The organism is Bradyrhizobium sp. 76 (assembly GCF_023073025.1).
Classification (GTDB): domain Bacteria; phylum Pseudomonadota; class Alphaproteobacteria; order Rhizobiales; family Xanthobacteraceae; genus Bradyrhizobium.
In genome coordinates, this window is sequence record NZ_JADPIS010000035.1 from 226202 (window position 1) to 456887 (window position 230686).

Sequence of the window (230686 nt, forward strand, 5' to 3'; positions counted from 1 at the left end):
CGCTTTCAATTCACCGGCGAAGGCGGCCATCAACTTTCGGCCGCGCTGGAGCTACCCGACGGCGAGCCCACGGCCTTCGCGCTGTTCGCGCATTGCTTCACTTGCGGCAAGGACACGCTGGCCGCCAAGCGCATCTCGGTCGCGCTCGCCGCCAAGGGCATCGCGGTGCTGCGCTTCGACTTTACCGGGCTCGGCTCCAGTGAAGGGGATTTCGCCAATTCGACGTTTTCCTCCAATGTCGCCGATCTCGTGCGCGCTGCCGGTCATCTGCGTAGCGTCCGCAAGGCGCCGTCCATCCTGATCGGTCACAGCCTCGGCGGCGCCGCGATCCTCGCGGCGGCCGGACGCATCCCGGAGGCCAAGGCGGTTGCGACCATCGCGGCACCATCCGATCCCGCCCACGTCACCGGCCTGTTCAAAGAGCATCTCGACGACATTCGCACCCAAGGTGAGGTCGAAGTCTCGCTTGCGGGACGCCCGTTCCGGATCAAGCGCGAATTCCTCGACGACATCGCCGAGCACGAGCTGATGAAGGACGTCACCGGCCTGCACAAGGCGCTGTTGGTCATGCATTCTCCAGTCGACGATACCGTCGGCATCGACAATGCGACGAAGCTCTTCGTCTCCGCCCGGCATCCCAAGAGTTTCGTCTCGCTCGATCATGCGGATCATCTGCTGACCAAGCCGGCCGATGCGCTCTACGCGGCCGACATGATCGCGGCCTGGGCAAGCCGGTACATCGACACAGTCAAACCGGCGAAGGCAATGGATCTCCCGGAGGCGCCGCGCCGGGTCGTGGTGCAGGAGACCCGCAAGAGCAAGTTCAACCAGGTCATCTCTGTCGGTCCGCATCGCCTGATCGCGGATGAACCGGTCGCCGCCGGCGGCGAGGATGCCGGCCCTGGTCCTTATGATCTTCTGCTCGCTGGCCTCGGGGCCTGCACCTCCATGACCATGCGCCTCTATGCCGACCGCAAGTCGCTGCCGCTCGATCGTGTCACCGTCTCACTGAAGCATTCTAAGATCTATGCGAAAGACTGCGCGGAATGCGAGACGCGCGACGGCATGCTCGACCAGATCGAGCGCGACATCGCGATGGTCGGTGCGCTCGATGCCGAGCAGCGCAAGAAATTGATGGAGATCGCCGACAAATGCCCGGTGCACCGGACGCTGACCTCGGAAATCCGGATCGTGACCAGGGCCGTGGATTAGCGCGCTTGCGCTAGAAGCAGGACGCCATCGTCCGCAACGCCGCGGTGATCTCGCTCTCGCGCCAGGCCGCGAAGCCGAGCAATAGACCGTGATCGCGCGGCCTGCCCAGTGCCAAGCCAGACAGGGCACGCGTTTCAACGCCCGCTTCGACCAGCCGCTTGACCGCCTTCTGATCCGCGCGACCGCGCTTGAGGCGCGCGACGAGCTGAATGCCACCGGGGGGCACTTCGGCAGAGAGCACGTCGCCCAAATGGCGCTCGAGTCCCTCCACGAGGTGATCGCGGCGGGCATGATAGATCCGGCGCACCCGGCGCAGATGCGCCAGGAAATTCCCGTCGGCAATGAACTCGGCCAGCGCTTCCTGGACGTGGCTCGGGGCGATCAGCCCGATGTGCCGCTGTGCGATCTCCAAGGTGTTGACCAGGGCCGGAGGAACAACGAGATAGCCGAGCCGGATGTCCGAGGTCATGGCCTTGGAAAACGTACCGACATAGAACACGCGGCCATGGGCATCGAGTCCCTGCAAGGCCGGCACCGGCCGGCTGTCATAGTGGAATTCACCGTCGTAATCGTCCTCTACGATCCAGGTCTTGCCGGGCCTGCTCAGGCCAAGAAACTCCGTGCGGCGCGAGAGCGACATCAGGCGGCCGGTCGGGTGCTGGTGCGACGGCGTCATGAAGATCAATGTCGGGGTCGCTATCCCCGGAATCCGCTGCATGCCCTGCTCGTCCAACCTCATCCCGATCACGCGCGCACCGGACGCACGGAACGCGGCCGCGGCGCCGGGATAGCCGGGATCCTCGACCCAGACGTCGTCGCCGGGCGTGATGACGGCGGCCGCAATCAAGGTCAGCGCGGCCTGCGCGCTCGGCAGAATCAGGATCTGATCCGCCGTCGCACGCACACCCCTGCTGGTCGCGAGATAATGCGCCAGCGCCTCGCGCAGGCGCGCCCGGTTGACCGGTCCGAGCTCGCGCTTGGCCGCGCGCACGGCGCTGCGGCGCAGGCAGCGCGCCCAGACCTCGTTGGGAAACTCCCGGAAATCGCCGTGCCCGGGACGCAAGGGTCTCAGTCGCGCCTGATAAGACATCGGCCAGTCGGTCTGCGTGAGGCTCGAAGCCCAAGGCGAAAGCCGCGGCTTGCCAAGGCGCATGCGAGATGCGACGGCGCCCGCCTCGGCAATGCGCTCGCCGCCCTCGACCATGACCATCGGACGGCGGCCGTGCGAAGCCTCGAGATATCCCTCGGCGGCGAGCTGCTCGAACGCATAGCTGACGGTGTTGCGCGAGACGCCGAGATCGCTCGCGAGCCGGCGGCTCGACGGCAGCGTGCGGCCTTTGACGAGACGACCGGTCGCGATCAAGCTTCGGAGCTGGCTCGTCAGTTGAGCCACCAGCCCCTCGTCGTCGGCCCGGTTCAGGTCGATCAGGGCGGAGATCATGCTTTCCGGAACTGGCACCTTGATCCTTTCTGATCTGGCACTTTTTTAGGTGCCAAGCGGAATGCTATCCGCCTGATAGAACTGCTTCAAGGATTTTCCGATGAACTCCCTCTCGCCCCGCGCGGCCGTCGGCCTATTCCTCATCGTCGTGCTGGCCTGGGGCGTAAACTGGTCGGTGACGAAGCAACTCGTGCAATTCCTTCCGCCGCTCTGGACCTCGGCGATCCGCAGCTGGATCGCTTTGGCAGCATTGTTCGTGATCCTGGGGCTCAGCAACAATCTGGTGATCCCGAACCGGCGCGACATTCCGGTGGTCCTGAGTGTCGCGCTGCTGCACATGACGATATTCTCTGTCCTGGTGGCGGCCGGCGTGCGCTTCCTGCCCGCGAGCAAGGCCATTGTGCTCGGCTACACCACGCCGCTCTGGGTCGCGATCGCAGCGCCCCTGCTGGGGAAGGATACGCTGACTGCGCCAAAACTGGCCGGCGCCCTGCTCGGGCTGATTGGTCTTGCCGTGATCCTGAATCCCACCTCGATCGACTGGACGAATGCCAACGTCGTCCTTGGCGCCGGCATGGTGATCCTGGCCGCGATCTCATGGGCTGCGAACATCATCTATATTCGGGCCCATCGCTGGATCGCATCCCCACTTCAGCTCCTAATCTGGCAGGTGCTCGTTGCCACGATCGTGCTGTCAGCGGCTGCGATGATCGTGGAGGGGCTGCCGCACGCGGAATGGTCATGGAAACTCGTCCTGCTGTTCCTGTACTCCGGTCTGATCGGGACGGCGCTGGCTTATTGGGCCATGTCGATGGTCAACAAGAGCATCTCGGCTCTGACGACGGCGCTCGGAACCACCGGCACGCCGCTCGTCGGGATCGCCTGCGCTGCGATCCTGCTGGGCGAGCCTATTGATATTAGTCTTGCCGTTGCGGCCGGACTGATCATCGGTGGCATTGGCTTTGCCACGCTCGGCGATCGTATGCTGCGCCGTCAGGCTACCGCGAACGGCTGAACGCGCAGCATCCCGCGCAAGCCCGCCGTCGTGCCGAGCAGGATGCCGGCGATGGCGACGAAGGAGCCCAGCGCGAGCGTCGACGCCCCGGTGAGCCCTTGCCCGATCGAGCAGCCGAACGCCATCACGCCGCCGATACCCATCAGCGCAGCGCCGCTAGTCGAACGCAGCATATGGCGTGGCGAGGAATAGCCTTCGAGATGGAAACGGCCCGTAGCTAGCGCGGTGGCCAGACTGCCAGCGAAGACGCCGGCAACTGTTGCAATGCCGAAATTCGGCATCAGACCGGTCGAGAGCATGGCATATTGCAGACTGTCCGCAATCGGCGCGACGAAGGTGAGCGAGGTCACCGGCACCGGGTTGAAGTCATCCGCGCCGAGATAGCCGGTGACGAACCAGCCGCCGGCGACGAGGAGACCGACGATGACACCGGCCGCGATCTGGCCGGGGGACCGCCGGAACGCCGGGTGCGCGAAAGCAAACAGGATCAGCGCTACAACGACGACAGCAGCAGCCATCGCGCGCGAAACCGCTTCTGCCGGACCGAGCATCGCCAACAGCGACGGCAGCGAATTCACGTTGACCGTGGTTTGCGAGGCCTGGACCAGCGCGATGCGCGCCGGCGCGATCAGGCCCTTGAGCGTCATCTGCGCGGCGATGGCGAGCACGACCACCACGACGAAGGAGCGGAGATTGCCGCGACCGAGCAGCACCAGCGCGCGCGAACCGCAGCCGTTCGACAGCACCATGCCGTATCCAAACAGAAGTCCGCCGAGAAACAGCACTGGCACCGAAAAGGACTGTTGCAGGTAGATCGACTTGCCGAGATCGACCATGCCGTTGCCGGCGAGGAATTGGCTCGCGGCGGTCGCAACCGCGATCGCCGACGCGTAGGTGCGTACCAACCGCCCATCCCCCTTCGCCAGCCAGCCGCGCATGCTGCTCATCAGGCAGAAGCCGCTGAGCAGGCCGACGGCGCCGTAAACCAGGCCGATGCCGAGGCCGGCGAGGATGACGAGCTGGGTGGACGACTCCATGATCAAGGCTTCAGGATCACGCGGTCCCGCGACGAGCCGGCAACGGCGACATAGGCCTCCTTCGCGCGCTCGAGCGAATAGACGGCGTTCGCCTTGATCGGGAACGGTTTCAGGTGCCCGCTCGCAAAGCCGGAGCCGAGTTCGCGCAGCACCGCGCCTGTTGCCGCCGACGACAGGCCGAGCGTGTCGATGCCGACATAGGTGTGTTGCCCGCGGTAGAATTCGAGGATGTTGAACTGCACGATGCGGTCGATCGCGGCGATCAGGATCTGGCGGCCGCGAAGCGCGAGCGACTTGTGCGCCGCCTGGAAATAGGGATCGCCGACCGTGTTGAAGACGATGTCGGCGCCTTTACCTCCGGTCAACTCGCGCACGCGTGTGGCGACGTCGGTCGCGGAAGCGTCGATCACCTCGATGGCCGCGTTGGTATGGCACTCATAAGCTTCCGCCTTGCGCACCACGCCGATGACACGCGCGCCCTGCCAGGTCGCGATCTGCACCGCCGCTTGACCGACCTTGCCGTTGACGCCGAATACCAGCACCGCTTCCCCGGGCTTTGGAATGCTGGCGCGGCGAAAGCCCTCCATTGCGGTGACAAAGGGCACCCCGATGCCGGCGGCCTCCTCCCAGGACACGGTCTTGGGCTTCTCCACCACCGCGTCGGATTCAACGACGAGATGGCTGGCGTGGGTGCCGTCGCGACGGATGCCGAGATCGCCGGAGGAGCCGAACACCTCGCGGCCGATCATACCGGCCGGCCCGTCGATCACCACGCCGGCGTAATCGCGACCCGGCGTGCGCGGGAAGATGGCATAGGGCATCAGCCCGGTCGCGGCCTTGACGTCGGACGGATTGACGGCGGCGGCCCTCACCTCGATCAGGAGATCGCTAGGGCCGCGAGCGAACGTCCGACGCTCAACCACCGGCGCAACCGCAGCCGCGTTCTCGGCCTTCGCGTTGAGGCGCACACAGCGCGCGTCGACGGCTTTGGGATCGGCTGTTGACATGGAAAGACCCGCGATTTCTCGCGGGCCTTGTCGCCCTTGGGGACGGTCAAGTCAATCCGTCAAGTCAATCCTTGGGCCGCTTGTCATAGAGGCGCTTGGCCTTGCCGAGCGAGCGTTCCAGCGTGGCCGGCGCAACCACGCTCACCCTGGAGCTGATGCCGATGGTGTTCTTGATGTGCGTCGAGATCCGGCTCGCATGGTCGAGGAGGCCCCGGCCGTCCCAGCTCTCCGGCCGCGCCTCGGCAATGATGGTCAACTCGTCCATGCGGCCTTCGCGGGTCAGTTCCAGAATGAAATGCCCTCCGCACCAGTCGGTGGCGAGCAGAACCTCCTCGATCTGGGTCGGGAACAGATTGACGCCGCGCAGGATGATCATGTCGTCGGAACGGCCCGTGACCTTCTCCATCCGCCGCATGCCCGGCCGCGCCGTCCCCGGCAACAGCCGCGTCAGGTCACGGGTGCGATAGCGGACCACCGGAAATGCTTCCTTGGTGAGCGAGGTAAAGACAAGTTCGCCCTTCTCACCGTCAGGCAGCACTGCACCGGTGTCGGGGTCGATGACTTCGGGATAGAAATGATCCTCCCAGATGTGCAGACCGTCCTTGGTCTCGATACATTCCTGCGCAACGCCGGGCCCGATCACCTCGGAAAGACCGTAGATGTCGGTCGCGTCCATGTCGAAGGCGTCTTCGATCTCGCCGCGCATGGCATTGGTCCAGGGCTCGGCACCGAAGATGCCGACCTTGAGCGAGCACTGGCGTGGATCGAGCTTCTGGCGCTTGAACTCGTCGAGGATCGCCAGCATGTAGCTCGGCGTCACCGTGATGATGTCGGGCCGGAAGTCGTTGATGAGCTGCACCTGCCGCTCGGTCATGCCCCCGGAGATCGGCACCACGGTGCAGCCGAGTTTTTCGGCGCCATAGTGCACCCCTAACCCGCCGGTGAAGAGACCGTAGCCATAGGCATTGTGGATGATCATGCCGGTGCGGCCGCCGGCGGCGCGGATCGAGCGCGCCATCACGTCCGACCATGTGTCGATGTCGCGTTGCGTATAGCCCACCACGATCGGCTTGCCCGTCGTGCCGGAGGACGCATGCACGCGCACCAGCTTTTCACGGGGCACGGCAAACATGTTGAAGGGATAATTGTCGCGCAGGTCCGTCTTCACCGTGAACGGAAATTTCGCAACATCCGAGAGCTCTCGAAAGTCGGACGGATGCACGCCGGCCGCGTCGAAGGCCTTGCGATAATGCGGGACGTTGTCGTAGGCGTGCTTCAGCGACCAGGCCAGTCGCTCCGTCTGGAGTGCCATGATCTCGTCGCGCGATGCGCGCTCATGCGCATCCATTTCGGCGCGATAGGTGTTACCAACTTCCTTGAGCCTCGTCAGAGCCATCCTCGTTTCCCCGTATCATTGCTTTTTTTATTGATCCCGCGCCGGCAGCCAATTACCGGGAATGACCCGCGAATGCCCGCGAAATTCGGCGATGACTGTATCGCCGGCGGTGACGCGCACGTCATAGATGCCCGAGCGGCCGCCGCGCGTGACCTCGCGCGCTCTTGCGACCAGCCGATCGCCGAGCCTGCCCGGCTTGATGAAGGTGATCTGGCCCTGCGCCGCCACGACGCGGTCGTTGTGCGAGTTGCACGCGAAAGCGAAGGCGGAATCGGCCAGCGTGAAAATGAAACCGCCATGGGCGATGCGCTGGCCGTTGACCATGTCCGGCCGCACAGTCATCGCGAGCGTCGCATAGCCCGGCCCGATCTCGACGATCTCCATGCCGAGTCCTTTGGAGGCATCGTCCTCCGCCCACATCGCATCGGCGCAGGCGCGGGCTACATCCTCGGGCGACAAGGCGGCCTTGACGTTCACGCGCTTCTCCCCTCCGAGTGTTTGGACACGACGTTCTGCTGCCTGGCTAAAACTGTCAAACGTGGTCGTAATCGACCACGACCCGCTCCGACGATGGCTTGGCCTGACAGGTCAGGACAAAGCCGGCTTTCAGCTCCCAGGGTTCCAGCGAGTAGTTGATATCCATCGGCGCCTCACCCTCCAACAGTTTTGCACGGCAGGTCGAGCACATGCCGCCCTTGCAGGCGAAGGGCAGATCGACACCGGCGCGTAGTGCGGCATCGAGGATCGCCTCGTCCTCGGCGACCGGCACGTCGCGGCGCTTGCCGTCGATGATCAGCGACGCGATCGCTTTCGGCGGCGCGTCCGGCGCAACGATCTTCTTCGGTCGCGGCTTGCCGCCGAATTCGGAGACGAAGCGCTCGACATGGATACGCTCGTCCGCGATGCCGAGCCCTCGGCAGGTCGCCTCGATGTCCTCGCTCATGCCGGACGGACCGCAGATGAAGACGTGATCGACGCTTTCCGCCGGCACCAGCGAACGCAGCAGCACTCGCACCTTGTCGCCGTCGAGCCGGCCATGCAGGATCGGGATGTCCTGCTCCTCGCCGGAGATGACGTGGAAGATCGAGAGCCGGTCGATGAAGCGATCCTTGAGCTCTTCGAGCGCCTCGAGGAACATGATGTTGTCGGTCGTGCGATTGCCGTAGAACAGGAAGAACTGACTGTCCGGCTCGCGCGCAAGCGTGCCCTTGACGATCGACAGGATCGGCGTGATGCCGGAGCCGGCGGCAAAGCCGACATGGATGCGGCCAGTGCCGGCCGGCGGGATCACGCCGAAACGTCCCGTGGGCGTCATCACATCCAGCGCGTCGCCACACTTCAAATCGTCCGCTGCCCAGCTCGAAAACGCGCCACCATCGATCTTCTTTACGGCGATGCGTATCTCGCCGTCGTCGGGCCCGGAGCAGATCGAATAGGAGCGGCGCACTTCCTCGCCATCCAGCGTGGTGCGGAGTGTGAGGTATTGGCCGGGCGTGAAGGCGTAGTCGGCCGCAAGCTCCGCCGGGATGGCGAATGTCAGCGATACGGCGTCCGACGCCTCGCGGCGGAGGTCGTTGACGGCCAGGCGATGAAAGCGTGGTGCGGCTGCTGACATGGTCAATGACACTTGAAATAATCGAAGGGTTCGCGGCAGGCCCTGCAGCGCCAGAGCGCCTTGCAGGAGGTGGAGCCGAATTCGGATAGCAGCTCGGTATTCGCCGAGCCGCATTGCGGGCACGTAACAGCTTGCTCACCGAACAGCGCGCGGCGTGAATTCGAATCCTGCGGCGGAGCGATGCCGTAGGCGTGAAGCTTCCGGCGGCCCTCTTCGCTCATCCAGTCGGTGGTCCAGGCCGGCGAGAGCACAGTGCGGACTTTTGGACTGCAAAAACCGGCGCGCTCCAGCGCGACTTCGATTTCCAGCGCGATCATGTTCATGGCTGGGCAGCCCGAATAGGTCGGGGTGATCGCGACCTCGACGTGATCGCCGTCGAGGACGACATCACGGAGCACGCCGAGATCGGCGATGGTCAAGACCGGAATTTCGGGATCGACCACGCTCGCCGCGGCATCCCAGGCCCGTTGGCGCAGTTCGCTATCGGGCTCCAGCACCGTCACCATGTCTGCCCCGGGAAAGTGCGCTGCATCGACTGCAGCTCGGACAGAAGATGGCCAAGATGCTCGCTATGCCGCCCGGAACGACCGCCTTGCTGCATCCAGTCGGTCTGCGGCAGCTCTAGCGTGGCTTCACTAAAGACACCCGAGAGTGTCGTCATCCAGCGACCCCGCAAGCTTCCGGGATCGACGGCGATATCGGCATGGATCAGGGCGCGCTCGCCTTCATCGACGGCAAACATCTCACCGGTGAAAGCCCAGAGATGATTGATCGCGGCCTGCGCGCGGGCATGGCTTTCAGCCGTGCCGTCACCGAGCCGGATGATCCACTCCGAGGCATGACGAAGGTGATAGGCGCTCTCCTTCTCCGACTTGGCGGCAATGGCCGCTAGCGCCGCATCGCGCGAAGTCATCATCGCACGCCAGTAGAGATCAGCGAAGGCGGAATAGAAGAACTGCCGCACCAGCGTCTGGGCAAAATCGCCATTGGGCTGCTCGACCAGCAGCAAATTGCGATACTGCCTGACGTCGCGCAGGTATGCGAAGCTGTCCTCGTCGTTGTCCTTGCCTTCGACCTTGGCGGCGTAAGAGTAGAGTTCGCGGGCCTGGCCAAGGAGGTCGAGCGCGATGTTGGAGAGCGCCATGTCCTCTTCCAGCATCGGCGCATGTCCGCACCATTCCGACAGCCTGTGCCCAAGGATCAGCGCGTCGTCGGCCCGGCGCAGCGCGTAGAGCACCAGTGGTGTTTCTGAGACCTCGATGTTCGCGACGGGCATCACATGTGCCCCACTTCCTCAGGCACTTCATAGAACGTCGGGTGCCGGTAGATCTTCGATTCCACCGGCTCGAACATCATGCCCTTCTCGGCAGGATCGCTTGCGGTGATCGCCGTCGACGGCACGACCCAGATCGAAAGACCTTCGCCGCGACGGGTGTAGATATCGCGGGCGGCCTGCAAGGCCATCGTGGCGTCGCTCGCATGCAGCGATCCCACATGCTTGTGCGCGAGCCCGTTGCGGCTGCGAATGAAGACCTCCCACAGCGGCGTGTTCGGCGTGGCCATTGCGATCTCCCTACTCTGCCGCTTGTGCAGTTCGACGCTGCGCGCGCTTTGCGGCATAGCTAGCTGCCGCCTCGCGCACCCAGGCGCCTTCGTCGTGCGCCTTGCGGCGCGCGGCCATTCGGTCACGATTGCACGGGCCGTTGCCGGCGAGCACCTGCTTGAATTCTGTCCAGTCGATCTCGCTGTAACGCCAGTGCCCGTCCGCATCCTGAATCATGCCGGGATCGGGAATGGTGAGGCCGAGATATTGCGCCTGCGGCACGGTGGCGTCGACGAACTTCTGTCGCAGCTCGTCATTGGAGAAGCGCTTGATCTTCCACTTCGTCGAGATGTCGCTGTGCTGGCTGGTGGCATCGGGCGGGCCGAACATCATCAGCACCGGCCACCACCAGCGGTTCAAGGCATCCTGCGCCATCGCCTTCTGCTCGTCGGAGCCACGGCACAGCGTCAGCATGATTTCATAGCCCTGACGCTGGTGGAACGACTCCTCCTTGCAGACGCGGATCATCGCGCGCGCGTAAGGACCATAGGAGCAGCGACACAGCGGGATCTGGTTCATGATCGCGGCGCCGTCGACCAGCCAGCCGATGGTGCCGATGTCGGCCCAGGTCAGCGTCGGATAGTTGAAGATCGATGAATATTTAGCCTTGCCCGCGAGCATGGCGTCGACCAGCTCTTCGCGCGAAGTGCCGAGCGTCTCGGCCGCGGCATAGAGATAAAGCCCGTGGCCGCACTCGTCCTGCACCTTGGCGAGCAGCGCCGCCTTGCGGCGCAAGGACGGCGCACGCGTGATCCAGTTGCCTTCGGGCAGCATGCCGACGATTTCGGAATGAGCGTGCTGGGAGATCTGGCGCGTCAGCGTCCTGCGATAGGCCGCTGGCATCCAGTCGTTCGGCTCGATGCGCTCCTCGGCATCGATGCGGGCCTGGAACTGCGCAGCCTTGGCCGCGTCCTCAAGACCGCGATCATCGGTCTCGGTCGTGTTCAGCGCCTGGGTATACATGCGCACCCTCCCATTTTATTGAGAGACAATATATAACAAGAATTACCTCATGCAAGATATTTCTGTAACATAACGATCAAGCCTCGAATCTCCGTTCCAAGAGTTTTCGCGCCGGCGGCAAAGGGCCCTTTTCATTGGTTCCATTGCCATCAAGCCATTGTTCCGACGGTGCAAGCAGCGCGCGATAGATGTCGCCGCACAGGGCGCGGGCGGCCTTGCCCGGCCAGTTCGCCGGAAGCAGGCTTTCGGGCAGCAGCGGATCGCGCAGCGCGACGCGACGGTAATGGTGGATCAGGAGGATGCGCGCCGTGAAGGCGTCGGCTTCGGACAAGCCCGTGCCGCGCGCGATCGCGGCGCGCAGCGGCTCGAACGTCTTCATGAACTTGAGATAGGCGTCTGCGGTGCGATCCAACGGCCAGCTCGCGCTGAGCAGCCGTCGGCCGCTGTCATCCTCGGCCGAGACTTCCAGACGGATGGCGCCCGCGGCTTCGTCCGGCACTGGCACGCCCGACGGCGCGACCCACACGCCCGGCAGCGGACTGCCGAAGCCGGCATTGCGGAGCGCCTCGCGCGAGGCGTCGCGATCCTCGCCATTGCCGATCAGCAGCAGCTCGAAGCGCCCGGTCCAGCCCGATGGCGGCGGATCGTAGATATGGCGTGTCGCGGCCTCGAAGATCTGGCGGCCCTTGTCGGCCAGGCGGTAAAAACTGTTACGGCCGACCTTTTCGCGCGTCAGCCAGCCATCGGCGGCAAGCCGCGACATCGCGGTACGCACCACGCCGCTGTCGATGTCCAGACTTTCGAAGAATTCCAGCAGCGTGCCGAGCCATACCGAGCCACCACGCGGCACGATGGCATCGCCGAACACCGTGATGACGATGGAGCCGGTGCGCGACGGTTCGCGTTTGAGCTGCTCGATGATGCGGGACAAGGGATGCGCCATGCGCGAGGCATAGCGCGTTTGGTGCGGGCGCGACAATGGACGGGTGCGACGGTCTTGTTTCTCCATCTCCCCGTTCTTACGGGGAGAGGCAAAGAACTACCGATGCGGATCGGGATAGACCACGCTGCGCCAGCCGCTGCGGTCGAAGGGCCGCCAGCTGCCTTCCTTCTGCGCAAGGCGATCAGCCACCGCGAAGACAGCAGCCGGATGATGGCCCATGCCGCAATGGCTGCTCTCGATCTCGATGCTCTCGGTCTGCGCGCCCGACTTCTCCATGCAGCCCTGCCAGGCGCAGACACCGTCGGTACGGCTGAAGATCGCCGTGGTCGGCACCGGCGGCGGAACGGCGAGATCGCCGCCGAACTGCGGATCGACCTCGTCGGATTTCCGCCCGCTCGCCCATTCATAGACGCGCCAGGCATTGGTCGAATGCGGATCGCCGGCAAAGGGGCTGCCGAGCGTGATCACTTGGCGCACGCGGTCGGGCATCACTTTGGCGAGCTGGCGCGCATAGAGACCGCCGAGGCTCCAGCCGACCAGGCTGATCTTGCGGCCATGCCTGTCGCTGAGCTCCTGAACCAGATCCACCATCGCGTGCTGCACGCCCTCGCGCAGGCCGTAATTGCGGCCTTGGCGCCAGCCGCTCACCGCATAGCCCTTGCCGGACAGAAAGGTGCGCAGTGCACGCGTGGACCCGTCGGAGGCCACGAGGCCCGGCAGAACCAGCACCGGATGCCCATCGCCCCGCGGCGCAAGGCTGAGCAGCGGCAGCGCGCCGAGGAATGCGCCAAACTCGTGGATCGCTCGCCCTTCCAGGAACATCAGGGTGCGAGACGGCGGGCTCAGCGTCTGGGCAGTAGCGGTCATCAATGGATCCCTCGGATGAAATGCTGAAAAGACCACCGGCTGCGAGGCCGGCAAATGGGTATGAACTCCAACACGCCAGCTTTTCGAACGTTCCGCAGCGCACCATGAATCAGCTAGGACGCCGGTTCCCTACATTCAAGCGGGTGAAACCCGAGGCCACAATAGGCCGGCGCGTGAATGCCAGCGTCCGTGACGCAAAAGTCACAACAATCGAAGCAGGAATTCTACGGAGTAAAGCGCAAGACCCGCGAGCCCGCCGATCAGCGAGCCGTTAAAGCGGATGTATTGCAGGTCGCGGCCAATGTTGATTTCGATCAGCGAAATCAGCTGCGCCATGTCCCACGATTTCACCTGGTCGGAGATGAAGGTCGAAACGCCGCTCTTCTGGTCCGCGACGAAACTGCGCAGCACCGCGACCAGACCCTTGTTGATCTCGCCGCGCAGCTCGCCATCGCCGGCAAGCGCTTCGCCCGCCGCGACACACATACCGGCGAGATGATGCTGCAGGACCTGCGTCTCGCCGCTTGCACTACGCTCGATGAAGGACCGCGTGTTGGCCCACACGGTGCGGGCGAGATCGGCGAGCTCGGGACGCGCGAGCAGATCGCGCTTCAAACCGTCGATGCGGTCGATATAGGCATGGTCGGTGCCGAGCCGGTCGACGAAGCTCAGCACCATGCGATCGAACTCGCCGCGGAACGGATGTTTGGGATCGCTGCGCACTTCATTGAAGAAAGCGGTGGCGGAGGCCACGATCTTGTTCACCAGAAATTTGTCGGCCCGATAGAGCCTGAGCAGGGTCGGCAATTCCGCCCGCACCTTCTCACGGATCATCGCCATCGTCTCGGTCTGGTTCAGCGTCTCGTGCATCACGCGCAGGAGATCGTCGAACAGGATCTGGTGACGTCCCTCGGCAACGAAGCCCCGCAGCGTGCCGGCCGCGAGCGGCGCGAGGTCGATCGCCTGGAGCTGCGAGGACATGCGGCGGATGATGAAGGTCATCAGGCCCGAGGTTTCCGTCGCAGAGACAGCCTCCGGCAGCAGGCGCAGCGCAAAGCGCGCAAGGTCGTCACTACGCTTGCGATCACGCAGCCAGTCGGCGACGAACGAGCCGAAATCGATCTCGTTCAGCTTGGCCTCGACAGGAGCAGCCTCTAGGAAATGCACCTGAATGAACTCGCCGAGCTTATCGGCGATACGGGCCTGGTTGCTCTGGATGATCGCGGTGTGCGGAATCGGCAGGCCGAGTGGACGCTTGAACAGCGCGACCACCGCATACCAATCGGCGAGTCCGCCGATCGTCGCGGCTTCCGCGAAGGCCGCGATGAATCCGAACACGGGATGCACAGGCAGCAGCCATTTCGCAAAGACGAACAGGACAAGCGTCGAGGCCAGCACCAGCGTCGCCAGCGCTTTCACGCGGCGTAATTCGGCCGCGCGTTCTGCGTCGCCGGGGGAGTCGAAAGAGAAGGTGCCTGATGGATTCATCACAGCATCACACTATCCGTCATTGCGAACGAAGCGAAGCAATCCAGAGCAAGGAGGCAGACTGGATTGCTTCGCTTCGCTCGCAATGACACCTACGGCGGAATAACAAAAGGCCCGCCGAAGCGGGCCTTAAATTCAGTTTTTACTCAGGGGCCGTATCAGGCGGTCTTGTTGTAGACCTTGGCAAAATTGTCCTGAGCGGACTTCGCACCGTTGGCGGCGAGCTTGCCGAAATAGTCGGTGGTCGCCTTGGCGCGCGAGACGAACGCTTCGCCGCGGGCGCGGAGCAGGCCGGACTGGATCTCGACAGCTTCGCTGAACGACTTGGCGGACGCGAGCTTGTCGATGCCCGCGAAGAATGCCTCGGCGTCCTCGTAGATCGCCTGCTGGATGTTGCGGCTGATCTTGCCGGCTTCGGTGACGGACTCGGTCACCGCGTTCTCGACGGCGGCGGTCACGCGCTCGGAGCCAGCGAACACTTCGGCAGCACGGTCCTTGGCGGTATTGGCGGACTTCTTGACGAACTCCCGGGCGGCCTCGGGAACTTCCAGGTTCTGGATGTTCTTGAACGCGTCCTTGAAGCCTTCGAAAGCGGTGTTGGTTTCGGTGGTCATTGGGGTCTCTCCATCCTCATTGGTTGAGCTATGGGCTCACCCCGTCCGGTTTTGGCCCGGGGCACGGCTTATATGGCATAGTTAATTGTGCGATGCAATATCGATGTTGCAGTGCGATATCACGAAAACGTGAATAGCCTTAATAGGAGGCAATCTGGCGCCTCCCTGACCATCCGGGTTCCCGACCACCCGTCCACCGGTTCTCAATGCTGGACGGCGCCGGGCAGCCCATAGGCCTCCATCTGGGCCTGGACCTGCGCGATGTTGTGCCCGAGCACAACGATATCGTGGGTCTTGCCGTCAACGTCGCGGACATGATCGCGCAACAGTGCCTCGGCCTTGAAGCCGAGGCTCTCGAACAGCGTGATCGCGGCCTGCTGATCGACCGTCATCTGGACCGAGAGCTTTTCGAGGCCGGCGCCGAGCGCGAGTGCGAAGGTCTCCTGCGACAGCGTCCGACCCACCCCCTTTCCGCGCACATCGAGCGAAACCACCATCCGGATCTCGCCGACATGGGGCGACCAGGAGTGCGGATCGCGCACCAGCGTGCCGCAGCCGACGACCGTGCCGCCCCTGACCGCGAGCAGGCTCGTGATCGCGCCGCGCTCGATCTCCTTGACCCAGGCGGAGAGCACCTTCGGCTCACTGATGTTGCGCGGCAGGAACAACAGGTCGTGGGTCGGCAGGCCCTTGCCGAAGGCGAGCACCGCGGCCTCGTCCGCAGGCGACATCAGGCGGATCTCGATATCGCCCGCGTCCGTCTTCACATGACGCGGATAGGAACGCTGCTCACTCATGTCGATCTCTTCCCCAGCCAGGAATCCAATTTCGGCCATAGCCGCTTCACCGCATTGGCGCCGGCCACCAGCGAGACGTGACCGCCCTTCAGCATCACCTCCTCCTTGTCCTCCGATCCGATCTTGGCGATCAGGTGCTTTGCAGCCTCATACGGCACGATGTGGTCATGCTCCGCCACCGCATGCAGGAACGGCACCTTGATGTCCTCGAGCTTCGCAGCACGGCCGCCGACCGACATGGTATCGTTGAACAGCTTGTTGTCCCACATCAGGTCCTTGGTGATGGTGCGGAAATATTCGCCGGCCAGCGGCAGCGTGTCGGTCGCCCAGCGGTCGAACATCCGGTAGGATTTGACGAACTCGTCATTCCAGATGTTTTCCCAGAGCTGGATCTGGCTGACGGTGCGCGAGGCCGGGCGCAGCATCTCGAACGACGACAGGATCATCTCGGGCGGCACGTTGCCGACGCTGTCGACGAGGCGATCGACATCGAAATAGCGACGGTCGGAGAAGTTCGAAAACAATTTCATCTCGCGAAAGTCGATCGGCGTGGTGAAGCAGATCAAATTCTTCATCGGCCCGTCACTGTGGATCGAGCCATAGAGCAGCGACAGCACGCCGCCGAAACAATAGCCGATGACGGAGACGTCCTGTTCGCCGGAATCCTGCTGCACGCGGCGGATGCAATCCGGGATGAAGTCGAGGACATAGTCCTCCATGCGGAGGCTCTTCTCCTCCGGTCGTGGCGCGCTCCAGTCGAGCATGTAGACGTCGTAGCCGCGCTTCAACAGGAACTCGATGAAACTCTGGCCGGGCACGAGGTCGAGAATATAACCGCGGTTGGTGGTCGCCATCACGATCAAGATCGGAATTCGATAGATCTCGTCGGACATCGGACGATAGTGGTAGAGGCTCATCGTGCCGCGCGAATGCAGCACGTCCTTCGGGGTCGAGCCGAGCGTGGGACCGGACGTCGAGAAATATTCGACGCCCTTGATGCTGCGCTGGATGGCGCGCTGCACCTCGGACTGGACGCGCTCCGGGATCCCTGCGAAGTCTAATCCGGCGGGTGCATTCATGTCTGCTCTCCGCCTTCAGATGGCGGGCGCTTGGTGCGCGGCGGACGCATTGCGGTGTCGGAGCCCTGAGAAATGCCGGAACTTGCCGCCATCTGGCTCAGCATCGACTTGATCTCACCGATCTGTCCTTCGATGGACTGCAGCCGTTCCGCAAGGCCGGTGACCTGGTCCCGGCTCGGCAGATTCATGGAGACCAGATATTTCTCCATGAGGTCGCCGAGCTGCTTCTGAGCACCTGCAGCAACGCCGCCGGCCCGGTTCACGGCCTGCGAAAACTCGGGCGACGACATGGCCTGATTGGCGAAGGAGTTGAACCCCTTCTCCATCTCGCCAACCATCTTCTGCCACATGGAAATGGGGTCGTTGCTCTTGTCGGTCATCGGCGTCCTCCTGAATTCGAGAGCTTCGATGCCCTTCCTTTTTCGCCATACCACACCGTTGCGCGGTGCCGGTCAACCGGCAAGCAGCGGGACGGGTGTCGCGGACGCGGCTTCATTGCGAGATCAAACCGTGCGATACAGCATTGATCAAAAGCCGAGGGAACGCGCCCGTGAACGCCTATCAGCCGCCGCAAACCGTCCACGCCAACGGCATCGACATCTGTTACGAGACTTTCGGCGACGACAGTGCCGAGCCGCTGCTGCTGATCATGGGGTTAGGCGCTCAGATGATCCACTGGGACGATGCGTTCTGCGAGCAGCTCGCCGCGCAGGGCTTTCGCGTCGTTCGGTTCGACAATCGCGACATCGGAAAGTCGAGCCATCTCACCGGCGGCAAGCGTCTGACGCCGCTTGAGTTGTTGAAGCTTCGGTTTCTCAGGATTCCCGTGGCCGCAACCTACAAGCTGATCGACATGGCGAAAGACACGGTCGGGCTGATGGACGCACTCGGCATCAAGTCGGCGCATCTGGTCGGGGCGTCCATGGGCGGCATGATTGCGCAGGAAGTGACCTTGTCGTTTCCCGAGCGCGTGCGCTCACTCACCTCGATCATGTCGACGACCGGCAACCCGCGCGTGCCGCCGCCGACACGTGAGGCCGCCGCAATGCTGATGGCGCCGCCGCCGCGCAGCAAGGAGGAATTCATCGTCCGCTACGGCCAGACCTGGAACGTGTTGCGGGCCGGGTCCTTTCCGGAGGAAGAGGCGCTCGATCCCGGTCGTGCCGAGCGCGTGTTCGCGCGCGGGCTCAATCCGGCCGGCGTCGGCCGGCAGCTCCGGGCGGTGCTCGCCTCCGGCAGCCGCAAGGAGCGACTGTACGGCGTCAAGACGCCGGCGCTGGTCATCCATGGCACCGTCGATCCGCTGGTCCGCCCCGAGGGCGGCAAGGACACGGCAGAGTCAATTCCTGGCGCAAAGCTGCTGATGATCGAAGGCATGGGCCACGCGCTGCCAATGCGGTTTTGGCCGGAGATCATCGGCGCCATCGCCCAGCACGCACATGGCGCAGCGGCGCGCGCGGCGTAAACCGACGCAGAAGGTCTCCTCACTGTGACCATGTGAGCTGCCGGTTACTCTCTTAACGCAAGCCGGTTCCAAAGCTATACAGGCCTCCTTCAATCGCCGAGAACCTCAATCGCCAACAAAGAGGCCGCGGCCTCTCGGAGTTCACATGCATTTCATCGTCCGGTCGGCCGCAATCGTCGCTGCTTTAGTCCTTACGCTATCCCTCGCCAGCGGCGCCGCGGTGGCGGGTAGCGCGCAAGAAGAAGCCAATCGCAAAACTGTGCTTGCGTTCTATGAGAAGGGGCTCAACCAAAAGGACGCCGATGCAGCCCTCGCCCATGTCGGCGACCGCTACGTCCAGCACAATCCAAACGCGGCCGATGGTCCGGACGGCTTCCGAAAATTCATCGGCTTCCTGCGCGAGAAATTCCCGAACTCGCACAGCGAGATCAAGCGCAGCTTCGTGGGTGGCGACTACGTCATCCTGCACGTTCACGCGGTTCGCGAGCCCGGCAGCAGGGGCAACGCGATCGTCGACATCTTCAAGCTGGAGAACGGCAAGGTGGTCGAACACTGGGACGTCGTGCAACCGATCCCGGAAAATCCGGCGAACAACAACACGATGTTCTGACGGATTGAACCGGTTGCTGCGCAGACGGCCTAACTCTTCCTGGCCAACCAGATCACGTGACGCGCGCCACCGCCTCTTCCGGTGGCGCGAATGTTGACTTCGTTGACGTCGAAGCCGGCACTCCCGAGCCGCTTGGTGAAGGCCGGGTTGGGTCCCGAGGACCAGACCGCGAGCACGCCTCCCGGCCGCAGCGCCGTCTTCGCCGCCTTCAACCCGCTCGCATTGTAGAGCGCATCGTTGCCCTTCCGGGTCAGCCCTTCCGGCCCGTTGTCGACATCCAGGAGAATGGCGTCGAAGGCCGACCGCTGTGCCCGGATGGTTTCGCCGACGTCGGTTTCCCGGATTCTCACCCTGACGTCATCGAGACTGTCACCGAACACCTGCGCCATCGGGCCCCGCGCCCAGGCGACGACCGCCGGCACGAGCTCGCAAACCACGATCTTGGCCTTGCCTCCCAGCACGGTAAGCGCCGCACGCAGCGTGAAACCCATGCCAAGGCCGCCGATGAGGACGACAGGTTTTGCCACCGTCTCGATCTGCTTCGCCGCGAGTGTGGCGAGCGCGGCCTCCGAGCCTGACAGGCGGTTGTTCATCAGCTCGTTGGTGCCGAGCTTGATGGAAAACTCCTTGCCTCGCCGCATCAGGCGAAGCTCTTCATCGGAGCCGGGGATTTTGGCGGTATCGATCTTTTCCCAGGGAATCATGCGAGAGCTTTAGCACGATCGGCCGCCGGATTATCCACCTGCCCACACGTCCAGCACATACCGGTTCTTCGTGCCCATCTCCTCGATCCAGCGGGCAGCCGTGGCGGCATCGCTGCCGCTCTTCTCGCGATGGATCGCGACCAGCGCCGCCTTCACGTCGGGCTCCATCTTGCTGCCGTCGCCACAGACATAGACGATCGCGCCCTGCTCGATCAGCGGCCAGACCTTGTCTTTCTGCGCGGCGAGGACGTGCTGCACATAAGTCTTCGGGCCTTCCGCTCGTGAGAACGCCGTGAACAGCTCGGTGATGCCGCTTGCCGCCAGCGCCTTCAGCTCGTCCGCGTACAGAAAATCCTGATCGGGATGCCGGCAGCCGAAAAACAGCACGGCCGGACCGAGCGCGGCGCCCTTGACCTTGCGCTCGGCGCGTTCCTGGAGGAAGCCGCGGAACGGCGCCAATCCCGTGCCCGGGCCGATCATGACGATCGGCACGGATGGATCGTCCGGGAGCCGGAAGCCGGCCTTGGTCTCACGCACGGTGGCATGGATCACGTCGCCCGCGCGTCGATTGGCGAGATAGTTCGAGCAGATCCCCTTGTAGGTGCCGCGGCCCGAGGCGGCCGGCCCTTCAACCACTCCGACCGTGACGCTGCAACGAACCGGATCGACCGACGGCGAAGACGAGATCGAATAATAACGCGGCGCCAGCAGCGAGAGCATTTCCAGATAGACGTGGAACGGCAGTTCGCAGGCCGGATATTCGAGCAGCAGATCGAACACCGATTTCCGCCGGGCCAGAATCTCGCTGCGATAGCGCTCGAACGGCTCGGGCTCCTCGCCGACGAAGGCCAGCAGTTTTGGTTTCGTGACCGGACAACGCGTGTGCTCGGCCATGATCTGGATCTGCTTCCGTGTCGCCACTTGCTGGAGCTCGACGAACTCGCTGAGCAGGCGGCCGACCGACACGGCATCGCCGACCGGCAATTGCGCGCGGCGGCCTTCGGCAACCTGAAGCCTGATCTGGTCGGCCGGCAGGAAGCCAAAGCGACGGGCGACCGAATCCACCAGCGTCGGATCGTTGCGCGGGACCACGCTCAGATGATCGCCTACGCGGTAATTGATGTTGGACGGCAACTGCACCTCGATGTGGCGCGTCGAACGCTCTGACGGCTTGGAACCGGCCTTGTTCTGAAGCTCGTCATTGACCAGCACCTTCATTGCCACCGCGCCGCCCTGGGCGACGATGGTGTTGACGGCGGTCACCGCGACCGGCTCGATCGCGTAGAGCGGATCATCCTCCGCGGTACGGGTGAAATTCCAGTCGATGCCGAATTCCTTGGTCGCGACCTGGGCGGCCGACGGGAACCATTTCTGGAACTGGCCGTCGAGATCGCTGCGCGCATCGCCTTCGCCGCGCGGATAGACCGCGCGCGCGCCATGCTTCGACAACTGCTCATCGATGAAGCGCGGCACCGACTGGTAGGTCGCGGCCCAGTCGCTGTTGCCGCAGCCGAACACGGCGTAACGCACATTGGCAAACGCATCCCTCGGCAGCTCGTCACCGAGCCATTTGACGAATTGCGTCGCATTGTCCGGCGGCGCGCCGTTATAGGAAGCGCAGATGATCAGCACGCCACCCTCCCGTGGCAGCTTGCCGACGTAATCGTCGAGCGGCCCCAGATGCACGGCAAAGCCGTTGATCTCGGCAAGATCGGCCATCCGCGTCGCCAGCTCCTCGGCGGTGCCGAGATTGGAGCCGTAGAGCACCAGCATCGGCGTGTTGTGGCCGGGACGCGCGGTGGGCTGACGCGGGGCCTTCGGCGCCGACGACACCGCCACAGGTCCGCCATAGGCACCGCGCTCGCGATCGGCGCGCGGACGGACCTTGATCTTGAAGCCTTCCGGCTTCATCGTCAGCGTTTCCTTCAGATGGATCTGGTAGCGCTGGTGGTCGATCAGCTTGAATCGCTGGAGGATCATGCCGAGCGCGAGCGCGGCCTCGTGCATGGCGAAGCCGCGGCCGATGCAGGCGCGCTGGCCGTTGCCGAACGGCTTCCAGGCATTGATCGGCCGTTTTGCTTCCGCCTCCCGGCTGAAATTCTCCGGATCGAACGCGTCCGGATTCGGACCCCAGACCGAGGGATCGCGATGCAGCGCGGTCACCAGGATGGTGGTGAACGTACCCTTCTTGAGCTTGTACTTGCCGCCGCCGATGGTCTCGTCGTTCAGCGGCGAGATGCCATAGGCCGGCGCTGGCGGCCATAGCCGCAGCGCCTCCTTCAGGATCTGCGTGATGTAGGTGAGCTGCGTCACCTGCTGATAGGTCGGCCGTACATTGACGTCGGAACCGAAGACGCGGTCGACCTCGTCATAGGCCTTCTTGAGAATCTCGGGATGCTTGAGCAGCGCATAGAGCGTGCAGGACAACAGACCGCTGGTGGTCTCGTGGCCTGCGATCAGGAACGTGTTGATCTGATAGCGGATGTTGACGTCGTCGAGCTGTTCGCCGGTCGAGCGATCGACGCCCGTCATCATCGCCGCAAGCATATCCTTCTTGTCGTCGGTCGCATCGCCTCCCTTGCGGCGCTCCGCAACGATCTCATCGACCATCTTGTTCATGAAGTCGACGTCTTCGGCCATCGTCTTGCGCCGCTTCTGCATCCAGAGCTGCTCGAACGGCAGGCCGCGCGTCATCATGATGGTTTCGAGCGAGCGCACCAGCGACTCGACGAAAGGATGGTAGTCGCGCCGGTAGAACGAATTGAAGCGGTAGTCGAAGCCGCACAGGCCGATCGTATCCAGCGTCAACGCCGTCATATCGTGGACGACGTCGATCTCGTCGTCAGCGTTGAGCCGCTCCCATTTGCCGACGAGCTGCTCGGCGATGTCGACCATGCTCGGGTGATAGGACTGCATGGCGCGGTTGCCGAAGGGCTGGAGCAGGATGTTGTGCGCCTTGCTCCAGTTTGGCTCCCTGGTGTCGGCCGTGAACAGGCCGTCGCCGCCGACTGCGCGCACCCGCCGCAATGCACCGCGCACCGTCTTGTCGAAACGCTTCTCGTCCGAGAGCTCGTCGACGAGATCGTGGCCGGAGACGACCACGATCGGCGAGCCCATCATGTCGAGCCAGAAGATCGGCCCCAGTTCCTTGGCAAGCCGGGTCAGATGCTGCACCGGCGCGGCCGAATCCAGTGACAGCATGTTGCCGACCACCGGCTTGGTCGGCGGCTGCGGGATCGGGTCCAGACGATTCTTGGATGACATCGAAATGTAGTCCCCCTGCTTCAATGTCGTCATTGCGAGCGAAGCGAAGCAATCCAGAAATATGTCGGCGGAGGCAGCCTGGATTGCTTCGTCGCTTCGCTCCTCGCAATGACGAGTTCGCAATGATCAGCTAGCCGAACCGCCTTCTACGCCATTCGATCAGCTTGGCGCTGACCTCCTCCGGCTTCTCTTGTTGCGTCCAATGGCCGCTGTCCTTCACAAGATGTTTCTCCAGATCAGATATCAGCGTCTCCATGCCGTCGGCCGCCGACGGCGGCAGCACGGCATCGTTCTCGGCCATGATCATCAATGACGGCACGTGCACCTGATGGTCCAGGCCTTTCGCGCGCTCCCAATTGCGAGTGAAGTTGCGATACCAGTTGATGCCGCCGGTGAAGCCGGTTTTCGTGAACGTATCGACGAACACCTTCTTCTCGTCGGCCGACAGGATCGGAATCCGGGGATCGTGCTTTGCATCATAGGCCGCGATCATCTGCGGGAACGCCAGATTGGTCTTTGACGAGGCGCCGACACCCGCGATCGGCGGCTCCTCCGGTTTCGCCGCCGGCCGCGCCAGCGGCTTGCGCATGAACGCGTCGAACGTCTGCTCGACGCGGCTGCCGAATATCCTGTCCGGCTCACGCGCGGGATCCTGAAACTGGACGATGTACATCTGATCGCCGAAGCGCTGGCGGAACAGCGCGATCGGATCGATCGGCGCGCGGTCCCAATGCGGCGTGTTGACGCCGACCACACCGGCGACGCGCGCAGGATGCCGCAGCGGCATCTGCCAGACGACGAATCCGCCCCAGTCGTGGCCGACGAAGATTGCCTTGTCGATCCCGAGATGATCGAGCAGCCCGACCAGATCGCCGGTCAAATGCTCCATGTCGTAGTCCTCGACCGGCTCGGGCCGGTCGGTCGCGCCGTAGCCGCGCTGATCCGGCGCGATCACGCGGATACCGGCCTCGCTGAGCGCCTTGATTTGGTGGCGCCAGGAAAATGCGAGTTCGGGCCAGCCATGGCACAGCACCATCGGCGGTTTGTCTGTGACCGGGCCCGCCTCATAGTAGCCCATGCGGATGCCGTTCGTCTGCACGAACTTGAGCGGCGGCATTTCAATCATCGGAACATTCCTACTCAGCGGCGCCCTTGATGTCCGCAGCGGGCAAAGCATAGGACGCCTCCAGCGCGGCGAATTCTTCCGGCAGCATGTCGCACATCACCTGCACGTGCGGAATGATGTTGGCGCCGACGATGAAGCCGAAATCGAGCTGGTCGCGATAGCTCTGCACGGTGATGTTGAGCGCCTGTCCGTGTGTCGAGATCGACACCGGGAAGATGTGCAACAGCTCTGCGCCCGCGGCGTACAGCGTCTGCCGCGGCCCCGGCACGTTGGACACCGTGATGTTCGCAGCCGGCGGCAGCACATTCGACAAATCGGAGCGGCTGTAGAGCAGCGCCATGATCTGCACGACGATCGGCGCGCCCAGCATCGAGATATTGGAGATCTGCGGCATCAGTGCCCGCAGCGGATGCGACATCTCCTTGGACTTGGTCGATTGCGCGATAATGGCTTCCAGGCGCGCCTTGGGATCGTCGATGTTGGTCGCGATCGAGCAGATCATGCCGAACACCTGGTTGTTGGCTTCGGTGTTGCCTTCCTCACGCAGCGAGATCGGCACGGCAGCGGTCAGGGACTTCGCCGGCAGCATTCCGTGTTGCTGCAGGTACCGCCGGACCACGCCGGAGGCGAGCGCCAGCACGACGTCGTTGAGCTTGCCGCCGGCCTGCTTGGCCAGCACCTTGGATCGCGACAGCGAAATCGAGACGCCGGCGAAGCTGCGCTCGGACGAGATCGATTTGTTGAGCATGGTCGGCGGCGACACCATGCTGGCAAGGCTCTCGCGCGATTTTGGATCGGATATCTTGCCGAGCACGTCCGAGACGCTCTTGACCATGGTCGGGATGTTGCCGGCAAAGCGCACCGCGCTCTCGATCTGGTACATCGCATTGTCGAACAGTATCGAGCCGATGTCGCTCTTGCCGGTGCGCGGCAGCTGCAGGTTCTTCGCGGCGGCCGATGCATCGAGCGGCTGGGTGAAGAGCTGCTGGTAGGAATCGACCAGGTTCGCTGCGATGTCGCGCGGCTCCTGCCCGGGCTTCGCTCCCGCGGTCGGCGGATCGACCTTCCGCGGGATCGGCGAGATATCGTAGATCATGTTGGTCAGCGCCGCACCGGCGCCGCCGTCGATGGCGGCATGATGCATCTTCGAATAAAGCCCGACCTCATTGTCCTTCATGCCCTCGAACACGTAGAACTCCCAGAGCGGGCGGGCACGGTTCAAGAGCTTGGCGTGCATCCAGCCCACGATGCGTTCGAGCGTGGCGCGGTCGCGCGGCTGCGGCAGGCTGGCGCGGAAGATGTGACGGTCGATGTCGAATTGGTCGTCCTCCACCCAGGAGGGATGATCGATGTCGAGCGGCGCCTTCTCCAGCCGCGCTTTGAGGATCGGCGCGATGTGCAGGCGCGAGACGATCATCGCCTTGAAATCTTCGAAGAAGTCGCCCTTGTAGTCGTCCGGCAGGCGAAAGATCGCCATGCTCCCGACATGCATCGGCATCTCCGGCGTTTCCAGATAGAGAAACGACGCGTCCAGCGACGACAGCTTCTTACCGTCAGCCATAGTTCCCTCCCGAGTATTTGACGGGCACCTTAGGCGGCGCTTCTCGTCAGGCCGATACTGCCTGTTCCGGCGGGGCATATGCAATGGCAAACGGCCCTGCCCTGTCAAATGGCCAGAACTCCCCCTCCGGTTGCGCAAGGCGGTCCGCCACGGCCCATAGCGCTGCGGGATTCACCCCAAGCCCGATATGGCTCGCCAGGTGCACCTCGATGTTCTCGGCGCGGTCGGAGGGACGCAGCAGGCAGGTTCGCCAGTTCACGATGCCGTCGGCGCGCGAATAGATCGACGTCGTCGGCACCGGAAGATCGCCGGCGATCGCCTCACGCAGCTCGGCGAAATCCTCGACACGCTCGCCGGACATCATCTCGTAGAGCCGCGTCGCATTGGTCGCTCTTATGTCATTGGCAAAAGGGCTGCCGAGCGTGATGACATTGCGGACCAAGTCGGGCGCCTGCAGCGCGAGATCGCGTGCATAGACACCGCCGAGGCTCCAGCCGACCAGGCTGACCTTGCGTCCGCTCGCAGCATGGATTTCGGCGAGACGGGCGCGCAATGAATCCCGCATCCGTCCCAACCCGCCGAAGTTGCGGCCCATCCGCCAGGCATGTGCCTCGTAGCCGAGCTCGCTGAGATAGCGCCGCATCGGCGCCATCGAGAGGTCGCTGGCGAGGAAGCCAGGCAGCGCCAGCACCGGATGGCCATCGCCTTTGGGCGCCCGCATCAGGACCGGCGACAGCAGCAGGCTGGCGTTGAGTTCGAGCAACCCTCGGGCTTCGGCGAGCAGCAAAGCAAGGCCGGGCGGACGAAGCCGGCCTGGGGTCTGCGGCCCGTCCGGACCGGGCGGCATTATTTCTTCTTGTCGCCGCTGCGCGTGCCGCCGAGGCCGGCCATGGTGACGAACATGTCCTGAAACCGCTCGGCAAGCTTGGGATCGAAGGTGAACCAGCTCTGGATCAGCGACTCCGGCGAGACCTTGTCGATGTTGCTCAAGACTTGCTGCTGCAGCTTGTCCATCACCGCCGTCTGCATCGGTGCCAGATCGGGCAATCCGATGAACTGACGGGCTTCGAGGGGGGTGCAGTCGATTTCGATATTAACCTTCATGTCCCCTCCAGATGAGATTCGAGCGCCCGGCCGCAGTATCGCCGCGAGACGGTGTGCAACGCAAGCGACCTGAGGCCGGTCGCGGCGCTCCGGCTTCCGCGATCGGCGGATATGGTCAATCAAAAACGCTGGCGCCCTCGCCCATCGGCCCGTCAATGTCGGTCAGCATTGCTGCACAGCGGTGCAACTTGGCGCGTTCCTTGCTGGAATGGCGCTTGCACGGGTCGAGAACTCTGGGCAACATGGTTCGATCAGCCCCGCCGAACAATCAAAAATGACGGTGCGGGCGAGTGGAGAGGTCAAGAATGTCAGTCGGACGAAGTCTGTTTGCGGCGACGCTCGCCAGTATGCTTGCGTTGGCGGTCTCGCCGGCGTCGAGCCAGACGCTGCGCTATGCCAACCAAGGTGAGCTCAAGTCGCTCGACCCGTACACGCTGAACGAGTCGACCACCAGTGCGCATCTCGGTCATGTCTATGAGGGCCTGGTTGCCCGCGGCAAGGACCTGAAGATCGTCCCGGCACTCGCCGAAAGCTGGGAGACGCCGGAGCCGACACGCTGGCGCTTTCACCTGCGCAAGGACGTCAAATTCCACAACGGCGACCCGTTCACTGCGGACGACGTGGTGTTCTCGGCCGAACGCGTGCGGGCGAAAGGTTCGAATTTCCAGAGCCGCGTTCCCGCCGATGCCAAGGTGGTCAAGATCGACGATTACACCGTCGATTTCATCCTGACCTCGCCCAATCCCATTCTGACGGCGCTGTGGGCGACCTGGTACATCATGGACAAGAAATGGGCAGAGGCGAACGATGCGGTGGCACCGACGCCCGCCGCCGCGACGACCCCGAGCTACGCCTCGCTCCATGAGAACGGCACCGGCGCCTTCACGATCGACAGCCATCAGCCGGGCGTGAAGACCGTCTTCAAGGCCAATCCGAACTGGTGGCGCAAGCCGGAACATAATCTGAAGGAGATCATCTTCACGCCGATCGCCAACCCCGCCACGCGTGTTGCGGCGCTGTTGTCCGGCGAGGTCGACGTGATCGAGCCGGTTCCGGTCCAGGACATCGAGCGCGTGAAAGCGAGTCCGAACGCCACCGTGCTGACGGGACCTGAACTCCGCACCATCTTTGTCGGCATGGATCAGGCGCGTGACGAGCTCTTGTACTCCAACGTCAAGGGCAAGAACCCATTCAAGGACGTTCGCGTCCGCGAAGCCGTCTACCGGGCAATCGACATCGACCTGATCAAGAATCGCGTCATGCGCGGACTGTCTACGCCGTCCGCATTGATGGTCGCACCAGAGATCTTTGCCTCGAAGGATTTCACCCGGCCGAAGCTCGATCCCGACGCCGCCAAGAAGCTCCTGGCTGACGCCGGCTATCCCGAGGGTTTCGAAGTCACGATGGACTGCCCCAACGATCGCTACGTCAATGACGCCGCGATATGTCAGGCGGTCGTCGGCATGCTCGCCCGCATCGGCCTCAAAGTGGAGCTGCTGGCGCAACCCAAGGCCCTGTATTTCGCCAAGGTGCTGAAGCCCGGCGGCTACAAGACTTCGCTGTTCATGCTGGGCTGGACCCCGGATACCCTCGACTCCCACAACGTGCTGCACGACATCATGGGCTGCCGGGACGATCCCAAGGATCCGAACCGCGGCGAAGCCAATCTCGCCGGCTATTGCAACAAGCAGTTCGATGAACTCGCCGACAAGGTTCTCGTGGAACCCGATACGGGCAAGCGCGATCTCCTGATCAAGCAGGCCTTCGAGGTCTCGATGAAGGACTGGGCCTACGTCCCGCTGCACCAGCAGGCGCTCGCCTGGGGCGTCTCGAAGAAGGTGAAGTTGACCCAGCGTGCGGACAACATGGTCATGCTTTACTGGGCGACCAAGCAGGACGAGTAGGCGTCGACAAGTTGTGAAGTCCCGGAAGCCATCGCTTTCAAGATCTGGCTTCCGGGACTTGCTGTTTCGGGCTAACGCAATGATGCGTGCCACTGAAGATATGTGAAAGGAACAGATGCTCGCTTTCACACTGCGCCGGGCCATTCAGGCCATTGGTGTCATGATCGCCGTCGGGATCATCTCCTTCTCGATGTTTCGTTTCGCCGGCGATCCCGTGAACCAGATGGTTGGGATGGACACGTCCGGCGCCGAACGCGCCGCTATCCGCAAATCGCTCGGCCTCGATGATCCCGTGATCGTGCAGTTCGGCCGCTATATCGGCAACGCTGCGCAGTTCAAGTTCGGCGTCTCCTACCAGTTCCGCCTGCCTGTCTCCAATCTTCTGATGGAGCGGATGCCCGCGACCCTGGAGCTCGCGATCTGCGCCACCATCTTCGCGATGCTCTGTGGCATTCTGATGGGCGTCTATTCGGCGCTTCGCCGCGACAGCTGGCTCACACACGCGTTCCAGGCTATCTCGCTGATCGGCATCTCGCTGCCGACCTTCCTGATCGGCATTCTCATGATCTACCTGTTCTCGGTGACGCTGGGTTGGCTGCCCTCGTTCGGGCGCGGCGACGTCGTGCATATCGGCTGGTGGACGACGGGTCTGCTGACGCTGTCAGGACTGAAGGCGCTGATCATGCCCTCGATCACGCTGGGTTTGTTCCAGATGACGCTGATCATGCGGCTGGTCCGCACCGAGATGCTCGAAGTCATGCGCACCGACTACATCCGCTTCGCCCGTGCCCGCGGCCTCACCACCCGCGCCATCCATTACGGTCATGCGCTGCGCAACACGATGATCCCGGTCATCACGGTGGCCGGCCTGCAATTTGGCTCGGTAATTGCATTTGCGATCATCACCGAGACCGTGTTCCAGTGGCCCGGCATGGGGTTGCTGTTCGTGCAGGCCGTGCAGAATGTCGATATCCCGATCATGGCTGCCTATCTGATGATGGTGTCCCTGATCTTCGTCACCATCAATCTCGTGGTTGATATCCTCTACACCATCGTCGATCCGCGGCTGCGCTCGACGATCAGCCGGGCACATTGAATGAGCGAAGCCGTCGTCCCGCACAAGGTCGAAGAACGCGGCCCGCGCGCCGACGCGCCGGGTTGGTTTAAACGCGCGCTCGACAGCGACCTGTTCTATTCATTTCGCCGCTCCAAAATCACCATGGTCGCAGCGGCGGTGACGCTGCTGTTCTTCCTGCTCGCGATCCTCGCCTCGGTGCTATCGGTCCAGAATCCCTTCGACCCGGCGCAGCTCCAGCTGATGAACTCGCGCATCTCGCCATTATGGACCTCAGACGGCCAGAGCCCGTTCCTGCTCGGCACCGACGAACAAGGCCGGGACGTATTGTCCGCGATTCTTTACGGCATGCGCATCTCGCTTCTCGTCGGCGTGCTCGGCGTCGTCTTCTCCGGCGCGATCGGCATCCTGCTCGGACTGACGGCCGGTTATTTCGGCGGTGCCGTCGACGGGCTGATCATGCGCATCGCCGACGTGCAGCTTTCATTCCCGGCGATCCTGATCGCGCTGCTGATCAACGGCATCGCCAAATCTGTTTTCGGCAACAAGCTCGACGAGATGAGCATGCTGGCTGTCCTGGTCTTCGCGATCGGGTTGAGCTTCTGGGTGCAATATGCCCGCACCGTGCGCGGCTCCGTCATGGTCGAGAAGAACAAGGACTATGTCGCCGCCGCCCAGCTCATTGGCCTGCCCGCCCCGGTGATCATGTTGCGCCACGTGCTGCCGAACACGATGGGGCCGATTCTCGTCATCGCCACCATCAATCTCGCGCTCGCTATCATCACCGAAGCGACGCTGTCGTTCCTCGGCTCGGGGATGCCCGAGACCATGCCATCGCTGGGCACGCTGATCCGCATCGGCAACAACTATCTGTTCGCGGGCGAATGGTGGATCGTCGCCTTCCCTGGAATCGCACTCGCGGCGCTGATCCTGTCGATCAATCTGCTCGGCGACTGGCTGCGCGATGCGCTTAACCCGAAACTCCGATGAGTATGCAGCGTTCATGACCGAGCCCGTTCTCTCCGTTCGTAATCTTCAGGTCGAGTTCGCCTCCCGCCGGGGCACGCTGCGCGCGATCGATAATGTCTCCTTCGACATCGCCAAAGGCGAGGTGCTCGGCGTTGTCGGCGAATCCGGCGCCGGTAAATCGGTCACCGGACTCGCGGTCATTGGCCTGATCGATTCCCCGGGCCGCATCTCGGGCGGCGAGATCCGCCTCTCCGGCCTGCGCATCGACAATCTGCCGCCGGAAGAGATGCGCCGCGTGCGTGGAAAACGTATCGGCATGATCTTCCAGGACCCCCTCACCTCGCTCAATCCGCTGTACAAGATCGGCGACCAGCTCATCGAGACGATCAGAACGCATCTGAACCTGTCCGAGACCGCCGCCCGTCGCCGCGCCATCGACCTGCTCGCCGAAGTCGGGATCCCGGCTCCGGAAAAGCGCATCGACGGTTATCCGCATGAATTCTCCGGCGGCATGCGCCAGCGCGTGGTGATTGCGCTCGCGATCTGCGCCGAACCGGAGCTGATCATCGCCGACGAGCCGACCACCGCGCTCGACGTTTCCGTACAGGCGCAAATCATCTCGCTGATCAAGCGTCTCGGCCGCGACCACGGCACTGCGGTGATGCTGGTGACCCACGACATGGGTGTGATCGCCGAGACCTCCGACCGGGTCGCGGTGATGTATGCCGGCCGCGTTGCCGAGATCGGTCCGGTGCAGGATGTCGTGCAGAACGCGCTGCATCCTTACGCCAAGGGCTTGATGGGCGCGATCCCGACGCTCGCGGGCGACGACAAGCGCCTGGTGCAAATTCCCGGCTCGATGCCGCGATTGTCGGCGATTCCGCGCGGGTGCTCGTTCAATCCGCGCTGCGCGTTGGCGTTCGATCGCTGCCGTGTCGAGCGGCCGGAGCCGCTGCCACGGGGCGCGCAATCGGTCGCCTGCCATCTCTATGACAGCGTGCCGGCGGAGAGCGCGGCATGAGCACTCCCTTCGTCCAGGCCACGAATCTGCGCCGCGTCTTCGACGTCTCGAAACCCTGGCTCAACCGCATGCTTGAAGGCGGGCAGCTCGAATATCTCAAGGCCGTCGATGGCGTCACCTTCGATATCAGGAAGGGCGAGACCTTTGCACTGGTCGGCGAATCCGGCTCGGGCAAGACCACGGTGGCGCGGATGGTCGTCGGCTTGCTGCCGCCAAGCTCCGGCAACGTCTTGATCGACGGCATCTCGATGACCGATCCGCGGCAGGCCCAGGCGCGGCGGAAACTGCGCCGCCGCATCCAGATGATCTTTCAGGATCCCTATGCGAGCCTGAACCCACGCTTCCGGGTCGACGCCATCATCTCCGAGCCGATCCGCGCGTTCGACCTGATCGAGGGCGAGCGCGACATCCAGGCCCGGGTCGGCGAGTTGCTCAGCCTTGTCGGCCTGCATCCCGACGACAGGTTGAAATTTCCGCACGAATTCTCGGGCGGCCAGCGCCAGCGAATCGCGATCGCTCGCGCGCTCGCCTCCGACGCGGAGTTCATTGTCTGCGACGAGCCAACCTCCGCGCTTGACGTCTCCGTGCAAGCGCAGATCCTGAACCTGATGCGCGACCTCCAGGATAAGTTCGGCCTGACCTACATGTTCATCAGCCACAACCTCGCCGTCGTTCGCCACATGGCGAGCCGCGTCGGCGTGATGTATCTCGGCCGCATCGTCGAGATCGCGGAAGGGCGCGAGCTGTTTGCCCGTCCGCGCATGCCCTACACCAAGATGCTGCTCGGCGCCGTGCCTGATCTTGCCATGAGCGGCCGCCAGCGCATCCCCGTGAAGGGCGAGATCCCGAACCCGATCAACCCGCCGCCCGGGTGCGCCTTCAATCCGCGCTGCCCGCTGGCGTTCGATCTCTGCCGCAAGGAAGCACCAAGCCTGATCGACGGTGTCGCCTGCCACGCGGTCAACACCGCGCCGGTACCGGCGTGACGCGCGCGTGCCATGCAGCCTGCGCATTTGGCGGCGGCCTGGCCCTGTGATCAATTGCGCGCGCCGCAAATGAGGTAGTCCATGGCCAGCATCGTCAATCCCGATCCCTTCACGACACGCCCCGAGATCGAAGGCACCTTCGGGGTCGTCGCGACCACGCACTGGATCGCGACCGCCATCGGCATGGCCATCCTGGAAAAGGGCGGCAACGCCTTTGACGCCGGCGTCGCCACCGCTTTCACGCTCCAGGTGGTCGAGCCGCATCTGAACGGCCCCGGCGGCGACGTTCCGATCATCGTGCACGACGTAAAGCGCGGCCGCACCGAGGTGATCTGCGGTCAGGGTCCGGCACCGGCTCGCGCCACCATCGCGCATTACAAGAGCGAAGGCCTCGACATGGTGCCCGGCACCGGCCTGCTCGCAGCCTGCGTCCCCGGCACCTTCGAATCCTGGATGATGCTGCTGCGTGACTACGGCACGATGCGCGTGCGCGACGTGCTGGAGCCCGCGATCTCCTATGCGCGCGACGGTTATCCGCTGGTCGAGCGCGCCTGCGCCACGATCCAGACTGTCGAGCAATTATTCCGCAAGCATTGGCCGACGTCAGCCGCCGTCTATCTCCCGAACGGCGAAGTGCCAAAGCCCGGCACGCTCTTCACCAACAAGACACTTGCGGCGACCTATGCGCGAATCCTGAGCGAAGCCGAAAGTGGCGGCGGCGGCCGCGATGCCGAGATCGAGCGCGCACGCAAGGCGTGGTCGCAGGGTTTCGTCGCGGAAGCCATCGACAAATTCTGCCGGACGCAGGACGTGATGGACGTCAGCGGCTCGCCACATCGCGGTGTGCTGACCGCCGATGACATGGCGCGCTGGCAGCCGACGGTCGAGGCCCCGCTCACCTACGATTATGGCCGCTACACTGTCTGCAAGGCCGGGGTCTGGAGCCAGGGTCCCGTGACGCTGCAGCAGCTCGCGCTGCTGAAGGGTTTTTCGCTCGATGGGCTCGACCCGACGGGGCCGGAATTCATCCATCTCCAGGTCGAATGCGCCAAGCTCGCCTTCGCCGACCGCGAGAAATTCTACGGCGACCCTGAGTTCAGCGAGATCCCGATCGGAACGCTGCTGTCGGATGCCTACAACAACGAGCGCCGCAAGCTCGTCACCGACAAGGCCTCGCTCGATCTCCGGCCCGGTGCAATCGAGGGCTTTGGCGGCGTGGTCAAGCTGCGCCGCGCCGAGGGCCAGCGCGAGGCTGTCGGCGCGCTCGGCGCCGGTGAACCGACAGTGGGCCGCTTCGGCGAGGTGCGCGGCGACACCGTGCATTTCGATATCATCGACAAGGCCGGCAACATGGTGTCCTCGACGCCATCAGGCGGCTGGCTGCAATCATCGCCGATCATTCCCGAGCTCGGCTTCTGCCTCGGCAGCCGCGCGCAGATGTTCGATCTGGAGGAGAACCAACCGAGTTCGCTCGCGCCCGGCAAGCGGCCGCGCACCACGCTGTCCCCGACCATGGCATTCCGCGACGGCGAGCCTTATCTCGCCTGGGGCTCGCCCGGCGGCGACCAGCAGGATCAGTGGATCACGCAGTTCTTCCTGCGGCACGTCCATTGCAACCTCAATCTCCAGGAAGCGATCGACGCCCCGGCCTGGCACTCCGAGCATTTCCCGATCTCGTTCTGGCCCCGCACCGCGCGCCCCGGCGTGCTCGTGGTCGAGAACCGCGTGCCGAAGGCGACGATCGAAAATCTTCGCGAACGCGGACATATCGTCGAGGTCGGACCGGACTGGTCGGAAGGCCGTCTCACCGCGGCCTCGCGCGTCGGTCCGCGTCGCCGCGCCGCCGCCAATCCACGCGGCATGCAGGGCTACGCCGCAGGGCGCTAAAGGCAGCACATGACCTGGTCGATCATCGCGCGCGATTCTGCTACCGGCCAGTTTGGCATCGCCGTAGCCACGCGCTTCTTCGCCGTCGGCGCGCGAGTGCCCTACATCGCGGCGGGCCTTGGCGCCATCGCGACGCAGGCCTTCGTCAATCCTTATTACGGCATCGACGGGGTCAAGCTGCTGCGTCAGGGTCTCAACGCGCACGACGCGCTGGCCGCCTTGCTCGCGACCGACGATGGCCGCGAGAGCCGCCAGATCCACATCATGGACGCCAGCGGCGCGATTGCCGCGCATACCGGGCGCGACTGCGTCGATTGGTGCGGACACATCGCGGGCAGCGGCTTCTCGATCGCCGGCAACATGCTCGCGGGCGCCGATGTGCTCGACGAGACCGCAAAGACCTATATCGCCAATGACAGCCTGCCGTTCCCGCGCCGCCTGCTCGCCGCGATGCGCGCGGGCGAAGCCGCCGGCGGCGACAAGCGCGGCAAGCAGTCCGCCGCGCTCCTGATCCACGGCGAGGAGGAATGGCCGGCATTGGACCTGCGCGCCGACGATCATCCCGATCCGCTCGGTGAGCTCGAGCGGCTCGAACGGGTCAGCCACGAGCTCTGGGTCCACTTCCGCGCCTCCATGCCGACGCGGCAGAACCCGGCCGGCAACACCGATCGCAGCGTCATCGACGCCAGCATTGCCGCAGCGCGCGCAAAACGCTCATGAATCCGAGCCCCCTCATCGAGATCAGCGATCTGCGTATTCGTTTTCACGGCGACGACGGCCGCGTCACCCATGCGGTCGACGGCGTCGATCTCAGCGTCGCCAATGGCGCGACGCTCGGCCTCGTCGGCGAATCCGGCTGCGGCAAGAGCGTGACGTCACTGGCGATCATGGGCCTGCTGCCGAAGCAGAGCGCGGAAATCTCCGGCGCGATCCGCTTCGACGGTTTCGACCTCCTTAAGACGTCGGACCAGACGCTGCGCGACCTTCGCGGCAACCGGCTCGCGATGATCTTTCAGGAGCCGATGACCTCGCTCAATCCGAGCTTCACGATCGGCGACCAGATCGTCGAGACGATTTTGCGCCACCGCGGCGGTTCGCGGAAGAGTGCGCGCGAGCGGGCGATCGATCTGCTGCGTCGCGTCCACATCCCCTCGCCCGAGCGGCGGATCGACGAATATCCGCACAAGCTCTCGGGCGGGATGCGCCAGCGCGTCATGATCGCGATGGCGCTCGCCTGCGACCCGCGGCTGCTGATCGCGGACGAGCCGACCACCGCGCTCGATGTCACGCTGCAGGCGCAGATCCTGGAGCTGATGCGCGAGTTGAAGGCGGCGAGCGGCGCGGCCATCATCCTGATCACCCACGATCTCGGCGTCGTCGCGGAAGTCTGCGACGAGGTCGCGGTAATGTATGCCGGTGAGATCGTCGAGCGCGCGGCGGTGGACGAGCTGTTCTCGGCGCCGCAACATCCCTACACCGTCGGCCTGCTCGGCTCGATCCCGCGGCTCGACCACCGCGCCGAACAGCTTGCCACGATCGAAGGCATGGTTCCGAACATGGCGCAGCCGCCCGCCGGCTGTCGCTTCGCCGCGCGCTGCCCCTTCGTGCTGGATGCCTGCACCAAGGCGCCACCGCCGCTGGTCGAGGTCAGTCCCGGCCACCTCTCGCGCTGCATCCGCGCGCCGCTCGAACGTCTGGTGTCGTGATGGCGCTGCTCGAGGTCGATGGCCTGGTCAAGCATTTCGTCGCCGAGCGTTCGCTGTTCGGCCGGGCGCTGGCGCATGTCAAAGCCGTCGATGGCGTTTCCTTCTCGCTCGATGCCGGCAGGACGCTGGCGCTGGTCGGCGAATCCGGCTGCGGCAAATCCACCGTCAGCCGCCTGGTGCTGCGGCTGATCGAGCCGGATGCAGGCACGATCCGGTTCGAAGGCCGCGATCTGCTCTCGCTCGACGCCCGCGCGCTGCGCGCCTTTCGCCGCGAGGCGCAGATCATCTTCCAGGATCCCTACGCCTCGCTCAATCCGCGCATGACCGTCGGCCAGATCCTGACCGAGCCGCTGGCGCTGCACAACCTGGTGCCGCCCGCCCGACGGCGCGAACGCGTCGAGGAGATCTTGCGGCTGGTCGGACTGGAGCCGCGGCTGGCGCGGCGTTACCCGCACGAGTTTTCCGGCGGCCAGCGCCAGCGCATCGCCATCGCCCGCGCGCTCGCGGTCGAGCCGAAACTGATCATCTGCGATGAGCCGGTCTCGGCGCTCGACGTCTCGATCCGCTCGCAGATCCTCAATCTGCTGCGCGAGCTCCAGGACCGGCTCGGGCTGGCCTACATTTTCGTCTCGCACGACCTCGCGGTGGTCAAGCACATCGCCGACCACGTAGCGGTGATGAATCTCGGCCAGATCGTCGAGACGGCGGCGGCGGACGCGCTGTTCGCCGCACCCCGCCATCCCTATAGCCGGGCCCTGCTGTCCGCGATCCCGGTGCCTAAACCGCGGGCAAAGCGCAGCCGGATTGTGCTGCAGGGAGAGATCCCCAGCGCGCTCAATCCGCCGCCGGGATGCCGCTTCCACACCCGCTGCCCCTACGTGGTCGACCGTTGCCGCAGCGAAATGCCTCAGCTCGTGCCGGATGGCATCGGACATGCAACAGCATGCCACCGAACGTCGGAACTGCCGTCGTCCGAGGCGATCGTCCCAACGGACGGCGGCTTCTCCCCGGTTCTCGAAAAATTGGTCGCCGCCTTCAGCGGCGGCCCGGAAGCAGTCCGCGGCAGCGGGGTTAGTTCATTGGGGACGAACCCGGCATAGCCGCAAAACAGAGGTTGAGAGCGATGAGTCCTATGCGTTTGGCACTCCTGGCGTCGGCATTGCTGACGTCGCTCGTGAGCGCGGCCCAAACCCAGGCCCAAGCCCAGACCACGCTTCGCATCGGCATCGCCGAGGATCCTGACATCCTCGATCCCAGCATCGGCCGCACCTATGTCGGCCGCATCGTGTTCTCCGCCTTCTGCGACAAGCTGTTCGACATCGACGAGAAGCTCAACATCGTGCCGCAGCTCGCGCTGTCGCATGAGACCTCGGCCGACGGCAAGGAGATGACGATCAAGCTCCGGCCCAACGTGAAATTCCACGACGGCGAGCCGCTCGACGCGGAAGCAGCAAAGTTCTCGATCGAGCGTCACATGACGTTGCCGACCTCGTTCCGGAAGTCCGAGCTCGCCAGCGTCGACCATGTCGAGGTCGTCGATCCCCTGACCATCAAGCTGGTGCTCAAGACGCCTTACTCCCCGTTGATCGCCCAGCTGACCGACCGCTCCGGCATGATGGTGTCGCCGAAGGCCGCCAAGGAAGCCGGCGACAAGTTCGGCCTGCATCCGGTCTGCGCCGGTCCCTACAAGTTCGTCGAGCGCGTGCAGCAGGACCGCATGGTGTTCGAGAGATTCGCCGACTACTGGAACAAGGACAACATCCATATCGACCGGGTGGTATTCCTGCCAATCGTCGATGCCACGGTGCGCCTTGCCAACCTGAAGTCCGGCGGGCTCGATCTGATCGAGCGCGTGCTCGCCACCGACATCAAGGACGTCCGCGCCGATTCGCGGCTCGTGCTGTCGACGGCACCGGAGCTCGGCTATCTCGGCCTCACGGTCAATATCGGCAACGACAAGAGCAAGGGGCCGCTGAGCCAATCGGCGAAAGTCCGGCAGGCGTTCGATCTGTCGATCGATCGCGAGGCTCTCAACCAGGTCGTGTTCAACGGCGAATTCACCCCGGGCAATCAATGGGTCAGCCCTACCCATCCCTACTACCAGAAGGCATTTCCGGTTCGTGGCCGCGACATCGCGAAGGCCAAGGCGCTTCTGAAGGAAGCCGGAATCACTTCGCCGGTGACCGTCGATTACATGATTCCCAAAGGCGCGGAGAACGAAGCGGTTGCCCAGGTGATCCAGTCGATGGCCGCGGAAGCGGGCTTCGACATCAAGATCCGCGCGGTCGAATTCGCGACCACCTTCAAGCAGGCCCAGGCCGGCGAGTTCCAGATCTTTCAGATCAACTGGAGCGGCCGCATCGACCCAGACGGCAACTCCTACATCTTCATGCGCAGCAAGGCACCGCAGAACGATGGCGTCTATTCGAATCCGGAGGCCGATAAGCTGCTGGAAGAAGGAAGGGCGACGTCCAACGTCGAGGAGCGCAAGGCGATCTACGCCAAGCTGAACAAGATCCTGCTCGACGACCTGCCGATCATCTACATCTATCACCGCACGCTCCTGATCCCGCATACGACCAAGCTCCAGGGCTATAAGCAGATGCCAGATGGCCTCGTGCGCGTGGTCGGGCTTAAGTTTAAGTGACGGCGACATCGTCCGGAACAGGCGTGCGACTATGCTGAACTTCCTCGCCCGCCGCATTGTGCAGATCTTGCCGACACTGTTCTTCGTGTCGCTACTGATCTTCTCGCTCCAGCAATTGTTGCCGGGTGATCCGGCGCTGGTGATGGCAGGCGAGGAGCGCGATCCCGCCGTGATCGAGCAGATTCGCCAGCAATACCGGCTCGATCAGCCGATTCCCGTGCAGTACGTCTACTGGCTCAAGGGAGTCCTGATCGGCAATTTCGGAGAGTCGCTACGCAACAAGATGCCGGTGCGCGAGCTGATCGCGCAGAAGCTGCCGGTGACGCTCCAGCTCGGCTCGATGGCGATGTTGATCGCTCTCCTGATCGGAATTCCCGCCGGCATTGTCTCCGCCGTGAAGAAGGGCACCGTCTGGGACTATTGCGCCAATTTGTTCGCGCTGTGGGGCATCTCGACGCCGAATTTCTGGCTCGGCATCATGCTCATCTTCCTGTTCTCCATCGAACTCGGCTGGCTGCCGGCGTCTGGCTACGTGCCGCTGACCGAGAACTGGCGTGCGAGCCTCGCCGCCACCATCATGCCGGCCTTCGTGCTCGGCAACGCTATTTCCGCAGTCCTGATGCGGCACACCCGGAGCGCCATGCTCCAGGTGCTGGAAAGCGACTACGTCCGCACCGCGCGCGCCAAGGGATTGTCCGAGCGCTCGGTCATCCTCAAGCACGCCATGCGCAACGCACTCACGCCGATCATCACGCTCGGCGCGCTCGAGCTCGGCACGCTGTTGTCGGGGGCGGTTCTGACCGAGCAGATCTTCTCCATTCCCGGCTTCGGCAAACTGATCGTGGATGCCGTGTTCAACCGCGACTACGCCGTCGTACAGGGCGTCGTGCTGGTGACGGCGACGGTCTACATCGCGCTGAACCTGGTTGCCGATGTCGCCTACATCCTCGTCAATCCGCGGCTGCGGGGCTAGACTCATGACCGATGCCGCCCTGCCCGCCGCTCCCATCGCGCAGGCCAACGAGCTGGACAGCCCGGCGCGTCGCGCCCGGCGGCGCTTGTTTAAACGCAAGGCCGCAGTGTTCGGACTTGTGATGATCACGTTGTTCGTTGGGATCGCGCTGCTCGCGCCGTTCGTCGTGCCCTACGATCCCATCGCGACGAGCTGGAGCCTGGTCCGCAAGCCGCCCACTGCGGCGCACTGGTTCGGCACCGACGAGCTCGGTCGCGACATCCTGAGCCGCGTCGTCTACGGCGCCCGCGCGTCGCTGCTCGCGGGCCTCATCTCGGTCGCGATCGCGCTGGGCGTCGGCATCCCGCTCGGCCTGCTTGCCGGCTATCGCGGCGGCTTCGTCGATGCGCTGATCAGCCGGATGACCGACGCGATGCTGGCCTGCCCGTTCCTGATCCTGGCGATCGCGCTCGCCGCATTCCTCGGCCCGAGCCTCGGTAACGCCATGATCGCGATCGGCATCTCGGCAACCCCGATCTTCATCCGCCTGACCCGTGGCCAGGTGTTGAACGTCAAGGCCGAGGATTATGTCGAGGCGGCGCGCGCGCTCGGCAATCCGCCGTGGCGGATCGCGTTCTCGCACATCCTGCCGAACATCCTGCCGGCGCTGCTGGTGCAGGCGACGCTGTCGATTGCGGCCGCCATCATCGCCGAAGCTGCGCTGTCCTTCCTTGGCCTGGGCCAGCAGCCGCCGGCGCCATCCTGGGGCAGCATGCTCAACGCAGCGCAGCGCTTCCTGACCCAGGCGCCCTGGATGGCGCTCTGGCCGGGGCTTGCGATCTTCCTCGTGGTGCTGTCGCTGAACCTGCTCGGCGACGGCCTGCGCGACGCGCTCGATCCGCGCCAGCGCTAGATCACGGTCTCGCGCATCACGCGGCGGCAATCCATCTCGTATTCGAGATCGACCACCGGCGGCCGGGCATAGTGCCAAGTCAGGCCGGACCGCAACGCCCCGCGGCGGACGAGCTCGTCAACTAGCGCGTGGTGGAAATCGTGCACGGAATAGGCCTGCACGCCGGTCGTGTCCTTCCAGCCGAAGCCGAAGGCCGTCATCCTGTTCTCCATTTGGGACGTCGTCGTGAAGCGCACCTTCTCGCGAAGGCCCTCCGGGCTGAGGTCGCGGTAGCGCACGGTGCGCTCGACATAGGTTCCACCGCCCTCGCGCGCCTCCGCGCCGCCGGCAATCACAAAGCTCGGCGTCTTCGAGCTGGTCGGCCGCGTGAAGGAGAATGCGTAGAACGACGGCTCGGCCGGCGGGTCGATCTCGGGACAGACATTGCTGCGCGCCACCGGATTGGTGCTACCATCGAAGATGTTCCATTCGGACAGCGTCTTTACATAGTGCAGGTTGAACGCGCGAAAGCCTTCCTCGCTGAAGGCCGCCGGTGAGCGCAGCTCGCAGGCGCAGAACGCCGTCAGCGGCCGCCCCGCCTCCTGAATATACTTCGCGGCAAGCGCAAACCCTTCCGCAAGCGGCACCAGCCGGTCGAAGCGGACGCGCTCGATCTCATAGCCATCGTCCGCGGCCGCACCGGCCGAATATTGGAATACTGACGGAATGAAACGGTAATTGCCGGCGGAGAATTCACCAATCATGTCGGACTCCTATTCCAGTTGCATGCGAATGCCCTTGGCACCGTTGAGCAGGCGCTTCAGGTGAAAGCCGGCCAGGGAATCGCCGGCATGCATGCCGACCAGCGCGGCGAAGGCCGGCATCGCGGCGGCATCGCCGGCCTCCATCTTGGCAAACGCCTCGGAGTACAGCGCCGTTTCCGGCGCAGCGAATTGGGCCGGCGTCAGTGGCTCGAAAGCGCGCAACGGCTCGCTGCGTCCACGCAGCATCAGCTCCCCGACGGGACGACCCCGAAAATTCTCAGCCGCCTCGGCGATGCCGGCACTGACGCAAATCCGCGTGCCCAGATGCTTGTTCGCGGCTTCCAGTCGCGCCGCGATGTTGATGGAGTCGCCATACGCGGTGTAGTCGAAAAACCGGTTGCCGCCGAAATTTCCGACCAGAGCCGGCCCGGCGTGAATGCCGATGCGGGTGGTGCCGAAATTCACGCCTCTCACCTTCCAGCGCGCGGAAAAATCCTCCGCCCAGGCGTCGAGATCGTGGGCGCAGGCGACAGCGCGCGTCGCGTAATCGGGCTGATCGCCGGGTGCGTTGAAGAGCACCTGGATCGCATCGCCGATGATCTTGGCGACAGTCCCCTCGTGCGCGAAGACGATCTCGGTCATGCCGCCGACATACTCGTTGAGAAGCGCGCCCAGCGTCTCCGGCGGCGCACTCTCGACCAGCGAGGTGAAGCCGGTAATATCCGTGAAGATGGTCGCGACATCGCGCCACTGCACTTCGATTCCCTCGCTCTCACCGCTGGCCGCCAGACGCTTGGCGAGTTCGGGCGAGAAATGACGCGAGAGCGCGGCGTGGGCGCGCTCTGCTTCCGCCTGGCGGCCTCGCACCTCACGCAGCATTTCGATGTGGCGAATGGTCTTCTGGATGGTCATCTCCAGGTCGGCGAAGTCGATCGGTTTGGTCAGGAAGTCGAACGCACCGCGGTTCATCGCAGTGCGGATATTGCTCATGTCGCCATAGGCCGAAACGATGATGGTGGATTTCTTGTCTTCGGCTTCCTGAAGCTTCGCCAGCAGCGACAGCCCGTCCATCCTGGGCATGTTGATGTCGGAGACCACCATGTCGACATGGGGATTCTGCTCTAGCGACTGCAGCGCTTCGAGGCCGTCGCGCGCGAACATGATCGTAACCGACCCGTCGCGAATCTGCCTGCGGAATTTTTGCAGGACCAACGCCTCGAGATCCGGCTCGTCGTCGACGAAAAGGATGGTCGCGGTCATGCAGCTTGCCCGAGCCTCGTGTCGATTTCCTGCCGCAGCAGCGCGAAATCGATCGGCTTGGTGAGAAGTCCGACTGCGCCGCGCTCGATCGCCTTCCGGCGCGTCTCGGCGTCTCCGTAGGCGGTGATCATGATGACGGGAACGTCCGGATGCGCAAGACGCACCTTCGGCAGCATATCGAGCCCGCTCATGCCGGGCATGTTGATGTCGGACAAAATCAGGATCAACGAGGGATCGCGAACCTCGGCGGCCAGTTTCAGCGCATCGGGTGCCGACGACGCGAATTCCATCTGGAAGCGGCCGGCGCGCAAATCGCGCCGAAACTGCTGCCGGAACAGCGCCTCGACGTCGGGCTCGTCATCGACGACTAGGATGTAAACGTTCAAGACTTGCCTCCGGAAGTGCCGCCCGCCGCCATCATGCGCGGCAGGGTGATGATGAATTCGGTGAATACGCCGGGTGCGGTGTTCACGTCGATCGTGCCGCCGTGCTGTTTCACCACGATGTCATGGCTCATGGAAAGGCCGAGCCCGGTGCCCTCGCCGGCCGGCTTGGTGGTGAAGAAGGGATTGAACATCTTCTCCTTCACCTCGGACGGGATGCCGGTGCCGTTGTCGTGAATGCGGATTTCGACCCTGTCGCCGAGAGTTTTTGTGGCCGCGCGCAGGGTGGGCTCGAAGGCATCTGCCGCGCTCTCCTTGCGCTTGGCCGTGGCGTAGAAGCCGTTCGAGATCAGATTGAGGAAGACTCGCGTAATCTCCTGCGGATAGATATCGACCATGCCTGCGGCGGGGTCGAAGCCGCGCTCGATCGTGACGTTGAAGCCGGGCTTCTCGGCGCGCGCGCCATGATAGGCGAGGTTGAGGCTTTCCTCGACGATGGCATTGATGTCGGCCGGACGGTGCTCGCCCGAGCCTTCGCGCGAATGCAAGAGCATGTTCCTGACGATGGAGTCGGCGCGCTTGCCGTGCTGCACCACCTTTTCGAGGTTGCTCCTGAGCATCCCGGTCAGCTCTTCGACCTCCTCCTTTGTCTTGCCGTCGAGCGGGGCCGCTTGCAGGGCCTCGTTGAGCTCGTCGATCAGCTCGGTCGACACCGCCGAGAAATTGTTGACGAAATTGAGCGGGTTCTTGATCTCGTGCGCGATCCCCGCCGTGAGCTGGCCGAGCGACGCCAACTTCTCGGTCTGGACCAGGCGGTCCTGCGCGCTGCGAAGATCGTCGAGGGATTGCGACAGCTCCGTCGTACGCTTGCGCAACTCGTTCAGAAGTCGCGTGTTCTCGATCGCGATGACGGCTTGTTTCGTGAAGTTCTCAACCAACGCGATTTGCTTGTCGGTGAAAGGCCGGACCTCCTTGCGATAAACCGCAACGGTTCCGATCAGCTCGCTTTCCCTCATCATGGGCACGATGACGATCGTCCGGGCGCCGGCGACGTCGGAGATTCCACGAATGGTCGGACCTCCGGCGAGATAGGCCGGAGTTTGCTGCACATCGTGAACGTGGACAACTTGACGTGTCCTGACAACCGCAGCAAGCGCGCTGTCCGGATGAGGACGGATCGCGATATCTTTTCGCGAGGCCGCGAACGCAGGTGGCACATTGTAGTCCGCAGCAATCGTGAAACTCTCACCATCCCACAGATTCATTACGCCGAAACTCGCACCACAGACGCGTGTGGCATTCTCGAGCATCTTGTGGAACACTGGTGTGAGTTCGCCAGGAGACGAACTGATGACCTGCAACACTTCCGACGTAGCCGTCTGTTGCTCGAGCGACTCGGTCAACTCAGCCGTTCTCACCTCGATCTTTTTCTCAAGGTCCGCATAGGATTCCTGCAGGCGCTCGCCCATCTGGTTGAACTGGTCCGCGAGACCCTCGAGCTCGTCACCGGTTCTGATCGAGATGCGTTGCGAGAAATCGCCGCCGCCGATGCGCTCGGCGCCGCTCCGCAGCGCCTGGATCGGCCCGACCATGCGGCGCGCGAGGAATATCCCGGCGAGGACCGCGAAGATCGACGCCGCGAGCAGCACGAATGCAAGCCGCTGCAACGAGGCATAGAGGGCGGCATAGGCCTCCTCGACCGGCAATTCCACGAACATGGTCCAGTGCAGCGGCGCGATCGGGGCCGACGCGGTCAGCACCTTCTGTCCCTGGAGATTGCGCGCTTCGGAAAGTGCGTCGAACGTGGTGCTGCCTCCGTCAAGCGCGGCGCGCACCTGGGTGAGACCAGACAGGTCGGTGTTGCGCAGGACCAGGCTGATATCGGGGTGCGCGATCAGGCGTCCCTCCGGACCGACCACGTAGGCATGTCCGTGCTCGCCGACCTTGATCTGGGACACGACGTCCCAGATCAGCTTGAGATTGACCTCTGCGATGCTGACGCCGGCATCCTTGCGCGCCCCGGCCTGCGCCAGGGTCATGTACGGCTCGGACTCCCTGCGGAAATAGACCGGACCGTAAAAGATCTTGTGAGCGACCGCCTCGGTAAACTTCGGATCCGCCGACAGGTCGATCCCGCTGTCGATCGCGTCCATGGCAAGCCGCGAGACCCGCAGCCGTTCCTTGCCGGTCGCATCGACCTGGGCGAGTTCGGTGATCGCGGGCACCTGACGCAGCAGCCGCAGCGCATCGAACCGGCGCTGCTCGATCGAGCCGGCCGACCAGGGCAGCTGCGTGGTCCAGCCGAGCTGGCTCTCGATCTCCTTGACGAACTGACCGATCTTGGCCGCGGCCGCCTCGGCCTGTTCATGCTGAACCCGGATCAGCGCGGCCTTGTGCTCGCGATAATAGAAGAGGACCTCGAACAGGCCGTTGGCCAGCAGCGCGATCGCGACGACGGCCACGAACAGCGCGACATATTTGGTGAACAGCCGCGTCCTGATCCCCTTCCCCGGCGTCGTACCGGACGCGACGCCATCCGGCGTTGCGCTCGGCAGCGTTCGTGCTTGCGGGGTGTCGGGATGGAGGGAAAGGCTCATCCCGCCGAACCTAGCAAGAAGACCGGACCTTGTCTCTCGCGAGCGCAGGAAAGCCTGATGGCAGCCAGCCCCCGAGGCAAATAGAAAAGAGCGGCAGCCGATTGGCCGCTGCCGCCCTCGGGTTCGCTTTATCCGTGGCCTCAGGTCGGCCGCAGCGCCTTGGCGTTGAGGTCGAGGTCGTTGACCTGCTTGTTCCGCTCGGAATCGGCCGCCGCGCGATGGTCGGTCGCCAGCACCACGTAGACCGCCGGCAGCACGAACAGCGTGAACAACGTGCCGATCGACATGCCGGCCACGACCACCAGACCGATCGAGAAGCGGCTGGCCGCGCCAGCGCCGGTCGCGGTCAGCAGCGGGATCAGGCCCGTCACCATCGCGGCCGTGGTCATCAGGATCGGCCGCAGACGAATACGGGCCGACATTTCGATGGCGGAGCGGCGATCGAGCCGCTCGTTGATCTGGAGCTCGTTGGCGAACTCCACCATCAGGATGCCGTGCTTGGTGATCAGGCCCACCAAGGTCAGCAGGCCGACCTGGGTGTAGATGTTCATGGTCGCCACGCCGAAGAACAGCGGGATCAGCGCACCAACGATCGCCATCGGCACCGAGATCATGATGACCAGCGGATCGCGCAAGCTCTCGAACTGCGCCGCCAGCACCAGGAAGATGATGATCAGCGCGAAGCCGAAGGTGATCGCGAGCTGGTTGCCTTCCTGGACATATTGCCTGCTGTCAGCAAGATAATCATGGCTGAAGCCTTGCGGCAGGTTTTTGGCCTCGCTCTCGAGGAAGTCGACCGCCGCACCCACCGTCACGCCGGGCATCGGCACCGCCGAGAAGGTCGCCGAATTGAGCTGATTGTAATGGGTCAGCGAATTCGGCTCGGTCTTGGTCTCGATCGACACCACCGTCGAGAGCGGAAGCTGCTGGCCGGTGTTGGTCGTCACGTAGTAGCCGGCGAGCGATTCAGGCGAGAGCCGCTGGCCGCGCGGCACCTGCGGGATGACCTGGTAGGAACGGCCCTCGAGGTTGAAGCGGTTGATGTAGTTGCCGCCGAGCAGCACCGCGAGCGTACTGCCGAGGTTCTGCATGCTGATGCCGAGATCCTGCGCCTTGGTGCGGTTGATCGTCACCTTCACGTTCGGCTGGTTGTAAGCAAGGTCGCTATCGGAGACGATGAATATTCCGCTCTTGCGGGCGGCAGCCTTCAGCTTCTCCATCTGCTCATAGACAGTCTGGAAACTGGCGGTGGAGTTGATCACCATCTGCACCGGGAGGCCGCCCGGGCCGCCCGGCAGCGGCGGCAGGTTGAACGCGAACGCCTGCACGCCCTCGATCTTGGAAAGCTCGGCCTGCACCAGCGACTTCAGCTGGATCGACGAGCGCTTGCGCTCTTCCCAAGGCTTGAGCAGCATGCCGGCGATACCGCCCTGCGGGCCGTTGATGCCGTTCAGCACGAAGCGCAGATCGGTCTCGGGAAATTTCTGGAATTCCTTGTCAAGCTTCTCGCCGTAAAAGTCGACGTAGTCGATGTTGGCGTATTTCGGCGCCTTGGTCACCGCGAACACGATGCCCTGGTCCTCCTCAGGCGCCAGCTCCTTCGACGTGTGCATGTAGAGGAAGCCGACGAGCCCGAGGATTGTTACCGCAAACAGGCCGGTGATGGCCTTGTAGTCGAGCGAGCGGTCGAGCCTGCGCCCGTACCACCGCGTCAGCGCGCCAAACACCTTGTTGACGAGCTTGGCGAAACGCCCCTCTTCGGTGTTCTTCAGCAGCACCGAGCACATCATCGGCGACAGCGTGAGCGCGATCACGCCGGACACGATCACCGAGCCCGCAAGCGTGAAGGCGAATTCGCGGAACAGCGAGCCGGTCAGGCCGCCGAGGAAACCGATCGGCGCGTACACGGCCGCGAGCGTGATTGTCATCGAGACCACGGGACCCACGATTTCGCGCGCGCCTTCCAGCGACGCCTGGACCGGCGTTTTCCCTTCCTCCAGATGACGATGGATGTTTTCCACCACGACGATGGCGTCGTCGACCACGAGGCCGATCGCGAGCACCATCGCGAGCAGGGTCAACAGGTTGAAGCTGAAGCCCAGCGCCAGCATCAGCGTGCAGACGCCTATCATCGACAGCGGGATGGTGACGACGGGAATGATCACCGAACGGAACGACGCCAGGAACAGGAAGATCACCACGATCACGATGATCACGGCTTCACCCAGTGTCTTCTCGACCTCGTCGATCGAGGATTGGATGAACTTGGTCGAATCGTAGGCGACCTTCATCTTCATCGACGGTGGCAGATTGCGCTCAAGCTCGGGGAACAGCGCCCGCACGCCCTTGACCAGCGTCAGCGGGTTGCCCTGCGGCGTTGCCTGCACACCGATGAAGATTGCGTGCTCGCCGTTGAAGGCGACGCTCGCGTCCGTGCTTTGGGCCGCAAGTTCGACGGTGGCGATGTCCTCCATCCGCACGAAGCCGCCGTCCTTGGCCTTGACGATCATCTTCTTGAACTGGTTGACGTCGGTCAGGCCCGTATTCGTCGAAACGTTCGAGACGATGAGATATCCCTTGGTCTGCCCCGCCGCGGACTGGAAGTTGTTGGCGGTGATCGCGGTCGCGACATCCGCAGGCGACACGTTGCGGCCAGCCATCTTCAGGGGATCAAGCCACAGCCGCATCGCAAAGGTCTGGCCGCCGAGAATGTCGGCGGAGGCCACGCCGTCGACAGTCGACAGCACCGGTTGCACAACGCGCGTCAGATAGTCCGAGATGGCCGAGCCTGACAGCTCTTCGGACGAGAATCCGAGATACATCACGGCCGTGGTCTGGCCCGTGGTCTTGGTGACAATCGGGTCGTTGGATTCCTTCGGGATCAGGTATTTGACCGAGTTTGTCTTGGCCAGAACCTCGGTCAGCGCCTGGTTCGGATCGAAGTTCAGCTTGATGTAGACCTGGATCGTCGAGGTGCCGAGCACCGAGGACGAGGTGATGTAGTCGACGCCTTCGGCGGAAGCGACCGCCTGCTCGATTGGAGTGGTGATGAAGCCCTGGATCAGGTCCGCGGATGCGCCCGGATAGACGGTCGTGATGTTGATGACCGTGTTCGACAGCTTCGGATATTGCCGGATCGGCAGCGTCGTCGCCGCGCGCAGGCCGATCAGCAGGATCAGCAGGCTGACGACGACCGACAGGACCGGGCGTTTGATGAAGATATCAGTAAAGCGCATCGCGGCGATCTCGATTTCTTTGACTTGCAAAGCGCATGACCCGGCCGTGCCGGATCATGCTGCAACGTGTACGATGTCAGTAGCGCGGCGGCTGCGCCGGGAGCTGCGGAGCCGGGTCGGTCGAAATCGACACCGCCGCGCCCGATTGCAGCTTGAGTTGGCCGACCGCGACGACCTTGTCGCCTGGCTTCACGCCCTTGACGATTTCGACGCGACCTTCGACCCGGTTGCCGGTCTGCACGAAAGTGCGCACCGCGCTCAGGCTGGTCTTGCCGTCGGCTTCCTTCTTCTCGGTGATCACGAACACCGAGTCGCCGTACAGCGTGTAGTCGACTGCCGTCTCCGGCACGGTGACCACGGCCGGCTTGTCCGGGAGCACCACCGTGGTGGTCACGAACATACCGGGCTTCAGGATCTTCTCCGGATTGGAGATGGTCGCCTGCACGCGGATGTTGCGGGTGTCGGCCGAGATCTGCGGCTCGATCGTGGTGATCTTGGCGTCGAAGGTGCGGCCCGGATAGGCGTCGACCTTCAACCGGACTGGCTGACCGACCTTGAGGTTGCCCGAGTCCTTTTCCGTCACCGTGAAGTTGGCCCACAACTCCGACAGATCCGTCAGCGAAACGATGGCCGTGCCGGCGGTCAGATACTGGCCGACCTCGACCTTGCGGACGCCGAGATCGCCGGCGAACGGCGCGCGGACCAGCTTCTGGGAGATCAACGCTTCGGTCTTGGCGATACCCGCCAGCGCCTGATCGTACGCCGCCTGCGCGGTATCGACGGTTGCCTGCGGGCCGAACTGGCGCGACGCCAGTTGCTTGGCGCGGTCCAGCGACAGCTGCGCGACGGTGGACTGCGCCTTGTAATTGGCGAGGTCGCCCTGCTCCGGCGCGTCGAACATCTGCACCAGCGGCGTGCCGGCCTCGACATGCGTGCCCGGCTCGAACTTGATCTCGGTGACGCGGCCGTTGACGTCGGCGCTGACGTCGACCTGGTGCACGGCAGACAGCCCGCCGACGGCCGTCAGCAGGTTCGGCACCACCTCGGACTTCGCCTCGGCGGCGCTGACCGCGACCGGCGGCGGCTTGTTGTTGGCGAAGAACTGCTTGATCATCTGGCCGCGGAAATAATTGAACCAGACGAGGCCACCGACGAGCACGGCCAAAAGCGCGCCGACGATGATGAACCAGAGCACCGGCCGGACCGGACGCTTGGGAGCCTTGTTGTCGATCGGTTCGCCCGAAATCTTGTGTTCGGTGACGATGTTCATGTCATGCACTCTCTGCAATCGCCGTCTTGTCCGCACACGCGGCCTGATCGCGGCCCAAATGCGAAGCAATTGCGGCGTCGTTAAGTCCGATACCCCTCAGGAGAAACTCACAGAGCTGCCGCTCGAGGTCGTTCGCCTTGCCATAAGCGAGACACGGCGTGGCCGGCAGCCTGGTCAGCGCAGCGGTCATCACGGTGTGATGCGCAAACCAGAACAGGTTGAGCGGTTCGCCGTTGTATGGCCGCGCGTCCCTCGCGGCAACCGCACGCTCGAGCGAGGCGACGAAGGCCGCCCCGATCAGCGTCTCGATCTTGGCATATAGCAAACGGGCAAATTCGCCATCATCCAAATGACTCGTGGTCATCAATCGCAGGCGATGGCCCTCTTCCTGGTCGGGCCCGTCGGCGATGTGCATGAAATGCCCGACCATGCCGCGGATCACTTCGACCAGCGTAGCGGTCGACGGCTGACGTTCGAGCAGCTCCATGAGCGCCGGGTCCGCCTCGCATTCGTCGCTGAGGATTTCGGCGTACAGCGCGGCCTTGGACGGGAAATGCTTGAACAGCAGCGCCTCGGAAATGGCAGCGGCGGCCGCCACGCTCTTGGTCGTGGTGCCGGTATAGCCATGTCGGGCAAAGCAACGCTTTGCGGCGCCGAGGATCAATTGACGCCTCAGGTCGCTCGTCATACGCAATGAGCTCATGCTAGTGAGTAAGCACTCACCCACGCAAAAGTCAAGCACTATGCTGCATCGCAACCTGAGTGCGTTGTAATTTCAGTGGAAATTGACCTCGCCCACACGGTCCCCGTGCAGGACGGGAGCGCCTAGATCGGCTGAAAGCCGAGGTCGCCGCGAATCCGGTTGAGAACGTAAGTCCCGTCGCGGCTTGGCAAAATCCGCTCCAGATTGGCGCTGTCGATCTTCACATTGGCAAAGCGCGGCCCGGCGGTGACGTCGTGGACGGCTCTGGCGAAGGCCTCGACCTCGGCCATGGTCGTCACGGACCGGCTATCCCCGATGCCGCAGGCCCTGGCGACGCCGACGAGGTCGGCCGCCGCGGCCGTGTGGCTGGTCTGGCCCCCGGTCTCGCCATAGGCCTCATTGTCGAGCACCGCGATCGAGAGATTGGACGGCTTCTGGAGGCCGATGGTGGCAAGGCTGCCCATGCCCATCAGCATCTCGCCGTCGCCGGTGATCACCAGCACCGGCAATTTTGGCTGCGCCAGAGCGAGGCCCAACCCGATCATCGCCGCCCCGCCCATGCCGCCCCAGAGGTAGAAATTCCGGGCATGATCACCGGCCGCGCACATGTCGTTGGTGGAGGCGCCGAGGCCGCCGATCGCAACCACGTCCCTGCGGTTCGCGAGAAGCTTGGACACCACCTGACGGCGGTCGAGGAGATTGGCCTTGCTCATTTGGTGAAAACCTTGGCGCCGATCAGGCGCTGCGACAGCAGGACGGCGGTGGGCGTGAGGGCGTTGTAGGCCTGCGCGGCCGCCGCCTCGAGCACGGTCGGCACCTCGGCTGCGTTAGACGCCCGCAGCACCTTGACACCCGAGAGCTCGAACACGCCCTGCGTGGTCGATCCCATCGGCACCTGCCACGGATTGAACTCGCCCCACTCCCCTCGCATGGTCACCAGCGTGAGGAAAGGAAAGCGCAGGATCGGGATCAGCGACAGCATGTTGATGCAATTGCCGACCCCGCTCGACTGCATCAACAGCACGCCGCGCTGGCCGCCCGTCCAGGCGCCGGCGAGCAGCGCGACGCCCTCCTCCTCCGTCGTCAGCGGAATGCCGCGCATGGTGGACGAGGCCAGCACGCGCTGGATCAGCCTCGAATGGCCGGCGTCGGGCACGTAGGGCACCTGCCGGACGTCGAAGCGTTGCAGGGCCGCGAAGATATCGTCTGGCCATGAAGGAGCCGTGTCGGCAGCGTCAGAGCGGGCGTGCATTTTCCTGTCCGGTCGGCTTGCAAATCGCGGCTCGACTGTAGACGGTGAACCGAGCCGCTCAAAAGAGCGAATACAGCATATCGGACTCAACCGGCGAGTATGGCGGCATGAACGCAAGTGCGAATGAACTGGCGGCCAGTTTCGATCTGGAGAAGCTGACGCCGGAATTCTACGACGATCCCTACCCGACCTATCGTGCACTGCGGGAGAACGAGCCGGTCAAGCGCCTGCGCAACGGCACCGTGTTCCTGACCCGCTATGACGATCTCGTCACGACCTACAAGAACACAAAGTCGTTCAGCTCGGACAAGAAGCGCGAGTTCGCGCCGAAATACGGCGACACCCCGCTCTACGAGCACCACACCACGAGCCTCGTCTTCAACGATCCGCCGGCGCATACGCGCGTGCGGCGCCTGATCATGGGCGCGCTGTCGCCGCGCGCGATCGCGGGGATGGAGCCCGACATCATCAAGCTGGTCGACGGACTGCTCGACGCCATCGCCGTCAAGGGCAATTGCGAGCTGATCGAGGATTTCGCCGCCTCGATCCCGATCGAGGTGATCGGCAATTTGCTCGACGTGCCCCATGACGAGCGCGCGCCGCTGCGCGAGTGGTCGCTGGCGATCCTGGGCGCCCTCGAACCGGTCGTGTCGCCTGAGGTCGCTGCCCGCGGCAACAAGGCCGTGGCGGATTTTCTCGCCTATCTCGAAACGCTGGTCGCACGCCGACGAGCGAAGCCTGGCAACCCCGAACGCGACGTGCTGACGCGCCTGATCCAGGGCGAGGACAACGGCGATCGGCTGACAGAGAAGGAGCTGCTGCACAATTGCATCTTCCTGCTCAATGCCGGCCACGAGACCACCACCAACCTGATCGGCAACGGCCTCGTGGCGCTCGACCGCAACCCGGATCAGAAGCGGCGGCTGATCGACAATCCCGAGCTGATCAAGACTGCGGTCGAAGAGATGCTGCGCTACGAGAGTTCGAACCAGCTCGGCAACCGCATGACCACGGAGCGGGTCGAGCTCGGCGGCGTCATGCTGGATGCCGGCACGTCGATCACGCTATGCATCGGCGCGGCCAACCGCGATCCGGCGCAGTTTCCGGACCCCGAGAGCTTCGACATCGCGCGCACGCCGAACCGGCATCTCGCCTTCGCCACCGGTGCGCATCAATGCGCCGGCATGGCGCTGGCGCGGCTGGAAGGCGCCATCGCGGTCTCACGCTTCCTGGCGCGCTTCCCGAACTATGCCGTGAGCGGACAGCCGGTCAGGGGCGGACGGGTGCGGTTCCGCGGCTTTTTGAGCGTGCCCTGCGCGATCGGCTGAGGCCTCAAAACAAAAAAGCGCGAAAACAACCCCATGCACAGTAGAAGGTTACCGGCGCGCGATGTGCCGGTGATCCCGCGCAACCAATTGACATCTCAGGCCATCGGCGCCGCCGCGCGCAACAAATTCCGGAAGGCCTAAACCACCGTCTTGTGCCGCGCGATGCAGGTTTGCAGCACCTCGTCCATCGGTTTACTCCACCACTCGTTGGAGAAGATTTCGATCTCCGAATAGCCGGCAAAGCCCTGCGCTTCGACCGCTTCGCGCACCGATTTGATGTCGATCACGCCGTCGCCCATCATGCCGCGGTCGTTGAGAATGTCCCTGGTCGGCACCAGCCAGTCGCAGACATGGAAGGCAAGCAGGCGATCTCGGCCCGCGCGCGCGATCTGCCCCATCAGTTCGGGATCCCACCAGATGTGATAGACGTCGAGCGCGACGCCGAGCATGCCGCTGCGATCAGGGTCGAGTCCGTCGCAGATGTCGAGCGCCTGCTTCGTCGTGTTGACGCAGGCGCGGTCCGCCGCATAGGCCGGATGCAGCGGCTCGATCGCCAGCGGCAGCTTGGCCTGTTTGGCGTAGTCGAGCATTTCGGCGAGCGCCTCCTCGACCTGCGTCCGCGCGCCGGCAATGTCCTTCGACGCCTCGCTGCCAGGCCGCGAATATTGCGGCAGGCCGCCGACGACGAGCACGACGCAGGGCGCGCCAAGCGCCTTGGCTTCATCGACGCAGCGCCGGTTATCGTCGCGCACCTCGACCCGCCGCGATGCGTCAGAGGTGAACATACCGCCACGGCAATAGCCCGACAGGTCGAGACCAGCATCGCGCACCGCGCGCGCGGCGCGGTCGAGACCGACGGCGGCGACCTGATCGCGCCAGGGATCGATGGCGCGGATGCCGTGCCTGGCACAGGCGTCGATGATCTCGACGAGGTCGCCCTGCTTGCGGATTGTCGCCGTGTTGAGCGATAGCCAGCGATGATTAGACGAGAAATCACGCATCAGGATTCGATTCCGTGCGTTGAGAGCACCGCCTTCATCCGCCGCGTCGCCAGCTCCGGATCGGCGAGCAGCCCGGCCTTGTCGGCCAACCGGAACAGCTCGGCCAGATGCAGCGTCGAGCGCGTGCTCTCCTGCCCGCCGACCATGGTGAAGTGGTCCTGGTGACCATTGAGGTATGCCATGAACACCACGCCGGTCTTGTAGAAGCGCGTCGGCGCCTTGAAGATGTGACGCGACAGCGGCACGGTGGGTCCCAGCACGTCGTGGAAGCCCGCTTCGTCACCCGCTGCCAACCGCGACAACGCGTAGGACGCCGCCGGCGCGATCGCGTCAAAAATGCCGAGCAGCGCGTGCGAAAAGCCCTGTTCGTCGCCGGCGATCAGCTCCGCATAATTGAAGTCGTCGCCGGTGTACATCTTGATGCGCTTGTCGAGACGACGGCGCATGTCGATCTCGCGCTGCTTGTCGAGCAGCGAAACCTTGACGCCGTCGACCTTGGCAGCATTGCCGTTGATGATGGCGACCGCAATATCCATCGCCTTGTCGAGATCGCTGGTGCCCCAATATCCCGTCAGCGCCGGATCGAACATGTCGCCGAGCCAGTGGATGATCACGGGCTCGCGAACCTGCGACAGCACGCGGTCATAGACCTTTGCGTAATCGTCGGCGTTACGGCCAAGCTTCGCCAGCGCGCGCGACGCCATCAAGATGATGCGGCCGCCGACCTTCTCGACCGCCGATACCTGCTCCTCATAGGCGCGGATCACGTCGTCGAGATTTTTGGCGTCCTCGACCGGGAGATGGTCCGTGCCCGCGCCGGAAAACACCAGGCCGTTGCGTCGCTTCGCGGCAGACACCGAGCGCGTGATCAGCTCCAGCGAGGTCGGCCAATCCAGCCCCATGCCGCGCTGCGCGGTGTCCATGGCTTCCGCGACGCCGAGCCCGAGGTCCCAGACGTGCTCGCGAAAGGCGATGGTCTTGTCCCAGTCGACGGCAGCGGAGAGCCACGGGTCGTTGTCGGCGAAGGGATCGACCACGGTATGGACGGCCGAGAACGCGATGCGGTTCAGCGGGCCCTCGAGCTTTGCGGGAAACGTTCGCGAGGCCGCGAGCTGGTAGGTTTCGATCGAGCGATCGGCCTTCGGCAATTTGAGCGACAATGACGACGTTGAAGGGACGGGCTCGGGCTGGACGGGCTTGTTCATTGTTCCCTCCTCAGACCTTAATCGGAGCGACGTCGATCCAGCGTCGCTCCTTCCAGCTCTTCAGCGCGCATTCGGCGAGTTGCACGCCCTTGACGCCTTCGAGCAGCGTGAACTTGTAGGGCGCATCTTCATAGACGTGGCGGATGAACATCTCCCACTGCTCCTTAAAGCCGTTGTCGTAGGTGACGTTGTCAGGCAGTTTCTGCCAGTCGCCGTAGAAATCGTGCAGCCGCTTCTCGTCGGGATTCCATACCGGCCGGGGCGTCGCCTGCCGCGCCTGGATCATGCAGTCGGAAAGGCCGGCGACGGCCGAGCCGAGCGTGCCGTCAACCTGGAAGGTGACGAGATCGTCGCGATAGACGCGCGTCACCCAGGACATATTGATGTGGGCGATGGCGCCGCCCTTGAGCTGGAACGTGGCATAGGCGGAGTCGTCCGCGGTCGCCTTGTACTTCTTGCCCTGCTCGTCGAAACGCTCCGGGATGTCGGTGTTGCCGATGCAGCTCACGCTCTCGACCTCGCCGAAGAGATTGTCGAGCACGTAGCGCCAGTGGCAAACCATGTCGAGGATGATGCCGCCGCCGTCCTCGTCGCGATAATTCCATGACGGCCGCTGCGCCTCCTGCCAGCCACCTTCGAACACCCAATAGCCGAACTCGCCGCGCACCGAGAGGATGCGGCCGAAGAAGCCGGAGTCGCGCAGGAAGGCAATCTTCTTCAGGCCGGGCAGGAACAGCTTGTCCTGCACCGTGCCGTGCTTCATGCCCTTGGAATTGGCGAGCTTGACGACCTCGAGCGCCGCCCCGAAGTTCGTCGCGATCGGCTTCTCGCAATAAACGTGCTTGCCGGCATTGATGGCCTGGGTCAGAAGGCCCGGCCGTGCCTGTGTGGTCGCGGCATCGAAGAACATGGTGTCGTTCTTGTCGGCGAGGGCGGCATCGAGATCGGTGGTCCAGCGCGTGATGTTGTAGCGCTTGGCGAGCCCCTCGACCTTCTCGGCGCTGCGGCCGACCAGGATCGGGTCCGGCATCACGCGGTCGCCGTTCTTCAAGCGGACGCCGCCCTGCTCGCGGATCGCGACGATCGAACGGATCAGATGCTGATTGAGCCCCATGCGGCCCGTGACGCCGTTCATGATGAGGCCGAGGCGTTGGGTGGTCATGCCGATTGCTCCCAGAGTGATTTTGGCTGTTCGAGCGGGCGTAGCGCCGACCAGTCCGGATGAACCGACGTCGCAAAGCCCGTTACATTGAGCGATCCCGTGAGGAGATCGCCGTTGTGAATGGAGAGGCGGATGCCCTGCCCGGCATCCGCGTAGAGATCGGGATGCGCGACAGCGAAAGCCTGGGCCTCCGCGGCGGGCGTATCACCGAAGCCATCGACGTAATGGTGGCCGTTACGTTCGGCATGGGTGATGCCGATGAAGGCACCGAGCGCAAGGTCCTGCTGCACGGCGAGGCCCGCCTGGCAGGTCAGGTCCTCGCCGGTCACGAAGAATCTTTCGCCGGCCACGCTCCATTTCGCCGCGCGCGTCGCGTTGACGATGGACTTGTAAAGCCCTTTGCACGATTTCGACGAGATGCCGTGATAGCCAAGCGCCCGTGCCGCAGGAAACGCGTCGTAGGAATCGTCGGCTTCGTCGATGATGAAGCCACGCGCAGCGAGCGAGCCGAGCGGCGACAGCCTCGTAACATCGCGCGGCATTGGCTGCTCGATATAGAGCAGCCTGGATGAAATCGATCGCAGCGCAGTGTCATGGTCGAGCCGGCCGATGAGTTCATGCAAGGCTGCGAGATCGGCATATTGCTCGTTGGCATCGAGCGTCACCTTGTAGTCACGGTCCAGCGCATCGAGCTCCTTTCCAATGCGCGCCAGCCGCGCTGCATCGGCGACGGGGTCCCCCGACAGCTTCAGCTTGAAGTATCTTGCACCGGAGTTCTCGTGGGGATCTGCAACTCCGCCCTCGCCTTCAACGGTGTCGTCGAGACCGACGGTATGCCTGATGGCAACGCGCGCCAGCGGCTTCCGGCCGGATAGAAACGTCTTGAGATCCGTGTCCTTCAGGTCGGGCGAAAGCCGCGCATCGATGCCGGCGATGTTGCCGGCCATGCCGTCGAAAAAATTGGTCTCGGCCGCACGGAGCAGCGCGTCGAGGATCGCTTTGTCGATTTCGGCAGGGCCGTAGGCTGCGGCAAGCGCCGGAATGTTCTTTTTCGCACAGGTCGCGACCTGGGCACCGACGCACGATGCATGCAGATCGAATGCCGTGAGAAATCCGGTTCGCGCAAGATAAAGCCCCCGCGCGATCTCCAGCGAGCGGCGCAAATCGTCGACGGTCTGCGCCGGCGACAGTTCCGGCCGCTTGTCGAACCATTTCGGCACCAGCAGCTCGGCGCTGGCACCGAATGCACTTCCCCTGCCCTCGACCTCGATCTCGACCCGCACGAACAGCTGCGGCGTCGCATTGATGGTGATCGCGCCAAAGCGGAACGGCCGAGCGAACTGCACGGGACGTTCGAAGAACGCGATATCTCGCAGCTTCAGACGCGGCGCCATGGCTTTAGTCCAGCGAACCTTGCGAGAAAAAGTGCTTGCGGATGCGCTGTACGAGTTCGGTGAACACAGGGTCGGCCATCACGTCCAGCGAGCGCGGGCGCGGCAGCGGCACGTCGTAGATGGCGGCGACCGCGCCGGGCCGCTCGGTCATGACCAGCACGCGATCGGCGAGGAACACGGCCTCGGGGATCGAGTGCGTGATCAGCAGGACCGTCTTCCTGGTCTCGCGCTGGATCCGCATCAGCTCGACATTCATGCGCTCGCGCGTCAACGCGTCGAGCGCGCCGAACGGCTCGTCCATCAGCATGATCCGGGGATCATGCACCAGGGCGCGGCAAATCGAGGCGCGCTGCTGCATACCACCGGAGAGCTGCCACGGCAGCTTCTTCTCGAAACCTTCGAGCCCAACCAGCTTCAACAGCGCCTTGGCGCGGTCGAGATATGTCTGCCGCGGCAGCCGCTTCATGTCGATCGGCAGCATCACGTTGGACAGGATGTTGCGCCATGGCAGCAGCAGCGCGTTCTGGAACACGATGCCGACATTGCCGTGCGGCGCCGTCACCTTCTCGCCCTCGACCAGGATATCGCCCGTGGTCGGCGGCAGCAGTCCCGAGATCAGCTTGAGCAGCGTGGACTTGCCGCAGCCGGATGGGCCGACCACGACGAAGAACTCGCCGTCATTAATGTGGAAGTCGAGCGGCCGTAACGACGGCACATCGCCGTCGCGCGTCCGGTAGGTCTTCGACACGCCTGATAGCTTGATGCCCGACGCATCGCCGGCAGCCCGGTCGCTCACCAGTCTTAGATGCGCGGCCGGTTGCAGGGTTTCGCTCATGGTTGTCGCGGGTTTCACGAACCGCTCTTCGGCAGATAGTCGTTGGTATAGAACGCCTTCGGGTTCTCCTTGGCCTTGGCGTCGAGCCCGCCATATTCGACCATCAGATTGACCGAGTCCGTCATGTTCTGGTCGGTGACCTGGAACGGCCGCTTGCTCTTGGTCTCGGGCGTCCGGTAGAGCGGAATGGTCAGCTCAAAACCTTGCGTCAGCGTGTCGATCTTGCCGCCCTTGGGGTTGGCATCGAGGATCGACTGCGCTGCCGCCTTCGGCTCCTTCTCAGCGGCCTCGACCGCCTTGGTCGTGGCCGACATGAAGCGGCGGACGAGATCGGCATTGGCCTTCACATAATCAGTATTGGCAATGATGCCGGAGGAGACCATGTTGATGCCGTAATCGGCGAACTTGATCGGATAGACGTCCTTGCCGGTGGCGTCCTTGATCTTCATCGACTGGTCCATGACGTAGCCGAGCAAGAGGTCAGCCTGGCCGTTGATGACCGCGTTGAGCTTGGTCTGGCCATCGCCCGCCACCGTCTGGAAGTCGCTCTCCTTGAGGCCGGTCTTCTTCAGGAACAGCGGCCAGATCTGCGTCATGGAATCGGCCGGCGTGATCGCCACCGTCTTGCCCTTGATGTCCTCGGGCTTCCTGATGTTCTTGTCGACGAAACCCATGGCGGACATCGGGCTGGTTTGGAGCAGCACGCCGGTCGCAACCACCGGCGCACCCTTGATCGCGGCGCGCATCATGGTGGGCACGTCGACATAGCCGAAATCGGCGGTCTTGGCGGCCACCGCCTGGGTGGTCGCAGCCGAGCCACGGCCTTCCTGAATTTCGAGGTCGATGCCCTCGGTCGCGTAAATGCCCTTGGCTTTGCCGTAATAGAACGGCGCGTGCTCGCCATAGACGTACCAGTTGAGCATCAGCACGACCTTATCGGCCGCTTGCGCCGGCATGGCCGCGAACACCATCAGCGCCGCCGAGACAGCTCCTATCCACCGCTTCATCGTCACACTCCCTTGTCGTTGTTTGCGTCGGCCGTTGGCGGCCGTTCGTTGCTTTGGTTGTTGTTAAGAGGCGAAAATCACGTCCTCGCGCTGGCTGACATGCCAGGGGATGACCAGCTTCTCGATCCGGTCCACGATCCAGAACAGGATGACGCCGAGCAGCGCGAGGATCACGAGGGCCGCGAACATCGTCGGCAGGTCGAAGGTTCCGATCGAGCGCTGCATCACATAGCCGATGCCGGAATTGGAGCCGACGAACTCGCCGACGACGGCGCCGACCACGGCGAGCGTCACCGACACTTTGAGGCCGGAGAAGATCGCGGGCAGCGCATGCGGCAGGTTCACCGCGCAAAACACCTGGAAGCGGCTGCCCTGCATGGCGCGGGCGAGATCGACCATATCCGGATCGACGGATTTGAAGCCTTGCACAGCGGAGACCACCACCGGGAAAAACCCAAGCAGGAATGCCGAGATAACTTTCGGAATGATGCCGAAGCCGAACCACACCACGAACAGCGGCGCGATCGCGATCTTCGGCACGGACTGCGAGAACACCAGCAGCGGATAGACGTAGCTCTCCACGGTCTTGGAGCCCGCGATCAGCATCGCGATGGGGATCCCAAAAAGCGCCGAGAGCGCGAAGCCGCAGACGGTTGCATAAGTCGTCGGCCAGGACTGGCGCAGCAGTTCCGGCCAATCGGTACGCAGCACCGCAATGACATCGCCCGGCGACGGAATCTGGTAGGCGGGAATCTTGAACAGCCGGATCGCGAGATCCCAGGCCACGACGATGAACACCAGGAACAAAAACGGCCGGATCCAGGCCGCATTCAGCATCTTGGACACCGCACTCTGCGGCTTCAGTTCAGCCACGTCTCACTCCCGGCAGTCTTGTTCGTTGGGCGAGAAATTAACCCGTTGGGTAAATACTGTCCAGCGGTTTTCCTGCGACGTTTTGGGCGGGGTTCCGCAAAGGTCGTGCCGTTCCGGCGAAGGCCGGGACCCATACCCACAGGGCAAAATTTGGCGAAGGCTGGTTGGCGGGAACGGCCACCGCGCACTATCGATAGATAACGCGGTATGGGTCCCGGCCTTCGCCGGGACGACGATGGACTACGCCGTCTGCGCCACCGCGGCGCGCGACTTCGGCGCCTTCGTAGCATCTAGCAACGCTGCGGAGCGCCCCGTCAGCGCCGCCAGCACGAGGCCGACCATGTGGTCCAGCCGCTCGTCCTTGGCGTCCTTGGCCAGCAAATCGCGACCGAAGATCACGCTGAGCGTCGCCGAGTTCGACAGATAGAAGAAGCACAGTCCCGCGATCGAGATGTAGAGCTGGACAGGATCGACCGCGACCTTGAAGTCGCCGCCGGACACACCGCGCCGCACCACGGTGCCGATCATCTCGACGAAGGGCGAGTGCATCGACTTGACCTTGGTCGATTTCTTCAGATGCTTCGCGCGCGCGAGATTCTCGGTCTGGAGCAGCGACAGGAATTCGGGATTGCGCAGGAAGTAATTCCAGGTGAACTCGATCAGGCGCCTGATCGCCTCGGGCGGGTCGAGATGTTCGAGATCGAGCCCGCGCTCCTCGCTGCGGATCTTGTCGTAGGCGCCTTCGAGCACCGCGAGATAAAGCTCGTCCTTGTTGCCGACGTGATAATACAGCATCCGCTTGTTGGCGCCGGCGTTGGCCGCGATGCGGTCGACGCGCGCACCGGCAAGCCCGTGCGCCGAGAATTCCTGCTTGGCGGCTTCGAGAATGCGCAGCCGCATCCCCTCGGGATCGCGCTGCCATTTCAGAGTTCGCTTTGCCGCTGCTTTCGCCAAACCGGGTGCTCGCTGGGTGCTATCAGGATGCCGTGTAACACGCGCTCGGCCCGCCGCATAGTTTCGTCATTGCGAGCGTAGCGACCCAATCCAGACTGCCACCACGGAGACAGCTGGATTGCTTCGTCGCAAGAGCTCCTCGCAATGACGAGGGGAGGACTGAACCTCAATCCATCGGCTTCGGCGAGCGCTCCAGCAGGACCGTCTGGATGCCGCAGGTGCCGGTCCGCACCGTCATCACCCGCGTGCCCGGCTTGCGGCCGTTGCGCACGTCGCTGACGTCGAGGCCGGCGGCAATCAGGCGGGCGCGCGTGGCGTCGATGTCGGCCACCCGCCAGCTCAGGCCCCAGAGGCGGTCATGCAGGGAATCGCCGCGCGCAACGGGGCGGCGCACCACCTCGACGACGAGATCGCCGCAGCGGAAAAACATCAGCTGGCCCCAATCCTGATGCGAGCGGTCGAGCGCCAGATCGAGCCCGAGTCGCGCGCCATAGAGCGCGGCAGCGCGATCGGAATCCTCGGTGGTGATCACGACGTGGTCGAGCGCATCGATCGGCCCGATATCAGTCGTCTTCGAAAGCGGGCGCTCATCAGCCAGTTCGAGGAAAAACATGCGCACGCCGCGCGTGAGCTCCGTGGCGGCGCGCGTTCGCTTCCAGTGCAGGACCGCGCCGCTCTCTGCGTCGCTGCTTTCGACCTCGGCAACCGGATCCGGCATGAGTGCCACCCGCTCCAGCCGCCGGTGCGTTTTGCTCATGTCCGCGACACGAAAGCACAGGCTGGCGAGCACGCCTTCCTGGTCGCCAAGCAGCGCGCGCATGCGATCGGCGGTCACGCTGAAGCCGTTCGGCGCCATCAATTCGATCGTCATGTTCGCGAGAGTGAACAGCACACGGTCGGCGCCCTCGCCCGAATTCTGCCAGGCCGGCGCGCGCCCGAGCAGCGTCTGATAGGCCGCCCTGGCCGTACCGATATCCCTGACCAGTGCGACGACGTGATCGAGACCGGTGATCATGTTTCCCCCTGTTGACCGGCCCGGAACCATGGACCGAGAGACGGCGTTTGTCCGGGCTTGGCATTACCCGGTGATGGTCGTATTCCGGCCGCATGCCGACCTCAAGCACTCCGAGCGGCGGTTTTGCGAATAATTTCAGCGGTCCCGCGGCGGAACCGGTGTTACAGTAACCGCGCCGGCCGGGACCACAAAGCGCATCACGGACAAGCAATGCAGGCTCTCTTCATCGGACAGACCTATATCGACGTCGTCTTCATCACCGACCACATGCCGACCGGCGACGAGAAGCACGTGGCCTCCGACTACGCGGTTTCCTTTGGCGGCAATGCGGTGACGGCAGCGTTCTGCTGCGCCAAGCTCGGCATCGTGCCCGATCTGATCGCCACCGCAGCCAATGACTGGCTCGGCCGCATGTTCATGGACATGTGCGCGAAATACGCGATCTCGCTGCATGGGCGGAAGGTCAACCAGTCCTCGCTGTCCTTCATCATGCCAAAGGACGGCAAGCGCGCCATCGTCCGCTGCCGCGACGACGACCACATCCATCCGTTCCCGATGCTCAATCTCGGCGGCTGCCGCGCGCTGCATGTCGACGGCCATCAACCCGATGCCGCGATCCACTACGCGAAAGTCTGCCGCGAGGCCGGCATCTTGACCTCGCTCGACGGTGGCGGCCTTCGCACCAACACGCATGAGCTATTGGAATTCATCGACGTCGCCATCGTTGCCGAGCGCCTGTGCGAGCAGATGGATCTGACGCCGGAGAAGATGCTGGATTACCTCAAGAGCCGCGGCTGCAAGATCGGCGGCATCACCATGGGCGAGAAGGGCCTGCTCTGGTACGACGAGACCGGAACGGTGCAGGTGATGCCGGCGATGCCGATCCCACGCGAGCGCGTGATCGACACCAACGGCGCAGGCGACGTCTTCCACGGCGCCTATGTCTATTCCTATCTTGCCCATCCCGGCAAAAGCTGGCGCGAGCATTTTGATTTTGCCCGGGCAGCCTCGACCTTCAAGATCCAACGCCTTGGCAACGAAGCCGGCCTGCCGACGCTGGTCGACATCGCCAAGGTCAGGCACGAGTTCGAGGTCAGGGTCTAGCGTTCGCAGGGGTCATGATGGGGCGCGTCTTCGTCGCCGGCAGCATCAACATGGATGTGGTGGCGACAGCCGATCGCCATCCGAAGATCGGCGAGACCGTCGCCGGCAAGCAGGTGCTCTATTTTCCGGGTGGCAAGGGCGCCAACCAGGCGGTGGCGGCGTCGCGGCTTGGCGCGGGGACCACGTTGATCGGCCGGCTCGGCAAGGATTCGTTCGGCGGTGAGCTGAGGACGTTCCTCGGCGCGCAAGGCATCGATCTCGGCGCGATCCGCGAGACGGCCGAGGCGCACACCGGCACGGCCATCATCACGGTGGCGGAGGCCGACAACACCATCGTCGTCATTCCCGGCAGCAATGCGCTCGTCGGCATCGATGACGTCGCGACCGTCCCGCTGACGAAAGGCGATGTCGCGGTCAGTCAATTCGAGATCCCGCTGCCGACGATCGCCGCGTTCTTCCAGCGGGCTCGCGACATTGGCGCCACGACGCTGCTCAATCCGGCCCCGGCACAAACCATGTCGGGCGAATTGCTCGCGCTGGTCGACATCCTCGTGCTGAACGAGACCGAGCTCGGCCTCCTCGCCGGCGTCGAGTTGTCCGACAGGGACGAGGCTTCGCGGATCCTCGACGTCGCGCGAAAACTTCAGGCGCGCGAGGACCAGACCATCTGTGTGACCCTCGGCAAGCGCGGCGTGCTGGCGCTCGCGGGACGCGAGGAGATTTCGGTGTCCGGCCGCGTGGTGAAGGCGCTCGACACCACAGGCGCGGGCGATTGTTTTGTGGGAGCGCTCGCGGCGCAACTTGCCGACGGCGTCGACTTGCGCGCGGCACTCGCCTTCGCCAATGCCGCCGCCTCGATCTCCGTGCAGCGCATGGGCGCGGGGCCGTCAATGCCGACGGCCGGGGAAGTCGCCGCCGTCCTCAACGCCGGCTGATCACGCCAGCGCGCCCTTCAGGTCAAAGCTTTCATCGGCGGCCTGCTCCGGCGTGATCGAGCGATCCAGGCCGAACAGGCGGCGGCCGAACATGTGGTCGCCGGCACGGTTGATCGATTCGATGCCGAGCAGGCTGTCGCCCTTGTAGCAGAACGCCGAGAACGCCTTCTTGGCGGGATCGCCGCGTAGCACGACGCGGTCGTAGCCGGTGGTGAGGCCTGCGATCTGGAGCTTGTCCTCGCCCTGGTCGCTCCAGAACCAGGGATGGCTGTCATAGGCCTTGCGGTCGCCGGTCAGCCGCGCCGCGAGGCAGCGCGCGTGATCAGTGGCATTCTGCACCGATTCCAGCCGCTGCGATCCGCCGAAGCGCGGGCTTTTGAACAGCGCGCAATCGCCGATCGCCGAGATATCGGGATCGGCGGTCGAGAGATATTCGTCGACGATGATACCGGCCGCGACCGGCAGCCCCGCCTCCGCCGCGAGCTCGATATTCGGCAGCACGCCGACGCCGACCACGACGAGGTCGGCCGGCAGGTGCCTTCCGTCGCTCAAGGAGACGCCGGTGACCTTGCCGTCTTCCGCCTCGATGGACGTTGCCTGCACGCCGAGGTGAATGCGGATGCCGGCCTCGCGATGCCGCGCCTGAAAATACTCCGAGACCTCCGCCGTCACCGCGCGCGCCATCACGCGCGGGGCGAGTTCGAGCACGTCGACCTCGAGGCCCTTGATGCGCGCGGTGGCCGCGAATTCGAGGCCGATGAAGCCGGCGCCGATCACCACCACCCGCGTCTTCGACGGGATGATCTCTCGCAGAGCCTCGCTCTCGTCGAGAATGCGCAAATATTTCACGTCGGGGAGATTGGCATTGGGCAGATCGAGCAGCCGGTTGCGCGCGCCGGTCGCCAGCACGAGGTGGCCATAGGGCAGCGTCCTGCCCGAGGCGAGCAGCACCTTGCGCCCCGCGCGGTCGATCGACACCGCGCGGCCCGCAACCAGCTCGATGGTCTGGTCCTGGTAGAATTTCTCCGGCCGGAACATCAGGCTCTCCGGCCCGGACGAACCCTTGATGTAGGCCTTGGACAGCGGCGGCCGCTGATAGGGCAGATGCGCCTCGTCATTGACCAGGCAGATGGGCGCGGAAAATCCTGCCTGGCGCAGCGATGCCGCGACCTGGTAGCCGCCATGGCCGGCACCGATAACGACCACCGGACCATCCGTCATTGGACAGCCCATTTCCGCAAGACACGAGCGTCACCCATGTCGTCTCCTCTCTCTGATTTTGGCTTGCTAGCCTAGGAGGAGCCGGCGCTCGTGTCCGTCCCTAAACGAAGGCCTGCCCATTTGAGCCTATCGTTCCGGCTTGCGCAAGAGCACCAGGCGGGGATTGTCACCCCTCGCCTTCTGCGATTTAGTTCGTGCATCGACCTCATGCCGGGGATTTCCGATGACCGCTCCCGTCTCACGACCCGACGATCCCGCCTTGCTGCGAATCGATGGCCCGATCGCGACCATCACGCTCAACCGGCCCGCCGCGTTCAACTCGATCAATCTGGCGATTGCACAAAAGCTCGAACAGCTCGCGGCCTACCTTGAGGGCGCCGACGATATCAGGGTCGTGGTCCTCGAAGGCGAAGGCCGCGCCTTCTCGGCCGGCGGAGATCTGCAGACGATCGGCGCCGCGGCTGAAGCCAATACGGTGACGCCTGTCGTCGGCGAGCTGTTGAAGCACTATCATGCCTTCATCAAGATCATCCGGCGCATGCCGAAGATCTCGCTGTCCAGCGTGCACGGCTCGGCGGCCGGCGCCGGCATGGGCCTCGCCTTCGTCACCGACCTCTGCATCGCCGCGGAGGATGCCAAATTCACGCCTGCCTACGCCAAGATCGGCGTGTCGCCGGATGGCGGATCCACGGTCGGCATCGTCAACACGGTCGGCCCGCGCCGCGCGCTCCAGATTTTCCTCTCCGAGGACAATTTCACCGCGCAGCAGGCCCATGAATGGGGCCTGGTTGCGAAGGTCGTTCCCGCCGCCGAGCTGAAGGCAGCAACGCGAATTCTCGCCGAGCGGCTGGCGCAGAATCCGCGCGCGGCGATTGCCGGCACCAAATCGCTGGTCTACCAGGCCGCCACCACACCGGTGAAACAGCAACTCGACGCCGAGGAGCACAGGATCATCATGGCGATGAACACGGAGGAGTTCCGCGCCGCCGTGAAGAAATTCACGAGCAAGAGCAAGTAGCTCTCACTGCGGACAGATGTACCCCGTCCCTGCGGGGGACTTGAAGCAGCCGACCGACTCGGGGAGCACCTGCCGCGGCAGCCACAGCACCACGCTCGGGAAGTAGATCGCGAACGCGATCGTCCCGAGGAAGACCAGATAGATCGGCAACGCGGCGCGTAGCGCCTTTGCGAAACTGACGCCGACGAATTTCGACGCCATCAGCAGCACCAGGCCATAAGGCGGCGTGATCAGTCCGAAGGCGAGCGTGGCGATCAGCACCACGCCCATGTGAACGGCGTTGATGTCGCCGGCTTCCGTCAGCGTGTTGACCAGCGGCATGAAGATGATGATGGTCGGTACCGGTTCGATGAAATCGCCGACGACCGTGAACAGCAGCACCATCAACAGCATGATCAGGTGTGGATCGTTGCCGGCGAGCGAGGTGATGACTTCGGCGATGTAGCTTGCACCGCGCAAATAGGCGAGCATCCAGCCGAACGCATTGGCGGCGCCGATCGTGATCAGCGGCAGCGAGAAGATCAGGCCTGCGAGACAGAAATCGTACGGAATCTTGCTGATGTGCCCGCGGTTGAGCGCGGGGATCACGACCACGACAATCCAGACCACGGCAACGACGCCGGCTTCCGTCGGCGTGAACCAGCCGGTCAGGATGCCCCCCAACAGGATCACGGGGATCATCAGCGGTAGCGCCGCATCGCCGGCCGCGAACACCACCTGCCGCAGCGGCGCGCGCGGCTTGCGCAGGCCGGACGGACCGAAGAAATAGCAGTAGATCATCAAGCCGAAGCCGATCATCAGGCCCGGCACGACGCCTGCCATGAACAGGCCGGCGATCGAGACGTTGCCGACCGCGCCATAGACCACCGCGGTGATGCTCGGCGGCACCAGTGCCGCAATCGTCGAGGCGGATGCGATGATGGCGGCGATGAAGGCGGGCTCGTAGCCCTCGCGTTTCATCGGGCCGCCCAGCGCGCGGCTCATCACCGCGACGTCGGCGGTGGTCGAGCCCGACATTTCCGAGAAGAACATGCTGAAGACCACCACGACCTGCGACAGGCCGCCTCTGATGTGGCCAACCAGGGAAACCGAGAGGTTGGCTATTCGAACCACCACATTCGCCGAGCTCATGAGCTCGCCGACCAGCAGGAAAAAGGGGATCGCCAGCAGCGCCTCGGAATCGACGCCGTCGAAGACTTTCTGAATGATCGCGGCGAGCGAGACGTCCGACAGGAGCGCGCCGATGAAGACGCCGGCCATCAGCGAGAACGGCACGGGCACGCCGAGATAGCCGAACGACAGGAAGCAGACCGTCATCAACGCCAGAACGATGGGTGCGCTCACGGCTGCGCCCTCATCTGTGCGTCGGTGATGACAGGCGCCCCGTCATCCTCTTCGGGCGGCTCGGGGTGGTCAAAGCCGTTGCGCAGACCGTTGACGAGCTGCTCGATGGTGAACAGGCCGACCAGCACGCCGGAGAGCGGAATGATCGCGTAGAGCGAGGCGATCGGCGTGCCCGACGGCAGGCGAAAACTGCCGAAGCCGCGAAGATAGTTCTGATAACCGTACAAGATCAGGCAGAAGGCGACGCCGAGCACCACGATCCGGATGATGATCTCGACGATCAGACGCGGCGTGCCGTGCATCGCCTCGGAGATCGCGGTGAGATAGAGGTGGTCGTTGCGCCGGGTCGCAGCCGCGGTGCCGACGAAGATCGCGTAGATGAACAGCGTCGACGTGACTTCCTGGAGCCATAGCCAGGGATGGCCGATGGTACGGGTGACGATGTCGGCGGTCACCGACAGCGAGAAGCCGAAGCAGAGCACGCCGCAGAGGATCATCAAGGCGAGCTCGAGCCAGTCGAGCCCGCGCCATTTGAGGTGACGCTGGCGTTGCACCAGCAGTTTGTCGGCGATGGTCATCACTATCCCCGTCGTCCCGGCGAAAGCCGGGACCCATACCCCCAGCTGCGTGTGGTCAAAGCAAGCTGGCGGCTATCCTGCCCCAAGCTCCGCCGCGGCGTATGGGTCCCGGCCTTCGCCGGGACGACGCGGAGGCAACGCTACGCGGCCTAATTGATCGAGCGGATCAAATCCTTGATCTTCTCGGCGTGCGGGCCGAGCTCCTTGGCGAGCTTGCCGAGATAGGGATCGGCGACCGCCGTGAAGGTCTTCTTGTCGACGTTGTCGACGATCTTCACGCCCATCTTCTTCAGCTTCTCTGCGGCGGTGCGTTCGAGGTCGAAGGCCTTCTGCGGCTCCTTGGAGCTGACCTCGTTCCCCGCTGCCTGCACCCAGCCCTTCTGCTCGGCCGACAGGCTCTGCCAGAGCTTGTCGGAGATAAATACCAGCGCGTTGTTGGCCTCGTGCTCGGTGATGTTCAGGACCGGAGCGACCTCGTAGTGCTTGTTGACGAGGTAGACGTTGATGCTGTTCTCGGCGACGTCGACGACGCCGGTCTGCAGGCTCGTGTAGACGCTGCCGAACGGCATGTGCACGGTCTGGGCGCCGTAGGCCGGGAACATGGTGTCCTCGGTCGCGGTCGCCTGCACCCGGATCTTCAGGCCCTTGATGTCGCCGACATTGTGGATCTCCTTCTTGGAGTACATGTGGCGCACGCCCTGCGAGCCGGTCGCGATCACATGCAGGCCCTGTGTGGTCTCGTCGATCATGGTCTTGAGCGCCTCGAACACTTTTGGATCGGCCAGACCCTTGACCACGTGGTTCTCGTCGCGGAACAGGAAGTGCAACGACATCACGCCCGCTTGCGGCGAGATCGTCGCGGTGTTCGCCGAGGAGATGATCGCAAATTCGACGTCGCCCGCCTTCACGAGCTGGAGCACCTGCGGTTCCTGCCCGAGCTGCGCACCCGGATATTGATCGATGATCATGGTGCCTTTGCTCAATTCCTTGAGCTTTTCGGCAAAGAGGTCGCCCGCGATGGAATAGCCGGTATTGCGCGGCTGGTCGTAGGCAAAGCGATAATGCTTCACCTCCTGCGCCGATGCGCCCGTGACGAAAAGAACAGCGGCCGTTGCCGCCAGCCCAAACATGGATCGTGCAATCATCGTTTCCCCCTGTTTTAACGCCCGCCGCTTGTGCGGTCTGGGCTACGCTTCGGGTGGTTGATCACCCACTCTTGGTTTTCTGCTCAGTCTTCTTCCCAGTCCTCTGCATGAAATCGAAATCGCAGCCCTCGTCGGCCTGCATGATGGTCTCGTTGAATAGCCAGGCATAGCCGCGCCGCGCCTCGTCCGGCGTAGCCGCGGGTTTCAACGCGCCGCGCCGCCGTTCGAGCTCGGTAGCATCGACGAGAAGCTCGATGCTGCGCTTGGCGACGTCGAGGCGGATCATGTCGCCGTTCTGCACCAGCGCCAGCGGCCCGCCCACGGCGGATTCCGGCGTGATGTGCAGCACGATGGTGCCGAACGCGGTGCCGCTCATGCGCGCATCCGAAATGCGCACCATGTCCTTGGTACCGCCACGCGCGAGCTTCTTCGGGATAGGCAGATAGCCCGCCTCGGGCATGCCGGGCGCCCCCTTGGGGCCGGCGTTGCGCAGCACCAGCACGTCATCGGCGGTGACGTCGAGATCGGGATCGTCAACCCGGAGCGTCATGTCCTCGACGGATTCGAACACCACCGCACGCCCGGTGTGCTGCAACAGTTTCGGGCTTGCAGCCGACTGCTTGATGACCGCGCCGCGCGGGGCGAGATTACCGTGCAGGACGGCGAGGCCGCCTTCCTTCTTGATCGGATTGTCGCGCGGACGGATCGCGTCCTGCCCTGGCACGTCTTCCGCGTTTGCCGCGATATCTCGCAGCGTCTGGCCGGTGATCGTCTTCGCATCGAGATCGACGAGGTCACCAAGCTGCGCCAACAGTTTCGGCACGCCGCCGGCGTGATGAAAATGCTCCATATAATGCTCGCCGGACGGCTTCAGATCGATCAGCACCGGAACCTCGCGGCCGATTTGATCGAACACTTCGAGATCGAGCCGGTGCGGCGAGCGATGCGCCATCGCGGTCAGATGGATCAGGCCGTTGGTCGAGCCGCCGATGGCCTGGAGCACGACCTGGGCATTCTTGAAAGACGCCGGCGTCAGCACCTCGCTCGGCTTTGGACCCTTGGTCTTGGCCATCTCGGCGGCCACCCTGCCGCTCGCCTCGGCAAGCCGAAAGCGCTCCGCATGCGGGGCGGGGATCGTCGCGCTCATTGGCAGCGACAAGCCCATGGCTTCGATCATGCAGGCCATGGTGGAGGCCGTGCCCATCACCATGCAGGTGCCGACCGATGGTGCGAGGCGGCCGTTGACCGCCTCGATCTCGACATCGTCCATTTCGCCGGCGCGATACTTGCCCCAGAGACGGCGGCAATCAGTGCAGGCGCCCAGCACCTCGCCCTTGTGATGACCAACCACCATGGGGCCAACGGGAATGACCACCGTCGGCAGATCGGCGCTGATCGCGGCCATCACCTGCGCCGGCAGTGTCTTGTCGCAGCCGCCAATGACGATCACCGAATCCATCGGCTGGGCCCGGATCATCTCCTCGGTGTCCATCGCCATCAGATTGCGCAGATACATCGAGGTCGGATGCGCAAAGCTCTCGGCGATCGAGATAGTCGGGAACACGAACGGCATCGCGCCCGACAGCATCACGCCGCGCTTGGCGGCCTCGATGATCTGCGGGACGTTGCCGTGGCAGGGATTGTAGTCGCTGTAGGTGTTGGTGATGCCGACGATCGGGCGCTCGAGCGCGTCGTCGGAATAGCCCATGGCCTTGATGAACGCCTTGCGCAGAAACAGCGAGAAGCCGGCATCGCCATAGCTCGTCAGCCCTTTGCGCAACCCACTCGTCATCATACCACTCCCATCATCGGGTCATTGTCGTACAGCCTGCCCCTTGATTGTCAATAAGGCAGACGTCAAACTTGGCATTTTCGCCATTGGCGCCCTCGTAACGACCAAATTATTGACAATCTGAGCCTTGCCTGCTCCACAGTACGGACCGGCCAAGCGCCGGGAGGCCGAGGGCATGTCCGACACTCACACCGAAGAAGCCATGACGGTCCGGCGCGACGATCCGGACGACATCGTCGCGCGGCTCGAGGAGGACATCATCTTCGGCCGGCTCGCGCCAGGCGCGCGCCTCACGGAAGACGCGCTGATGTCGGCTTACGGCACCTCGCGGCACTTCGTGCGCCAGGCGCTGGTGGATGCGGAGCGCCGCGGCATCGTCCGCCGCGAGAAGAATGTCGGCGCCACCGTGCGGTTCTACTCGGCCGAAGAGGTCGGGCAGATCTACGAGGTCCGGGAGATGCTGACCCGGCAGGCGGCGTTGATGATCCCCCTGCCCGCTCCGCAAGGCCTGATCGACGAGCTCTCCGCATTGCAGCGGCAATATTGCGCGAGAGCGGATTTGCAGGACCTGCGCGGCATCCACGAGGCCAACGACGCCTTCCACCTCGCGCTGTTCTCGGCCTGCGGCAATCCCTATCTGGTGCGCTCGCTGCAGGACTACATGAACCTGACGTTGCCGATGCGCGCCAAGAACCTCGCCGACCGAGACGGCCTCGCGCAATCACAGCGCCAGCACGAGCTGATGATCGAGCTGTTGAAGGGCCGTGACAGCTGGGCGCTGGCGCAGCTGTGTGTGGATCACATGCAGTTCAGCAAGAAGGATTACCTGGCGCGGATTGCGGGTGAGCAAGCCGAACAGCAGGGCCCGCGTTCATAGATGGGAGACGTTCGCTTCTCGCGGTGCTGCAGTTTACGCGGTAAGGGCGCGCTGGAGTGCCCGCAATTGCAGGCCGCACGAGCCCATTCGGGCAATAACGCCCGCAGTCCATGACTTCTGGGGAACCTATGGTCGGCTTGGTACTTGGTCTTGCACCAATCCCCCACCATAGGAGCTGCCATGATTTGCCGTTTAGTAGGAGCCGCCGCTGTTGCCGTCGCCGTCCTGCTTCCCGTAACGACCCAGGCCCAGGGCGTTCCCGGAGGCGTCGAACGCGGTGCGCGGGATGGTGAGCGAGCGGCAGGGCCTGTCGGTGCAGTTGTGGGTGGCGTCGTCGGCGGCGTCGTTGGCGGCGTGGCGGGAGTCCTTGGCGTCGATCAACGTCCTCGCTTTCACTCCTACGTCGTGGAACAGCGGCGGCCCTCATATCAGTACCGCGAGGATGTGAGAGTCGGGGCGGTTCTTCCGGAGGAGGGCGTGACCTATTACGAGGTGCCACCCGAGTACGGCGCCCGTGAGTATCGTTACACGGTGGTGAACGGTCGCACGGTTCTGGTCGAACCGCGAACCCACCGGATCGTCGAGATTGTCGAATAACAACCAAGGGCCGTCTTTCGAGACGGCCCTTTCGTTTGCGCAGATCTAAATCCCTCAAGTCCCGGTTCAGTACCGCCTCAGCAGACCGCGATCCACGCTGGCATCGCCATAGTCGACGCAGGCTCTCTTCGGGTTTCTGATCAGATCGGTCCGGACGCGCCTGAACGTTTTGGCGGCCGCGTCGGACACTTCGGGGCGAAATTTACCGGGATCGGAGGTCTCGCCATCGCGGGCCTTGATGGCCGCAGAATAGGCCTCGATCATCGCCATCGCGGCATCCGTGCTGCCGAGAAGTCGGGCGCCGAGCTGGACACTGCCGGCACCATTGACTTCGTAGCCGACACATCGTTGTTCGAGCACCGCGGACGCGGTGACGAGCTGGTCGAGGAACGTCGCCTCGGCGTCGCTGAGCATCGCGGCTCGCGCCGGTCCCGACATAATCAGCGCGAGCAGTACGACGGCTGCCAATTTGCTTTTCATTGTGATCAAGGCACCGAATGCCGAATTGCGATCGCGCAGATCGAGAGCCAGATAACCAGAGCAACGTTGATCTAGATCAATGGGCCGGGACGGCCAAAGCGAAGGCTCGGGACCTTGTATGCGCTCGCCCTGTGGGGAAAACGATTCAGCCGCCGTTTGGCTTGACCAACCGCACCACAGCAAGCGGCGTCGCCAGCTCGCAGGCGCGAGACATCGAAGCGGATCAATGCATGGCGATCATTGGCGAGATCACACACACCACGACCTACCGCTACGCAAAGCCGGTTACGTTCGGCACGCACCGAGCGATGTTCCTGCCGCGGCGCGGCTCCTCGACCCGACTGCTTCGTTGGTCCGCTCGGACCAGCCTGCCATCAAAGGTGCATTGGGTCACCGACTCCCGCTCCAATGCCGTGACGGTGATGGAATTCAGCGAACCCGGCAGCGAACTGACATTCACGTTCAAGGTTCGCGGCATCTATTTCGGCATTAAGGGTCTGGAGACGTTTCCGCTGGAGCCCCGGGCCGAAGAGGTTCCCGTGCAGTATACCCCGGACGAATGGACCGACCTTGCAGGTTACCTGCGTCCGCATGTCGACGATGCAGACGGCAGCCATGCGAGCTGGACCAAGAGCTTTGTCGCCGGCGATCAGGACCGGACCGTCGACGTGCTGCGCCGTATGCTGGGCATGTTCCGCAGCGAGTTCAGCTATCGCGGAAGAGAGTCCGAAGGCACCCAACCCCCGAGCGAAACACTGCGCACGAGATCAGGTACATGCCGGGACTTCGCCTGGTTGATGATCGAGACCTTGCGTCGGCTCGGCTTCGCATCCCGCTTCGTCAGCGGCTATCTCTACGACGCGGCGCTCGATGGCGGCGCCGTCGGCATGACCGGCTCCGGCGCGACCCACGCGTGGGTGCAGGTGTTCCTGCCCGGTGCCGGCTGGCTGGATTACGACCCAACCAACAGCCTGAGCGCCGGCTTCGACCTGATCCCCGTGGCCATTGCGCGGCATCCGGGCCAGGCCGTGCCGCTGGCCGGCTCGTGGTTTGGCGACCCCGGCGACTACCTCGGCATGTCGATCAACGTCGCCGTTAACAAGATCGGCGAAATGCTCGATCCTTCGGAGGGATAGGATGCCGAGAGATAGGCGCGGCGGTCACTTCCTCTCCTGACGCTGCTTGACCACCTCATTTTTCTCGGCGGGCAGACAGCCCGAGCAAGACAATCGGCAATCGCTGACCATGGTGCTTGATCGCAACAACACGAGGGAACGTGCGGCGCTCGACTCTGCCTCCGCCCCATTTGAGCTCCTGAAGAGCAGGATCCGACAACTTTATGAAGGCGACACTTTCGGCTGCATAAGATTCCGATATGGCTTGCTCGTGCTTGATATCGTCACGGTTCTATTCATCATTGCGACGTCGTTCCTGCCTCGCAACAGGGCTATTGAGTCGCTCGATGTTGTGTTCGGTGTCTTGATCCTTGCAGACTTCTCCGCACGGATGATCATCAGCCGTCAGCCGCTGCGTGACCTTGCGCGACTTTCGACCTGGACCGACATCATCGTCATTGTTTCGTTCCTTGCACCACTCACAGGAGAAGCCGGCGGCTTCCTGCGCGCATTTCGAACATTGCGACTGCTGCGCGACTACCAAATGGTGGCACGTCTGCGGGTCGACAGCCCCTTCTTTCGGCGAAATGAGGAAGTCGTCTTTGCGGTCGCCAACCTCGGGGTGTTCATTTTTGTGATGACGGGGATCGTCTACGAGACCCAGAGGTCTCACAACAATCAGATCGCCCACTATGCCGACGCGCTCTACTTCACGGTCACGGCGCTAACGACGACCGGCTTCGGTGACATCACCCTGCCCGGAACTGTCGGACGCCTGATAACCGTCGTCATCATGATCTTTGGCGTGACCCTTTTCCTGAATCTCGCCAAGGCATTGCTCGCGCCCTCCAAGGTACGCTTCCCCTGCGCTGTCTGCGGTCTGCAGCGCCACGATGTCGACGCGGTGCATTGCAAGGCCTGCGGGACCGTGTTGAACATTCCCGATGAAGGCGCGGACTAGGCCCATGCCGGCCCGAGTGCCGGGACAGGCATTAAAACTGTTTGTCAAGCCATCGAAATTTCGCAAAGCCGGAAATAGATAGGGGCCGGGCTCCGGCGCCACGTCCCGCGTCCTCATCCATCTCCCTCCCGAACGAAATGCCATGACGGAACAAACTCTGACGGAGCCGATCGCCGAGCGGCAAGCGCCACCTCGCGGCTTCTCGCGCTACCAGGCGGTCCTCGTCGCGCTGCTGGCGCTGGTCCAGTTCACGATCATCATCGATTTCATGATCATGTCGCCGCTCGGCGCCATCATGATGCCGGCGCTCGATATTTCCGCCGCCCAGTTCGGCGTGGCGGTCTCGGCCTATGCGTTCAGCGCGGGAATTTCCGGCATCCTGGCGGCCGGCTTTGCCGACCGGTTCGATCGCAAGCGGCTGCTGTTGTTCTTCTACGCCGGCTTCACGCTTGGCACGGCGCTTTGCGCGATCGCGCCCAACTATCACCTGTTGCTGCTGGGGCGGATCGTGACCGGCCTGTTCGGCGGCGTGATCGGCTCGGTCGTGCTCGCCATCGTCACCGATCTGTTTGGGCTGCAATTGCGCGGCCGCGTCATGGGTTTCGTGCAAACCGCCTTCGCTGCAAGCCAGGTGCTGGGCATCCCGGCCGGTCTTTTCCTCGCCAACCAGTGGAACTGGCATGTCGCGTTCGGCGCACTGGTCGGCCTGTCGGTGATCGGCATGGCCGCCGTGATGTTCCTGATGAAGCCGGTGAACGGCCATCTCGGGCTGAAGCAGGATCGAAATCCGTTCTGGCATCTGATCGCAACAATCTCGCAGCCGCGTTATTGGATGGCGTTTTCGGTGACGACCCTGCTGGCGACCGGCGGCTACATGCTGATGCCGTTCGGCAGCGCCTACACCGTGCACAATCTCGGCATCGACATCGTGCATCTGCCGACGATCTATCTCGTCTCCGGCCTGTTCAGCATTGTCATCGGCCCCTTGGTGGGACGCGCGAGCGATGCCTTCGGCAAATACCCGACCTTCGTCTTCGGCAGCGCCGTGTCCATCGTCATGGTGCTGATCTACACCCATCTCGGCGAGGTGAGCCTGACGGTCGCGATCCTGGTCAATGTCCTGATGTTCGTCGGCATCTTCTCCCGCATGATCCCGTCGCAGGCGCTGATTTCCGCAATCCCCGAGCCGGCGCAACGCGGCTCCTTCAGCGCGGTCGGCGCGTCGCTGCAACAGCTCTCCGGCGGGCTCGGCTCCGTGCTCGCTGCCGCGCTCATCGCGCAGGACGCCGACGGCACGCTGCGGCATTTCGACCGGCTAGGATACGTCGTCGTGACGACGGCGGTGATTTCCCTGATCCTGATGTACTTTGTTCAGCGACCCATCGCGGCCCAGGCCGGCAAACGCGTTGTCTAGGGCGTCGATTCCGACGCCCTGGATTTGCGAATGCGCTCCTACCGCTTATTCCAATCGATGATGCGACTTTTGTCGCCGTCGAACTCGTTGCTGCAGAACGCGCCGCCCTGATAGTGATCGCCGACCGGGTCGGGCTTCAGCTTGGCTTGCTCGGCCATCGCATGCGCCACGTGGTCCTCGGAGCGCCCCGTGGGGCGGTAGCCGAACTCGTAGGCGCGGTGGTTGTCCCACCACGCGCGTTCGTTCAGGGACACGCCGTAGAAGATCTCGAAATGAATGTCGGGATGCTCGAGCCCGATCTGGCAGAGCTGCACCAGATCTTCCGGCTTCAGCCAGATCGAGATCCGGCGGAGGTCCAGCGGTACGTCGCCGAAATTGCCAATGCGAAGGCAAGTCACCTTCAGGCCATGCTTGTCGGCATAGAGCGCGCCGACCGCTTCGCCGAACACCTTGCTGACGCCATAACGGCCGTCGGGGCGCGGGGTCACGTCGGTGCCGATCTTGTGGTGACGGGGATAGAATCCGACGGCATGGTTCGAGGAGGCGAACACCACGCGCTTGACGCCCTTGCGATACGCCGCCTCGAACAGATTGTAGCCGCCGATGATGTTGGCCTGGAGGATGTCGTCCCAGGGGCCTTCGACCGAATAGCCGCCGAAATGGATGATGCCGTCGACGCCCTCGCAGATCGCCTCGCACTGCGCCATGTCAGAGAGGTCCGCCGCCTTGAATTGTTCGTTGGGGCCGAGATCGGCCGGCGGGCGGATGTCGCTGAGCAGCAGGTCCGGATAGATCGGCGGCAGCAATGTCCGCAGCCGCGTGCCGATTCCACCCGAAGCTCCCGTCATCAAGATGCGCATGTCATTCCTCGTCTTTGGCGACCGATTTGCCGTCACGTGTCTCTAATGATAGCTGGATTGTCCAGAGGGAACGAAACGAGAGAACCAACATGAATGAGGCACCGTCCCACACTCAAGGCTGGCGGCCGGCGACGTATTACCCCGATCCGGCGATAAAAGCACTGGACCCCCGCTTCGAAAAATACTGGTTGAAGCTCTCGGCGGTGGAGCGGCTGACGACCGGCATGCGCTGGGCCGAGGGTCCGGTGTGGTTCGGCGATGGTCGTTATCTCCTGTGCAGCGACATCCCGAACCAGCGCATTATCAAATGGGAGGAGGAGACCGGTGCGGTCTCAGTGTTCCGCAAGCCTTCCAATTTCGCGAACGGCAACACCAGGGATCGCCAGGGCCGGCTCGTCACCTGCGAGCATGGCGGCAGACGCGTCACCCGCACCGAATATGACGGCGATATCACCGTGTTGATGGATCAATTCAACGGCAAGCGGTTAAACTCACCGAACGATGTCATTGTTAAATCGGACGGCTCGATCTGGTTCACCGATCCGACCTTCGGTCTGCTCGGCAATTACGAGGGCTACAAGGCCGAGCCGGAAATTGATCCGAACGTCTATCGGCTCGATCCCGCGACCGGCAAGGCGACCATCGTTGCCGAAGGCGTGCTCGGGCCGAACGGGCTGTGCTTCTCGCCGGACGAGAAAATCCTCTACGTCGTGGAATCACGCGGCGTGCCGAACCGCAAGGTCCTCGCCTATGACGTCTCGGCGGATGGCACCACGATCTCGAACAAGCGCGTCTTAATCGACGCAGGCCCGGGCACGCCGGATGGCATGCGCTGCGACATCGACGGCAATCTCTGGTGCGGCTGGGGCATGGGCGATCCCGAACTCGACGGCGTCGTGGTGTTCGCGCCCGACGGCGTCATGATCGGCCGCATCGCCCTGCCCGAGCGCTGCGCCAATCTCTGCTTCGGTGGCGTCAAGCGCAATCGCCTGTTCATGGCCGCGAGCCAGTCGATCTACGCGTTGTATGTGAACACGCAGGGCGCGGTCGGGGGATAGTTACTCCTCTCTCCATCGTCATTGCGAGCGAAGCGAAGCAATCCAGAGTCTCTCCGCGGAAGGAGGCTGGATTGCTTCGTCGCTGCGCTCCTCGCAATGACCATGGAGCAAAATAAAACGCCGGAGCGGTTTCCCGCTCCGGCGTTTTGTTCACCCAGGCGCTAGAGATTACGCCGCGTTGAAGCCCGCAACGGCCTTCACTTCGAGGAAGTCCTCGAGGCCGTATTTGCCCCATTCGCGGCCGTTGCCGGACTGCTTGTAGCCGCCGAACGGCGCGGTGCGATCGTTGGGCACGCCCTGCAGATTGACGTTGCCGGCGCGGATCTGGCGGCCGACGCGCTTGGCATCCTCGACGGACGCACCCGTGACGTAGCCGGCAAGCCCATAGGGCGTGTCGTTGGCGATGTGCACCGCCTCGGCTTCGTCCTTGGCGCCGATGATGGTCAGCACCGGTCCGAAGATCTCTTCGCGGGCGATCGTCATGTCGGGGGTGACGTCGGCGAAGATGGTCGGTCGGACATAGAAGCCCTTGTTGACGCCCTCGGGCAGGCCCGGGCCGCCCGACACGAGCGTTGCGCCCTCGTCGATACCCTTCTTGATCAGCCCCTGGATCTTGTCCCACTGGCCGCGGTTGACGACCGGGCCGATGGTGGTGCCTTCGGCGCGCGGATCGCCCGCCTTGGTCTTGTCGGCGACGGCCTTCGCGATCGCGGCGACTTCCTTCATCTTCGAGGCCGGCACGATCATGCGCGAGGGCGCGTTGCAGGACTGGCCGGAGTTGTTGAACATGTGCATCACGCCGCCGGTCACCGCCTTTGTGAGGTCGGCGCCTTCGAGGATGACGTTCGGCGACTTGCCACCGAGCTCCTGGCTGACGCGCTTCACGGTCGGTGCCGCACGCTTGGCCACGTCGATGCCGGCGCGGGTCGAGCCGGTGAACGAGATCATGTCGATATCGGGGTGCTCGCTCATGGCGGCGCCGACCTCGGGGCCGAGACCGTTGACGAGGTTGAACACGCCCTTCGGCACGCCGGCTTCATGAAGGATTTCCGCAAAGATCAGCGCCGAGGTCGGGGTGAACTCCGATGGCTTCAGGATCATGGTGCAGCCGGCGGCGAGCGCGGGCGCGACCTTGCAGGCGATCTGGTTGAGCGGCCAGTTCCAGGGCGTGATCATGCCGACCACGCCGACCGGCTCGCGCAGCACCATGGCGGTGCCGACCGGTTCCTCGAAATGATAGTTCTTGAGCACGTCGAGCGTGGTCATGAGGTGGCCGAGGCCGGCGCCGGCCTGGAGCTTTTCGGCCATCGGCAGCGGCGCGCCCATCTCGTCGGAGACGGCGGCACCGATCTCCTTGAGGCGGCCCTTATAAATCTCGATGACTTTCGTCAGCAGCGCGACGCGCTCGTCACGGCTGGTCTGGGAGAACGTCACGAACGCGCGCTTGGCGGCGGCGACGGCTTTGTCAACGTCGGCCTTGGAGCCCAGCGCAACCTCGTACATCGCCTCTTCCGTCGCCGGATTGACCACGGCGGTGGACTTCTTGACGGCGGGATCGACCCAGGCGCCGTCGATGTAGAACTGCATGCGATTGACCATAGTGAACCTCTTCTTGGGGGCTTGGAGGGGGCGTTTCGGCAGGCATCCTTGCACGAAAGCGCCGGCAATTGAACCCGCCATATGCGGGGCCAGCATTGCGGCGGACGGAGGTTATATGAGCCGATGGCGGAAGGGTGGCAAGGTCTCGCCTCACTCACGATGTCATCCCGGCCTAGTGCGCAATTGCGCACTAGGCCGGGATGACGAATTAAACCGCCATCTTCCGATGCAGCACCGGCGCGCCCGTGGTGAGGCTTTCGGCCGCATCGATGATGGCATTGGCGTCGATGCCGTGGTGGCGGTAGAGGTCGGCGATGGTGCCGGTCTGGCCGAACTGCTCGACGCCGAGCGCCTCGACGCGATGGCCGCGGACGCTGCCGAGCCAGCCCAGCGCCGCCGGATGGCCATCGATCACGGTCACGATGCCGCACTCGCGCGGCAGCGGCGCGAGCAGCTTTTCGATGTGGCTGAGATGCTGAACGCCGCGCCGATCACGGCGCAATTTCCGTGCGGCGGTCCACCCCGCATGCAGACGATCCGCGGACGTGATCGCGAGCAGGCCGATGTCGCGCCGGCTCTCGCCGATGAAGCCGGTCGCCTCGATCGCTTCCGGCGCAACTGCGCCGGTATAGGCGATGACGGCTTCGGCATTGGGGCCCGGCTTGCGCAGCCAATAGGCGCCGTCGGTGATGCCCTCTGCAAGCTCGGGTGTCATGATCCGCTGCGCCTGCTCGATGCTGCGCGTCGACAGCCGCAAATAGACCGAGCCGCCCTCGCCCGGATCGCGCTGCATGTGGTTGAAACCCCAACCCATGATCACGGCGAGCTCGTCGACGAAGGCCGGCTCGAACGAGGCGAGCCCATCCTGCGCCATGCCGATCAAAGGCGTTGCGATCGACTGGTGCGCGCCGCCTTCGGGTGCCAGCGTGATGCCCGACGGCGTCGCCGCCACCATGAAGCGGGCATCCTGGTAGCAGGCATAGTTCAGCGCATCGAGACCGCGCTCGATGAAGGGATCGTAGAGCGTACCGACCGGCAGCAACCGCTCGCCGTTGATCTGGTGCGACAGGCCGAGCGCCGAGAGCATGATAAACAGGTTCATCTCGGCGATGCCGAGCTCGAGATGCTGGCCCTTGGGCGAGAAATCCCAGTTGAAGGTGGATGGAATTTTCTCGCTGCGGAATAAGTCGGCCTTCTCGCCGCGCGCGAACAGGCCACGCCGGTTCACCCACGGACCAAGATTTGTTGAGACGGTGACGTCGGGGGATGTCGTGACGATGCGCTTGGCGAGTTCGCTGTCGCCACGCGCGATCTCGTTCAGCACCAGCCCAAACCCCTGCTGGGTCGACATCTGCGGCGCCGGCTTGAAGGCGAGCTGCGACGGCACCTCGATCACAGGCGCGGTGAGCCGGCGGCCGTCCTGGTTGAACGGCACGCGCGCGAGGAAGGCGTCGAGCTCGGCGGCACTTTGCGCGAGACCCTCGTATTTGTCCCATTCGTGTCCGGGCCGGATGTTCTGGCTGTCGCGATATTTCTCCATCTGCGCGACCGTCATCAGGCCGGCGTGATTGTCCTTGTGGCCCTGGAACGGTAGGCCGACGCCCTTGATGGTGTAGGCGATGAAGCAGACCGGGCGATCGTGATCGATGGATTCGAAGGCGTCCAGCATGCTCGCGATGTCATGGCCGCCGAGGTTCGACATCAGCGCCAGCAGCTCGTCGTCGCTCCGCTTGTCGATCAGCTTGGTGATTGGGCCCTGATCGCCGATCTCGTCGTGAAGATATTTGCGGAACGCAGCGCCGCCCTGGAAACACAATGCGGCGTAGAGCGCGTTCGGGCAATTGTCGATCCAGCGCTTCAACGCCTCGCCGCCAGCTTCCGCAAAGGCCTCGCGCATCAGCCGGCCGTATTTCACGATCACCACGTCCCAGCCGAAATTGCGGAATACGGTCTCGAACTTTTCCCAGAGACCTTCGCGGACGACGGCGTCGAGCGACTGCCTGTTGTAGTCGACCACCCACCAGGTGTTGCGCAGGCCGTGCTTCCAGCCCTCCGCGAGCGCCTCGAAAATGTTGCCCTCGTCCATCTCGGCGTCGCCGACGAGCGCAATCATCCGCCCTTCGCGGCGATCCTTCATCCAGCCATGCGCCTTGACGTAGTCCTGCACCAGCGAGGCGAACAGCGTCTGCGCAACGCCGAGGCCGACCGAGCCGGTGGAGAAATCGACGTCGTCGACGTCCTTGGTGCGCGAGGGATAGGACTGCGCGCCCTTGAAGCCGCGGAAATTCTCCAGCTTCTCGCGGCTCTGCCGGCCGAACAGATACTGGATGGCGTGGAACACCGGGCTCGCATGCGGCTTCACCGCGACGCGATCCTCGGGTTTCAGCACGTGGAAATACAGCGCCGACATGATGGTGGCGAGCGAGGCCGACGAGGCCTGATGTCCCCCGACCTTCAGGCCGTCCGCATTCGGGCGGATGTGGTTGGCGTGATGGATGGTCCATGACGACAGCCACAGCGCCTTGCGGGCGAGCGCGGTCAACGTGTCGAGGCGGGCGGTATCAACGGGCATGGCAATGCTCCCGGAAAACAGGTGCCCGATGATACTCCTGCGGGACGCGCCAAACTTCTCAATTTTTCGCGCAATACCGGCCAATATCGGGATAGATTACCAATCAATCGATAAAAACGACAGGTTCATCCCAATGACCGCCCTCGACGCCACCGACCGAAAAATCCTCAGCTACCTCCAGAACGACAGCCGGCTGACTATGCAGGAACTGGCCGACAAGGTCGGGCTGTCGGTGTCGCCCTGCCATCGCCGCGTCAAGCTGCTCGAGGAACGCGGCGTCATCTCGCGCTACATCGCGACCGTCGACCAGAAGGCGCTGGGGCTGCACGTCAGCGTCTTCATCTCGATCAAGCTGGCGCGGCAGAAGGAGGAGGACCTCAACCGCTTCGCGCGCGCGATCTCGAAATGGGACGAGGTGCTGGAATGCTATCTGATGACCGGCAACCGCGACTATCTCTTGCGCGTGGTCGCAGCCGACCTCGCCTCCTACGAGACCTTCCTCAAGACCAAGCTGACCCGGCTCGACGGCATCGCCTCGATCGAGTCCAGCTTTGCGCTCAGCCAGGTGAAGTATTCGATCGCGCTGCCGGTGTAAGGCATCACCGCCACGGCTGCACGATGATCTTGGTGTGCGCCTCAGGATTGGCGAGATCGGCGAAAGCCTTTGCGACTCCGTCGATGCCGATCTTGGCCGTCACCATCGCCGCCGCATCCACCTGCCCTTCGGCGATCAGGCGCAGTGAGGCTGCGAATTCGTCGGGCGTGTAGCCGAGCACATACTGAACGTTGAGCTCCTTCATGATGCCGAGCATGGGCTCGCTCCTGTCGCTCTCCATGCACACACCGACCACGACGATCCTGGCATCGCGCGGCGCGCCTTCGAACACCTGCTGCAACAGCCCGGGCACGCCGACGCATTCGAAGATGATCGCGGGCTTCAGCGCGGGCAGCATCGCCTGCAAAGGCGGCCGCGCCGCCTTCTCCGCATCCGACATTTGCGCATGCTCGGCCCAGGTCGCATAGGGCTGCGACACCCTTGGATCCACGACGATATCGGCGCCGAGTTTTGCCGCAAGCGCGCGCCGCGCCGGCGAATAGTCAGCGGCGACGATCGGATGCAGGCCCTTGAGCTTCAGCGCCGCAATCACCGCGAGCCCGACCGGTCCGCAGCCGATCACGAGCGGGACCTCGCCGCCACGGATGTTGGCCTTGGCGACGGCGTGAACGCCGACCGCGAGCGGCTCGGTGAGCGCGGCATGCTCCGGCGCGAGACCGTTGGGCACCTCGAGCAGCAGCGCTTCGCTCAGCAGCATCGCCGCGGCGTAGCCGCCAATATTGTCGTTGGAATAGCCGATGCCTTCAATGCCCTGCGGCGTCACCAGGGCCGGCAGCGAGCAGACGCGCGTGCCCGGCTTGAGCTTGCGCACAGTCCCCGGGCCGAAGTCGACGATCTCGCAGCAGAACTCATGGCCGAACACGACGTCGCGGGCGAGGTCCATCGGCTTGCGCCCGGTCTTTCGCGCCATCTCCACCATGCGGTGGGCGTGCTGGCGTGCGTGCAGATCGGAGCCACAGATGCCGCAGGCGAGCGTCTTGACCAGCACCTGGCCGGGGCCCGGCTTTGGCTCGGCCATCCGGTCGACGACAATCTCACCGTTCCTGAAAATCGCAGCGCGCATCCGGCTCCTCCCGTCTTGTTGGAGCCGTTGATAGCACGAAGCGGCCGCGTGAACTTGCGTCAGGGGTTCGGGGAACGCTCTTCCATGATCAGGAGCTGGGCGCGACGGATGCGCTCGCGATGGGCGATGTAGAGCCCGCTGGCGACGATGAAGGCTGCACCGGTGACGGTCCAGACATCAGGCACTTCGCCGAACAGGAAGAAGCCCAGAATGCTCACCCACAGCAACTGCGTGTACGAGAACGGCGCCAGCACCGAGGCATCGCCGTAGCGATAGGCCAGCACGATGATCCACTGGCCAACGGTGGAGGCAACGCCGATCACGATGCCGAGCCCGATCGCGGTCCAGGTCGGCGTGACCCAGACGAACGGGACCATCAGAGAGAGGATCGCAACGCCCGTCAGCGCCGAATAGGCCATCGTGGTAAGGACGGCTTCGCGTCCGCTCATCATGCGCGTCAGGATCAGCGCCGCAGCCCAGCAGAACGCCGAGACGATCGGGAAGAACGCGGCGGCGTGAAACGCGCTGGAGCCCGGGCGCAGGATGATCATCACGCCCGTCAAGCCGATCGCGGTGGCGATCCAGCGGCGCATGCCCACCTTCTCGCTCAGGAACACGATCGAGAGCGCGGTGACGAACAGCGGCGAGACGAAGCCGGTCGCGGACGCTTCCGCGATCGGCAGGAAGCTCAGGCCGGTGATGAAGAACAGCGAAGAGCCGAGCAATGCCGCGCCGCGCATCAGCTGCAGGCCGAGGCGCTCGGTGCGCATGGCATGCAGCGGCGAGCCCGGCAGCATCACCGGCGTGAACATCAGCGCGAACGTCACGAAGCGGATCCAGGTGATCTCGATCGACGGCAGGCTCGACGACAAATATTTCGCGGTGACATCGGAGCAACCGAGAAAGATCGTCGACAGCAGCACCAGCGCGATGCCTTTGAAGGGATGATCGACGCGCGCGGGCGCGCGGCGCGCCTGCGGCTTCTTTTCCGGCATAGGCATGGGAATACTGTCGAGCCTTGCGGCTGCGGCGGGCGGCGGGGTCACGGCTGGAACCTAGAAAATGCGAATCGGGAATGATCGTAAAAAACGATAATTGCGCCGCTTTCACAACTTCCGAAAACAGGATGCCGATATGCGCTCACGTCCGCGCGCGTCAAGACTCCCTTAATATTAGGAGTTTGTGCACTACAGCATAGGCAGCCCGCGCGGCTTCGGACCGCGCGGAAACGCCGCATCGAGCGCCGCAATCTCGTCTTTCGTCAGCACGAGATCGCCGGCCGCGGCGTTTTCGCCGGCATGTTCCGCGGACGACGCCTTCGGAATCGCGAACACCGTAGTCGCACGGGTGAGGAAGCTCAGCGCGACCTGACGCGGCGTCGCGCGACGCGCCTCCGCGATGCGCGCCAGCACGGCGCCGGCTTTGCTGGTGCTCGCAGGGAAATCGTCGTGGCCGAACGGCGAATAGGCGACCACGGCGACACCATGCTGTTCGCACCACGGGATCACGGCGTGCTCGATCGCGCGTTCCTTCAGATGATAGAGCACCTGATTGCAGGCGATGCGGTCTTCGCCGGCGGCTTCGAGCATCTCGTCGAGATCATCGGCGTCGAAATTGGAAACGCCCCAGGATTTGATCTTGCCGGCCTTCACCAACTCCTCGAATGCGGCCACGGTATCCTCCAGCGGATACGAACCGCGCCAATGCAGCAGATAGCAATCGAGCCGATCGGTCTTCAGCCGCTTCAGCGAGCGCTCACAGGCGGTGATGGTTCCGCGGCGGGAGGCGTTGCTCGGCAGCACCTTCGACACCAGGAACACCTCGTCGCGGCGGCCCGCGATCGCATCCGCAATGACGAGCTCGGCATCGCCATACATCTCGGCGGTGTCGATGTGGGTCATGCCGAGATCGAGCCCGCGTTGAAGCGCCGCGATGGCCCGCTTGCGATCGCCATGGTCGAGATACCAGGTGCCCTGCCCGATGACGGCGACGCTGGCGCCGGTTTTGCCGAAGGGTTTCGTGTTCATAATTGCTCCGATACCGCTCGTTCGTTCAGCCAACCGCCATCGAGCTCAAGAGTTCAATACGCCGATGTCGGCGACCAATACGCTACCGGTGGCAGACTCCGTGATATAGAGCCGATCTTTGTTCGCGCCACCGATCGCGACATTGGTGCAATTCGGCCCCGCGCACGACTTGACCCGCGCGATCAATTCGCCGTTCGGCGCGAACACGAAGACATGGCCGAGCGAGGCGTGACCCACGAACAGCCGGCCCTTGGCATCCATGGTCAAGCCATCGGGGCCACTGGTACCGAACAGCGAGCAGAAGCGGCCGACCTTCGACACGCTGCCGTCCTTCATGAACGGCAACCGCCACACCGCGTTGTCGCGCGTCATCGCGACGAACAGCACGGTCTCGGTTGGGTCGAGCACCAGACCATTTGGGCTGATACCGGTGTTAACAAGGCAATCCAGCCGGCCGCCTGGCGTCAGGCGATAGACACGGCCGCTGGGGTCATGCAGGCCGGTCTGACCCTGGTCGGTGAAATAGATGTCGCCGTTGGAAGCGAGATGCAAATCGTTGCAGCCGCGGAAGGACTCCGAGTTGCGCGAGGTCAGCACCGGCGCAATGCGGCCTGCCTCGGCGTCAAACGCCATGATGCCGTGCCTGTAATCGGCAACCAGGATGCGACCGTCCGCCGCGATCTTCAGCCCGTTCGGCCAGCCCTCATATTCAATCGCCAGCGACCATTCGCCGTCAGGCGCAATGCGGAAGATGCGGCCGAAGGGAATGTCGACGATGTAGAGATTGCCATCTTTGTCGAACGACGGGCCCTCGATGAAGGAGTCCGTCGGCACGCCCGGCCGATTGGCATCGGCCCAATCCGTCCGCTCGCCCTTGCGGCGGAATTTGTCGGGCATGGCGGAGAAGAGCCTGGTCTCAATCAGGCGCGGCGGCGTTTCCAGGTACATCATTGTTGTTTTGCGCGTTGAGGGCGAGAGCGCGGCACCATAGGGCACAATGGGGCGTGCGTCGATTGGGCTGAGGCGTAGCGCCCCGCCCGCTGTCATTCCCCGCGAAAGCGGGGAATCCAGTACGCCGTGGCCTTACCGCTTGATCACAGGCGTCTCGGCGTACTGGATCGCCCGGTCAAGCCGGGCGATGACGGCGGAGTATGCGGCGACGACCGAGAAATTCGCCTCTACCCCGCCGCGCCTGCGCGCTTGGTCTGCTTCGCCGGCGCAATTTCGGTCGTCGCAATCAGGCGCTTCAGCTCGGGAATGCAGGAGCCGCAATTGGTGCCGGCCTTGAGCTTTACGCCGATCTCGGCGGCCGTGCGCGCGCCTGCGACGATGGTGTCGCAGATGGTGCCGCGGCCGACACCAAAGCAGGCGCAGACGACCGGACCGGTCGAAGCCGCGCCCTCGCTCGACTTACCGGACAACAGCATGCGCCGCTGCTCGTCGGTGACATGGTCGGCGACGAACAGGCTCTTCACCACCTCCCAATCGCCGGCATCATGCGCGGGGCCGACGAACAGGCAGGTTTCGATGCGGTCGCCGGCAAACGACGCCGCGCGATAAACGCCGCCGCCGAAGTCGCGATAGTCGGCGACGTCCTCGCCGGCAACGCCACCGAGCCAGGCCGGCCAGCGCGACAGGTCCGCATTGTCGGCGAAGAGATAGCCGAAGCCGCCGGCAACAGTGACGCGCGTCCACATCAGGTTTGGCGGCAGGTCCAGCTGCTTGCGCGACAACGCAAAGCCCCGGAAGACGTATTCATAAGGCCCGATCGCGGCTGGTGTCGCCTTGGACTCCGGCTGCCCCGAGAACGGATCGGTGAACGGTGCGACCAACGCCCCGACGCGACCGTGCGAGGCGTTCATCGCACTCCAGTGGATCGGCGCGAACAGCGTGCCGCGCTGCTGGCGGTCGCTGACGACGACCTTGAGGGTGCACTGACCGTAGTCGGTGGTGATGCGGGCGTAGCCGTCATGGACGATGTTGTATTTGTTGGCGTCATCGGGATGAATCTCGACGAACGGCTCTGGCAGATGCGCGCCGAGCCGCTGGCTGAGGCCCGTGCGCGTCATGGTGTGCCACTGGTCGCGGATGCGCCCGGTATTGAGCCGCAGCGGCCGCGAAGGCCCGGTCTCGCCACGCAGCGCCGGCACTTCCGGCGCGACGAAGCGGCCCTTGCCGTCATTGGTGAAGAAGCCGCCGGCCGCGAAGAAGCGCTCGCCGGGCGCCCCGCCTTCACGCGCCGGCCACTGCACGGGCTTCAAGGCGTCGAAGCCCTCGTCGGACAGCGAGGTCAGCGCGCCGATATCGAAGTCGCGGCTGCCATCGTTCTCGAACGCCGAGAGCGCGGCGTGCTCGCGAAAGATGTCGGCTGCGGATTTGTAACTGAAACTGTCGCCGAAGCCGAGGCGTTTTGCGGTTTCGCTCAGGATCCACCAGTCCGGCCGCGCCTCGCCGGGCGCCGGCAGGAACGAACGCTGGCGCGAGATGCGGCGCTCGGAATTGGTCACGGTGCCCGACTTCTCGCCCCAGGCGAGCGCGGGCAGCAGCACGTGCGGGCCGGCATCGACCGTGTCGTTGGAGAGCACGTTCTCGGAGACCACGAACAGCTCGAGCTTCTTCAGCGCCTCGCGCACGAAGTCCGCGTCGGGCAGCGACACTGCGGGGTTGGTGCCCATCACCCACAGGGCCTTGACCTCGCCGCGGTTGATGGCTTCGAACAGCTGCACCGCCTTCAACCCTTCATGGGTGGCGATGCGCGGCGCCTTCCAGAACCGCCTGACACGGTCGATGTCCGGCGGCGTGAAGTTCATGTGTGCGGCGAGCTGGTTGGCGAGGCCGCCGACCTCGCGGCCGCCCATCGCGTTGGGCTGGCCGGTGAGCGAGAACGGCGAGGCACCCGGCTTGCCGATGCGCCCCGTGGCAAGATGGCAGTTCAGGATCGCGTTGACCTTGTCGGTGCCCTGCGCCGACTGATTGACGCCTTGCGAGTACAGCGTGACGACGCGGGGCGTGTCACGGAACATCTTGAAAAAGGTGGCAACGTCCTGCTCGGAGAGGCCGGTCGCCAGTGCGGTCGCGGTGACGCTGCCGGCGATGCTGCGTGCGCGCGCCAGCGCGTCGTCAAAGCCCGACGTGTTTTGCGCGATGTAATCCTGATCCAGTGCACCATTGTCGGCGAGGTGAACGAACAGGCCGCAGAACAGTGCCGTGTCGGTGCCGGGCTTGAGGCCCAGGAACAGATCGACGTCGGTCGCGGTGTCGGTGCGGCGCGGATCGATCACGATCATGCGCGCGCCGCGCTCCCCACGGTTCTTCAACATACGCTGGAACAGGACCGGGTGGCACCAGGCGGCATTCGAGCCGACGAACACCAGCAGATCGGCCTGGTCGAGATCCTCGTAGCAGCCGGGCACGGTGTCGGCGCCGAAGGCGCGGCGGTGACCGGCAACCGAGGACGACATGCACAGCCGCGAATTGGTGTCGACGTTGGCCGTGCCGACAAAGCCCTTCATCAGCTTGTTGGCAACGTAATAGTCCTCGGTCAGCAGTTGGCCCGAGAGATAGAATGCGACCGCGTCGGCGCCATCGCGCGCGACGATGTGCTGCATGCGATGGGCGACGTGATCGAGCGCATCGCTCCAGGCGACGCGTTCGAGCACGCCCTTGCAGCGGATCATCGGATAGAGCAGCCGGCTTTCCAGCCCGACCGTCTCGCCGAGCGCCGAGCCCTTGGAGCACAGCCGGCCGAAATTGGCAGGATGATCCGGATCGCCCGCGATCGCCGCGCCGCCCTTGCCGTCCGGCGTCGCCAGCACGCCGCAGCCGACGCCGCAATAGGGGCAGGTCGTCTTGGTGGCGCGGAGCGTGGGATCGATCGCCGTCATATCAAGCCGCCTCTATCAAGCCGCTTTGGAGGGACGCGCGAGCACGCGGCCGAACATCATGTCGGCGCGGATCGCCGCCACCTTTTCGCGGTTGCGGATCAGTTCGAGATACCAGAGCGCATCGACGGTATCGCCGATCAGTAGGGCGCCGGTGAGCCGGCCCTCGGCGATGACGAGCTTTTTGTAAGTGCCGCGCCTGCGGTCTGACAGCACGAGGCTCTCGCTGCCCTCCCCGCCCATGAAGTCGCCGGCGGAGAATACGCTGACCCCCGACACCTTCAGATTGGTCGAGACCACGCTGCCCTCATAGGCCGCGGGACGACCGGAGAGATGCCGCGCCAGCACGCGCGCCTGCTCGTAGGCAGGCTCGACGAGGCCGTAGCAGGTGCCGCGATGCTCGGCGCACTCGCCGAGCGCGTAGATATCGGGTGACGCCGTCTGCATCTCGTCGTTGACGACGATGCCGCGGTTGACTGCGATGCCGGCGTCCTTTGCCAGCGCAATGTTGGGCCTGATGCCGGCGGCGAAGATCACCGCATCGGCCTCGATGCGGCTGCCGTCGGCAAGCTCGACCGCTTCGACATGGCCCTCTCCGTGGATGCGCGCTGTGGATGCATTGAGCAGGATGCGAATGCCCTTGCGCTCGACCAACGTCTTGAGCAGGTCGGCAGCGGGCGCATCGAGCTGGCGCTCCATCAGCCGGTCCATCAGATGCAGCAGCGTCACGGGCGCACCGGCCTTGGCGAGGCCGTAAGCCGCTTCGAGTCCGAGCAGACCGCCGCCGACCACGACGACGCGCTTCCTTGCGGCAGCGAGCGTCAGCAGCAGATCGACGTCGCGGGTGTCGCGGAAGGTGTGCACGCCGGAAAGGTCGGCGCCCGGCACGTTGAGCCGCAGCGGCGTCGAGCCGACGGCGAGCACGAGCTTGGAATATTCCATGCTCTCTTCGCCTTCGATCTTGAGCTCGCGTCGGCCGGTGTCGATCTCGCTGACGCGATAGCCGTAGCGCACCGTGACGCCGCGATGGCGCCACCAGTCGGCGGGACGAAGCTCGATCTCGTGCGAGCCGGTTTCGCCGGCCAGCACGGAGGAGAGCAGAACGCGGTTGTAAGCGAGCCGCGGCTCTTCGCCGATCACAGCAACCGCGTAGCGGCCGAGCGAGGTCTTGGCGAGCTCGTCAACCAGACGCGCGGCCGCCATACCGTTACCGACGATGACCAGCGGTTCACTCACAACGCATCTCCTATTCGGCGGCCTGCGGCTGTGCGCCGTAGGCCTCGGACATCATGTAGCCGGACAACACGCCGTAGGCGTCGGTCCAGGCGGTAGCGAGTTCGGGCGTCCAGGCCTCGCCGAGGCCCTTCTCCAGCGTCCACAGCAAGGTCGCGCCGACCACGGGGTAGTGCTCGGCCTTAGCGCCATAGCCGACGTGACGCTTCGCAAGCGCGGAGGCCGCGGGAAGAATCGAGTCCAGGTTCGACAGACCGCCAACGACGGCGGCGAGCATCCCCATCAGCTTCTTGCGCTGCTCGGTCATGTCCTCGGGAAACATCGCGCGCACGGATGGCGCGACCTCGAACAGACGATCGTAGAACAGCACCGCGGCCTGCGCGGAAATCGGCGCGACCTTAGCAAAGCTCTGTTGCACGAGGGTGATCTGTTCTGGCGTCATGATGTTCTCCTGCCTGTTGGGTTTGCCTTGGTGCGCGCCATTGCGAACCAGGTTCATTGTCAAACTGTCGGGCAATGCTTCTCCCCGCGTACGGGGAGAAGCGAGATTCGTACCAAGTATTAGACACGTGCTCCGGCGAGGCTTGACGCGCCTTCACCCTGCGGGCTGCGACGCAGATAGAACCACCAGGTCAGCGCGAGGCAGGAGGCGTAGAAGCCGAGATAGATCGCGAGCGCGAGCTGCGGCCCGCCGGTCAGCGCGATCGACTTGCCGAAGCCGGTCGGGATCAGATAGCCCCCGACGGCGCCGACCGCGCCGATGAAGCCAACCGCAGCACCGCTCTCGATGCTCGCCGTCTTCAAGGCGCGCGCGCGCTCCGCATCGCCCTTGCCGCGCACCCTGAACAGATTCTGCTCGCGGAAGATCGAGGGGATCATGCGGTAGGTCGAACCGTTGCCGATGCCCGTCGTCACGAACAGGACCAGGAACATCGACAGGAAGCCGATGAAATCCTTGTGCCCGACGAAGTAGAGCACGCCGATCGTCGCGCCTGCCATCACGATGAAATTCCAGAACGTGATGACCGAGCCGCCGATCCTGTCGGCAAGCCAGCCGCCGAGCGGCCGCGACAGCGAACCGACCAGCGGTCCCAGGAATGCGATCGCAATCGTGACTTGCGGGAACTGGGTCTTGATCATCAGCGGAAATGCAGCCGAGTAGCCGATGAAGGAGCCGAACGTGCCGATATAGAGATACGCCATGATCCAGGTGTGCTTGCGCTTGACCACGGCGAGTTGGTTCTTGATCGACGACTTGGCTGTGGTCAGGTTGTTCATGAAGAACACTGCGCCGAACACCGCGATCGCGATCGGCAGCACCCACATCAGGCCGGCGTTTTGAAGGAAGACGCCGTCGACGGGCGTTGCCTGGAACAGGTTGACGACGGCGAGCGTCATCAGGATCGGGGTCAGGAGCTGCACGCTGGAGACGCCGATATTGCCACCGGCCGCATTCAGTCCGAGCGCCCACCCCTTCATCCGGTCGGGGAAGAAGAACGAGATGTTGGTCATGCTGGAGGCAAAATTGCCGCCGCCGAGACCGGCGGTCGAGGCAATCAGCAGCATCAGCCAGAACGGCGTGTCGGGCTGGCCGACGAAATAGGCGAGCGAGAGCGTCGGAATGAACAGGACCGCCGCGCTGAAGATGGTCCAGTTGCGACCGCCGAAGGTGGTCACCGCGAAGGTGTAGGGAAAGCGCATCAACGCGCCGATCAGCCCGGGCACCGCGACGAGCTGGAACAGCTGGTCGGTGGTGTAGTGGAAGCCCGCCTGCGGCAGCTTGGTGGTGACGATGCTCCAGATCAGCCAGACCGAGAAGCCGATATGTTCGGCCACGATCGACCAGATCAGGTTGCGGCGCGCGATAGTCTTGCCAGTTGCATTCCAGAACGCCTCATCTTCGGGGCGCCAGTCTGAGATCCAAGTCTGATTACCAGTCGGACTCTTGGTCATTGCAAATCCCTTCCAGGCTCACCGCTGCGTCGTTGCAGGCTCCGCCTCCGGCCACGGAGGCACGCTCCGAGGCTTCACCCCGGTGGCGAGTTACGATGCTGATTGATGATGTTGAGGGACGTCGTCGTTGGCGTCGCAGTTGGTGTTTCAATTTCCGTGCCAACTGCGCGCATTCCGGAAACGCAGGAAATTCAGAAGCTTGTTCGAAGTGCTCCGAATTTTTGCAAGACTATTTCGCACGCAAATTTTGCGATTCGCTCAATCCCTGTGCGGCGCACAAGGATTGAGCTTGATGATTCAAAAATAGGCGTTGCGTGAGCACCTGTTGGTGACGCGTTTACGCGGCTTCGACGAAACGATGACGCTCATAGAGGAATTCGAGCACGCGCTGCCGGCACTTCAGGTAAGTGGCGTTGGTCGCGAGCTCGAGCCGCTTGCGCGGGCGCGCCAGCGGCACCTCCAGCACCTCACCGATGCGCGCGCTCGGCCCGTTCGTCATCATGACGATGCGATCGGACAGCAGCACCGCCTCGTCGACGTCGTGGGTGATCATCAAAATGGTGTTGCCGAGCTTCTGATGCAGCGCCATCACCGAATCCTGCAAATGCGCGCGGGTCAGTGCGTCGAGCGCGCCGAAAGGCTCGTCGAGCAGCAACACTTTCGGCTCCATGGCAAGCGCGCGGGCAATGCCGACGCGCTGCTTCATGCCGCCGGAGATCTCCGAGGGACGCTTGTCCTTGGCATGAGCCATCTGCACGAGGTTGAGATTGTGCATGACCCAGGCGTCGCGTTCGGCGCGCTTCTTGGTCTTGGCGAAGACCTTGTCGACGCCGAGCCTGACGTTCTCGTACACAGTCAGCCACGGCAACAGGCTGTGGTTCTGGAACACCACTGCACGGTCGGGTCCCGGCGAGTTCACCTCGCGGTTCTCGAGCAGCACGCCGCCGGTGGTGGCGTTGGTCAGGCCTGCGATGATGTTGAGCAGGGTCGACTTGCCGCAACCGGAATGGCCGATGATCGAGACGTATTCGCCCTTCTCGATAGTGAGATTGATATCCTTCAGCACCTCCGTGGAGGCTGCGCCGCGGGTAAAAATCTTGTCGATGTGATCGAGCTTCAAATAAGCGGTCATGTGCTTGTCCTTAGTTCAGCGCGGTGCCGCGGGTGACGATCTTGCCGGCGCCCGCGATCAGGCGGTCGAGCACGAAGCCGATGATGCCGACATAGAACAGTGCCAGGATGATCTCGCTGATATGCGAGGAATTCCAGGCGTCCCAGATGAAGAAGCCGATGCCGACGCCGCCGATCAGCATCTCGGCCGCTACGATGGCGAGCCAGGACAGACCGATGCCGATGCGAAGCCCCGTGAAGATGTAGGGCGCGGCGGCCGGAATCATGATCTTGGCGAAGAATTCGAGCGGGTTGAGCTGCACCACCGCGGCGACGTTGCGATAATCCTGCGGGATGTTGCGGATGCCGACCGCGGTGTTGATGATGATCGGCCAGATCGAGGTGATGAAGATGACGAAGATCGCCGAGGGCTGGCCGTCGCGGAACGCGGCGAGCGACAGCGGCAGCCAGGCGAGCGGCGGAATCGTGCGCAAGACCTGGAACAGCGGATCGAGCCCACGCATCGCCCAGACCGACTGCCCGACCAGCACGCCGAGCGCGATGCCGGCAATCGCCGAGAGCGAATAGCCGAAGGCAACGCGCTGGAGGCTGGCGGACAGGTGCCAGAACAGCCCCTTGTCGATGCCGCCATGATCGAAGAACGGATCGAGGATCAGCTCCTTCGTGTCCTTGAACACCTTCGACGGCGGCGGCAGTGCCGAGCCGGCACGGCGGCAGACCAACTCCCACACCAGAAGCAAGAGCGCGATCACGACCAGCGGCGGGATCACGCGCACGGCGGTCTCCCGCGCCATCCGCGCGTAAGTCTCCGAACGCGGTGGCCGCTTCGGTGTCATCGCGACGACCGGCGCGGCAGCGCTCGCGGGCTTCGCGGTCTCAACCTCGATCTTCGTGGCGGGCATGTTCATCGCAATATCTCTCCGGCTGCAAAAGGCGAGGCGGCCGCCCGGAGGCGGCCGCTGGCTCCATCAGACTTCGACGCGCTTGATCGCGAGCGACTTCAGATAGGCAGCCGGATTTTCCGGATCGAACACCTTGCCGTCGAAGAAGGTCTCCTTGCCGCGCGAGGTGGAGGTCGGGATCTCCGCGCTTGCGATGCCGAGCGTCTTGGCCGCGTCGCGCCACATATCTTCGCGGTTGACCTTGGCAATCAGCGCCTTGGTGTCGAAATTCGCCTCGTACTTGCCCCAGCGAATGTCCTCGGTGAGGAACCAGAGGTCGTGGCTCTGGAAGGGATAAGAGGCGAAGTCGCGCCAGTACTTCATGATGTGCGGCGAATTCTCGACCACCTTGCCGGGAAGGCCGTAGTCGAACTTGCCGGCGGTGCGGTCGAGCACGTCTTCGACCGGGCAGTTCATCCACTGCCGCTTGCCCATGATGGCGGCGAGCTCGGCCTTGTTCTCGGCCTTGTCCGACCATTGCTGCGCTTCCATCACCGCCATCAGCAGCGCCTTCGCGGCCTTCGGATATTTGTCGACGAAGGCGGCGCGCATGCCGAAGGATTTTTCCGGGTGCTTGTTCCAGAGCTCGCCGGTCGTGATCGCGGTGTAGCCGATGTTCTGGTGGATCAGCTGCAGGTTCCAGGGCTCGCCGACGCAGAAGCAGTCCATGGTGCCGACCTTCATGTTGGCCACCATCTGCGCCGGCGGCACCACGATGGTCTCGATGTCCTTGTCCGGATCGATGCCGCCGGCAGCAAGCCAGTAGCGGATCCAGAGGTCATGGGTGCCGCCGGGGAAGGTCATCGCGGCCTTCACGGCCTTGCCCGAGGCCTTCTTCTTCTCGAGCGCCGCCTTGAAGGGCGTGGCGTCGACGCCGAGCTTCAGGTCGGCATATTCGTTGGCGACGGAGATGCACTGGCTATCGAGATTGAGCCGCGCCAGGATGTACATCGGCGTCGGCTGGTTGTTCTGCGTCACCTTGCCCGCCGAGATCAGGTACGGCATCGGGGTCAGGATGTGCGCACCGTCGATGCCGTTGCCTTCTGAGCCGAGCACGAGATTGTCCCGCGTGGTGCCCCAGGAGGCCTGCTTCTGCACGTCGGTGTCCGGCATGCCGTATTTGGCGAACAGGCCCTTGTCCTTGGCGACGAACAAGGGGCCGGCATCGCTCAGCGCGATGAAGCCGAGCTTGGCGCCCTTGACCTCGGGGCCTGCGTCCTGCGCGAAGGCGCCGGCGGGGAAATTCAGTTTTACAGCGGCCAAGAGGGCGGCGGTCGAGCCGGCGGCCTTCAACAATTGACGGCGGCTGAGGCCAGTGTCCGACGGCCGGCGGGTGCGCTTGGTCATAGGCGGTATCGTCCTTTGCGTCGTTGCAGAATGATTGCGTCAGTGCACACGAGCAGCCCGTCCGTCCGGCGACGCCTGAAGCAGCGCATGCGAACGCGCGACGGGGAGACCCCCGTCTGGTGGCGTCGGCAATTCGGATGAGAAGTCTCGCGGGACGGCTTCAATGGCGTCGGCCTGGAACTATTCAAGCTTCGTGCCAAGCGTCACAACGCAGAAAGCAACCCGATATCAGTGTGTTATTGGGGACGCGCCAGTCTGTCGCAGGCCCGTTCCGCTCGCGAAATTTGCGGCTTGCCCAATAATTGTGCGGCGCACAACAGTTGTGCAACAGCTCAAGCAAAAGGCCGCATCAAGCGCAAAAGCCGATGCAGTCCAAGATCTATCTAATTGATATCACTTGATTTTTAGGAGCCTTGTACACGGCACGCAACTTGCTTCTCCATTTACGTCAACGAAGACTGCGGCTTGCCGCATTGATGCAGGCGCTGGCGGCTGCATCCCGGGAGCTCAACTGCTTCGCGGCCCTCCTCGACTCGGTCGTCGTGACGCAATCCCAAGGCTTCCAAACCTCCCCGGCCCACGCGCGGCAGACACCCCGCACGGCCAATAACTTCAGCGGCGCACTCAGGGCGTCTCGATCTCTCTTACGAAGCAAAAGGAACCATCGATGTCGTATCTCGCGCCTTCGGAATTCGTCACCAAGATGGTGGATGCGGGCGAGTCCAAAGTCTTCATGTCCACCCGGGATACCATCATCCGGGCCTACATGGCCGGCGCCATCCTGGCGCTCGCGGCATGGTTCGCCGTCACGATCAACGTGAACACGGGGCAGCCGCTGGTCGGCGCGCTGCTGTTCCCGGTCGGCTTCGTCATGCTGTATCTGCTGGGCTTCGACCTCCTGACCGGCGTGTTCGTGCTCTCCCCGCTCGCCCTGATCGACAAGCGCCCTGGCGTCACTTTCGGCGGCGTGCTGCGTAACTGGGGCCTCGTCTTCGTCGGCAATTTCGCTGGCGCCTTCACCGTGGCCTTCATGATGGCCTTCGTCACGACCTTCGGCTTCACGCAGGATCCCGACAAGGTCGGCGCCGCCATCGGTAACATCGGCGAAGGCCGAACGCTGGGCTACGCCGCGCATGGCGCGGCCGGCATGGCGACGCTGTTCCTGCGCGGGATGCTCTGCAACTGGATGGTCTCGACCGGCGTGGTCGGCGCCATGATCTCGACATCGGTCCCCGGCAAGGTCATCGCGATGTGGATGCCGATCCTGGTGTTCTTCTACATGGTATTCGAGCATTCCGTCGTGAACATGTTCCTGTTCCCCTCCGGCCTGATGCTGCACGCGAAGTTCTCGATCATGGACTATCTGATCTGGAACGAGATCCCGACCGTGCTCGGCAACCTCGTCGGTGGCCTCGCCTTCACCGGCATGACCCTCTACACCACGCACATCATGACCAAGCCGAAGCGCCAGGCCGGCAGGGCCACCTCGCCCCGCATCGCGGCCTGATACGTCTCGACAGGAGAGCCTCGCCCGATCAGGGTGAGGCTCCCCTTTGCCGGTGATGACGATGACCCGCGGACTTCAGATCTCGGTCGGCCAGCATTCCGACAAGGGTCGCAAGCCCATCAATCAGGATTTTCACGGCGTCCTCGTTCCGGACGAGCCGATGCTCAGCCTGAAGGGTATTGCGGCCGTCCTCGCCGACGGCATCTCCAGCAGCACGGTGAGCCAGATCGCCAGCGAGTCGGCGGTCAAGAGCTTCCTGATGGACTATTACTGCACGTCGGAATCCTGGACGGTGAAGACCTCCGCCCGCCGCGTGCTGGACGCGACCAATTCCTGGCTCCACGCGCAGACGCGCAAGAGCCAATATGCCTATGACCGCGACAAGGGTTATGTCTGCACGCTGAGCGCCATGGTCATCAAGGCGACCACCGCGCACATCTTCCACGTCGGCGACTGTCGCGTCTACCGCGTAGCGGGCAAGGCGCTCGAGCAGCTGACCGACGATCACCGGATCATCGTGTCCTCGGAACAGACCTATCTCGGCCGTGCGCTCGGCATCAATCCGCAGCTCGAGATCGACTATCAGAGTTTCGAGATCGAGACTGGAGACACTTTCCTGCTGGCGACCGACGGCGCCTATGAATTCGTCGACGCGCGTTTCATCACCAGTGCGCTCAGCGAGCATGCAGCCGAGCTCGACGGGGCGGCGAAGGCGATCGTCGAGGAAGCCTATCGGCGCGGCAGTGACGACAACATCACGGTCCAGATCCTCCGCGTCGATGCGGTGCCGCAGCGTGAGCCGGCTGGAATATTCAACCAGACCTCCCAGCTGCCGCTTCCCCCGCTGCCGGAGCCGCGGGCCATCTTCGACGGCTACAGGATCGTCCGCGAAATCCACGCCAGCAGCCGCAGCCATATCTACCTTGCCGTCGACGCGGTGACCGAGGAGCCGGTCGCGCTGAAGCTTCCCTCGATCGATCTGCGCGACAATGCCGCATACCTGAAGCGCTTCCTGATGGAAGAGTGGATCGCGCGCCGGATCGACAGCCCGCACGTGCTGAAGCCGTTGTCGCAGTCGAAACGGCGTGGCTATCTCTATGTCGCGACCGAATTCGTCGAAGGTCAGACCTTGCGGCAATGGATGACGGACAATCCGCGCCCCGATCTCGAAACCGTCCGCGGACTGGTCGAGCAGATCGCCGCGGGCTTGCGCGCCTTCCACCGCATGGAAATGCTGCATCAGGACCTCAGGCCCGACAACATCCTGATCGACAAGACCGGCACCGCGAAGATCATCGACTTCGGATCGGTCAAGGTGGCAGGCGTCGCGGAGGCGGCCCCGCAGGACGAGACCGACGAAATTCTGGGAACGGTCCAGTACACGGCGCCGGAATATTTTCTTGGGCAGGGCGGCTCGCCGCGCTCCGACATGTTTTCACTCGCCGTGATCTGTTACCAGATGCTGACGGGAACGCTTCCCTACGGCACCCAAATCGCCAGGATCCGACGCAAGGCGGACGTGCGGAGGCTCAAATACCGCCCGGCCGACGACGACAGCAACGTGCCCGCCTGGGTCGACGGAGCGCTCAGACGTGCGCTCCATCCGGATCCCTACAAGCGGCACGAGGATCTGTCCGAATTCGTGTTCGAGCTTCGCACGCCCAATCCGGCCTATCTCGACACGCGGATCACGCCGCTTTTGGAGCGCAGCCCGCTGATGTTCTGGAAATTGACCACGGCGGCGCTCGCCTGCGTCGTCGTGGTCCTGCTTGCGATGCTGCACGCGCGCTGATCAGGGGTGTCGCCACGCAAAGCATCACCACGTGATCAGCGGAGACCGATGCAGCCAGGTATCGGCGCGCACCTGATCGAGCACGAATGTCGCAAAGTCTTCGCGCGCGATGCTACCGCCATGGAAGCCCGAAAGATCCGTCAGGGTCCGGACCGAGCCGCGGCCGGGCTTGTTGTTCAGGATCGAGGGGCGAACCAGGACCCAGCCCAGCCCGCTGTCTCTGACGATCGCTTCCTGCCGGTCCTTGTCGGCGTACACCTTCTTCAGCAGAAGCGGAAAGATCACATTGTCGGCGATAAGGCCGCCGTGCCCGGCACTGTCGCCGGCGCCCATCCCCGTGATGCAAACCAGCCGAGAGACCTGCTCGGCCTTCATCGCGCTCACGAGCGCGCGCGTCGCGGTCGAGAGAAGCGTCACTTCGCGGAACGGGCTTACCGGTGTACCCAGCGCGCTGACCCGGCGTCACGGCCTTTTAGGGCTTCGCGCAGGGCTGCTTCATCGCGGGCATCTCCGACGATGAGCTTCGTCCCCCTGATGTCACTTGCCTTGTCGGCGGAACGCACCAGCACGGTGACGTCGTAGCCCCGCGCCGCCGCCTGGTTGACGATCAGGCGACCGGTGGCACCGGTCGCTCCAAGCACCAATATCTTCGTTGCGCCTTCCGGATTCACCGGAACAGTGGCGGTTGAAGAGATCATGATAGCATTCCTCGTTGTCGTGATGAGACGTGCCCGTGCCGTCAGGCAGTGGCCGTGATCTCGGAGACGAAGTCGCGATAGGAGCGCAGCGGACGGCCCAACAGGGCGGTCAACCGCTCGACGTCGCCGGACTCGGGGACCATTCCCTCGGTGAGGAAACGCTCGCTCATCAACCGCATGTCGAAAGCCATCCAGCTCGGCATGAACTGCCTGAGGTTCTTCTCGAAGCCGGCGGTATCGTCACCGGGATAGGCGATCGTGCGGCCGAGCACCTCCGACCAGACGGCGGCGGCTTTCGCGCCGGTCAGCGCATCTGGACCGACGAGATTGATGCGCGTGAGCGGAAGCGGGGTTGCGGCGCGCTCACGACGGATCAGCTCGATGGCCGCGATCTCGCCGATGTCGCGTGCATCGATCATGGCGAGCCCCTTGCTCCCGATCGGCATCGGGTAGATGCCGTATCCGGTCACCACGTCCTTGATCGTGACGTCGTTGTTCATGAAGTACGCCGGGCGCAGGATGGTGGCGTTGAAGCCCATCTGCTCGATCATCCGCTCAACGCCGAACTTGCCGGCAAAGTGCGGGACGTTCACGTAGCGATCGCTGTGGATCACCGAGAGGTAGACGACCCGCTCGACGCCAGCTTCGCGGGCCACGTTGAGCGCGATCAGTGCCTGCGTGAATTCATCCGGCACCACTGCGTTGAGCAGGAACAGGGTCGAGACGCCCTTGAATGCGCTACGGATCGAGTCGACGTCGAGCAGGTCGCCCTGCACGACTGTGACGCCTGCCGGGAGGTTTGCCTTGGCAGGTTCGCGGGCGAGAGCACGGACATCGGCACCGCGCTTGACGAGCTGTTCGACGACATGGCGACCGATGGTGCCGGTTGCACCGGTAACGAGGATGGTCATGGGGATCACTCCGGGTTGGGTCAGAAGACATCCGGGAAATTAGTGATCCACAAAAGAACAGATAGTCGCTATATCTGGACGGACTGTCTCACTGGTGGAACAATGGACCTACTCGCACTCGCCGACTTCAATCTCGTCGCCCGGCACGGCGGGTTCGGCCGGGCGGCACGGGCTGCCGGCCGCCCGAAAGCCACCCTGTCCCGGCGGGTCGCGGAGCTGGAAGCCGCGCTCGACCTGCGCCTGTTCGAACGGGGAGCGCGCACCCTGAAACTCACGCAGGAAGGACGCGCCCTTTACGAGCGGACGGGAGCCTTGCTCACCGAGCTCGACGAGACGGCGACAGCGATCGCGTCGGGTGGGGACAGGCCGCGGGGGCGCTTGCGGATCAGCGCGCCTATGCTGTTCTCGCAGACTGCGATGGGAAACCTCGCGGCCGGGTTCGCGCTCAGATACCCGGAGGTCCGTCTCGAGGTCACGACGGAAGATCGCTCCGTCGACATGGTGGAGGAAGGGTATGACCTCGTCATTCGGGTCAATCCCGATCCGGATGACAGCCTTGTCGGACGAATCTTTCTGCGCGATCGGCTGGTGGTGGTGGCGAGCCCGGACCTGAAACGACCGCGGGACGGTATCGCTGTGCCGGCAATCATGCGCGGACCGGGCGACCAGCTGACAAGCTGGGAAGTCACGGTGCCAAGTGGACAATCGCGCATCGCGATTGATCCGGTCCTTCGCCTGTCATCGCTCGTCATGGTCCGCGATGCGGTCCGGGCGGGCGTCGGCGCCGCACGCCTTCCGGTATCACTGGTCAGTCACGACCTGGCTGCCGGCACGCTGGTGCATTGGGGCGACATCGACGGACCAGAGATCGCGTTGTGGACGCTCTATCCATCGCGCCGGCTGTTGAGCGCGCGCGTCTCCGCCTTCCTCGACTTCATGAAAGAAGCCTTTCCGATGGGGACGCCCGACGAACTGGCGGCCTTTATCGGGAGATGAGAGGGCGGCGCGCGCTGCTCGCGCCTGACTGTCAGGCGTGCTCCTCCGCCTTCGTCCCCAGCGGTTTCGGCGCCATGCCGCCGCCCGGCTTGAGGTGGAATTCGTAGCTCATCAGATGCCACTGCCCGTTCGCCTTAGTGCCGTCGGGCATCGCCGCATCGTTGCGCGGCTCGACCTTGGCGACGAGGTCGTCCTTCACGCCGAACACCACGTCGGAATCCAGGTATTTGTCGCCGTCCATGAAAACGTGGGTGATCAGCGGCTCGTAGCCCTTGGCATTGACCAGGAAGTGCACATGCGCCGGGCGCATCGGGTGGCGGTTGGTCTGCACGATCATCTCGCCGACCGGGCCGTCGGTCGGGATCGGATAGCTGCACGGCAGGATGGTGCGGAAGAAGAAGCGGCCATCGCTATCGGTGATGAAGCGCGCCCGCGCCGAGGCGCCGACCTCGTCATAGTTCGGCTTCTGCGAGTCGTAGAAGCCGTCATCGTCAGCGTGCCAGACGTCGACGGGGACATTCGCGAGCGGCTTGCCCTTGAGATCGGTGACACGGCTCTGCACGAACATCCGTTCGCCGCTTTGATTGTTCGGAGAGATGTCGGTGCCGTGCGCCGTCACCTTGTGCTCGCCGACATAGAACGGCCCGAGCACGGTGGTCTGGGTGGCGCCCTCGCGCTCGCGATGGTTGACCGCGTCGACCAGCATGGAGACGCCGAGCACGTCGGACAGGAGGATGAATTCCTGCCGGGTGTCCGTGCATTTCTGGCCGGTGCGGGTCAGGAAATCGATGGCGTATTCCCATTCCGCGAAGGTGAGGCCGGTCTTGCTCACGTAATCGTGCAGCGACTTCACCAATTCCTGGAGCAGGAATTTCGCGCGCGGGTCAGGCGTCTGGTCAAAGCTCCGGACGACGGCTTCGGTGAGTTCGGTCTCGTTGAACTGGGTCATGGTGCGTTTGCCTGCGTTTTCTCATTGGCCCGTTGGGGATCTTTTGGGCTGCTTGGAGGCGTTCCAAAGTGAAGCTTACACCAAACAGCCGGCCGGCGTTAAGCGCGACCGGCTTGGAATGAGACCGCCTTTTCGGCTATCAACGCCGGACAAAACTGCTCGGAGGAACTGATGCTCGCCCCCACCCCCGCCTCGCCCGAATCCGTGGGCATGTCCAAGGCCGCGCTCGACCGTGTCGATGCGCATCTGAAGAGCAGGTACATCGATGCCGGCCGCTTCCCGGGCACGCATCTCCTGGTCTATCGCCGTGGCAAGATCGCCCACAGCTCGGTGCAGGGTTTTGCCGACGTCGAACGCAAGCTGCCCGTCAAGGACGACACCATCTACCGCATCTATTCCATGACCAAGCCGCTCACCAGCGTCGCCTTCATGATGCTGGTAGAGCAAGGCCTCGTCGCGATCGATGAGCCGGTCGCCAAGTACATTCCGGAATGGAAGGATCTCGGCGTGTTCGTCGCCGGCACCGCGCCTTCCTTCCTGACCCGGCCGCCGTCGCGGCCGATGCTGATCGTCGACCTCCTGCGCCACACCTCCGGCCTCACCTACGGCTTCCAGCAGCGCTCGAACGTCGATGCCGCCTACCGCGCTGAAAAGATCGGCGAGGTCGAGAAGTCCGGCACGCTCCAGACCATGATCGAGAGCCTTGCAAAAATCCCGCTGGAGTTCTCACCGGGCGAGGCCTGGAATTACTCGGTCTCGACCGACGTGCTCGGCTACCTCGTCGGCAAGATCTCCGGGATTCCCTTCGAGCAGTTCCTGAAACAACGCATTCTCGATCCACTCGGCATGACCGACACTGATTTCCACGTGCCGGCTTCCAAGGCCCACCGTTTCGCTGCCTGTTACTCGGCCGACCCGGGTGGCGGCATGACCTTCCATGCCGGCCAGCGCCGCGAGGGCCTGACCCTGCAGGATGATCCAACCAAGAGCTCGTTCCTGTCGCCGCCGTCCTTGATCTCGGGTGGCGGCGGGCTGTGCTCGACGACGGCCGACTATCTCACCTTCTGCCGTGCGCTGCTCAATGGCGGCGAGCTCGGCGGCGTCAGGCTGATCGGGCCGAAGACGCTGGCGCTGATGACGACCAACCACATTCCAGGCGGGCGTTTCCTGCCGGAAGTGTCGCGCTCGCTGTTTGCAGAAGCCGCCTACAACGGCATCGGCTTCGGCCTCGGCTTCGCCGTGACCATGCGCCCGGCCGAGACGCTGGTCGCCGGCAGCCCCGGTGAATACAATTGGGGCGGCGCGGCCACGACGTCGTTCTGGATCGATCCGGCCGAGGAGCTGATCACCATCTTCATGACGCAGGTGCTGCCATCCAGCGCCTACCCGCTCCGGCGCGAGCTGCGCAGCATGGTCTACGCTGCGATCACCGAGAGCAATCTCTGAGCAAAATGCACCGATCCCGCGGCATCAGAGCCGCGGGAGCAAGCCCCGCTCATTTCAACATCTCCGGCACGATCAGGCGCGGCAGGAACAGGGAAACGCTGGGCCAAATAATGAGCGCCGCCAGCACGAGCAGCATGGGGATCAGCATGATCACCGTGTCCTTCAGCGCATAGCGCAGCCGCACCCCGGCGATCGAGCAGGCGATCATCAAGCACAGTCCATAAGGCGGCGTCACCAGCCCGAAGGCCAGCGAAACGATCGAGATGATCGCAAACTGCACCGGATGAAGGTCGACCGATTTCGCCAGCGGTTCGAGAACGGTACCGACGATGATGATCGCCGGAATGGCGTCGAGGAAACAGCCCACCACCAGAAAGCAGAACGCGATGAAGAAGCCGGCCCCGATCGCGCCCATGCCCCAGGTCGAAACGTTGGCCAGCAGTTCCTGCGGGATCCTGTAGTAGGCCAGCAGCCAGCCGAACGCGCTGGCGGTGCCCACGCAGAACAGCGCGACACCCGCGAGACGGCCGGTGTCGAGCAAAGCCTTGTAGAGTTCGCGCGCGCCGGTTTCACGGTAAAAGAATGTCGATAGCGCCACGGAATAAAGCACCGCGACGCAGGCGGATTCGGTCGCGGTGAACCACCCCAGCAGGATGCCGCCGACGATGATGAACGGCGTCAGCAGCGCCGGTATCGAGCGCCAGATGGCGCAGCACATCTCCCTCCAAGTGTCCTTCGGATAGGTCGGGTAACCTCGTCGCACGGCATAGATATGCACTGTCGCCATCTGCGCTCCGGCGATCAGCAATCCCGGCACGATGCCCGCGAGATACATCGCGGCGATCGAGGTCGAGATCAGTCCACCCCACACGATCATCAGGATCGAGGGCGGGATGATGACCGCGAGCACGGCCGAGACCGCGGTGATCGCGATGGAGAACGAGAGGTCGTAGCCCTCCTTGGTCTGGGCATCGATGAAGATCTTGGACTGGCTCGCCGCGTCCGCGGTGGAGGAGCCGGAGATGCCGGCAAAGAACACCGACAGCACGACGTTGATCTGCGCCAGCGACCCTGGCCAGTGCCCGACCATCGAGCGCGACAGCGCCACCAGCCGGTCGGTGATGCCGCCGATGCTCATCAAATTGGCGGTGAGCAGGAAGAACGGCACCGCCAGCAGGATGAAAGAATTGTAGGCGTTGAAGGTTTCCTGCGCGAGCGTCATCAGGGACAGATGCGGCTCGATCAGCAGGATCGGCACGCAGGCAAGGCCAAGCGCGAAGGCGACCGGCACGCGTATGATGAGCAGGCCAACGAAAGTCCCGAACAGGACCATCGCGGCCTGTCCGGCAGAAAGAACATTGCCGCTCATTGATTTGCCCCAACCAGAATCCGCATCTCGTCGACAATCTGTTCACCGGCGAACACGATCCAGGTCACGCCGGCAACCGGCCAGGCGACGTGGATCAGCCAAAGCGGCAGATCGGCCAGCTCCGACGTCCTGTTCCAGGCAAAGCGGGTGAACTCGATGCCGGCGGATACGAACACCACCGCCAACGCCAGCACGCCGAGCCGCGCGAGAATCCGCACCAGGGCTTCGCTTCGGCGTGACAGGTCAGGCCAGACGTCGACTTCAAAATGCTGCGACTCTCTGATGCCGACCATGGCGCCGATCATGATCGTCCAGATGAACATGAACCGTGCCATTTCCTCGGTCCAGATGTAGGACGGAATCAAGGGCGTGTAGCGCGAGATGATCTGCAACGTGACGGGAATGACCAGAAGGCCGACAGAGGCGGCGAGCAGGATTTCCAGCAGTTTTGCATAGGCCGCCGTTGCTCGGCGCCATAGCGACGGGTTCGGTGGCATCGATATTTCGGTCATTACGACTCCGGGGGATCACAATCACGCAATGGGGCAAGCCGTCCGGCTTGCCCCGACGTCCTGTTGCGTGGGCGGCGACAGTTCTCAGACGACGTTGATCTTCTCGAAAATGCCTTCCGCGCCGATTTCCTTGGCGTAGGTGGCCATCACGGGGTCGGCGAGCTTCTTCATGGCGTCCCGCTCCTCGAAGGGAACGCGCTTGAGCTTGCCGGCCTTCTCCAGCGTGTCGAGCTTGACGACCTCCTCGCTCGACTCCAGTTGTCGGCCATAGTCGCCGGCCTCCTTGCCCGCCTTCATGATCGCGTCCTGCAACTCCTTCGGCAGGGTCTTCAACGTCTTCACGGAGAAGCAGATCGGCCGGATCGACACGGCGTGCTGGGTCAGGTTGAGATGCGGGGCCACTTCGTAGAACTTCATCGCCTCGACGCCGGCCGCCTCGTTCTCGCCGGCCGATATCACGCCGTTCTGGATCGCATTGTAGATCTCGTTATAGGCGATCACCGTCGGGCTCATGCCCACGGCCGCAAAGGTCTTCGACCAGATCGGCGCGCCCTGTACGCGCACCTTGAGGCTCTTGAGGTCGGCGAGAGTCTTGAGCGGCTTGTTGGCGAAAATGTTGCGGATGCCACCGCCGGAATAGCCGATCAGAACGACCTCGGCCTTGGCCGCGACTTCGTCGGCGATCGGCGCCAGGATGTTGGCTTCGACGACCTTGTTCATGTGCTCGATGCCCTTGAACACGAAGGGGGCGTCGATGAACGGGGCCGCCTTGGCGAAGGTCGACATGTGAGCCGGCGAGACGATGCCGTAATCGACGGCTTTGCCCTGCGACATGTACTCGAAATACTGCTTTTCGAGGCCGAGCGAGGAATTCCTGTGCAGCGTGAAGTTGACTGGCTTGCCGTAGTACTTCTTCACCAGCTCTTCGAACCGGAGCAGGGCCCGGTTGAAGGCGTGGTCGTCGTTGAACTGGACCGCGCCGTTCAGCGTGATCGGCGACTGCGCCCGGATGATCGTCGGCATGCCAATCGCAGCCGCCGCAGTGGTCGCGCCGAGCCCCGCGAGAAATGACCTTCGCTTCATCGTCTCCCCTCCCTTTTGATGCTCCGGCCCTGTCGCCGGGCCGTGAGCGCAGCCGGTATGCGGCTTGCGAGAGGGAAGCGTATGGAAAACGTCGGCGGGACGAAAGTCATTTCGCGTGCGTGGGAGGCCCTCTTCGTCGCAGGGCCACCCTTTTTCGCGAACTGCTGCACTGCAACTTGCGCTCCTGCCGATGCGTGGCAGGCCGAGGGGCGGCTTTCCACAGGCGACAGACGGCTTGCGGACCTGTGCGCTGCACGCACAGATCCGCTCGCCTTCCACTCCCGTTTAGTGCATGTGACCGATCAGATAGATGCCGCCGCCGATCACCAGCACGGCCGGCACGGCCCAGAGAATCAGAACTGGCATTTGTCATCCTCCTCAGTTCGACGTGCAGACCTTGACGGTCTTCATGCCGGTTTCAGCTTCGGTGCGCGACTTGTAGATCGTGCCCGAGGGGCTGACGACGGTCATAGACGTGTCCGTCGGCTTCTTGTCGACGATCGTGCACTTCTTGGTCTTGACGTCCTGCACGACGTAAAACTCGTCGGCCGCGAACGCCGGCAGGGATATTGCGGCAAGCATCAGTGTTGCAGTTACGATCTTCAACTTCATTTGTCGTCCTCCTCCAGAGCCCGAGCCGTTCAGCTCGGTCAGCTACAAACGGGAAAAAACGGCAATTTGTTCCCTGAGCCGGGAACGCTGTCGGCGATGAGGGGTTGTTGCGGCGCATATTCAAACGAGGAGAACGAGATGAAGAAGTTGTTCCTGCTTTCCGCCGCGGCGGTCCTCATGTCGACCGGCGCTTTCGCGCAATCGACCGTCGTGACGACGACCGGGACCGGCCACGCGGCGGCGGTTCAGATCGAGCCGCAATACCGAACCAAGATCAAATCCTACGTCACCGAGCATCGCATTCGCCCGGTGACGACGAAGGAAAAGATCGTTGTCGGCGCGGCCGTGCCGAGCGATGTCGAGCTCGAGGCCGTTCCCGCAGACTGGGGTCCGTCGCTGACCAAGTATCGCTACGTCTACTCCGGCGATCGCGTGATGCTCGTCGATCCCGGCTCGCGCACGGTCGTTCAGGAAATTGATTGATCCAGATGTAAGGGGGGCCGCCTCGAAGGCGGCCTCCCTCTCTGGGAGTTGACGTTATGAAATCTTATCGAGAGGCCCGGATCGCCGGGCTCAGCCTGGCTGCCGTCTACGCCATGTGCCTGCTGCTGACCGCAATCAGCATGAGCTGAGGCGCTGCCGCGGACTGCGCTGCAAAAATCTTGTCCCTGGGCGGCTCGTCCGGACGCGAAAAATTATGGCGCGCCGCAAATCCCGCCCCTATGGTCTCCCAAAATCATAAATCCGGCGCTCCCTTGCGCTGGAACCGGGACGCCTGCGTTTGTCAAAGCTCACTTTGCCGGTCCGGCTCGCTCTTCTGGTCACGGGAACGATGTTGCCGCTGATCGTCTTCGCGGTCGGTATTGCCGTCTACAATTACAAGCAGGACCGCAACGACGCGACCCGCCGCGTGCTGGAGAACGTGCGCAGCATGCGCCTCGTGCTGGACTCCGAGGTGCAGCGGATGACCGGCGGCCTGCAAGTGCTTGCGCTGACGAATTCGCTGCGCGACGACGACTTCCAGAATTTTCGCCGCATCGCCCTCGGCTTCGTCGATCAGTATGGCAAGGGCGGCCTGGTGCTGATCTCCGATCGCAAGGGCCGACTGCTGTTCTCCTCCGCGACGGAGGACACCGCAAGCCTGCCGCCACGCGGCCACCTGGAGATCATCGAAAAGGTGTTTGCGACCAGATCGCCGCAATATTCCGACCTGTTCACCGGCGCGATCAACGGCCGGCAGGTGCTTACGGTCGAGGTTCCGGTGCTCCGCGACGGCGAAGTGATCTACGACCTCTGCTTCAGCCCGCCGGTCAGCATCTTTCAGGACCTGGTCGAAAAGCAACGGCCCGACCGGGATTGGACGGTCTCCCTGCTCGACACCAAGGCCATCGTGTTCGCGCGCACGCCGAACCCTACGGAGATCTTCGGCAAGCGGGCTACCGGCACGCTGTACGAAAGTATGTTGCGCACGCCGGAAGCCGCACTCTCGACGGTTTCGCTCGACGGTGTTGCGTTGTCCACCGTCTATACGAGGTCACGGCTGACCGGCTGGACCATCGTGGCCGGCGTCGCCGAGAGCTCGCTGATCGCTCCGCTCTGGCGCAACATCGCGATCACCAGTTTTATCGGCGGCATCCTGCTGCTGACCGGCTTGACCTTCGCGGTCAGGATGGCAACCACGATCGCGCGCGGCGAGATGCTGCACGATCTCCTGATCGACGAGCTCAACCATCGCGTCAAGAACACGCTCGCGTTGATGCAGGCGATCGCGGTGCAGACCTTCCGCAGCGCCAGCCGGGACGAGCGGGCAAAATTCGAGGGCCGGCTCGGCGCGCTGGCCGAGGCGCATAATTTGCTGAGCCAGGAGAAATGGGCGGGCTCCGAGCTGCGGGACGTGATCACCCGCGCGCTCCAGCCGTTCCTGCTGAATAATCCGGCGCGCATCCGCATGGCCGGACCCGCGGTGCCGCTGTCGCCGCGGCTCGCCGTGGTGCTGTCGATGATCGTGCACGAGATCGCCACCAACGCCGCAAAGTACGGCGCGCTGTCCAACGAGACCGGACGGGTGGCGCTGGAGTGGGAGGTCCTTGCCGAGGCGCCGAAGCCGCGGCTGCGCCTGATCTGGACCGAGAGCGGCGGACCGCCGGTGACGGCGCCGGTGCAGCGCGGCTTCGGCTCGCGCCTGATCGAGCGCAGTGCGCGCGACCAGCTCGGCGGCGAGGCCACCGTCGACTTCCTGCCCCGGGGCGTGGTCTGCACGGTGATTTGCGCGCTGGACGAGGCGCGATGAACGGAGGCCGGCAATGAAGATCACTAGGGTTCGCACGCACATTCTCGAAGCAAAGCTGTCGCAGCCCTTTGCCTATTCGCGCGCCTGGTACGACACGCGCACCGCAATGCTGGTCGAGATCGAGACCGACAATGGTCTTGTCGGATGGGGTGAATGCTACGGCCCGGCGCGCATCACGGCGGCGGTGGTGCAGAGTATCGCTCCGTGGCTGATCGGCGAGGATCCGTTGCGCACCGACGTGCTGTGGCAGATGGTCTATGCGCGCCTGCGGGATCACGGCCAGAAGGGCGTCGTGATCCAGGGGATGAGCGGCATCGACATCGCGCTATGGGACATCAAGGGCAAGCATTTCGGCGTACCCGTGCATCAGCTTCTCGGCGGCGGCGCGCGCAAGCAGGTTGCGGCCTACGCGACCGGTCTCTACCGGCGCAAGTCAGGCGATCCGCTGAACTATCTGGCGGAGGAAGCGGCGGGTTATGCCGCCGAAGGATTCCGCGCCGTGAAGCTGAAGGTCGGTTTCGGCATCGCGGAGGATGCCGCGGTCACCCGCGCGGTGCGCGAGGCGATCGGCCCCGATGTCGCGCTGATGGTCGATGCGAACCACGCCTATGACGCGGTCGCGGCGATCCGGCTCGGCCGCCTGATCGAGCGCCATGACATCGGATGGTTCGAGGAGCCGGTGCCGCCGGAGGACATCGCGGGCTATCGCGCGGTGAAATCCGCGCTCACGATTCCGGTCGCCGGCGGCGAGTGCGAATTCACGCGCTTCGGCTTCCGCGAGCTGTTCGTCTCGCATGCGCTCGACATCGCCCAGCCCGACACCTGCGCGGCGGGTGGCTTGAGCGAATGCAAGAAGATCGCCGACATGAGCGAGGCGTTCGGCATCCGCTACAATCCGCACGTCTGGGGCACCGGGATTGCGATCGCCGCCTCGCTTCAGCTCCTCGCCGTGCTGCCGTCGCACACGCCGACCTCGCTGGCTCCGCTCGAACCGATGCTCGAGTTCGACCGCACCGAGCATCCGATCCGGCAGGCGGTTTTGAAGGAGCCGATCGAGCATGCGAGGGGCGTCGTGCGGGTGCCCGAGGGGCCGGGCCTCGGCATCGAGATCGACCGCGAGGCGCTGGCGCGCTTTGCGGCGGAGGCCTAACCGATCGTCTGCAACGCCGGGAACGTCTCAAGCAGCCAGATGCTCACATTCGACACCGCGCCGGTGAGGAAGCCGACGCCGGTGATCACCATCAGGACGCCCATGGCGCGCTCGACATTGACGAGATGGCCCTTCATGCGCGCGAACAGGGTGGAAAACTGCTCGATCATCAGGGCGGCGATCAGGAAGGGAATGCCGAGGCCAGCCGAATAGACCGCGAGCAGGCCGGCGCCCTTCGTGACTGTCGCTTCGGCGGCCGCGACCGAGAGGATCGCCGCGAGGATCGGGCCGATGCAGGGCGTCCAGCCAAAGGCAAACGCGAGCCCCATCACATAAGCACCCCAGAGGCCGACGGGCTTGGGCGCGGTCAATCGTCCCTCGCGCATCAAGAGGCCGATGCGCGTCAGGCCGAGGAAATGCAGGCCCATGACGATGATGACGATGCCGGCGAGGATCGAGAGTTCGGCCGACCAAGCGCGGATCAGCCCGCCGATCAGCGAGGCGCTGGCGCCGAGCGCCACGAACACAGTGGAGAAGCCGAGCACGAACAGGAGCGCCGACATCATAATCGCGCGTTTGGAGACTGATGCGGGCTCGTTGCTTTCGACATGCTCGATCGTCGCGCCCGTCAGATAGATCAGGTAGGGCGGGACCAGCGGCAGGACGCAAGGGGAGAGGAAGCTGACGAGGCCGGCAATCAGCGCCGCCGGGATTGAAACATTTTGCATGATGCAGTCGAAGCCATCTCAGGCGCCGGCGCGGCGCGCGGGGGGTGCGCGCGGCCCGGAGCCGAACCGGCTCTGGTGTAGCCGATGCCAGCGAATGCGCAACAGAGGCGCACAAAACCAGGGCTCCTCCCGATGCCGTCTGTGATCACAGATGCGGCATCGGGACACGCACAAATCTCGCCAAAAAGCGAGACTTGGCGGCGCGGCTACTTCACCACGCGGAGCAGCGGACGCCGGGGCTGGTCCTGCGTCTGCTTGGAGGGGGGCTGCGGTTCGTTGGTCGCGGTCCGCAGCATTTCGTCGCACAGTGCCTTGAGGTCGGCACTGTCAATTCCTTTGAGTTTCATCCGCACGTCCAGGATGACAATGGACAGCAGCTCGGCCGACTCGCGGCTGTTGCTCTCGTTGAGCACCCTGCGGCACTCTTCGAGCGTTTCCAGCACCGACTGCAACTGTTCGTCTGAATGCGACACCGGCGTTCTTCCCGCTAATTCGGCCTGTGAGACGTGGTTGTGACGACCTCTTTGGCCCCCATGGAGCGTCGAGGATAACACGAGGCCGCTGCGCCCCCGAATATGATTTCAGTGTGTTGCTGCCTTGAAACCGCGGTTCCGGCGAGTATTGCTTCGCGCCGGCCAGCGTCGACTCGCTCAGTTGCAAATCGCTCGATCTTAAAACGGCTGGCGTGCTGCAATTGATCCATCGCGGAAGGCGGCACCGGCTCTTGCGCAAGGACGTTCATTGCGGACAGCGCCGACGATCCCGCAGCCATGTCACGGCCCACAACGGAACTCACGCCACACCCCTCATACGGGCGAATGGTTTGCCCGATTCCCAGCCCTTGTTCCCGCCCTGGCAGCACCCGAATACCACCTGCGGTGTAGTAAGGATGACGTTCAAAACTCGTCGTTCCCCAACCCGCCGTGGTTGTGGTTTGCGCCAGATTCTGCCAGTTTAGCGACCCGAAGGGACTTGTATGCACTCCTTGGCGGAAAGGGGCGTTCCTCTGGAGGAACGCCCAAAGACAAACATCAGCGGCCTGTCGGACTGGGATGCGGCGCGCATTTTCCTGGAAGTCGTCCGATGCGGAAGTTTCCGCTCGGCGGCTGAGCGCCTGTCGCTGTCGATCAACGCCGTCCGCCGTCGGATCGATGATTTCGAACGCCAGACCGGCACCACTCTGTTCACCCGCGACGTCCACGGCACCCGCCTGACCGACGAAGGCGCGCTGGTGGTCTCCGCCGTCGAGCAAATGGAGGCGGCCGCGTTCGACGTGCTGCGCACCAGCGATTCGACGACGAACGCCCTGGCCGGCGAGGTCCGCGTCGCCATTACCGAGGGACTTGGCACATTCTGGCTCGCCCCGCGACTGGTCGAATTCCAGCAGGCGTATCCGAAGATCCTGGTCGACCTGCATTGCGCGATGCGTTCGGCCGACGTCTCTCGCCACGAGGCCGACGTCGCCATTCACTTGTCGCGGCCTGCGGCGCTCGACGTCAAGCTGGTGCGGCTCGGCCGCATGCATCTGATGTTCTGGGCCTCCGAGAAATACATTTCGAAACATGGCGCGCCGCGTTCGGCGATGGAGTTGATCAAGCACCGCCTGGTGCTGCAGTTCGCCGACCAGCTCGATGCCAAGCAAACTTTCGAGAGCTTCTTCCCCGGCGTTCCGGAGCGTGACCTTCTGGTCATGAAGACCAACGTCTCGAGCGCCAATTACTGGGCGGTCGCGAATGGCGCCGGAATCGGCGTATTCCCGAGCTACGCCGTGGCGCTTGGCGGGAAGTTGATTCCACTGGAAGTCGAGCTGAACAGATCGCTGGATATCTGGTTGTCCTACCATCCTGGTAGCGGCCGGATTCCGCGCGTGCGGCACATGATTGACTGGCTGATCGAAGCCTTCAATCCGGCGCGTTTCCCGTGGTTTAAGGAAGAGTTCGTGCACCCGCATGAATTCAAGGACGAGTATATGGGCGAACCCCTGACCCAGCTCTTCGGGGGGTTTTCAACCGAAGACCGATGAGAAAAAAGATGAAGACAGCGGCGAAGAGAATGAAGCAGCGCAGTGCCGGCAAGCCGGACATTGAGCTGGGCAAGCGAATCCGTCTGCGACGCGTCGAGATGAAGGTCTCGCAGGCCGAGCTCGGCGAGAAGCTCGGCGTCAGTTTCCAGCAGGTCCAGAAGTACGAGAAGGGCGTCAATCGCGTCGGCGCGGCCCGGCTTCAGCAGATCGCCACCGCCCTCGATGTGCCCGTGACCTTCTTCTATGACGGCGACAACAAGGCGCGCGAAGTCGAGAGCCTGCTGTTCCTGGACTCGGCCTTCAGCCTCCGCCTGCTGCGCGCCTACAGCAAGATCAAGGACCAGACGGTGCAGCGTCAGCTCGTCTCGCTGATGGAATCGATCGCAGCGAACGAAGCCTGAGCCGGTCGGCGTTCGCGCCTTCCGCCCGATGTTCAATCCGCCGCGTCACGGGGCGCGGCTGGATTGAACGAGACCCGGACGAGATATATCCGGCCCGCGCTTGCGCGGACTTCTCGGGGCGGCATGACCGCCCCTTTTTGTTGACCATTTTTCCCGCCGTCGCCCGCGGTTTTCGCGAACCCATTCCTGCCCTGTCGCGACCCAATCCAGAGACCGCCGTCCGACGTGCCGGGCTCGTGATGCGCCGTGCTTAAGGGAGCCGCAACCGGGAGGCGCTAGCCTCCCGCCGATTTCTCGAATCAGCACGACGAACCGGGGAATTGCCGATGCGAGCGCCCGCCCGGGCCTCGCTCTCATGGGAAGATGGGACACATGTCGAAACGCCATGCGATGATCATTGCCGTCGGCATGCTTGCGAGCGCCTCTGCGCTTGCTCAGACCGAGACGATTGGACAGGCCGGGCCCAAGCCTGCGACTGCGGCTGGCACGGTGCCGGCCACCGCCAATCCGGCCCACGCAGCCGCACCGAAAACTGCCGCGCCAGCGTCCGCTTCGACGGCAGAGAGCCGCTCGGCCGCGGCGCTCGCGCTGACGCACGAGCCGACCTATGACGAGGGCTCCGCCCAGCGCATCAAGGATGCGGCGCTGAGCTATTCCGATCTTGCCGTGCGCGGCGGCTGGCCGGCGATCCCGGCAGACGCCAAATTCGCGCCCGGCGCCCAGGGCGCCAACGACGATATCCTGCGGAAGCGGCTGATCGTCTCCGGCGATCTTGCCGCCGACAAGGCGAGCGGCGCCTTCGACCAGGATCTCGCCGACGCCGTGAAACGCTTCCAGGCCCGCCACGGCCTCGCGCCGACCGGAACGATGACGCCGCGCACGATTGCGGCGATGAACGTGCCGGTGCAGAATCGCATCCGGCAGCTGGAGGCTTCGCTGCAGCGGCTCGAGAACATGAATTTCGGCTTCGGCCAGCGCTATGTCGTCGTCAACATCCCCGCCGCCTTCGCCGAAGCGGTCGAGAACGACGTCGTGGTAAGGCGTTATCGCGTGATCGTCGGCAAGACCGAAAAGCCCTCGCCGACGCTGACGGCCCAGATCAGCAGCGTCGTCCTCAATCCGACCTGGACGGTGCCCTCCTCGATCGCCAAGACCGAGATCTCCGCGCATATGCGCAAGGATCCCAGCTATCTGTCGCGCATGCACATGGAGGTGCTCGACGCCCACGACAATCCGATCGACCCGAATTCGGTCGACTGGTCGGGCACGCATACGCCGAACTTCACCGTGCGCCAGCACAACGGCACGTTCAACGCGCTCGGCGCGGTCAAGATCGACATGCCGAATTCCTATTCGGTTTACATGCACGACACCAACCAGCGCAATCTGTTCAGCGATGATTACCGCTTCGATTCCCATGGCTGCTCGCGCGTCGACAATGTGCGCGATCTCGCCGCCTGGCTCTTGAAGGACCAGCCGAAATGGAGCCGCGCCGCGATCGACGCGGAAATCGCCAGCGGCCAGCATCTCGACGTCGCCATGGTGAAGAAGGTCCCGGTGGCCTGGATCTATCTCACGGCGTGGATGACCAAGGACCAGACCGTCCAGTTCCGCAACGACGTCTATCACCAGGACGAGCAGCTGCTGGAGGCGACCGCCGAAGAGGCGGCCTTCTTCAGCAACGCCGGCAGCCATCCGCTGACCGCGCACATGACGAGATAGATGGCGCCATGCAATCGCGGCACAGGTGACTGCAAAGCCACGTCCGTTGCCGCGGTTGACCCTGGCCTCGCCCCGGCCGAACATTGCGCCTCGCCAACGAAAATGAGCGCGATGTCCGATATGTCCAGCACGACCGAAATTCCCTACGCCGACGGCAAGATCCTCAAGCACACAGCCGGTGGCGTCGGCGTGATCACCTTCAACAATCCCGACAAGCGCAACGCGATGTCGCTGGAGATGTGGGAGGGATTTGGCGAGGCGCTGACATCCTTGCGCGACGACGCTGCCGTGCGCGTCGTGATCCTGCGCGGCGGCGGCGGCAAGGCCTTCGTATCGGGCGCCGACATCAGCCAATTCGAGAAGACGCGCCATAACGCCGCCGCTTCCGAGGAATATGGCAAGCGCAGCGCCGCCCAGCGCGCGCTGCTTGCCGATTATCCCAAGCCGACCATTGCCTGCATCCAGGGCTTTTGTCTTGGCGGCGGCATGCAGGTGGCGATGCTTGCCGACATCCGCATCGCCTCCCATGACAGCCAGTTCGGCATTCCCGCGGCGAAGCTCGGCATTGCCTATGGCTACGACGGCCTGAAGCACCTGGTGTCGCTGGTCGGACCGTCCTGGGCCCGACTCCTGATGTATACGGGCATGCGCATCGATGCGTCGGAAGCACTGCGCATCGGGTTGGTCGAGCGCGTGGTTCCGGAGGATCAGCTCTGGGGCGAGACCATGGGCATCGCCGAGACGATCTCGCAAAATGCGCCGCTCGCGATCAAGGCCGCCAAGCTCACCATTGCTCAGGTGCTGAAGGACGAAAGCGGGCGCGACATGGACGCGATCAGGGCGGCCGGCACGGCCTGCATGGACAGCGCGGATTTTCGCGAGGGCCGTCAGGCCTTCATGGAGAAGCGCAAGCCGCAGTTCCAGGGACGGTGATTCCGTTATTGCCACGAAGCGCAGCAACGACGGCAGCCAACGTGAACATGCATTCAGGAAGATTAAATTCCCACGCCCCTGCAACACCATAGCAACCAGCTGATTTGCTGGAGGTTCTCTCGCCATCAAACGAGGGAGATTGCGATGAAACTCAAATTAGCTGTTGTTGGTCTGGCTGCCCTGGGCGGCGCAGCGCTCATATCGGGACAGGCGCTCGCAGCGATGCCGAACGGCATTCCGCAGGCCGACCGTATCGCGAGCGGCCCGGCAGCCACCGTCGATCAGGTGCGCTGGGTGTGTAACCCGTGGGGTCGCTGCTTCTGGCGTCCGAACTATTATGGGGCCTACGGCTTTTACGGCGGTCCGCGACGCTTCTACGGTCCGCGTCCGTGGGGCTGGGGCGGCCACCGCCACTGGCGTCGCTGGTGAATTGCGAGGGGCCGCGAGGCCCCTCTTCCTTGACTACAGCGCCGCGAGCACCGCCTTCGTGATGTCGGCGGTGCCGTTGCTGCCGCCGAACTCCATCGGCTTGAGGCCGCCGGCGTAGACCTTGTCCACAGCACGCTCGATTTGCTCGCCGGCCTCGGCCGCGCCCTCGACACCGTGCTTGTCGGCGAGCCAGTCCAGCATCATTGCAGCCGACAAGATCATCCCGGTGGGATTGGCCTTGCCCTGCCCCATGATGTCGGGCGCGGTGCCGTGGCACGGCTGGAATACGGCGTACTTGTCGCCGATGTCGGCCGACGGCGCCATGCCGAGGCCGCCGATCAGGCTCGCGGTGATGTCTGAGACGATGTCGCCGAACATGTTCTCCATCACCATCACGTCGAAATCCCAGGGACGCTTCACCAGCATCGCCGAGCAGGCATCGACATAGAGCCTGTCGGTCTTCACCTCCGGATGACGCTTGGCGATCTCGTCGAAGATGCCGCGGAAGAACGCAAAGGCCTTGAACACGTTCGCCTTGTCGACGCAGGCCAGCGCGCCGGGCTTGCCGCGCGCCTTGCGCCGCTCGGCGAGGCGAAACGAGAACTCGAACAGGCGCTCGGACGTCTTTCGCGTGATCACCATGGTCTCGCGCGCCTCCTCATGGGTGACGACGCCCTTGCCCATCGAGGCGAACAGGCCTTCGGTGGACTCCCTGATCACGACGAGATCGATGCCGCGCTGGTCGGCGCCGACGATCGGGCTCGGCACGCCCGGAATGAGCCGCGCGGGGCGCACACCGGCATAGAGGTCGAAGATGAAGCGCAGCTCGATCTGCGGCGCGATCTCGGTGTTGTCAGGATAGCGCACCGACGGCAGGCCGCAGGCGCCGAGCAGGATCGCGTCCGCCTCCTCGCACAGCCTGATCGTGGTATCGGGCATCGACTTGCCGGTGGCGAGATAATGATTGGCGCCCGCCGGCGCCTCGGTGAAGCGGAAGCTCAGGCCGGATTTCGTCTCGATCTTGCGCAGGACCTCGATAGCCGGCGCCATGACTTCGGGACCGATGCCGTCACCGGCGAGCACGGCAATGTGGAAGGCGTTATTTGCGGACATGGGGAAGCCTCGGGAAAGAGCGAGCCAAGTCGTCATTGCGAGCGAAGCGAAGCAATCCGAACTGCATCTGCGGAGACATTCTGGATTGCTTCGTCGCTTCGCTCCTCGCAATGACGGAGGATAGAGCGTTCGTTACGGCGTCAGCACCGTGCGGCCGACCACCGCGCCCTGCTGCAACTGCACCAGCGCATCGTTGGCCTTGGCGAGCGGCTGTCGCGTCACCGGGATCGGCGCTATGTTCTTCGCGCGCACGAGATCGAGCAGCTCCTGCGTCTCGCGCAAATTGCCGACATAGCTGCCCTGGATCGTCACCGCCTTGATCGGGATCAGCGGCAGCGCCCAGGTCGCCCCGCCGCCGAACAGGCCGACGATGACGAGCTTGCCGCCCTTGGTCAGGCAGTCGAAGCCGAGTTGCGTGGTGGCGGCGTTGCCGACCAGATCGAGCACAGCGCGGATGGGGCCACCGGCTTTCTTGGCAAGCTGCTCCAGCGCGTCGGGCGCCTTGGGATCGACGGTCGCGAGCGCGCCGGCTTGCTCCGCGGCTTCGCGTTTCTTCGCGTCGATGTCGACCATGATCGCGCCCTTGCCGCCCATCGCCTTCAGCAGCGACAGCGCCATCAGGCCAAGTCCGCCGGCACCGAACATCACGATCGGCGTGTCGAAGTGCTGCTCGAGCTTCTTCAGCGCGCTGTAGGTCGTGACGCCCGAGCAGGCGTAGGGTGCGGCCGACGCGGGATCGAGGCCTCTCAGATTGAGCAAATAGCGCGGATGCGGCACCAGCATGTGGTCGGAATAACCACCGTCGCAATAGACGCCGAGCGAGCGCGGCGTCAGGCACATGTTCTCGTCGCCGGCGAGACAGGTCGCGCATTTGCCGCAACCGATCCAGGGATAGACCAGCCCGACATCGCCGATCTTCACGTCGTCCTGATCCGACGACTTCACGTCCGGGCCGAAGGCGAGGACCTCGCCGACTGTCTCGTGTCCCATGGTCAGCGGCAAATTGATGCCGCGGTCCTTCAGCGACAGTGGCTTGCGGCCGTGGCCGAGATCGTAGCCGCCTTCCCAGATGTGAAGGTCGCTGTGGCAGACGCCGGCGGCCTTCACCTTGATCAACACCTGCGTGCCGGACGGCTGCGGCGTGGCCTCGTCGAACTCCTGCAGCGGCGCCTTGAAATCGGCGACCTTGAAACTTTTCATTGGCGTCCTCCCGGATACTTTTCTTGTCGTCGCCACCATGGCATGGGCGGCAGGACGAGACAAACTCGGACCTGTCTAGTTGAGGCCGACGGATGATGGCAAGCCGGCCACGCGCAACGCCGCATTGCTCGCTGCACGAAGCTGTCCGTCAACCTTGCCGTCAGGTTTGCGCAGCTGTTTTGGCTAACGGAGTTGGTCCACCGTCCGTGAGCCCGATCTCCGCGCGCAGCCGGTCGGTGTGCTCGCCAAGCACGGCCATCGTCTTGCCCGGTGTCGTGTCGGCACCCGTCATCCGGAACGGCAGATTGAGGACCTGGAACGAACCGCCTTCGTCCTCCACGGACGAGAGCGCCTGACGATGCGCGAGCTGCGGATCGGCCAGTGCCTCGGACACAGTGCGGTAGGCCGAGGCCGGCACGCCGGCCGCACCTAACGCGACAAGACAGACATCGGTCGAGAGCTGCCGCGACCAGACCTCGACACCGTCCATCAAGTCGGCCCAATGGTCCCGACGCGCGGCGTAGGTGGAGAAGCGCGGATCGGAGATCCATTCGGGGCGGCCGATCACGCCCATCAGTCCCTGAAACGTCTTCTCGCTGGCCACCGTGATCATGACATAACCGCTCGCCGTCTCGGTCGGCCCGAACATCGGGCGCGGCGGCGGCTTCACGGTGAACTGCGAGTTCTGCAACTCGATCAATGTCAGCGTCAGCATCGATTCCAGCATGGAGACGTCGATGTGCTGGCCGAGCCCAGTCAGGGTGCGCTGGTAGAGCGCCGACGCAATCGCGCCGAACCCGTAGGTGCCGGTGACGACGTCGGCATGGTAGATGCCGCAATAATCCGGGCGGCTGCGGCCGGGCTGGTAGGCGAGATGCGCCATGTCGTAGCCGGATGCCGCATGGATCACCGGTGCGTAGGCCGGCAGCTCGGCCGACGGGCCGCTCTGGCCGTAGCCGGAGATCGAGCAGTAGATCAGCTTCGGGTTGACGGCACGCATTCTGTCATAGTCGAGCCGCAGCCGGTGCATCACGCCGGGGCGAAAGTTCTCGACCAGGATGTCGGCCGTCGCGGCCAGCCGGCGGACCGCCTCCTTGCCCTCTTCGGACTTGAGGTCGAGCACGACGCTCTTCTTCCCGACGTTGAGCTGGCCGAACACGGTGCTGCAGCCCTTGCGCAGCGGCGGCCGGGTTCGCATCGTCTCGCCGCCGTCGGTCTCGATCTTGATGACCTCGGCGCCCATGTCGGCGAGCATCCGCGCACAATGGGGACCGGCAATGGTGGTCGAAAAATCCAGGACCCGGAGGCCGGCGAAGGCCTTTGTCGTCGTCCCATCATGCTTATCTGATAGCTGCATGCCTGCTTGCGTCCTCGGGTCAGTTAGGAACTTATCGAAGTTCTCTGTTGTTCGTGCGCCGACCCTAAAGGGCGGCGGCTGAGTAGGAAAGTCTTTACCGAACGGACGCGTCTGGCGGGCGGCTTTGGGAATTCCGGGGCAACTGGACCCGTTCTTGCATAGCAGCAATCGGGCTCCGGCAGAGGGCAGCAGTTCTTGAGGGTCTTGTTCGTTACGACAGAGATGGACGACTTTGTCCGCGTCGGCGGACTCGGAGCCGTTTCCGCTGCACTCCCCCGAGCCCTCCGTCCTTTCGCCGACATCCGGGTCATGCTGCCCGGCTATCGCGATATCATCGAACAACTCACGCATATTCAGATCGTTGGCCGCTGTCCGGCGTTCGCGGAGATGCCGGCCTGCTCGCTCGGCCGCGCCGCGACCAAGGACGGCCTGCCGGTCTATGTGCTGTTATGCTCGCAACTCTACGACCGGCCCGGCAACCCCTATGGCGACGAGTCCGGGCGCGACTGGCCCGACAACGACATCCGTTTCGCGCGCTTTGCCTCGGCCGCCGCTGAGCTCGCGATGGGCACGCTGGACAAGGATTGGGCAGCCGACCTGATCCATGCCAATGACTGGCAGGCCTCGCTCGTGCCGGCCTACCTCGCGTGGCGCGGCTCCAAGCTGCCGTCGATCCTGACCATTCACAACCTCGCCTATCAGGGCCTCTTCCCGAAGGACTCGCTGCGGCGAATTGGCGTACCGGAGAGCTCCTTCCACATCGACGGCGTCGAGTTCTACGACCAGCTCTCCTTCCTCAAGGCCGGGCTGGTCTACGCCTCGCATCTCACGACAGTCAGCGGCACCTATGCGCGGGAGATCACCACGGATGAATTCGGCTGCGGTCTCGAAGGCCTGCTTCGAGTCCGTTCCGACGCGGCCGAGCTCACCGGCATCCTCAACGGCATCGACGAGAGCTGGGACCCGCGTTCCTGCGCCCAGCTTGCCCAGCAGTTCGGCGCCGGCGACTGGGTCGGCAAGAAGGCCAATGCGGATTATGTGCGCAAGCAGTTCGGGCTTGCGGTATCGCGCGGCCCCATGTTCGGCATCGTCGCCCGGCTGGTGCACCAGAAGGGCATCGACCTCGTGCTGGCGGCGGCCGATGAGATCGTCGATGCCGGCGGGCAGATCGTGGTCACCGGCTCCGGCGAGCCGGCGCTCGAGCAGGCGCTGATCGACGCGCATCGCCGGCGGCCTGACGCGATCGGGGTCGTGATCGGCTTCAACGAGGCCCAGGCGCGCCGCATCTTCGCCGGCAGCGACTTCACCTTGATGCCGTCACGCTTCGAGCCCTGCGGGCTTAGCCAGATGTACGCCCAGCGCTTCGGCTCGCTGCCGATCGGCCACCAGACCGGCGGCCTCGCCGAGACCATTACCGACGGCGAAACCGGCTTCCTGTTCTCAAAACCCTCGCACGAATCCTTCCTCGGCGGCGTCCGCCGCGCCTTCTCCGCCTTCATGGCGCAAGACCAGCTCGACACCATGCGTCGCAGTGCGATGGGGCGCTCGTTCTCCTGGAGCATCCCGGCCGGCAGCTACAACGCGCTGTACCGGAAGCTGGCGTCGGTGTGAGGCCTGCGTTTCCTCGTCATTGCGAGCGTAGCGAAGCAATCCAGACTGTTTCCGTGGCAGCAGCCTGGATTGCTTCGTCGCAAGAGCTCCTCGCAATGACGGTGGTTTGTGGCAACGGCGGAGGACTTCACCCCCTCCCGCGCACATCCATCTGCGGGCGGCCGATCCAGGCACGGTTGAGGCACCGCGTCATCCAGTCGGGCTGCGGCTCGCCGCGCAGCCGCGCTTGCGCTTCCTGGTAGGGACCGACATAGCGCAAGCGATCCGGCAATTTCGGATAGACGCGCCTGGTCCAGCGGAGCGCATTCTCGGCTGCCCTCTTGTCGCGTTCGTCAAGCTCGAACCCAAACCCCACACGCAGGCGTTCCGGCAGCAGGTTCGCGGTGAGCGCGCGATACCAGCGCGGCGGACGCAACCACGGACGGGCGCCGCCAAAGATCTGCCCCGCAATCTCGCGCGCGGCCGGGCTGACGGTCAGCGTGTCCGACTGCGTCATTGCCGCGGTGTAGGCCGCAAAGCCCGACCAGTCCGCCGGCAGATCGTGCACCGTCAATCCGAACAGAGCACCGAACAAACGACTCTCGGTCCAGTAGCGTTCGCGTTCCTCCGCAGAGAGCGGTGGCAAAACCAGATCATGCGCCATCAGCGCGGTCTCGACCAGCGTGGCATGAACCCAGCGCAGCGACGGGATGTCGTTGGCACAGTAGCGCGAGCCTGCCGCGAACGGACCGACGGTCTCCGGCATCTCGCCGCCGATCATGCTGTGGCGCCGGTGCAGTTGCCGCGACGACGACAGCGCGCGGTCATGCGAGCCGAACACCATCGCAAAGACAATGTCGAAGGTGCGGTGAAATCGTCCGATCGGATCAGCAAAGGTTTTCGAATGCTCGGCGATAGCGGCGGCGACCCAGGGATGCGCCAGCTGCAGCAACAACGCACGACCGGCACCGAGAAAGATCACGGCTTCCCGGTCGATACGCCAGGTCACCGTGTCAGGACCGAACACGCCGGCAATCGGTCCCGCCATATCCGCGCGGACGTGATCGAGCGCCAGTTCCAGATCGCTTCCCGACACCACTTGCATGCCCTTTCAGCTGCGGACAAAGAGCGACGATCCGCAAGGCCTGTGGCATTTCGATGATGGCGGACGATCTCTTGCGGTTCTACTCCGCCGCCATCGGCATCTCGTCCAAATGCTCGTGCAGCACCACGCCGGCAAGTGGATCGAATTCGCCGATCCACGGTTTTCGCGCGAGCACCGACCTCGTGTGGGCATAGCCGGCATGCCAGCGCCGCGTGATCCCCGACGGGCTGAAGTCGATATCCTTGGTGTGGGTCTCACGATCTAGTTGCGGCGCCAGCAGCCGCACGACATGCATACGGGTCGGACAGCCGTAGCTCCTCAGCTCCCTCACCGCGGCATCGCCGCGCTCGCTCTCAGGCAGGCGTTCCGCAAGCTGGTTGATGACATGGCGCAGGCGATGGGCCTGCTGCTGGCGTTCGATCTGGCTCGCGATCCGACTCGAATACATCACATCCTTGTGCCGGTTCAGCACCTCCGCCATCGTGGTCGGCTCGGCGCCGACGGGATTCCACAGATGCACGGAGAAGATCAGCGAATTCTTGCGCGGATTGTCGTCGAACACCGCTCCCGTCGGCGTATTCGAGAGGATGCCTCCGTCCCAATAGAGTTCGCCATCGATCCGCACCGCCGGGAATGCCGGCGGCAATGCGCCCGAAGCCAAGACATGCTTCACCGTCAGCTCACCGTCGCGGCTGTCGAAATAGCGCATCTGGCTGGTGCCGACATGCGCCGCACCGACCGTCAGCCGCGGCGCGCAGCGATTGGCCAGATCGAAATCGACCAGCTCGCGCAGCGTCTCCTCCAGCGGCGCAGTGGAATAGAATCCGGCGTGATCGGCGCCGAGCGGATAGGAATCGCCGGCATGCGCCAGCGGATTGGGCCGGAAGAACCCTGGAATGCCGTGGGTCACGGCCGACCAATAGGCAAGCTTCTCGTTGAAGCCGGGCAATGAGGTGTGCCAGTCCCAGACCGGCTTCTGCTCCATCCGCTTCCAGAACTCCCTCAACTGCGCGAGCCGGTGCTCCGGCGCATTACCCGCAATGAGGCTGGCATTGATGGCACCGATCGAGGTGCCGATGATCCAGTCCGGCTCGATACCGGCCTCGTGCAGCGCCTGATAGACGCCCGCCTGGTAGGAGCCTAACGCACCGCCGCCTTGAAGCACGAGGACGACCTGCCCGGGCAGGTCCTTGCGCTGGATGTTACTCTGCGTGCCGTCCATGGTTCGCTCCTGATCAGCCTGCACTGCTCCGAGATTCGCTGCCGGCCACCACTTGTTACGCCGGCTCATGTTAATGCGCGGTCCAGCCGCCGTCGACCGGCAGCGCGACGCCGGTGATCGAAGCCGCCGCGTCAGTCGAGAGGAATACCGCGAGCGCGCCGAGCTCCTCGACCGCAGCAAAGCGCTTGTTGGGCTGTTGCGCCAGCAGCACGTCGCGGATCACCTGGTCGCGCGAGATCCCGTGCGCCTTGGCCTGTCCATCGATCTGTGCCTCGACCAGCGGCGTATAGACATAGCCGGGACAGATCGCGTTGCAGGTAATGCCCTCTTCTGCGGTCTCCAGCGCGGTCACCTTGGTGAGCCCGACGATGCCGTGCTTGGCCGCGACGTAGGCCGCCTTGAACGGCGAGCCGACGAGACCATGCGCGGAGGCGATGTTGATGATCCGGCCGAACCCGTTCTGTCGCATTGCGGGCAGCGTGAGCCGCGTGGTGTGGAAGGCCGACGACAGATTGATCGCGAGGATCTGGTCCCATTTCTCGACCGGAAACTGCTCCAGCGGCGCGACGTGCTGGATGCCGGCATTGTTGATCAGGATATCCAGCCGGCCGGCCTGCGCGACCGTCGCCGCGATCATCTCGGCGATCGAATTCGGCCTCGTCATGTCGCCCGGCGAAAAGCTTGCCTTTACGCCGAACTCCGCCGCGATCTGCTCGCGCGTCCGGTCGAGCTCGGCCGCCACACCAAGGCCGTTCAGCACGATGTCGGCGCCGGCCGCGGCAAGTGCCCGCGCGATACCGAGCCGATGCCACTGGTTGAGCCCGTGACGAGGGCAACCTTGCCCGCGAGCGCCCGGGCGGCGGACGTCTGCGGCTTCACGGACATATTCATTGGCAAAATGCTCCGACACGATGACTGATGTTGAGCCGACTCTGAGGGATCGCCTGGTTTGACGGAAATGCCCGTTGGCTTCCGAAACCATGCCCGTGCGCTATTGCGGCCGGGATGTCATTCTCCGCCCCGATCGGCTAGCTTCCGCCAGGTCTTGCTGGAGAGCCGATCCATGGAAATGCACCAGGTCCGCTATTTCCTCGCGGTGGCGCAGCTCTTGAACTTCACGCGCGCCGCCGAGGACTGCAACGTGACGCAGCCTTCGCTGACACGCGCGATCAAGCAGCTCGAGGCCGAGCTCGGCGGCGATCTGTTTCGCCGCGAACGGCCCGCAGCGCAATTGACCGAGCTCGGACAGCGCATGCATCCTCTGCTGAAGCAGTGTTTCGAAGCGGCCACCGGCGCCCGATCGCTGGCCTCCTCGTTCCGGAGCGGCGAGATCGGCGCGCTCCGCGTCGCGCTGACGCATTCGATCGACCTGTCGCTCCTCATTCCGCATCTCAACCAGATCAAGCGGCAGTTCAACCGGCTCGAATTCCGCTTCCTGCGCGGCTCGAGTCGTGAAGTGGCCGAGTTCCTGAAGAAGGGCGAGGCCGAGTTAGGGATTGCCGCGGACATCGACGAGGCCTGGGAGCGGCTCGATGTCTGGCCGCTGTTCACCGAGAGCTTCGAGCTCGTGGTGAGCGACGGGCACCGCCTGGCCGGCCGCAGCAGCATCGCACTGGACGACCTGCGCGCGGAGCAGCTGCTGAGCCGGACGTTTTGCGAGCATTCCGCCCGTATCTCGGCGAGCCTGCGCGAGCACGGCATCGCGGTCGAGCAGGGTCACGAAATCTCGAACGAGCGCGATTTGATCGAGCTGGTCGAGGCCGACATCGGCGTCGCCATGCTGCCGCACACCTCGCCCGTTCCGGAGACGCTGACGCGCGCTGCGGTCGCCGGGCTGGATGCCCGTCGCACCGTCAGCCTCTACGGGGTGGCCGGCCGGCAGCGCACGGCGGTGGCCAATGCCGTTATGCGCATGTTGCGCGGTGCGGATTGGCGGGAGATTGCGGGGTAGCAGCCACGCTCGCTCCTCACTCTTTTAGGCCTCCCTGCTCGCGCCTTCCAACGCTTCAAGCAGATCATCGATCTCCATGCGCTTGCGGAAATCCGGATCGACGAAGCGGGCTTTCACGAGACCGTCGCGACCAACCACAAACACGGCCGGGATCGGCAGCATCCAGCCATCACTGCCGTGGAATTTCGCCATGTCCTGATAGGACAACAGGTGCTGGATCTCGGCACCGAGCCAAATCGCGAGATTGAGCGACAACGCATAGCCGTTGTCGAGGTCGGTCAGGATCGGAAATGGGGCACCAGCTTCCGCCTTGAGCTGCTGGGTGTATTCCTGCGTCTCCGGCATGATCGCGACAATCCGCGCACCCATGGACTCGATGCTATCAAGCGCCTGGACCACCGCGCGGACATTGAGCCGGCAGTAGGGGCACCAATGGCCGCGGAAAAACATCACGGCGACTGGGCCGCTCTCGAGCAGTGAGGACAGCGCGACGAGACGCCCGCTCTCGTCAGGCAACATGAACGACGGCATTGCGTCGCCCGGACGCGGCGCGGTCTCGCCGCCGCCGCCTCCATTCAATCTGGTCACCAGACGATCGACTGCCTCGCCATAGGCCGGGAACACGTCGCGGCTGGCGTTGGCATAGGCGCGGAGTTGCTCGTTCAGCGTGCCATCCATGTCACGGCAGCGCTGGAAGGCGAGTTTGAGCCGCTCGGCATCGGCCGGCGAGAGAGAGGTCATCTTGCGCTCCAGCGTTCAGGGGACGAATATTAGGTGCCCGATCCGGCCGCCCGCAAGGGGCGGCCGTCATGCGCGCGCGATCAGTTGACGTAGAAATTGCCGGTCGGATCCAGCCGCCCCGAGGTGGAATACAGCGATCCGTTGTTCATGAAGAAGACGGTGTTGTCGGGGACCTTCTTGGCGCTCTTCATCATGGCCTCGTGGTTCTTCTCCGCCGGGGCCATAGCCATCGCCGACATCTTGCCGGGTCCGCCATACATGTAGGCCATGCCGGCTTTGAAATCCCATGCGGCCTCCGAGAAGGCCGATGTGGCGATGACCGCGAACGCAGCCGTGGCAATCAAGGTCTTGGATAATTTCGTCATGAGATGCTCCTCCGGATTGACGTGAACGCCCGCCAATCGGGCGCCCCGCCATCGAACGCCAAGCGCTCGGGAAGCGGAAATGCCGATCCCCAATCGGTTCGATAGCGAGCGCGTATCGGGCCCGATAGCGCCGGTCTATCGCAGCGAGAGCGAAAGAGCATTTCAGAACGAGCGCTCTCTCGACGAAAGTCCCGACATAAGCCGGCGACCATCGCGGTTGCGGCCAACACAGGAGACGTCCCGATGTTCAGGCATCACACATTGTCGCGCGCGGTCTGGCCCGGCCTTGCCATCCCTCGGCGTATTGACACTCTCGGCGCAGCCGGTCTCCGCCGGTGAATGCCCGGCCGACAAGATCAAGCCGAACGCGCAGCAGATGGTCGACTACAAGCCGGTCGGCGTCACCGACGTCACGCTCGGCGCCATCGACCTCGGCAAGCAGCCGGCACACATCGAGGGCCGCGAGTTGCGCTTCCGCAAGCTGACCATCGAGCCCGGCGGCGTCGTGCCCTGGCACAGCCATGACGACCGCCCCGCCCTGATCTTCGTGCAGCAGGGCCAGATCGTCGAACACGCCTCCAACTGCGTCGATCCGATCGTGCACAAGGCCGGCGACATCCGCCCCGAGGTGTCCGGCACCTCGCACTGGTGGAAGAACCTCGGCAAGGAAACGGTCATTCTCTATGTCGGCGACGTCCGCAAGGACCCGCATGACCACAACATGTAACGGGTGCGCGACCCCAGCGCACGCGTGACGGAATGTGGCGCCCGTGATCCCCATGCTGCCCCGCATGCGGGCTCCACATTCATCACAGGGGAGGCCTGCCATGACCGATCTTTCCGCGTCGATCAAACCGACCGCGATGACGATGGACGCGCATTCACCAGGTCTCGCGCTTCGCTCCCTCGTGATCGGCCTCACTGCCTTCCTCACGGTCGTCGACCTGTTCGCGACACAGGCGATCCTGCCTTCGCTGACGCGCCATTACGGCGTCACACCGGCGGCGATGGGCTTTGCCGTCAATGCAAGCACCTTCGGCATGGCGATAGCCAGCCTCGTCGTCGGCTTCTTCAGCCGCGCATCAACCGGCGGACCGGCATCCTGCTCAGCCTCGCGCTGCTGGCAGTCCCCACCAGCCTGCTGGCGACCGCGCCAAATCTCGCGGTTTTCACCGCTTTGCGGATCGCGCAGGGCCTGTGCATGGCATCCGCCTTCGCGCTAACCCTCGCCTATCTCGGCGAACAATGCAGCACGATGGATGCCGGCGGCGCCTTTGCCGCCTACATCACCGGCAATGTCGCCAGCAACCTGGTCGGCCGGCTGATCTCGGCGGCGGTCGCCGACGGCTTGGGCCTCGCCTGGAATTTTTATTTCTTCGCAGCCCTCAATCTGGCCGGCGCAGTGCTGGTCTATTTCACCATCGGGCGCGTGCGGCCGATGCACGCGATGATGCCTGCGGGATCTCCCCTCGCCGCCACGATCGCGCACTGGCGCAATCCGCAGTTGCGCGCGGCCTTCGGCATCGGATTTTGCATCCTGTTCGCCTTCATCGGCATCTTCACCTTCGTGAATTTTGTGCTGGTCCAGCCGCCGCTCTCGCTCGGCATGATGGACCTTGGCCTTGTCTATTTCGTCTTCCTGCCGTCGGTCGTCACGACCTTGCTGGCCGGCAAGGTGGCCACGCGGCTGGGAGCGCGGCCGACGATCTGGGGTTCGCTGGCCGTCGCCGGGCTGGGCCTGCCGCTGCTGCTGGCCCCGCATCTGGGCGAAGTCGTCACCGGCATGGTCCTGGTTGGCGTCGGCACCTTCTTCGCGCAAGCGGCTGCGACAGGATTCGTAGGACAGGCGGCGACCGACAGCCGCGGCATCGCCAGCGGGACCTATCTTGCCTGCTACTTCTGCGGCGGCCTGGTCGGGACGGCCGTGCTCGGCCGGCTGTTCGACGGGTTCGGCTGGCAGGCGTGCGTCGTCGGTGTCGGCGCTGCCCTTGCTGCGGCTGCCCTGCTGACGCTCGCCTTGAAGCGCTAGCGCTTGGCCGGGGCCTCCTGCGGCGGCTCGTCGTCGGCGATGGCGCGCCAGGCTGCGCCGTCGAGGTCGTCGTACTGGCCGCTCCGGAGCGACCAGAGGAAGGCGACGAGACCGGCGAGACCGAGCATCAGCGCCAGCGGCACCAGGATGACGAGGATCTCCATCACACGATCTCCCGCGAGGCGCTGCGCGCACGCAACGAATTCAGCATCACCAGGATCGACGATCCACTCATGGCGGCAGCCGCGATCAGGGGAGTCACGACGCCGCTGATCGCGACCGGCACCGCGAGGACATTGTAGCCGATCGCAAGCCAGAGATTCTGCCGCATCAGGTGCAGCGCCTTGCTCGACGCGTCGATGGCGGCGACGACCGGGGCCAGCGGTCGGCCGAGGAAGACGAGATCGGCGGTCGCCTGGCTCAAATGCGCGGCCGAGATCGGCGACATCGAGACGTGCGCTGCCGCCAGCGACGGCGCATCGTTCATGCCGTCGCCGACCATCAGGACCTTCATGCCCCGCTGCTTCAAGACCTCGATCCGCACGATCTTGTCGGCCGGGGTCACACCGGCCCGCCATTCCGAGATGCCCAGCGCGTGGGCCGCCGCGATCACCGCCGGTTCACGGTCGCCGGAGAGAATCTCGATGCCGATATTGCGCGCCTTCAGCGCCGCGATCACAGCCTGCGCATCGGGACGGAGGCCCTGGCGCACGGAGAGGATGAATTTTTCGCTGCCCTTGCTGAAAGCCACGACGGAGGCTTCGGGATCGAGATGTGTCACGTCGGAGACCAGCGTCTCGGCGCCGCAGAAGGACGGACGGCCGAGGCGAATCTCGATGCCATCGACCACAGCACGCACGCCCTGGCCGGCCTCCTCGACCGCGCTAACGATCGGCGATCTGGCGTCGGAGGCCTGCGCGACCGCAGCGGCGACCGGATGATGGCTCGACAGCGCAAGCCGCCCGGCAAGCTCGAAGATATCAGCGGGGATATCGGCCGCATTCATCACTTCGAGATCGGGCAGCGTCAGCGTGCCGGTCTTGTCGAAGATGACGTGATCGGCTTCCGCGAGACGCTCGATGGCATCGCCGGAATTCAGCAGCACACCCGCCTTGAACATCGCGCCCGAAGCCACCGTCTGCACCGTTGGAATGGCGAGCCCGAGCGCGCAGGGACAGGTAATGATCAGCACCGCCACGCCGGTCACGATCGCATCATGCCAGCCGGCGCCCGCGATGACCCAGCCGAGGATGGTGACGAGCGCGGTGGCATGCACCACCGGCGCGTAGAGACGCGAGGCGCGGTCGGCGAGCCGCATGTAGCGCGAGCGCGCCTGCAGCGCATTGTCGAGCAGCCGCGTGATCTCGGCAAGCAGCGTCGCCTCCGAGGCCGCAGAGACCCGCACCCGCAAGGTCCCTGAGATGTTCATCGATCCCGCATAGACCGGCGTGCCCTGTTCGGCGGTGACATAGAGCGTCTCGCCGGTGATCAGGCTCTGGTCGATCTCGGAACGGCCCTCGATCACGGTGCCGTCGACCGCGCAGCGCTCGCCGGGGCGCAGCAGCACGATGTCGCCGGGATAGATCGCGGCCACCGGCACTTGGGATATCTCGTCGGGCCCGACGAACTTGGCCGCGGTCTCCGCCTTGAGCGCAGCGAGATTGCCGGCGACCGCGCGGGTCCGCCGCCGCATGTTCTGGTCGAGGAAGCGACCGACCAGGAGGAACGTGAGCAGCATGATCGCCGCGTCGAAATAGGCGTGCTCGGCGTGATTGATAGTCTCGACCACGGACATGCCGAGCGCCAGCGTCACGCCGATCGAGATCGGCACGTCCATGTTGGTGGTCCTGGCCGACAGCGCACGCCAGGCCGAGCGGAAGAACGGCTGGCCGGCATAGGCCGCCGCCGGCAATGCGATCAGCGCCGACAGCCAGTGGAAGAAATCGCGCTGTTCCGGCAGCATGTCCGAGACGTTGCCGGACCACACCGGGATCGACAGCATCATCACGTTCATGGTGGCGAACGCGGCGACGCCGAGGCAGCGCAGCAGGAAGCGCGATTCGGCGACCTCGGTCGCCTCCGCGCTCTCGGTTTCGTAAGGATAGGCCTTGTAGCCGAGCTCCTCGAGGCGATCGATGAAGCGGCCCGGATCGAGCGTGCCCGCCTTCCATTCCAGGGCAACGCGCCGATCGGTGAGGTTCACGCGTGCCAGCGTGACGTCGGGAATCGCGGACAGACCGCGCTCGATCTTGGCCATGCAGCCGGCGCAGTGAACGCCCTCGACCGCGAGGTCGATGTGCTGGACGCCCTCGGCCGCAGTCCGGACGTAATGCGAAAAGTCCCGCGAGACGTGCATGAGAAAATCCTTCAGTTCAGGATCACGCGGTTGCGCGACATGAACACGCGCGTTCCCCGCGCCTCGCCCTCGATCACCAGATCCCACTGGCCCGGCGCGACCGATGCGGCATTGCCGCGATAGAGCCCGATGCCGGCCTCCGGGAGCTCGACGGCGAGATCGGCGCGCTTGTCGGTCGGCCGCTCCAGGCGGCCGCCGAATTTCAGTCCGGCGATCGGCTGTCCGCTCGCATCGCGCGCCTCGACCTGAAGCACGGCGCCGCCATCGGCGCGGCGCTCGACATGGGCGTTGACCTTCCATTTTCGCGCAGCCTGGTCCTGCGCCGCCGAAATTTCGCGGTCATAGGTAAGGCCCGCGGCATAGGGGCTGTCGACGTCTGTCCCTGGCAGCGTCGCGATCGCGAGCTTCATCATGGTCGCGTTGACGCCGATCACGACGCCGAAGAAGGCGACCAGCATCAGAAACACCTTGGTTCCGGTCAGCGGCTTGGTTGCCATGGCGAACTCCTGATCCTAGGGCGCGACGAAATTGTCGGTGGCGCTGGCGACTTCGCCGAGGCCGATATCGGTGACGTGAAAGCGAACCGGGATCGACTTTTCCGGATTGCCCTCCACCGGCGCGGTCACGAGCACCCGCAGCTCGCTGGTGGAGTCGCGCGGAACCACGATCATCGGCCGGTCCTGCGTCACTGAATCGATCCCGATGACATGGATCGTCGCATTGACGGGACCGTTCGCGTCGATCGCGATGACCCGGTCGTAGCCGCTCTTGTTGAGCAGCCGCACCGTGTAGGCGTTGCGGATCGATCCGTCGCTGAGCCTGACAGCGACCGGGTTGCGGTCGTGCAGCACGTTGATGTCGAGCAGGCTGCGGGTCGCAAGCGTATAGATCATGATGCCGCCGACCGCCGCGATGATCGCGCTGTAGGCGACGGTGCGAGCCCGGACAATGCGGTAGACCGGCGCCTTGCCTTCCTGGCGGCGCTGGATGTTGACGTCGTTGTCATAGCCGATCAGCCGCTTCGGCCGGCCGATTTTCGTCATCACGTTGTCGCAAGCGTCGATGCAGAGCCCGCACTGGATGCATTCGAGCTGCGGCCCATTGCGGATGTCGATGCCGGTCGGGCACACGGCGACGCATTGATAGCAGTCGACGCAGTCGCCGACATGCTCGCCGAGCGCGCGCAGCTCAGCTGCCTTCTTCACCGACGTACGCTTCTCGCCGCGATCGTAACGATAGGTCACGTTGAGCGCCCATTCGTCGGTGAGCGCGGCCTGGATCCGCGGCCACGGACACATATAGGTGCAGACCTGCTCGCGCATGAAGCCGGCGAGCACGTAAGTCGTCGCGGTGAGAATGCCGATCCAGATATAGGCGATCATCGGCGCCTGGAAGGTGACGAGTTCCCTAACCAGCGTCGGTGCGTCGTTGAAATAGAGCACCCAGGCGCCACCGGTCCACCACCCAATCAAAAGCCAGATCGAATGCTTGAGCACGATCTCGGAGATGCGCTCCAGCTTCATCGGGTCGGACGATTTGTCCTTCTTCATCCGCTCGCGCCGGTCGCCCTCGATCAGGCGCTCGACCGCATAGAACAGGTCGGTCCACACCGTCTGCGGACAGAGATAACCGCACCAGATGCGGCCGCCGATCGAGTTCATCAGGAATAGTGCCACCGCGGCGACGATCAGCAGGCCGGTGAAGTAGTAGACCTCCTGCGGCCACAGCTCGATGAAGAAGAAATAAAAGCGACTGTTGGGAAGATCGATCAGCACCGCCTGGCTCGGAGCACCGAGGCCGCGGTTCCAGCGCACGAACGGCAGGAAATAATAGACGCCGAGGCAGAACGCCATCAGGCCCCATTTGATCCGGCGGAAGGTGCCGGAGATGCTCTGGGGATAGACTTTCTTCTGGGCCACATAGAGCGGCCCGTTGTCATCGTCTAATGGGAGCTCTTTTGGGTTCACGGTCCTGTTCATCGCCTGGAGCTTTTCGAGAGGTGCGATAAAACCTAGACCCGACGCCGCCGCGTCAGTTGATCCAGCGCAAGCGGGGGCTTTTTTTATTCGCCCCCGCCTGTGCCGGATTGGCTATTTTCCGCCGCCCAGCGAGTGGACGTAAACTGCCATTGCCTTGATGGTGGCGGGATCGAGCCGCCCTTCCCAGGCCGGCATCACGCCCGCGCGGCCCTGGCTGATGGTCTCGATCAGCGACGCCTCGTCCGAACCATAGAGCCAAATCTTGTCGGTCAGGTTGGGAGCGCCCATCTCCGGGTTGCCCTTGCCGCCGTCGCCATGGCAGGCGACGCAATTCTCCGTGAAGATCTTCTCGCCCTTGGCCGCGTCATAGCCCTTGCGAGTCGGAAGGCCCGACAGTGCCCGAACATAATTGGCGGCCGTGACGATCTCGTCCGGCTTCAGCACGCCGTCCTTGCCGAAGGCGAGCATCTGGCCTTCGTGCCCCTTGGCGTGACCGGAACGTGCGCCGAACTGGATGGTCTGCATGATCTGGTCGAGCGATCCGCCCCACAGCCAGTCGTCGTCGTTGAGGTTCGGATAGCCCTTGGCGCCGGCGCCGCCTGAGCCATGGCACGGCGCGCAATTGTCGCCGAACACGGTCTTGCCCTTGGCTCGCGCGAGCGCCAGCAGGGCTGGATCCTTCTCGATGTCGGCGAGTGAGGCCGCGCCCAGCGCAACCATCTTGGCCCCGCGGATCTTCTCGAGATTGGCGAGCTCGACCGCGACGTCGGCGCGTGTCGAGTAGCCGAACAGGCCGGTGGTATTGCTGGAGATCAGCGGCCAGGCCGGATACACGATCCAGTAGCCGATCGACCAGACGATGGTGAGGTAGAAGCTGATCACCCACCAGCGCGGCAGCGGCGTGTTGAGCTCCTTGATGCCGTCCCACTCATGTCCGGTCGTGGACCTGCCGGAGACGGGATCGATGTCGCTATGATGATCGGTCATGATCTCTTACTCCTCCCGCAACGGCAGGTGTGCCGCTTCGTCGAAAGCTGCCTTGTTACGGGGCCAGAATGCGTAGGCGATGATCGCGACAAAGATCGCGACGAACACCGGCGTCCAGATCGTGGTCACGAGACCGGACGCGAGATTGTCGAGGGTCAGGATGGCTTTCATCGTTGGTGCCTTCTCAGCGAAGATTGGCTTTCTCGTTGTAGATCTTGAAGTCGACCAGCGTGCCGAGCATCTGGAGATACGCGATCAGCGCGTCCATCTCGGTCGGCGTGCCGGCCTTGCCGTCGAAGTTGCGCACCACGGCCTTGGCGTAGCGCTTGGTGAAAGCGTCGGAGCCTGCATTGTCAGGATCGGCCTGGGCCTTCATGTCGGCGCCCGCATTGGCGATCTGGTCGTCGGTGTAGGGCGTGCCGACGGTCCGCAGCGTGCGCATGTGGTCGGCGATCGTGTCCGGATCGACCTCGGTCTGGCTGAGGAACGGATAGCCGGGCATTACCGACTGCGGCACGATTGCGCGCGGGTTGGTCAGATGAGTGACGTGCCAGTCGTCGGAATATTTGGCGCCGACGCGGGCAAGATCGGGACCGGTGCGCTTCGAGCCCCACTGGAACGGATGGTCGTACATGCTCTCGGCGGCCAGCGAGAAATGGCCGTAGCGCTCGACCTCGTCGCGCAAGGGCCGGATCATCTGCGAATGGCAGAGATAGCAGCCCTCGCGAATGTAGACGTTGCGCCCGGCGAGCTCCAGCGGCGTATACGGCCGGATCCCGTCGACCGCCTCGATCGTGCTCTTGAGGTAGAACAGCGGGGTGATCTCGACGAGCCCCCCGATCGCGATCACCAGCAGGATGCCGACGATCAGGATGATCGAGTTCTTTTCGAAGATTTGGTGGCGTGTCCAGAACGACATGGAAAACTCCTCATTCCGCCGGCTGGAGAGCGACGGGCATCTGGACTTCCTGTTCGCCGACGCGAACCGTCATCCAGAGATTATAGGCCATGATCAACGCGCCGATCAGGAACAGCCCGCCGCCGGCAGCGCGGATGATGTAGAAGGGATGCATCGCCTCGACGGTCTCGATGAAGGAATATTCGAGGAAGCCGAGCGAGGTGTAAGCGCGCCACATCAGGCCCTGGAGGATGCCGGACACCCACATCGCCGAGATGTAGAGGACGATGCCGAGCGTCGCGATCCAGAAGTGCCAGTTGACGAGCTTGAGGCTGTAGAGGCCCTTGCGATTCCAGATCCAGGGCACGAGGCAGTAGAGCGCGCCAAAGGAGACGAAGCCGACCCAACCGAGCGCGCCGGAGTGCACGTGGCCGATGGTCCAGTCGGTGTAGTGGCTGAGCGAGTTGACCACCTTGATCGACATCATCGGGCCTTCGAAGGTCGACATGCCGTAAAAGGCGACGGAGACCACGAGCATGCGCAGCACGGGATCGGTGCGCAGCTTGTCCCAGGCGCCCGACAGCGTCATCAGGCCGTTGATCATGCCGCCCCAGGAGGGCATCCACAGCATGATGGAGAAGGTCATGCCGAGCGTCTGGGTCCAGTCCGGCAGCGCCGTGTAGTGCAGATGGTGCGGGCCGGCCCAGATGTAGAGGAAGATCAGCGCCCAGAAGTGGATGATCGAGAGACGGTAGGAGTAAATCGGCCGCTCGGCCCGCTTCGGGATGAAGTAGTACATGATGGCGAGGAAGCCGGCGGTCAGGAAGAAGCCGACCGCGTTGTGGCCGTACCACCACTGGAACATGGCATCCTGGATGCCGCCCCAGGCGATGTAGGATTTCGAGCCGAACACCGAGACCGGCAGCGCCGGGTTGTTGCCGAGATGCAAGACCGCAATCGTCACGATGAAGGCGAGATAGAACCAGTTCGCGACGAAGATGTGCGGCTCCTTGCGCTTGATGATCGTGGCAAGGAAGACCAGCAGATAGGTGACCCAGACGATGGTCAGCCACAGATCGGCGTACCATTCCGGCTCGGCATATTCCTTCGATTGGGTGACGCCGAGCAGATAGCCCGTGCCGGCGATCAGGATGAAGAAGTTGTAGCCTACGACGACGAACCAGGGCGCGAGATCGCCTGCAAGGCGAACGCGGCAGCTCTTCTGCACGACGTAGAAGGAGGTCGCGATCAGGACGTTGCCGCCAAAGGCGAAGATCACTGCGGACGTGTGCAGCGGACGCAGGCGCCCGAAGCTGGTCCAGGGCAGATCGAAGTTCAGCGCCGGCCACGCCAGTTGCGAGGCGATGATGAGGCCGACGAGAAAGCCGGCAATGCCCCAGAACATCGCCATGACGGAGGAGAACTTGATGGGCCCCATGTTGTAATTGGGGCGCCCATTGATCTCCGCAGGCGGCAGCGCCGCCGGCCGGTCGAGGTAGCGGTTGATGATGCAGAAGACCGCGGCGAGGCTCGCTGCCGCGCTCAGCGCGGCGTGGAAGGCGAAGGGCGCATCGAGCGCCTTGGCCGAGGCAATCACGCAGAGGAAGGCGGTGACCGCGAACACGACAGCCAGGCCGCTTTCACCTGACGTCATGGACTTGGAGATGGAGGGCTGGCTCATGCGGATTCTCTCTGAAAGAACACAGGGCCAGAAACCACATTCATCCTCGCGGGGAATTGATTGAAATCAAGCTATGTGGATTTCTGTTAATGTGAGAGTTGCGCCACCGCCAGTTGATGTGCCCTCTCCCCTTGCGGGAGAGGGCGGCGAGGACCGTGCCGCGGACTCACTTGGGTGAGGGGTCGCCTCCTCGGCAAAAGTCTGTCCGAGGAAAGAGAGCCCTCTCCGGCGCCATAGCCGAAGCTTCGCTTCGGCGTTCTTAAGAACGGCGGCCGAAGGCCGCCTATGCCACCTTCTCCCACAAGGGGAGAAGGGGAAACGTCACTCGCGTGCCGTCGCCTTGAGCGCCGCGATGACGTCCTCGCGGGCGATGATTCCGACCAGCTTCTGCGCTCCGTCGAGCACGATGATGCTCCTGATGCGGTGCTCGACCATGATCTGGAGCACGCGCGTCAGCCGCGTGTCGCGGCTGACATAGATAAAGTCGGGCGTCATGACGTCGCCGATTTTGCGGCTCATCAGGTCGTGGTAGCGCGGCAACATCTGGCTCGGCGTGAAGGCGAAGCACTTCAGGATGTCGAACTTGGTGACGATGCCGACGACCTGCCCGTCGTCCTCGACCGGATAGGAATTGAAATCGTCGCGTTCGAACATCTCGCTGAGCGCGAGCAGGTCGAGGTCGCGCCTCACCGTCCTGACGTCGTGCGTCATGTAGCCGTCGACGGTCTGCTCAAGGAATCTGTACACGGCGCGTCCTCTTTGATTCGTCTTGCACCGCTCCCGCGTCAGTGCGACAGCAGCACACAGCGGGCAGATTGAGTGACCAGATATTGGGTGACGCCGCCGAGGATCAGCTCGCGGAAGCGCGAATGACCGTAGGCACCGGCGACGATCAGGCTGGCGCCGACATCGCCGGCAATCTTCTCCAGTTGCCCGGCGACAGTTTCGTTGCGGGCCGCTTCGGAAACGCGCGCGATCGCGGTCACGCCATGGCGGGCAAGCCACGCTGTCACGTCGGTCACGCCAGCGACCGCGGCGGGGCGATCGTCGTCGCCTTCGGGAATTGCAAGGACGGTGACATCCCTGGCCTTGCGCAGGATCGGCAGTGCATCGGCCAGCGCCCGCCGGGCTTCCGGCGTATCCTTCCACGCCACCAGGACGCTGCGCAGGTCGAGCCAGTTGACGCCGTCAGGCACGACCAGGATCGGCCGGCCGGCTTGCATCACCAGATCCTTTGGGCTCGCGAGCGCGAAGGCGTCGGAGAAGGCCGGGCTCTGCCCGCCGGTAACGACGATGTCGGCGCAACGCGCCTGGGTGAACGTAAAGCGCGCCGGGAAATCCATGGCGCTGCGCCATTCCACATGTCCGCCGCGATTCCTGATCGCGGCGCGGAATTGCGCCTCGAGCTCGCCCAGGCGTCGCTTGACCGAGGCTTCTCCCTCATCGATCAGTCCCTGCGCTGCGGCGCCATCGCTGAAGTAGAGCGGCGGCGCGAACTGCGCCGCAGCAACGCCGATGATCGACGCCTCAAATCGTTCGGCAAGCTCGCCCGCGACCTGAAGCCGCGCCTCGTTGGGCTGATCGAGCGCCAGGCTGACCATCACGGTCGCGTATGTCATCGGAGTCTCCGGGGCAATGAGCTTTGATCCGATCGTAAGCCGGCCGCCGGCTGGCAGGATGAGATAGATCAAAACCTTGGATCACCGCGCGCGCCCGAAATCTGCCAATGGTATAAGACATCGGAACTTGCCTCTGGCCCCTCCTTGGGTACATTGCCGACGGCAACGCTGTGCGGTTCCCCGCATCAGAATGGGAGTGATCGTGTGGCGCCGACCCGTGTGATTCATCCGCAAGATGACGGCCGGGGCGAACATTTCCGCGTTCGAATCGAGGGATTTGGCGTCGGGACCTGGGATCTCGATCTCAAGACACTGGAATTGGAGTGGTCGGAGACGGCCAGAATCCTGTTCGGAATCGAATCCGGCCAATCGGTGAGTTACGCGCTGTTCCTGTCCCGGCTGGAGCCGAACGACCGCGAGCGGATCGAGAGTGCGATCCGGCGCGTCTCCGAACGGGGCGGCAGCTTCGACGTGTCGTTCAGGGTCACGGGGGCGTCGGGCAGAGCGCAGTGGATCCGCGCCCGCGCGGGGCTAATTCGGGACGACGCCGGCGCCGCCCGACATCTCAGCGGCATCTTTCTTGACGTCGATGAGGAAAAGCAGGTCGAGGAGACCCTGCGCACCCGCGAGAGTCACCTCCGCTCGATTCTCCAGACGATTCCCGACGCCATGATCGTCATCGACGGCCACGGCATCATCCAGTTCTTCAGCACGGCGGCCGAGCGCCTGTTCGGCTGGGTCGAGTCGGAGGCGATCGGCCAGAACGTCCGCATCCTGATGCCGGAGCCCGACAGCTCACGTCACGACGGCTACATCGCGCGCTACCGCACCACCGGCGACCCGCACATCATCGGCATCGGCCGGATCGTGACCGGCAAGCGCCGCGACGGCACGACCTTTCCGATGCACCTGTCGATCGGCGAGATGCAGTCGGGCGGCGAGCCCTATTTTACCGGTTTCGTCCGCGATCTTACCGAGCATCAGAAAACCCAGGCGCGGCTCCAGGAACTGCAGTCCGAACTTGTCCACGTCTCGCGGCTGAGCGCGATGGGCGAAATGGCGTCCGCGCTCGCTCACGAGCTCAACCAGCCGCTGGCAGCGATCAGCAACTACATGAAGGGGTCGCGGCGGCTGCTCGCCGGAAGCCAGGATCCGAATACGCCGAAGATCGAGAGCGCGCTGGACCGCGCCGCCGAGCAGGCACTGCGCGCCGGCCAGATCATCCGCCGCTTGCGCGACTTCGTCTCCCGCGGCGAATCGGAGAAAAGGATCGAGAGCCTGTCCAAGCTGATCGAAGAGGCCGGCGCCCTCGGGCTGGCAGGCGCGCGCGAGCAGGACGTGCAGCTTCGCTTCAGCCTCAATCCCAATGCCGATCTCGTGCTCGCCGACCGGGTGCAAATCCAGCAGGTGCTGGTCAACCTCTTCCGCAACGCGCTGGAAGCGATGGCGCAGTCGCCTCGGCGCGAGCTCGTCGTCACCAACACCCGCGTCGCCGACGACATGATCGAGATCGAGGTCTCCGATTCCGGCTCCGGCTTCCAGGACGACGTCATGCCGAACCTGTTTCAGACTTTTTTCACCACCAAGGACACCGGCATGGGCGTGGGACTATCCATCAGCCGCTCGATCATCGAGGCTCACGGCGGCCGGATGTGGGCCGAGAGCAACGCATCGGGTGGAGCGACATTCCGCTTCACGTTGCCGGCAGCCGACGAGAACTGATCCATGACGACCAAGGGAATCATCTACGTCATTGACGACGACGAGGCGATGCGGGATTCGCTGAATTTCCTGCTGGATTCGGCTGGCTTCGGCGTCACACTGTTCGACAACGCGCAGGGTTTTCTCGACGCCCTGCCCGGCCTCGCCTTCGGTTGCGTCGTCTCCGACGTGCGCATGCCCGGCATCGACGGGATCGAGCTTCTCAAGCGCCTCAAGGCGCAGCGCAGCCGGTTTCCAATCCTGATCATGACCGGCCATGGCGACGTGCCGCTCGCGGTCGAGGCGATGAAGCTCGGTGCCATGGATTTCCTGGAAAAGCCGTTCGAAGATGACCGCCTCGTCGCCATGATCGAATCAGCGATCCGCGAGGGCGAGCCGGCGGCCAAGAACGACGCCATCGCCCAGGATGTCGCCGCTCGCGTCGCTTCCCTGAGCCCCAGGGAACGCCAGGTCATGGAGGGGCTGATCGCGGGCCTCTCCAACAAGCTGATCGCCCGCGAGTACGACATCAGCCCACGCACCATCGAGGTCTACCGGGCCAATGTGATGACCAAGATGCAGGCCAACAGCCTGTCGGAACTGGTGCGGCTGGCAATGCGGGCCGGAATGCTCAACGATTGAAGTCACCAGGATTGAGGCAAGTCAAAACCGTCCGCCCGCCCTGTGCTACCAGATCGGAATGATTGCGATCAGCTCCCATCCTGAGCGGCTCCCGATGTCGTCACCCGCGAAATTAACCGTCTATGTGGTGGACGACGACGCCGCCGTGCTGGGCTCCCTGCGCTTCCTGTTGGAAACCGACGGTTTTGCCGTGCGGACCTTCAGGAATGCCACGGCGCTGCTCAATGCGGCGAGCCCGTCCGGTGCAGACTGTTACCTGATCGACTACAAGATGCCCGACATCAACGGCATCGAGCTGGCCGGGCGACTGCGCCAGTCCGAGGGCGACACCCCGGTGATCCTGATCACCGGCTATCCCGACTCGAATATCTCGGCCCGGGCGGCGGCCGCAGGCGTGAATGAAGTGATTCTGAAGCCGCTTCTGGACGAAAACCTGATCAAACGCATTCGCCACGCCATCCAGAACCGGGTCCACGCTGACCTACGGGATTCTACGTAAGGCACCCCCCTTAAGATATCTCGCGAAATTTTCGAGGCACCCGATACCGCGTACCAAAGCGTCATCACAACGGAGATGGCGCAGATGCTGACGCAGACGATCAACACCCAGGCGATCAAGACCCAGATCAACGGCAGCAAGATCGCCCCGGGCCATCCCGTCTCCGACCAGTTCGGTGCGATCGCTGGCCATGTCGGCCTCGTTGCCACCGAGTTCTCCTACCGCAAGGAAGAGGAGATCTATGGCGAGGACGAGCCGGCCGAGTACGTCTATCAGGTCGTCACCGGCGCCGTGCGCAGCTACAAGCTTCTCTCCGACGGCCGTCGCCAGATCGGCTCCTTCCACCTTCCCGGCGACGTGTTCGGCCTAGAATCCGGCACCACCCATCGCCTCGCTGCTGAAGCCATCATCGACACCACGGTGCGCCTCGTGAAGCGCGCGAGCCTCGAGAAGGCCGCAGCCACCGACGTCCAGGTCGCCCGCAAGCTCTGGGCCATGACCGCTGGTGAGCTTCGCCATGCCGAAGACCACATGCTGCTGCTGGGCCGCAAGACCGCGATGGAGCGCGTCGCAACCTTCCTGCTCGAAATGGACCGCCGCCTCGCGGTTGCCGGCATGATGGCGCTGCCGATGTGCCGCCGCGACATCGGCGACTATCTCGGTCTCACGCTCGAGACCGTCTCGCGCGCGCTGTCGCAGCTTCACGCCCAGGGCATTCTCGGCTTCTCCGGCGCCCGGCAGATCGTGTTGCGCAACCGGGCACGCCTGCACAATCTGGACGCCTGATCTCCCCTCGCCCACCCCCTCATGGCCGGCTGATTGATTCAGCCGGCCATTTCTTTTGCTGCGATCATGCCCTTGCGCCGCGTCTCCGGCATCACAAGCAGAATGAGCAGAAGTCCCGTCGCCGCGACGCCGGACAGTCCGGTGAACGCCATGGCATTGCCGAATTTATCGCTGACATAGCCGCCGAGCGCGGTGCTCAGCGACGCGCCGATGCCCATGGCCGTGCCGACGATGCCCTGCGCAAGGTTGAAATGGCCGCTGCCGAAGGCGACGTCGGCCACGATCAGCGGGATCATCACCGCGAACACCGCCGCGGTGAGGCCGTCGAACACCTGCACGAGCACCAGCAGATACGGATCGCGCACGGTCGCGAACAGTAGACCGCGAATCGTCAGCGCCGCGAATCCGATCAGCAGTAGCGGCCTGCGACCCCATGCTTGCGCCTTCCGCCCGACGCTCGGCGACAGCAGTGCCACGATCGCCTGCGGCACGACGATGCAAAAAGCGACGAGCACCGTCGCCCACTCGCTCGATCGCGCCGTCACCGCGCTTGCCATCAGCGGCATCATCGACGCGTTCGCGAGCTGTAACAAGAGCACGCTGACCGCGAAGACAACGAGCGGCCGCTGCCGGATCAGATGCCAGATATTGGTGTCGCCGCGATCCTCCGCCTCGCGCGGCATCTCGCCGTGACAGCGCGCGATGTCGACCTCGTGCTCGCGGATGCGAGAGAGCGCGATCAAAGTGGGGATTGCGAGAAGGAAGGTCACCAGGAATACCGAGCGGCTCGACAGCAGATAGCCGGCCGTTCCCATCACCGCGGCCGCAACGCCGTTACCAAGCGAAGCAAATCGCGCATTGCGGCCGAGACGCTCGCCGATCGCGAGCGGGCCGACCAGACCGAGGCTGATCGCCGCGATCGCCGGACCGAGCACGCAGCTCGCTGCCGCATGCAAGGTGGCCGCAGCCACCACCACGGGGAAGATCGGCATCGCCGCATAGGCGAGCGCGCAGCAGCCGATGGTGGCGATCGCGAGGCCGGCGACCAGCCGCTCGGATTTCGCGGCATCGATGATGGCGCCGCCTGGCATCTGGCCGATCAGGGCAACGATGCCCCCGATCGACAGCACGAGGCCGATCTCGACCTGGGTCCATTTCTGGGTCGTCAGATAGACCGCGATGAACGGCCCGAACCCGGTCTGCACGTCGGCGAGGAAGAAGATGAACCAGTCGAGGCCGCGCAGGCTCTGGCGCGACGGCGCCGGAATGCCGGCCGGCGACGGCGCCGAGACGTTATCCTGCTCAACGCGGCCCTCGCGATCCGCATGATTCGACTTCCTCGACAACAGCACCGGCGGCCATCCCTCCCCGCGCCTCACTGAACAGCTTGCAGCGGCTGCAGGCTGCCGGACGCGCCGAGCACCACCATCGGCGTGTCCTCCTTGTATTCTGGCGCGGCTGCGACCTGTGCCTTGGTCAATTCCAGCGTGATGCTGTCCTTCCTGTTGACGATCTTGCCGAACCGCATCGCGTTCCAGTCCACCACGATCTTGCGGCTGCCGACGCCGAGGAAGCCGCCGAAATCGATCACGGCAGCGCGCACGTGCCCGCTCCGATCGACGATGACGTCGACGATGCGGCCCATGTCCTCGTTCGCCGCGCTGAGCACGTCACGGCCAAGCACACCGTGCGCATCGCTCGCGCCGATGATCGTGACCGATGGCGGTGGCGCGGCATTCTTTGGCGTGACGGGGACCGATGACGCCGGCGGCTGCACCGTCGGCGGCGGTGCATTCGCTTCAGTCGCGGGGGCAGGCGACTCCTCCGCGGCACGTGACACGGCGAGCGTCATTCCGCCGACCATCATGACGCCCAAGGCCAACCATCCGGCGGTACGCATGCACCCTCCTTCCGGCGCGCCGCTAGCGCGCCAGCACGATCGAGACCTGAATCTGGCCACGCGTGCGCAACACCTCCAGCGCCACGTCGTCGCCATGGCGGCTGACGCGCAGGTCCACGCTGGACTCGCCAAGACGCAGATCGCGCAAGATCACCTCATGCAGAAACGCCGGCAGATGCGGATTGCGCAGCCGGATCTCGCCGCGCGCCACGTCGAACTCGATGCCCAGCGCCGCCTCCAATAGCGTGAACGCCGTTGCACTGGCCCAGGCCTGCGGCGCGCAGGCGACCGGATAGAGCGTCGGGCCGCGCCGCTTTTCGCGCCGGAAGCCGCAGAACAATTCGGGCAACCGGCGCAGGTCCATGTAGGTCGCGGCGTCGAACAGTCCCTTGAAGACATGCGCGACCGAATGCTTGAGCCCGTAGCGCGCGAGCCCGAGCGCGATCAGCGCATTGTCGTGCGGCCAGATCGACCCGTCATGATAGGACATCGGGTTGTAACGCACCTCGCCGACAGCGACGGTGCGGATGCCCCAGCCCGAGAAGAAATGCGGCCGCATCAAATCGGCGGCGACGAGGCGCGCGCGGTCCTCGCGGATCATGCCGCTGAACAGGACCTGGCCGGCGTTGGAGGTCCGCACCTTGCAGGGCCGCTTCTTGCCGTCGAGTGCAAGCGCATAGGTGCCGAGCTCCTCGCACCAGAACGCGGCCTCGAAACGCTCGGCCAGCGTCTTGGCCTCGGCCTCGAGCTTCTTGGCGAGATCGGGCTTGCCGAGCCGGAGCGCGCAGCGCGCGGCGAGCCGCTTGGCGGCAAAGACGTAACCTTGCACCTCGGCCAGCGCGAGATTGCCTTCCGCAAGCTGGCCATCGGCATGGAAGATCGCGTCGTAGGAATCCTTCCAGCCCTGGTTGGCGAGGCCCTTTTCCGTAGCGCGCTGATATTCGACGAAGCCGTCCTTGTCGGGGTCACCGGGGCCGTCGATCCAGGCCAACCCCGCCTCGATGGCCGGCCACAGCTCGGTCAACGTCGTCTCGTCGCCGGTGCGCTCGAAATAGCTTCCCGCCAGCAGGACGAACAAGGCCGTGGAATCGACGCTGCCGTAATATTGCGCGAACGGTACCTCGCGCAGCGCCGCCATCTCGCCGCCGCGCATCTCGTGCAGGATCTTGCCCGGCGCGGCATCGGCGAGCGGATCGACCGCCTTGGCCTGGAAATGGGCGAGCCGCCGCAGCACGCCCTTGGCGATCCGCGGATCGACCCACAGCATCTGCAGCGCGGTGATCAGCCCGTCGCGGCCGAACGTCGTCGAGTACCAGGGAATGCCCGCATAGGGATAGCGGCCCTGCGGCGTCTCCGTCATCAACATGTTGAGGTCGGCCATGGCCTGGCACAGCACCTCATTGAAGATGTTGTTGGAGGTCTCGATGCTGGTGGCACCCATCGTCGATTGCCGCATCTCGCGGCGATGGGCGAGCAAACTCTGGAAAAAGCGCTCCGGCTTCTCCGCGATCGGCCGATTGCAGGACACGGCCACGAACAGGGATTTCGACTCGTGAGGGTCGAGTTCGAGCTGCCAGGTCGCGGCATTCACCGACAGCTTCGTCGGGCGCGGGTCGAAATGCAGGCCCGTGGTGCGCTCGGCGTCATCGAGACCGCGGTAGTCGAACAGCACGTCGGTTGGTCCCAACAGCCGGCTCGAGCCGATGCCGCGGCGCGGGCGCCGCTCGCCGCGGACTTCGAACAGATCGGCGAAATCGTTGTCGAACAGCAGCGTCAGCGCGAAGCCGGCCGGGCGGTCGCCGTGGTTCTGCACGCCGATGCGCTGATAAGCGGTGCCGCGCCACAGGAAGATCGTGCGCACGATGTGCAGCAGATCCTTTTGCAGCACGAGGCTGCCCTGCCGGTAGATGTCCGGATTGGTGAGATCGACGGTCAGGGCGGAATTGTCGTCGCGCAGGTTCGAGCCCAGCAGCAACGGCTGGAGATCGTCGAGCACGAGCTCGAGCCTCGCGAGGTAGCGCGTGTCGTGATGAAACAGCCCATCGGGCCCGCCGGCCGAAGCGCCGATGTCGCCATGGCTGTCGAGCACGATAAAGGTGTCGTCGTGCTTGAGCGAACGCCGCGGCCGCGCCGACGGTCCCGTCATCGGAATATAGAAAGGCTGCTCCGCGACCTGGTCCACGGTCCGCGTCACGGAGACGAATTGGGTAACGGCTTCAGCCGACATCAGCAGCTCCCCTGCGCTTGTTTCGACAACGCAACCGACTCGAACGCGACTGTTGGTTTACGCGGCGGCCTGGGCGAGCCGGCTCATTTCCTGCGTGACCAGCTCACGATAGGGCCCGTGGCCCTGCATCAGACGCTCGGGCGACCCGTCCTCGATGATCTTACCACCCCTCAACACGACCACGCGATCGAAATTGCGCAGGGTAGCGAGACGATGCGCGATCGCGATGACCGTGCGGCCGCGCATCAGCCGCGACAACGCCTCGCGGATCGCCTCCTCGGATTCGCTGTCGAGCGCGGCGGTCGCCTCGTCCAGCAGCAGGATCGGCGCGTCCTTCAGGAAGGCGCGCGCAATTGCGATGCGCTGGCGCTGACCGCCGGACATCTTGACGCCGCGGTCGCCGACCATGGTGTCCAAACCTTCCGGCAAGCTGTCGATGAAGTCGCAGCGCGCCGCAATCGCCGCCCGCAGCACCTCGTCGTCGGTCGCGTTCGGGCGACCATAGCGGATGTTCTCGCGAATCGAGCGGTGGAATAACGAGATGTCCTGCGGCACGACCGAGATCGCCTCGCGCAGGCTCAGCTGCGTCACCTTGGAAATATCCTGGCCGTCGATGGTGATGCTGCCCTCGTCGGTATCGTAGAAGCGCTGCAGCAGCGTGAACAACGTCGACTTGCCGCCGCCGGACTGGCCCACCAGGCCGACGCGCTGGCCGGGTTGCAGGCGCAGGCTGAAGCGCTCGAAGATCTTTTCAGCCCCGGGATATCCGAAGGTGACATTGTTGAAAGCGATCGCGGCGCCGCTCTTCACCAGCGGCTCGGCCTCGGGGTGGTCGCGCAATTCATGCGGCACCAGCAGCGTGGCAATCGCCTCTGTCAGACGGGCAACGTGCTGGGTGACGTCGACCAGCGCCACCGCGAGATCGCGCGTCGCATTCAAAATGGAGAGACCGAGGGTGCAGACCAGCACGACGTCGCCGGTGGTCGCCCGGCCATCCTGCCAGAGCATGATCGCCCAGGCCATCAGGGCGATCGTGAGCACGACAGTGACGCCGGCATGGATAAGCCGCAGCTTCTCCAGATAGCGCAGGCTGCGGCCGCGTGCGGTGAGCTCCCGGTTCACAGTCGCGTCGAACCGCTCATGCTCGTGCCCGATGCCGCAGAAGGCGCGCACCAGCGGCATGTTGCTGATGACGTCGATCATCTCACCGTCGACGACGGCGGCCTTGTCGGCGAAGTCGTCATGCAGCGGTTTTCCTGCGGCGGCGAGGCGGAACATCGCAAGCACCATGCCACCGGCGATCACGATCAGGCCGAGCGCCATGTAGGGACTGACGGTTCCAATCAGCGCGATGGCCGCAACCGTTGCGATGCACGGCGGCAGCACATTCCATACGAACATGTTCTCGACCGTGAACACCGCATTCGACGTCGCGGTGATGCGGCTCGTCAGCATGCCGGGCATGCGGTCGGAGAAGTAGCTCGGCGCGTGGCCGGTCAGATGACGAAAGATGTCACGGCGCAGATCACCCGTGACACGCACGAAGGTGAAGCTGGCCGTCCAGCTCGCGATCCGCCAAAGGAAATTGTCGGCGGCGATCAGCGTCATGAGGAAAATGAATGCCAGCCATACGCTCCCACCATGCGCAGCGCCGGCCGACAGACTGTCGACAAGGGATTTGACCCCATACTGCGTGCCTACGGAGCAGGCAACGGCCGCGACGACTGCGGTCAGGATCACGAGATGCGACGCGAGCCGACGCCGAAGATAGCGCAAAACAAAGGCAAACGGCCGGTGCGCATACCCAGAAAGATGATCCATGTGATTATCGACCCCGTCGTGATGTTTTCAATTTTTCTGTTAGTCGACTGAACATCGACCACTTCGCCTCGGTTCCCGGGCACACTGATCACGACATCCGGATGCGGGCGTTCTGCGATGATGTGATGGCAGCATCGCGACGAGCATCCGACGTGTCGAATAAGTAACGTTCGGAAGGAGGAACTTCGCAAGTGCGGGAACGTTCCCTTGATTGGCATGCCGGTGCTGAACAGGCGGGGGCTTTCTACAATCATGATCGCACAGAGGAGATGGTGAGATGCGCATCGCGCAGGTTGCTCCGTTGACGGAGGCAGTTCCACCCAAGCTTTATGGCGGCACCGAGCGGGTGGTGCACTGGTTGACGGAAGAGCTGGTGGCTCTTGGCCACGACGTGACGCTGTTCGCCAGCGGCGATTCGCAAACCTCGGCGAAGCTGGACGCGTTATGGCCGCGGGCGCTCCGCCTCGACGGTTCCGTGCGCGATCCCAATGCTCTGCACATGGTGATGCTGGAGCGGGTGCGGCAGAAATGTGACGACGAGGAGTTCGACTTCCTCCATTTCCATCTCGATTATTATCCGTGGTCGCTGTTCTACCGGCAGCCGACGCCGTTCCTGACCACGCTGCACGGCCGGCTCGATCTGCCGGAGCATCAACCGGTTTTCAATACCTTCTCGAAGGTCCCCGTCGTCTCGATTTCGAACGCGCAGCGCCGGCCGGTGCCGCAGGCGAACTGGGTGAGGACGATCCACCACGGCCTGCCCGAGAATCTGCTGACGCCGAAGCAGGCGAAGCAGGAATACCTCGCCGTGCTCGGCCGTATCGCGCCGGAAAAGGGCGTCGATCGCGCCATCAAGATCGCGACGCATTGCGGCATTCCGCTCAAGATCGCAGCCAAGGTCGATCGTGCCGACCAGGATTACTATGACGAGCTGATCCGGCCGATGATCGAGAACAATCCGCTGGTGGAATTCATCGGCGAGATCAGCGATCACGAGAAGTCGGACTTCTTGAGCGGCGCGCTGGGCCTTTTGCTGCCGATCGACTGGCCGGAGCCGTTTGGCCTTGTGATGATCGAAGCGATGGCCTGCGGAACGCCGGTCATCGCCTTCAACCGCGGCTCGGTGCCGGAGATCATTGACGAGGGCCTCACCGGCTTCGTCGTCGAGGACGTCCTCAGCGCAGCCGGCGTCGTCGGCCGCCTGCCGCAACTCGACCGCTCCGTCATCCGCAAGCAGTTCGAGACGCGCTTCACGGCGCGGCGCATGGCGCTGGATTATCTCGCGGCCTATCGCAGCCTTGGCGAGGAACAGGCGCCGCGGATCAAGCTGGTGAGCAGCGCGGAGTAGCAGGAGCACGCGCCCATCCGATCGCGACCGTCATGGCCGGGGCATGTCCCGGCCATCGACATTTGTGGGGCGCGCTCCTCTCTATCAACCGTCATTGCGAGCGCAGCGAAGCAATCCAGACCGTCCCCGCGGAGAGATTCTGGATTGCTTCGCTGCGCTCGCGATGACGGAAGAAGGCTTAGCGCTACCTCACCACCGCCCCCTTCGGCTCGACGATCTCGAACATGCGCGGGAATTCGTCCATCAGGCCCATCAGCTCGGCGAGGCGCATCGGGTTGCCGGCGAATTTGACCTTGCCGGCGGCCACGGCCTCCGGGAAGCTGGTCAGTTTTGCGATCACCTCGTCGAGCGTCGAGCGCGCCAGCGTGAAGCTGGCATCGGCGCTGTCCGCCTGCATGCCCTCTGTGTAAGTCAGCGCGCAGTTCTCCAGATTGAGCACGAAGGTCTCGCCGGTGTCGGAAAAGCTCCAGTTCAGCACGATGTGCTTTCCTTCCGCCTTCGGTCCGTTGAGGCGGATGCCGAGCACGTCCCAGAGCTGTGAGGTGCGCAACGCCGCCAGCGTCTCGCGCGGCATCGGCGGCCGCGCCGGCACTTTCGGCATGCCCTGGCGCAATTCCTGCGCGCCGAACAGATAGGCATTGCGCCAGGTCGCGCTTTCAGCCGCGTAGCCGAGCTGCTCCAGCGTATCCGCGAGCAACGCACGCGCAGCCTGATTGTCCGGCTCGGCAAAGACGAGATGGCCGAGCGCCTGCGCCACGAAGCGGAATTCGCCCTTGTCGAAATCGGCACGCGCCCGCGCGAGGATGGCGTCGGCGCCGCCCATGTACTCCATATATTTCTTGCCCGACTCAACCGGCGGCAGCGGATCGAGATTGACCGGATTGGCGTCGTACCAGCCCAGGTACTTTTGATAGATCGCCTTCACATTGTGCCGAATGTGGCCGTAATAGCCGCGGCCGTGCCAGGCGCCCTCCAGGCTCTCGGGCAGCTGGATCGTCTCGGCGATCTCGGCCGCGGTGAGACCGTGGTTCATCAGGCGGATGGTTTGGTCATGCGCGAACTTATAGAGGTCGCGCTGCTGCCGGATCATCGTGCCGATGCGTTCGCGTCCCCACACCGGCCAGTGATGCTGGCCGCACATCGCCTCCGCCTTGCCATCCCAGAGCTGCAAGGCCTCGCCCAGATATTTCGACCAGGCCAGCGCGTCGCGCACGTCGGCGCCGCGGAACGGCAGCAGATTATGGAAGTTGTGGGTGCAGTTCTCGGCGAGGTTCAACAGCTTGTAGCGCGGGATGAAGAAATGCATTTCCGCGGGCGCTTCGCTGTTCGGCGCCATCTGGAATTCGAATTCGACGCCGTCGATCACGCGCCGGTCGCCGGTCGCCATGATCAAATCGGTCGGCCGCAGCAGCGCCACCGAACCTGCCGCCATCGACTTGCCGAGGCCGCAGTCGACCTGCCCGCGCGCGCCCTTGGCGAGGAGCGGCCCGAACTGGTACTGCGCCCGGCGTAACATCGCAGGTCCCGCGATGATGTTCTCGGAGACGGCATGCTCAATGAACAAGTTCGGCGCGATGACCGGCACGCGGCCGGTCGCGCGTGCATCCTCCTCCAGCACGCCGCGCGCGCCGCCCCAATGGTCGGTGTGGGTATGGGTGAAGATCACGGCCGCAACCGGTCGCTGGCCGCGATGCTTGTAGTAGAGTTCGAGCGCGGCGCGCGCGCCCTCGATCGAGGTCAGGGTGTCGACGACGATGACGCCGCTGTCGCCTTCGATCAGCGTCATGTTGGCGATGTCGAGCCCGCGCACCTGGTAGATTCCGGGCACGACCTCGAACAGGCCGTGCTGCATGTTGAGCCGCGACTGCCGCCACAGGCTCGGATTGACCGTGGCCGGCGCCTCTTCAGTCGACAGGAAGCCGTAAGGCTTGAGGCTCCAGACCGTCCGCCCTTGCGGATTGGTGATCTCCGCGTTCTCGACCGTGCCGAGGAAGCCGCGCGCGGAATCGTCGAAATCCCGCGTGTCGGTGAACGGCAACGCATTCAGCATCGCCGTTTGCTGCGCGATAACGGACGGTGTTGCGCCCTTCGGCTCGTAGCTGGACGTGTCCGTCATCTTGATCTCCTCCCCGCCTGCGTGCGGCATCTAACCGCATCTCGCGGTCGATTGCCATGGTGGGGACGGAGTGATGCGTTTCCCCGCGCCCACAGGTGGAGAGGATGCAGCGTGTTCGCGGGCTACATGCCCAGCAATCTTGGCAGCCACAGCGACAGACCCGGCCAGTAGGTCACGAGCACCAGGAATCCCAGCATCGTCAGCAGCCACGGCCACACCGCGACCGTGAGCTCGGTGATACCCATCTTGGCGATGCCCGAGGCGACGTAGAGATTGAGGCCGACCGGCGGATGGCACAGCCCGACCTCCATGTTCACCGTCATCAGGATGCCGAAATGGATCGGATCGATGCCGAGCTTGATCGCAACCGGAAACAGGATCGGCGCCATGATCAGGATGATCGAGGACGGCTCCATCACGTTGCCGGCCAACAGCAGCAGGAGATTGACGACGAGGAGGAAGCCGATCCAGCCGAGGCCCTGGTCGATCATCCACTGCGCGAGCGCTTGCGGCACGTTCTCGTAAGTCATCAGGAACGAGAACAGGACGGCGTTGGTGATGATGTAGAGCAGCATCGCCGAAAGATTTGCCGACGACAGCAGCACCCGCGGCACGTCTCGCAGCTTCAGATCCTTGTAGATGAACACGGCGACGATGAAGGCGTACACCGCGCTGACGGCGGCAGCTTCGGTCGGTGTGAACAGGCCGCTGTAGATGCCGCCGATCACGATCACGATCAGCAGGATACCCCAGATCGACTTGCGGAACGCATCGAAGCGCTCGTAGAGGGTTGCTTTCGGCATCCTCGGATAGTCGTTACGCCAGGCCCGATAGAACGTCGTGGCGCCGAGCAGCATGGCGAGCACGAGTCCCGGCACGATGCCGGCGATGAACAGCTTGCCGACGGAGGTGTTGGTGGAGACGGCAAAAAGAACCATCGGAATCGACGGTGGAATGAGAATTCCCAGCGAGCCGGAGGTCGTGATCACGCCCGCCCCGAACCTCTTCGGAAATCCCTGCGCGACCATCGCGGGCAGGATCACCGATCCGATCGCCACCACGGTGGCCGGCGACGAGCCGGAAATCGCGGCGAACAGCGCACAGGCGACCACGCCCGAGAGCGCAAGGCCGCCGTACCAATGACCGACCAGCGAAGTCGCGAATGTGATCATCCGGCGCGCCACGCCGCCATGGGTCAGGAAGTTGCCGGCAAGGATGAAGAACGGGATCGCCATGATCTCGAAGCTCTCGATGCCGGTGAACAGCTTCAGCGCCACCGATTCCGTTCGCACGTCGGTCAGCGTGAACATGAAGCTGAGCACGGTCAGGCCGAGCGCGATCGAGATCGGCATGCCCGTGAGCATCAACGACAGCAGAAGGCCGAAAACCACGGCGACACGCAGGCCCTGCGGCAGCGTGATCACGTGCGCCGAATGGGCGAAGCACACGGCCACGATCAGGACCGGCAACAACATCAGGACCCAGCCAAGCGGGCTGCGTTCGTCGCGGACGACCTGACTGCGCGTGACCGGGGCCGGATGGACCGGGTCTATTTCGACGCCCTCGACGCCGGCCATGTCGTGATGCGGCAACTCGCCGGTGCGATAGAACGACCATGCGACCTGCAGGAAGCGGAAGCACATCAGCCCGGAGCCGAGCGGGATGGTGAGATACACCAGCCACATCGGCGCTTCCAAATCGTTGGATTGCTGGCCGGTCTGCCACATCTGGCTGACGAACGCGGCCCCGAAATAGCACACGATGGCGGTAAAAAGGGCGCCGCACATCAGGCCGAACGTGATGACGCGGCGGCGCGATCCGCCGGGAAGGACATTGACCAGGACGTCGACGCCGACATGAATGCCGGTGCGCACGCCGTAGGCCGCACCGAACTTCGCCATCCAGATGAACATGTAGATGCAGAGTTCCTGCGCCCAGGACAGGTCGAGAGCGGCAAGCCAGACGAACGCGGCTCGCGCGGGGACGGCCAGCAAGGTCAGGTTGCGCGCCTCCGCCCATTTGGCGATGTCGATCGACAGCCCGGCGCCATATCGGTGCAGCACGGCAACGAAGATGAGCGATGTCGCGGCCGCGATCATCGTCGCGATTAGCCATTCCTCGAGATGATCGAGCACACGATTCAATGCACGCAGCAACTTGGTCCCCTCAGCTTGGCTCATCATTCAAGAGCAACGGCCGGGAGTGCGATCACCCCCGACCGTTCATGGTTGTTCTCAAAGCGCGCCGGCGTCAGTTCATCTTGACGTCGAGTTCCTTGGCGACGAGATCGAGCACCTCCTGCCCAACCCGCCCCTTTGCCCATTTGTAGGTCGGCTGCATCGCTTCCTGCCACGCCTTGCGATCGGCGTCAGTCAGATAATGCAGCGTGGTCTTGCCCGTCTTCTTGATCTCGGCCAGCGCGTCCTCGTTTTCCTGGTGCGCGATCTGGTTGGTGTAGTCGGTCGCCTCGTTCATCGCCTTCTCGAGCTGGGCGCGGATATCGGGCGGCAGGCCGGACCAGAATTTCGAGTTGACGATGACGGCATATTGCAGGTGCGCGTGATAGGACACGGTGATGTCCTTCTGCACCTCGTAGAATTTCTGCGTCAGGTAGTTGGACGCGGTGTTCTCGCAGCCGTCGACTACGCCCGTCTGCAAAGCCTGGTAGACTTCGGAAAACGCCATGATCTGGGGGATCGAACCCATGATCCGGAGATATTGGTCGGCGACCTTCGATCCGGAGATGCGGAATTTGAGACCCTGGAAATCGGCCGGCTTCATCAGGGCACGGTTGGCGGAGAGCATGTGGAAGCCGTTGTCCCAATAAGCGAGCCCGGTGATGCCCTTGGTCTCCAGCTTATCGAACAGCCACTTGCCGATCGTGCCCTTCATCGCGTTGGAATAGGTCTGGTCGTCCTTGAACAGCCAGGGCAGGTCGAGCGCCTCGAACTCCTTGATACCGAGCGGGGCGAACTTCGCGGTCGAAGGGGCGAGCATGTGCACCGAGCCGAGCTGCAGCGCCTCGATCTCCTCCTTGTCCTTGTACAGCGTGGAGTTCGGGTAGATTTCGACCTTGACCTTGCCGTCGGTGTACTTCTCCGCAAGTTCCTTGAACTTCAGGGCGCCCTTGCCCTTGGGAGTGTCGTTGGCGACGACGTGGCTGAATTTGATGACGATCGGGCTCTGGGCCTCGACAACGGTGGGCATCACGAGAATGGCTGCGGCCGCGACCGCAAGAAGCAGCTTGCGCATGAACGAACCTCCCAACAACCTCTAAAACCGGGTCTTTTTTGTTTTCCGATTTCAGTACTGACAGCAATCCGCCACCCGAACAACTAGACCTAAGCCCAATTTGCCGCAGCCAAGCTATCTTGCGCAACCCGGCTCCTGCTGCCGTTCCCGAAGCGAGCGCTTATGTCGCATTGCGGCAGTGCGATCAGCCGTTGCGCTGGACAACCATGAACAGACGCCGGAACGGAAACAGCGTCTGTCCCGCGGCGTTCTTCGGATAGGCTTTCGCCACCCGCATCCCATAGGCGGCTTCGAACGCGGCCTTCTCGTCGCCCTGCAAGATGTCGAGATAGCGCGTCAGCCAGGTCCCCTTGGTCCATTCCTTCACGGGATTCTCGCCTTCCAGCACCTGCAGATATTCGGTCTCCCAGATGTCGATATTGGCCGACATCGGAGCAAGAAGACCGTGATAATAGGCCGGCGCTTCGACCGGCGGCGGCGTGACGAGATGCTCGACCTTGGAACGCCAGGGACCGTTCAGCGCGGTCTCGCCGATCAGCACATGCGACGGAGCCAGAAAGTTGCGCGGCATCTGCACAGCGAGCATTCCGCCGGGCGTCACCTTCTCCATGATCGATGGAAACAGGGCCGCATGATTGGGCAGCCAGTGCAGTGCGGCATTGGAATAGACGACGTCATACTGCTTCGTCGGGCGCCAGTGGCCGAGATCCTCGTGTGACCATTCCACATCCGGCGCCGCCTTGCGGCCGGCGGCGACCATCTCGGCCGAACCCTCGACACCGGTCACCGTCGCGTCCGGCCAACGCTCCTTGATCAGCTTGGTGACGTTGCCGGCGCCGGCGCCGAGATCGGCAACCGCACGCGGACCAGAATCCGGAATCCGCATCAAGAGGTCGACGGCGGGCCGGAGCCGGTGGCCGGAGAATTTCAGATATTGCTGCGGATCCCAGACCATCGCTCGGCGCCTTTTCTTTTTCGTGTTTCCTTCAACGCGGCTCTTGGTTACCACTGCTCGTCCCGGTCGGGCAAATCAGGCTAACGGGGACAGGGCAGGAAACGAACAGAAAAACGAACGGCCCAGCGACAAGCAGAAAAGCGAACAAGAGGGCGTGTCACCATGGATCTTGGGCTCACATCGAAAACCGCCGTCGTCACCGGAGCCAGCGTCGGCATCGGCCGTGCCATCGCCAAGGGCTTGGCTGCCGAAGGCGTGCGCGTCGTCGGCGTGGCACGGCGGACCGACCTGCTCGCCGAGCTGGTGAAAGAAGTCGGCTCCGGTCTGATCACGCCCTTCGAGCAGGACGTGATGGCCAAGGACGCGGCCGAGAAGATTTCGGCCTTCGCGCTCAAAGAGCTCGGCCATGTCGACATCCTCATCAACAATGCCGGTGGCAGTCGCCCCCTCCCCGTCGATGCCCCCGACAGCCAATGGGACGAGGCGATCGCGCTGAATTTCACCAGCTATCGCCGCATCGCGCATGCGCTGCTGCCGCAGATGATCGAGCGCAAATGGGGCCGCATCGTCAACATCACCGGCAAGTCAGAGCCGGAAGGCCTCAACGCCGCGTTCGCCGCCAAAGCCGCCGTGCACGCCTGGGCCAAGGGCCTGTCGCGCGAGATCGGCGAGCACGGCATCACCATCAACTGCATCCCGCCCGGCCGCATCATGAGCGAACAGATCCGCCGCAACTACGCGCCTGATTATCGCGAGCGGTTCGCAGAGGAAGAGATTCCCGTTGGCTATTGGGGCGAGCCAGAGGACCTAGCGGCGTTGGCGGTGTTCTTGGCGTCACCGGTGGCGCGGTACATCACGGGCACGGTGATCCCGGTGGATGGGGGGCTGCGGAGGTATCAGTTCTAGAACCGATTGGACTTCGTAGGATGGGTAGAGCGCAGCGAAACCCATCGACAGCATACGACGTGAAACCTGATGGGTTTCGCAAATGCTCTACCCATCCTACGGCCTACCGCCTTACTCATGCAGCAGCGTTTGCCAGTCTGGAGGCACCGCGCCGTCCGGTCCGGGCACCGGCTGATCCAACGGATGCGCGTGAGGACCTTGAAGCTTCGGGCCGGCGAAAGCCTCTCCCGTGCGATAGTCGTAAAACCATCGTTCGCCCGGCTCGAAGCTCGTGATGATCGGATGACCTGTCGCCGCGCTGTGTTTCGTTGCGTGCTGATTTGGTGACGCATCACAGCAGCCGATGTGACCGCATTCGACACATCTGCGAAGGTGAAACCACCACCCGCCCGCAGCCGAGCATTCCACGCACCCCGTTTTGCTTGGTTTGGCCGCGAGATTGATGCCACCCCTCTCAGACTTCATAGGTCAGCTCACCGAAATTGCCCGCGGCCACCACCGATGCATTCACGCCGCGATCTCCGCCACGATCGCATTTTGCCAGTGTTTTGCCCGACGGGTCAACGTCATGGCGGCGGCGAATGTCGTCGTGACGCGGTTCGAAAATCCCTTATTGATCAAGGGGCGCTCTACTTTGCATGGGGTTGTTTTCGCGTTTTTTGTTTCGGGCCCTCAAAAAAACCTCGCAAGCCCCCGCGTGACCACTCACCCCGCCTGCAGGATCTCCGCGATCGCGGCCCCCGCTGCGATCGTGCCGAGCTTGCCGCCGACGTCGCGTGTCGCCCTGCCCTCGCCGATCGCCTTCGCGACCGCCGCCTCGATCGCACGTGCGGCTTCCTCGTAACGCACCGCGCCGCTGTTCTCGCCGTGCCATCCGAGCAGCAGCGCCGTGGACAGGATCAGCGAGACCGGATTGGCAACGTCCTGTCCGGCTATGTCAGGCGCCGAGCCATGCGCGGCCTGCGCCATGGCGTGGCTGTCGCCGACATTGAGCGAGCCGCCGAGCCCGAGGCTGCCGGAGAGCTCGGCGGTGAGATCGGACAGGATGTCGCCAAACAATGTTGGTGGCGACGATGACGTCGAAGCGGTCGGGGTTGCGCACCACATGCGCCATCATCGCGTCGACGAGGATGTCGTCGACCCCAAGGCCGGGATAGGCCTTCGCCGCCTCGCGGCAGATATCGAGGAACATGCCGTCACCGAGCTTGAGCACATTGGCCTTGTGCACGATGGTGAGATGCTTGCGCCGCTTCATTGCCAGCCGGCACGCCGCATGCGCTATGCGCTCGCAGCAAAGGCGCGTGATCCGGCGCAGCGCGATCACGACGTCCGATGTGACCAGCATCTCGCCATTGCCCTGCTCCATGTTGCGGTCGGCGTAAAACCCTTCCGTGTTCTCGCGCACCACGACGAGGTCGAAATCGCCGACCCGGCCGGACAGCCCCGCATAGGTGCGTGCCGGCCGGACATTGGCGTAGAGGTCGAGGTTCTTGCGAAAATGCCGCGACGGGTTGATCTCGCCATGGGCCTCGTCCTTGAAGTCGAAAGTCGCGGTCGGCCCGAGCACCAGGCCGTCGGCGGCGCGGACGATGTCGAGCAGCTCGGGGCGCACGGTCGTGCCAAATTGTTTCAGGCTCGCATGCCCGACTGCGTGCTCCTCCAGGCGCAGATCGAGCTGGAAGCGTTCGGAGGCCGCGCGCAACACGCCTGATGTCGCGGTCGTGATCTCGGGCCCGATGCCGTCACCGGGCAAAACGACGATGTGCATGGCGGTCCCCCGAGATTGCAGCAGTTCGCGCGATCATACGCCGGCGCCCGATATCATCGCCCAGCCTTCGCGCATACACAGCATGCAAGCATATGCCTGTGGAAGGCGGCCGCGCCGTAGTACATGCCAAGTCCCCTGTAGCCGGCCGCCGGAGCCACGCGCCCACGCAATGACAATCACGTTACCTGCCGGCGCGCGCGAGCCCGACCACACCATTTCCGACGGCCTTCCAGCCGCACAGCGGCGCTGGGCCATTGCGGCGATCTTCACCGCGCTGGCGATGGCCTCGCTCGACACCGCGATCGCCAACATCGCGCTGCCCGCCATTGCCGGCGACCTGCATGTCAGCCCGGAGCAATCGGTGTGGGTGGTCAACGTCTACCAGATCGCGCTGGTGGCGACGCTGCTGCCGCTGGGAGCACTCGGCGAGATCGTCGGGCACCAGCGCATCTATCTTGGCGGCCTGATCCTGTTCACCATCGCCTCGCTGTTCTGCGCGGTGGCCTGGTCGCTGGAGAGCCTGCTGGTTGCGCGCACGCTGCAAGGGCTGGGTGCGAGCGGCATCATGAGCGTCAACACGGCGCTGGTGCGCTTCGTCTATCCCGGCCGGATGCTCGGCCGCGGCTTCGGCCATAACGCGCTGGTGGTCGCGACCGCCTTCACCTTCGGTCCCTCGATCGCCTCCGCCATCCTCGCGGTCGGCCCGTGGCCTTGGTTGTTCGCCGTCAACATCCCGTTCGGCCTCGTCGCGATCGGCATCGGATTTGCGATGCTGCCGAAGACGCCGCGCGCCGATCACGGCTTTGACTTTCTCGGCGCGGCCCTGGCGTCGGCCTGTCTCGGGCTGTTCATCACGGGCATCGGCAGTGCTGCGCATAATCTCTCACCGGTGGTCGTGGGCATCGAGCTGGTCACGGCCCTTGCGCTTGGCTTCATCCTGACGCGCCGGCACGCCGACCATCCGGCGCCGATGCTGCCGATCGACCTGTTCAGCCGGCCGATGTTCGCGCTGTCGGCGGCGACGGCGGTGTGTTCCTTTGCGGTGCAGGGCCTCGCCTTCGTCTCGCTGCCGTTCTATTTCGAGGACGTGCTGGGGCGTTCGCAGGTCGAGACCGGATTCTTCATGACGCCGTGGCCGCTGGTGGTCGGCATCATGGCGCCGATCGCCGGGCGCCTCTCCGACCGGCACGCGGTCGGACTGCTCGGCGGCATCGGCCTCGTGCTGCTCGGCCTCGGCATGGCGCTGCTCGCGATGCTGCCGGCCAATCCTGCGATTCCCGACATCATCTGGCGGATGGTGATCTGCGGCATGGGCTTCGGCTTCTTCCAGGCACCGAACATGAAGGCGGTGATGTCGAGCGCGCCACCGCATCGCAGCGGCAGCGCCTCGGGCATCGTCGCCACCGCGCGCCTGACGGGGCAGACGACGGGGGCGGCGCTCGCCGCAGCCTGCTTCTCGCTCGCCGGTCACGACGGCGCGGTCGTGGCCTTGGCACTCGGCGCCGGGTTCGCGGCACTCGGCAGCGTGATGAGCTTTTTGCGGCTGACGGTGAAGTAGACCGTCAGGCCAGATATCGGGCCACCGTCACCTCGACGGTCGCGACCGGAATGACCGTCTCCTCGTCGAGTGCGGCGAGGCGCGTATCGATGGCAGCGATGACCTTGCGCGAGAACGGCCCGAGATGCGCATAGGCGGCGATCATCTGCACGGCAATCCGCGCCGACGTGGTGTCGCGCTTGGCGCAGTTCATGAAGGTCTGCCACAGCGGCCCGCGCGCCTCGGGAAGGGCTGTGACGACCTTGTGCACCGTTTCCATCGCGCCGATCCGGGCGCGGATATCGCCTTCCGCGAGCTCCTGGCGCTGGCGAGAGCGGTCGAGCAGCGTCATCAGACGGTCGATGCGCCTTGCATAGGCCGCCGGGCTGTAGATGTGCTCCAGCACGCGCTTGTAGTCCGTCAGGATGTCGCGCAATGGACGCACCGGATCGAAGTTGATCCCGGCGGTGCACTGATCCGCGCCGATGGTCGGCGCCAGGTCATGGCCCGGATGCAGCCGGCCTTCGCGCTCCAGGCGGCGCGTCAGCTGGGTGTTCGGCAAGGCATAGAGCAGGCCGACCATGCTGACCGGGATCGCCGCCTCTTCGATGAAGTCGATCATGGCATCAGCCATCGAGAGCTTCTCATTGTCGAAGCCGACGATGAAACCCGCGGTGACAAGCATGCCCGCGGCGTAGATCTTGTGGATGCTCTCGGCGATGTTGCGCCGCGTGTTCTGCTTCTTCCGCATCGCGACCAGCGTCGCGGGATCCGGACTTTCGATACCGACGAAGATGGCGAAGAAATTCGCCTGGCCCATCAGGTCCAATAGCTCGGGATCGTCGGCCAAATTGACAGAGGCTTCAGTGGACAATTCGAAGGGATAGCCGTGGGCACGCTGCCATTCGGCCAGCTGGGGCAGGAACAGCCGGAGCGACTTCTTGTTGCCGATGAAGTTGTCGTCGACGAAGTCGAGATGGCCGCGGTAGCCCATGGCGTAGAGCCTGTCGAGCTCGACCAACATCTGCTCGTTCGTCTTGGTTCGCGGCACCCGGCCATAGAGCTCGATGATGTCGCAGAACTCGCAGGTGAACGGGCAGCCGCGGGAATACTGCACACCGAGATAAAGGTAGTCCTCGAACTTGAGCAGGTCGAAGCGCGGCACCGGCGTCTTGGTGACGTCGGCCTGGAATTTCGGCGCGATGAAGACGCCGGAGCGTGCGCCACTGTCCCAGGCCGCGACGAATTCGTGGAGAACGCTTTCGGCCTCTCCGAGCACCTGGTAGTCGGCCCTCTCATAGATATGGGGGCTCGAGGTGGGATCGGGACCGCCGACGACCACCGGCTTGCCCGCGGCACGGCAAATTTCGATCAGGCGCAGCGTGTCGGCCTGCTGCGGCATCATTCCGCCGGTGAAGACGACGTCGGCCCAGGAAAGATCCTCGTCGCTGAAGGATTCCGTGTTGCAATCGATCAGCCGGACCGTCCAGCTCTCGGGCAGCATCGCGGCAACGGTGATCAGCCCCAAAGGGGCTGCGGGGCGCTTCACGCCCAACACTTTGCAGGATTCGCCAAAGCTCCAGAAGGACTCTGCCGAGAACAGCGGATAGAGCATCAGGACTTTGCAAGGCTGCGATACGTTCATGGAACCCCTTTTTGGCTGATTCCACTGTAGCAGAGCATTGTCGACTTGCACCCCGGCAAAAGGGACAAACTGTCGCTCTCGGTTCCAATGGGGCGGCGCAGAAGCCGGTAAACGTCGCCCCAAGCCGTGCCCAGAGCCGGCCGGGAGGAAATCTCCGGCGGCTACCCCTCGGACTATTGATTTGAACGTTTCCAATTTGCCGGACACATTGCGCCGCTGAGTCCAGTCGGTGGATCGGACCAATCAGGGGACTGCGATGGCAAACCTAACAATCAACGGAAAAACCTTCACGCTCGACGTCGAGCCGGATACGCCCCTGCTGTGGGCGATCCGCGAGAATGCCGGCCTGACCGGCACGAAATATGGCTGCGGCATTGCACAATGCGGCGCCTGCACCGTTCACATCGACGGCGTCGCCACCCGCTCCTGCGGCGTTTCAGTTGGCGAGGCCGCAGGCAAGAAGATCACGACCATCGAAGGGCTCGCCTCCGGCAACGCACTGCACAAGGTGCAGGAAGCCTGGATCGCCCAGGATGTTCCGCAATGCGGCTATTGCCAGAGCGGCATGATCATGGCGGTGGCGGCGCTGCTGAGCGAGAAGCCGAAGCCGACCGACGCCGACATCGACGAGGCCATCACCAATATCTGCCGCTGCGGCACCTTCCAGCAGGTGCGCGAAGCGATCCACACGATCGCAAGCGCGTAAGGAGCCGCCACATGAACAAGCATGTCTCTCCCAGGATGAACCGCCGTTCCTTCGTCGTCGGCACCGCCGCGGTCGGCGCGGGTCTCGCAATCGGCCTCGATTTCCCCTTCGGCGGCCCCGCCGTGGTCCGCGCGGCCGACGGCTCCCCCGAGATCGGCGCCTGGGTCGTGGTCAGGCCCGACGACACCGTCGTCATCCGCATCGCCCGCTCCGAAATGGGCCAGGGCTCGCTCACCGGCCTTGCCCAGCTGGTCGCCGAGGAACTCGAATGCGACTGGTCGAAGGTCTCGACCGAATATCCGACACCGGGCCAGAGCGTCGCCCGCAAGCGCGTCTGGGGCGATTTCTCGACCGGCGGCAGCCGCGGCATCCGCTCTTCGCAAGACTATGTCCGCAAGGGCGGTGCCACCGCGCGCGTGATGCTGATCCAGGCTGCCGCCGAGGCGTGGAAAGTGCCGGCGTCCGAATGCACGGTCGCGAACAGCGTCATCACCCACACGCCGTCCGGCAAGACCACCACCTACGGCAAGGTGGCCGAGGCCGCGGCCAAGTTGACGCCACCGGCCGACGTCAAGCTTAAGGACCCCAAGGACTGGAAGCTGATCGGCAAGGGCGTGAAGCGGCTGGACACCGCCGAGAAGACCACCGGCACCATGATCTACGGCATCGACGTCAAGCTGCCGGGCATGCTGAACGCCGCGATCAAGGACTGCCCGGTGTTCGGCGGCAAGCTGAAGAGCTATGACGAAGCCAAGATCACCGGCATGAAAGGCGTCAAAAAGGTCGTCAAGGTCGGCGACACCGCGGTCGCGGTCGTTGCCGACACCTGGTGGCACGCCAAGACCGCGCTGGAGGCGCTGCCGATCGTCTGGGACGAGGGCGACAACGCCAAGGTCTCGAGCGAGTCGATCGCGAAATGGCTGACCGAGGGTCTCGACAACGGGCAGCCGGCCTATGTCGGCAACAAGAACGGCGACGCGAAGGCGGCGATTGCCGGTGCCGCCAAGAAGATCGAGGCCGTCTACAGCTATCCCTACCAGAACCACGCCACCATGGAGCCGATGAACGCCACGGCGCTCTACACGGCGGACAAATGCGAGGTCTGGTGCGGCACGCAGAATGGCGAGGCGGCCTTCGCGGCCACGTTGGAAGCGTCGGGCCTGCCGGCGGAGAAGTGCGACGTGCACAAGGTGATGCCCGGCGGCGGCTTCGGCCGGCGCGGCCAGACCGACTATGTCCGCCAAGCCGTGTTGATCGCCAAGGAGATGCCGGGCACGCCGATCAAGCTGTTGTGGTCGCGCGAAGAGGACATGGCGCACGGCCGATATCACCCGATCACCCAGTGCAAAATGACCGGCGCGTTCGATGCGGACAACAATCTGGTCGCGCTGCACTATCGCCTATCCGGGCAATCGATCCTGTTCTCGCTCCGCCCCGAAGCGCTGCAGAACGGCATGGATCCGGCCGCGTTCCAGGGCGTCGCCCAGTCCGGCGAAGCCGCGTTCGGTTACTCCGTGCCAAACCTCCTGGTCGAGCATGCGATGCGCAACCCGCACGTTCCGCCGGGCTTCTGGCGCGGCGTCAACGTCAATCACAACGCGATCTACATGGAATGCTTCATGGACGAGCTGGCCCAGGCCGCAGGCCAGGACCCGCTCGAATTCCGCCGCAAGCTGATGGGCAATCATCCCAAGCATCTGGCGGTGCTCAACGCCGTGGCCGAGAAGATCGGCTGGAGCACCCCGGCGCCGCAGGGCATCTATCGCGGCATCGCGCAGGTGATGGGCTATGGCAGCTATGTCGCCGGCGCCGCCGAAATCTCGGTGACCGACGGCAACAAGATCAAGGTGCATCGTATCGTCGCATCCACCGATCCCGGCTACGTCGTCAATCCGGCGCAGGTGGACCGACAGATCGCAGGCTCCTTCGTCTATGGCCTTAGTGCCTTGTTCTACGGCGGCTGCACCGTCAAGGACGGCAAGATCGAGCAGACCAACTTCGACACCTACAATTCGATGCGCATCAACGAGATGCCGAAGGTCGAATCGGTGATGGTGCCGAGCGGCGGGTTCTGGGGCGGTGTCGGCGAGCCGACCATCGGCGTCGCGGCACCGGCGGTGCTCAACGCATACTTCGCGGCGACGGGCAAACGCATCCGCTCGGTGCCGTTACGCGATCAGAACATCACCTTCGCCTGAGAAACGCCGGGGCGGTCGTAACTGCCGCCCCGGCCCACTTTCCGGATAATATCCATGAATAGGCCGGTGACACGGCGGAATGCCGTCATCGGCATCACCGCCGCGGCAACATCGCTCGCCGTCCCCTCCGTCCTGCGCGCGCAATCGACGGGGCGCGTTGTCGTGGTCGGCGGCGGCTTTGGCGGCGCCGCTTGCGCCCGCGCGCTGAAGCGCGCGCAGGCAAACTTGCAAGTCATCCTGATCGAACCCAATGCGGTCTTCACCTCCTGCCCCTTCAGCAACGAGGTAATTGCCGGCCTGCGCGACATCGAAGCTCAGCAATTTGGCTATGACAGGCTCGGTGCCGAAGGCGTCACCGTGATCAGCCAGGCCGTGACCACAATCGAGCCGCAACTGCGCAGCGTGGTGACGGCCGATGGCGTTGCGTTGCCCTATGATCGTCTCGTCCTCTCCCCCGGCATCGACTTCCATTTCGACGCTCTGCCTGGCTACGACGAAGCCGCATCGGAAAAAATGCCGCACGCCTGGAAGGCCGGCGCGCAGACGCTGCTATTGCGCCGGCAGCTGGAAGCCATGCCGGACGGCGGCACCGTCGCGATTGCGATCCCCGCGAATCCCTCGCGCTGTCCGCCGGCACCTTACGAGCGCGCCAGCCAGATCGCGCATTACTTGAAAACCAAGAAGCCGCGCTCGAAAGTGTTGATCCTCGATGCCAAGGACAATTTCTCCCAGCAGCGACTGTTCGAGAAGGCGTGGAAGGAGCTTTACGGCGACATGATCGAACGCATCGGGCTGTCGCAAGGCGGCCGTGTGACCTCGGTCGATCCCGCGACAAGGACTATCGTCACCGAATTCGGCAACTACACGCCTGATGTCGCCAACGTCATCCCGCCGCAGCGAGCGGGACGCATCGCCGAGATCGCGGGGGCTACAGATGCCACCGGCTGGTGCCCGATCGATCCCGTCACCTTCGAATCGAAACTTGTCCAGAACATCCACGTCATCGGCGATGCCTGCCTCGGCGGGGGCATTCCCAAATCGGCATCCGCGGCAAGCGCACAGGGCAAGGCCTGCGCTTCCGCGATCGTGAGCCTCCTTGCCGGCCGCGCACCAGAAACGCCGCGATTGACAGGCGTCTGCTACAACATTGTCGCACCCGGCTACGGCTTTTCACTCGCGGGCAATTACCAGCCCAGGGGCGACATCTTCGCCGAGGTCGAGGGCGGCGCGACCAGCCCGGTGGATGCGCCGCGCGAATTGCGCGCCCGCGAGGCAACCGAAGCCGAGCGCTGGTTTCAAACCATCACGGCGGACACCTTTGGCTAGAACATCGGCCCATATCGCAGCGCTGACCGCCGCCAGTATCGCCTTCGCCTGCTATGCAGGAGCCGAGCAACTCCGGCCCTACAACGTCGTCGGCGACGGCATCGCGGAATCGCTCACCGGCGCGCCCGGCGATGCCGCGCGCGGGCGCGCTCTGGTGCTCGCGCGCACGACGACTTGTATCCTGTGCCATTCCGGCCCCTTTCCGGAGACCCGGTTCCAGGGCAACCTCGCGCCTGACCTCTCGGGTGCAGGGAACCGCTGGACGGTGAGCCAGTTGCGGCTTCGACTGGTCGATGCGACGCGCTTCAACCCGGAGACCATCATGCCGTCCTATTATCGCACCGATCACCTCGTGCGGGTCGGGCGAAATTTCGTCGGCAAACCGATCTTGTCCGCCGCCGAGATCGAGGACATCGTGGCTTTTATTGCAACGCTTCGGGACTAGGGCTGTTCATGCCGACCACGCGACGACAATTCCTGAACCTTGCTGGAAGCGTGACGGTCGCCGGGACGATACCGATCGTCACCCTGCGACCGCTCGAAGCGACACCGGCGATGCTCACCGCCGCGATCCGCAACGTCGTCGGCGAAGCACCTGTACGCACCGGCAAGGTGAAGCTCGACATTCCGCCGCTGGTCGAGAACGGCAACACGGTGCCGCTGACCGTGAGCGTCGCGAGTCCGATGACGGCGAACGACTACGTCAAGAGCATCCACGTCTTCAACGAGAAGAACCCGCAGCCGAACATCGGCAACTTCCATCTCGGCCCCTCCTCCGGCCGCGCCCAAATCTCGACCCGGATTCGGCTCGCGGATACCCAGAAGGTGGTGGCGATCGCGCGCCTTTCCGACGACACGTTCTGGCAGGTCACGACCGAAATCGTCGTGACGCTGGCCGCCTGCACCGAGGAGATGAATTGATGGCCGCGCTCATCAACGTTCCGTCGAAAGCCAGACGCGGCGAAATCGTCGAGATCCGCACGTTGACCTCGCACATCATGGAGACCGGCTTCCGCCATACCGCGGACGGCGCGCTGGTCCCGCGCGACATCATCACGAGCTTCACGTGCCGCTACAACGGCACCGAGATTTTTCGCGCCGATCTCTTCCCGGCGATCGCAGCCAATCCCTATCTGTCGTTCTTCACGGTCGCGAAGGAGAGCGGCGAGTTCGAGTTCGAATGGATCGGCGACAACGGCTATTCGTCCAGCGCATCCGCGTCGATCACGGTCGAATGAGTTTTTGGCGCGCGATATCGGCCGCGGCGCTCCTCGCCACGGCCCCTGCCCTGTTCGCCGGCGAGATCCCATTGGACGCGCGCCGCTCCGGTTATTCGTTCATGGGGCCCGACACGCGCGCGATGCAGGATGACGACACCTCAAATCCCGGCATGCTGTTCGTGATCGACGGTGAGGCGTTGTGGACGAAGAAGACCGGCAGCGCCGACAAGGCCTGTGCGGATTGCCATGGCGATGCACGCGGCAGCATGAAAGGCGTCGCCGCGCGCTATCCGGCCTTCGACAAGGCGCTGGCGCGGCCCGTAACGCTCGACCAGCGCATCAATCTCTGCCGCAGCAATCATCAGCAGGCACCGGCGCTCCCCTACGAGAGCCGCGACCTGCTGGCCCTGTCCGCCTTCGTCGCGCATCAATCGCGCGGGGTCGCGATCACGGCCGGCGACGATCCGCAACTGAAGCCATTCGTCGAACAGGGCCGCGACCTCTTCATGCAGCGCGAAGGCCAGCTCAACCTTGCCTGCACCAATTGCCACGACGACAATTTCAGCAACCGGCTTGCCGGCGCGCCGATCACGCAGGGACAGCCAACCGGCTATCCGCTTTATCGCCTGGAATGGCAGACGCTGGGATCGCTGGAGCGGCGGCTACGCAGTTGCATGACGGGTGTCCGCGCCCAAGCCTATGATTTCGGCGCGCCCAAGCTGGTCGCGCTCGAACTCTATCTGATGTCGCGGGCGCATGGCTTGCCGATGGAAACGCCGGCCGTGCGGCCCTGAATTCCACAGATTAGGGCTAGGCAGACGCGGAACGGCCGCTAGTATCCGCCCAAATTGAGTCACAGGGAGGGACCTCAAGTGGTCAACCACAAAATCTCGCGTCGTACGCTCTTGACCGGCACTGCCGCAGCTGGCGCGCTCAGCCTGACGGGATTGCCGGCGCGCGCCGAGGTGAACTGGAAGAAACACGCAGGGACCAAGCTCGAGGTGATCCTCGCCAAGGGGCCCCGCGGCGACAACCTGCAAAAATACGTCAAGGAGTTCACCGAGCTCACCGGCATCCAGGTCGAAGCGGAGCAGATTCCCGAGCAGCAGCAGCGCCAGAAGGTGGTGATCGAGTTCACCTCGGGCCGTCCGAGCTTCGACGTCGTCCATCTCAGCTATCACGTGCAGAAGCGGCAGTTCGAGAAGGCCGGCTGGCTCGCCGACTTGACACCCTTCATGAAGGATCCGGCGCTCACCGCGCCCGATCTCGTCGAGAGCGATTTTTCGGCCGCGGGCCTGCAATATGCCAGGAACGACAAGGGCCAGATGCTGTCGCTGCCCTGGTCGGTCGATTATTTCATCCTCTACTACAACAAGGAGCTGTTCGAGAAGAAGGGCGTCGCCGTTCCCAAGACCCTCGACGAGATGGCCGCGGCGGCCGAGAAGCTCACCGATACCAAGGAAGGCATCTACGGCTTTGTCGGGCGCGGCTTGCGCAACGCCAACATGGCGATGTGGAGCAACTTCTTCCTCAATTATGGCGGGGAATTCCTCGACGCCAAGGGCAACATCCTGACCGATGGTCCGGAAGCCATTGCCGCGACCAAGCTGTATCAGACGCTCCTGACAAAGTCGGCACCTCCAGGCGTCGCCGGCTTCAACTGGATGGAGTCGATGGCCTCGTTCACGCAAGGCCGATCCGCGATGTGGATCGACGGCGTCGGCTGGGCGCCGCCGTTGGAAGACCCGGCCGCCTCGCGCGTTGTCGGCAAGGTCGGCTACACCGTCGTGCCCGCCGGCCCCAAGGGCCAATATTCCTCGACCTATGGCGACGGCATCGGCGTTGCCGCTGCGAGCAAGAACAAGGAAGCTGCCTATCTGCTCTGCCAATGGGTGGTCTCGAAAACCCAGGGAGCGCGGCTGCTGCAGGCCGGCGGCGGCGTACCGTTCCGCAACTCGATCCTCGGCGATCCCGAGGTCCAGAAGGGCGTCAAGACCAAGGAGTGGCTGCAATCGGTGATCGATTCCGGCAAGATCAGCAAGCTGGGCCTGCCCGTCGTGATTCCGGTCGCCGAATTCCGCGACATCGTCGGCGCCGCGGTCACTGCGACCTTGTCCGGCGCCGATCCTGCCGCCGAGCTGAAGAAGGCCAACGATCAGTACCGGCCGATCCTGGAGCGTAGCGAGAAGGCGTGAGTGCGTTGACACAATCGACTCCGGGCGCGGCACAGTCTGATGCCGCGCCGGAGAAGGAGTTGCGGCCGCCGTCCTACTGGCCGTTCGTGGTGCCGGCGCTGGTCGTCGTGATCGCGATCATCATCTTCCCGTGGGTCTTCACGATCTGGATGAGCCTGAACGAGTGGAAGGTTGGCTCGTCGACCACCTTCGTGGGATTGTCCAACTATCTGCGGCTGACGAGCGATCCCCGCTTCATTGAGGCCATCGGACATACGCTGGTCTACACCGCACTCTCCGTGCTGCTGCCGCTCGTGCTCGGCACGTTCGCGGCCGTGGTGTTTCACCAGAAATTCCCCGGCCGCGGCTTTCTGCGCGGCGTCTTCATCATGCCGATGATGGCGACGCCGGTGGCGATCGCGCTGGTCTGGACCATGATGTTCCACCCGCAGCTCGGCGTACTGAACTATCTGCTGTCACTGGTCGGAATCCCTGCGCAGCTCTGGGTATTCCATCCCGCGACCGTCATTCCCTCACTGGTGCTGGTCGAGACCTGGCAATGGACGCCGCTGGTCATGCTGATCGTGCTCGGCGGCCTGGCCGCGATCCCGACCGAGCCTTATGAAAGTGCACAGATCGACGGCGCCAGCATCTGGCAGGTGTTCCGCTTCATCACCCTGCCGCTGATCATGCCGTTCCTGTTCATCGCCGGCATGATCCGCATGATCGACGCCGTGAAGAGCTTCGACATCATTTTCGCAATCACCCAAGGCGGACCGGGATCGGCGTCGGAGACGATCAACATCTATCTCTACAGCGTCGCCTTCTCCTATTACGACCTCGGCTACGGCTCGGCGATCGCGGTCGTGTTCTTCCTGCTGATCGTTCTGCTCGCGGCGGTGATGCTTTATGCGCGCCAACGCATGCTGTGGACCGAGATCGCGAGCGGCACATGAGTCCAAGGCAAATCATCGGCAAGATCGGCCTGTGGTTCTCGGTGTTCCTTATCGTGTCGCCGGCGATCCTGTTCTTTCTCTGGATGCTGTCGCTGTCGCTCAAATTCGAGATCGACAACGCCGCCTACCCGCCGGTGTTCATTCCCGAGCATGTCGCCTGGAAAAACTATGCCGACGTGCTCGCCTCCAACCGCTTCCTGACCTATTTCATCAACAGCCTGATCGTGACAGGCAGCGCGACGCTGCTTGCGTTGCTCGTCGGCGTTCCCGCCGGTTACGGGATTGCGCGGATGGCTGCGCACAAATCGGCGATCGTGATCCTGATCGCCCGCATCACGCCGGGCCTGTCCTATCTGATTCCGCTGTTTCTCATGTTCCAGTGGCTGGGACTGCTCGGCACGCTGGTGCCGCAGATCATCATCCACCTCGTGGTGACGGTGCCGATCGTGATCTGGATCATGATCGGCTATTTCGAAACGACGCCGATGGAGCTGGAAGAAGCAGCCCTGATCGACGGCGCCACGCGCTGGCAGGTCTTCCACCATGTCGCGCTGCCGATCGCCAAGCCCGGCATCGCGGTCGCCTTCATCCTGGCCGTGATCTTCTCCTGGAATAATTTTGTGTTCGGCATCGTGCTGGCCGGACGCGAGACCCGCACCCTGCCGGTTGCCGTCTACAACATGATCTCGTTCGACCAGTTGAGCTGGGGGCCGCTCGCGGCCGCCGCGCTGATCGTCACCCTCCCGGTGCTGCTGCTGACGGTGTTCGCCCAGCGACAGATCGTCGCCGGGCTCACCGCGGGTGCCGTCAAAGGCGGGTAGCTACTCCGCCGGTGCCGCGTGCATGTCCGCATGCGGCATGTAGGGCTCGCTCGCGCCGAGCCTGCTGGCCGCGAATAGACCGGCGGCCATCACGGCATAGGCGAACGCGACCGCGGGCGTGACGCCAAAGCCGCCGCCGATGCCGACGGCTTCGCCGTGCATGAAGCCGAAGTAGGTCAGAACCGCACCAACTAGCGCAAACGCCGAGGCTTTCTCGAAGTCGCGCTCGATGATGAAGACACCGATCGCACCCAGGATCAGGCCGCCGAGGATGGAGCCGCCGCCCATGATCTCGAGCCCGTGATAGAACACGCCCTGCTGCGGCAAGGCGGCGATCGCGGCCGCCTTGACCGCGTCGGCCTTGTCGGCGGCCATTCCGCCGACCGTCGCAGCCGCGTTCATGGTCGAGCCCAACATCGTGTCGATCTGGAGCTTGGCCCACGCAGCCAGATGCGGCGTCAGTGCCAGCACGATGGCGGGCGCGTGCTTGACCGGCGTGGTCTGGAATGCCTGCGCGCCGATCAGCATGCCGATATAGAGCAGGATCGGCGAGATCGCGACGACCGGCACCAGCGCCAGCAGCACCGAGATGATGCCGAACCAGGCCAGCACCACCACCATGACGCCGGTCGCGGCCGAATAGCCGATCCGGCCGCCCATCGCCTTCCAGCCGGGATGGCCGATATAGACGGCATTGATGAAGGGATTTCCCATCAGGCAGCCGATCAGGCTGACGATTCCGTCGGCGGTGAGCACGCGCGTGGTCGGATATTCGTCGCCGGCGGCTTCCGCGCTCTCGACATTGTCCATGGCCTCGACGAGATCATAGATGCCGAACGGAATGGCCGTGACCAGGATGATTCCGAGGAATTCGAAGCCGGAGAAGACGTAGCCCACCGCCGGGATCGGCACCGAGAAGCCGAAATTCGCGAAGGCATCACCGACGCCCTTGACACTCAGTCCACCGAGACCGAGGCCGAACAGGTTCGATCCCCATGCGATGACCATGCCCACCGCAATCGCAACGAGACCGGCGGGAATGCCGCGCCAATATTTCACGCCGCCGAACCAGCTCACCAGGATGATGGCGAAGCAGACCAGGCCGATCTGCGGCGTCATGTACATTTCGAGTGCCGGTCGCATCGAGATGAAGGTGACGGATACGCCGGCGAGCGTGCCGAGCAGCGCCGCACGCGGCGTGATCTTTCGAATGAAAGGCGCAATGAAGCCACCGATCATTAGGATAAAACTCTGGAAGAACACCCAGACCAGGCCCGCCGACCAACCCTTGAGCGGATCACCGGTCTTGATCGTGATCGGCAGCATGATCACGAAGGTGACGATGAACATGTGCGGCACGCTGACGCCCGATGGCAGCGCGCAGACGTCGGTGCGGCCGGTCTTCTGCGCAAGGCGATAAGCGAGAAATGCGTAGTAGAAGGTGGAAAGACACATCATCAAGCCGAGTGCGGGAAGGATGCGGCCGAACACCAGTGAGTCGGGCATCTTCAAAACGAAGCGTAACAGGCCTGTGAGCACCAGCATGTTGACGAGGATGTTGGTGCCGAAGCCGAAAAACGCATTCCAGTCGCCCGGTGTCCATAGTGCCGGCTTGAACTCGGAGGTGCCGGCCGTCCCTGTCGTGCCTGTGCTCATGGTGATGCCCCTACGCTGATGTGGAAATCTTCATCGCCTCCAGAACCGCGGCTGAGCTTGCGACCCAACCGAAGATGCCGCCCTGGGCCTTGATCATCTTCAGGCCCATCTCGTGAAACTCAGGAAAGTAGGACGCGCAGCCGTCCGAGATGACGACGCAGCGATAGCCGCGGTCGTTGGCCTCGCGCACGGTGGTGTTGACGCACACTTCGGTGGTGACGCCACACACCAGCAGATTTTCGATGCCGTATTTCTCCAGCACGTCGGTGAGCTCGGTGGCGTAGAACGCGCCCTTGCCGGGCTTGTCGATCACGATCTCGCTGTCGAGCGGATAGAGCTCCGGGATGATGTCGTGGCCCGCCTCGCCGCGAATGAGAATGCGGCCCATGGGACCGGGATCGCCGATGCGAAGGGATGGCGCGCCGCGCTCGACTTTCGCCGGCGGCGCGTCGGAGAGATCGGGCAGATGGCCCTCGCGCGTGTGGATCACCAGCATGCCGGTATCCCGCGCGGCCTTCAGCACCGCACCGATCGGCTTCACCGCGCGCGCGAGCTGGCTGACGTCGTTGCCGAGCGTCTCGCCGAAGCCGCCGGGCTCCATGAAGTCGCGCTGCATGTCGATGATGAGGAGCGCGGTGGCCGACAAGTCGAGTGCGATCGGCCCGGGTTCGGCGCTGATCGCGCCCAAAGTCGGCTTGCTTGAGTTCAACATGACGCCCGCCCCTCGCGAGAACTCTCTGTGCCAGGAGTTCTGCAAGCGCCGTGCCATTGTGTACAATGACGATCGGGCGGACAGCGCGGGAAAATTTGCTGCACTGTCAGAACGTTATCAGGCTGCCTCGCGTCTGCTTATTCGCTGTGCGACGACTTTGCGACGTGCATTTGCCTAGAGGATGAGCGACAACGAAGCTCGCTTTTAGCGGGCAGTATCTCCGTACAGCCGTCGATATTCTTCCTCATACGGCGCGTAGGAATCCTTCAGCGTGGCCATGTTCAGCAGCATGGTCGCGACCACAATGTTTGTCTTGTCGAACACGCGCGTCTTCACCCAGGCGCTCTCGGTGCGGCGGCTGCCGGAGAGCGCGACAACCTCGCGCTCGACTTCGTACTCCTCGTCAACAAACAGCGGGCCCTTCACCAGCCTGATCTCCTGGTCGGCGAACAGACCGACGGCCGGTCCCTTGGCCGGGAGAGGATCGTCCTTGGAGCGGTACTGGAACAGCACGCTCAGCATCTCCATCGGGATGATCGCCCTGCCCCACGAATTCGAAGAAGGATTGCCGGCGCCTGAATAATACGGCGAGGTCTCGGTGATGGCGGCGAGCTTCTGCCGCAGCGAGAACGGATAGAGGTCGCCCATGATCTGATCGAACGCCATCCGCACCGCCTGGCGCCGGCTCGTCTGCGCGACCTTCACGTCGCGCAGGATCACGGGATCAGTGAGCGGCTTGAGTTCGCCAAGACGCGCCTCCAGCGCGGTCGCGGCGTGCGGTTCTCCGACCGAGGCCGTGCCGCGCAGCACCTCCGTGCCGTCGCGCTTGACCATCTGGATCTGGCACTGGCTAGTGCCGGGCAACGGTTTCGACAGGGTCGCCTGCACCTCCTCGCCTTCGTAACAGACGCCGCGGTAATGCGCGGAGAGACAGCCGCTCTCGAACCAGGCCGGTCCCCACAAACGCGCACCCAGCGGTGCGAACTGGCTGAAATGGGTCGGACCCTCGATGGTGCCGCCCTTGAACCCGAGCTTCTGCGCGGTGGCGTCGTCGTGGATCGAGGCGTGCGCGTCGTAGGTTTGGGCTTGCAGCATTTGACGCGGCTGACGCCACGGCCCGATCAGAGCTCCGTCGGTCTCCGTGATCTCGGTATCGAACGCTTGTGCCGTCATGATGTCCTCCGCAAGCAAGCCATGACTAGCAGGAGCGCCACGGATGCGGCCAGCGATATTGACTTCGTCTGCGCATCCCTTTGACTGTCACAATTCGCGTCGCGCAGCCGCTCCTCCCTCCCGCAGCGCAAACCCCAAGTCGAATACCAAGTCGAATAAAAGCCGAACAAGAGACGAGGACTCCTGAAATGACGCTGATGCAGGTCGAGCTGGACGACAAATACCGGCTCGAATCGAAGCGGATCTTCCTGTCCGGCACGCAGGCGCTGGTCCGGCTGCCCATGTTGCAGCGCGAACGCGACCGGCTTCAGGGCCTCAACACCGGCGGCTTCATCTCGGGCTACCGCGGTTCCCCACTCGGCATGTACGACCACGCGCTGTGGCGCGCGAAGTCACACCTCCAGCAGCACGACATCGCCTTCGTCCCCGGCCTGAACGAGGACCTCGCGGCGACCGCCGTCTGGGGCAGCCAGCAGGTCGGTCTCTTTCCCGGCGCCAAGGTCGATGGCGTGTTCGGAATCTGGTACGGCAAGGGCCCCGGCGTCGATCGCTCGGTGGATGCGCTCAAGCATGCGAATGCCGCCGGTACCTCGCTCAATGGCGGCGTGCTCGCGCTTGCCGGCGACGACCACGGCTGCCAATCCTCGACACTGGCGCACCAGAGCGAACAGGTATTTGCAGCGGCGCTGATCCCCGTGATCAACCCGGCGACACTGCAGGATTATCTCGACCTCGGCCTCTACGGTTTTGCGCTATCGCGCTTCTCCGGCTGCTGGGTCGGCTTCAAGGCGATCAGCGAAACGGTGGAAAGCTCAGCCTCGATCTATAGTGACCCCGAACGCATCCAGATCAAGCTCCCCGACGATTTCGAGATGCCGCCCGGCGGCCTCAACATCCGCTGGCCCGACCCGCCGCTGGACGCGGAGAAGCGCCTGTTCGGCCCCAAGATGGCGGCGGTGCAGGCGTTTGCCCGTGCCAACCAGCTCGACCGCATTGTACTCGACTCCAGGCCGGCACGGCTCGGCATCGTCGCGACCGGCAAGGCTTATCTCGATCTGCGGCAGGCGCTGGCCGATCTGGGCATTACCGACAAGGACGCGCAGGATTTGGGCTTGCGCATCTACAAGGTCGCACTGACCTGGCCGCTGGAGGAAAGCGGGGCCAGGCGCTTCGCCGAAGGACTTCAGGACGTGCTGGTCGTCGAGGAGAAGCGCGGCTTCATCGAAGACCAGCTGATGCGCATCCTCTACAATATCGATGCGTCCAGGCGCCCGACCGTGACGGGAAAACGCGACGAGCGCGGCGCGCCGCTATTGCCAAGCGAGGGCGAGCTGACGCCGACTCTCGTTGCATCCGCGCTGGTGGCCCGGCTGCGCAAGCTCGGCCACCACAGCCCGGTGCTGGAGCAGCGCCTCGCCCGGCTCGAGGCCTTCGACACTCCTGTTCCGGCCTCCGCGCAAATCAAGCTCGCGCGCACGCCGTTCTTCTGCTCGGGCTGCCCGCACAACACCTCGACGCGCGTGCCCGAGGGCAGCCGCGCCATGGCCGGCATCGGTTGCCACGGCATGGCTTTGAGCATGCCGACCCGCCGCACCGATTTGATCTCGCATATGGGCGCCGAGGGCGTGAACTGGATCGGACAAGCGCCCTTCACCACCGAGAAGCACATCTTCCAGAACCTCGGCGACGGCACCTACACCCATTCCGGACTGCTTGCCCTCCGCGCGGCGTCGGCCGCTGGCATCAGCATCACCTACAAGATCCTCTACAACGACGCCGTCGCGATGACCGGCGGTCAGCCGGCCGAGGGCGCCTTCAACGTCGCCCAGATCGCGCATCAGGTCTGGGCCGAGGGCGTCAAGCGCCTCGCGATCGTCTCGGACGATCCAACCAAATACCCTGACGGCAATTACTTCCCGCAAGGTGCGACCGTCCATCACCGCCGCGAGCTCGACGCCGTGCAGCGCGAGCTGCGCGACATCAAGGGCCTTACGGTCATCGTCTACGATCAGACCTGCGCCGCGGAAAAGCGCCGCCGCCGCAAGCGCGGGCTGTATCCGGATCCCGCCAAGCGCGCCTTCATCAACGAGCTCGTCTGCGAAGGCTGCGGCGATTGCTCGCAAGCCTCGAACTGCGTCTCGGTGCAGCCGCTCGAGACCGAGTTCGGCCGCAAGCGGCAGATCGACCAGTCGAACTGCAACAAGGACTTCTCCTGCGTGGAGGGTTTTTGCCCGAGTTTCGTCACCGTGCATGGCGGCACGCTCAAGCGGATCAAGACCTCGGCGGTGGACTCAGGCCAGTTGTTCGCCGACCTGCCGCTGCCCCCCGCGCGTGAGCTCGACGCCCCCTACAACATCCTCGTGACCGGCATCGGCGGCACCGGTGTCATCACCATCGGCGCGCTGCTCGGCATGGCCGCCCATGTCGACGGCCGCGGCTGCTCGGCTCTGGATTTCACCGGCCTGTCGCAGAAGAACGGCGCCGTGATGAGCCATGTGCGCATCGCCGCGAAGCCGGAAGACATCTCCGCGGTCCGCATCACCACAGGCGGCGCCGACGTCATCCTCGGCTGCGACATGATCGTCTCGGCAGGTCCCTCCGCGCTCAGCCGCGCCGAACGCGGCGTGACCAAGGCCTATGTCAACGCTGACCTGCAGCCGACCGCGAGCTTCGTGCAAAACCCCGACCTCGATTTCGAGGCGGGCACGATGCAGACGGTGCTGCGGGACGCTGTCGGCGACAAGAACCTCGACATCATCGACGCCACCGGCATTGCCTCGGCGCTGATGGGCGATTCGATCGCGACCAACCCGTTCATGCTCGGCTTCGCCTTCCAGAAGGGCGCGATCCCGTTGTCGTTGGAGGCGCTCTTGCGCGCCATCGAGATCAACGGGGCCGCGATCGAAATGAACAAGCTCGCCTTCAGCTGGGGACGACTCGCCGCCCACGACATGTCGCGGGTGCGTAGCGTGCTGCAATTCAGGAGCCGGGCCTCCGCGCCGACGAAGTCGCTCGACGACATCATCGCGACGCGCGCGGAGTTTTTGACCGGCTATCAGGACAGGGCCTACGCGGACCGCTACCTCGCCGCTGTCGCCAAGGCGCGCAAGGCGGAAGCGGCTGCCTCGCCAGCGTCCACGGAGCTGACCGAGGCTGTCGCGAAAAACCTGTTCAAGCTGATGTCCTACAAGGACGAGTACGAGGTCGCGCGCCTCTATACCGACGGCAGCTTCTCAAAGAAGGTCTCGGAGAAATTCGACGGCGACTTCAAGCTGAAATTCTATCTGGCCCCGCCGATCTTCGCGCAGCGCGACAAGACGACGGGACACCTCCAGAAGAAGGAATTCGGCGGCTGGATGATCCATGCGTTTCGCGTGCTCGCCAGGCTGAAGTTCCTGCGCGGCGGCGCGTTCGATCCGTTCGGCCGCACCGAGGAGCGCCGGACCGAGCGGAAGCTGGTCGCGGATTATCTCGACATGATCGATCAGCGGATCGCCGGGCTGAAAGCGGAGCAGATCCCGCTGCTGGCGAGGCTCGCGCGGCTGCCGGAGACCATCCGCGGCTTCGGGCATGTCAAGGAAGCCAATATCAAACTGGCGGCGGCGGAGAAGGCGCGGCTGGAAGCGGAACTGGAGAACAGCCGCTTTGCGGCGGCTGCGGAGTAGCGGTAGGCCCGAACCCTCTCGCCGTCATTGCGAGGAGCCCTTGCGACGAAGCAATCCAGAATCTTTCCGCAGAGACAGTCTGGATTGCTTCGCTGCGCTCGCAATGACTGCAGTGGAGATGGTTAGACCGACGTCGTAGCGGCGATCGGCGCCGCTGCCACACTCCCCTCCGCCAGATGGCGCCCTGCGATGTACCCGAATGTCAGTGCCGGTCCCAACGCGATCCCCGGCCCGGGACAATTGCCGTTCATGATCGAGCCCATGTCGTTGCCGCACGCATAGAGCCCGGCAACCGGCGTGCCGTCCTCGCGCAACACGCGCGCCTGGGCATCCACCTTCAGGCCAATCGCCGTGCCGAGATCGGCCGAATAAATCCGCATCGCAAAGTAAGGCGCACAGAGGATGGGCGCGACGCACGGGTTGGGCTTGTGAGCTGCGTCTCCGAGATGGCGTTGATAGATCGTGCTTCCGCGTCCGAATTCGGGATCGCGGCCCTCCTTTGCGCCTTCGTTGTAGCTCGCGATGGTCGCCGCGAGTGTCGACGGCTTGATGCCGATCTTCGCGGCGAGCTGCGCGATATCAGCGGCCTCGACCAACTCCCCGCTCGCCATATAGCGCCGGACACTGCGCGTGAACGGCTTGATGCGGCCAAGGCCGTAGCTCCACAGGAACGGACGGTCGCAGATCAGATAGAACGGCCGGTCCGGTTCGCCGTCGCCATCGCGCAGCATGGCGAGCACGAACTCGTGGTAGGAGAGTGCCTCGTTGACGAAGCGCCGGCCGGCCGCATTGACCGCGATCACGCCGGGCTTGGCGCGGTCGGTCACCATGTGCGGGAAAACGCCGCGGCTGCCATCGGCGCGCCGAAACAGCGAGGCCGGCACCCAATAGGCCGGGCCCGTCGCATCCGTATTGAGCGCTGCGCCGGTTGCGGTCGCGAGGCGGAGCCCGTCGCCCGTACCGGACGTGTGGGCCGCCGAGATAAATCCGGCCGCGGGTGGGAGGAAGCGTTTTCGCAAGGTCGCGTCGTGTGAAAAGCCGCCGGTCGCCAGCACCACACCACGTCGCGCGGCAATCAGCCGATCGCGCGCCCCATGACGGATAATTACGCCGCCGACGCGCTCGCCCTGCGTCGACAGGCCTTCGACGTCCGCACTAAAGAGGATCTCGACCTGCCGGGCCAGCAGCGAGGCATACAGCCGCGCGGCGAGCGCATTTCCGAGATGCAGCGTCGTGCCGCGCGGGCTGCGCAGGCGCTGCCACGCATACTCCGAAACCAGCCGCGCCGCGCGAAGAGCCGAGCGCAGCGATTTTCCGACCCGCCGCAGATGCGGGATGTCGAGGCGGTTGACCATCATCCCGCCGAACAACGTGAACTCCGGCAGCGGCGCGCGCACCCGCGCGAAATGCGCGCCCAGCTGCGTGCCGTCGAAGACGACCGGCTCGAGCACGCGCCCACCCGGCGTCGCGCCCAATCGCTCCGGATAATAGTCCGGACAGGCCTTGACCGGCTGGAGCCGCACTTGCGTGTTGGCTTGGAGATAGGCGACTGCCTCCGGTCCGCGCGCGAGGAAAGCGGCGCGGAGGCCCGCATTGGCGGGCTCCGGCACCGTGTTCGACAAATATCGCACGGCGTCCGTGACGCTATCGGAGAGCCCCGCCTCTTTCATTTTGGCATTGGCGGGAATCCAGATCATGCCGTCGGACCATGCGGTCGTGCCGCCGACGAAAGCGGTCTTCTCGATCACGAGCACGCGCAGGCCCTCGGCGGCGGCGACGGCCGCAGCCGTCATGCCACCGGCGCCGGCGCCGACGACGATGACATCGTAGGTCTCATGTGCCGGCATCATGCGGCGGGGTTCCCGAAGCGAGGCATGACACCGTCATACCCCGCTTGGGCGCCCACACGCTAGCGGGCCGGCTTGCGCTCGACCGGATCGATATCGATCGCCCGCAGGCGGCCGAGCCGCAGCACGTCCATCGCCAGCCGCCGGCCGATCCGGTCGCGATCGAGCACACGGATCAGATCGTCGACGCCGTTGATCTCGACGCCGTCGAGGCCGATCACGACATCGCCGGACAACAGGCCCGCCTTCGCGGCCGGCCCGTCCGGCTCGATCTGCGCCAGCAGCGCGCCCATCTTGTTCTCGACGCCGGCCAGCACCGCGTGCCGCCGCGGGATCGGCGCGGTCTGGCCGGCCACGCCGATATAGGCGCGGCGGACATAGCCGTGGCGGATGATCTCCGACAGCACGAATTGCGCGGTGTTACTGGCGACCGCAAAGCAGATGCCTTGCGCGCCATTGATTATCGCGGTGTTGATGCCGATCACCTCGGCATTCGACGACACCAGCGGCCCGCCCGAATTGCCGGGGTTGAGCGCAGCATCAGTCTGGATCACGTCCTCTATGGTGCGGCCACTGACCGAGCGGATCGAGCGCCCGAGCGCCGAGACCACTCCGGCGGTAACGGTCGATTCAAAGCCGAGCGGGTTGCCGATCGCGATCACGAGCTGACCGCGCCGCAAGGTCTTGGAGTTGCCGAGCGCCGCATAGGGCAAGTCCCGCACGCCGTTGGCGCGGAGCAGCGCAAGGTCAGTGTCGGGATCGACGCCGAGCACTCGGGCGTCGCCGACATGGCCCTCGACGTCGCGCAGCCGGATCTCCTTCGACGAGCCGACCACGTGGCTATTGGTGAGCACGAGTCCGTCCGGCGAGATCACGATGCCCGAGCCGAGCCCGCCGCGCTCGCGGCCGTTCGGCACCTTTGGTCCGGTCTCGACGCGCACGACGGCCGGACCGACGCGGTCGGTCACGTCGATGACGGCATTGGAATAGGCGTCCAGCAGGGCCCGGTCATCGACCGGGACAGCCGTTTCCGTTCGCGATGACGCGGCGTCATCGACGGTATCTGAGGTGAAATCCAGCATGATAGGAGTCCTTGAGGCTCACACAGATGGTGGCCTGCTCCGTGAGGCGCAAGGGACCCGTCCGGGGCGCAAGGCTGGACTGCCCGGGTGGCTAGGGCGCCCGTCGCAGCGTGCCCGCCCTTGCCTTGACCGGATCCAGCAACGACCAGTCGCCATCCGGCAGCACGTAACCCAGGGGGAACGGCGCGCGTAGCTCAAGGCCGAGCGAGCGCAGCACACGGTCGTCGCGGTAGTAGCATTGCAGCACCACGCGGACGAGCGTCGCGGCAGCCGCGCCGCCGGAACTGCGAAACTCCTGCGCCACCGCATCGCGCCTGGCCGCATCGAGCTCGGCGAACGGTCGGCCCGCGAGCCGCCCCAGATGGTCGAGCGCCGCCGCCACCAATTTGGCGTCACGCCCCAGCGTCGCCAGCATGTCAGCCTGGATCGCGGGGTCGTCGGCGCCGGGCACCTTGTACTCATCGCTCGCGGGAACGATCATCGCGGCGATAGCGCGGAGGTCGTCGCACTGGCTGCGTGTCAGTTGATTGTCTGCGGACATGGCGGCCTCAGTCGAAGAGATTGGCGAGGCGCTGCTTCATCTGGTCGGCGATGTAGAGCGCAAGGGCCTGAATGGTGGACGTCGGGTTCACCCCGCCCGAGGTGACGAAGATGCTGCCATCGACGATGAAGAGATTCTTGACGTCGTGCGAGCGGCCCCATTCATTCACGACGGAGCGTTCCGGGTCGGTGCCCATGCGTGCCGTGCCGAGCAGATGCCAGCCGCCCCACGGGATCGGCGAATTGACGCAGATGTCGCTCGCCCCCGCGGTTTCGAGAATCTCCCGCCCGCGCGCCAGCGCATGCTCCATCATCTTCCGGCTGTTCTCGCTGATCGTGTAGTCGATCTTCGGCGCGGGAATGCCGTGGCCGTCCTTCAAGACCGGATCGAGCGTGACTTGGTTATGCTCCTCCGGCAGGTCCTCGCAGATCGCGGAAAAGCCGAGCCGGTGGCCGTTGAGCTTGCGGAAGATGCGGTGATGATCGGCGCCCCACGGCAATATCCCCTTCTGCTCGCTGACGACAGCCTCGAACACCGGCCCCGCGCCGCGCACGAACTGAACGCCATAGCCGCGCACGAAGCCGCGCGAGAGGTCCGTGTCATACCATTCCTTGCTCCACAGGCAGGTCGGCGGCGCGCGGTTGCTATCGGTCGGCTCTTTTACGTAGCCGTAGATCTGCGCATAAGGATGGAACATCAGGTTCTTGCCGACGAGGCCGGACGAATTGGCAAGGCCGTTCGGAAAGCGATTCGATGCCGAGTTCAAAAGCAGCCGCGGCGTGCCGACACCGTTGCAGGCGATGATGACGACATGCGCCGGCTGGAATTGCTCGACGCCGTCCTTGTCGTAATAGACCACACCGGTGGCCATGCCGTTCTCGTCGGTGGTGATCTCGCGCACCCGGCAGTGCGTCCGCAGCTCGACGCCGGCGCGGACCGCGTGCGGCCAATAGGTGATGTCGGTCGAGGACTTGGCGCCTTGCGCGCAGGCTGGCGTGCAATGGCCGAGATTGATGCAGCGCGCGCGGCCCTCGTAGTCCATGGTCGCGACTGTCGTATCCGACGGCCACCAGTGCCAGCCGAGCTTGTTCATGGTCTTGCCGATGATCGCACTGGACAACCCCATTGGCTGTTGCGGCATCGGCGGATGCGTCAGCGGTGAGAGCGGATCGCCCGACAGGCCGGACGTGCCCATCATCCGGTCGTTCTCTTCGAAGAACGGGGTCAGCGCGTCGTAGTCGATCGGCCAGTCTTCGGCGACGCCGTCGAGCGTCCTCACCTTGAAATCGGAGGGATGCAGCCGCGGCCAGTGCGCGGTGTACATCACCGTCGAGCCACCGACCGCATTGTAGTTGACGACCTTGATCGGCGAATCGTCGTCGTTGATCGGATAGTCCTCGGGCCGCCCGCGGACGTTGGGGCTAGACGACCACTCGCCGTAGAACTTGGCCTCCCAGTCCCGGCCCGTGCTGGGATATTCCGCCGGGTTCATCCAGCCGCCCTGCTCCAGGCAGAGAATATGCATCTTGGTCTCGGCCAGCGACCACGCCACCGCCGCGCCGGAAGCGCCGGCACCGATGATCAGGACGTCCACGGGGTCTTTCATCGCAAATTTTTCCTCCCTTCGCCGCTTCTCGGGCGATTCGGCCTCCGCTCCGCAAGGCCCGCGAACGATAGGATCAGAGCTACGGCTGAGTAAAGCCGCGAGGTCGGAATGTCGCACTTCGCGGGGCGCAGACCATTGGTATCGCCACATCCGGATGCTAGGAACAAGGCGCACGAGCCATCGATAGCGAGACCTTATGTCCTTCCGAAAGTCCTTTGCCAGCGCCCGCGCTTTTGCGCTCGTTTCCTTTATTGCCCTGTCCGGATTTCTGGGCACCTCCGGCCCGGCCTCGGCGCTGACCGCCGCCGCGACGGTCCGCGACGGCAACGCCATCCAGCTCGGCGACGTCACCTACCGCCTCGACGGCGTCGACGCACCCGAGCTGGACCAGGTCTGCATCGACGATCACGCCGATCCCTGGACCTGCGGCATCGAGGCCCGCGACCAGCTCGCCAAGCTGATTGGCAAGCGATCGGTGCGTTGCGACGATGTCGGACCGGAAAAGAGTTTTGGCAAGCGGCACCGCGCGATCTGCACGGCCGAAGGCGACAAGACCAGCTTGAACGAGCAGCTCGTCAAGCTGGGCTTTGCCATCGCCCGCGAGCCGGTCAAGGCGAACGTCAAGTCGGCCGCGACCGACGCCAAATCAACCTCGGCCGGAATCTGGAAGGGCTGCTTTGTTGCACCGCAAGAATTCCGCACCGGCAAGAAGGACGGCGCGCTCCTGGGCGCAGCCTGCCGCGCCGATCGCGACAAGGAGATTCGCGCGGTGTTGTTTCCCGAGGATCTGACGATGCCGCCGAGCTGTGGCATCAAAGGCAAGCTTGCGGTCCGCGCGCGCGTGACCGGCAACATCGGCATCTACCATTTACGGGGCTGCCCGAGCTACCCCGCGACCACCAAACCGGACCGCTGGTTCTGCTCGGAGGACGACGCCCAGGCTGCGGGCTTCCGCAAGGCCTACAATTGCCGGCGGCCGAAATAACGAAGCCCATCACGCACCCGTGAGCGGCAACCGGAGACAGTATTCATCCGGAATTGAACTCTATCGGGAGTTGCTGCATTTGTAAGCGTACGCAAGCGCTTTGCGCGAGCGTTTCCTTGGCGGCAATCCGGCTCCAGCCCGATTGCTTTGCTCGGGCGTTTCCTCCCTAGACTTGGGCCGCTTGTCGCAACAAGCGGCTCTTCTTTTTTGTGCGCCCTTAGCGGCGCATCGGCATGATCTGATCCATGGCCGGCATGTTCGCATTCAGATGCGCCATGATCCAGACAGTGCCACCGACCACCAGGAAGACCACCAACAGTCCGAAAGCCAGCGCCAGCACGTTGTTGGTGTTGTCGGGGCCGGTGGTGATGTGCAGGAAGAACACGAGGTGCACGCCCATCTGCGCGATCGCCAGCACGATCAGCGCGACGGGAATGGAAGGCTGCCAGACCAGATCCGTGCCGGCGATGAAGAACGAGGTCGCCGTCAGCAGCAGCGCCAGAACAAGTCCGACCACGTAGCCGAGGATACGCGTGCCGACACTGTGTTGCTCCTCGTCGCCCGGCGCAAGGTCATAACCGGCCGGCATATGCGTCTGATCGCTCATACGCCACTCCCAAGCAAATAGACGACGGAGAAGACTCCGACCCAGACGATGTCGAGCGCATGCCAGAACAGCGCGAAGCACATCATCCGGCGCAGCACGTCGGCACGAAAACCCTTTGCGAAGACCTGGGCCATCATGGTGAGCAGCCACAATATGCCGGCCGAGACGTGGAGGCCGTGGCAGCCGACCAGCGAGAAGAACGAGGTCAGGAAAGCGCTGCGCGATGGGCCATAGCCGCGGGCAACGAGATCAGCAAATTCGCGAAACTCAATGACGAGAAAGATGAGGCCGAGCAAACATGTCACCGCCATCCCGAGATAGAACCAGAACCGGTTTCGCACATCGGCTGCGATGCTCGCCATGCCGCACGTGAAACTCGACAGCAGCAGGCAGACCGTCTCGATCGCGACGTTCCGCTGCTCGAATATCTCCGAACCCTTCGGACCGCCGGCGGTCTGGTCGGCCAGCACCGCATAGGCCGCAAAGAAGCAGGAGAACATCACGATGTCGGAGAGCAGGAAGACCCAGAAGCCATAGGCGGTCACGATGCGCTTCGGCGCCGGGCCGGGATGCTCGATGACGAGCCCGATGTGATGGGGATCGGCGTGCGCACGGCCGGCGGTCGCGGTCATTGACATCAGACTGTCCCCGCCATGCTGACGAGGCTACGCCGCTCCTCGAGGTTGACGCGGTCTATCGCCGCGACCTCCTCGGCCGGAATGACGTATTCGTCATGGTCGCGCCAGGCGAACACGACGAATGTCGCGAACGCTCCGATACCGCCCAAGATCACCATCCACCAGATGTGCCAGATCAGCGCAAAGCCCATGACCGTGGCGAAGAACGCGCAGACGAACCCGGTCGGCGAGTTCCTGGGCATCTCGATGTCATGATACTCGGGCGCATCATGATCGAGGGATTGCTGCTTGGCATGGGTCTTCAGATCCCAGTAGGCATCCTCGCCGCGCACATCGGGGTTGAAAGCGAAGTTGAAAACCGGCGGCGGCGACGACGTCGCCCATTCCAGCGAACGGCCGTCCCAGGGATCACCGGTGCGGTCGCGCAGGGCTTCGCGGTTGCGGATGCTGACCACGAGCTGCACGATCTGGCAGATCACGCCAATCGTCAGCACGGCCATGCCGACGGCTGCAACCAGCATCCAGGGCCGCCACGCCGCGACGTCATAGTGCTGCATGCGCCGTGTCATGCCGAGCATGCCGGCGACGTAGAGCGGGATGAAGGTGACGTAGAAGCCGAGGAAAGTGAACCAGAACGCGAGCTTGCCCCAGCGGTCGTTGAGGCGAAAGCCGAACGCCTTTGGGAACCAGTACTCAAAGCCGGCGAAGGCTCCGAACAGCACGCCGCCGATGATGACGTTGTGGAAGTGCGCGACCAGGAACATGCTGTTGTGGAGGATGAAATCGGCCGGCGGCACCGCGACCAATACGCCCGTCAATCCGCCGATGATGAAGGTGACCATGAAGCCTATCGACCACAGCATCGGCGTCTCGAAGCGGATGCGGCCGCCATACATCGTGAACAGCCAGTTGTAGATCTTCACCCCGGTCGGTATCGCGATGATCATGCTGGCAATGCCGAAGATAGCGTTGACGTCGGGGCCCGCTCCCATCGTGAAGAAGTGATGCAGCCAGACCATGAAGGAGATGACGCAGATCGCCATGGTCGCCAGCACCATCGAGCGATAGCCAAACAGCGCCTTGCCGGAGAAGGTCGAGACCACCTCGGAGAAGATGCCGAAGGCCGGCAGCACCAGGATGTAGACCTCGGGATGCCCCCAGGCCCAGATCAGATTCATGAACATCATGACATTGCCGCCGGCCTCATTGGTGAAGAAGTGGAAGCCGAGATAGCGGTCGAGCAGCAGCATCGCGAGGGTGGCGGTCAAAATCGGGAAAGCCGCGACGATCAGGAGGTTCGAGGCCAGCGTGGTCCAGCAGAACATCGGCATGCGCAGATAGTTCATGCCCTTAGTGCGCAGCTTCAGCACTGTCGTCACGAGATTGATGCCGGCAACCAACGTGCCGACGCCGGAGATCTGCAGCGACCACGCGTAATAATCGACGCCGACGCCCGGCGAGTAGGACAGCTCCGACAGCGGCGGAAACGCGAGCCAGCCGGTCCGGGCGAATTCGCCGATCACGAGCGAGAGATTGACCAGCAGCGCACCGGTCGCGGTCAGCCAGAAGCCGACCGAATTGAGCGTCGGGAAAGCGACATCTCGTACGCCAAGCTGGAGCGGCACGATGAGATTCATCAGTCCGATCACGAACGGCATCGCCACGAAGAAGATCATGATGGTGCCGTGCGCGGAGAATATCTGGTTGTAGTGCTCCGGCGGCAGATAGCCTTGCGACTGGTAGGCCACCGCCTGCTGGATCCTCATCATGATGGCGTCGCTGCCGCCGCGCAGTAGCATCACCGAGGCCAGCAGGATGTACATCACGCCGATCCGCTTGTGGTCGACGCTGGTGATCCACTCGTGCCAGAGATACGGCAGATGCCCCTTCACCACGACCCAGGCCAGCTCGGCGAGAATCCCAATCAGCACCACGGCGCCAGCGATCAGCGGGATGGGTTGATCGAACGGAATGGCCGACCAATCGAGCTTACCGAGCATCATGGCCTCCACTGTGCGACCGACCGGCCTCGGATGCGAGTTCCGGACCCGGTCCCGGCGGAATGTGCTGGGTCGCGATCAGATCAAACAGCCTGGGGTCATCCAGCCGGTAGGTCGGCTTGCCCTTTTCGATGCCTTGCTGCATCAGCTTCTTGTAGCTGTCCTCATTGAGGACAGCATCGCTCTTCGCCGTGGTCGCCACCCAATCCGGAAAGGCGAGCGGCGAGACCACGTTGACGTCGAACATCATGTCCGGAAACCCGTCGCCGGAGAAATGTGCCGACAACCCCTGGAGCTTGCCCTCATTGTCGGCGCGCAGGTTCAGCTTCGTCACCATGCCGTTCATGGTGTAGATCATGCTGCCGAGTTGCGGGATGAAGAAGGTGTTCATCACGCTCGAGGACGTCAGCTGGAAATTCAGCTCGGCGCCTGCCGGCACCGTCAGCGTATTGACGGTGGCGATGCGCTGGTCCGGATAGATGAAGAGCCATTTCCAATCGAGCGAGACGGCCTGGATGCGAACCGGGCTGCCGGTGCCGGGCACGGGTGCCGCGGGATCGAGCTGGTGCGAGCCGATCCAGGCGACGCCGCCGAGCAGGATCACGGTGAGCGCGGGGATCGCCCACACCACCATCTCCACCCGCCCGGAATAGACGAAGTCGGGCTGAAACTTTGCTTTGGGATTCGAGGCGCGAAACCAGAATGCAAAGGCCAGGATGGCGATGATGGTCGGCACCACGATCGCGAGCATGATGAAGACGGAATCGACCAGGATGGTGCTGTTGGCCGCAGCCACAGGCCCTTGTGGATCGAGCAGATTCATCGGCAAGCCACTGGCGGTTGGGAAGCCCCGGGACAGAGCCTAGCGCGGGAAAGGCTCCGCAACAAACGCGATCTCGTGAGGTCGGTTCCTAACGGCGCGGGTCGATCGTTCGCCCTTCTCGTGCGGCGGCATGCAATTCCATGCGATGTCAATGACATGAAAGCGGGAGCCCGGCCCTTCTCTCCGCTCGGGGCGATTGCTAGAGTGCACGAAAATAATCGGGATGAAACGACATGCAGGGGCCCGAGGACGATCCCGGTCTCGCCGGCAAGGTGGCGCTGGTCAGCGGCGGCGGCGCTGCCGGCGACGGCATCGGGAACGGCCGCGCCGCCGCAATTCTACTGGCTCGCGCCGGCGCCAAAGTGCTGGTGGCCGATCGCGACCTCAAGCTCGCCGAACGCACCGCGGAGATGATCGCAGCCGAAGGCGGCATGGCCGCGGCGCATGGCGGCGACGTCACCAGCGAGAGCGATTGCAGGACGCTGGTCGAAGCCGCGCTCGACCGCTGGGGCCAGCTCGATTTCCTCGACAACAATGTCGGCATCGGCAGCCGCGGCAGCGTGGTCGACGAAGCGCCCGAGCAATATCGCCGCGTCATGCAGGTCAATGTCGAGAGCATGTTCCTGCTCTCCAAGCACGCGATCCCTGCCATGATCAAGACCGCGCGGGGCGGCGCGATCGTCAACATCTCCTCGATCTCGGCGCTGCGGCCGCGCGGCCTGACGACCTATTCGACCTCGAAAGCCGCGATCATCGGCCTGACCCGCGCAATGGCGGTCGATCACGGCCGCGACAACATCCGCGTCAATTGCATCTGCCCCGGGCCGATGTACACGCCGATGGTCTATGCCCGCGGCATGAGCGAACAGGCGCGCGCCCAACGGGCCAAGGCGTCTTTGCTGAAAACGGAAGGCACCGGCTGGGACGTTGGCCATGCCGTCAAATTCCTGCTCAGCAATTTTGCGCGCTATATCACCGGACAGGTGCTGGTGGTGGACGGCGGGGTGACGCTGCAAGCGCCCGAACGTGAATCACAAGAACACTGAAAGGAATATCAGGGATGGCTCGCCTGCCCTATCTCGAGGCCGACCAGGTCGCGCCCGAATATCGCGACATGCTCAAGCGCAACACCAATCTGCACAAGCTGCTGGTCAATTCGCCGGAGATGGCGCGCGCCTTCAACGGCATCGGCGGCTACATCCGCTTCAAGAGCAAGCTCGACCCGCGCCTGCGCGAGCTTGCGATCCTCCAGGTCGGCTGGATGGAGAAATCGGAATACGAGTTCACTCACCACGTGAAGATCGGCAGGGAATTCGGCGTCACCGACGATGACATCGCCGGCCTGATGGCGGAGACCGACGGCCGGCCCTCGACGCTCGAGCCACAGGCCAAGGCGATCCTGAAAGGTGCCCGCGAGATGGTGCGCGAGCTCGCGATGTCGGATGCGACCTTTGCCGAGATCAAGCAGCATCTCTCGGACGAGCACATGGTCGACCTCGTGCTGACTATCGCCTTCTATTGCGGTGTGGTGCGCGTGCTCGCCACCATGATGATCGACAACGAGCCATATTACAAAGAGGTACTCCAGCAGTACCCGATCCCGGGAGTGAACTGACATGCGCTTGAAGGACAAGGTTGCGATCGTCGTGGGCGCCGGCCAGAGCCCCGGCGAAGGCATGGGCAACGGCCGCGCCACTGCGCTGACCTTCGCGCGAGAGGGCGCCAAGGTGCTGTGCGTCGATCATCATCTGGAATCGGCGCAGGAAACCGCCGCCATGATCGCCGCGAAGCATGGCACCGCCGCGGCGTTCAGGGCCGACGTCACAAAGTCCGCCGACATCAAGGCGATGGTCGCGGAGGCGCAGGCGCGCTGGGGCCGGATCGACGTACTGCACAACAATGTCGGCGTAAGCCTGGCCGGCGGCGACGCCGAGCTGTTGCAAATCACTGAGGAGGCGTTCGACCGCGTCGTCGCCATCAATCTGAAGAGCTGCATTCTGGCGGCGAAAGAGGTGATCCCGATCATGCGCGCGCAGAACAGCGGCGTGATCATCAACATCTCCTCGATGGCGGCGATCACCACCTATCCTTACGTCGCCTACAAGGCGACGAAGTCGGCGATGATCGCCTTCACCGAACAGCTCGCCTACCAGAACGCCGAATACGGCATCCGCGCCAACGTCATCCTGCCGGGCCTGATGAACACACCGATGGCCGTCGACACCCGCGCCCGCGAATGGCACAAGACCCGCGCCGAAGTCGAAGCCGAACGCGACAGCAAGGTGCCGCTGCGCAGGAAGATGGGAACGGGGTGGGACGTCGCGAATGCCGCGCTGTTCCTGGCCACGGACGAGGCGAATTTCATCACGGGTGTGACGTTGCCGGTGGATGGCGGAGCCAGTGTGCGACGGGGGTAGACATCCCAGGCACGCTGCTCTTCCTTCTCCCCTTGCGGGAGAAGGTGGCGCGAAGCGCCGGATGAGGGGTTTCTCTCGGCATACGCAGAGGAGTTCGCCCGATGGACCCCTCACCCGTCTCGCCGCTTTGTGGCGAACCACCCTCTCCCGCAAGGGGCGAGGGTACACCTTCATCGAGGCACGCTTGTCACCCGCCAGATCGTCCCGTTGCCGTCCTCCGACACCAGCAGCGCCCCATCCTTTGCCACGGCAACACCGACCGGCCGCCCCCATACCTCGGTATCGCTCACCACGAATCCCGTGACAAAATCCTCATACTCGCCGGTCGGCTTGCCGTCCTTCATCCGGATGCGGATCACCTTGTAGCCGGTGCGCTTCGACCGGTTCCAGGAGCCGTGCTCGGCCGCGAAAGCATCGCCCTGGTACTCGGACGGAAACTGCGTGCCCTGATAGAAGGTCATGCCGAGCGAGGCCGAGTGCGGCTGCACCAGCACGTCGGGCACCGTCACCTTGTCCTTGAGGTCCGGCCGCGCGCCGGCGTGGCGCGGGTCTTCGTTGCCGCCGACATAGAACCATGGCCAGCCGTAGAACGCGCCCTCCTTCACGCTCGTCACATAGTCAGGCACGAGATCGTCGCCGAGCCCGTCGCGCTCGTTGGTCGAGCACCAGGGCAGCCCGGTCTGCGGCTGGATCGCAAGACCGACACAGTTGCGGATGCCGGTGGCGTAGATCGTCCGCTCCTTGCCCTCGGGGGTGAAGGCGAGCACCGTGGCGCGCTCGGTCTCGCTCGCCCAGGCCGCACCGAGCGGCTGCGCTTTCGACCAGGCTTCCACTCCACCCGGCGGCGTGCCCATGCCCTCGGCGACGTTGCTGAGCGAGCCGACCGACACCAGCATGCGCCTGTTGTCGGGCGTGAAGACGACGTCGCGGGTGGAATGACCGCCGTCATGCGGCAGGCTCGCGACGATCGTCTCCGCCTTGCCACGCGCCTTGAGATCGCCGGCCTGATAGGGAAAGCGGACGACGCTGTCGGTGTTGGCGACATAGACCCATTGCGGATTGTCGCCGTTCGGAAAGAAGGCGATGCCGAACGGCTGCCGCAGTCCGGCAGCGAAGACCTCGTTGGTCGCGGCCTTGCCGCCTTCGCCGGCGCGCAACACGCGGATGGTGCCCGCGCGCGTCTCCGCGGCGAAGACATCGCCGTTCGGCGCCACGCGCACGATGCGCGGAGCGCGCAGACCCTCGGCGAACAGCTCGATCTTGAAGCCGGCCGGGACCTGAAGCGCCCCCTCCGGCGGACGCGGCACCACGCGCGACGAGCTCGCAACCGACCGCGTGGCGCCGGGCCGCACCAGATCCTGCGGCCGGATCAACCTGACCGTGCCAGGCTTGTCGGCCTGCCAATCGCCGTAGGCGTCCTTGCCCTGCAGCACCGGCTCCGCCTGTGCGCAACTCGCGACCGCGACCAGCCACCCCGCGGACATCGCCACGAACGAAATCCTGTTCCTCACGTCGTTTCCTCCTGGCCGTCACGTCTGGCGCATCAACGCCGATCGACACGCAAGCGTTCTGCGACAAGTCAAATGCCTGCCGAATCCCACGTCAGCTCATGCCCGCACGATGTGCATCAGCCGTAGCCCATCGTACTGGAAAATGCGGCTGATCGGTGCGACACATTGTAAGGGCGAGGCCGCCGGTTGCGGTCATCAAGGCTGCGGCATCGGGGTCGCATCTATTGGGGTGATCATGTGGGGATCCATTATATCGGAATGGGCGAGCCTGCTGCTCCGCTGGCTGCACGTGGTCGCCGCGATCGCCTGGATCGGCAGTTCCTTCTATTTCATCGCCCTCGATCTCAGCCTTAGGCCCCGGTCCGATCTGCCGGACGGCGTGCAAGGCGAGGCCTGGCAAGTCCATGGCGGCGGCTTCTACCGCATCATGAAATATCTGGTCGCGCCCGCCCAGATGCCGGACGAGCTGACCTGGTTCAAATGGGAGGCCTACACCACCTGGCTGTCCGGCTTCGCGCTGATGGTGGTGGTGTATTATCTCGAGGCCGATTTGTTCCTTGTCGACAGGTCGATCCTCGACCTCACGCCATTCCAGGCCGGCCTATTCAGCCTCTGCAGCCTCGCGCTGGCGTGGCTGCTCTATGAAGGCGCCTGCCGTACCGGGCTCGCGCAGCGCGAGCTGCCCTTCGCCATCGGCGGCTATCTGTTCCTGGTCGCATTGACCTATGCCTTCACCCATGTGCTGAGCGGGCGCGGCGCCTTCAATCAGATCGGGGCGATCATTGGCACCATCATGGTCGCCAACGTCTTCACGCTGATCATCCCGAACCAGAAGAAGATCGTCGCCGCCCTGCTCGCGGGACAGGCGCCCAATCCAAAGCTCGGCAAGTCAAGCAAGGAGCGCTCGGTTCACAACAACTATCTGACGCTGCCTGTCGTCGTGCTGATGATCAGCAACCACTATCCCCTGCTCTATGCCACCCGCTTCAACTGGATTATCGTCGCCATCATCCTGGCGCTCGGCCCCGTGATCCGTCATTTCTTCAACGAGGGTCATGCCGGACGCCGATCGCCGTGGTGGGTGTGGGGTGTCGCAGCCGTCGGCGTGATCGCGATCCTCTTCCTCTCGGCGGCCGGCCCGCGCGAGGTCAAGACAAGCGCGCTGGGGGCGCAGCCGACGCTTGCCCATGTCGAGGAGATCGTGATGTCCCGCTGCAGCATGTGCCACGCGACCGAGCCGGTCTGGGCCGGCATCGTGACCGCGCCGAAGGGCATATTGCTCGACGCGCCCGAGCACATCCATCGCAACATCCGCCTGATCGGCCGCGTCGCCGCCTGGTCCAATGCGATGCCGCCGGGCAACATCACCGAAATGACCAGCGAGGAGCGCGCCATCCTCGCCGGCTATATCGAGCAGGCGCGCTGACGCCATCGCGCGTCGATATCGCCTTTCGCGGAATGAAATTTCCGCATGTCCCGCCGATTTGAAAATGACTTGACCGCCTATCCGGCGTAGACAGGACCTGCGGCCGCCAGCGGCGGTCCAGTCAGTTTGCATGCGGGGAAAGAACAGTGGCTCTCAAGAACGTCATCGGTATCGACCACGCCGTGGTCATGGTTCAGGACCTCGACAAAGCCGCCGAGAACTACCGGCAGCTCGGCTTCACCATCTCGCCGCGCGGCACTCACAGCGCACATATGGGCACCGGCAACTACACCATCATGTTCGACCCGGATTATATGGAGCTGCTCGGCGTGCTCGCGGCGACCGAGCACAACGCGCCGGCGCGTGCCTTCCTCGACAAGCGCGGCGAAGGCATCGAGCGCATCGCCTTCACCGCGGTCGATTCCACCGCCGGCGCGGAGGAGATCCGCGCGCGCGGCCTGGAGCCGATCGGCCCGACCGATTTCGAACGGCCCGTGACGCTGCCTGACGGCACGGTCTCGGCGGCGAAATTCCGCACCTTCATGTGGCCGACCGCGGAAGCGCCCGGCGGCGTGCGCATTTTCGCCTGCCAGCACAAGACGCCCGACACCGTGTGGATTCCCGAGCTGATGAAGCACGCCAATGCGGCCAGGCGGATCAAGCAGACATTGATCGCGACGCCCGAGCCCGCGAAGGAAGCCGCGCATCTGGGACGACTGATCGACCGCGAGCCGAAGGCCGAGGCCGACGGCGCGGTGACCGTACCCTCCGGTGGCGATCGGGCCGACTTCGTCTACTTGACGCTGGAGCAGCTCGGCAAACGCTATCCCGGCGTGCCGCTCGCGGGTCTTTCCGAACGCGGAGGCGCTGCCCTGGTGCTCGTGAGCGGCGATCTCGCGGCCACCGAGAAGGCGCTTGGTTCGGCAGCGGTGCGCAGCGGGTCTGCGATCTGCGCGCCGCCGGCCAAAGCGAACGGCACCCTGCTCGCCTTTGTTACCGGCTGATTTGAACTAATTCTTTAACAAGCGTTTTACCGGGCCGCCCTAGGCTTCCGGGCTATCCGCGCCTTCAGGGGCCAAAGCGCATGCTTAAAGAGAAATCGCCGATCGCCTATGACGCGCCGGCCGAACTGAAAAAGTGGCCGTCGCTGAAAGGCGAGAGGCAGAAGGATCGAGGTCCGCCCTATCTCGTCTACAACGGCACACTCGCCGACTGCGTCCGCGAGCTCATGGGCAAGCCGATCAAGGGCATCTCGCTTTACGATATCATGACGAGGCCGCAAGCAGCGTTCGACCAGGCCGTGCTATCGCCCGGCGATGCCGCCGAGATCGCGATGCGCAAGGACTTTCCTAAAGACTAGTTCGAGGCGCGCCTGCCGCCGGACTTCCGCCGCTGCTCGGACGAGGAGTCCGTCGGCGCATCCAGGAAGACCACCGGTGTGCCGCGCTTGACGTGCTCGCCCAGCGCTCGCACGTCCCAATTGGTCAGCCTGACGCAGCCATGCGACGCGGACTTGCTGACCCTGTCAGGCTCCGCCGTTCCGTGGATGCCGTAACCCTGAGCGGATAAGCCGATCCAGTATGCTCCCACCGGATTGTTCGGGCCCGGCTGAACATCGAACGGCTTTTTCGATTTGACGCTTCTGAACTTGTAGTCGGGGTTGTAGTGATAGACCGGATTCTCGTGAGTGCTGGTGACCTTGAGCGTACCGCTCGGCGTCGGACGATCCGGACTTCCGATTGACGCGGGATAGAATGCGATCAGGGTGCCGCCCCCGTCGAATGCTTTCAGCGTGCCGTTCTTCTTGTCGATCTCGAGCCGCGCAACGGCTGGCAGCTCGCTTCGTGCAGAGACATTCGCAACGGTAATCGTCTCTCCAGCCTTGTCGAAGGACTTGCCGGGATTGAGCGTCCGAAGCAGGTCTCCGCTCATGTGGAATTTCTCGGCAAGCCCTTCGAGCGGACTGGTGTAGCTCAGCGCCTTCAGCGGCTTCATGTCATCGAGCTTGCCGGGCAGTTCCTTCAGAAACGGGCCCTTCACATCCGCGTCCGTGATCTTGTATTCGACGAGGACAGGCCCTTCGTTCGCTGCATTCAACTTATCCCAAAGCTCCGGTACGATCGTTTTGTCGGATGCAACGCCGTTCTGCTCAGCGAACGCCTTCAGCGCCTTGTGCGCGTTCTCGCCGAGCTTGCCGTCGATCTCCCCGGGCGAGAACCGCGCATGGTCGAGCAGAATCTGAAGCTTCACGATCGATGCGTTGAGCTTGTCGCTAGCAGGTTGCTTTGCGGGACGCGCAGCGTCGTTTACCGCTGCTGCATCGAGATTGCCCGCAAGCGCCGGAGAGATCACCGACAGCGAAATCACCGCGCCAAGCATCCACCGCATCATCTCGCTCGTCCCAATTCGCCATGCCCGCAAAATCGCGGAGCAGAGAGTTTCCTGTCGGGAACACCGTAGTAACACCGGCGGAACCGACGAGACCGCAGCTTTGCCGCAATCCCTCGGTTAATAACTCCTTATCGCCGGCGCACCGCTGGCCGTTCACCCACAGTTCGAGGTTGCTCCAGCAAATGCGATTTGTCGTCGCGGCTTGCGCCGCGTTCATGATTCTGATGTGCGACTTCGATCCGTCGGCGTCCCGCCAAACATCAGCTTTCGATCACACCGTTCTTCAAAACACTCAGGCCGCGCCACTTGTTCCGGTGGTCGAGCTGTTCCTTGCAAGCGTGCAGGCCCTCGAGCTCGCCAATGCGCGTGCGGCCTATGAGGAGACACCCGAGCCGCAGCGAGCGGTCGAACCCGTCGCGCAGGCGCCGGTTTCGCCGATGGAGCGCTTCTGCCACGCGCTTCGTGGCGCTGCCGAAGCCAGCGGCATTCCCGTGCCGTTCTTCGCGCGTTTGATCTGGCAGGAGAGCCGCTTCAAGTCCAACGAGGTCAGCCAGGCCGGCGCGCAAGGCGTCGCACAGTTCATGCCGGAAACGGCAGCCGAGGTCGGGCTGGATGATCCGTTCGATGCGATGAAGGCGCTGCCGGCATCGGCCAAATTCCTGCGCAAGCTGCGCGACGATTTCGGCAATCTCGGACTTGCCGCAGCCGCCTACAACGCAGGCCCCGGCCGGATCCAGAAATGGCTCGCCAAAGAGAGCGAGCTGCCGCGCGAGACACGCGACTATGTCCGCATCATCACCGGCACCAAGGCCGAGGACTGGACCGAACGTGCGGAAGCCCTCGCGATCCGGATCGACCTGCCGCGCGAGGCGCCATGCGAAGGCATCGGCAGCCTGTCCAAGACCAAAGACGTCGCCTGGGTTCCGGTGAACCTGACGCCCTCGGTCACGACCATCATTCGCAAGGCAGAGCAACTGGCGGCGCGATTGACCGCCAGCCGCGCACGCAAGCGGCTCGCGTCCCTGATCCGAAAGAGCACCCCGGGCAAGGCACGCAGCATGATCGCCGCGCGCGCGGCGGGAAAGAGCGCGAAGGCCCGCGCCATCCGTTTTGCAGCGCGCGAACGATCTTCGGGCTGATGCGCAAATCCGGAAGCCGCTCGATGGAGCGGCTTCCGATGGTTCGTGGACTAGTCGATCTCCTCGATGATGCGGCGTTCGCCGGGCTCGACGACATAGGTCCGCGTATCGCGGTGAATGTAGCGGTACTCGCGCAGGTCGGGCGCGTCCCGGTAGACGGTGCTCGGGAATTCCTCGACCTCGACACTCTCGGGAACGCGGTCACCAACGTGAATCTCGGACCGCGCAGTGCTGCCGGTGGTCTGTCGTTCGCTCCGTCCCTCGGTGCGGGTCTTCGCATGCTTGCGGATCACTTCGCGGTCGCGATCCGAAAACTTGCTGGCGCTGCGCTCGCGCGTCGTCGTCGTTGTCGCCGTGGATTGTCCAGAGTACGGCAGCACCGTCACGATCTTGTATGTCGCCGGATCGACCACGACGATCTCATCCTTCACCAGCGCGAAGCTGTAGCCGCGATATTGCGGCACGATCTCGACCACATCGGGCGGCAGCGTCGATAGCTGGACATCGCGCGGCACCACCGTGCCGACGTTGAGCGAGAAATTGACGCTGGTCAGCGGCCGCACGTTGAGATGGGAGATGGACGCGCTGATCTTGGTCTCCTGCTGTTTGTTGAGGTTGACGTCAGTGCGGGCGGCGGCCTGTGAATTGGCACCGGTCCGCTGGTCTTGCGCCTGATTGCTGCTCGGCGTGTTTGGCGATTGCTGGGCCTGGTTGGTTCCAGATGCACTGGGCGCCTGCTGCGCCTGATTGGTAGTGTTCGCCGGAGGATTGGAGCGATCCTGTGTCTGGTTCGAGTTTGCCGCCGGCGGATTGGCGCTCTGCTGCGAGGCGGGCTGGTTGCCGGCCGTGTTCGAGTTTGCCGTACCGCTCGGCGGCCGGGAGGACGTGTCCGCGCTGTTGGTGGCGTTGGTCCCGGAGCCGGAATTGGCCGACCCGGAAGACGGGGTCGTCGCCTGGGTATTCTGTGTCGACGCTCCCGGCGTTGACGATTGCTGCGGTTGCGACGTGGTCTGCTGCGTTTGTGCTGCGCCAGACGGCGACGTGTTGGACGGAGCTGTGGAATTGGACTGGGATTGCGGCGTCTGCTCGGACTTGGTGTTGCTGCTTGGCGATTGCGCAAAGGCGGCGTTCGCCAGCACCAGCCCTAAGGCGGTCGTTGCCAACAGGCGGATCATGGTTCACTCCCTTGTTCGGTTAAAGCGTTGGCTATTAACCTGCGCTAAAACCGTCTGTTCCACTTTTTCCCGAGCGAATGCGCCGCCTGCACGGAACCTGCGATGCCATCGAAAAGTGCCGGGATCGTTGCCTATCGGAAGCGCGGGGAGATCGAGGTCCTGCTCGTTCATTCCGGCGGGCCGTTCTGGCGCAACAAGGACCTCGGCGCCTGGTCGATCCCGAAGGGCGAGTATGCCGACGAAGAAGACGCAGAAACCACCGCGCGACGGGAGTTTGCCGAGGAGCTTGGACTTGAGCTGTCCACGCCGTTGACTTCGCTTGGCCAGGTCAAGCAGCGCGGCGGAAAGGTCGTCACCGCGTTCGCGGCCGAGTTCGACCTCGACGTGCGCAGCATTCGCAGCAACACTTTCGAGATGGAATGGCCGCCACGCAGCGGCAAACGCCAGACCTTCCCTGAGGTCGACCGTGCAGAATGGTTCACGCTCGCAGAAGCGCACGAGAAGATCAACGCAGGACAACGCCCGCTGCTCGAGCGGCTGGATCAGGTGGCCGGCATCACGTCAAGCAGACGCGCTACTCCGCCTTGATGTTCGCCGCCGCCACCACTTCGGCGAGCTCCCTGGTCTCCTCGGCGATCTTCGCAGCATACTCAGCCGGACTGAGCACGCTGACCACGCCCTGCGTCTCCAGCCGCTCGCGTAACACCGGATCGTTGGCGGCGGCGATGATCTCCCGGTGCAGCATCTCGAGGGTCGGCGCGGGCGTTGCCTTCGGCATGAAGAAGCCGACCCAGAACGAGATGTCGAAACCGGGATAGCCGGCTTCAGCGACGGTCGGCACATCAGGCAGCGCCGGCAGCCGCTCGGCTGAGGACACCGCGAGCGCGCGCAGCTTGCCGGCCTTCACCAGCGGCACGGCGGACAAGGGATCGAACACCGCCAGGACCTCCTGCGCGAGGATGCCGACCTCGGACGCAGCACCACCGCGATAGGGCACGTGGATCATCTTGACGCCGGCCTTCTGGCTGAGCAACTCCATGGCGAGATGAGCGAGGTTGCCGTTGCCGCCCGAGCCGTAGGCAAGCGCGCCGGGCGCAGCCTTTGCCGCGGCGACGAGATCGGCGACGGTGTTGATGTTGGCCGTCTTGGGATTGTCCGGATTGACCACGAGCACGAGCGGCGCCGACACGACGGTGGTGAGCGGCGCGAAGTCCTTTTCCGGATCGTAGCGGATGTCCTTGAAGAGCGTTTTGTTGAGCGTGATCGTGGAGGAGTTGCAGGCCAGCATCGTGTAGCCGTCGCCTTCCGCATGCGCGACGCCTTCAGCCGCGATCATGCCGTTGGCGCCGGCGCGATTCTCGACCACGAAGGCTTGTCCGAGCTTGTTGCTCAATCGATCGGCGACGATGCGCGCGACGACGTCGACCGGGCCGCCCGCGCTGAAGCCGACCATGATCTTGACCGGCCGCGCCGGATATTTCTGCGCGAAGGCCTCCGTCGTCACGCACAATCCGGCGACGATCGCCAGCAGGCGAAGCGTTCGTTGCATTCGTTTTCTCCCCAGACGCTCGCGGCGCTTTGGCATGACGCAGCGCATTCGCACATCATGATGAGCGGGCGCGCCGGATTTCGCAATCGCGTTTGCGCGCCGGCATTCCGTCGCGCGGCAAGTCAGGGCCGCTCCGAAACAAAAAATGCGAAAACAACCCCATGCACAGTAGCCGGCAACTGCAAGAACAAGGACTTGCACGAACGCGGATTGGCACGAACGAGGATTGCGCGCTTCGTAATGCCGTTTGACTCGTCGGGCAAAACACTGGCAGAATGCCATCATCGCAACAATCGCCAGCGTCCACGCCGCCCGACCACGGGGGGCTCGCGGCGATTGCGCGTAAGCCCTTCATCGACATCTCAAAAATCCCACAGGCGCGCAGCGAGCGATTGATTTCGCGCGCAATGAGCCCGCGCGAGCAAAGGACACAGCACATGACGACATCTGCGAAACACCACAGCACGCTGCCGGTTGCGGCAAACGATCGCAGCGGCCCCGACGCAAGCCCGCGGATCAAGCTCTACAAGCGGGGGATTGCGATCCTCCATGCCGACCCGCAAGCCGGCGAACGGCTGCTGGCCGAGGCGCTCGGCGCCGCCGACCGCGACGCGCTGCATGGCCTCCTCAAGCAATTGGTGAAGGCCAGCATGACTGGACGCAAGCCCGATGAAGCCAATCTCGCATTCATGATCTCGCTGGTGAAGAGCATCGCGCCGAAGGACTCGATCGAGGCCATGCTCGCGGTGCAGATGGCGTCGGTTCACGCGGCAGCGATGCGCTCCGCCTGCCGCCTCGCTCTCACCGATGACATTCCGCAGCAGGAGAGCCTCACACGCGCGCTGACCCGGCTGGCCCGCACCTTCGCAAGCCAGATCGAGGCACTCAGCCGCCACCGCAACAACGGCGAGCGTGCGATCACGGTCCGGAACTTGTCGGTGCAGGATGGCGGCAGGGCGATTGTGGGCAACGTGACGCAACACGCGAGCCTGATCGTCGCAGAGCCGAACGTTGCGACAGCCGCAGGACTGGTCCCGCCGCGTGAGGCCGGCGCGTGCGAACACGCCGAATCCAGGCAAGGCAGCAATGCATGAGCGGCGACCACATTCGCAACACGCGTGCGATGTGGACGAGCCCGCGCTGTGGCGCCGAAACGCGAAACGGCACCACCTGCCGCGCGCCGGCCGTGCACGGCAAGGTCCGCTGCCGCATGCACGGCGGCGCACGGAGAACAGGCGCGCCGAAGGGAAATCAGAATGCGCGAACGCATGGCGCATTCACGCGTGATGCGGTCGCTGAACGAACGCTGGACCAGGCCGTGCTGGATGATGCGTTGAAGCTCCTTGCGGAGCTGTCGCGAGTTGCCGAATAGACGTTGCGGGCGACCAGCGTAGATCGCAATCGTTGTTGACGAACACGCTTGCAGAGACCCGCAACAGATGCCCTGCAGACTTCCACCGTGGGTCATTTCCTTAAGTCTGTAAGGGCTTTGGTCGGCTACGCCGTCATGAGCGACAAGCTCGGCGCCAGCCTGGAGGTCGGCTAAGGGCAGGCTAGGCCAAAGAAGCAGCTGCACTGACCTTTAGTTGAAGCGTTGTCGTATTTGAACCTTCGCTCGAATTTCCGGACTCACGTCAGTGGGGATGGGAATGAACTGTCCCATCACAGCGTCGAGCGATCGTAGCTATCGTCACTCGTCAGCGGCAGTTGCAACGGACTTGGTTTCCGGGTTGCCAGCCTAAGCCGCACCAAGCCAGCGGATCGGCGGGCGAATATCGCGGAGGCAAACAGATGTTTCCAGCGAAACTTGCGGCATCGTTGCTGGGTTCAGCGTTGCTACTGACGCCGGTCCTTGCACGCGACGATGGCCGATACGACCACTCTCCGCTGAAGTCTTGGTTTGAAAGCTTGCAGAGCGAATTTGGAAAGTGCTGTACTGATGCCGACGGATACATAGTGTCCGATGCCGATTGGGAGTCCAGTCGGGGCCGTTACCGCGTCCTCATCGACGGCGAATGGGTGCTCGTACCTGACGGTGCCGTTGTCACAGAACCAAACCGCTTCGGCCGTACAATGGTCTGGAGGCATTACATAGACGGCCATCCGCGCGTCCGATGCTTCATGCCCGGAATCATGACTTGACTTCACTTTCAAGGTGCTCCGCTTCGGGTCATTCGCGTCGATCTGCCCGCGTATTCTCGATGCCCGCTATGGCCCTAGCTGCCGGCGTGCCGGACACTTAGCCTTCGGGCCACAAGCAGACATCAGCACCTGATCGATGGCCTCGCTAGCAGCAAGAACGACCCGAGCGCGTCGTTGACGATGTAAAGTGCATCCGCGCGACCGGCGACGGTGAAGCCCCGCTCGCCCGCGGGTGCGGCAACTCCTGCTAACCACTCAACGGACATTCACTGGCGCCTGCGCCCGCTCGGCGTCGGCGGTCGCGGTGCCCATGTATTTCGATTGGAAATGAGCAACCCGCTCGCGCCACATTCCGACGAACGCTTCCGACGTCAGCTTCTCCACGGATTTCCACGCCTCTTTGACGGCCGGAAGCGTATTGCCCCAGATCGCGCGCCTGCACCATTTTTCGCCCTTCTCCCTGCCTTCGCCAGTGGCGCACATCGATTTCCAGGCGATGCGATTGGGTTGGCTGAGGTGCTCCGCGGCGCCTTCCCAGCCCTGTTGATGGATCAGGTAGAGATCGTTCAAGTCCGGCTTCCTGTGCGTCACCCACTGGAATAGAATGCCTTCCGTGATGACCTTGTAGGCTGCCGCAACGGCATTATCGCGGGGATTAAGAATATCTCCGGAGCCGAATTTTCTGAACTCGTATTTGCTCAGCTGGAACAGCCCGATATACGACCCGGTGCGCTGCTTGGGGTCGAAACCGGACTCGACCTTGGCCACGGCCTTCATGAAAGTGAAATCCAGACCGAAAGCGTCGGACGCGCGCTTGATCTCTTCCACCGGCGTCCCGACCGGGATGTCCTTGAACGAACGCAAGACGATCGCCGCCGGCTTCTCGGCAGGCGGCAGTTCGGACCAGACATAACAAATGAGATACCGGAAATCCCGCGGCCCCGTGCTGGAGGCACCGCCGGATGCACCGCACGTGGTCGGCGCCGGCTGGGCGACATCGTGGTGGCCCAAGTCCACCGACTCCTGCGCAGGCGGTAAATCGGCCGACAGCGTTTGCGACGGACCGGGCAACGCGGCCACGACGATCGATCCCGATTTATCCGAGGCCGCCGTCGTGTCGGTGGCCGTCCCCGCCGCGGGCTCAGCGGCTGTCGCCACTTCGGCGCTAGCGACAGCGGCGTCCGCGGGTCCGGTGTTGCCCATTGCGATTGCCTGCGGTTCATCCGCGAGCCTCGCGGTGGCGGCGAGAGATGCTGCGCGGTCCTGGACTGTCACTGCGCGGGCGTTCTCGGAGCCGGCCGGACCGAAGCCGGCCAGCCAGCCAACGATCCACCCCGCGAGAGCGACCGTTCCGCAAAACGTCGGCGCCACTATCGTAAGTCGCCGCGGGTTCATGATGCCGTCGCCCCCATAGGCTCCACCGGAGCCGTGTAGAAAAGCCAAGCATGCGAAGAGGCTCATTCTTGGGATCAATGTGGGTCGCGCAATGGCACAAACGGCCACTCGTCGATTTTTCTAAAACGTGTTGCCCCATTGCAACGCGTCGATCACAAGCAATCGCGCCCGTCTCCAGCGGAAACTCCCACGCTAATTGTGAGCTCGGTCCAATTTTCGACCCACTGCGACCGGATTTGGAGGAGAGGCTTGGTGCGCTGTCAGAATGACGCATCAGGCTTCGGCTTCGCGCATCGTCTCGAAACGATGGAACCGCGCCTATGGGACCGGGCGATGTTCGTTAAGGAATTACCAGCAATGCAGCGTGCGATATCAATCGCTGTATTCGCCATTTTCATGCTCCCTGCGGGGATCGCACACGCTCAATTTCTGTTTGGACCCCAACACACGTTCTGGCGAAGCCAATACGCTCCGTACAAAGACAAGCACCACCATCGGCAGACAAACTCTGAAACGGCGAAGAGCGTTCGGCCCGAGCCCCTTCCGAAGGGCCCGCTCCAGATCATCATCTCGATAGCAGACCAACGGGTCTCGCTTTTTGACAACGGGGCGCTAATTGCACGCTCTTCGGTGTCCACGGGAATGGAAGGGCATCCGACGCCCCTCGGCGTCTTCAGCGTCATCAGCAAACAACGATGGCACCGTTCAAATATTTATAGCGCCGCCCCCATGCCCTACATGCAACGCATCACCTGGTCAGGGATAGCGTTGCACGCCGGTGTCGTGCCCGGGCATCCAGCGTCACACGGCTGCATCCGTTTGAAAGATGATTTTGCCGTTCGACTCTGGCATCTCGCGAAGCGCGGCACGCGCGTGATCATTGCGCATGGTGATGCCCAGCCGGTCGAGATAACCAATCCGCATCTTTTTCAACCGAAAGCCGCGTCCGGTTCGTCCGAATTCCAGAGTGCCACCGTCGCAACCAAGAGCATCGGTGCAGCCACGGCAACGCAGGGATCAGTGGTGTCAAACGCCGAGACTCCAGAAGCCGCCAGTCTCCAGGAGCCGGGCTCGGCTCCCGCTGCAAGCGTGCCTAAAAAGATCGTCCCGATCTCCATCTTCGTCAGTCGCAAGTTGAGCAAGCTGTTCGTGCGTCAGGGCTTCACGCCGTTGTTTGATGTCCCGGTCAAGATCGAAGATCCGGAGGAGCCGCTGGGAACGCACGTGTTTACCGCAATGGAATTCCAGAACGAGGGAACGGCTATTCGCTGGAACGTCGTGTCGATTCCAGAGGAATTGCCCCGTATGTCCGAAGCTGCCACGAAACGGCGAGAAGCGCCCGCGAAGCAAACCGCGCCGGAACCGTTACCCGACAAAGCCAACGCTGCGCTCAATCGTATCGAAATGCCCCAGGATACGGTTGAGAAGATCTCTGAACTCCTGACGCCGGCCTCTTCGTTGATTGTTTCCGACAACGGAATTAGCCAGGAGACGGGAAAAGACACGGATTTCATCGTGGTAACGCATTGACGCGGCGGCGCAACCCACCAACACACGATGTCGCTGCGCAATCCGGTGGAATTGTCCGACGACAGCTTGATGTCCGCACCTGAGCCAAAGCGGCGCGAGGTCCGCTAAGGGTCACAAGCGATCATGGATCGGCTGCGCGGGACAGGTCAGCTATGGGCCATGACGAGACATCGCCAATGGCGATCTTGCTCTTCGGCAGCGCTGCCACGCGCTTCCCCAGCAAGTACCATTCCGGCGCAAATGTTCTTATTCGCGTACTGAACTTTCAGATATCTTCCTCATTGCTCGCGAACGCCAGCCTTCCTCAGGCCCTCTAAGAAGAGGTTGTCATACTCACGGAGATACTGCGGATTGTTCGAACGTGCGTGGCCCATTTGACGGAACCACTGGACCGTGAAGTCCGGCCTTATTGCATTCAATTCGGCGAGCGTTTGCTGGGCTAATTCCAATTGACCTGTGGCTCCATAAGCTGAGACCAGATCCGAATATGGCAACCAATTTAATTTGTTCAGATTGATCGAGCGTCTGCATTCCTCGATGGCTTCGGTGTATTGGTGTACATGCATATGAGCATGGCAGAGGAAGAAGCGCCAAGTGCCAGCGAACGGATCTTTGGGGCTTAGTCGCAGAGCGACCTGAATCAATGGGAACGCTTCGCGCGCGCGTCCCGCCGTGATAAGCGCCATCCCCTTTAATGCGTAAGCAACCGGTGAATTGGGATCGATTTCCAAAGCCGCGTCGAATTCGGGCAGCGCTCCCTCCGGATTTCCGTAGATCAAAATGTTGCCCTTGACTATGTGCGCGTTTGCGGTCGCTGGGCGTTTTGCAAGAATTTGATCGATTATCTTGGTCACCGTTTTTTTGTCCTCGACCACGGACGTTGACCATTCGTTGACCACGTCCCGGCTTATGCACCAAGCTTTCCCGAGCATTGCGTCGATGTTCTCCGGATCGAGGCGCAGCGCGCTGTCGAACAAGCTCTTTGCCTGCGCGTTCGTGGCCTTGTTCGAAAATTCATATAACTTAGACCAGCCGCGCATGGTAAAATCCACGGCATCGGGATTCGTTGACTGCTCCAATTGGCTGCGTCGGCTTTCCGCCTCGACGAGTTGGACGTTGAGAGAGCGGGCGAGCCGCGCCGTGACCTGCTCCTGCAAGGCCGGAAGATTCGTCCGATCCCCGTCAAATCGATCGGACCAGACATCGCGGCCAGTTGAAGTGTCGCCGAGCGATACATTGATGCGGACCTGATCTCCAGCCCGTCGCACTGCACCCTGTACGGCCCAGCGTATGCCAAGGTCTTTGCCGAGCGTCTTGAGATCGACCTGTTTGTTCTTATACGTAAAGGCTGTCCCGCGCCCGACCACAAACGCGCCAGGCATTTGCGCAATATCGGTCGTCAGGTCAGTCGCAATACTGTCAGCGAAATAGTCCTGCTCCGGATCATTGTTGAGGTTCGCAAATGGCAGCACGACAAGAGATAGGCGAGGAACGATGTCGGGCCGAGCCCTGGCTTCGCTCTGTATCTTTTGCCTTTCCGGAAAAACGTCAGCGCGGACCGTTTTCCAGACATTCCAATATCCAACGAGGCCGCCGGCCACCGCACCCACCGCCGCAAACGAAGCTAGCGCCGCGCCGATAGGCGTCAAACGCGCTCGGATGCGAATAATTAACCCGACAGATGCCGGCTCTTTCTGTTCCTCCTCAGGCACGTTCGAGTCGGCCACTGTTGCCCCCCGCGTCCCCACTTTTGGGTGTCTATCCTATGAATTCACGCAAAGTGTAACTCATTTTGCTCACCGGTTCACGCGGTTGATGTCTCATATGGGTCAAAATGCGAAGAACTCAACCTGAGCAAACCCCGTCCGACATCGCTGCTGAGCGGACCTCAATGACAAGGGCAGTCACTTCGCTGATACGCCCTAGGTAACAAAAACATTTGTCCGGACGTGAACGAGTTCACATATGGCGCGGCCGCTAGGCTCCAGTGTGAAAGCAGTGAGCTTTAAAAGTGCGGGGGGCCGGAGCGATGATCTACGTTTTTGCTGTACTCGCGGTTTTGTGTGGCGCCGCGACTACAGCCGTCGCCGAGACGCCAATCGAGCGCGGCAGTTACCTTGTCAACGCGGTCATGGCCTGCGATGGCTGCCATACGCCACGCGGCCCCGGCGGTCTCATCATGGAGCGGCGGTTTTCCGGCGGATCTATTGTCTGGGATGGACCGGCCTACACTGTCCAAGGGTCAAACATCACGCCCGACCGCGACACAGGCATTGGAGCTTGGAGCGACGACGATCTCAAGCGACTGCTGATAAGCGGTGTGCGACCGAACGGGGTCTCGGTTGCGCCGCAGATGCCTTACGGCTTCTACAGAATTCTGACGCCAGGTGATCTCGATGCAATCGCGGCCTACCTGAAGACCGCCAAGCCGGTAAGCAACGAGATGCCGCCGCCGGTCTATAAGGCCGCGGCGTATCCCGTGCCACTGCCGGGCGCCGAAACATCAATCGGTGACTCGGTCCCTCAAGATCAGGTCAAGCGCGGCTTCTATCTCGCCACCCTCGCGCATTGCATGGAATGCCACTCCCGCAAGCCCGATGGCACTCAAGACTTTAAGAACTGGTGGGGCAAGGGCGGTCACGAGATGAAAGGCCCCTTCGGTTCAGTTGTAGTCGCCAACATCTCCTCCAACAAAGAGAAGGGTGTGGGCGCGTGGACCGACCCCGAGCTCAAGCGCGCCCTGACCGAGGGCATCAGCCGCGACGGCCGCGTGCTCAAGCTGCCTATGGCCCGGCAGCGCTATTTCAGCAAGATGACTGAGCAGGATCTCGACGCTATCGTCGCGTGGGTCCGCACCATTCCACCGATCGAATAGGTCAGGATCATTCTTCCAATCGTCAAATGTCGCATATGGGTCACGGCTGACTTCCGCGCGGACTTGACCTAGGGTCGGTTTTTCTCCTGAAGGCAGACATAGCGGCTTTGTAAGCGGAGGTCTGCAACGGGCCGATAGCGGACTAACGGTCGTTCAATGGAATGCCCGTGCTAATGCCACGCGATCATTAGCCATACGGCTGCAAGCGGTAGCGAAGCGAAGACACCTAATACGAAAGTACCCTTCTTTGCGAGAGTGCCGATGATAGTGAAAGCCGCAAACCACGCGAGATAACTTCCGAGCAGGATGTTTCTTTCAACCTCGCCGCTCGCGTCCTCAAGCCGGAACAGATACATAATCATCACCATCCAACCGGCTACTGGAAACAACATCAAGAAGCAGCCAATGCCCCCGACGACGAGCCCGGCGACAAGTCCGAGCTTATAGCGGCCCGCAGGAGACCATTCGGAAAATGCCATCGAAGCCCCGATGATGACGCGCCAACTAAAGGTAGTGTCGTTTCGTCGTATGAATAAAAGGTTTAGCGCTGTACCGCTTCCCACCTGGGCGCACTTCGAACAGCGGAGACGGCTGGCTGATCGTGAATACGTGCCGTGTCGAAGTGAGGGATCATCTATCCCGCGTTCCGCTGTTGGCACAGAGCGGATGCCGCTTCCTGAAAGGTCAACGTCCGCTCCGGGTCACAAGCTGCCCTTGGCAGGCTACTTCACATTGGTCGGCTCATCTCCCAGAAGCAGACATTTCGGCTTTCCGAGCGAAGGTCGGCATCGGGCCCAGAGCCGACGTTAGCGGGCGCGTTGCTAGGACTAGTTCGGGTTCTGGCTTTCCGACCAGCTTCGTTATCGGCACCGCGAGCGAGGCAATCAGTTGGAGCGCCGGGAACGGGAAAACTTGAAGGCAGCAGAAACCCTGTCGTAGGCTTCGAGGGCAGCGTCGGTCGACAGTTCGATCATTTCTCGGAACCGTCCATCGCTCACCTGCGTGAAGCTTTGGCGTATGGCTTCGGTGAGTTCACCATCGCTGACAGATGGTCCCTTGGGGGTCGTTCGCCCCGTAAGCTGATTGAATAAATTTAGCCGGTAGGTGTCTGCCGCGACTTGCAAGGCCCGGTCGTGCAGGTCGTCCGCCTTGCGCATCTTTATCGGCTGCTTGGAGAGGTTAACCATTTCGGTCAGAATATCCGCAAACTTCCCAATATCAAGTACGTGAGGTTCTCATCGTTCCTGAGAGCCGGCTACGCAAAGGCGTGCCTCGTTAGGTCCGCTGAGGGTCACAAGCTGAACTGGTGCATTGAAAGCCAGGGGCCCGCTTCGTGTCGAAAAGCGGACGTCGGCTGGTCGAGCCTGCGACTATGATGAGAGACGGGATTTGAACCTACGACCTCATGATCATGAGCCTAACGAGAGAGCGGTCGACCCAGCCCCGGTCAAACGCTGCATGCCGAGCTAGCACCACGCCACGCAAGCCGGCCAGCGCCGCACCCGGCGCCGGCCGTCTTCCGCCTGCTACTGCGAGCGGTCCGAGGTCCAGCCCTTGTACTCGCCGACATTGTCGCGCGTCACGAGTTTCGACGGCAGCAGCTCGACGGTGGACGCCGGCTTCTGGCCGTTGAGAATGTTGACGCCGACCTGCACGGCGCGGCGGGCCATGAAGAACGGGTCCTGCGAGGCGGAGGCCTGGATCTGCGTCGCCTGCGGGTCCTTGAGCGCTGCCTCGATATCGGGTGCGCCGTCGACCGCGGTGATGATGATGCCGGTGCGCTGTTGCTGGCGCGCCGCAAGGTCGGTGCCGATCGCCTGCGGATCGTTGATGGCGAAGATGGCGTCGATCTTGGCGAAGCGGGTCAGATAGCCCTGCGCCACCGTGAGGCCGCCTTCGCGCGAGCCCTTGCCGTCCTGGTCGTTGGACAGGACCTTGATGCCGGGATTCTTGCCGAGCACGTTCTTGCAGCCGACGACGCGGTCGATCACCGCGGAAACTTGCGGGCCGTTCTCGATGATGACGTCGCCCTTGCCCCCGAGCTTGTCGACGATGTACTGGCAGGAGATCTCGCCGGCCTGGACGTTGTTGGTGGTCACCGTGGCGTCGGCGCCTTCGGCCGCGGTGTCGACGGCGACCACGACGATGCCGGCGGCCTGCGCCTTCTTGATCGCCGGGCCGACCGCCTTGGGATCGCCGGGATTGAGCAGGATCAGGTCGACGCCCGCGGCAATGAAATTGTCGATCTGGGTGACCTGCTTGCCGAGATCATATTCGAAGCCGACGGTGGTGATCTTCACGTTGGGGTTGGTCTTCTTGGCCTCGAACTCGGCGCCCTTCGACAACGCGACGAAGAACGGATTGCCGAGCGAACCCAGCGAAACGCCGATCGACTTGAGCTCCTTGGCGCCGGACGGCGCGGAGCTCAGGACGAGCGCCATCGCGGCGCCGGCAAACGAGATCGACTTCAACATTGGCTTCCTCCCTGGTCTGTTTGAAGCTCCGGCACGGCGACCAGTTGCCGTGACGGAATGAACATGAGGGCGCAGCGCCCGCTGCATTTCTTGCTCTCAAGTGCGCGCCGAGCCCTGCAGCCGATAGCGGTCCAGTGCGACCGCGCCGATGATCACCAGACCCTTGATCACATATTGCCAGACGTCGGACACGCCGATCAGGATCAGGCCGTTCGACAACACCGCAATGATCAGCGCGCCGACCAGCGTTCCCCAGATCGAGCCGATGCCGCCGACAAAGGAGGTGCCCCCCAGGATCACGGCGGTGATGGCGTCGAGCTCGTAGGATTGGCCGAGTTGCAGGCCATTGGCGGCATAGAGCCGCGCCGCCTGCATCGCGCCGCCGAGACCGGCGAGCAGGCCCGACACGCCGTAGACGAAGATCAGCACGGCCCAGACCTTGATGCCGGCGAGTCGCGCGGCGCTCTCGTTGCCACCGACCGCGTAGATGTGCACCCCGAGCACGGTGCGCTTGAGCACCAGCCACGACACCAGGATGACCAGCAACGCGATCACCCAGAGCCACGGAATTGACAGCACGCCCGGAATGAGGGTCAAGGCGCCGTTGCCGATGAAGGCATAGGGGATCGACGGATTGAACACGGTGGTGTCGGCGCCGAGCAGGCGCGCCGCGCCGCGCACGGCGGTCAATGATCCCAGCGTGACGATGAAGGGCGGCAGGCGCATCAGCGCGATCAAGCCGCCATTGAGAATGCCGAAGACCGCACCGGTGAGCACCGCGGCCGGCAACCACAGCCCCCCGAGATCGGGGAATTTGGAGATGATCAGCCCGGCCATCGCCGACGCCGCCAGGATGGAGCCGACCGACAGGTCGATGCCGCCGGTGAGGATGACGAAGGTCATGCCTGCGGCCAGCACGGTATTGACCGCGGACTGCTGCACCACGATGCCGATGTTCTGGCCGGTGAAGAAGCGGCCGTCCGACAGCACGTGAAAGCCGACGCACAGCAACAGCAGCACCGGCAGCATGCCGACCGCGCGAATGATCATCCGCGTCCGCTGCCGCTTCGTCTCCTGCGCGGCGGCAAGACCGGACGCCACGGGGGCCGCTTTCGCGGAAGCGCCGTTCTCAGGCATCGAGCTGCTCCGTTCCGGTGGCGAGGGCCATGATCTCCTCCTGACTGAGCGGCGATGTCGCGTCGCGCCGGATCTGCCCGGCGATATGTCCCGCGCGCATCACGATGACGCGGTCGCAGATGCCGATGATCTCGGGCAGGTCGGACGAAATGACGAGAACCGCGGTGCCCGACTTCGCGAGATTGTCGATGATCGAATAGATCTCGGACTTGGCCCCGACGTCGACGCCGCGCGTCGGCTCGTCGAGGATCAGGATCTTCGGGCCGATCGCGAGCAGCCGCGACAGCAGCACTTTCTGCTGATTGCCGCCGGAGAGCCCGCCGGCGGGAACACCGACATTCGCAGCGCGGATGCCGAGGCCCGCAAAAGCGCGCTTGGCGCGGTCGCGGGCCTTGTCGCGGTCGAGGATGCCGCCGAATTTCGCATCGCGGCCGAGTACCGCGAGATTGATGTTGTCGAGGCAGGACATGTCGAGGAACAGGCCGAGCGCCTTCCTGTCCTCGGTGAGATAGGCAATGCCGGCGTCCAGCGCCTCGCCCGGCGTGCGGATCGAGAACGCGCGCCCCTCGATCTCGACATGGCCGGAGACCATCGGCGCGGCGCCGATGATGAGATGCGCAAGCTCGGTGCGGCCGGCGCCAACCAGGCCGGCAAGACCGACGACCTCGCCCGCATGCACCGTCAGCGAACATCCCTTGACGCGCCTGCCGTCGGCGATGTCGACGGCCGCGAGCACGGGAGCTCCCGATCGCGCCTCATTCCTGGGATCATGCTCCTTCTTGTAGAAGGACGAGACGTCGCGTCCCACCATCATCCGGACGATGGTGTCGGCGCGGATGTCTGCCTTGTCGAGCGAACCCACCAGCGTGCCGTCGCGCAGCACCGTGACGCGATCGCCGAGCGCATAGACCTCGTCCATGCGATGCGAGATATAGATGATGGCGAGACCTTCGGCGCGCAGCTGGCGGATCAGCGCGAACAGCTTTTCGCTCTCACCGGCCGACAGCGCGGTGGTCGGCTCGTCCATGATCAGGATCCTGGAGCGGGCGTGCAGCGCGCGCGCGATCTCGACCAATTGGCGTTGGCCCATCGAGAGATTGGCGACCAGCGTCTGCGGCGTGAAATCCGCGCCGAGCCGCGCCAGGATCGGACCGACGCCGGCCTGCATCGCCTCGCGCGCCAGCAAGCCGCCGCGGGAGACCTCGCGACCGAGATAGATATTCTCCGCAACGCTCAGATTGGGGGCGAGCGAGAGCTCCTGATAGATGATCGCGATGCCGGCCGCGCGGCCGCCGAGCGGGCCGCTGATCTGCACGGGCTGACCGTCGATGCGGATTTCGCTGCCCGGGTCCGGCCGGTAGGCGCCGGACAGGATCTTCATCAGGGTGGATTTGCCGGCGCCGTTCTCGCCCATCAAAGCGTGGATCTCGCTGGCGTAGACGGTGAGGTCGACGTCGCGCAGCGCCTTGATGCTGAAGAACGATTTAGAGACCCGGCGCATCTCGAGGATGGGCTCGCTCATCACACCTCCCCGATGCGCCGACGGCGGCATCGCAATCTCACCCGCGTCTCGTTGGTCCCCGGCGCGGGTGCGAGCATTAAACAAAAGGTTGTGGCGCAGGGCAATACCTCCCGCATGCCGACCAACGGTCCGGCGCTGCTTTTATCTTTTGCAGACGGAACCGATCTCGCGCGTGATGCCTTTTCTTCGCCACATCATCGCGTATCGCGATCAGCGCCGCGGACGGTACAGGCGGCGCCATTGCGGCAGCCGCTCTGCATAGGCCTGCGCAAGCGCGGGCTCAGGCTCGAACGTCTCAACGCGCCGTGGCGCGGTGCAGACGGCGTCGATAGCCTCACCGGTGACGGCGAGGCGGCCGAGCCGCGCCGCACCGAATGCCGCGCCCGTCTCGCCGTCGGCAAAGCGATGCATGGGGATGTTGAGGACATTGGCCAGCACCGACAACCAGAACCGCGACCGCGAACCGCCGCCGATGACATCGGCCTCCGCGATCGCCAGTCCTGTCTCGGCAAGCACGTCCCGGCAGTCCGCAAGCGCGAAGGCGACGCCTTCGAGTACGGCTTGCACGATCGCGTCACGATCGGTGGCGTGACTGAGCCCATCGAGCATGCCGCGCACATCCGGGTCATCGTGCGGGGTGCGTTCGCCGGAGAGGTACGGCAGGAAGCTGACCGGCGACGGCGCCCTCGGGCGCAACCCGAGCGGCGCCAACAGGTCGGCCTCGGAAGTCCCCAACAGCCGCGCGATCCAGGCCAGGCACGAAGCCGCCGAGAGGATCGCGCCGGCCTGAATCCATCGGTCGGGGACGGCGTGACAGAAGGTGTGCACGACCCGCTCCGGGTCGGCCGCGATCGTCTTGGTCGGCACCAGCAATGCGCCGGAGGTTCCGAGCGAAATGAAGGCTGCGCCGGGATTGACGGCGCCGATGCCGACGGCTCCCGCCGGATTGTCGCCGGCCCCGCCGGCGATCATCGGCCGCCCGGTCATGCCCCAGCGCTGCGCCAACTCGCTCCGCAGCCGTGCCGCCGGCGCGCAGCCCTCGACCAGGCGCGGCATCTGCCGGCGCGACAGCGCGGTCGCGGCGAGCCCCTCGTCCGACCAATCGCGGCTGACAACATCGAGCCACAGCGAACCCGAGGCGTCCGAAACATCCTCGATCGCCTCGCCCGTCAGCACCAGGCGCAGATAGGCCTTGGGTTGCAGCACGAGTTTTGTCGCCGCGAAGATCTCCGGTTCGTGCCTGGCGACCCACAGCAATTTTGGCGCGGTGAATCCCGGCATCGCCTTGTTGCCCGTCGTCGTCCGCAAGGCGGGCCAGCGTCGCTCCAGCTCGGTGCATTCCGCAAAGGACCGTCCGTCATTCCAGAGAATGCAGGGCCGCAACGGCGTGTGACTGGCGTCGAGCAGCGTCGCGCCGTGCATCTGGCCGGATAGGCCGATGCCCTCGACCTCGGCCAGCTCGCGCGCCTGGTCCGCCCTCAGCGCGTCCAGCGTCGCGAAAGTCGCCTCGATCCACTGTGCCGGCTCCTGCTCGCAATGGCCGGGACGCGGCGAGGAGACCGTAAGCGACCGGCTGCGGCTCGCCACCACGCGCTGCGCGTCGTCGACCAGAACGATTTTAACGGCGGAGGTGCCGAGATCGATGCCGAGATACATGATGCTACTTGCCTTGCGCGTCCAGTCCGCTGCGCGTCCATTCCCTTGTGCGTCCATGACATCGCGGCCATGGCGGTCCCGATGTTGGCATGCACCCGCCAATCATGTAACCCCACCCGAAACCTTCTCGGGACGCAACGCCCATGACCACCGCCGCCACCCACGACGCGGGAGCCACCCGCGCGCTGATCTTTGCGCTGCTTGCGCTGGCCTGCGGGCACATGCTCTCGACCTTGCTGCGTACCATTCCCGCCGTCAGCCTCGACCTGATGGCGGCGGATTTCGGCATCGAACCCCAGGCGCTGGCGAGCCTCACCTCGGTCTACCCGTTCGCGTTTGCGGCTGCGCAGATCCCGGTCGGTGCGGCGATGGACCGCTTTGGCGTGCGGCCGGTGTCGCTGAGCCTGCTCGCGGGAACCGTGGTCGGCGCCATCGCGTCGGGGTTCGCAACGGGACCCGAAAGCTTCGCCGTCGGACAGGTGCTGCTGGGCGTTGCCACCTCCGGCATGCTGATGTGCCCGATGACGTTGGCGGCCAAGCAATTGTCGGCCGCGCGCTTCGGGCTGTGGTCGGGCGCGATCCTCTCGATCGGCAATATCGGCATGCTGTTGTCGTCGAGCCCGCTCGCCTTCATGGTCGACACTTACGGCTGGCGCGCCGGGTTCTGGATCTCGGCGCTCGGCGGCGTCGCCGTGGCGCTCGCGGTGTTCCTGCTGGTGCCGAGCCAGCCGGCCGAGCACAAGGACGAATCCTCGCCGCTGTCGCAGATGATCGAGGTGCTCAGGTTGGGACTGTCGCGGCCCTTGCGCGGCCTGATCGCGCTGGCGCTGGTGTCGCTTGCGACCTCGCTGGTGCTGCGCGGCCTGTGGGGCGGGCCGTGGCTGATGCAGGTCAAGGGATTGTCGCGGGTCGAGGCCGGCAACCAGCTCGGCGCGTTCACGCTGGCGATGATCGCAGGCCCGCTTCTCGTCGGCATGATCGACCGCAGGATCGGCCGCCGCCGCGCGCTGGTGGCGGGAACGCACCTGGTTGGCGCATTGCTGCTGGCGCTGATGGCGCTAGGGGCGCCGCACTACGCGATCTCCGTGTTGTTCGGCGTGCCCGTGATGCCGCCGCAATACGACCTGGTGCTGTTCGTGCTCATTGGCTTGGCGACCTCGGCGCAGCCATTGCTGTTCGGCATGTCGCGGCAGCTGGTCGACGCGCAAGTGGCAGGCAAGGCGCTCGCGGCGATCAATCTCGCCTTCTTCCTCGGCGCGGCGCTGATGCAGTCGATCACCGGTGCGGTGGCGGCGTTCGCGGGGCTGCCGGCGGTGCTGCTTTTCATGGCTGCCATGCTTGGCATCGGCGCTCTGATCTTTTTGGTCTACACCTCGCCAAGACCGGCGATAGAGTAGAGTCCTGCATCAAGGGGATATCTCATGCCTGTCGACACCAAAGCCGCGACCGACCGCCTCATGCGCTTTCTCGCCGTCGAGGGCGTCACCGGACAGGAGGCCGCGATCGGGCGTGAGCTCACGGCCGCGCTGAAGGAGAGCGGCGTGCCGGCCAAGGCGATCCTGCTCGACGACGCCAATACCCGCATTCCGGTGCCGACCGAGACCGGCAACCTCATCGTCGACCTGCCCGGCCGCGGCGCGCTGCACAACCAGCCGCGCATCATGTTCATGACCCACATGGATACCGTGCCGCTATGCGCCGGCGCCAAGCCGAAGAAGTCGGGTCGCAAGATCGTCAATGACGCCAAGACCGCCCTCGGCGGCGACAACCGGTGCGGCTGCGGCGTGCTGGTGACGCTGGCCGCCGAGCTCGAAAAGCAGCAACTCGATCATCCGCCGATCACGCTGCTGTTCTGCGTGCGCGAGGAGAGCGGGCTCTATGGCGCGCGCCACGTCAAGCTGGACGAGCTCGGCTCGCCGGTGATGGCCTTCAACTATGACGGCGGCTCGGCCTCCAACGTCGTCATCGGCGCCGTGGGTGCCGACCGCTGGACCGTGGAAATCTTCGGCCGCGCCTCGCATGCCGGCGTCGCGCCGGAGCGCGGCATCTCCTCGACCATGATCATGGCCCTCGCGCTCGCCGATGTGAAGGCCGGCGGCTGGTTCGGCAAGGTGGTCAAGCGCAAGCAGCAAGGCACCAGCAATGTCGGCCCCGTCACCGGCGGCGAAGGGCGGCCTGCGGGCGATGCCACCAATGTCGTCACCGACTACGTGCATGTGCGCGGGGAAAGCCGCAGCCATGACGGAAAATTCTTCAAGGAGATCACGAAAGCCTACAAGGCCGCGTTCGAGAAGGCGGCCAAGAAGGTCACCAACGCGCAAGGCAAGTCCGGCAAGGTCAAGTTCAAGGCCGAGACCGATTACTTCCCGTTCCGCATGAAGGACAACCTTCCCGTCGTCAAACGCGCAGTGGACGCCGTGTCCGCCGTCGGCGGCACGCCGAACGTGCGCACCGCCAATGGCGGCCTCGATGCCAACTGGATGGTCCGCCACGGTGTTCCGACCGTGACCTTCGGCGCCGGCCAGAATGAGGTGCACACGGTCGACGAGTGGATCAATCTGGACGAATACGATCGCGCCTGCGCGCTGGCCGTGCAGCTCGCAACGATGCGGTGATCTGCCTTGCACGGCGCGCGCTTGCCGGACGGTGCGCGCCGGCCTAGCCTGCAAAGAAAACGCAGGGAGGCCGCATGGCACGCATTTCAAACATCGAGACCGGATTCTACCGGATCCCCCTCCCCGTCATGCTCTCCGACTCAACCCATGGCGATATCGCGGCGTTCGAGCTGATCACCTGCCGCATCCACGATGCCGATGGCGCCGAAGGCGTCGGCTACACCTACACAGTCGGGCGCAATGGCGGCGCCGTCGCCGACATCCTCAAGCGCGAAATCCCGCCGCTGGTCGAGGGCCGCGAGGCCGATGACAGCGAGGCGATCTGGCATCAGGTCTGGTGGGCGCTGCATTACGGCGGCCGCGGCGGGCCGGCGGTGCTGGCGCTTTCGGCACTCGACATCGCGCTGTGGGATTTGAAGGCGCGGCGCGCGAAATTGCCGCTGTATCGATTGCTCGGCGGGTTCGATGCGCGCGTGCCCTGCTATGCCGGCGGCATCGACCTCGATCTCTCGGTCGAGGCGCTGCTGGAGCAGACCGACGGCAATCTCGCCAAAGGCTTTCGCGCCATCAAGATGAAGGTCGGCCGGCCCGATCTCAAAACCGACATAGCGAAGGTCTCCGCGATGCGACAGCATCTCGGCGACGGCTTTCCGCTGATGGTGGATGCCAACATGAAATGGACGGTCGAGGAAGCGATCCGCGCCGCCCGCGCGTTCCAACCCTACGACCTCACCTGGCTCGAGGAGCCGATCATTCCCGACGACGTCGCGGGCCATGTCCGCATCATGCAGGCCGGTGGCGTGCCGATCGCGGCGGGCGAGAATTTGCGTTCGCTGTGGGAGTTCAAGAACTACATCGTCGCGGGCGCGGTGTCCTATCCTGAGCCTGACGTCACCAATTGCGGCGGCGTCTCCGCCTTCATGAAGATCGCGCGGCTGGCGGAGGCGTTCAACCTGCCCGTCACCAGCCATGGCGCGCACGACATCACCGTGCACCTGCTCGCGGCCTGTCCGAACCGTTCGTATCTGGAGGCGCACGGTTTTGGGCTCGACAAATATATCGAGCATCCGCTGGTGCTGGTGGACGGGCTTGCGCTCGCGCCGGACCGTCTCGGCCACGGCATCAGCTTCGACTGGGACGGGCTGGCGAAGCTGTCGGCGTAGGCGGGACGCGTTGCTGCACGCGAGGCATTCGCTGACGCCTGATGCAAGCTGCGGTTATTCGGCTATGGTGTTGAGGCCGACACACAAGCTGTGAGATTCCCGCCTTGACACCCGAGCTGCACCAGAAACTGACCGCGTGGCGCCGGCATTTGCATGCGCATCCCGAACTGTCCCTCCAGGAGAAAGCTACCGCCGCCTTCGTGCAGGACAAGCTCACCGAGCTCGGCATTTCCTTCGAGGCCGGGGTTGGCGGCCACGGCATCGTCGCGACCCTGACGCGCGGGCACGCCCAGGGCCGCGTCGGCCTGCGCGCCGACATGGATGCGCTGCCGATCACCGAAGATACGGGGCTCGCCTACGCTTCGCAAAATCCCGGTGTGATGCATGCCTGCGGCCATGACGGGCATACCGCTTCGCTGCTCGGCGCCGCCGCGCTGCTCGCCGCCGACACTAGCTGGAGCGGGACGGTCGATTTCATCTTCCAGCCGGCCGAGGAAGGTTATGGCGGCTCGCGCGCGATGGTCGCGGCCGGGCTGTTCAAGCGCTTTCCGATGCAGCGGGTGTTCGGATTTCACAACTGGCCGGGCCTTGCTGCCGGCACCATCGCGGTCCATGACGGCGTCGTCATGGCCTCCGGCGGGCGTGTCACCATCACCATCGACGGCCATGCCGGACACGCCGGCATGCCGCATCTGACCCGCGATCCCGTGATGACGGCCGGCCATTTGATCGTGGCGCTGCAATCGATCGTGTCGCGCAGCGTCGATCCGCTCGACACCGCCGTGCTCTCGCTCTGCACGCTCGAAGGCGGCACGGCACGCAACCAGATCGCCGGACGCGTTTCAATCGGCGGCACGCTGCGTTACCATAGCGATGCGGTGAAGGACACGGTCGTGGCGCGGATCGAACAGATCTGCGCCGGGATCGCCACGAGCTTCGGCGTCAAGGTGACCCCCGAGATCGTCATTGGCGTCGGCGTCGTGATCAACACGCCGGCCGAGGCGGATCTCGCGCGCCTCGCCGCGGACAAGGTGCAGGCCGAGCTGCGGCGCGACCTCGCGCCCAGCATGGCCGGCGAGGATTTCGCCCACTTTCTCTCGCGGCGCCCCGGCGCCTTCGTCTGGATCGGCAACGGCGAATTGCGGGACGGCGCCGAACTGCACGGCCCGCGCTATGATTTCAACGACGCGATCCTGCCGGTGGCATCAGGCTGGATGGCAGAAGTCGCCAAGGCGGCGCTGGCCTCGAACTAGGCCCGCTCAGGAGATCTCGCGCGGCAGCTTCCAGCCCGGCTTCGGCTCGAACGTCTCCTCGACCTGCGCGACGTGATAGCCGGCAGGCAGAAGCCTGCCGCCCTCCTCGTCCGCGACCGGCACGTCGGTCACCAGCCCCTCGATCAAGGCGGCTTCCCACACCTCCTTCTCGGAGGGAAAGAGATCGCCGATCTGCTTGTTGCCTTCGAACAGCGCGTACATCGGTTCCGGTCCTGCGTTGATCAAGCTCACGAGCAACGTATCGGCCGCACGGACGTTCCCATCCGGCAAATGCAACGGATGGACACTGCAAACATGGCGCGCGTTCTGATCGGAACTTCCGGCTGGCATTACGCCTCCTGGCGAGGCCCGTTCTTTCCCGAGGGCGTGACGCTGAAGCAGCAGCTGAGCTATTACGCCGGGCAGTTCGACACCACCGAGCTGAACGGAGTGTTCTACCGCACCCCGACGCCCGAGGCCGTCAAGGGATGGCGAGACCAGACCGGCCGCGATTTCGTCTTCGCCTGGAAGGCCTCGAAATTCATCACGCATTGGAAGCGCCTGTCGGATCGCTCGGTGAACAGCCTCGAGCTGCTCGAGGATCGCATCTCACGGCTCGGCGGCAAGGCCGGCCCGATCCTGTTCCAGCTGCCGCCGCAATTCGAAGCCGACGCGGACCGCCTCGCCGGGTTCTTCAAGCTGTTGTCGCGGAAGCGGCGTTACAGTTTCGAATTCCGTCATCCGAGCTGGTATCAGCCGCGCATCTTGCGGATGCTGGCCGACGAGAACATCTCGCTGTGCCTGTCCGACCATCACGACGCACCCGCGCCGTGGAAGCGCACGGCGGATTTCGTCTATGTGCGCGGACACGGACCAAGCGGGCGCTATCACGGGCACTATACGAAACCCACGCTCGCGCAATGGGCGCGGCGCATCAAGTCCTGGAAGCGACAGGGTTGCGACGTCTACGTCTATTTCGACAACGACCAGAAGAGCGCGGCGCCCGCCGATGCCCGGGCGTTGAAGCAATTGCTCAACTTGCGGCAAAGCGCGGCGATCACAACGGCAAGCCGCCATGCAGGTGCCATTGTTCACCGCTAGACGATGCCGCCTTGCCGGAGCGCCGCGATCGCGGCCTTGTCGTAGCCGAGCTCGGTCAGGATAACATCGGTATGCTCGCCGAGCGTGGGCGGGCGCGTCGCGATTTTGCCGGGCGTTTCCGACAGGCGGACGGCGGCCCGCGCCACCGGTGCGGGCTTCGGCAGACCTGGATAGTCGACGTCCTGCATGAATCCGGCGGCGCGGACGTGCGGATGATCCAGCGCCTGCTGCGGGCTCAGCACGGGGCCGGTCGGAATCATGGCCTTGCCCAGGGTGTCGACGGCTTCCTGCGTGGTGCGCTCGGCGCACCAGCGCGCCATCCGCTCGCTGATGACAGGGCCGTTGTTGCCGCGGCTGATGTCGTCGGCAAAGCGCGGATCGTTCAGCCAGACTTCCTCCTCGCCCATCAGTTTCGCCCAGCGCTTGAACAGCGGATGCCCCGTGACCTGGCACAGCACCCAGCCGTCCCTGGTGCGGTAGATGTCGGCGGGCGCCGCGGTCTGGCCGAGATTGCCTGTCGGCACCCGATTGACGTTGATGACGGCCTGCTCGATCAGCGTCGCGTTGGTGAAGGACAAGGCGGTTGCCAGCAATGCGCCCTCGACGATCTGCCCGCGCCCGGATTTGCCGCGCTCGATCAGCGCGGCGAGCGTGCCGAACGCGCAATGCAGCGCGGTCCCGAAATCGACCCAGTTGACCGCGGCCCGGTAGGGCGGATCCCCGGCGCCCGTCATGTACACCGAGCCCGACATGACCTGGCCGACGCCGTCGAAGCCGACGCGGTCGGACCAGGGCCCCGGCCCGCCGAACGCGGTGGCCGTCGTCAGGATGATGTCCGGCTTGATCGCTTTGAGCGAGTCGTAGTCGAGCTTCATCGCGCGCAAGGTCTGCGGCGGCAGATTGGCGACGACCACGTCCGCGGTCGCAATCAGGCGGCGCATCACCTCCTGCCCTTCCGGCTTCATCGGATCGAGCGTGAGGCACTTCTTGTTGCGGTTGACCTGAAGGAACAGCGCACCTTCGCCGTTTTCGCCGACCGGCGCCACGAAGCGATCCTCGCTGCCGTCGCGCTTCTCCACGCGAATGACCTCGGCACCGAATTCGGCCAGCAAGGTCGCGCAATAGGGCCCCGCGATATAGCGCCCGAAATCGAGAACCCGGACGCCGTCCAGAACCCCTCCCATCGATCTCTTTCCTTTGTGCTTTTCGTCAGCTTACAGGGATTGGCATTTGCGGCAAGGTGGCAACGGAGACCATGTCCACCCTCGAGAGTGATCGGGCAAATCATTTCGACTGGCGGAAATTGTGCTCTAATATGGACCTGTCCCTCCCCGATCAGAGCCTTGTCCATGCCGCAGCAATTCGATCGATCCAAAGAAGATCTCGGCAACGCGATCCATTTCGAGCACGTCAACATCCAGGTCCCGGACCAGCGGCTTGCCACGCTGTTCTATGTCGCAGGCCTTGGGCTCACCCGCGATCCCTATCTGATGGTGTCCGACACCAATATGTGGATCAACGCCGGACGAAGTCAGTTTCATTTGCCGAGCGGCCGGCCGCAGGTGCTGCGCGGTCATGTCGGGCTGGTCATCGCGGGCCGCGAGGCGCTGCTGGCGCGATTGGCGTCGGTCGCGAAGAAGCTCGAGGGCACCGCGTTCGCCTTCACCGAGCACAACGACCATGTCGAGGCGATTTGTCCGTGGGGCAACCGCTTGCGCTGCTACGAGCCCGACGCCGCGCGCTTCGGCCGCGTCGCGCTCGGCATTCCCTATGTCGAGTTCGACGTGCCGGTGGGATCCGCCCCGCGCATCTGTGCCTTCTACCCCGAGATCATGGGCATGCCATCCGAGTTGCGGAACGGCGACGGCACGGTTGCCGCCGTGAAGACCGGCCGCGACCAGCATTTGTTGTTTCGCGAGACCGATCGGCCGCAAGGCGACTATGACGGCCACCATGTGCAGATGTACATCACCGATTTCTCCGGTCCTTATCGCAAGCTGCTGGCGCGCGATCTGATCTCGCGCGAGGACAATCAATATCAGTACCGCTTCTGCGACATCGTCGATCTCGACAGTGGCGAGCCGCTGTTCACGGTCGAGCACGAGGTTCGCAGCGCCACCCATCCGATGTTCATGCGGCCGATGGTCAATCGCAATCCGGCGCTGAACAATCGCAACTACGCATCCGGCCACGATCAATCTCTTTGGGCGATGGGACCGGACCAGTACGAGGGATAGGTGATCACCAAGTCCCGCGCCTGGCCGCAGCAACGTCGTAATGACCGAAGTCGCGGCCGGGCGGCTCCGCTGAGTGGAGCCGCCACATGTTGCGTGCGCTCCGGTGGGACGGGCATGCCCCACCTTTCGCATCAGACGGGTGAGCGTCCCGTCAGAAGTGGACCTCGGTGCGCATGCCAAGAACCACGGCGTTATCGGTCTTCACGCCCACCGCGTTATAGCCGCGCCCACCGGGATTGATGACATACTGGGCGTCGAACTTGAGGTTCAGCCAGCCGGTTGCCTGCCATCCGTACCAGACTTCGAGCGGCACTTCGTTGCCGCCGGCGTTGGGACTGAGGGCAGCCGTGTTCACGTGGGTCGTGCCGACCGCGAAGCCGACTTCGTCCTGGGGACGCCAGGAGAACGTTCCGGTATGCCTGAAGCCCAGGGCGATCTGGTAATCCTGGTATGACGTCCGGTGGTCGGCGACGGTGGTATTGAGGAAGGTATACCAACCCTGCGCGCCCGGACCCTCGACGGTCAACCGCTGCAGGATCGACTCGTAAACGCCGAAGCGGCCGCGTTGATCGCTGATATTTTGATCGGGGACACCACCGACGCCCGGGATGGTGCTGATGACACCCGGAAGTCCGCCATCAATGGAGGAGGCGCTGTCGTACCAGCCGCCAAGTCTCCAGGTCCCGGTCAAGGGGCCCTTCGGCGCCCAGACCAACTCCACCGGCACCATCACGCCACTGGCGCGATTCGAGGCGGGAATGCCGGGCAGGAAGTAGACGCCCGGGTCCGACGTCGTCAGGTAACCTGGATTGGCATCGTAGACACCGACCGACACCGTGAATTCCGGCGCGATCTTATAATGCACGACACCGGCCCACTGGCTCACCGGCCAATTGTAGATGTAGCCGCCCTGGATGTTGCCGGGCTGGCCGCCGCAGAAGGTCAGGTTGATGAACTCGCAGAGACCGAAGAAGAAGTCGGAGCCGACCGGAAGACGGCCGCCCTTGAGTTCAAGGCGGTCATCGAAAAGCTTCTGCGAGTAATAGAGCTGCGTCAGGCGCAGAATATTGCCGCGGCCGAACACTTCGTTGGTCAGCTGCAAGGCGGGAATGTCCGCTTCGGTATTCAGGTTCTTGCCGAAGCGGTCGACCAGCGTGAGACCGACGGTGCCGCCGGGGATGCCGGCGAGTTTTCCCATATCCAGCTTCGCGCCGAACCACAACTGACCGGCGTTGGCTGCGGTGTTCCTGCTTCCACCCGAGACGTTGCCGACGGATTCGTTGCCGAGCGTCAGGCCCAGCTCGATGCCCTGTTCCTTCAGCTTGGTCCTGCCGAGATCGCCGAACAGATACGGCCGCGTCCAGAAATCGTCAGCCGTACCATACGGAACAGGTGCAGCTTTCGTCGAAAAATCGGCCGCATATACTCCACCGCAAAACAGCGATGAGAAAGCAATCCCCACACCGCACACCCCTGCGGTGTTTATAAACCTGCGCAACATTTTACTCGTCCTCCCGCCGTCTCAGGCTTTGCTTGTTTCGCCTCACGTCCCTGCCCAAAGCCCTCGAGCCTGGAACGCACTCCCTCCCCAGCGGCCGCCGACCAGGCAGCCTTGTATCAACTGGAGCCTGGATCCGTCATGCCCGATCACCCGTTCTCGCCGGCAACGCATCCGCGGCGCGCGGTGACGCGCCCTGGACTTGATCGGCCAATGTCGATTTCGGCGCGGCGCGGGCGACGCCGGCCAGTGCCTGCTTGCGCCGCCGTCGCGCCTGCAATTGCTGATCCGCCAACACGCCGATCAGAATGACCGTGCCCATCACCGCGAAATTCAGCGAATTGGGAATGCCCAGGATGTTCACCAGGTTCTGCAACACCTGCAGCAGCGCCGTGCCCAGCACGATGCCGAGAATAGACCCCTCGCCGCCGCGCAAGCTGCACCCGCCCAGGACGGCGGCCGCGATCGCGTAGAGCTCGTAGAAATTGCCGAAGGAGCTCGGCGAGACCGAGTTCGTGTAGAACACGAACAAGACCGTCGAAACTCCGGCGAGCCCGCCGCTGATGATATAGGCGGTTGCGATCACGAAGTTTGTGTTGATGCCCGAGAAGCGCGCGGCTTCCTCGTTCTTGCCGACGGCATAAAGCCAGCGCCCGTAGACCGAGCGGTGCAGCAGTACGCCGAGGATCAGTGCAAGGATGATCAGGAGGATGAAGGTGTTCGGGATTCCCGCCACATTGCCCGAGGCGATGTTGCTCAGTGTCGCCGCCTCGTCGCCGTAACCGAAGCCGCGGGTCGAATCGCTCGTGTAGTAGCGGGCGGCGCCGCGATAGATCAGCAAGCCACACAGCGTCACGATGAAGGGCTGCATTTTCAGCCGGGTGATCAGGAAACCCTGGATGCCGCCAAGCACCAGCCCGCCCAGCAGCACGGCCACGAGCGCCAGGGGCCACGGCACCTCGTAGGTCGTCAGAAGGTCGACGAACACGACGCCAAGCAGCGCAAACATCGAGCCGAGCGACAGGTCGATGCCGCCGGTGATGATCACGAGCCCCTCGCCAAGCGCGAACACACCGAACAGGCCGATCAGATTGGCCATGTTCAAGAGGTTCACCAGCGACAGGAAGGCGGGATTGATCGCGCCCGTGATGGCGGCGATCACCACCAGCAGCAATCCCAGACCGAGCTCTTTCCTGATCATGGCGCGGCCGCTTCCGGGGTTTCGAGCGCCTGGCCCATGGCCAGTCGCAATACGTTGTATTCGCTGAACTGCTCCCGCTCGAGCACGCCGCTGACGCTGCCTTCATGCATGACCGCCACGCGGTCGGAGACGCCGATAACCTCCTCCATGTCCGAGGAAATCATCACGATCGCGACGCCTTGGTCGGCAAGCTCGCGCATCAACGCGTAGATCTCGCCCTTGGCGCCGACGTCGATGCCGCGGGTCGGCTCGTCGAAGAACATCACGCGCGGCTGCATGGACAGCCATTTGCCGAGCACGACCTTCTGCTGGTTGCCGCCGGAGAGCGTCACCACCTCCATGTCGATGCTCGGCGCCTTGATGGAGAGGCGCCTGACCTGCTCTTTCGCAACCTTGCGCTCGGCTGCGCCGCTGACCAGCCACATCCGCGCATGATCCAACAGGCTCGCCAGCGTCATGTTCTCGCGGATCGGCAATTCCAGCACGAGCCCGGATTTCTTGCGGTCCTCCGGCACCAGATAGATGCCTTGGCTGATCGCGTCGCGCGGCGATGCGACAGCGACCGGTGCGTTGTCGATCCTGATCTCGCCGCCCAGCAGCGGGTCAATGCCAAACGCTGCGCGGGCAAGAGAAGTGCGGCCGGCGCCCACGAGCCCCGCCAGGCCCAGGATCTCGCCATGCCGCACGGAAAGATCAACCTGCCGGTCGGGGAAGGCTGATGTCACGACGCCGACGATATCGCAGCCGCCCGGCTGCGGCGCCTGTTTCGGCGGGGTATGCAGCGCTTTCAGGTCGCGGCCGATCATCAGCCGGATCATTGCGGCGTGGCTCAGCTGGTCCCGCGCCAACTCGCCAACAGTGCGTCCGTCGCGCAGAACCACGACGCGGTCAGCGCAGGTCATGATCTCGCCGAGCCGGTGAGAGATATAGATCACCGAAATGCCGTGCGCCTTCAGATCGGCAATCACTTCCAGCAGCCGTTCCGTCTCCGAAATCGTCAGGCTGGAGGTCGGCTCGTCCATGATGATCACGCGGGCGTCGATCGAGAGCGCCTTGGCGATCTCCACCATTTGACGCTCGGCGATGGAGAGGTCTTCGACCAGCGTATCCGGCGCGAAATCGGCACCCAGCCGCTCCAGCAGCGGCGTCACGCGATCACGCATCTCGGCATTGTCCACCAGCTTCAGCGGCCCGCCCATCAGCTTCTCGCGCCCGATAAACACGTTGGCTGCGACGTCGAGATTTTCGAACAGGTTCAGTTCCTGGTGCACGAAGGCGATGCCGGCCTGCGTCGCCTCGGTCACCGTCACACGTGCGTGGTCGGTGCCGCCGATGCGGATCACGCCCTCGCTCGGCGCGATCACGCCGCCCAGCACGCGCATCAGCGTCGACTTGCCGGCGCCGTTCTCGCCGATCAGGCCCACGACCTCACCGCGATTCACGTGCAAACTGACGTCATCGAGGGCCATGACCCCGGGATAGGATTTGCTGATCCCGGCGAGTTCGAACAGGATTTCCGCCATTCATTTCCTCCCGCACGACGCCCGGCGGCCGTGCCGCCGGGCGCCTGATACTCACTTCTTGAGGAGGTTCTTCATGTCTGCGGTGAACGCCGCGACGTTGGCCTTGCTGATCACCTTGGTCG

The 230686-nt window shown here is 64.0% G+C and carries 204 protein-coding genes and 6 pseudogenes (2 of these 210 cut by a window edge); 81 read left to right on the forward strand and 129 right to left on the reverse strand.

Features of this window, described 5'->3' with window-relative positions; genetic code table 11:
• Positions 1–1212, forward strand: partial view of a bifunctional alpha/beta hydrolase/OsmC family protein gene (locus tag IVB48_RS08855; RefSeq protein WP_247399476.1) — the 3' portion only. The gene continues 12 nt to the left of window position 1, outside the view; only the last 1212 of its 1224 coding nucleotides appear in the window; its start codon lies off the left edge, out of view; its stop codon occupies positions 1210–1212.
• A 10-nt stretch (positions 1213–1222) separates the two neighbouring features.
• Here the strand turns inward: IVB48_RS08855 and IVB48_RS08860 are convergent, their stop codons facing one another.
• Complete coding sequence (locus IVB48_RS08860; protein ID WP_247399996.1) at positions 1223–2653, reverse strand: PLP-dependent aminotransferase family protein; 1431 nt, start codon at positions 2651–2653, stop codon at positions 1223–1225.
• Positions 2654–2753: 100 nt separating this feature from the next.
• Here IVB48_RS08860 and IVB48_RS08865 point away from each other — a divergent pair, with 100 nt between their 5' ends.
• Positions 2754–3668 carry a DMT family transporter gene (locus IVB48_RS08865; RefSeq protein WP_247399479.1) on the forward strand — a complete coding sequence of 305 codons (915 nt, stop codon included), beginning with the start codon at positions 2754–2756 and terminating at the stop codon, positions 3666–3668.
• On the opposite strand, the gene IVB48_RS08870 is transcribed toward IVB48_RS08865, so the two are convergent.
• The 16 genes from IVB48_RS08870 to IVB48_RS08945 form a co-directional block, all read right to left on the reverse strand.
• Complete coding sequence (locus IVB48_RS08870; RefSeq protein ID WP_247399482.1) at positions 3647–4705, reverse strand: YeeE/YedE family protein; 1059 nt, start codon at positions 4703–4705, stop codon at positions 3647–3649. The genes IVB48_RS08865 and IVB48_RS08870 overlap by 22 nt on opposite strands.
• A 2-nt stretch (positions 4706–4707) precedes the next feature.
• Positions 4708–5712, reverse strand: a complete 1005-nt coding sequence (locus tag IVB48_RS08875) for a zinc-binding alcohol dehydrogenase family protein (protein WP_247399485.1) — start codon at positions 5710–5712, stop codon at positions 4708–4710.
• Between the two features lie 64 nt (positions 5713–5776).
• Positions 5777–7108: a phenylacetate--CoA ligase PaaK gene (paaK, locus tag IVB48_RS08880; protein WP_247399488.1), complete on the reverse strand. Its 1332-nt coding sequence runs from the start codon at positions 7106–7108 to the stop codon at positions 5777–5779.
• A 27-nt stretch (positions 7109–7135) separates the two neighbouring features.
• Positions 7136–7585 carry a hydroxyphenylacetyl-CoA thioesterase PaaI gene (paaI, locus tag IVB48_RS08885; RefSeq protein WP_247399491.1) on the reverse strand — a complete coding sequence of 150 codons (450 nt, stop codon included), beginning with the start codon at positions 7583–7585 and terminating at the stop codon, positions 7136–7138.
• 55 nt (positions 7586–7640) lie between these two features.
• Positions 7641–8723, reverse strand: coding sequence for a 1,2-phenylacetyl-CoA epoxidase subunit PaaE (paaE, locus tag IVB48_RS08890; protein ID WP_247399494.1), 1083 nt, complete (start codon positions 8721–8723; stop codon positions 7641–7643).
• A gap of 2 nt (positions 8724–8725) precedes the next feature.
• Positions 8726–9229, reverse strand: a complete 504-nt coding sequence (gene paaD / locus IVB48_RS08895; RefSeq protein WP_247288573.1) for a 1,2-phenylacetyl-CoA epoxidase subunit PaaD — start codon at positions 9227–9229, stop codon at positions 8726–8728.
• Positions 9223–9999 (reverse strand): 1,2-phenylacetyl-CoA epoxidase subunit PaaC, encoded by a 777-nt coding sequence (gene paaC / locus IVB48_RS08900; RefSeq protein ID WP_247399497.1) that lies wholly within the window; start codon positions 9997–9999, stop codon positions 9223–9225. Before paaC ends, paaD begins: the two co-directional genes overlap by 7 nt.
• The gene (gene paaB / locus IVB48_RS08905) at positions 9999–10286 is read right to left on the reverse strand and encodes a 1,2-phenylacetyl-CoA epoxidase subunit PaaB (RefSeq protein ID WP_247399500.1); all 288 of its coding nucleotides are present in this window, start codon (positions 10284–10286) and stop codon (positions 9999–10001) included. Before paaB ends, paaC begins: the two co-directional genes overlap by 1 nt.
• Before the next feature lie 10 nt (positions 10287–10296).
• Entirely contained in the window at positions 10297–11289 is a 993-nt protein-coding gene (gene paaA, locus IVB48_RS08910; RefSeq protein ID WP_247399504.1) for a 1,2-phenylacetyl-CoA epoxidase subunit PaaA, read from the reverse strand.
• A 76-nt stretch (positions 11290–11365) separates the two neighbouring features.
• The gene (gene paaX, locus IVB48_RS08915) at positions 11366–12232 is read right to left on the reverse strand and encodes a phenylacetic acid degradation operon negative regulatory protein PaaX (RefSeq protein WP_247399997.1); all 867 of its coding nucleotides are present in this window, start codon (positions 12230–12232) and stop codon (positions 11366–11368) included.
• Between the two features lie 96 nt (positions 12233–12328).
• Complete coding sequence (locus tag IVB48_RS08920) at positions 12329–13099, reverse strand: alpha/beta hydrolase (RefSeq protein ID WP_247399508.1); 771 nt, start codon at positions 13097–13099, stop codon at positions 12329–12331.
• Positions 13100–13300: 201 nt separating this feature from the next.
• The gene (locus IVB48_RS08925) at positions 13301–14587 is read right to left on the reverse strand and encodes a DUF445 domain-containing protein (protein WP_247399511.1); all 1287 of its coding nucleotides are present in this window, start codon (positions 14585–14587) and stop codon (positions 13301–13303) included.
• Between the two features lie 158 nt (positions 14588–14745).
• Positions 14746–15201, reverse strand: a complete 456-nt coding sequence (locus tag IVB48_RS08930) for a phasin (protein ID WP_027568907.1) — start codon at positions 15199–15201, stop codon at positions 14746–14748.
• Between the two features lie 203 nt (positions 15202–15404).
• Entirely contained in the window at positions 15405–15998 is a 594-nt protein-coding gene (locus IVB48_RS08935) for a GNAT family N-acetyltransferase (protein ID WP_007593821.1), read from the reverse strand.
• Positions 15995–17077 carry an alpha/beta fold hydrolase gene (locus tag IVB48_RS08940; protein WP_247399515.1) on the reverse strand — a complete coding sequence of 361 codons (1083 nt, stop codon included), beginning with the start codon at positions 17075–17077 and terminating at the stop codon, positions 15995–15997. The genes IVB48_RS08935 and IVB48_RS08940 overlap by 4 nt, the downstream gene beginning before the upstream one ends.
• On the reverse strand, positions 17074–17457 hold the full coding sequence (locus tag IVB48_RS08945) for a hypothetical protein (protein ID WP_247399517.1): 384 nt from the start codon (positions 17455–17457) through the stop codon (positions 17074–17076). Before IVB48_RS08945 ends, IVB48_RS08940 begins: the two co-directional genes overlap by 4 nt.
• A 170-nt stretch (positions 17458–17627) precedes the next feature.
• On the opposite strand from IVB48_RS08945, the gene IVB48_RS08950 reads away from it, so the two are divergent.
• Both IVB48_RS08950 and IVB48_RS08955 read left to right on the forward strand, forming a co-directional pair.
• The gene (locus tag IVB48_RS08950) at positions 17628–18542 is read left to right on the forward strand and encodes an alpha/beta hydrolase (protein ID WP_247399520.1); all 915 of its coding nucleotides are present in this window, start codon (positions 17628–17630) and stop codon (positions 18540–18542) included.
• A gap of 145 nt (positions 18543–18687) precedes the next feature.
• The gene (locus tag IVB48_RS08955) at positions 18688–19152 is read left to right on the forward strand and encodes a nuclear transport factor 2 family protein (RefSeq protein ID WP_247399523.1); all 465 of its coding nucleotides are present in this window, start codon (positions 18688–18690) and stop codon (positions 19150–19152) included.
• Between the two features lie 29 nt (positions 19153–19181).
• On the opposite strand, the gene IVB48_RS08960 is transcribed toward IVB48_RS08955, so the two are convergent.
• The 6 genes from IVB48_RS08960 to IVB48_RS08985 all read right to left on the reverse strand — a co-directional run bounded on the left by IVB48_RS08960 (position 19182) and on the right by IVB48_RS08985 (position 26911).
• Positions 19182–19856 carry a spermidine synthase gene (locus IVB48_RS08960; RefSeq protein WP_027568902.1) on the reverse strand — a complete coding sequence of 225 codons (675 nt, stop codon included), beginning with the start codon at positions 19854–19856 and terminating at the stop codon, positions 19182–19184.
• A gap of 30 nt (positions 19857–19886) precedes the next feature.
• The gene (locus IVB48_RS08965) at positions 19887–23120 is read right to left on the reverse strand and encodes a cytochrome P450 (protein WP_247399527.1); all 3234 of its coding nucleotides are present in this window, start codon (positions 23118–23120) and stop codon (positions 19887–19889) included.
• Between the two features lie 130 nt (positions 23121–23250).
• Positions 23251–24246, reverse strand: coding sequence for an alpha/beta hydrolase (locus IVB48_RS08970; RefSeq protein ID WP_027568900.1), 996 nt, complete (start codon positions 24244–24246; stop codon positions 23251–23253).
• A 10-nt stretch (positions 24247–24256) separates the two neighbouring features.
• Positions 24257–25807 carry a wax ester/triacylglycerol synthase family O-acyltransferase gene (locus IVB48_RS08975; RefSeq protein ID WP_247399531.1) on the reverse strand — a complete coding sequence of 517 codons (1551 nt, stop codon included), beginning with the start codon at positions 25805–25807 and terminating at the stop codon, positions 24257–24259.
• Positions 25808–25853: 46 nt separating this feature from the next.
• Positions 25854–26654: an alpha/beta hydrolase gene (locus tag IVB48_RS08980; protein ID WP_247399535.1), complete on the reverse strand. Its 801-nt coding sequence runs from the start codon at positions 26652–26654 to the stop codon at positions 25854–25856.
• Entirely contained in the window at positions 26654–26911 is a 258-nt protein-coding gene (locus IVB48_RS08985; protein ID WP_007593837.1) for a DUF6489 family protein, read from the reverse strand. Before IVB48_RS08985 ends, IVB48_RS08980 begins: the two co-directional genes overlap by 1 nt.
• 305 nt (positions 26912–27216) lie before the next feature.
• Between IVB48_RS08985 and IVB48_RS08990 the strand changes: the two genes are divergently transcribed.
• The 12 genes from IVB48_RS08990 to IVB48_RS09045 all read left to right on the forward strand — a co-directional run bounded on the left by IVB48_RS08990 (position 27217) and on the right by IVB48_RS09045 (position 40971).
• Positions 27217–28815, forward strand: a complete 1599-nt coding sequence (locus tag IVB48_RS08990; RefSeq protein ID WP_247288557.1) for an ABC transporter substrate-binding protein — start codon at positions 27217–27219, stop codon at positions 28813–28815.
• Between the two features lie 115 nt (positions 28816–28930).
• Positions 28931–29911: an ABC transporter permease gene (locus IVB48_RS08995; protein WP_027568896.1), complete on the forward strand. Its 981-nt coding sequence runs from the start codon at positions 28931–28933 to the stop codon at positions 29909–29911.
• On the forward strand, positions 29912–30880 hold the full coding sequence (locus tag IVB48_RS09000) for an ABC transporter permease (protein WP_106942637.1): 969 nt from the start codon (positions 29912–29914) through the stop codon (positions 30878–30880).
• 13 nt (positions 30881–30893) lie between these two features.
• Complete coding sequence (locus IVB48_RS09005) at positions 30894–31880, forward strand: ABC transporter ATP-binding protein (RefSeq protein WP_027568894.1); 987 nt, start codon at positions 30894–30896, stop codon at positions 31878–31880.
• Entirely contained in the window at positions 31877–32866 is a 990-nt protein-coding gene (locus tag IVB48_RS09010) for an oligopeptide/dipeptide ABC transporter ATP-binding protein (RefSeq protein ID WP_247399538.1), read from the forward strand. The genes IVB48_RS09005 and IVB48_RS09010 overlap by 4 nt, the downstream gene beginning before the upstream one ends.
• Positions 32867–32947: 81 nt before the next feature.
• Positions 32948–34753: a gamma-glutamyltransferase family protein gene (locus IVB48_RS09015; RefSeq protein WP_247399540.1), complete on the forward strand. Its 1806-nt coding sequence runs from the start codon at positions 32948–32950 to the stop codon at positions 34751–34753.
• Between the two features lie 9 nt (positions 34754–34762).
• Entirely contained in the window at positions 34763–35473 is a 711-nt protein-coding gene (locus tag IVB48_RS09020) for a DUF1028 domain-containing protein (RefSeq protein ID WP_027568891.1), read from the forward strand.
• Positions 35470–36459, forward strand: a complete 990-nt coding sequence (locus IVB48_RS09025) for an ABC transporter ATP-binding protein (RefSeq protein WP_027568890.1) — start codon at positions 35470–35472, stop codon at positions 36457–36459. The genes IVB48_RS09020 and IVB48_RS09025 overlap by 4 nt, the downstream gene beginning before the upstream one ends.
• Complete coding sequence (locus IVB48_RS09030; protein ID WP_247288548.1) at positions 36459–37559, forward strand: dipeptide ABC transporter ATP-binding protein; 1101 nt, start codon at positions 36459–36461, stop codon at positions 37557–37559. Before IVB48_RS09025 ends, IVB48_RS09030 begins: the two co-directional genes overlap by 1 nt.
• 23 nt (positions 37560–37582) lie before the next feature.
• Positions 37583–39106: an ABC transporter substrate-binding protein gene (locus IVB48_RS09035; RefSeq protein WP_247399543.1), complete on the forward strand. Its 1524-nt coding sequence runs from the start codon at positions 37583–37585 to the stop codon at positions 39104–39106.
• 31 nt (positions 39107–39137) lie between these two features.
• Positions 39138–40079: an ABC transporter permease gene (locus IVB48_RS09040; RefSeq protein ID WP_247399547.1), complete on the forward strand. Its 942-nt coding sequence runs from the start codon at positions 39138–39140 to the stop codon at positions 40077–40079.
• 4 nt (positions 40080–40083) lie between these two features.
• Entirely contained in the window at positions 40084–40971 is an 888-nt protein-coding gene (locus IVB48_RS09045) for an ABC transporter permease (RefSeq protein ID WP_247399551.1), read from the forward strand.
• Here the strand turns inward: IVB48_RS09045 and IVB48_RS09050 are convergent.
• From IVB48_RS09050 to IVB48_RS09090, 9 genes are all read right to left on the reverse strand, one after another.
• Positions 40968–41714, reverse strand: a complete 747-nt coding sequence (locus IVB48_RS09050) for a hypothetical protein (protein ID WP_247399554.1) — start codon at positions 41712–41714, stop codon at positions 40968–40970. The genes IVB48_RS09045 and IVB48_RS09050 overlap by 4 nt on opposite strands.
• Positions 41715–41723: 9 nt before the next feature.
• Positions 41724–42974 carry an adenylate/guanylate cyclase domain-containing protein gene (locus IVB48_RS09055; protein WP_247399557.1) on the reverse strand — a complete coding sequence of 417 codons (1251 nt, stop codon included), beginning with the start codon at positions 42972–42974 and terminating at the stop codon, positions 41724–41726.
• Complete coding sequence (locus IVB48_RS09060) at positions 42971–43360, reverse strand: response regulator (protein WP_247288543.1); 390 nt, start codon at positions 43358–43360, stop codon at positions 42971–42973. The genes IVB48_RS09055 and IVB48_RS09060 overlap by 4 nt, the downstream gene beginning before the upstream one ends.
• The gene (locus IVB48_RS09065; RefSeq protein WP_247399561.1) at positions 43357–45954 is read right to left on the reverse strand and encodes an ATP-binding protein; all 2598 of its coding nucleotides are present in this window, start codon (positions 45952–45954) and stop codon (positions 43357–43359) included. The genes IVB48_RS09060 and IVB48_RS09065 overlap by 4 nt, the downstream gene beginning before the upstream one ends.
• Positions 45955–46094: 140 nt before the next feature.
• Positions 46095–49190: a MexW/MexI family multidrug efflux RND transporter permease subunit gene (locus IVB48_RS09070; RefSeq protein WP_247399564.1), complete on the reverse strand. Its 3096-nt coding sequence runs from the start codon at positions 49188–49190 to the stop codon at positions 46095–46097.
• A gap of 76 nt (positions 49191–49266) precedes the next feature.
• Positions 49267–50460, reverse strand: a complete 1194-nt coding sequence (locus IVB48_RS09075; protein ID WP_027568880.1) for an efflux RND transporter periplasmic adaptor subunit — start codon at positions 50458–50460, stop codon at positions 49267–49269.
• Between the two features lies 1 nt (position 50461).
• On the reverse strand, positions 50462–51163 hold the full coding sequence (locus IVB48_RS09080; protein WP_247399566.1) for a TetR/AcrR family transcriptional regulator: 702 nt from the start codon (positions 51161–51163) through the stop codon (positions 50462–50464).
• A gap of 122 nt (positions 51164–51285) precedes the next feature.
• Positions 51286–51876 (reverse strand): thiamine pyrophosphate-dependent enzyme, encoded by a 591-nt coding sequence (locus tag IVB48_RS09085; RefSeq protein ID WP_247399568.1) that lies wholly within the window; start codon positions 51874–51876, stop codon positions 51286–51288.
• On the reverse strand, positions 51873–52415 hold the full coding sequence (locus tag IVB48_RS09090; RefSeq protein WP_027568877.1) for a phosphonopyruvate decarboxylase: 543 nt from the start codon (positions 52413–52415) through the stop codon (positions 51873–51875). The genes IVB48_RS09085 and IVB48_RS09090 overlap by 4 nt, the downstream gene beginning before the upstream one ends.
• A gap of 107 nt (positions 52416–52522) precedes the next feature.
• Between IVB48_RS09090 and IVB48_RS09095 the strand changes: the two genes are divergently transcribed.
• Positions 52523–53743: a cytochrome P450 gene (locus IVB48_RS09095; protein ID WP_247399570.1), complete on the forward strand. Its 1221-nt coding sequence runs from the start codon at positions 52523–52525 to the stop codon at positions 53741–53743.
• A 137-nt stretch (positions 53744–53880) separates the two neighbouring features.
• Here the strand turns inward: IVB48_RS09095 and IVB48_RS09100 are convergent, their stop codons facing one another.
• From IVB48_RS09100 to IVB48_RS09140, 9 genes are all read right to left on the reverse strand, one after another.
• Positions 53881–54744 (reverse strand): sugar phosphate isomerase/epimerase family protein, encoded by an 864-nt coding sequence (locus IVB48_RS09100; RefSeq protein WP_247360015.1) that lies wholly within the window; start codon positions 54742–54744, stop codon positions 53881–53883.
• Complete coding sequence (locus tag IVB48_RS09105) at positions 54744–55949, reverse strand: dihydrodipicolinate synthase family protein (RefSeq protein ID WP_247399572.1); 1206 nt, start codon at positions 55947–55949, stop codon at positions 54744–54746. The genes IVB48_RS09100 and IVB48_RS09105 overlap by 1 nt, the downstream gene beginning before the upstream one ends.
• Before the next feature lie 10 nt (positions 55950–55959).
• Positions 55960–57111 carry a Gfo/Idh/MocA family oxidoreductase gene (locus IVB48_RS09110; protein ID WP_247399574.1) on the reverse strand — a complete coding sequence of 384 codons (1152 nt, stop codon included), beginning with the start codon at positions 57109–57111 and terminating at the stop codon, positions 55960–55962.
• The gene (locus IVB48_RS09115; protein ID WP_247399576.1) at positions 57108–58505 is read right to left on the reverse strand and encodes a hypothetical protein; all 1398 of its coding nucleotides are present in this window, start codon (positions 58503–58505) and stop codon (positions 57108–57110) included. The genes IVB48_RS09110 and IVB48_RS09115 overlap by 4 nt, the downstream gene beginning before the upstream one ends.
• A 4-nt stretch (positions 58506–58509) precedes the next feature.
• Positions 58510–59358 carry an ABC transporter ATP-binding protein gene (locus IVB48_RS09120; protein WP_027568871.1) on the reverse strand — a complete coding sequence of 283 codons (849 nt, stop codon included), beginning with the start codon at positions 59356–59358 and terminating at the stop codon, positions 58510–58512.
• Positions 59355–60347: an ABC transporter substrate-binding protein gene (locus IVB48_RS09125; protein ID WP_247399577.1), complete on the reverse strand. Its 993-nt coding sequence runs from the start codon at positions 60345–60347 to the stop codon at positions 59355–59357. The genes IVB48_RS09120 and IVB48_RS09125 overlap by 4 nt, the downstream gene beginning before the upstream one ends.
• Before the next feature lie 63 nt (positions 60348–60410).
• Positions 60411–61220 (reverse strand): ABC transporter permease, encoded by an 810-nt coding sequence (locus tag IVB48_RS09130; RefSeq protein ID WP_007593901.1) that lies wholly within the window; start codon positions 61218–61220, stop codon positions 60411–60413.
• Between the two features lie 240 nt (positions 61221–61460).
• On the reverse strand, positions 61461–62120 hold the full coding sequence (locus IVB48_RS09135; protein ID WP_027568868.1) for a TetR/AcrR family transcriptional regulator: 660 nt from the start codon (positions 62118–62120) through the stop codon (positions 61461–61463).
• A 220-nt stretch (positions 62121–62340) separates the two neighbouring features.
• Positions 62341–63189, reverse strand: coding sequence for a VOC family protein (locus IVB48_RS09140; RefSeq protein WP_247399578.1), 849 nt, complete (start codon positions 63187–63189; stop codon positions 62341–62343).
• Between the two features lie 210 nt (positions 63190–63399).
• Here IVB48_RS09140 and IVB48_RS09145 point away from each other — a divergent pair, with 210 nt between their 5' ends.
• Positions 63400–64293, forward strand: coding sequence for a sugar kinase (locus IVB48_RS09145; RefSeq protein WP_007593904.1), 894 nt, complete (start codon positions 63400–63402; stop codon positions 64291–64293).
• A gap of 17 nt (positions 64294–64310) precedes the next feature.
• A complete protein-coding gene (locus IVB48_RS09150) occupies positions 64311–65228 on the forward strand; it encodes a ribokinase (protein WP_247399998.1) in 918 nt (305 codons plus the stop codon).
• Here IVB48_RS09150 and IVB48_RS09155 read toward each other — a convergent pair whose 3' ends face one another.
• Positions 65229–66449, reverse strand: coding sequence for an FAD-dependent oxidoreductase (locus IVB48_RS09155; RefSeq protein ID WP_247399580.1), 1221 nt, complete (start codon positions 66447–66449; stop codon positions 65229–65231).
• A 223-nt stretch (positions 66450–66672) separates the two neighbouring features.
• Here IVB48_RS09155 and IVB48_RS09160 point away from each other — a divergent pair, with 223 nt between their 5' ends.
• A complete protein-coding gene (locus IVB48_RS09160) occupies positions 66673–67467 on the forward strand; it encodes an enoyl-CoA hydratase-related protein (RefSeq protein WP_247399582.1) in 795 nt (264 codons plus the stop codon).
• Between the two features lie 3 nt (positions 67468–67470).
• Here the strand turns inward: IVB48_RS09160 and IVB48_RS09165 are convergent, their stop codons facing one another.
• The 4 genes from IVB48_RS09165 to IVB48_RS09180 all read right to left on the reverse strand — a co-directional run bounded on the left by IVB48_RS09165 (position 67471) and on the right by IVB48_RS09180 (position 72326).
• Positions 67471–68811, reverse strand: a complete 1341-nt coding sequence (locus IVB48_RS09165; protein WP_247399584.1) for a TRAP transporter large permease — start codon at positions 68809–68811, stop codon at positions 67471–67473.
• Complete coding sequence (locus IVB48_RS09170; protein WP_247399586.1) at positions 68808–69389, reverse strand: TRAP transporter small permease subunit; 582 nt, start codon at positions 69387–69389, stop codon at positions 68808–68810. The genes IVB48_RS09165 and IVB48_RS09170 overlap by 4 nt, the downstream gene beginning before the upstream one ends.
• A 149-nt stretch (positions 69390–69538) precedes the next feature.
• Positions 69539–70534: a TRAP transporter substrate-binding protein gene (locus IVB48_RS09175; protein WP_247399588.1), complete on the reverse strand. Its 996-nt coding sequence runs from the start codon at positions 70532–70534 to the stop codon at positions 69539–69541.
• Positions 70535–70595: 61 nt separating this feature from the next.
• Complete coding sequence (locus IVB48_RS09180; RefSeq protein ID WP_247399590.1) at positions 70596–72326, reverse strand: IlvD/Edd family dehydratase; 1731 nt, start codon at positions 72324–72326, stop codon at positions 70596–70598.
• A gap of 175 nt (positions 72327–72501) precedes the next feature.
• On the opposite strand from IVB48_RS09180, the gene IVB48_RS09185 reads away from it, so the two are divergent.
• Together IVB48_RS09185 and IVB48_RS09190 are read left to right on the forward strand one after the other, a co-directional pair.
• A complete protein-coding gene (locus tag IVB48_RS09185; protein ID WP_247399592.1) occupies positions 72502–73203 on the forward strand; it encodes a GntR family transcriptional regulator in 702 nt (233 codons plus the stop codon).
• 180 nt (positions 73204–73383) lie between these two features.
• A complete protein-coding gene (locus IVB48_RS09190; protein ID WP_026233295.1) occupies positions 73384–73800 on the forward strand; it encodes a DUF1236 domain-containing protein in 417 nt (138 codons plus the stop codon).
• A gap of 66 nt (positions 73801–73866) precedes the next feature.
• Here IVB48_RS09190 and IVB48_RS09195 read toward each other — a convergent pair whose 3' ends face one another.
• Entirely contained in the window at positions 73867–74280 is a 414-nt protein-coding gene (locus IVB48_RS09195) for a hypothetical protein (RefSeq protein ID WP_346658978.1), read from the reverse strand.
• Positions 74281–74510: 230 nt separating this feature from the next.
• Here IVB48_RS09195 and IVB48_RS09200 point away from each other — a divergent pair, with 230 nt between their 5' ends.
• The 3 genes from IVB48_RS09200 to IVB48_RS09210 all read left to right on the forward strand — a co-directional run bounded on the left by IVB48_RS09200 (position 74511) and on the right by IVB48_RS09210 (position 77770).
• A complete protein-coding gene (locus tag IVB48_RS09200) occupies positions 74511–75416 on the forward strand; it encodes a transglutaminase family protein (RefSeq protein WP_247399594.1) in 906 nt (301 codons plus the stop codon).
• A gap of 109 nt (positions 75417–75525) precedes the next feature.
• A complete protein-coding gene (locus IVB48_RS09205; RefSeq protein WP_081747937.1) occupies positions 75526–76356 on the forward strand; it encodes a potassium channel family protein in 831 nt (276 codons plus the stop codon).
• 142 nt (positions 76357–76498) lie between these two features.
• Positions 76499–77770 carry an MFS transporter gene (locus IVB48_RS09210; RefSeq protein WP_247399595.1) on the forward strand — a complete coding sequence of 424 codons (1272 nt, stop codon included), beginning with the start codon at positions 76499–76501 and terminating at the stop codon, positions 77768–77770.
• A 38-nt stretch (positions 77771–77808) separates the two neighbouring features.
• Here IVB48_RS09210 and IVB48_RS09215 read toward each other — a convergent pair whose 3' ends face one another.
• On the reverse strand, positions 77809–78630 hold the full coding sequence (locus IVB48_RS09215; RefSeq protein ID WP_247399596.1) for an NAD(P)-dependent oxidoreductase: 822 nt from the start codon (positions 78628–78630) through the stop codon (positions 77809–77811).
• Between the two features lie 89 nt (positions 78631–78719).
• Here IVB48_RS09215 and IVB48_RS09220 point away from each other — a divergent pair, with 89 nt between their 5' ends.
• Positions 78720–79688, forward strand: a complete 969-nt coding sequence (locus IVB48_RS09220) for an SMP-30/gluconolactonase/LRE family protein (RefSeq protein ID WP_247399597.1) — start codon at positions 78720–78722, stop codon at positions 79686–79688.
• A gap of 168 nt (positions 79689–79856) precedes the next feature.
• Here the strand turns inward: IVB48_RS09220 and IVB48_RS09225 are convergent, their stop codons facing one another.
• A complete protein-coding gene (locus tag IVB48_RS09225; protein ID WP_027568850.1) occupies positions 79857–81287 on the reverse strand; it encodes an aldehyde dehydrogenase family protein in 1431 nt (476 codons plus the stop codon).
• A gap of 208 nt (positions 81288–81495) precedes the next feature.
• Entirely contained in the window at positions 81496–83859 is a 2364-nt protein-coding gene (locus IVB48_RS09230; protein ID WP_247399598.1) for a transketolase, read from the reverse strand.
• A 133-nt stretch (positions 83860–83992) separates the two neighbouring features.
• Here IVB48_RS09230 and IVB48_RS09235 point away from each other — a divergent pair, with 133 nt between their 5' ends.
• Positions 83993–84454, forward strand: coding sequence for an Lrp/AsnC family transcriptional regulator (locus tag IVB48_RS09235; RefSeq protein ID WP_247399599.1), 462 nt, complete (start codon positions 83993–83995; stop codon positions 84452–84454).
• 4 nt (positions 84455–84458) lie between these two features.
• On the opposite strand, the gene IVB48_RS09240 is transcribed toward IVB48_RS09235, so the two are convergent.
• The 11 genes from IVB48_RS09240 to IVB48_RS09290 all read right to left on the reverse strand — a co-directional run bounded on the left by IVB48_RS09240 (position 84459) and on the right by IVB48_RS09290 (position 98051).
• Entirely contained in the window at positions 84459–85538 is a 1080-nt protein-coding gene (locus IVB48_RS09240; RefSeq protein WP_247399601.1) for a zinc-binding dehydrogenase, read from the reverse strand.
• A 59-nt stretch (positions 85539–85597) separates the two neighbouring features.
• Positions 85598–86539 (reverse strand): DMT family transporter, encoded by a 942-nt coding sequence (locus IVB48_RS09245; RefSeq protein ID WP_219682786.1) that lies wholly within the window; start codon positions 86537–86539, stop codon positions 85598–85600.
• 186 nt (positions 86540–86725) lie between these two features.
• Positions 86726–87565 (reverse strand): aldo/keto reductase, encoded by an 840-nt coding sequence (locus IVB48_RS09250; protein ID WP_247399602.1) that lies wholly within the window; start codon positions 87563–87565, stop codon positions 86726–86728.
• A gap of 45 nt (positions 87566–87610) precedes the next feature.
• Positions 87611–88513 carry an SMP-30/gluconolactonase/LRE family protein gene (locus IVB48_RS09255; protein WP_247399999.1) on the reverse strand — a complete coding sequence of 301 codons (903 nt, stop codon included), beginning with the start codon at positions 88511–88513 and terminating at the stop codon, positions 87611–87613.
• Between the two features lie 230 nt (positions 88514–88743).
• The gene (locus tag IVB48_RS09260; RefSeq protein WP_247399604.1) at positions 88744–91449 is read right to left on the reverse strand and encodes a nitrate reductase; all 2706 of its coding nucleotides are present in this window, start codon (positions 91447–91449) and stop codon (positions 88744–88746) included.
• Positions 91450–91464: 15 nt separating this feature from the next.
• On the reverse strand, positions 91465–92682 hold the full coding sequence (locus tag IVB48_RS09265; RefSeq protein ID WP_346658976.1) for an FAD-dependent oxidoreductase: 1218 nt from the start codon (positions 92680–92682) through the stop codon (positions 91465–91467).
• Between the two features lie 10 nt (positions 92683–92692).
• Positions 92693–93121 (reverse strand): globin family protein, encoded by a 429-nt coding sequence (locus IVB48_RS09270; protein ID WP_247360035.1) that lies wholly within the window; start codon positions 93119–93121, stop codon positions 92693–92695.
• A 119-nt stretch (positions 93122–93240) separates the two neighbouring features.
• The gene (locus tag IVB48_RS09275; RefSeq protein ID WP_247399606.1) at positions 93241–94632 is read right to left on the reverse strand and encodes an MFS transporter; all 1392 of its coding nucleotides are present in this window, start codon (positions 94630–94632) and stop codon (positions 93241–93243) included.
• Positions 94633–94969: 337 nt separating this feature from the next.
• A complete protein-coding gene (locus tag IVB48_RS09280) occupies positions 94970–95764 on the reverse strand; it encodes an ABC transporter ATP-binding protein (protein WP_027568839.1) in 795 nt (264 codons plus the stop codon).
• A gap of 10 nt (positions 95765–95774) precedes the next feature.
• The gene (ntrB, locus tag IVB48_RS09285) at positions 95775–96671 is read right to left on the reverse strand and encodes a nitrate ABC transporter permease (RefSeq protein ID WP_007593954.1); all 897 of its coding nucleotides are present in this window, start codon (positions 96669–96671) and stop codon (positions 95775–95777) included.
• Between the two features lie 60 nt (positions 96672–96731).
• Complete coding sequence (locus tag IVB48_RS09290) at positions 96732–98051, reverse strand: CmpA/NrtA family ABC transporter substrate-binding protein (protein ID WP_247360037.1); 1320 nt, start codon at positions 98049–98051, stop codon at positions 96732–96734.
• Positions 98052–98718: 667 nt separating this feature from the next.
• Here IVB48_RS09290 and IVB48_RS09295 point away from each other — a divergent pair.
• The gene (locus IVB48_RS09295; RefSeq protein WP_247399608.1) at positions 98719–99558 is read left to right on the forward strand and encodes a formate/nitrite transporter family protein; all 840 of its coding nucleotides are present in this window, start codon (positions 98719–98721) and stop codon (positions 99556–99558) included.
• A gap of 55 nt (positions 99559–99613) precedes the next feature.
• Positions 99614–101350 (forward strand): bifunctional protein-serine/threonine kinase/phosphatase, encoded by a 1737-nt coding sequence (locus IVB48_RS09300; protein ID WP_247399610.1) that lies wholly within the window; start codon positions 99614–99616, stop codon positions 101348–101350.
• Between the two features lie 24 nt (positions 101351–101374).
• Here IVB48_RS09300 and IVB48_RS09305 read toward each other — a convergent pair.
• A pseudogene (locus IVB48_RS09305) lies at positions 101375–102048 on the reverse strand (SDR family oxidoreductase).
• Positions 102049–102089: 41 nt separating this feature from the next.
• A complete protein-coding gene (locus IVB48_RS09310) occupies positions 102090–102959 on the reverse strand; it encodes an NmrA/HSCARG family protein (RefSeq protein ID WP_027568833.1) in 870 nt (289 codons plus the stop codon).
• Positions 102960–103061: 102 nt separating this feature from the next.
• Between IVB48_RS09310 and IVB48_RS09315 the strand changes: the two genes are divergently transcribed.
• Entirely contained in the window at positions 103062–103955 is an 894-nt protein-coding gene (locus tag IVB48_RS09315) for a LysR family transcriptional regulator (RefSeq protein WP_247400001.1), read from the forward strand.
• Between the two features lie 31 nt (positions 103956–103986).
• On the opposite strand, the gene IVB48_RS09320 is transcribed toward IVB48_RS09315, so the two are convergent.
• The gene (locus IVB48_RS09320; protein WP_247399612.1) at positions 103987–104904 is read right to left on the reverse strand and encodes an intradiol ring-cleavage dioxygenase; all 918 of its coding nucleotides are present in this window, start codon (positions 104902–104904) and stop codon (positions 103987–103989) included.
• Between the two features lie 171 nt (positions 104905–105075).
• Between IVB48_RS09320 and IVB48_RS09325 the strand changes: the two genes are divergently transcribed.
• Entirely contained in the window at positions 105076–106350 is a 1275-nt protein-coding gene (locus IVB48_RS09325; RefSeq protein WP_247399614.1) for a serine hydrolase domain-containing protein, read from the forward strand.
• A gap of 49 nt (positions 106351–106399) precedes the next feature.
• Here IVB48_RS09325 and IVB48_RS09330 read toward each other — a convergent pair whose 3' ends face one another.
• The 4 genes from IVB48_RS09330 to IVB48_RS09345 all read right to left on the reverse strand — a co-directional run bounded on the left by IVB48_RS09330 (position 106400) and on the right by IVB48_RS09345 (position 109926).
• On the reverse strand, positions 106400–107719 hold the full coding sequence (locus IVB48_RS09330; protein WP_027568829.1) for a TRAP transporter large permease: 1320 nt from the start codon (positions 107717–107719) through the stop codon (positions 106400–106402).
• Positions 107716–108231 (reverse strand): TRAP transporter small permease, encoded by a 516-nt coding sequence (locus tag IVB48_RS09335; protein WP_027568828.1) that lies wholly within the window; start codon positions 108229–108231, stop codon positions 107716–107718. Before IVB48_RS09335 ends, IVB48_RS09330 begins: the two co-directional genes overlap by 4 nt.
• Positions 108232–108315: 84 nt before the next feature.
• Positions 108316–109314 carry a TRAP transporter substrate-binding protein gene (locus tag IVB48_RS09340; protein WP_247399616.1) on the reverse strand — a complete coding sequence of 333 codons (999 nt, stop codon included), beginning with the start codon at positions 109312–109314 and terminating at the stop codon, positions 108316–108318.
• A gap of 378 nt (positions 109315–109692) precedes the next feature.
• Positions 109693–109926 carry a hypothetical protein gene (locus IVB48_RS09345; RefSeq protein ID WP_027568826.1) on the reverse strand — a complete coding sequence of 78 codons (234 nt, stop codon included), beginning with the start codon at positions 109924–109926 and terminating at the stop codon, positions 109693–109695.
• A gap of 138 nt (positions 109927–110064) precedes the next feature.
• On the opposite strand from IVB48_RS09345, the gene IVB48_RS09350 reads away from it, so the two are divergent.
• From IVB48_RS09350 to IVB48_RS09360, 3 genes are all read left to right on the forward strand, one after another.
• Positions 110065–110409 carry a DUF1236 domain-containing protein gene (locus IVB48_RS09350; RefSeq protein WP_027568825.1) on the forward strand — a complete coding sequence of 115 codons (345 nt, stop codon included), beginning with the start codon at positions 110065–110067 and terminating at the stop codon, positions 110407–110409.
• Between the two features lie 349 nt (positions 110410–110758).
• Positions 110759–112216: a sensor histidine kinase gene (locus IVB48_RS09355; protein WP_247400002.1), complete on the forward strand. Its 1458-nt coding sequence runs from the start codon at positions 110759–110761 to the stop codon at positions 112214–112216.
• Positions 112217–112229: 13 nt separating this feature from the next.
• Complete coding sequence (locus IVB48_RS09360; RefSeq protein ID WP_247399618.1) at positions 112230–113366, forward strand: mandelate racemase/muconate lactonizing enzyme family protein; 1137 nt, start codon at positions 112230–112232, stop codon at positions 113364–113366.
• Here the strand turns inward: IVB48_RS09360 and IVB48_RS09365 are convergent.
• Both IVB48_RS09365 and IVB48_RS09370 read right to left on the reverse strand, forming a co-directional pair.
• Positions 113363–114094 (reverse strand): cytochrome c biogenesis protein CcdA, encoded by a 732-nt coding sequence (locus IVB48_RS09365; protein WP_081747935.1) that lies wholly within the window; start codon positions 114092–114094, stop codon positions 113363–113365. The genes IVB48_RS09360 and IVB48_RS09365 overlap by 4 nt on opposite strands.
• A gap of 206 nt (positions 114095–114300) precedes the next feature.
• On the reverse strand, positions 114301–114567 hold the full coding sequence (locus tag IVB48_RS09370) for a hypothetical protein (RefSeq protein ID WP_007593979.1): 267 nt from the start codon (positions 114565–114567) through the stop codon (positions 114301–114303).
• 503 nt (positions 114568–115070) lie between these two features.
• On the opposite strand from IVB48_RS09370, the gene IVB48_RS09375 reads away from it, so the two are divergent.
• From IVB48_RS09375 to IVB48_RS09395, 5 genes are all read left to right on the forward strand, one after another.
• Positions 115071–116117, forward strand: a complete 1047-nt coding sequence (locus tag IVB48_RS09375; protein ID WP_027568820.1) for a LysR family transcriptional regulator — start codon at positions 115071–115073, stop codon at positions 116115–116117.
• Positions 116118–116146: 29 nt separating this feature from the next.
• Complete coding sequence (locus IVB48_RS09380) at positions 116147–116518, forward strand: helix-turn-helix transcriptional regulator (RefSeq protein WP_026233304.1); 372 nt, start codon at positions 116147–116149, stop codon at positions 116516–116518.
• A 372-nt stretch (positions 116519–116890) separates the two neighbouring features.
• On the forward strand, positions 116891–118240 hold the full coding sequence (locus tag IVB48_RS09385) for a L,D-transpeptidase family protein (protein ID WP_247399620.1): 1350 nt from the start codon (positions 116891–116893) through the stop codon (positions 118238–118240).
• 111 nt (positions 118241–118351) lie between these two features.
• Positions 118352–119173: an enoyl-CoA hydratase gene (locus IVB48_RS09390; RefSeq protein WP_247399622.1), complete on the forward strand. Its 822-nt coding sequence runs from the start codon at positions 118352–118354 to the stop codon at positions 119171–119173.
• A gap of 144 nt (positions 119174–119317) precedes the next feature.
• On the forward strand, positions 119318–119602 hold the full coding sequence (locus tag IVB48_RS09395) for a hypothetical protein (protein ID WP_247360047.1): 285 nt from the start codon (positions 119318–119320) through the stop codon (positions 119600–119602).
• A 33-nt stretch (positions 119603–119635) separates the two neighbouring features.
• Here the strand turns inward: IVB48_RS09395 and IVB48_RS09400 are convergent, their stop codons facing one another.
• The 3 genes from IVB48_RS09400 to IVB48_RS09410 form a co-directional block, all read right to left on the reverse strand.
• A complete protein-coding gene (locus IVB48_RS09400) occupies positions 119636–120715 on the reverse strand; it encodes an isocitrate/isopropylmalate dehydrogenase family protein (protein WP_247399624.1) in 1080 nt (359 codons plus the stop codon).
• 132 nt (positions 120716–120847) lie between these two features.
• Positions 120848–121915, reverse strand: a complete 1068-nt coding sequence (locus tag IVB48_RS09405; RefSeq protein ID WP_247399626.1) for an alcohol dehydrogenase — start codon at positions 121913–121915, stop codon at positions 120848–120850.
• Positions 121916–122075: 160 nt separating this feature from the next.
• Positions 122076–123272 carry a CoA transferase gene (locus tag IVB48_RS09410; RefSeq protein WP_247399628.1) on the reverse strand — a complete coding sequence of 399 codons (1197 nt, stop codon included), beginning with the start codon at positions 123270–123272 and terminating at the stop codon, positions 122076–122078.
• A 195-nt stretch (positions 123273–123467) separates the two neighbouring features.
• Between IVB48_RS09410 and glgA the strand changes: the two genes are divergently transcribed.
• Positions 123468–124883, forward strand: coding sequence for a glycogen synthase GlgA (glgA, locus tag IVB48_RS09415; RefSeq protein ID WP_247501314.1), 1416 nt, complete (start codon positions 123468–123470; stop codon positions 124881–124883).
• Between the two features lie 127 nt (positions 124884–125010).
• Here glgA and IVB48_RS09420 read toward each other — a convergent pair whose 3' ends face one another.
• The 3 genes and pseudogenes from IVB48_RS09420 to IVB48_RS09430 all read right to left on the reverse strand — a co-directional run bounded on the left by IVB48_RS09420 (position 125011) and on the right by IVB48_RS09430 (position 128080).
• Positions 125011–125961: an oxygenase MpaB family protein gene (locus IVB48_RS09420; protein WP_247400003.1), complete on the reverse strand. Its 951-nt coding sequence runs from the start codon at positions 125959–125961 to the stop codon at positions 125011–125013.
• Between the two features lie 85 nt (positions 125962–126046).
• Complete coding sequence (locus IVB48_RS09425; RefSeq protein WP_247399631.1) at positions 126047–127189, reverse strand: patatin-like phospholipase family protein; 1143 nt, start codon at positions 127187–127189, stop codon at positions 126047–126049.
• A 70-nt stretch (positions 127190–127259) separates the two neighbouring features.
• A pseudogene (locus tag IVB48_RS09430) lies at positions 127260–128080 on the reverse strand (3-hydroxybutyrate dehydrogenase).
• A 172-nt stretch (positions 128081–128252) separates the two neighbouring features.
• Between IVB48_RS09430 and IVB48_RS09435 the strand changes: the two are divergent.
• Positions 128253–129140 (forward strand): LysR family transcriptional regulator, encoded by an 888-nt coding sequence (locus IVB48_RS09435; RefSeq protein WP_247399633.1) that lies wholly within the window; start codon positions 128253–128255, stop codon positions 129138–129140.
• Positions 129141–129164: 24 nt separating this feature from the next.
• Here IVB48_RS09435 and IVB48_RS09440 read toward each other — a convergent pair whose 3' ends face one another.
• Both IVB48_RS09440 and IVB48_RS09445 read right to left on the reverse strand, forming a co-directional pair.
• The gene (locus tag IVB48_RS09440; protein ID WP_247399635.1) at positions 129165–129881 is read right to left on the reverse strand and encodes a peroxiredoxin-like family protein; all 717 of its coding nucleotides are present in this window, start codon (positions 129879–129881) and stop codon (positions 129165–129167) included.
• 80 nt (positions 129882–129961) lie between these two features.
• Complete coding sequence (locus IVB48_RS09445) at positions 129962–130246, reverse strand: hypothetical protein (RefSeq protein WP_027568809.1); 285 nt, start codon at positions 130244–130246, stop codon at positions 129962–129964.
• 243 nt (positions 130247–130489) lie between these two features.
• Here IVB48_RS09445 and IVB48_RS09450 point away from each other — a divergent pair.
• Together IVB48_RS09450 and IVB48_RS09455 are read left to right on the forward strand one after the other, a co-directional pair.
• A pseudogene (locus IVB48_RS09450) lies at positions 130490–130973 on the forward strand (cupin domain-containing protein).
• 100 nt (positions 130974–131073) lie between these two features.
• Positions 131074–132275 (forward strand): annotated as a pseudogene (locus IVB48_RS09455) (MFS transporter).
• Here the strand turns inward: IVB48_RS09455 and ccoS are convergent.
• The 10 genes from ccoS to IVB48_RS09505 form a co-directional block, all read right to left on the reverse strand.
• Positions 132272–132439, reverse strand: a complete 168-nt coding sequence (gene ccoS / locus IVB48_RS09460) for a cbb3-type cytochrome oxidase assembly protein CcoS (protein ID WP_007607689.1) — start codon at positions 132437–132439, stop codon at positions 132272–132274. The pseudogene IVB48_RS09455 and the gene ccoS sit on opposite strands and share 4 nt — an antisense overlap.
• Positions 132439–134631 carry a cation-translocating P-type ATPase gene (locus IVB48_RS09465; RefSeq protein WP_247399637.1) on the reverse strand — a complete coding sequence of 731 codons (2193 nt, stop codon included), beginning with the start codon at positions 134629–134631 and terminating at the stop codon, positions 132439–132441. The genes ccoS and IVB48_RS09465 overlap by 1 nt, the downstream gene beginning before the upstream one ends.
• 11 nt (positions 134632–134642) lie before the next feature.
• A complete protein-coding gene (locus tag IVB48_RS09470) occupies positions 134643–135128 on the reverse strand; it encodes a FixH family protein (RefSeq protein ID WP_247399638.1) in 486 nt (161 codons plus the stop codon).
• Positions 135129–135143: 15 nt separating this feature from the next.
• Positions 135144–136610 carry a cytochrome c oxidase accessory protein CcoG gene (gene ccoG, locus IVB48_RS09475; protein ID WP_247360058.1) on the reverse strand — a complete coding sequence of 489 codons (1467 nt, stop codon included), beginning with the start codon at positions 136608–136610 and terminating at the stop codon, positions 135144–135146.
• Between the two features lie 111 nt (positions 136611–136721).
• Positions 136722–137597 carry a cytochrome-c oxidase, cbb3-type subunit III gene (ccoP, locus tag IVB48_RS09480; RefSeq protein ID WP_027568802.1) on the reverse strand — a complete coding sequence of 292 codons (876 nt, stop codon included), beginning with the start codon at positions 137595–137597 and terminating at the stop codon, positions 136722–136724.
• 6 nt (positions 137598–137603) lie between these two features.
• Positions 137604–137768, reverse strand: coding sequence for a CcoQ/FixQ family Cbb3-type cytochrome c oxidase assembly chaperone (locus tag IVB48_RS09485; protein ID WP_007594016.1), 165 nt, complete (start codon positions 137766–137768; stop codon positions 137604–137606).
• Between the two features lie 13 nt (positions 137769–137781).
• Complete coding sequence (gene ccoO, locus IVB48_RS09490; RefSeq protein ID WP_007594017.1) at positions 137782–138516, reverse strand: cytochrome-c oxidase, cbb3-type subunit II; 735 nt, start codon at positions 138514–138516, stop codon at positions 137782–137784.
• 10 nt (positions 138517–138526) lie between these two features.
• Positions 138527–140176 carry a cytochrome-c oxidase, cbb3-type subunit I gene (gene ccoN / locus IVB48_RS09495; RefSeq protein ID WP_007607681.1) on the reverse strand — a complete coding sequence of 550 codons (1650 nt, stop codon included), beginning with the start codon at positions 140174–140176 and terminating at the stop codon, positions 138527–138529.
• Positions 140177–140497: 321 nt separating this feature from the next.
• On the reverse strand, positions 140498–140923 hold the full coding sequence (locus IVB48_RS09500; protein WP_247399639.1) for a CBS domain-containing protein: 426 nt from the start codon (positions 140921–140923) through the stop codon (positions 140498–140500).
• Between the two features lie 38 nt (positions 140924–140961).
• The gene (locus IVB48_RS09505; protein WP_247399640.1) at positions 140962–141795 is read right to left on the reverse strand and encodes a universal stress protein; all 834 of its coding nucleotides are present in this window, start codon (positions 141793–141795) and stop codon (positions 140962–140964) included.
• Between the two features lie 204 nt (positions 141796–141999).
• Here IVB48_RS09505 and fixL point away from each other — a divergent pair, with 204 nt between their 5' ends.
• The 4 genes from fixL (at position 142000) to IVB48_RS09525 (ending at position 145423) form a co-directional block, all read left to right on the forward strand.
• The gene (gene fixL / locus IVB48_RS09510) at positions 142000–143517 is read left to right on the forward strand and encodes a sensor protein FixL (protein WP_247288465.1); all 1518 of its coding nucleotides are present in this window, start codon (positions 142000–142002) and stop codon (positions 143515–143517) included.
• A gap of 3 nt (positions 143518–143520) precedes the next feature.
• Entirely contained in the window at positions 143521–144138 is a 618-nt protein-coding gene (fixJ, locus tag IVB48_RS09515) for a response regulator FixJ (protein ID WP_247288464.1), read from the forward strand.
• A 58-nt stretch (positions 144139–144196) separates the two neighbouring features.
• A complete protein-coding gene (locus IVB48_RS09520; RefSeq protein ID WP_247288463.1) occupies positions 144197–144637 on the forward strand; it encodes a response regulator in 441 nt (146 codons plus the stop codon).
• Between the two features lie 84 nt (positions 144638–144721).
• A complete protein-coding gene (locus tag IVB48_RS09525) occupies positions 144722–145423 on the forward strand; it encodes a helix-turn-helix domain-containing protein (RefSeq protein ID WP_007594028.1) in 702 nt (233 codons plus the stop codon).
• 38 nt (positions 145424–145461) lie between these two features.
• Here the strand turns inward: IVB48_RS09525 and IVB48_RS09530 are convergent, their stop codons facing one another.
• From IVB48_RS09530 to IVB48_RS09545, 4 genes are read right to left on the reverse strand one after another with little or no spacing between them, the layout of a single operon-like run.
• The gene (locus IVB48_RS09530) at positions 145462–146775 is read right to left on the reverse strand and encodes an MFS transporter (protein WP_247399641.1); all 1314 of its coding nucleotides are present in this window, start codon (positions 146773–146775) and stop codon (positions 145462–145464) included.
• Positions 146776–146798: 23 nt separating this feature from the next.
• The gene (locus IVB48_RS09535) at positions 146799–147323 is read right to left on the reverse strand and encodes a PRC-barrel domain-containing protein (RefSeq protein WP_247399642.1); all 525 of its coding nucleotides are present in this window, start codon (positions 147321–147323) and stop codon (positions 146799–146801) included.
• Positions 147324–147345: 22 nt separating this feature from the next.
• A complete protein-coding gene (locus IVB48_RS09540; protein ID WP_247399643.1) occupies positions 147346–149550 on the reverse strand; it encodes an amylo-alpha-1,6-glucosidase in 2205 nt (734 codons plus the stop codon).
• A 57-nt stretch (positions 149551–149607) separates the two neighbouring features.
• On the reverse strand, positions 149608–151371 hold the full coding sequence (locus tag IVB48_RS09545; protein ID WP_247399644.1) for an ABC transporter ATP-binding protein: 1764 nt from the start codon (positions 151369–151371) through the stop codon (positions 149608–149610).
• Positions 151372–151648: 277 nt separating this feature from the next.
• Here IVB48_RS09545 and IVB48_RS09550 point away from each other — a divergent pair, with 277 nt between their 5' ends.
• Positions 151649–152719, forward strand: coding sequence for a glycosyltransferase family 4 protein (locus IVB48_RS09550; protein WP_247399645.1), 1071 nt, complete (start codon positions 151649–151651; stop codon positions 152717–152719).
• A 184-nt stretch (positions 152720–152903) separates the two neighbouring features.
• Here the strand turns inward: IVB48_RS09550 and IVB48_RS09555 are convergent, their stop codons facing one another.
• From IVB48_RS09555 to IVB48_RS09575, 5 genes and pseudogenes are all read right to left on the reverse strand, one after another.
• The gene (locus IVB48_RS09555; protein ID WP_247399646.1) at positions 152904–154835 is read right to left on the reverse strand and encodes an alkyl sulfatase dimerization domain-containing protein; all 1932 of its coding nucleotides are present in this window, start codon (positions 154833–154835) and stop codon (positions 152904–152906) included.
• 122 nt (positions 154836–154957) lie between these two features.
• The gene (locus IVB48_RS41305; protein WP_245287869.1) at positions 154958–156238 is read right to left on the reverse strand and encodes a TRAP transporter large permease subunit; all 1281 of its coding nucleotides are present in this window, start codon (positions 156236–156238) and stop codon (positions 154958–154960) included.
• 219 nt (positions 156239–156457) lie between these two features.
• Positions 156458–157018, reverse strand: a pseudogene (locus IVB48_RS41310) (TRAP transporter small permease); the annotation flags it as partial.
• A 67-nt stretch (positions 157019–157085) separates the two neighbouring features.
• Positions 157086–158087, reverse strand: coding sequence for a DctP family TRAP transporter solute-binding subunit (locus IVB48_RS09570; RefSeq protein WP_247399647.1), 1002 nt, complete (start codon positions 158085–158087; stop codon positions 157086–157088).
• A 184-nt stretch (positions 158088–158271) separates the two neighbouring features.
• Entirely contained in the window at positions 158272–159042 is a 771-nt protein-coding gene (locus IVB48_RS09575) for a methyltransferase domain-containing protein (protein ID WP_247399648.1), read from the reverse strand.
• A 162-nt stretch (positions 159043–159204) separates the two neighbouring features.
• Between IVB48_RS09575 and IVB48_RS09580 the strand changes: the two genes are divergently transcribed.
• On the forward strand, positions 159205–159948 hold the full coding sequence (locus tag IVB48_RS09580) for an SDR family oxidoreductase (RefSeq protein WP_247399649.1): 744 nt from the start codon (positions 159205–159207) through the stop codon (positions 159946–159948).
• A 111-nt stretch (positions 159949–160059) separates the two neighbouring features.
• On the opposite strand, the gene IVB48_RS09585 is transcribed toward IVB48_RS09580, so the two are convergent.
• Together IVB48_RS09585 and IVB48_RS09590 are read right to left on the reverse strand one after the other, a co-directional pair.
• Positions 160060–160413 (reverse strand): UBP-type zinc finger domain-containing protein, encoded by a 354-nt coding sequence (locus IVB48_RS09585; protein WP_247399650.1) that lies wholly within the window; start codon positions 160411–160413, stop codon positions 160060–160062.
• 240 nt (positions 160414–160653) lie between these two features.
• Positions 160654–161716: pseudogene (locus IVB48_RS09590) on the reverse strand (isocitrate/isopropylmalate family dehydrogenase).
• Between the two features lie 169 nt (positions 161717–161885).
• Between IVB48_RS09590 and IVB48_RS09595 the strand changes: the two are divergent.
• Positions 161886–163274, forward strand: a complete 1389-nt coding sequence (locus tag IVB48_RS09595) for an MFS transporter (protein WP_247399651.1) — start codon at positions 161886–161888, stop codon at positions 163272–163274.
• Positions 163275–163278: 4 nt separating this feature from the next.
• On the opposite strand, the gene IVB48_RS09600 is transcribed toward IVB48_RS09595, so the two are convergent.
• Positions 163279–164898 (reverse strand): B12-binding domain-containing radical SAM protein, encoded by a 1620-nt coding sequence (locus IVB48_RS09600; protein WP_247399653.1) that lies wholly within the window; start codon positions 164896–164898, stop codon positions 163279–163281.
• Between the two features lie 256 nt (positions 164899–165154).
• Between IVB48_RS09600 and IVB48_RS09605 the strand changes: the two genes are divergently transcribed.
• From IVB48_RS09605 to IVB48_RS09650, 10 genes are all read left to right on the forward strand, one after another.
• The gene (locus IVB48_RS09605; RefSeq protein ID WP_007594050.1) at positions 165155–165604 is read left to right on the forward strand and encodes a (2Fe-2S)-binding protein; all 450 of its coding nucleotides are present in this window, start codon (positions 165155–165157) and stop codon (positions 165602–165604) included.
• Positions 165605–165615: 11 nt separating this feature from the next.
• Positions 165616–167802, forward strand: a complete 2187-nt coding sequence (locus IVB48_RS09610) for a molybdopterin cofactor-binding domain-containing protein (protein ID WP_247399655.1) — start codon at positions 165616–165618, stop codon at positions 167800–167802.
• 54 nt (positions 167803–167856) lie between these two features.
• Entirely contained in the window at positions 167857–169128 is a 1272-nt protein-coding gene (locus IVB48_RS09615) for an NAD(P)/FAD-dependent oxidoreductase (protein ID WP_247399657.1), read from the forward strand.
• A complete protein-coding gene (gene soxX / locus IVB48_RS09620) occupies positions 169121–169573 on the forward strand; it encodes a sulfur oxidation c-type cytochrome SoxX (RefSeq protein WP_247399659.1) in 453 nt (150 codons plus the stop codon). Before IVB48_RS09615 ends, soxX begins: the two co-directional genes overlap by 8 nt.
• 8 nt (positions 169574–169581) lie before the next feature.
• The gene (locus tag IVB48_RS09625; RefSeq protein ID WP_027568780.1) at positions 169582–170049 is read left to right on the forward strand and encodes a SoxY-related AACIE arm protein; all 468 of its coding nucleotides are present in this window, start codon (positions 169582–169584) and stop codon (positions 170047–170049) included.
• Positions 170049–170366: a thiosulfate oxidation carrier complex protein SoxZ gene (gene soxZ / locus IVB48_RS09630; protein WP_247399661.1), complete on the forward strand. Its 318-nt coding sequence runs from the start codon at positions 170049–170051 to the stop codon at positions 170364–170366. Before IVB48_RS09625 ends, soxZ begins: the two co-directional genes overlap by 1 nt.
• The gene (gene soxA / locus IVB48_RS09635) at positions 170363–171142 is read left to right on the forward strand and encodes a sulfur oxidation c-type cytochrome SoxA (protein ID WP_247399663.1); all 780 of its coding nucleotides are present in this window, start codon (positions 170363–170365) and stop codon (positions 171140–171142) included. Before soxZ ends, soxA begins: the two co-directional genes overlap by 4 nt.
• 78 nt (positions 171143–171220) lie before the next feature.
• A complete protein-coding gene (locus IVB48_RS09640; protein WP_247399665.1) occupies positions 171221–172543 on the forward strand; it encodes an extracellular solute-binding protein in 1323 nt (440 codons plus the stop codon).
• On the forward strand, positions 172540–173478 hold the full coding sequence (locus IVB48_RS09645) for a sugar ABC transporter permease (protein WP_018457161.1): 939 nt from the start codon (positions 172540–172542) through the stop codon (positions 173476–173478). Before IVB48_RS09640 ends, IVB48_RS09645 begins: the two co-directional genes overlap by 4 nt.
• A complete protein-coding gene (locus tag IVB48_RS09650) occupies positions 173475–174299 on the forward strand; it encodes a carbohydrate ABC transporter permease (protein WP_027568776.1) in 825 nt (274 codons plus the stop codon). The genes IVB48_RS09645 and IVB48_RS09650 overlap by 4 nt, the downstream gene beginning before the upstream one ends.
• Here the strand turns inward: IVB48_RS09650 and IVB48_RS09655 are convergent, their stop codons facing one another.
• The 3 genes from IVB48_RS09655 to IVB48_RS09665 form a co-directional block, all read right to left on the reverse strand.
• Complete coding sequence (locus IVB48_RS09655; RefSeq protein WP_247360077.1) at positions 174300–175955, reverse strand: regulator; 1656 nt, start codon at positions 175953–175955, stop codon at positions 174300–174302.
• A gap of 10 nt (positions 175956–175965) precedes the next feature.
• Positions 175966–176667, reverse strand: a complete 702-nt coding sequence (locus tag IVB48_RS09660; protein WP_247288443.1) for an isochorismatase family cysteine hydrolase — start codon at positions 176665–176667, stop codon at positions 175966–175968.
• 204 nt (positions 176668–176871) lie between these two features.
• Positions 176872–177840: a hypothetical protein gene (locus IVB48_RS09665; RefSeq protein ID WP_247399666.1), complete on the reverse strand. Its 969-nt coding sequence runs from the start codon at positions 177838–177840 to the stop codon at positions 176872–176874.
• 188 nt (positions 177841–178028) lie between these two features.
• Here IVB48_RS09665 and IVB48_RS09670 point away from each other — a divergent pair, with 188 nt between their 5' ends.
• A complete protein-coding gene (locus IVB48_RS09670; protein ID WP_247399668.1) occupies positions 178029–181505 on the forward strand; it encodes an indolepyruvate ferredoxin oxidoreductase family protein in 3477 nt (1158 codons plus the stop codon).
• A 122-nt stretch (positions 181506–181627) separates the two neighbouring features.
• On the opposite strand, the gene IVB48_RS09675 is transcribed toward IVB48_RS09670, so the two are convergent.
• The 4 genes from IVB48_RS09675 to IVB48_RS09690 all read right to left on the reverse strand — a co-directional run bounded on the left by IVB48_RS09675 (position 181628) and on the right by IVB48_RS09690 (position 186581).
• Positions 181628–183355 carry an FAD-dependent oxidoreductase gene (locus IVB48_RS09675; RefSeq protein WP_247399670.1) on the reverse strand — a complete coding sequence of 576 codons (1728 nt, stop codon included), beginning with the start codon at positions 183353–183355 and terminating at the stop codon, positions 181628–181630.
• 59 nt (positions 183356–183414) lie between these two features.
• A complete protein-coding gene (locus IVB48_RS09680; RefSeq protein WP_247399673.1) occupies positions 183415–184434 on the reverse strand; it encodes a trypsin-like peptidase domain-containing protein in 1020 nt (339 codons plus the stop codon).
• A gap of 91 nt (positions 184435–184525) precedes the next feature.
• Complete coding sequence (locus IVB48_RS09685; RefSeq protein WP_247399674.1) at positions 184526–184975, reverse strand: gluconate 2-dehydrogenase subunit 3 family protein; 450 nt, start codon at positions 184973–184975, stop codon at positions 184526–184528.
• A 7-nt stretch (positions 184976–184982) separates the two neighbouring features.
• The gene (locus IVB48_RS09690; RefSeq protein WP_247399676.1) at positions 184983–186581 is read right to left on the reverse strand and encodes a GMC family oxidoreductase; all 1599 of its coding nucleotides are present in this window, start codon (positions 186579–186581) and stop codon (positions 184983–184985) included.
• A gap of 196 nt (positions 186582–186777) precedes the next feature.
• Here IVB48_RS09690 and IVB48_RS09695 point away from each other — a divergent pair, with 196 nt between their 5' ends.
• A complete protein-coding gene (locus tag IVB48_RS09695) occupies positions 186778–187566 on the forward strand; it encodes a thermonuclease family protein (RefSeq protein WP_247399678.1) in 789 nt (262 codons plus the stop codon).
• Between the two features lie 217 nt (positions 187567–187783).
• On the opposite strand, the gene cyoD is transcribed toward IVB48_RS09695, so the two are convergent.
• The 4 genes from cyoD to IVB48_RS09715 are packed head-to-tail and all read right to left on the reverse strand — an operon-like array spanning position 187784 to position 191634.
• Positions 187784–188173 carry a cytochrome o ubiquinol oxidase subunit IV gene (gene cyoD / locus IVB48_RS09700; RefSeq protein ID WP_247399680.1) on the reverse strand — a complete coding sequence of 130 codons (390 nt, stop codon included), beginning with the start codon at positions 188171–188173 and terminating at the stop codon, positions 187784–187786.
• Entirely contained in the window at positions 188170–188811 is a 642-nt protein-coding gene (locus IVB48_RS09705; protein ID WP_027568767.1) for a cytochrome (ubi)quinol oxidase subunit III, read from the reverse strand. The genes cyoD and IVB48_RS09705 overlap by 4 nt, the downstream gene beginning before the upstream one ends.
• Positions 188811–190811, reverse strand: coding sequence for a cytochrome o ubiquinol oxidase subunit I (gene cyoB, locus IVB48_RS09710; RefSeq protein ID WP_247399682.1), 2001 nt, complete (start codon positions 190809–190811; stop codon positions 188811–188813). Before cyoB ends, IVB48_RS09705 begins: the two co-directional genes overlap by 1 nt.
• Positions 190801–191634 carry a cytochrome ubiquinol oxidase subunit II gene (locus tag IVB48_RS09715; RefSeq protein ID WP_247399683.1) on the reverse strand — a complete coding sequence of 278 codons (834 nt, stop codon included), beginning with the start codon at positions 191632–191634 and terminating at the stop codon, positions 190801–190803. Before IVB48_RS09715 ends, cyoB begins: the two co-directional genes overlap by 11 nt.
• 233 nt (positions 191635–191867) lie before the next feature.
• On the opposite strand from IVB48_RS09715, the gene IVB48_RS09720 reads away from it, so the two are divergent.
• From IVB48_RS09720 to IVB48_RS09730, 3 genes are read left to right on the forward strand one after another with little or no spacing between them, the layout of a single operon-like run.
• On the forward strand, positions 191868–192680 hold the full coding sequence (locus tag IVB48_RS09720; protein WP_247399686.1) for an SDR family oxidoreductase: 813 nt from the start codon (positions 191868–191870) through the stop codon (positions 192678–192680).
• Positions 192681–192694: 14 nt separating this feature from the next.
• Positions 192695–193249: a carboxymuconolactone decarboxylase family protein gene (locus IVB48_RS09725; RefSeq protein WP_247399688.1), complete on the forward strand. Its 555-nt coding sequence runs from the start codon at positions 192695–192697 to the stop codon at positions 193247–193249.
• Between the two features lies 1 nt (position 193250).
• On the forward strand, positions 193251–194051 hold the full coding sequence (locus IVB48_RS09730) for an SDR family oxidoreductase (protein WP_247399690.1): 801 nt from the start codon (positions 193251–193253) through the stop codon (positions 194049–194051).
• 170 nt (positions 194052–194221) lie between these two features.
• Here the strand turns inward: IVB48_RS09730 and IVB48_RS09735 are convergent, their stop codons facing one another.
• A complete protein-coding gene (locus IVB48_RS09735; RefSeq protein ID WP_247399692.1) occupies positions 194222–195562 on the reverse strand; it encodes a sorbosone dehydrogenase family protein in 1341 nt (446 codons plus the stop codon).
• 235 nt (positions 195563–195797) lie between these two features.
• Between IVB48_RS09735 and IVB48_RS09740 the strand changes: the two genes are divergently transcribed.
• The 3 genes from IVB48_RS09740 (at position 195798) to IVB48_RS09750 (ending at position 198348) form a co-directional block, all read left to right on the forward strand.
• On the forward strand, positions 195798–196988 hold the full coding sequence (locus IVB48_RS09740; protein WP_247399694.1) for a urate hydroxylase PuuD: 1191 nt from the start codon (positions 195798–195800) through the stop codon (positions 196986–196988).
• Between the two features lie 146 nt (positions 196989–197134).
• Positions 197135–197992: a VOC family protein gene (locus IVB48_RS09745; RefSeq protein WP_247399696.1), complete on the forward strand. Its 858-nt coding sequence runs from the start codon at positions 197135–197137 to the stop codon at positions 197990–197992.
• Between the two features lie 80 nt (positions 197993–198072).
• The gene (locus tag IVB48_RS09750) at positions 198073–198348 is read left to right on the forward strand and encodes a hypothetical protein (RefSeq protein WP_247399698.1); all 276 of its coding nucleotides are present in this window, start codon (positions 198073–198075) and stop codon (positions 198346–198348) included.
• Here IVB48_RS09750 and IVB48_RS09755 read toward each other — a convergent pair.
• Positions 198345–199379 carry a L,D-transpeptidase gene (locus IVB48_RS09755; protein WP_247399701.1) on the reverse strand — a complete coding sequence of 345 codons (1035 nt, stop codon included), beginning with the start codon at positions 199377–199379 and terminating at the stop codon, positions 198345–198347. The two genes, IVB48_RS09750 and IVB48_RS09755, sit on opposite strands and share 4 nt — an antisense overlap.
• Positions 199380–199561: 182 nt before the next feature.
• On the opposite strand from IVB48_RS09755, the gene IVB48_RS09760 reads away from it, so the two are divergent.
• A complete protein-coding gene (locus tag IVB48_RS09760; protein WP_247399703.1) occupies positions 199562–200518 on the forward strand; it encodes a lytic transglycosylase domain-containing protein in 957 nt (318 codons plus the stop codon).
• Positions 200519–200568: 50 nt separating this feature from the next.
• Here IVB48_RS09760 and IVB48_RS09765 read toward each other — a convergent pair whose 3' ends face one another.
• Entirely contained in the window at positions 200569–201693 is a 1125-nt protein-coding gene (locus tag IVB48_RS09765; RefSeq protein ID WP_247399706.1) for a DUF1236 domain-containing protein, read from the reverse strand.
• 102 nt (positions 201694–201795) lie between these two features.
• Here IVB48_RS09765 and IVB48_RS09770 point away from each other — a divergent pair, with 102 nt between their 5' ends.
• Complete coding sequence (locus IVB48_RS09770) at positions 201796–202281, forward strand: NUDIX domain-containing protein (protein ID WP_247399707.1); 486 nt, start codon at positions 201796–201798, stop codon at positions 202279–202281.
• Here IVB48_RS09770 and IVB48_RS09775 read toward each other — a convergent pair.
• On the reverse strand, positions 202268–203242 hold the full coding sequence (locus tag IVB48_RS09775) for a tripartite tricarboxylate transporter substrate binding protein (protein ID WP_247399710.1): 975 nt from the start codon (positions 203240–203242) through the stop codon (positions 202268–202270). The genes IVB48_RS09770 and IVB48_RS09775 overlap by 14 nt on opposite strands.
• A gap of 437 nt (positions 203243–203679) precedes the next feature.
• On the opposite strand from IVB48_RS09775, the gene IVB48_RS09780 reads away from it, so the two are divergent.
• The 3 genes from IVB48_RS09780 to IVB48_RS09790 all read left to right on the forward strand — a co-directional run bounded on the left by IVB48_RS09780 (position 203680) and on the right by IVB48_RS09790 (position 205384).
• Complete coding sequence (locus IVB48_RS09780; protein WP_247288414.1) at positions 203680–204336, forward strand: hypothetical protein; 657 nt, start codon at positions 203680–203682, stop codon at positions 204334–204336.
• Positions 204333–204614 carry an HGGxSTG domain-containing protein gene (locus tag IVB48_RS09785; protein WP_247399711.1) on the forward strand — a complete coding sequence of 94 codons (282 nt, stop codon included), beginning with the start codon at positions 204333–204335 and terminating at the stop codon, positions 204612–204614. Before IVB48_RS09780 ends, IVB48_RS09785 begins: the two co-directional genes overlap by 4 nt.
• Positions 204615–205033: 419 nt before the next feature.
• Entirely contained in the window at positions 205034–205384 is a 351-nt protein-coding gene (locus IVB48_RS09790; protein WP_081747933.1) for a hypothetical protein, read from the forward strand.
• A gap of 255 nt (positions 205385–205639) precedes the next feature.
• On the opposite strand, the gene IVB48_RS09795 is transcribed toward IVB48_RS09790, so the two are convergent.
• Positions 205640–206779: a transglycosylase SLT domain-containing protein gene (locus IVB48_RS09795; protein ID WP_247399712.1), complete on the reverse strand. Its 1140-nt coding sequence runs from the start codon at positions 206777–206779 to the stop codon at positions 205640–205642.
• Between the two features lie 252 nt (positions 206780–207031).
• Here IVB48_RS09795 and IVB48_RS09800 point away from each other — a divergent pair, with 252 nt between their 5' ends.
• Positions 207032–208309 carry a L,D-transpeptidase gene (locus IVB48_RS09800; protein ID WP_247399713.1) on the forward strand — a complete coding sequence of 426 codons (1278 nt, stop codon included), beginning with the start codon at positions 207032–207034 and terminating at the stop codon, positions 208307–208309.
• A 278-nt stretch (positions 208310–208587) separates the two neighbouring features.
• Here IVB48_RS09800 and IVB48_RS09805 read toward each other — a convergent pair whose 3' ends face one another.
• The gene (locus IVB48_RS09805; protein WP_247399714.1) at positions 208588–210036 is read right to left on the reverse strand and encodes a tetratricopeptide repeat protein; all 1449 of its coding nucleotides are present in this window, start codon (positions 210034–210036) and stop codon (positions 208588–208590) included.
• Between the two features lie 302 nt (positions 210037–210338).
• On the opposite strand from IVB48_RS09805, the gene IVB48_RS09810 reads away from it, so the two are divergent.
• A complete protein-coding gene (locus tag IVB48_RS09810) occupies positions 210339–211184 on the forward strand; it encodes a c-type cytochrome (RefSeq protein WP_247399715.1) in 846 nt (281 codons plus the stop codon).
• 170 nt (positions 211185–211354) lie between these two features.
• Here IVB48_RS09810 and IVB48_RS09815 read toward each other — a convergent pair whose 3' ends face one another.
• From IVB48_RS09815 to xylB, 6 genes are all read right to left on the reverse strand, one after another.
• Positions 211355–211663, reverse strand: a complete 309-nt coding sequence (locus IVB48_RS09815; protein WP_247399716.1) for a hypothetical protein — start codon at positions 211661–211663, stop codon at positions 211355–211357.
• Positions 211664–212068: 405 nt separating this feature from the next.
• On the reverse strand, positions 212069–212371 hold the full coding sequence (locus tag IVB48_RS09820) for a hypothetical protein (protein WP_247399717.1): 303 nt from the start codon (positions 212369–212371) through the stop codon (positions 212069–212071).
• Between the two features lie 339 nt (positions 212372–212710).
• Positions 212711–213658 carry an ABC transporter substrate-binding protein gene (locus IVB48_RS09825; RefSeq protein ID WP_247288403.1) on the reverse strand — a complete coding sequence of 316 codons (948 nt, stop codon included), beginning with the start codon at positions 213656–213658 and terminating at the stop codon, positions 212711–212713.
• Positions 213659–213754: 96 nt separating this feature from the next.
• Positions 213755–214795 carry a ribose ABC transporter permease gene (locus tag IVB48_RS09830; RefSeq protein WP_247399718.1) on the reverse strand — a complete coding sequence of 347 codons (1041 nt, stop codon included), beginning with the start codon at positions 214793–214795 and terminating at the stop codon, positions 213755–213757.
• Positions 214788–216317: a sugar ABC transporter ATP-binding protein gene (locus IVB48_RS09835; RefSeq protein WP_247399720.1), complete on the reverse strand. Its 1530-nt coding sequence runs from the start codon at positions 216315–216317 to the stop codon at positions 214788–214790. The genes IVB48_RS09830 and IVB48_RS09835 overlap by 8 nt, the downstream gene beginning before the upstream one ends.
• A 210-nt stretch (positions 216318–216527) precedes the next feature.
• Entirely contained in the window at positions 216528–217973 is a 1446-nt protein-coding gene (xylB, locus tag IVB48_RS09840; protein WP_247400004.1) for a xylulokinase, read from the reverse strand.
• Between the two features lie 143 nt (positions 217974–218116).
• On the opposite strand from xylB, the gene IVB48_RS09845 reads away from it, so the two are divergent.
• From IVB48_RS09845 to IVB48_RS09860, 4 genes are all read left to right on the forward strand, one after another.
• The gene (locus tag IVB48_RS09845; RefSeq protein ID WP_247399721.1) at positions 218117–219370 is read left to right on the forward strand and encodes an MFS transporter; all 1254 of its coding nucleotides are present in this window, start codon (positions 218117–218119) and stop codon (positions 219368–219370) included.
• A 24-nt stretch (positions 219371–219394) separates the two neighbouring features.
• Positions 219395–220588, forward strand: a complete 1194-nt coding sequence (locus tag IVB48_RS09850) for a M20/M25/M40 family metallo-hydrolase (RefSeq protein WP_247399722.1) — start codon at positions 219395–219397, stop codon at positions 220586–220588.
• A gap of 74 nt (positions 220589–220662) precedes the next feature.
• Positions 220663–221751: a mandelate racemase/muconate lactonizing enzyme family protein gene (locus IVB48_RS09855; protein ID WP_247399723.1), complete on the forward strand. Its 1089-nt coding sequence runs from the start codon at positions 220663–220665 to the stop codon at positions 221749–221751.
• A gap of 104 nt (positions 221752–221855) precedes the next feature.
• A complete protein-coding gene (locus IVB48_RS09860; RefSeq protein ID WP_247399724.1) occupies positions 221856–223004 on the forward strand; it encodes an amidohydrolase in 1149 nt (382 codons plus the stop codon).
• Between the two features lie 6 nt (positions 223005–223010).
• Here IVB48_RS09860 and IVB48_RS09865 read toward each other — a convergent pair whose 3' ends face one another.
• On the reverse strand, positions 223011–223226 hold the full coding sequence (locus tag IVB48_RS09865) for a hypothetical protein (RefSeq protein WP_247399725.1): 216 nt from the start codon (positions 223224–223226) through the stop codon (positions 223011–223013).
• Positions 223227–223319: 93 nt separating this feature from the next.
• Here IVB48_RS09865 and IVB48_RS09870 point away from each other — a divergent pair, with 93 nt between their 5' ends.
• Positions 223320–224105: a DUF72 domain-containing protein gene (locus IVB48_RS09870; RefSeq protein WP_247399726.1), complete on the forward strand. Its 786-nt coding sequence runs from the start codon at positions 223320–223322 to the stop codon at positions 224103–224105.
• Here the strand turns inward: IVB48_RS09870 and IVB48_RS09875 are convergent.
• On the reverse strand, positions 224102–225289 hold the full coding sequence (locus tag IVB48_RS09875) for a CoA transferase (RefSeq protein WP_027568736.1): 1188 nt from the start codon (positions 225287–225289) through the stop codon (positions 224102–224104). The genes IVB48_RS09870 and IVB48_RS09875 overlap by 4 nt on opposite strands.
• A gap of 165 nt (positions 225290–225454) precedes the next feature.
• On the opposite strand from IVB48_RS09875, the gene IVB48_RS09880 reads away from it, so the two are divergent.
• Positions 225455–226342: a hypothetical protein gene (locus IVB48_RS09880; protein ID WP_247399727.1), complete on the forward strand. Its 888-nt coding sequence runs from the start codon at positions 225455–225457 to the stop codon at positions 226340–226342.
• 151 nt (positions 226343–226493) lie between these two features.
• Here IVB48_RS09880 and IVB48_RS09885 read toward each other — a convergent pair whose 3' ends face one another.
• The 4 genes from IVB48_RS09885 to IVB48_RS09900 form a co-directional block, all read right to left on the reverse strand.
• Positions 226494–227843 (reverse strand): carbohydrate porin, encoded by a 1350-nt coding sequence (locus IVB48_RS09885; protein WP_247288392.1) that lies wholly within the window; start codon positions 227841–227843, stop codon positions 226494–226496.
• Positions 227844–227979: 136 nt separating this feature from the next.
• Positions 227980–229041 (reverse strand): ABC transporter permease, encoded by a 1062-nt coding sequence (locus tag IVB48_RS09890; protein WP_247399729.1) that lies wholly within the window; start codon positions 229039–229041, stop codon positions 227980–227982.
• Complete coding sequence (locus IVB48_RS09895) at positions 229038–230564, reverse strand: sugar ABC transporter ATP-binding protein (protein ID WP_247399731.1); 1527 nt, start codon at positions 230562–230564, stop codon at positions 229038–229040. Before IVB48_RS09895 ends, IVB48_RS09890 begins: the two co-directional genes overlap by 4 nt.
• A 51-nt stretch (positions 230565–230615) precedes the next feature.
• On the reverse strand, positions 230616–230686 hold the 3' portion of the coding sequence (locus IVB48_RS09900) for a sugar-binding protein (protein ID WP_247399733.1). The gene runs 895 nt beyond the window's last position; the window shows 71 of its 966 coding nt (coding positions 896–966); its start codon lies beyond the right edge, outside the window; its stop codon occupies positions 230616–230618.

Coding starts and splice junctions, on each gene's coding strand:
- IVB48_RS08860 (WP_247399996.1), bottom strand. CDS start 2,653: ATGATCTCCGCCCTGATCGACCTGAACCGGGCCGACGACGAGGGGCTG.
- IVB48_RS08865 (WP_247399479.1), top strand. CDS start 2,754: ATGAACTCCCTCTCGCCCCGCGCGGCCGTCGGCCTATTCCTCATCGTC.
- IVB48_RS08870 (WP_247399482.1), bottom strand. CDS start 4,705: ATGGAGTCGTCCACCCAGCTCGTCATCCTCGCCGGCCTCGGCATCGGC.
- IVB48_RS08875 (WP_247399485.1), bottom strand. CDS start 5,712: ATGTCAACAGCCGATCCCAAAGCCGTCGACGCGCGCTGTGTGCGCCTC.
- paaK (WP_247399488.1), bottom strand. CDS start 7,108: ATGGCTCTGACGAGGCTCAAGGAAGTTGGTAACACCTATCGCGCCGAA.
- paaE (WP_247399494.1), bottom strand. CDS start 8,723: ATGTCAGCAGCCGCACCACGCTTTCATCGCCTGGCCGTCAACGACCTC.
- paaD (WP_247288573.1), bottom strand. CDS start 9,229: ATGGTGACGGTGCTGGAGCCCGATAGCGAACTGCGCCAACGGGCCTGG.
- paaC (WP_247399497.1), bottom strand. CDS start 9,999: ATGCCCGTCGCGAACATCGAGGTCTCAGAAACACCACTGGTGCTCTAC.
- paaB (WP_247399500.1), bottom strand. CDS start 10,286: ATGGCCACGCCGAACACGCCGCTGTGGGAGGTCTTCATTCGCAGCCGC.
- paaA (WP_247399504.1), bottom strand. CDS start 11,289: ATGTATACCCAGGCGCTGAACACGACCGAGACCGATGATCGCGGTCTT.
- paaX (WP_247399997.1), bottom strand. CDS start 12,232: ATGGCGCATCCCTTGTCCCGCATCATCGAGCAGCTCAAACGCGAACCG.
- IVB48_RS08920 (WP_247399508.1), bottom strand. CDS start 13,099: ATGACCGCTACTGCCCAGACGCTGAGCCCGCCGTCTCGCACCCTGATG.
- IVB48_RS08925 (WP_247399511.1), bottom strand. CDS start 14,587: ATGAATCCATCAGGCACCTTCTCTTTCGACTCCCCCGGCGACGCAGAA.
- IVB48_RS08930 (WP_027568907.1), bottom strand. CDS start 15,201: ATGACCACCGAAACCAACACCGCTTTCGAAGGCTTCAAGGACGCGTTC.
- IVB48_RS08935 (WP_007593821.1), bottom strand. CDS start 15,998: ATGAGTGAGCAGCGTTCCTATCCGCGTCATGTGAAGACGGACGCGGGC.
- IVB48_RS08940 (WP_247399515.1), bottom strand. CDS start 17,077: ATGAATGCACCCGCCGGATTAGACTTCGCAGGGATCCCGGAGCGCGTC.
- IVB48_RS08945 (WP_247399517.1), bottom strand. CDS start 17,457: ATGACCGACAAGAGCAACGACCCCATTTCCATGTGGCAGAAGATGGTT.
- IVB48_RS08955 (WP_247399523.1), top strand. CDS start 18,688: ATGCATTTCATCGTCCGGTCGGCCGCAATCGTCGCTGCTTTAGTCCTT.
- IVB48_RS08960 (WP_027568902.1), bottom strand. CDS start 19,856: ATGATTCCCTGGGAAAAGATCGATACCGCCAAAATCCCCGGCTCCGAT.
- IVB48_RS08965 (WP_247399527.1), bottom strand. CDS start 23,120: ATGTCATCCAAGAATCGTCTGGACCCGATCCCGCAGCCGCCGACCAAG.
- IVB48_RS08970 (WP_027568900.1), bottom strand. CDS start 24,246: ATGATTGAAATGCCGCCGCTCAAGTTCGTGCAGACGAACGGCATCCGC.
- IVB48_RS08975 (WP_247399531.1), bottom strand. CDS start 25,807: ATGGCTGACGGTAAGAAGCTGTCGTCGCTGGACGCGTCGTTTCTCTAT.
- IVB48_RS08980 (WP_247399535.1), bottom strand. CDS start 26,654: ATGCCGCCCGGTCCGGACGGGCCGCAGACCCCAGGCCGGCTTCGTCCG.
- IVB48_RS08985 (WP_007593837.1), bottom strand. CDS start 26,911: ATGAAGGTTAATATCGAAATCGACTGCACCCCCCTCGAAGCCCGTCAG.
- IVB48_RS08990 (WP_247288557.1), top strand. CDS start 27,217: ATGTCAGTCGGACGAAGTCTGTTTGCGGCGACGCTCGCCAGTATGCTT.
- IVB48_RS08995 (WP_027568896.1), top strand. CDS start 28,931: ATGCTCGCTTTCACACTGCGCCGGGCCATTCAGGCCATTGGTGTCATG.
- IVB48_RS09000 (WP_106942637.1), top strand. CDS start 29,912: ATGAGCGAAGCCGTCGTCCCGCACAAGGTCGAAGAACGCGGCCCGCGC.
- IVB48_RS09005 (WP_027568894.1), top strand. CDS start 30,894: ATGACCGAGCCCGTTCTCTCCGTTCGTAATCTTCAGGTCGAGTTCGCC.
- IVB48_RS09010 (WP_247399538.1), top strand. CDS start 31,877: ATGAGCACTCCCTTCGTCCAGGCCACGAATCTGCGCCGCGTCTTCGAC.
- IVB48_RS09015 (WP_247399540.1), top strand. CDS start 32,948: ATGGCCAGCATCGTCAATCCCGATCCCTTCACGACACGCCCCGAGATC.
- IVB48_RS09020 (WP_027568891.1), top strand. CDS start 34,763: ATGACCTGGTCGATCATCGCGCGCGATTCTGCTACCGGCCAGTTTGGC.
- IVB48_RS09025 (WP_027568890.1), top strand. CDS start 35,470: ATGAATCCGAGCCCCCTCATCGAGATCAGCGATCTGCGTATTCGTTTT.
- IVB48_RS09030 (WP_247288548.1), top strand. CDS start 36,459: ATGGCGCTGCTCGAGGTCGATGGCCTGGTCAAGCATTTCGTCGCCGAG.
- IVB48_RS09035 (WP_247399543.1), top strand. CDS start 37,583: ATGAGTCCTATGCGTTTGGCACTCCTGGCGTCGGCATTGCTGACGTCG.
- IVB48_RS09040 (WP_247399547.1), top strand. CDS start 39,138: ATGCTGAACTTCCTCGCCCGCCGCATTGTGCAGATCTTGCCGACACTG.
- IVB48_RS09045 (WP_247399551.1), top strand. CDS start 40,084: ATGACCGATGCCGCCCTGCCCGCCGCTCCCATCGCGCAGGCCAACGAG.
- IVB48_RS09050 (WP_247399554.1), bottom strand. CDS start 41,714: ATGATTGGTGAATTCTCCGCCGGCAATTACCGTTTCATTCCGTCAGTA.
- IVB48_RS09055 (WP_247399557.1), bottom strand. CDS start 42,974: ATGACCGCGACCATCCTTTTCGTCGACGACGAGCCGGATCTCGAGGCG.
- IVB48_RS09065 (WP_247399561.1), bottom strand. CDS start 45,954: ATGAGCCTTTCCCTCCATCCCGACACCCCGCAAGCACGAACGCTGCCG.
- IVB48_RS09070 (WP_247399564.1), bottom strand. CDS start 49,190: ATGCGCTTTACTGATATCTTCATCAAACGCCCGGTCCTGTCGGTCGTC.
- IVB48_RS09075 (WP_027568880.1), bottom strand. CDS start 50,460: ATGAACATCGTCACCGAACACAAGATTTCGGGCGAACCGATCGACAAC.
- IVB48_RS09080 (WP_247399566.1), bottom strand. CDS start 51,163: ATGAGCTCATTGCGTATGACGAGCGACCTGAGGCGTCAATTGATCCTC.
- IVB48_RS09085 (WP_247399568.1), bottom strand. CDS start 51,876: ATGAGCAAGGCCAATCTCCTCGACCGCCGTCAGGTGGTGTCCAAGCTT.
- IVB48_RS09090 (WP_027568877.1), bottom strand. CDS start 52,415: ATGCACGCCCGCTCTGACGCTGCCGACACGGCTCCTTCATGGCCAGAC.
- IVB48_RS09095 (WP_247399570.1), top strand. CDS start 52,523: ATGAACGCAAGTGCGAATGAACTGGCGGCCAGTTTCGATCTGGAGAAG.
- IVB48_RS09100 (WP_247360015.1), bottom strand. CDS start 54,744: ATGCGTGATTTCTCGTCTAATCATCGCTGGCTATCGCTCAACACGGCG.
- IVB48_RS09105 (WP_247399572.1), bottom strand. CDS start 55,949: ATGAACAAGCCCGTCCAGCCCGAGCCCGTCCCTTCAACGTCGTCATTG.
- IVB48_RS09110 (WP_247399574.1), bottom strand. CDS start 57,111: ATGACCACCCAACGCCTCGGCCTCATCATGAACGGCGTCACGGGCCGC.
- IVB48_RS09115 (WP_247399576.1), bottom strand. CDS start 58,505: ATGGCGCCGCGTCTGAAGCTGCGAGATATCGCGTTCTTCGAACGTCCC.
- IVB48_RS09125 (WP_247399577.1), bottom strand. CDS start 60,347: ATGAAGCGGTGGATAGGAGCTGTCTCGGCGGCGCTGATGGTGTTCGCG.
- IVB48_RS09135 (WP_027568868.1), bottom strand. CDS start 62,120: ATGCGGCTGCGCATTCTCGAAGCCGCCAAGCAGGAATTCTCGGCGCAC.
- IVB48_RS09140 (WP_247399578.1), bottom strand. CDS start 63,189: ATGATCACCGGTCTCGATCACGTCGTCGCACTGGTCAGGGATATCGGT.
- IVB48_RS09145 (WP_007593904.1), top strand. CDS start 63,400: ATGCAGGCTCTCTTCATCGGACAGACCTATATCGACGTCGTCTTCATC.
- IVB48_RS09150 (WP_247399998.1), top strand. CDS start 64,311: ATGGGGCGCGTCTTCGTCGCCGGCAGCATCAACATGGATGTGGTGGCG.
- IVB48_RS09155 (WP_247399580.1), bottom strand. CDS start 66,449: ATGACGGATGGTCCGGTGGTCGTTATCGGTGCCGGCCATGGCGGCTAC.
- IVB48_RS09160 (WP_247399582.1), top strand. CDS start 66,673: ATGACCGCTCCCGTCTCACGACCCGACGATCCCGCCTTGCTGCGAATC.
- IVB48_RS09170 (WP_247399586.1), bottom strand. CDS start 69,389: ATGACCATCGCCGACAAACTGCTGGTGCAACGCCAGCGTCACCTCAAA.
- IVB48_RS09175 (WP_247399588.1), bottom strand. CDS start 70,534: ATGATTGCACGATCCATGTTTGGGCTGGCGGCAACGGCCGCTGTTCTT.
- IVB48_RS09180 (WP_247399590.1), bottom strand. CDS start 72,326: ATGACGAGTGGGTTGCGCAAAGGGCTGACGAGCTATGGCGATGCCGGC.
- IVB48_RS09185 (WP_247399592.1), top strand. CDS start 72,502: ATGTCCGACACTCACACCGAAGAAGCCATGACGGTCCGGCGCGACGAT.
- IVB48_RS09190 (WP_026233295.1), top strand. CDS start 73,384: ATGATTTGCCGTTTAGTAGGAGCCGCCGCTGTTGCCGTCGCCGTCCTG.
- IVB48_RS09195 (WP_346658978.1), bottom strand. CDS start 74,280: ATGAAAAGCAAATTGGCAGCCGTCGTACTGCTCGCGCTGATTATGTCG.
- IVB48_RS09200 (WP_247399594.1), top strand. CDS start 74,511: ATGGCGATCATTGGCGAGATCACACACACCACGACCTACCGCTACGCA.
- IVB48_RS09205 (WP_081747937.1), top strand. CDS start 75,526: ATGGTGCTTGATCGCAACAACACGAGGGAACGTGCGGCGCTCGACTCT.
- IVB48_RS09210 (WP_247399595.1), top strand. CDS start 76,499: ATGACGGAACAAACTCTGACGGAGCCGATCGCCGAGCGGCAAGCGCCA.
- IVB48_RS09215 (WP_247399596.1), bottom strand. CDS start 78,630: ATGCGCATCTTGATGACGGGAGCTTCGGGTGGAATCGGCACGCGGCTG.
- IVB48_RS09220 (WP_247399597.1), top strand. CDS start 78,720: ATGAATGAGGCACCGTCCCACACTCAAGGCTGGCGGCCGGCGACGTAT.
- IVB48_RS09225 (WP_027568850.1), bottom strand. CDS start 81,287: ATGGTCAATCGCATGCAGTTCTACATCGACGGCGCCTGGGTCGATCCC.
- IVB48_RS09230 (WP_247399598.1), bottom strand. CDS start 83,859: ATGCCCGTTGATACCGCCCGCCTCGACACGTTGACCGCGCTCGCCCGC.
- IVB48_RS09235 (WP_247399599.1), top strand. CDS start 83,993: ATGACCGCCCTCGACGCCACCGACCGAAAAATCCTCAGCTACCTCCAG.
- IVB48_RS09240 (WP_247399601.1), bottom strand. CDS start 85,538: ATGCGCGCTGCGATTTTCAGGAACGGTGAGATTGTCGTCGACCGGATG.
- IVB48_RS09245 (WP_219682786.1), bottom strand. CDS start 86,539: ATGCCTATGCCGGAAAAGAAGCCGCAGGCGCGCCGCGCGCCCGCGCGC.
- IVB48_RS09250 (WP_247399602.1), bottom strand. CDS start 87,565: ATGAACACGAAACCCTTCGGCAAAACCGGCGCCAGCGTCGCCGTCATC.
- IVB48_RS09255 (WP_247399999.1), bottom strand. CDS start 88,513: ATGTACCTGGAAACGCCGCCGCGCCTGATTGAGACCAGGCTCTTCTCC.
- IVB48_RS09260 (WP_247399604.1), bottom strand. CDS start 91,449: ATGACGGCGATCGATCCCACGCTCCGCGCCACCAAGACGACCTGCCCC.
- IVB48_RS09270 (WP_247360035.1), bottom strand. CDS start 93,121: ATGACGCCAGAACAGATCACCCTCGTGCAACAGAGCTTTGCTAAGGTC.
- IVB48_RS09275 (WP_247399606.1), bottom strand. CDS start 94,632: ATGACCAAGAGTCCGACTGGTAATCAGACTTGGATCTCAGACTGGCGC.
- IVB48_RS09280 (WP_027568839.1), bottom strand. CDS start 95,764: ATGACCGCTTATTTGAAGCTCGATCACATCGACAAGATTTTTACCCGC.
- ntrB (WP_007593954.1), bottom strand. CDS start 96,671: ATGAACATGCCCGCCACGAAGATCGAGGTTGAGACCGCGAAGCCCGCG.
- IVB48_RS09290 (WP_247360037.1), bottom strand. CDS start 98,051: ATGACCAAGCGCACCCGCCGGCCGTCGGACACTGGCCTCAGCCGCCGT.
- IVB48_RS09295 (WP_247399608.1), top strand. CDS start 98,719: ATGTCGTATCTCGCGCCTTCGGAATTCGTCACCAAGATGGTGGATGCG.
- IVB48_RS09300 (WP_247399610.1), top strand. CDS start 99,614: ATGACGATGACCCGCGGACTTCAGATCTCGGTCGGCCAGCATTCCGAC.
- IVB48_RS09310 (WP_027568833.1), bottom strand. CDS start 102,959: ATGACCATCCTCGTTACCGGTGCAACCGGCACCATCGGTCGCCATGTC.
- IVB48_RS09315 (WP_247400001.1), top strand. CDS start 103,062: ATGGACCTACTCGCACTCGCCGACTTCAATCTCGTCGCCCGGCACGGC.
- IVB48_RS09320 (WP_247399612.1), bottom strand. CDS start 104,904: ATGACCCAGTTCAACGAGACCGAACTCACCGAAGCCGTCGTCCGGAGC.
- IVB48_RS09325 (WP_247399614.1), top strand. CDS start 105,076: ATGCTCGCCCCCACCCCCGCCTCGCCCGAATCCGTGGGCATGTCCAAG.
- IVB48_RS09330 (WP_027568829.1), bottom strand. CDS start 107,719: ATGAGCGGCAATGTTCTTTCTGCCGGACAGGCCGCGATGGTCCTGTTC.
- IVB48_RS09335 (WP_027568828.1), bottom strand. CDS start 108,231: ATGACCGAAATATCGATGCCACCGAACCCGTCGCTATGGCGCCGAGCA.
- IVB48_RS09340 (WP_247399616.1), bottom strand. CDS start 109,314: ATGAAGCGAAGGTCATTTCTCGCGGGGCTCGGCGCGACCACTGCGGCG.
- IVB48_RS09345 (WP_027568826.1), bottom strand. CDS start 109,926: ATGAAGTTGAAGATCGTAACTGCAACACTGATGCTTGCCGCAATATCC.
- IVB48_RS09350 (WP_027568825.1), top strand. CDS start 110,065: ATGAAGAAGTTGTTCCTGCTTTCCGCCGCGGCGGTCCTCATGTCGACC.
- IVB48_RS09355 (WP_247400002.1), top strand. CDS start 110,759: ATGTTGCCGCTGATCGTCTTCGCGGTCGGTATTGCCGTCTACAATTAC.
- IVB48_RS09360 (WP_247399618.1), top strand. CDS start 112,230: ATGAAGATCACTAGGGTTCGCACGCACATTCTCGAAGCAAAGCTGTCG.
- IVB48_RS09365 (WP_081747935.1), bottom strand. CDS start 114,094: ATGCAAAATGTTTCAATCCCGGCGGCGCTGATTGCCGGCCTCGTCAGC.
- IVB48_RS09375 (WP_027568820.1), top strand. CDS start 115,071: ATGCACTCCTTGGCGGAAAGGGGCGTTCCTCTGGAGGAACGCCCAAAG.
- IVB48_RS09380 (WP_026233304.1), top strand. CDS start 116,147: ATGAAGCAGCGCAGTGCCGGCAAGCCGGACATTGAGCTGGGCAAGCGA.
- IVB48_RS09385 (WP_247399620.1), top strand. CDS start 116,891: ATGTCGAAACGCCATGCGATGATCATTGCCGTCGGCATGCTTGCGAGC.
- IVB48_RS09390 (WP_247399622.1), top strand. CDS start 118,352: ATGTCCGATATGTCCAGCACGACCGAAATTCCCTACGCCGACGGCAAG.
- IVB48_RS09395 (WP_247360047.1), top strand. CDS start 119,318: ATGAAACTCAAATTAGCTGTTGTTGGTCTGGCTGCCCTGGGCGGCGCA.
- IVB48_RS09400 (WP_247399624.1), bottom strand. CDS start 120,715: ATGTCCGCAAATAACGCCTTCCACATTGCCGTGCTCGCCGGTGACGGC.
- IVB48_RS09405 (WP_247399626.1), bottom strand. CDS start 121,915: ATGAAAAGTTTCAAGGTCGCCGATTTCAAGGCGCCGCTGCAGGAGTTC.
- IVB48_RS09410 (WP_247399628.1), bottom strand. CDS start 123,272: ATGCAGCTATCAGATAAGCATGATGGGACGACGACAAAGGCCTTCGCC.
- IVB48_RS09425 (WP_247399631.1), bottom strand. CDS start 127,189: ATGGACGGCACGCAGAGTAACATCCAGCGCAAGGACCTGCCCGGGCAG.
- IVB48_RS09435 (WP_247399633.1), top strand. CDS start 128,253: ATGGAAATGCACCAGGTCCGCTATTTCCTCGCGGTGGCGCAGCTCTTG.
- IVB48_RS09440 (WP_247399635.1), bottom strand. CDS start 129,881: ATGACCTCTCTCTCGCCGGCCGATGCCGAGCGGCTCAAACTCGCCTTC.
- IVB48_RS09445 (WP_027568809.1), bottom strand. CDS start 130,246: ATGACGAAATTATCCAAGACCTTGATTGCCACGGCTGCGTTCGCGGTC.
- ccoS (WP_007607689.1), bottom strand. CDS start 132,439: ATGGAGATCCTCGTCATCCTGGTGCCGCTGGCGCTGATGCTCGGTCTC.
- IVB48_RS09465 (WP_247399637.1), bottom strand. CDS start 134,631: ATGCACGTCTCGCGGGACTTTTCGCATTACGTCCGGACTGCGGCCGAG.
- IVB48_RS09470 (WP_247399638.1), bottom strand. CDS start 135,128: ATGGCAACCAAGCCGCTGACCGGAACCAAGGTGTTTCTGATGCTGGTC.
- ccoG (WP_247360058.1), bottom strand. CDS start 136,610: ATGAACAGGACCGTGAACCCAAAAGAGCTCCCATTAGACGATGACAAC.
- ccoP (WP_027568802.1), bottom strand. CDS start 137,597: ATGACCGATCATCATAGCGACATCGATCCCGTCTCCGGCAGGTCCACG.
- IVB48_RS09485 (WP_007594016.1), bottom strand. CDS start 137,768: ATGAAAGCCATCCTGACCCTCGACAATCTCGCGTCCGGTCTCGTGACC.
- ccoO (WP_007594017.1), bottom strand. CDS start 138,516: ATGTCGTTCTGGACACGCCACCAAATCTTCGAAAAGAACTCGATCATC.
- ccoN (WP_007607681.1), bottom strand. CDS start 140,176: ATGAGCCAGCCCTCCATCTCCAAGTCCATGACGTCAGGTGAAAGCGGC.
- IVB48_RS09505 (WP_247399640.1), bottom strand. CDS start 141,795: ATGACATACGCGACCGTGATGGTCAGCCTGGCGCTCGATCAGCCCAAC.
- fixJ (WP_247288464.1), top strand. CDS start 143,521: ATGACGACCAAGGGAATCATCTACGTCATTGACGACGACGAGGCGATG.
- IVB48_RS09520 (WP_247288463.1), top strand. CDS start 144,197: ATGATTGCGATCAGCTCCCATCCTGAGCGGCTCCCGATGTCGTCACCC.
- IVB48_RS09525 (WP_007594028.1), top strand. CDS start 144,722: ATGCTGACGCAGACGATCAACACCCAGGCGATCAAGACCCAGATCAAC.
- IVB48_RS09535 (WP_247399642.1), bottom strand. CDS start 147,323: ATGCGTACCGCCGGATGGTTGGCCTTGGGCGTCATGATGGTCGGCGGA.
- IVB48_RS09540 (WP_247399643.1), bottom strand. CDS start 149,550: ATGTCGGCTGAAGCCGTTACCCAATTCGTCTCCGTGACGCGGACCGTG.
- IVB48_RS09545 (WP_247399644.1), bottom strand. CDS start 151,371: ATGGATCATCTTTCTGGGTATGCGCACCGGCCGTTTGCCTTTGTTTTG.
- IVB48_RS09550 (WP_247399645.1), top strand. CDS start 151,649: ATGCGCATCGCGCAGGTTGCTCCGTTGACGGAGGCAGTTCCACCCAAG.
- IVB48_RS09555 (WP_247399646.1), bottom strand. CDS start 154,835: ATGACGGACACGTCCAGCTACGAGCCGAAGGGCGCAACACCGTCCGTT.
- IVB48_RS09570 (WP_247399647.1), bottom strand. CDS start 158,087: ATGCGCAAGCTGCTTCTTGCGGTCGCGGCCGCAGCCATTCTCGTGATG.
- IVB48_RS09575 (WP_247399648.1), bottom strand. CDS start 159,042: ATGGTCTGGGATCCGCAGCAATATCTGAAATTCTCCGGCCACCGGCTC.
- IVB48_RS09580 (WP_247399649.1), top strand. CDS start 159,205: ATGGATCTTGGGCTCACATCGAAAACCGCCGTCGTCACCGGAGCCAGC.
- IVB48_RS09585 (WP_247399650.1), bottom strand. CDS start 160,413: ATGAAGTCTGAGAGGGGTGGCATCAATCTCGCGGCCAAACCAAGCAAA.
- IVB48_RS09595 (WP_247399651.1), top strand. CDS start 161,886: ATGACAATCACGTTACCTGCCGGCGCGCGCGAGCCCGACCACACCATT.
- IVB48_RS09600 (WP_247399653.1), bottom strand. CDS start 164,898: ATGAACGTATCGCAGCCTTGCAAAGTCCTGATGCTCTATCCGCTGTTC.
- IVB48_RS09605 (WP_007594050.1), top strand. CDS start 165,155: ATGGCAAACCTAACAATCAACGGAAAAACCTTCACGCTCGACGTCGAG.
- IVB48_RS09610 (WP_247399655.1), top strand. CDS start 165,616: ATGAACAAGCATGTCTCTCCCAGGATGAACCGCCGTTCCTTCGTCGTC.
- IVB48_RS09615 (WP_247399657.1), top strand. CDS start 167,857: ATGAATAGGCCGGTGACACGGCGGAATGCCGTCATCGGCATCACCGCC.
- IVB48_RS09625 (WP_027568780.1), top strand. CDS start 169,582: ATGCCGACCACGCGACGACAATTCCTGAACCTTGCTGGAAGCGTGACG.
- soxZ (WP_247399661.1), top strand. CDS start 170,049: ATGGCCGCGCTCATCAACGTTCCGTCGAAAGCCAGACGCGGCGAAATC.
- soxA (WP_247399663.1), top strand. CDS start 170,363: ATGAGTTTTTGGCGCGCGATATCGGCCGCGGCGCTCCTCGCCACGGCC.
- IVB48_RS09650 (WP_027568776.1), top strand. CDS start 173,475: ATGAGTCCAAGGCAAATCATCGGCAAGATCGGCCTGTGGTTCTCGGTG.
- IVB48_RS09655 (WP_247360077.1), bottom strand. CDS start 175,955: ATGAGCACAGGCACGACAGGGACGGCCGGCACCTCCGAGTTCAAGCCG.
- IVB48_RS09660 (WP_247288443.1), bottom strand. CDS start 176,667: ATGTTGAACTCAAGCAAGCCGACTTTGGGCGCGATCAGCGCCGAACCC.
- IVB48_RS09665 (WP_247399666.1), bottom strand. CDS start 177,840: ATGACGGCACAAGCGTTCGATACCGAGATCACGGAGACCGACGGAGCT.
- IVB48_RS09670 (WP_247399668.1), top strand. CDS start 178,029: ATGACGCTGATGCAGGTCGAGCTGGACGACAAATACCGGCTCGAATCG.
- IVB48_RS09675 (WP_247399670.1), bottom strand. CDS start 183,355: ATGATGCCGGCACATGAGACCTACGATGTCATCGTCGTCGGCGCCGGC.
- IVB48_RS09680 (WP_247399673.1), bottom strand. CDS start 184,434: ATGCTGGATTTCACCTCAGATACCGTCGATGACGCCGCGTCATCGCGA.
- IVB48_RS09685 (WP_247399674.1), bottom strand. CDS start 184,975: ATGTCCGCAGACAATCAACTGACACGCAGCCAGTGCGACGACCTCCGC.
- IVB48_RS09690 (WP_247399676.1), bottom strand. CDS start 186,581: ATGAAAGACCCCGTGGACGTCCTGATCATCGGTGCCGGCGCTTCCGGC.
- IVB48_RS09695 (WP_247399678.1), top strand. CDS start 186,778: ATGTCCTTCCGAAAGTCCTTTGCCAGCGCCCGCGCTTTTGCGCTCGTT.
- cyoD (WP_247399680.1), bottom strand. CDS start 188,173: ATGAGCGATCAGACGCATATGCCGGCCGGTTATGACCTTGCGCCGGGC.
- IVB48_RS09705 (WP_027568767.1), bottom strand. CDS start 188,811: ATGTCAATGACCGCGACCGCCGGCCGTGCGCACGCCGATCCCCATCAC.
- cyoB (WP_247399682.1), bottom strand. CDS start 190,811: ATGCTCGGTAAGCTCGATTGGTCGGCCATTCCGTTCGATCAACCCATC.
- IVB48_RS09715 (WP_247399683.1), bottom strand. CDS start 191,634: ATGAATCTGCTCGATCCACAAGGGCCTGTGGCTGCGGCCAACAGCACC.
- IVB48_RS09720 (WP_247399686.1), top strand. CDS start 191,868: ATGCAGGGGCCCGAGGACGATCCCGGTCTCGCCGGCAAGGTGGCGCTG.
- IVB48_RS09725 (WP_247399688.1), top strand. CDS start 192,695: ATGGCTCGCCTGCCCTATCTCGAGGCCGACCAGGTCGCGCCCGAATAT.
- IVB48_RS09730 (WP_247399690.1), top strand. CDS start 193,251: ATGCGCTTGAAGGACAAGGTTGCGATCGTCGTGGGCGCCGGCCAGAGC.
- IVB48_RS09740 (WP_247399694.1), top strand. CDS start 195,798: ATGTGGGGATCCATTATATCGGAATGGGCGAGCCTGCTGCTCCGCTGG.
- IVB48_RS09750 (WP_247399698.1), top strand. CDS start 198,073: ATGCTTAAAGAGAAATCGCCGATCGCCTATGACGCGCCGGCCGAACTG.
- IVB48_RS09755 (WP_247399701.1), bottom strand. CDS start 199,379: ATGATGCGGTGGATGCTTGGCGCGGTGATTTCGCTGTCGGTGATCTCT.
- IVB48_RS09760 (WP_247399703.1), top strand. CDS start 199,562: ATGCGATTTGTCGTCGCGGCTTGCGCCGCGTTCATGATTCTGATGTGC.
- IVB48_RS09765 (WP_247399706.1), bottom strand. CDS start 201,693: ATGATCCGCCTGTTGGCAACGACCGCCTTAGGGCTGGTGCTGGCGAAC.
- IVB48_RS09770 (WP_247399707.1), top strand. CDS start 201,796: ATGCCATCGAAAAGTGCCGGGATCGTTGCCTATCGGAAGCGCGGGGAG.
- IVB48_RS09775 (WP_247399710.1), bottom strand. CDS start 203,242: ATGCAACGAACGCTTCGCCTGCTGGCGATCGTCGCCGGATTGTGCGTG.
- IVB48_RS09780 (WP_247288414.1), top strand. CDS start 203,680: ATGACGACATCTGCGAAACACCACAGCACGCTGCCGGTTGCGGCAAAC.
- IVB48_RS09785 (WP_247399711.1), top strand. CDS start 204,333: ATGAGCGGCGACCACATTCGCAACACGCGTGCGATGTGGACGAGCCCG.
- IVB48_RS09790 (WP_081747933.1), top strand. CDS start 205,034: ATGTTTCCAGCGAAACTTGCGGCATCGTTGCTGGGTTCAGCGTTGCTA.
- IVB48_RS09795 (WP_247399712.1), bottom strand. CDS start 206,779: ATGAACCCGCGGCGACTTACGATAGTGGCGCCGACGTTTTGCGGAACG.
- IVB48_RS09810 (WP_247399715.1), top strand. CDS start 210,339: ATGATCTACGTTTTTGCTGTACTCGCGGTTTTGTGTGGCGCCGCGACT.
- IVB48_RS09815 (WP_247399716.1), bottom strand. CDS start 211,663: ATGGCATTTTCCGAATGGTCTCCTGCGGGCCGCTATAAGCTCGGACTT.
- IVB48_RS09820 (WP_247399717.1), bottom strand. CDS start 212,371: ATGGTTAACCTCTCCAAGCAGCCGATAAAGATGCGCAAGGCGGACGAC.
- IVB48_RS09825 (WP_247288403.1), bottom strand. CDS start 213,658: ATGTTGAAGTCGATCTCGTTTGCCGGCGCCGCGATGGCGCTCGTCCTG.
- IVB48_RS09830 (WP_247399718.1), bottom strand. CDS start 214,795: ATGCCTGAGAACGGCGCTTCCGCGAAAGCGGCCCCCGTGGCGTCCGGT.
- IVB48_RS09835 (WP_247399720.1), bottom strand. CDS start 216,317: ATGAGCGAGCCCATCCTCGAGATGCGCCGGGTCTCTAAATCGTTCTTC.
- xylB (WP_247400004.1), bottom strand. CDS start 217,973: ATGTATCTCGGCATCGATCTCGGCACCTCCGCCGTTAAAATCGTTCTG.
- IVB48_RS09845 (WP_247399721.1), top strand. CDS start 218,117: ATGACCACCGCCGCCACCCACGACGCGGGAGCCACCCGCGCGCTGATC.
- IVB48_RS09850 (WP_247399722.1), top strand. CDS start 219,395: ATGCCTGTCGACACCAAAGCCGCGACCGACCGCCTCATGCGCTTTCTC.
- IVB48_RS09855 (WP_247399723.1), top strand. CDS start 220,663: ATGGCACGCATTTCAAACATCGAGACCGGATTCTACCGGATCCCCCTC.
- IVB48_RS09865 (WP_247399725.1), bottom strand. CDS start 223,226: ATGTACGCGCTGTTCGAAGGCAACAAGCAGATCGGCGATCTCTTTCCC.
- IVB48_RS09870 (WP_247399726.1), top strand. CDS start 223,320: ATGGCGCGCGTTCTGATCGGAACTTCCGGCTGGCATTACGCCTCCTGG.
- IVB48_RS09875 (WP_027568736.1), bottom strand. CDS start 225,289: ATGGGAGGGGTTCTGGACGGCGTCCGGGTTCTCGATTTCGGGCGCTAT.
- IVB48_RS09880 (WP_247399727.1), top strand. CDS start 225,455: ATGCCGCAGCAATTCGATCGATCCAAAGAAGATCTCGGCAACGCGATC.
- IVB48_RS09885 (WP_247288392.1), bottom strand. CDS start 227,843: ATGTTGCGCAGGTTTATAAACACCGCAGGGGTGTGCGGTGTGGGGATT.
- IVB48_RS09890 (WP_247399729.1), bottom strand. CDS start 229,041: ATGATCAGGAAAGAGCTCGGTCTGGGATTGCTGCTGGTGGTGATCGCC.
- IVB48_RS09895 (WP_247399731.1), bottom strand. CDS start 230,564: ATGGCGGAAATCCTGTTCGAACTCGCCGGGATCAGCAAATCCTATCCC.